At 71.5% G+C, this 228,242-nt stretch carries 198 protein-coding genes, 10 pseudogenes and 3 riboswitches (2 of these 211 cut by a window edge); of the genes and pseudogenes, 111 read left to right on the forward strand and 97 right to left on the reverse strand.

Features of this window, described 5'->3' with window-relative positions; translation table 11 throughout:
* From EDC02_RS08020 to EDC02_RS08030, 3 genes are all read right to left on the reverse strand, one after another.
* Window positions 1–582: the start of a glycogen debranching N-terminal domain-containing protein gene (locus tag EDC02_RS08020; RefSeq protein ID WP_123601398.1), read on the reverse strand. It extends 1,506 nt beyond the left edge of the window; only the first 582 of its 2,088 coding nucleotides appear in the window; it begins with the start codon at window positions 580–582; its stop codon lies off the left edge, out of view.
* A complete protein-coding gene (locus tag EDC02_RS08025; RefSeq protein ID WP_158632094.1) occupies window positions 530–967 on the reverse strand; it encodes an SCP2 sterol-binding domain-containing protein in 438 nt (145 codons plus the stop codon). The genes EDC02_RS08020 and EDC02_RS08025 overlap by 53 nt, the downstream gene beginning before the upstream one ends.
* Before the next feature lie 113 nt (window positions 968–1,080).
* Window positions 1,081–2,070 carry a threo-3-hydroxy-L-aspartate ammonia-lyase gene (locus EDC02_RS08030; protein WP_233605796.1) on the reverse strand — a complete coding sequence of 330 codons (990 nt, stop codon included), beginning with the start codon at window positions 2,068–2,070 and terminating at the stop codon, window positions 1,081–1,083.
* A 395-nt stretch (window positions 2,071–2,465) separates the two neighbouring features.
* On the opposite strand from EDC02_RS08030, the gene EDC02_RS08035 reads away from it, so the two are divergent.
* From EDC02_RS08035 to EDC02_RS08045, 3 genes are all read left to right on the forward strand, one after another.
* The gene (locus EDC02_RS08035) at window positions 2,466–3,899 is read left to right on the forward strand and encodes an endo-1,4-beta-xylanase (protein ID WP_123601400.1); all 1,434 of its coding nucleotides are present in this window, start codon (window positions 2,466–2,468) and stop codon (window positions 3,897–3,899) included.
* Between the two features lie 251 nt (window positions 3,900–4,150).
* The gene (locus EDC02_RS08040) at window positions 4,151–6,208 is read left to right on the forward strand and encodes a type IIA DNA topoisomerase subunit B (protein ID WP_123601401.1); all 2,058 of its coding nucleotides are present in this window, start codon (window positions 4,151–4,153) and stop codon (window positions 6,206–6,208) included.
* 40 nt (window positions 6,209–6,248) lie between these two features.
* Window positions 6,249–8,732, forward strand: a complete 2,484-nt coding sequence (locus EDC02_RS08045; protein ID WP_123601402.1) for a DNA topoisomerase (ATP-hydrolyzing) subunit A — start codon at window positions 6,249–6,251, stop codon at window positions 8,730–8,732.
* Window positions 8,733–8,781: 49 nt separating this feature from the next.
* Here EDC02_RS08045 and EDC02_RS08050 read toward each other — a convergent pair whose 3' ends face one another.
* Genes EDC02_RS08050 through EDC02_RS08070 form a run of 5 tightly spaced genes read right to left on the reverse strand, consistent with a single transcriptional unit; the run spans window position 8,782 to window position 13,440 of the window.
* Window positions 8,782–9,699: an aldo/keto reductase gene (locus EDC02_RS08050; protein WP_199757544.1), complete on the reverse strand. Its 918-nt coding sequence runs from the start codon at window positions 9,697–9,699 to the stop codon at window positions 8,782–8,784.
* Window positions 9,700–9,750: 51 nt separating this feature from the next.
* Window positions 9,751–11,034, reverse strand: coding sequence for a glycosyltransferase 87 family protein (locus EDC02_RS08055; RefSeq protein ID WP_233606359.1), 1,284 nt, complete (start codon window positions 11,032–11,034; stop codon window positions 9,751–9,753).
* A 50-nt stretch (window positions 11,035–11,084) separates the two neighbouring features.
* Window positions 11,085–11,723 (reverse strand): trans-aconitate 2-methyltransferase, encoded by a 639-nt coding sequence (locus tag EDC02_RS08060; protein WP_123601403.1) that lies wholly within the window; start codon window positions 11,721–11,723, stop codon window positions 11,085–11,087.
* Entirely contained in the window at window positions 11,723–12,433 is a 711-nt protein-coding gene (locus EDC02_RS08065) for a polysaccharide deacetylase family protein (protein WP_233605797.1), read from the reverse strand. The genes EDC02_RS08060 and EDC02_RS08065 overlap by 1 nt, the downstream gene beginning before the upstream one ends.
* On the reverse strand, window positions 12,430–13,440 hold the full coding sequence (locus EDC02_RS08070; RefSeq protein ID WP_123604606.1) for a glycosyltransferase family A protein: 1,011 nt from the start codon (window positions 13,438–13,440) through the stop codon (window positions 12,430–12,432). The genes EDC02_RS08065 and EDC02_RS08070 overlap by 4 nt, the downstream gene beginning before the upstream one ends.
* Before the next feature lie 319 nt (window positions 13,441–13,759).
* On the opposite strand from EDC02_RS08070, the gene EDC02_RS08075 reads away from it, so the two are divergent.
* The 8 genes from EDC02_RS08075 to EDC02_RS42735 are packed head-to-tail and all read left to right on the forward strand — an operon-like array spanning window position 13,760 to window position 22,442.
* On the forward strand, window positions 13,760–15,076 hold the full coding sequence (locus EDC02_RS08075) for an aspartate aminotransferase family protein (RefSeq protein WP_123604607.1): 1,317 nt from the start codon (window positions 13,760–13,762) through the stop codon (window positions 15,074–15,076).
* Window positions 15,070–16,113: an NAD(P)-dependent oxidoreductase gene (locus EDC02_RS08080; RefSeq protein WP_123601404.1), complete on the forward strand. Its 1,044-nt coding sequence runs from the start codon at window positions 15,070–15,072 to the stop codon at window positions 16,111–16,113. The genes EDC02_RS08075 and EDC02_RS08080 overlap by 7 nt, the downstream gene beginning before the upstream one ends.
* A 13-nt stretch (window positions 16,114–16,126) precedes the next feature.
* Window positions 16,127–17,137, forward strand: coding sequence for a UbiA prenyltransferase family protein (locus EDC02_RS08085; protein ID WP_123604608.1), 1,011 nt, complete (start codon window positions 16,127–16,129; stop codon window positions 17,135–17,137).
* 30 nt (window positions 17,138–17,167) lie between these two features.
* The gene (locus EDC02_RS08090) at window positions 17,168–18,178 is read left to right on the forward strand and encodes a glycosyltransferase family A protein (RefSeq protein ID WP_123601405.1); all 1,011 of its coding nucleotides are present in this window, start codon (window positions 17,168–17,170) and stop codon (window positions 18,176–18,178) included.
* A gap of 1 nt (window position 18,179) precedes the next feature.
* Window positions 18,180–19,199 carry a glycosyltransferase family 2 protein gene (locus EDC02_RS08095; RefSeq protein ID WP_123601406.1) on the forward strand — a complete coding sequence of 340 codons (1,020 nt, stop codon included), beginning with the start codon at window positions 18,180–18,182 and terminating at the stop codon, window positions 19,197–19,199.
* On the forward strand, window positions 19,196–20,329 hold the full coding sequence (locus EDC02_RS08100) for an endonuclease/exonuclease/phosphatase family protein (protein ID WP_123601407.1): 1,134 nt from the start codon (window positions 19,196–19,198) through the stop codon (window positions 20,327–20,329). Before EDC02_RS08095 ends, EDC02_RS08100 begins: the two co-directional genes overlap by 4 nt.
* Window positions 20,326–21,399, forward strand: coding sequence for a glycosyltransferase family 2 protein (locus EDC02_RS42730; RefSeq protein ID WP_158632095.1), 1,074 nt, complete (start codon window positions 20,326–20,328; stop codon window positions 21,397–21,399). Before EDC02_RS08100 ends, EDC02_RS42730 begins: the two co-directional genes overlap by 4 nt.
* The gene (locus EDC02_RS42735; RefSeq protein WP_370461433.1) at window positions 21,396–22,442 is read left to right on the forward strand and encodes a lysylphosphatidylglycerol synthase domain-containing protein; all 1,047 of its coding nucleotides are present in this window, start codon (window positions 21,396–21,398) and stop codon (window positions 22,440–22,442) included. The genes EDC02_RS42730 and EDC02_RS42735 overlap by 4 nt, the downstream gene beginning before the upstream one ends.
* Here EDC02_RS42735 and EDC02_RS42740 read toward each other — a convergent pair.
* The 3 genes and pseudogenes from EDC02_RS42740 to EDC02_RS08120 form a co-directional block, all read right to left on the reverse strand.
* Window positions 22,417–23,613 carry a tetratricopeptide repeat protein gene (locus EDC02_RS42740; protein WP_370461523.1) on the reverse strand — a complete coding sequence of 399 codons (1,197 nt, stop codon included), beginning with the start codon at window positions 23,611–23,613 and terminating at the stop codon, window positions 22,417–22,419. The two genes, EDC02_RS42735 and EDC02_RS42740, sit on opposite strands and share 26 nt — an antisense overlap.
* 9 nt (window positions 23,614–23,622) lie before the next feature.
* A pseudogene (locus EDC02_RS42745) lies at window positions 23,623–25,497 on the reverse strand (BTAD domain-containing putative transcriptional regulator); the annotation flags it as partial.
* Window positions 25,498–25,786: 289 nt separating this feature from the next.
* Complete coding sequence (locus EDC02_RS08120; RefSeq protein WP_123601410.1) at window positions 25,787–26,767, reverse strand: sporulation protein; 981 nt, start codon at window positions 26,765–26,767, stop codon at window positions 25,787–25,789.
* Window positions 26,768–26,944: 177 nt separating this feature from the next.
* On the opposite strand from EDC02_RS08120, the gene EDC02_RS08125 reads away from it, so the two are divergent.
* Window positions 26,945–27,988 (forward strand): sodium:calcium antiporter, encoded by a 1,044-nt coding sequence (locus EDC02_RS08125; RefSeq protein WP_123601411.1) that lies wholly within the window; start codon window positions 26,945–26,947, stop codon window positions 27,986–27,988.
* Between the two features lie 29 nt (window positions 27,989–28,017).
* On the opposite strand, the gene EDC02_RS08130 is transcribed toward EDC02_RS08125, so the two are convergent.
* From EDC02_RS08130 to EDC02_RS42750, 3 genes and pseudogenes are all read right to left on the reverse strand, one after another.
* Window positions 28,018–28,482 carry an ATP-binding protein gene (locus EDC02_RS08130; RefSeq protein ID WP_158632096.1) on the reverse strand — a complete coding sequence of 155 codons (465 nt, stop codon included), beginning with the start codon at window positions 28,480–28,482 and terminating at the stop codon, window positions 28,018–28,020.
* A complete protein-coding gene (locus tag EDC02_RS08135; protein ID WP_123601413.1) occupies window positions 28,469–29,170 on the reverse strand; it encodes an MEDS domain-containing protein in 702 nt (233 codons plus the stop codon). Before EDC02_RS08135 ends, EDC02_RS08130 begins: the two co-directional genes overlap by 14 nt.
* 37 nt (window positions 29,171–29,207) lie before the next feature.
* Window positions 29,208–29,342: pseudogene (locus EDC02_RS42750) on the reverse strand (hypothetical protein); the annotation flags it as partial.
* A 126-nt stretch (window positions 29,343–29,468) separates the two neighbouring features.
* Here EDC02_RS42750 and EDC02_RS08145 point away from each other — a divergent pair.
* On the forward strand, window positions 29,469–30,500 hold the full coding sequence (locus tag EDC02_RS08145) for a serine hydrolase (RefSeq protein ID WP_148083369.1): 1,032 nt from the start codon (window positions 29,469–29,471) through the stop codon (window positions 30,498–30,500).
* Between the two features lie 35 nt (window positions 30,501–30,535).
* Here EDC02_RS08145 and EDC02_RS08150 read toward each other — a convergent pair whose 3' ends face one another.
* On the reverse strand, window positions 30,536–30,994 hold the full coding sequence (locus EDC02_RS08150) for a hypothetical protein (RefSeq protein WP_148083370.1): 459 nt from the start codon (window positions 30,992–30,994) through the stop codon (window positions 30,536–30,538).
* Window positions 30,995–31,249: 255 nt separating this feature from the next.
* Between EDC02_RS08150 and sthA the strand changes: the two genes are divergently transcribed.
* The gene (gene sthA, locus EDC02_RS08155) at window positions 31,250–32,653 is read left to right on the forward strand and encodes a Si-specific NAD(P)(+) transhydrogenase (RefSeq protein ID WP_123601416.1); all 1,404 of its coding nucleotides are present in this window, start codon (window positions 31,250–31,252) and stop codon (window positions 32,651–32,653) included.
* 31 nt (window positions 32,654–32,684) lie between these two features.
* On the opposite strand, the gene EDC02_RS08160 is transcribed toward sthA, so the two are convergent.
* From EDC02_RS08160 to EDC02_RS08175, 4 genes are read right to left on the reverse strand one after another with little or no spacing between them, the layout of a single operon-like run.
* Window positions 32,685–33,296 (reverse strand): hypothetical protein, encoded by a 612-nt coding sequence (locus tag EDC02_RS08160; RefSeq protein ID WP_123601417.1) that lies wholly within the window; start codon window positions 33,294–33,296, stop codon window positions 32,685–32,687.
* Window positions 33,293–34,165: a carbohydrate ABC transporter permease gene (locus tag EDC02_RS08165; protein ID WP_233605800.1), complete on the reverse strand. Its 873-nt coding sequence runs from the start codon at window positions 34,163–34,165 to the stop codon at window positions 33,293–33,295. Before EDC02_RS08165 ends, EDC02_RS08160 begins: the two co-directional genes overlap by 4 nt.
* Complete coding sequence (locus tag EDC02_RS08170; RefSeq protein ID WP_123604610.1) at window positions 34,162–35,121, reverse strand: carbohydrate ABC transporter permease; 960 nt, start codon at window positions 35,119–35,121, stop codon at window positions 34,162–34,164. Before EDC02_RS08170 ends, EDC02_RS08165 begins: the two co-directional genes overlap by 4 nt.
* A gap of 31 nt (window positions 35,122–35,152) precedes the next feature.
* The gene (locus EDC02_RS08175; protein WP_123601418.1) at window positions 35,153–36,421 is read right to left on the reverse strand and encodes an ABC transporter substrate-binding protein; all 1,269 of its coding nucleotides are present in this window, start codon (window positions 36,419–36,421) and stop codon (window positions 35,153–35,155) included.
* 198 nt (window positions 36,422–36,619) lie between these two features.
* Between EDC02_RS08175 and EDC02_RS08180 the strand changes: the two genes are divergently transcribed.
* From EDC02_RS08180 to EDC02_RS08200, 5 genes are all read left to right on the forward strand, one after another.
* Window positions 36,620–36,871: a hypothetical protein gene (locus EDC02_RS08180; RefSeq protein ID WP_148083371.1), complete on the forward strand. Its 252-nt coding sequence runs from the start codon at window positions 36,620–36,622 to the stop codon at window positions 36,869–36,871.
* Window positions 36,868–37,182 carry a type II toxin-antitoxin system PemK/MazF family toxin gene (locus tag EDC02_RS08185; protein ID WP_123601420.1) on the forward strand — a complete coding sequence of 105 codons (315 nt, stop codon included), beginning with the start codon at window positions 36,868–36,870 and terminating at the stop codon, window positions 37,180–37,182. The genes EDC02_RS08180 and EDC02_RS08185 overlap by 4 nt, the downstream gene beginning before the upstream one ends.
* A gap of 88 nt (window positions 37,183–37,270) precedes the next feature.
* Window positions 37,271–37,873 carry a sulfite oxidase-like oxidoreductase gene (locus EDC02_RS08190; RefSeq protein WP_123601421.1) on the forward strand — a complete coding sequence of 201 codons (603 nt, stop codon included), beginning with the start codon at window positions 37,271–37,273 and terminating at the stop codon, window positions 37,871–37,873.
* Window positions 37,843–38,595: a ferredoxin reductase gene (locus EDC02_RS08195; protein ID WP_123601422.1), complete on the forward strand. Its 753-nt coding sequence runs from the start codon at window positions 37,843–37,845 to the stop codon at window positions 38,593–38,595. Before EDC02_RS08190 ends, EDC02_RS08195 begins: the two co-directional genes overlap by 31 nt.
* 1 nt (window position 38,596) lies before the next feature.
* Window positions 38,597–38,932, forward strand: coding sequence for a DUF6510 family protein (locus EDC02_RS08200; protein ID WP_370461434.1), 336 nt, complete (start codon window positions 38,597–38,599; stop codon window positions 38,930–38,932).
* Between the two features lie 55 nt (window positions 38,933–38,987).
* Here EDC02_RS08200 and EDC02_RS08205 read toward each other — a convergent pair whose 3' ends face one another.
* The 6 genes and pseudogenes from EDC02_RS08205 to EDC02_RS08230 all read right to left on the reverse strand — a co-directional run bounded on the left by EDC02_RS08205 (window position 38,988) and on the right by EDC02_RS08230 (window position 44,981).
* On the reverse strand, window positions 38,988–39,371 hold the full coding sequence (locus EDC02_RS08205; protein ID WP_123601423.1) for a DoxX family protein: 384 nt from the start codon (window positions 39,369–39,371) through the stop codon (window positions 38,988–38,990).
* Window positions 39,368–40,294 (reverse strand): RNA polymerase sigma-70 factor, encoded by a 927-nt coding sequence (locus EDC02_RS08210; protein WP_123601424.1) that lies wholly within the window; start codon window positions 40,292–40,294, stop codon window positions 39,368–39,370. Before EDC02_RS08210 ends, EDC02_RS08205 begins: the two co-directional genes overlap by 4 nt.
* 422 nt (window positions 40,295–40,716) lie before the next feature.
* A pseudogene (locus EDC02_RS08215) lies at window positions 40,717–42,424 on the reverse strand (IS1182 family transposase).
* 162 nt (window positions 42,425–42,586) lie between these two features.
* Complete coding sequence (locus EDC02_RS08220; RefSeq protein ID WP_199757546.1) at window positions 42,587–43,357, reverse strand: aminotransferase class IV family protein; 771 nt, start codon at window positions 43,355–43,357, stop codon at window positions 42,587–42,589.
* A 34-nt stretch (window positions 43,358–43,391) separates the two neighbouring features.
* The gene (locus tag EDC02_RS08225) at window positions 43,392–44,384 is read right to left on the reverse strand and encodes a MerR family transcriptional regulator (RefSeq protein WP_123604614.1); all 993 of its coding nucleotides are present in this window, start codon (window positions 44,382–44,384) and stop codon (window positions 43,392–43,394) included.
* 78 nt (window positions 44,385–44,462) lie between these two features.
* Entirely contained in the window at window positions 44,463–44,981 is a 519-nt protein-coding gene (locus EDC02_RS08230; RefSeq protein ID WP_233606360.1) for an N-acetyltransferase, read from the reverse strand.
* Between the two features lie 180 nt (window positions 44,982–45,161).
* On the opposite strand from EDC02_RS08230, the pseudogene EDC02_RS41425 reads away from it, so the two are divergent.
* The 4 genes and pseudogenes from EDC02_RS41425 to adhE form a co-directional block, all read left to right on the forward strand.
* A pseudogene (locus EDC02_RS41425) lies at window positions 45,162–45,554 on the forward strand (ASCH domain-containing protein); the annotation flags it as partial.
* Between the two features lie 48 nt (window positions 45,555–45,602).
* A pseudogene (locus EDC02_RS41430) lies at window positions 45,603–46,286 on the forward strand (maleylpyruvate isomerase N-terminal domain-containing protein); the annotation flags it as partial.
* Between the two features lie 183 nt (window positions 46,287–46,469).
* Window positions 46,470–47,036, forward strand: a complete 567-nt coding sequence (locus tag EDC02_RS08240) for a helix-hairpin-helix domain-containing protein (RefSeq protein ID WP_233605801.1) — start codon at window positions 46,470–46,472, stop codon at window positions 47,034–47,036.
* A gap of 161 nt (window positions 47,037–47,197) precedes the next feature.
* Window positions 47,198–49,843 carry a bifunctional acetaldehyde-CoA/alcohol dehydrogenase gene (adhE, locus tag EDC02_RS08245; protein WP_123604617.1) on the forward strand — a complete coding sequence of 882 codons (2,646 nt, stop codon included), beginning with the start codon at window positions 47,198–47,200 and terminating at the stop codon, window positions 49,841–49,843.
* A gap of 69 nt (window positions 49,844–49,912) precedes the next feature.
* Here adhE and EDC02_RS08250 read toward each other — a convergent pair whose 3' ends face one another.
* From EDC02_RS08250 to EDC02_RS08270, 5 genes are all read right to left on the reverse strand, one after another.
* The gene (locus EDC02_RS08250; RefSeq protein ID WP_123601425.1) at window positions 49,913–50,416 is read right to left on the reverse strand and encodes a hypothetical protein; all 504 of its coding nucleotides are present in this window, start codon (window positions 50,414–50,416) and stop codon (window positions 49,913–49,915) included.
* A 116-nt stretch (window positions 50,417–50,532) separates the two neighbouring features.
* On the reverse strand, window positions 50,533–51,198 hold the full coding sequence (locus tag EDC02_RS08255; RefSeq protein ID WP_123601426.1) for a helix-turn-helix transcriptional regulator: 666 nt from the start codon (window positions 51,196–51,198) through the stop codon (window positions 50,533–50,535).
* A 78-nt stretch (window positions 51,199–51,276) separates the two neighbouring features.
* Window positions 51,277–51,618 (reverse strand): hypothetical protein, encoded by a 342-nt coding sequence (locus EDC02_RS08260; RefSeq protein ID WP_233606362.1) that lies wholly within the window; start codon window positions 51,616–51,618, stop codon window positions 51,277–51,279.
* Window positions 51,619–51,686: 68 nt separating this feature from the next.
* Window positions 51,687–52,445, reverse strand: coding sequence for a CbtA family protein (locus tag EDC02_RS08265; RefSeq protein WP_123601428.1), 759 nt, complete (start codon window positions 52,443–52,445; stop codon window positions 51,687–51,689).
* Between the two features lie 16 nt (window positions 52,446–52,461).
* Window positions 52,462–52,662 (reverse strand): CbtB-domain containing protein, encoded by a 201-nt coding sequence (locus tag EDC02_RS08270; RefSeq protein WP_123601429.1) that lies wholly within the window; start codon window positions 52,660–52,662, stop codon window positions 52,462–52,464.
* A gap of 31 nt (window positions 52,663–52,693) precedes the next feature.
* Window positions 52,694–52,868, reverse strand: a riboswitch (cobalamin riboswitch).
* Between the two features lie 111 nt (window positions 52,869–52,979).
* A riboswitch (cobalamin riboswitch) is annotated at window positions 52,980–53,107 on the forward strand.
* Window positions 53,108–53,187: 80 nt separating this feature from the next.
* Here EDC02_RS08270 and EDC02_RS08275 point away from each other — a divergent pair.
* The 3 genes from EDC02_RS08275 to EDC02_RS41435 are packed head-to-tail and all read left to right on the forward strand — an operon-like array spanning window position 53,188 to window position 57,307.
* Complete coding sequence (locus EDC02_RS08275; RefSeq protein ID WP_123601430.1) at window positions 53,188–55,203, forward strand: VWA domain-containing protein; 2,016 nt, start codon at window positions 53,188–53,190, stop codon at window positions 55,201–55,203.
* Window positions 55,203–55,805, forward strand: a complete 603-nt coding sequence (gene cobO, locus EDC02_RS08280) for a cob(I)yrinic acid a,c-diamide adenosyltransferase (protein ID WP_123601431.1) — start codon at window positions 55,203–55,205, stop codon at window positions 55,803–55,805. The genes EDC02_RS08275 and cobO overlap by 1 nt, the downstream gene beginning before the upstream one ends.
* Window positions 55,799–57,307: a cobyrinate a,c-diamide synthase gene (locus EDC02_RS41435; protein WP_233605802.1), complete on the forward strand. Its 1,509-nt coding sequence runs from the start codon at window positions 55,799–55,801 to the stop codon at window positions 57,305–57,307. The genes cobO and EDC02_RS41435 overlap by 7 nt, the downstream gene beginning before the upstream one ends.
* Here the strand turns inward: EDC02_RS41435 and EDC02_RS08290 are convergent.
* A pseudogene (locus EDC02_RS08290) lies at window positions 57,266–57,742 on the reverse strand (TetR/AcrR family transcriptional regulator); the annotation flags it as partial. The gene EDC02_RS41435 and the pseudogene EDC02_RS08290 overlap by 42 nt on opposite strands.
* Window positions 57,743–57,897: 155 nt before the next feature.
* On the opposite strand from EDC02_RS08290, the gene EDC02_RS08295 reads away from it, so the two are divergent.
* Both EDC02_RS08295 and EDC02_RS08300 read left to right on the forward strand, forming a co-directional pair.
* On the forward strand, window positions 57,898–58,116 hold the full coding sequence (locus EDC02_RS08295) for a DUF2277 domain-containing protein (RefSeq protein ID WP_123601432.1): 219 nt from the start codon (window positions 57,898–57,900) through the stop codon (window positions 58,114–58,116).
* Between the two features lie 197 nt (window positions 58,117–58,313).
* Window positions 58,314–58,925, forward strand: coding sequence for a hypothetical protein (locus EDC02_RS08300; protein ID WP_123601433.1), 612 nt, complete (start codon window positions 58,314–58,316; stop codon window positions 58,923–58,925).
* On the opposite strand, the gene EDC02_RS08305 is transcribed toward EDC02_RS08300, so the two are convergent.
* On the reverse strand, window positions 58,891–59,637 hold the full coding sequence (locus EDC02_RS08305) for a DUF2306 domain-containing protein (protein WP_123601434.1): 747 nt from the start codon (window positions 59,635–59,637) through the stop codon (window positions 58,891–58,893). The two genes, EDC02_RS08300 and EDC02_RS08305, sit on opposite strands and share 35 nt — an antisense overlap.
* A 131-nt stretch (window positions 59,638–59,768) precedes the next feature.
* Here EDC02_RS08305 and EDC02_RS08310 point away from each other — a divergent pair, with 131 nt between their 5' ends.
* Both EDC02_RS08310 and EDC02_RS08315 read left to right on the forward strand, forming a co-directional pair.
* Entirely contained in the window at window positions 59,769–60,938 is a 1,170-nt protein-coding gene (locus EDC02_RS08310) for a sensor histidine kinase (RefSeq protein ID WP_123604619.1), read from the forward strand.
* Window positions 60,935–61,609 carry a response regulator transcription factor gene (locus EDC02_RS08315; protein WP_123601435.1) on the forward strand — a complete coding sequence of 225 codons (675 nt, stop codon included), beginning with the start codon at window positions 60,935–60,937 and terminating at the stop codon, window positions 61,607–61,609. Before EDC02_RS08310 ends, EDC02_RS08315 begins: the two co-directional genes overlap by 4 nt.
* Window positions 61,610–61,628: 19 nt before the next feature.
* Here the strand turns inward: EDC02_RS08315 and EDC02_RS08320 are convergent, their stop codons facing one another.
* Window positions 61,629–63,449, reverse strand: a complete 1,821-nt coding sequence (locus tag EDC02_RS08320) for a family 10 glycosylhydrolase (protein ID WP_233605803.1) — start codon at window positions 63,447–63,449, stop codon at window positions 61,629–61,631.
* A 107-nt stretch (window positions 63,450–63,556) separates the two neighbouring features.
* The gene (locus EDC02_RS08325) at window positions 63,557–64,009 is read right to left on the reverse strand and encodes a hypothetical protein (RefSeq protein WP_123601436.1); all 453 of its coding nucleotides are present in this window, start codon (window positions 64,007–64,009) and stop codon (window positions 63,557–63,559) included.
* A gap of 177 nt (window positions 64,010–64,186) precedes the next feature.
* Here EDC02_RS08325 and EDC02_RS08330 point away from each other — a divergent pair, with 177 nt between their 5' ends.
* Window positions 64,187–65,380 carry a sensor histidine kinase gene (locus EDC02_RS08330; RefSeq protein WP_123601437.1) on the forward strand — a complete coding sequence of 398 codons (1,194 nt, stop codon included), beginning with the start codon at window positions 64,187–64,189 and terminating at the stop codon, window positions 65,378–65,380.
* Window positions 65,377–66,042: a response regulator transcription factor gene (locus EDC02_RS08335; RefSeq protein ID WP_123601438.1), complete on the forward strand. Its 666-nt coding sequence runs from the start codon at window positions 65,377–65,379 to the stop codon at window positions 66,040–66,042. The genes EDC02_RS08330 and EDC02_RS08335 overlap by 4 nt, the downstream gene beginning before the upstream one ends.
* A gap of 8 nt (window positions 66,043–66,050) precedes the next feature.
* Here the strand turns inward: EDC02_RS08335 and EDC02_RS08340 are convergent, their stop codons facing one another.
* The 4 genes from EDC02_RS08340 to cobN all read right to left on the reverse strand — a co-directional run bounded on the left by EDC02_RS08340 (window position 66,051) and on the right by cobN (window position 72,108).
* Entirely contained in the window at window positions 66,051–66,341 is a 291-nt protein-coding gene (locus EDC02_RS08340) for a hypothetical protein (protein ID WP_123601439.1), read from the reverse strand.
* Between the two features lie 145 nt (window positions 66,342–66,486).
* Complete coding sequence (locus tag EDC02_RS08345; RefSeq protein ID WP_123601440.1) at window positions 66,487–67,263, reverse strand: lytic polysaccharide monooxygenase; 777 nt, start codon at window positions 67,261–67,263, stop codon at window positions 66,487–66,489.
* Window positions 67,264–67,400: 137 nt separating this feature from the next.
* On the reverse strand, window positions 67,401–68,375 hold the full coding sequence (locus tag EDC02_RS08350; RefSeq protein WP_123601441.1) for a pirin family protein: 975 nt from the start codon (window positions 68,373–68,375) through the stop codon (window positions 67,401–67,403).
* Window positions 68,376–68,487: 112 nt separating this feature from the next.
* On the reverse strand, window positions 68,488–72,108 hold the full coding sequence (cobN, locus tag EDC02_RS08355; RefSeq protein ID WP_123601442.1) for a cobaltochelatase subunit CobN: 3,621 nt from the start codon (window positions 72,106–72,108) through the stop codon (window positions 68,488–68,490).
* A 56-nt stretch (window positions 72,109–72,164) separates the two neighbouring features.
* Window positions 72,165–72,295: riboswitch (cobalamin riboswitch) on the reverse strand.
* 117 nt (window positions 72,296–72,412) lie between these two features.
* Here cobN and EDC02_RS08360 point away from each other — a divergent pair.
* The 3 genes from EDC02_RS08360 to EDC02_RS08370 are packed head-to-tail and all read left to right on the forward strand — an operon-like array spanning window position 72,413 to window position 75,857.
* The gene (locus EDC02_RS08360; RefSeq protein ID WP_233605804.1) at window positions 72,413–73,702 is read left to right on the forward strand and encodes a precorrin-3B synthase; all 1,290 of its coding nucleotides are present in this window, start codon (window positions 72,413–72,415) and stop codon (window positions 73,700–73,702) included.
* Complete coding sequence (locus EDC02_RS08365) at window positions 73,699–74,337, forward strand: precorrin-8X methylmutase (protein ID WP_123601444.1); 639 nt, start codon at window positions 73,699–73,701, stop codon at window positions 74,335–74,337. Before EDC02_RS08360 ends, EDC02_RS08365 begins: the two co-directional genes overlap by 4 nt.
* A complete protein-coding gene (locus tag EDC02_RS08370) occupies window positions 74,334–75,857 on the forward strand; it encodes a precorrin-2 C(20)-methyltransferase (protein ID WP_123601445.1) in 1,524 nt (507 codons plus the stop codon). Before EDC02_RS08365 ends, EDC02_RS08370 begins: the two co-directional genes overlap by 4 nt.
* On the opposite strand, the gene EDC02_RS08375 is transcribed toward EDC02_RS08370, so the two are convergent.
* The 4 genes from EDC02_RS08375 to EDC02_RS08390 form a co-directional block, all read right to left on the reverse strand.
* Window positions 75,845–76,642, reverse strand: a complete 798-nt coding sequence (locus EDC02_RS08375; RefSeq protein WP_123601446.1) for a cobalt-precorrin-6A reductase — start codon at window positions 76,640–76,642, stop codon at window positions 75,845–75,847. The genes EDC02_RS08370 and EDC02_RS08375 overlap by 13 nt on opposite strands.
* A complete protein-coding gene (cobM, locus tag EDC02_RS08380) occupies window positions 76,639–77,382 on the reverse strand; it encodes a precorrin-4 C(11)-methyltransferase (protein ID WP_123601447.1) in 744 nt (247 codons plus the stop codon). Before cobM ends, EDC02_RS08375 begins: the two co-directional genes overlap by 4 nt.
* Window positions 77,379–78,608, reverse strand: a complete 1,230-nt coding sequence (gene cbiE / locus EDC02_RS08385; protein WP_123604620.1) for a precorrin-6y C5,15-methyltransferase (decarboxylating) subunit CbiE — start codon at window positions 78,606–78,608, stop codon at window positions 77,379–77,381. The genes cobM and cbiE overlap by 4 nt, the downstream gene beginning before the upstream one ends.
* A 76-nt stretch (window positions 78,609–78,684) precedes the next feature.
* Window positions 78,685–79,092, reverse strand: a complete 408-nt coding sequence (locus EDC02_RS08390; protein WP_123601448.1) for a pyridoxamine 5'-phosphate oxidase family protein — start codon at window positions 79,090–79,092, stop codon at window positions 78,685–78,687.
* 659 nt (window positions 79,093–79,751) lie between these two features.
* Here EDC02_RS08390 and EDC02_RS08395 point away from each other — a divergent pair.
* The 4 genes from EDC02_RS08395 to EDC02_RS08410 all read left to right on the forward strand — a co-directional run bounded on the left by EDC02_RS08395 (window position 79,752) and on the right by EDC02_RS08410 (window position 84,590).
* Window positions 79,752–80,510: a hypothetical protein gene (locus EDC02_RS08395; RefSeq protein WP_148083372.1), complete on the forward strand. Its 759-nt coding sequence runs from the start codon at window positions 79,752–79,754 to the stop codon at window positions 80,508–80,510.
* A gap of 406 nt (window positions 80,511–80,916) precedes the next feature.
* Window positions 80,917–82,458: a hypothetical protein gene (locus EDC02_RS08400; protein WP_158632098.1), complete on the forward strand. Its 1,542-nt coding sequence runs from the start codon at window positions 80,917–80,919 to the stop codon at window positions 82,456–82,458.
* Window positions 82,455–83,933: an NADH-quinone oxidoreductase subunit NuoF family protein gene (locus EDC02_RS08405; RefSeq protein WP_123601451.1), complete on the forward strand. Its 1,479-nt coding sequence runs from the start codon at window positions 82,455–82,457 to the stop codon at window positions 83,931–83,933. The genes EDC02_RS08400 and EDC02_RS08405 overlap by 4 nt, the downstream gene beginning before the upstream one ends.
* Window positions 83,934–84,092: 159 nt before the next feature.
* Window positions 84,093–84,590, forward strand: coding sequence for a hypothetical protein (locus EDC02_RS08410; protein WP_148083373.1), 498 nt, complete (start codon window positions 84,093–84,095; stop codon window positions 84,588–84,590).
* Window positions 84,591–84,607: 17 nt separating this feature from the next.
* On the opposite strand, the gene EDC02_RS08415 is transcribed toward EDC02_RS08410, so the two are convergent.
* Window positions 84,608–89,161 carry an HAD-IC family P-type ATPase gene (locus tag EDC02_RS08415; RefSeq protein WP_123601453.1) on the reverse strand — a complete coding sequence of 1,518 codons (4,554 nt, stop codon included), beginning with the start codon at window positions 89,159–89,161 and terminating at the stop codon, window positions 84,608–84,610.
* Between the two features lie 239 nt (window positions 89,162–89,400).
* Between EDC02_RS08415 and EDC02_RS08425 the strand changes: the two genes are divergently transcribed.
* The 3 genes from EDC02_RS08425 to EDC02_RS08435 all read left to right on the forward strand — a co-directional run bounded on the left by EDC02_RS08425 (window position 89,401) and on the right by EDC02_RS08435 (window position 94,091).
* On the forward strand, window positions 89,401–91,290 hold the full coding sequence (locus EDC02_RS08425; RefSeq protein WP_199757548.1) for a S8 family peptidase: 1,890 nt from the start codon (window positions 89,401–89,403) through the stop codon (window positions 91,288–91,290).
* A 26-nt stretch (window positions 91,291–91,316) separates the two neighbouring features.
* Window positions 91,317–92,801 carry a serine-threonine protein kinase gene (locus EDC02_RS08430; RefSeq protein WP_123601455.1) on the forward strand — a complete coding sequence of 495 codons (1,485 nt, stop codon included), beginning with the start codon at window positions 91,317–91,319 and terminating at the stop codon, window positions 92,799–92,801.
* A gap of 219 nt (window positions 92,802–93,020) precedes the next feature.
* Complete coding sequence (locus EDC02_RS08435; RefSeq protein WP_123601456.1) at window positions 93,021–94,091, forward strand: serine protease; 1,071 nt, start codon at window positions 93,021–93,023, stop codon at window positions 94,089–94,091.
* Between the two features lie 125 nt (window positions 94,092–94,216).
* On the opposite strand, the gene EDC02_RS08440 is transcribed toward EDC02_RS08435, so the two are convergent.
* A complete protein-coding gene (locus EDC02_RS08440) occupies window positions 94,217–94,930 on the reverse strand; it encodes a methyltransferase domain-containing protein (RefSeq protein WP_123601457.1) in 714 nt (237 codons plus the stop codon).
* Window positions 94,931–95,000: 70 nt separating this feature from the next.
* Window positions 95,001–95,189, reverse strand: a complete 189-nt coding sequence (locus tag EDC02_RS08445; protein WP_123604621.1) for a DUF2795 domain-containing protein — start codon at window positions 95,187–95,189, stop codon at window positions 95,001–95,003.
* Window positions 95,190–95,385: 196 nt separating this feature from the next.
* On the opposite strand from EDC02_RS08445, the gene dnaK reads away from it, so the two are divergent.
* Window positions 95,386–97,149: a molecular chaperone DnaK gene (dnaK, locus tag EDC02_RS08450; RefSeq protein WP_123601458.1), complete on the forward strand. Its 1,764-nt coding sequence runs from the start codon at window positions 95,386–95,388 to the stop codon at window positions 97,147–97,149.
* A gap of 13 nt (window positions 97,150–97,162) precedes the next feature.
* On the opposite strand, the gene EDC02_RS08455 is transcribed toward dnaK, so the two are convergent.
* From EDC02_RS08455 to EDC02_RS08465, 3 genes are read right to left on the reverse strand one after another with little or no spacing between them, the layout of a single operon-like run.
* Window positions 97,163–98,446, reverse strand: a complete 1,284-nt coding sequence (locus tag EDC02_RS08455) for a mechanosensitive ion channel family protein (protein WP_233605806.1) — start codon at window positions 98,444–98,446, stop codon at window positions 97,163–97,165.
* A gap of 28 nt (window positions 98,447–98,474) precedes the next feature.
* Window positions 98,475–99,155 (reverse strand): BON domain-containing protein, encoded by a 681-nt coding sequence (locus EDC02_RS08460; protein ID WP_123601459.1) that lies wholly within the window; start codon window positions 99,153–99,155, stop codon window positions 98,475–98,477.
* A 42-nt stretch (window positions 99,156–99,197) separates the two neighbouring features.
* Complete coding sequence (locus EDC02_RS08465; RefSeq protein WP_158632099.1) at window positions 99,198–101,933, reverse strand: LuxR C-terminal-related transcriptional regulator; 2,736 nt, start codon at window positions 101,931–101,933, stop codon at window positions 99,198–99,200.
* Window positions 101,934–102,220: 287 nt separating this feature from the next.
* Between EDC02_RS08465 and EDC02_RS08470 the strand changes: the two genes are divergently transcribed.
* From EDC02_RS08470 to EDC02_RS08485, 5 genes are all read left to right on the forward strand, one after another.
* Window positions 102,221–103,315, forward strand: a complete 1,095-nt coding sequence (locus EDC02_RS08470; RefSeq protein ID WP_123604623.1) for a glycosyltransferase family 4 protein — start codon at window positions 102,221–102,223, stop codon at window positions 103,313–103,315.
* Between the two features lie 182 nt (window positions 103,316–103,497).
* Window positions 103,498–105,279 carry a PP2C family protein-serine/threonine phosphatase gene (locus EDC02_RS08475; RefSeq protein WP_123601461.1) on the forward strand — a complete coding sequence of 594 codons (1,782 nt, stop codon included), beginning with the start codon at window positions 103,498–103,500 and terminating at the stop codon, window positions 105,277–105,279.
* Between the two features lie 5 nt (window positions 105,280–105,284).
* Window positions 105,285–105,854: a B12-binding domain-containing protein gene (locus EDC02_RS41440; protein ID WP_233605807.1), complete on the forward strand. Its 570-nt coding sequence runs from the start codon at window positions 105,285–105,287 to the stop codon at window positions 105,852–105,854.
* Window positions 105,851–106,186 carry a hypothetical protein gene (locus tag EDC02_RS41445; protein ID WP_233605808.1) on the forward strand — a complete coding sequence of 112 codons (336 nt, stop codon included), beginning with the start codon at window positions 105,851–105,853 and terminating at the stop codon, window positions 106,184–106,186. Before EDC02_RS41440 ends, EDC02_RS41445 begins: the two co-directional genes overlap by 4 nt.
* Window positions 106,187–106,526: 340 nt before the next feature.
* On the forward strand, window positions 106,527–109,019 hold the full coding sequence (locus EDC02_RS08485; RefSeq protein ID WP_123601462.1) for a bifunctional diguanylate cyclase/phosphodiesterase: 2,493 nt from the start codon (window positions 106,527–106,529) through the stop codon (window positions 109,017–109,019).
* A gap of 110 nt (window positions 109,020–109,129) precedes the next feature.
* Here EDC02_RS08485 and EDC02_RS08490 read toward each other — a convergent pair.
* A pseudogene (locus tag EDC02_RS08490) lies at window positions 109,130–109,528 on the reverse strand (OsmC family protein); the annotation flags it as partial.
* A gap of 404 nt (window positions 109,529–109,932) precedes the next feature.
* On the opposite strand from EDC02_RS08490, the gene EDC02_RS08495 reads away from it, so the two are divergent.
* The 5 genes from EDC02_RS08495 (at window position 109,933) to EDC02_RS08510 (ending at window position 117,727) form a co-directional block, all read left to right on the forward strand.
* Window positions 109,933–112,230 (forward strand): ATP-binding domain-containing protein, encoded by a 2,298-nt coding sequence (locus EDC02_RS08495; protein WP_233606364.1) that lies wholly within the window; start codon window positions 109,933–109,935, stop codon window positions 112,228–112,230.
* Window positions 112,231–112,588: 358 nt separating this feature from the next.
* Window positions 112,589–112,747 (forward strand): hypothetical protein, encoded by a 159-nt coding sequence (locus tag EDC02_RS40110; RefSeq protein WP_158632100.1) that lies wholly within the window; start codon window positions 112,589–112,591, stop codon window positions 112,745–112,747.
* A gap of 14 nt (window positions 112,748–112,761) precedes the next feature.
* Window positions 112,762–114,204, forward strand: coding sequence for a methyltransferase (locus EDC02_RS08500; protein ID WP_123601465.1), 1,443 nt, complete (start codon window positions 112,762–112,764; stop codon window positions 114,202–114,204).
* Window positions 114,197–116,281: a sulfatase-like hydrolase/transferase gene (locus EDC02_RS08505; RefSeq protein ID WP_123601466.1), complete on the forward strand. Its 2,085-nt coding sequence runs from the start codon at window positions 114,197–114,199 to the stop codon at window positions 116,279–116,281. The genes EDC02_RS08500 and EDC02_RS08505 overlap by 8 nt, the downstream gene beginning before the upstream one ends.
* Window positions 116,282–116,443: 162 nt before the next feature.
* Window positions 116,444–117,727, forward strand: a complete 1,284-nt coding sequence (locus tag EDC02_RS08510; RefSeq protein WP_123601467.1) for a citrate synthase — start codon at window positions 116,444–116,446, stop codon at window positions 117,725–117,727.
* Between the two features lie 58 nt (window positions 117,728–117,785).
* Here EDC02_RS08510 and glgB read toward each other — a convergent pair whose 3' ends face one another.
* The 4 genes from glgB to EDC02_RS08525 all read right to left on the reverse strand — a co-directional run bounded on the left by glgB (window position 117,786) and on the right by EDC02_RS08525 (window position 123,099).
* Window positions 117,786–119,729 carry a 1,4-alpha-glucan branching protein GlgB gene (glgB, locus tag EDC02_RS40770; RefSeq protein ID WP_199757549.1) on the reverse strand — a complete coding sequence of 648 codons (1,944 nt, stop codon included), beginning with the start codon at window positions 119,727–119,729 and terminating at the stop codon, window positions 117,786–117,788.
* Window positions 119,726–121,135, reverse strand: coding sequence for a glycosyltransferase family 4 protein (locus EDC02_RS40775; RefSeq protein WP_199757550.1), 1,410 nt, complete (start codon window positions 121,133–121,135; stop codon window positions 119,726–119,728). Before EDC02_RS40775 ends, glgB begins: the two co-directional genes overlap by 4 nt.
* A 312-nt stretch (window positions 121,136–121,447) precedes the next feature.
* Window positions 121,448–122,371, reverse strand: a complete 924-nt coding sequence (locus EDC02_RS08520; protein WP_148083374.1) for a DMT family transporter — start codon at window positions 122,369–122,371, stop codon at window positions 121,448–121,450.
* Between the two features lie 179 nt (window positions 122,372–122,550).
* Window positions 122,551–123,099: a hypothetical protein gene (locus EDC02_RS08525; protein ID WP_123601469.1), complete on the reverse strand. Its 549-nt coding sequence runs from the start codon at window positions 123,097–123,099 to the stop codon at window positions 122,551–122,553.
* A gap of 156 nt (window positions 123,100–123,255) precedes the next feature.
* Between EDC02_RS08525 and EDC02_RS08530 the strand changes: the two genes are divergently transcribed.
* The 3 genes from EDC02_RS08530 (at window position 123,256) to EDC02_RS40115 (ending at window position 125,958) form a co-directional block, all read left to right on the forward strand.
* Entirely contained in the window at window positions 123,256–124,362 is a 1,107-nt protein-coding gene (locus tag EDC02_RS08530; RefSeq protein WP_123601470.1) for a Vms1/Ankzf1 family peptidyl-tRNA hydrolase, read from the forward strand.
* A gap of 187 nt (window positions 124,363–124,549) precedes the next feature.
* A complete protein-coding gene (locus tag EDC02_RS08535; protein ID WP_123601471.1) occupies window positions 124,550–125,698 on the forward strand; it encodes a SigB/SigF/SigG family RNA polymerase sigma factor in 1,149 nt (382 codons plus the stop codon).
* 83 nt (window positions 125,699–125,781) lie between these two features.
* A complete protein-coding gene (locus EDC02_RS40115) occupies window positions 125,782–125,958 on the forward strand; it encodes a hypothetical protein (protein WP_158632101.1) in 177 nt (58 codons plus the stop codon).
* A 29-nt stretch (window positions 125,959–125,987) separates the two neighbouring features.
* Here the strand turns inward: EDC02_RS40115 and EDC02_RS08545 are convergent, their stop codons facing one another.
* Window positions 125,988–127,004 (reverse strand): glucosyl-3-phosphoglycerate synthase, encoded by a 1,017-nt coding sequence (locus tag EDC02_RS08545; RefSeq protein ID WP_123601473.1) that lies wholly within the window; start codon window positions 127,002–127,004, stop codon window positions 125,988–125,990.
* 151 nt (window positions 127,005–127,155) lie between these two features.
* Here EDC02_RS08545 and secA2 point away from each other — a divergent pair, with 151 nt between their 5' ends.
* From secA2 to EDC02_RS08560, 3 genes are all read left to right on the forward strand, one after another.
* Window positions 127,156–129,453: an accessory Sec system translocase SecA2 gene (gene secA2, locus EDC02_RS08550; RefSeq protein ID WP_123601474.1), complete on the forward strand. Its 2,298-nt coding sequence runs from the start codon at window positions 127,156–127,158 to the stop codon at window positions 129,451–129,453.
* Window positions 129,454–129,475: 22 nt separating this feature from the next.
* On the forward strand, window positions 129,476–130,216 hold the full coding sequence (locus EDC02_RS08555; protein WP_370461435.1) for a GAF and ANTAR domain-containing protein: 741 nt from the start codon (window positions 129,476–129,478) through the stop codon (window positions 130,214–130,216).
* 81 nt (window positions 130,217–130,297) lie between these two features.
* Window positions 130,298–130,780 (forward strand): DUF2231 domain-containing protein, encoded by a 483-nt coding sequence (locus EDC02_RS08560; protein WP_123601475.1) that lies wholly within the window; start codon window positions 130,298–130,300, stop codon window positions 130,778–130,780.
* A 59-nt stretch (window positions 130,781–130,839) separates the two neighbouring features.
* On the opposite strand, the gene EDC02_RS08565 is transcribed toward EDC02_RS08560, so the two are convergent.
* Complete coding sequence (locus EDC02_RS08565; protein WP_123601476.1) at window positions 130,840–131,547, reverse strand: DUF305 domain-containing protein; 708 nt, start codon at window positions 131,545–131,547, stop codon at window positions 130,840–130,842.
* Between the two features lie 133 nt (window positions 131,548–131,680).
* Here EDC02_RS08565 and EDC02_RS08570 point away from each other — a divergent pair, with 133 nt between their 5' ends.
* A complete protein-coding gene (locus tag EDC02_RS08570; RefSeq protein WP_123601477.1) occupies window positions 131,681–133,186 on the forward strand; it encodes an LVIVD repeat-containing protein in 1,506 nt (501 codons plus the stop codon).
* A gap of 91 nt (window positions 133,187–133,277) precedes the next feature.
* Window positions 133,278–133,976 (forward strand): annotated as a pseudogene (locus tag EDC02_RS41450) (patatin-like phospholipase family protein); the annotation flags it as partial.
* Window positions 133,977–134,240: 264 nt separating this feature from the next.
* Here the strand turns inward: EDC02_RS41450 and EDC02_RS08580 are convergent.
* The gene (locus EDC02_RS08580; protein ID WP_123604626.1) at window positions 134,241–135,164 is read right to left on the reverse strand and encodes an AEC family transporter; all 924 of its coding nucleotides are present in this window, start codon (window positions 135,162–135,164) and stop codon (window positions 134,241–134,243) included.
* Between the two features lie 278 nt (window positions 135,165–135,442).
* Between EDC02_RS08580 and EDC02_RS08585 the strand changes: the two genes are divergently transcribed.
* From EDC02_RS08585 to EDC02_RS08595, 3 genes are all read left to right on the forward strand, one after another.
* Window positions 135,443–136,120, forward strand: coding sequence for a winged helix-turn-helix domain-containing protein (locus EDC02_RS08585; protein WP_123601479.1), 678 nt, complete (start codon window positions 135,443–135,445; stop codon window positions 136,118–136,120).
* Window positions 136,121–136,286: 166 nt separating this feature from the next.
* A complete protein-coding gene (locus tag EDC02_RS08590) occupies window positions 136,287–136,715 on the forward strand; it encodes a TraR/DksA C4-type zinc finger protein (RefSeq protein WP_123604627.1) in 429 nt (142 codons plus the stop codon).
* A gap of 68 nt (window positions 136,716–136,783) precedes the next feature.
* On the forward strand, window positions 136,784–137,215 hold the full coding sequence (locus EDC02_RS08595; protein WP_123601480.1) for a DUF2267 domain-containing protein: 432 nt from the start codon (window positions 136,784–136,786) through the stop codon (window positions 137,213–137,215).
* Between the two features lie 37 nt (window positions 137,216–137,252).
* Here EDC02_RS08595 and EDC02_RS08600 read toward each other — a convergent pair whose 3' ends face one another.
* Window positions 137,253–139,664, reverse strand: a complete 2,412-nt coding sequence (locus EDC02_RS08600) for a beta-glucosidase (protein ID WP_233605809.1) — start codon at window positions 139,662–139,664, stop codon at window positions 137,253–137,255.
* 393 nt (window positions 139,665–140,057) lie between these two features.
* On the opposite strand from EDC02_RS08600, the gene EDC02_RS08605 reads away from it, so the two are divergent.
* Both EDC02_RS08605 and EDC02_RS08615 read left to right on the forward strand, forming a co-directional pair.
* Window positions 140,058–141,080, forward strand: a complete 1,023-nt coding sequence (locus EDC02_RS08605) for a LacI family DNA-binding transcriptional regulator (RefSeq protein ID WP_123601481.1) — start codon at window positions 140,058–140,060, stop codon at window positions 141,078–141,080.
* A 401-nt stretch (window positions 141,081–141,481) separates the two neighbouring features.
* A complete protein-coding gene (locus EDC02_RS08615) occupies window positions 141,482–142,804 on the forward strand; it encodes a cupin domain-containing protein (RefSeq protein WP_370461524.1) in 1,323 nt (440 codons plus the stop codon).
* 52 nt (window positions 142,805–142,856) lie between these two features.
* On the opposite strand, the gene EDC02_RS08620 is transcribed toward EDC02_RS08615, so the two are convergent.
* The 5 genes from EDC02_RS08620 to EDC02_RS08640 all read right to left on the reverse strand — a co-directional run bounded on the left by EDC02_RS08620 (window position 142,857) and on the right by EDC02_RS08640 (window position 147,993).
* A complete protein-coding gene (locus tag EDC02_RS08620; RefSeq protein ID WP_123601483.1) occupies window positions 142,857–143,522 on the reverse strand; it encodes a hypothetical protein in 666 nt (221 codons plus the stop codon).
* Window positions 143,522–146,203 carry an FtsK/SpoIIIE domain-containing protein gene (locus tag EDC02_RS08625; protein ID WP_123601484.1) on the reverse strand — a complete coding sequence of 894 codons (2,682 nt, stop codon included), beginning with the start codon at window positions 146,201–146,203 and terminating at the stop codon, window positions 143,522–143,524. The genes EDC02_RS08620 and EDC02_RS08625 overlap by 1 nt, the downstream gene beginning before the upstream one ends.
* Window positions 146,196–147,146, reverse strand: a complete 951-nt coding sequence (locus tag EDC02_RS08630) for a hypothetical protein (RefSeq protein ID WP_123601485.1) — start codon at window positions 147,144–147,146, stop codon at window positions 146,196–146,198. Before EDC02_RS08630 ends, EDC02_RS08625 begins: the two co-directional genes overlap by 8 nt.
* A 6-nt stretch (window positions 147,147–147,152) precedes the next feature.
* A complete protein-coding gene (locus EDC02_RS08635) occupies window positions 147,153–147,413 on the reverse strand; it encodes a hypothetical protein (protein WP_123601486.1) in 261 nt (86 codons plus the stop codon).
* A gap of 181 nt (window positions 147,414–147,594) precedes the next feature.
* A complete protein-coding gene (locus EDC02_RS08640; protein ID WP_123601487.1) occupies window positions 147,595–147,993 on the reverse strand; it encodes a hypothetical protein in 399 nt (132 codons plus the stop codon).
* A gap of 131 nt (window positions 147,994–148,124) precedes the next feature.
* On the opposite strand from EDC02_RS08640, the gene EDC02_RS08645 reads away from it, so the two are divergent.
* The 3 genes from EDC02_RS08645 to EDC02_RS08655 all read left to right on the forward strand — a co-directional run bounded on the left by EDC02_RS08645 (window position 148,125) and on the right by EDC02_RS08655 (window position 151,320).
* Window positions 148,125–150,668 (forward strand): ATP-dependent Clp protease ATP-binding subunit, encoded by a 2,544-nt coding sequence (locus EDC02_RS08645; protein ID WP_123601488.1) that lies wholly within the window; start codon window positions 148,125–148,127, stop codon window positions 150,666–150,668.
* A gap of 72 nt (window positions 150,669–150,740) precedes the next feature.
* On the forward strand, window positions 150,741–150,932 hold the full coding sequence (locus EDC02_RS08650; RefSeq protein ID WP_123601489.1) for a hypothetical protein: 192 nt from the start codon (window positions 150,741–150,743) through the stop codon (window positions 150,930–150,932).
* Window positions 150,933–150,957: 25 nt separating this feature from the next.
* Complete coding sequence (locus EDC02_RS08655; protein ID WP_123604630.1) at window positions 150,958–151,320, forward strand: DUF3140 domain-containing protein; 363 nt, start codon at window positions 150,958–150,960, stop codon at window positions 151,318–151,320.
* 135 nt (window positions 151,321–151,455) lie between these two features.
* Here EDC02_RS08655 and EDC02_RS08660 read toward each other — a convergent pair whose 3' ends face one another.
* The 3 genes from EDC02_RS08660 to EDC02_RS08670 form a co-directional block, all read right to left on the reverse strand.
* Window positions 151,456–152,955, reverse strand: a complete 1,500-nt coding sequence (locus EDC02_RS08660) for a S1 family peptidase (RefSeq protein ID WP_123601490.1) — start codon at window positions 152,953–152,955, stop codon at window positions 151,456–151,458.
* 296 nt (window positions 152,956–153,251) lie between these two features.
* On the reverse strand, window positions 153,252–154,238 hold the full coding sequence (locus EDC02_RS08665) for a LysR family transcriptional regulator (protein WP_123601491.1): 987 nt from the start codon (window positions 154,236–154,238) through the stop codon (window positions 153,252–153,254).
* A 100-nt stretch (window positions 154,239–154,338) separates the two neighbouring features.
* Window positions 154,339–154,971, reverse strand: coding sequence for a hemerythrin domain-containing protein (locus EDC02_RS08670; protein WP_233605810.1), 633 nt, complete (start codon window positions 154,969–154,971; stop codon window positions 154,339–154,341).
* A 175-nt stretch (window positions 154,972–155,146) separates the two neighbouring features.
* Between EDC02_RS08670 and EDC02_RS08675 the strand changes: the two genes are divergently transcribed.
* Both EDC02_RS08675 and EDC02_RS08680 read left to right on the forward strand, forming a co-directional pair.
* The gene (locus tag EDC02_RS08675; RefSeq protein ID WP_123601493.1) at window positions 155,147–156,469 is read left to right on the forward strand and encodes a M20/M25/M40 family metallo-hydrolase; all 1,323 of its coding nucleotides are present in this window, start codon (window positions 155,147–155,149) and stop codon (window positions 156,467–156,469) included.
* A 40-nt stretch (window positions 156,470–156,509) separates the two neighbouring features.
* Window positions 156,510–157,184, forward strand: a complete 675-nt coding sequence (locus EDC02_RS08680) for a hypothetical protein (protein ID WP_123601494.1) — start codon at window positions 156,510–156,512, stop codon at window positions 157,182–157,184.
* Window positions 157,185–157,193: 9 nt separating this feature from the next.
* Here the strand turns inward: EDC02_RS08680 and EDC02_RS08685 are convergent, their stop codons facing one another.
* Both EDC02_RS08685 and EDC02_RS08690 read right to left on the reverse strand, forming a co-directional pair.
* Window positions 157,194–157,385 carry a DUF5703 family protein gene (locus tag EDC02_RS08685; RefSeq protein ID WP_123604631.1) on the reverse strand — a complete coding sequence of 64 codons (192 nt, stop codon included), beginning with the start codon at window positions 157,383–157,385 and terminating at the stop codon, window positions 157,194–157,196.
* An 86-nt stretch (window positions 157,386–157,471) separates the two neighbouring features.
* Window positions 157,472–158,443 carry an aldo/keto reductase gene (locus EDC02_RS08690; RefSeq protein ID WP_123601495.1) on the reverse strand — a complete coding sequence of 324 codons (972 nt, stop codon included), beginning with the start codon at window positions 158,441–158,443 and terminating at the stop codon, window positions 157,472–157,474.
* Between the two features lie 207 nt (window positions 158,444–158,650).
* On the opposite strand from EDC02_RS08690, the gene EDC02_RS08695 reads away from it, so the two are divergent.
* The 6 genes from EDC02_RS08695 (at window position 158,651) to mshC (ending at window position 164,103) form a co-directional block, all read left to right on the forward strand.
* A complete protein-coding gene (locus tag EDC02_RS08695; RefSeq protein ID WP_123601496.1) occupies window positions 158,651–159,703 on the forward strand; it encodes an LLM class F420-dependent oxidoreductase in 1,053 nt (350 codons plus the stop codon).
* On the forward strand, window positions 159,700–160,527 hold the full coding sequence (locus tag EDC02_RS08700; RefSeq protein WP_123601497.1) for an undecaprenyl-diphosphate phosphatase: 828 nt from the start codon (window positions 159,700–159,702) through the stop codon (window positions 160,525–160,527). The genes EDC02_RS08695 and EDC02_RS08700 overlap by 4 nt, the downstream gene beginning before the upstream one ends.
* Window positions 160,528–160,613: 86 nt before the next feature.
* Complete coding sequence (locus EDC02_RS08705) at window positions 160,614–161,330, forward strand: MSMEG_4193 family putative phosphomutase (protein WP_123601498.1); 717 nt, start codon at window positions 160,614–160,616, stop codon at window positions 161,328–161,330.
* Between the two features lie 64 nt (window positions 161,331–161,394).
* Window positions 161,395–161,985, forward strand: coding sequence for a DUF3090 domain-containing protein (locus EDC02_RS08710; protein WP_123601499.1), 591 nt, complete (start codon window positions 161,395–161,397; stop codon window positions 161,983–161,985).
* Between the two features lie 73 nt (window positions 161,986–162,058).
* A complete protein-coding gene (locus tag EDC02_RS08715; protein WP_123604632.1) occupies window positions 162,059–162,808 on the forward strand; it encodes an SCO1664 family protein in 750 nt (249 codons plus the stop codon).
* 50 nt (window positions 162,809–162,858) lie between these two features.
* Window positions 162,859–164,103, forward strand: a complete 1,245-nt coding sequence (mshC, locus tag EDC02_RS08720; RefSeq protein ID WP_123601500.1) for a cysteine--1-D-myo-inosityl 2-amino-2-deoxy-alpha-D-glucopyranoside ligase — start codon at window positions 162,859–162,861, stop codon at window positions 164,101–164,103.
* A 153-nt stretch (window positions 164,104–164,256) separates the two neighbouring features.
* Here the strand turns inward: mshC and EDC02_RS08725 are convergent.
* The 4 genes and pseudogenes from EDC02_RS08725 to EDC02_RS08740 form a co-directional block, all read right to left on the reverse strand.
* Window positions 164,257–165,285 (reverse strand): annotated as a pseudogene (locus EDC02_RS08725) (lytic polysaccharide monooxygenase); the annotation flags it as partial.
* A 64-nt stretch (window positions 165,286–165,349) separates the two neighbouring features.
* Window positions 165,350–166,141 (reverse strand): GntR family transcriptional regulator, encoded by a 792-nt coding sequence (locus EDC02_RS08730; protein ID WP_123604633.1) that lies wholly within the window; start codon window positions 166,139–166,141, stop codon window positions 165,350–165,352.
* Window positions 166,142–166,299: 158 nt separating this feature from the next.
* Window positions 166,300–167,322, reverse strand: coding sequence for a methyltransferase (locus tag EDC02_RS08735; protein WP_123601501.1), 1,023 nt, complete (start codon window positions 167,320–167,322; stop codon window positions 166,300–166,302).
* A gap of 84 nt (window positions 167,323–167,406) precedes the next feature.
* On the reverse strand, window positions 167,407–168,276 hold the full coding sequence (locus EDC02_RS08740) for a PAC2 family protein (RefSeq protein ID WP_123601502.1): 870 nt from the start codon (window positions 168,274–168,276) through the stop codon (window positions 167,407–167,409).
* 255 nt (window positions 168,277–168,531) lie between these two features.
* Between EDC02_RS08740 and EDC02_RS08745 the strand changes: the two genes are divergently transcribed.
* Window positions 168,532–169,293, forward strand: coding sequence for a neutral zinc metallopeptidase (locus EDC02_RS08745; protein ID WP_123601503.1), 762 nt, complete (start codon window positions 168,532–168,534; stop codon window positions 169,291–169,293).
* Window positions 169,294–169,447: 154 nt separating this feature from the next.
* Entirely contained in the window at window positions 169,448–170,104 is a 657-nt protein-coding gene (locus EDC02_RS08750) for an HAD family phosphatase (protein ID WP_123601504.1), read from the forward strand.
* A 42-nt stretch (window positions 170,105–170,146) separates the two neighbouring features.
* Here the strand turns inward: EDC02_RS08750 and EDC02_RS08755 are convergent, their stop codons facing one another.
* From EDC02_RS08755 to EDC02_RS08775, 5 genes are all read right to left on the reverse strand, one after another.
* Window positions 170,147–172,693, reverse strand: coding sequence for an ABC transporter permease (locus EDC02_RS08755; protein WP_123601505.1), 2,547 nt, complete (start codon window positions 172,691–172,693; stop codon window positions 170,147–170,149).
* Complete coding sequence (locus EDC02_RS08760) at window positions 172,693–173,460, reverse strand: ABC transporter ATP-binding protein (protein ID WP_123601506.1); 768 nt, start codon at window positions 173,458–173,460, stop codon at window positions 172,693–172,695. The genes EDC02_RS08755 and EDC02_RS08760 overlap by 1 nt, the downstream gene beginning before the upstream one ends.
* Window positions 173,461–173,629: 169 nt before the next feature.
* On the reverse strand, window positions 173,630–174,328 hold the full coding sequence (locus EDC02_RS08765) for a response regulator transcription factor (RefSeq protein WP_233605811.1): 699 nt from the start codon (window positions 174,326–174,328) through the stop codon (window positions 173,630–173,632).
* Window positions 174,325–175,617 carry a sensor histidine kinase gene (locus EDC02_RS08770; RefSeq protein WP_123601507.1) on the reverse strand — a complete coding sequence of 431 codons (1,293 nt, stop codon included), beginning with the start codon at window positions 175,615–175,617 and terminating at the stop codon, window positions 174,325–174,327. Before EDC02_RS08770 ends, EDC02_RS08765 begins: the two co-directional genes overlap by 4 nt.
* A 65-nt stretch (window positions 175,618–175,682) precedes the next feature.
* A complete protein-coding gene (locus EDC02_RS08775; RefSeq protein ID WP_123601508.1) occupies window positions 175,683–176,567 on the reverse strand; it encodes a PD-(D/E)XK nuclease family protein in 885 nt (294 codons plus the stop codon).
* A 468-nt stretch (window positions 176,568–177,035) separates the two neighbouring features.
* Here EDC02_RS08775 and EDC02_RS08780 point away from each other — a divergent pair, with 468 nt between their 5' ends.
* The 3 genes from EDC02_RS08780 to EDC02_RS08790 are packed head-to-tail and all read left to right on the forward strand — an operon-like array spanning window position 177,036 to window position 179,718.
* A complete protein-coding gene (locus EDC02_RS08780) occupies window positions 177,036–178,142 on the forward strand; it encodes a site-2 protease family protein (RefSeq protein WP_370461525.1) in 1,107 nt (368 codons plus the stop codon).
* Window positions 178,139–179,155 carry a tRNA (adenine-N1)-methyltransferase gene (locus tag EDC02_RS08785; RefSeq protein ID WP_123601510.1) on the forward strand — a complete coding sequence of 339 codons (1,017 nt, stop codon included), beginning with the start codon at window positions 178,139–178,141 and terminating at the stop codon, window positions 179,153–179,155. Before EDC02_RS08780 ends, EDC02_RS08785 begins: the two co-directional genes overlap by 4 nt.
* Window positions 179,152–179,718: a hypothetical protein gene (locus EDC02_RS08790; RefSeq protein ID WP_123601511.1), complete on the forward strand. Its 567-nt coding sequence runs from the start codon at window positions 179,152–179,154 to the stop codon at window positions 179,716–179,718. Before EDC02_RS08785 ends, EDC02_RS08790 begins: the two co-directional genes overlap by 4 nt.
* 48 nt (window positions 179,719–179,766) lie before the next feature.
* Here the strand turns inward: EDC02_RS08790 and EDC02_RS08795 are convergent, their stop codons facing one another.
* The gene (locus tag EDC02_RS08795; protein ID WP_370461526.1) at window positions 179,767–180,033 is read right to left on the reverse strand and encodes a ferredoxin; all 267 of its coding nucleotides are present in this window, start codon (window positions 180,031–180,033) and stop codon (window positions 179,767–179,769) included.
* Between the two features lie 268 nt (window positions 180,034–180,301).
* Between EDC02_RS08795 and arc the strand changes: the two genes are divergently transcribed.
* From arc to prcA, 5 genes are all read left to right on the forward strand, one after another.
* Window positions 180,302–182,083 carry a proteasome ATPase gene (arc, locus tag EDC02_RS08800; RefSeq protein WP_123601513.1) on the forward strand — a complete coding sequence of 594 codons (1,782 nt, stop codon included), beginning with the start codon at window positions 180,302–180,304 and terminating at the stop codon, window positions 182,081–182,083.
* A 189-nt stretch (window positions 182,084–182,272) separates the two neighbouring features.
* On the forward strand, window positions 182,273–183,790 hold the full coding sequence (gene dop / locus EDC02_RS08805; protein WP_123601514.1) for a depupylase/deamidase Dop: 1,518 nt from the start codon (window positions 182,273–182,275) through the stop codon (window positions 183,788–183,790).
* Between the two features lie 101 nt (window positions 183,791–183,891).
* On the forward strand, window positions 183,892–184,107 hold the full coding sequence (locus EDC02_RS08810) for a ubiquitin-like protein Pup (protein WP_123601515.1): 216 nt from the start codon (window positions 183,892–183,894) through the stop codon (window positions 184,105–184,107).
* 130 nt (window positions 184,108–184,237) lie between these two features.
* Window positions 184,238–185,077: a proteasome subunit beta gene (gene prcB, locus EDC02_RS08815; RefSeq protein ID WP_199757551.1), complete on the forward strand. Its 840-nt coding sequence runs from the start codon at window positions 184,238–184,240 to the stop codon at window positions 185,075–185,077.
* Between the two features lie 67 nt (window positions 185,078–185,144).
* Window positions 185,145–185,996: a proteasome subunit alpha gene (gene prcA, locus EDC02_RS08820; RefSeq protein ID WP_123601517.1), complete on the forward strand. Its 852-nt coding sequence runs from the start codon at window positions 185,145–185,147 to the stop codon at window positions 185,994–185,996.
* A gap of 45 nt (window positions 185,997–186,041) precedes the next feature.
* On the opposite strand, the gene EDC02_RS08825 is transcribed toward prcA, so the two are convergent.
* The 3 genes from EDC02_RS08825 to rfbB form a co-directional block, all read right to left on the reverse strand.
* On the reverse strand, window positions 186,042–187,088 hold the full coding sequence (locus EDC02_RS08825) for a glycosyltransferase (protein ID WP_123601518.1): 1,047 nt from the start codon (window positions 187,086–187,088) through the stop codon (window positions 186,042–186,044).
* 117 nt (window positions 187,089–187,205) lie between these two features.
* On the reverse strand, window positions 187,206–188,090 hold the full coding sequence (gene rfbD / locus EDC02_RS08830; RefSeq protein ID WP_255500055.1) for a dTDP-4-dehydrorhamnose reductase: 885 nt from the start codon (window positions 188,088–188,090) through the stop codon (window positions 187,206–187,208).
* The gene (gene rfbB, locus EDC02_RS08835) at window positions 188,087–189,073 is read right to left on the reverse strand and encodes a dTDP-glucose 4,6-dehydratase (RefSeq protein ID WP_123601519.1); all 987 of its coding nucleotides are present in this window, start codon (window positions 189,071–189,073) and stop codon (window positions 188,087–188,089) included. The genes rfbD and rfbB overlap by 4 nt, the downstream gene beginning before the upstream one ends.
* A gap of 207 nt (window positions 189,074–189,280) precedes the next feature.
* On the opposite strand from rfbB, the gene rfbA reads away from it, so the two are divergent.
* The 4 genes from rfbA (at window position 189,281) to EDC02_RS08855 (ending at window position 192,518) form a co-directional block, all read left to right on the forward strand.
* Window positions 189,281–190,189 (forward strand): glucose-1-phosphate thymidylyltransferase RfbA, encoded by a 909-nt coding sequence (gene rfbA, locus EDC02_RS08840; RefSeq protein ID WP_123601520.1) that lies wholly within the window; start codon window positions 189,281–189,283, stop codon window positions 190,187–190,189.
* Entirely contained in the window at window positions 190,189–190,812 is a 624-nt protein-coding gene (locus EDC02_RS08845; protein WP_123601521.1) for a dTDP-4-dehydrorhamnose 3,5-epimerase family protein, read from the forward strand. Before rfbA ends, EDC02_RS08845 begins: the two co-directional genes overlap by 1 nt.
* Before the next feature lie 90 nt (window positions 190,813–190,902).
* Window positions 190,903–192,261 (forward strand): Pup--protein ligase, encoded by a 1,359-nt coding sequence (gene pafA, locus EDC02_RS08850; protein WP_123601522.1) that lies wholly within the window; start codon window positions 190,903–190,905, stop codon window positions 192,259–192,261.
* Window positions 192,262–192,281: 20 nt separating this feature from the next.
* A complete protein-coding gene (locus EDC02_RS08855; RefSeq protein ID WP_370461436.1) occupies window positions 192,282–192,518 on the forward strand; it encodes a hypothetical protein in 237 nt (78 codons plus the stop codon).
* Between the two features lie 15 nt (window positions 192,519–192,533).
* Here the strand turns inward: EDC02_RS08855 and EDC02_RS08860 are convergent, their stop codons facing one another.
* Window positions 192,534–193,637, reverse strand: coding sequence for a DUF3866 family protein (locus tag EDC02_RS08860; protein WP_123601523.1), 1,104 nt, complete (start codon window positions 193,635–193,637; stop codon window positions 192,534–192,536).
* An 80-nt stretch (window positions 193,638–193,717) separates the two neighbouring features.
* On the opposite strand from EDC02_RS08860, the gene EDC02_RS08865 reads away from it, so the two are divergent.
* The 6 genes from EDC02_RS08865 to EDC02_RS08890 all read left to right on the forward strand — a co-directional run bounded on the left by EDC02_RS08865 (window position 193,718) and on the right by EDC02_RS08890 (window position 198,393).
* Window positions 193,718–194,713, forward strand: coding sequence for a YafY family protein (locus tag EDC02_RS08865; RefSeq protein WP_123601524.1), 996 nt, complete (start codon window positions 193,718–193,720; stop codon window positions 194,711–194,713).
* Window positions 194,710–195,717, forward strand: coding sequence for a YafY family protein (locus tag EDC02_RS08870; protein ID WP_123601525.1), 1,008 nt, complete (start codon window positions 194,710–194,712; stop codon window positions 195,715–195,717). Before EDC02_RS08865 ends, EDC02_RS08870 begins: the two co-directional genes overlap by 4 nt.
* Before the next feature lie 9 nt (window positions 195,718–195,726).
* Window positions 195,727–195,981 (forward strand): hypothetical protein, encoded by a 255-nt coding sequence (locus EDC02_RS08875; RefSeq protein WP_123601526.1) that lies wholly within the window; start codon window positions 195,727–195,729, stop codon window positions 195,979–195,981.
* A gap of 205 nt (window positions 195,982–196,186) precedes the next feature.
* Entirely contained in the window at window positions 196,187–196,489 is a 303-nt protein-coding gene (gene tatA, locus EDC02_RS08880; RefSeq protein WP_123601527.1) for a Sec-independent protein translocase subunit TatA, read from the forward strand.
* An 18-nt stretch (window positions 196,490–196,507) separates the two neighbouring features.
* On the forward strand, window positions 196,508–197,467 hold the full coding sequence (tatC, locus tag EDC02_RS08885; protein WP_123601528.1) for a twin-arginine translocase subunit TatC: 960 nt from the start codon (window positions 196,508–196,510) through the stop codon (window positions 197,465–197,467).
* Window positions 197,464–198,393 (forward strand): diacylglycerol kinase family protein, encoded by a 930-nt coding sequence (locus EDC02_RS08890; protein WP_123601529.1) that lies wholly within the window; start codon window positions 197,464–197,466, stop codon window positions 198,391–198,393. The genes tatC and EDC02_RS08890 overlap by 4 nt, the downstream gene beginning before the upstream one ends.
* Here EDC02_RS08890 and EDC02_RS08895 read toward each other — a convergent pair whose 3' ends face one another.
* Entirely contained in the window at window positions 198,394–199,173 is a 780-nt protein-coding gene (locus EDC02_RS08895) for an HAD family hydrolase (RefSeq protein ID WP_123601530.1), read from the reverse strand.
* Window positions 199,174–199,316: 143 nt separating this feature from the next.
* Between EDC02_RS08895 and EDC02_RS08900 the strand changes: the two genes are divergently transcribed.
* Together EDC02_RS08900 and EDC02_RS08905 are read left to right on the forward strand one after the other, a co-directional pair.
* A complete protein-coding gene (locus EDC02_RS08900) occupies window positions 199,317–202,100 on the forward strand; it encodes an RNA helicase (protein WP_123601531.1) in 2,784 nt (927 codons plus the stop codon).
* A 169-nt stretch (window positions 202,101–202,269) separates the two neighbouring features.
* The gene (locus EDC02_RS08905; RefSeq protein ID WP_123604637.1) at window positions 202,270–203,166 is read left to right on the forward strand and encodes an MHYT domain-containing protein; all 897 of its coding nucleotides are present in this window, start codon (window positions 202,270–202,272) and stop codon (window positions 203,164–203,166) included.
* On the opposite strand, the gene EDC02_RS08910 is transcribed toward EDC02_RS08905, so the two are convergent.
* Complete coding sequence (locus EDC02_RS08910; protein WP_123601532.1) at window positions 203,137–204,114, reverse strand: 5'-3' exonuclease; 978 nt, start codon at window positions 204,112–204,114, stop codon at window positions 203,137–203,139. The genes EDC02_RS08905 and EDC02_RS08910 overlap by 30 nt on opposite strands.
* Before the next feature lie 78 nt (window positions 204,115–204,192).
* Here EDC02_RS08910 and EDC02_RS08915 point away from each other — a divergent pair, with 78 nt between their 5' ends.
* The 4 genes from EDC02_RS08915 to EDC02_RS08930 all read left to right on the forward strand — a co-directional run bounded on the left by EDC02_RS08915 (window position 204,193) and on the right by EDC02_RS08930 (window position 207,375).
* Complete coding sequence (locus tag EDC02_RS08915; protein WP_123601533.1) at window positions 204,193–205,332, forward strand: DUF4037 domain-containing protein; 1,140 nt, start codon at window positions 204,193–204,195, stop codon at window positions 205,330–205,332.
* Window positions 205,333–205,413: 81 nt separating this feature from the next.
* Window positions 205,414–206,553 (forward strand): acyl-CoA dehydrogenase family protein, encoded by a 1,140-nt coding sequence (locus tag EDC02_RS08920; protein ID WP_123604638.1) that lies wholly within the window; start codon window positions 205,414–205,416, stop codon window positions 206,551–206,553.
* 16 nt (window positions 206,554–206,569) lie between these two features.
* A complete protein-coding gene (locus EDC02_RS08925; RefSeq protein ID WP_123601534.1) occupies window positions 206,570–207,013 on the forward strand; it encodes an Lrp/AsnC family transcriptional regulator in 444 nt (147 codons plus the stop codon).
* 173 nt (window positions 207,014–207,186) lie between these two features.
* Complete coding sequence (locus EDC02_RS08930) at window positions 207,187–207,375, forward strand: CsbD family protein (protein ID WP_370461437.1); 189 nt, start codon at window positions 207,187–207,189, stop codon at window positions 207,373–207,375.
* A gap of 15 nt (window positions 207,376–207,390) precedes the next feature.
* Here the strand turns inward: EDC02_RS08930 and EDC02_RS08935 are convergent, their stop codons facing one another.
* Window positions 207,391–208,782, reverse strand: coding sequence for a KamA family radical SAM protein (locus EDC02_RS08935; RefSeq protein ID WP_123601536.1), 1,392 nt, complete (start codon window positions 208,780–208,782; stop codon window positions 207,391–207,393).
* A 181-nt stretch (window positions 208,783–208,963) separates the two neighbouring features.
* Between EDC02_RS08935 and EDC02_RS08940 the strand changes: the two genes are divergently transcribed.
* From EDC02_RS08940 to EDC02_RS08955, 4 genes are all read left to right on the forward strand, one after another.
* A complete protein-coding gene (locus tag EDC02_RS08940; RefSeq protein WP_123601537.1) occupies window positions 208,964–210,586 on the forward strand; it encodes an amidohydrolase in 1,623 nt (540 codons plus the stop codon).
* Window positions 210,587–211,159: 573 nt separating this feature from the next.
* On the forward strand, window positions 211,160–212,752 hold the full coding sequence (lnt, locus tag EDC02_RS08945) for an apolipoprotein N-acyltransferase (protein ID WP_370461528.1): 1,593 nt from the start codon (window positions 211,160–211,162) through the stop codon (window positions 212,750–212,752).
* On the forward strand, window positions 212,749–213,552 hold the full coding sequence (locus EDC02_RS08950) for a polyprenol monophosphomannose synthase (protein WP_199757552.1): 804 nt from the start codon (window positions 212,749–212,751) through the stop codon (window positions 213,550–213,552). Before lnt ends, EDC02_RS08950 begins: the two co-directional genes overlap by 4 nt.
* A gap of 56 nt (window positions 213,553–213,608) precedes the next feature.
* Entirely contained in the window at window positions 213,609–214,151 is a 543-nt protein-coding gene (locus tag EDC02_RS08955; RefSeq protein ID WP_123601538.1) for an FxsA family protein, read from the forward strand.
* A gap of 106 nt (window positions 214,152–214,257) precedes the next feature.
* Here EDC02_RS08955 and EDC02_RS08960 read toward each other — a convergent pair whose 3' ends face one another.
* From EDC02_RS08960 to EDC02_RS09000, 9 genes are all read right to left on the reverse strand, one after another.
* Window positions 214,258–214,599, reverse strand: coding sequence for an RNA polymerase-binding protein RbpA (locus EDC02_RS08960; protein WP_123601539.1), 342 nt, complete (start codon window positions 214,597–214,599; stop codon window positions 214,258–214,260).
* A 243-nt stretch (window positions 214,600–214,842) separates the two neighbouring features.
* Entirely contained in the window at window positions 214,843–215,982 is a 1,140-nt protein-coding gene (locus tag EDC02_RS08965) for a serine/threonine protein kinase (RefSeq protein WP_123601540.1), read from the reverse strand.
* A 121-nt stretch (window positions 215,983–216,103) separates the two neighbouring features.
* Window positions 216,104–217,252 (reverse strand): acyl-CoA dehydrogenase family protein, encoded by a 1,149-nt coding sequence (locus EDC02_RS08970; RefSeq protein WP_123601541.1) that lies wholly within the window; start codon window positions 217,250–217,252, stop codon window positions 216,104–216,106.
* A gap of 192 nt (window positions 217,253–217,444) precedes the next feature.
* On the reverse strand, window positions 217,445–218,632 hold the full coding sequence (locus tag EDC02_RS08975) for an NAD(P)/FAD-dependent oxidoreductase (RefSeq protein ID WP_123601542.1): 1,188 nt from the start codon (window positions 218,630–218,632) through the stop codon (window positions 217,445–217,447).
* 60 nt (window positions 218,633–218,692) lie between these two features.
* A complete protein-coding gene (locus tag EDC02_RS08980; RefSeq protein ID WP_123601543.1) occupies window positions 218,693–221,041 on the reverse strand; it encodes an amino acid adenylation domain-containing protein in 2,349 nt (782 codons plus the stop codon).
* 117 nt (window positions 221,042–221,158) lie between these two features.
* Complete coding sequence (locus tag EDC02_RS42755) at window positions 221,159–221,458, reverse strand: phosphopantetheine-binding protein (protein WP_199757553.1); 300 nt, start codon at window positions 221,456–221,458, stop codon at window positions 221,159–221,161.
* Window positions 221,459–221,606: 148 nt separating this feature from the next.
* Window positions 221,607–222,578 (reverse strand): thioesterase II family protein, encoded by a 972-nt coding sequence (locus EDC02_RS08990; RefSeq protein WP_233605813.1) that lies wholly within the window; start codon window positions 222,576–222,578, stop codon window positions 221,607–221,609.
* A gap of 381 nt (window positions 222,579–222,959) precedes the next feature.
* Window positions 222,960–223,820, reverse strand: coding sequence for a RimK family alpha-L-glutamate ligase (locus EDC02_RS08995; protein ID WP_123601546.1), 861 nt, complete (start codon window positions 223,818–223,820; stop codon window positions 222,960–222,962).
* 53 nt (window positions 223,821–223,873) lie between these two features.
* On the reverse strand, window positions 223,874–224,203 hold the full coding sequence (locus tag EDC02_RS09000) for a nucleoside triphosphate pyrophosphohydrolase family protein (protein ID WP_123601547.1): 330 nt from the start codon (window positions 224,201–224,203) through the stop codon (window positions 223,874–223,876).
* A gap of 173 nt (window positions 224,204–224,376) precedes the next feature.
* On the opposite strand from EDC02_RS09000, the gene EDC02_RS09005 reads away from it, so the two are divergent.
* From EDC02_RS09005 to EDC02_RS09015, 3 genes are all read left to right on the forward strand, one after another.
* Window positions 224,377–224,871, forward strand: a complete 495-nt coding sequence (locus EDC02_RS09005) for an endonuclease domain-containing protein (RefSeq protein ID WP_148083376.1) — start codon at window positions 224,377–224,379, stop codon at window positions 224,869–224,871.
* A 45-nt stretch (window positions 224,872–224,916) separates the two neighbouring features.
* Entirely contained in the window at window positions 224,917–225,048 is a 132-nt protein-coding gene (locus EDC02_RS42320; protein ID WP_255500070.1) for a hypothetical protein, read from the forward strand.
* 423 nt (window positions 225,049–225,471) lie between these two features.
* Window positions 225,472–226,194, forward strand: coding sequence for a bifunctional 2-polyprenyl-6-hydroxyphenol methylase/3-demethylubiquinol 3-O-methyltransferase UbiG (locus EDC02_RS09015; protein WP_199757554.1), 723 nt, complete (start codon window positions 225,472–225,474; stop codon window positions 226,192–226,194).
* An 82-nt stretch (window positions 226,195–226,276) separates the two neighbouring features.
* On the opposite strand, the gene EDC02_RS09020 is transcribed toward EDC02_RS09015, so the two are convergent.
* The 3 genes and pseudogenes from EDC02_RS09020 to EDC02_RS42760 form a co-directional block, all read right to left on the reverse strand.
* A complete protein-coding gene (locus EDC02_RS09020) occupies window positions 226,277–226,756 on the reverse strand; it encodes a hypothetical protein (RefSeq protein ID WP_123601550.1) in 480 nt (159 codons plus the stop codon).
* Complete coding sequence (locus EDC02_RS09025) at window positions 226,753–227,382, reverse strand: MerR family transcriptional regulator (RefSeq protein ID WP_233605814.1); 630 nt, start codon at window positions 227,380–227,382, stop codon at window positions 226,753–226,755. The genes EDC02_RS09020 and EDC02_RS09025 overlap by 4 nt, the downstream gene beginning before the upstream one ends.
* Before the next feature lie 52 nt (window positions 227,383–227,434).
* Window positions 227,435–227,593 (reverse strand): annotated as a pseudogene (locus tag EDC02_RS42760) (MerR family transcriptional regulator); the annotation flags it as partial.
* A 26-nt stretch (window positions 227,594–227,619) separates the two neighbouring features.
* Here EDC02_RS42760 and EDC02_RS09030 point away from each other — a divergent pair.
* Window positions 227,620–228,090, forward strand: coding sequence for a DUF6194 family protein (locus EDC02_RS09030; protein WP_123601551.1), 471 nt, complete (start codon window positions 227,620–227,622; stop codon window positions 228,088–228,090).
* A 25-nt stretch (window positions 228,091–228,115) separates the two neighbouring features.
* On the opposite strand, the gene EDC02_RS09035 is transcribed toward EDC02_RS09030, so the two are convergent.
* Window positions 228,116–228,242, reverse strand: the end of a protein-coding gene (locus EDC02_RS09035; RefSeq protein ID WP_123601552.1) for an erythromycin esterase family protein. Its footprint extends 1,040 nt past the window's final position; 127 of the gene's 1,167 nt are visible here — the last part of the coding sequence; its start codon lies off the right edge, out of view — the gene reads right to left on this strand; its stop codon occupies window positions 228,116–228,118.

The following is a 228,242-nucleotide window of genomic DNA, read 5'->3' on the forward strand; positions in this document are numbered from 1 at the left end:
CGGTTCCACCCGGAGTTCGGTCTGCCACTGACCGCGCGGCTCCAGGGTGACGTCGAACGTCATGCCGTCGTCGTCGATCCGGGCCGGGAGCGTGCTGGAGATGACGGTGTCCCGCTGGAAGGTCTCCCGCCGGTAGCTGTACCGCAGCCGACCGTCGTCGTGGTGGACCGACTTCGTGCCGCGCTTGTGCTGGACGTCCTTGATCTCGAACAGGTCCGCGAAGTCGGTGTCCATGTCGACTCGCAGGGTCAGGGTTGCCGGCGCGATGTCGTGGTTGAGCACGGTGAGCCGTTCGACGAACGCCGCGCCGATCGACTGCTCCCGGATGACGGACAGCTTGGCGTCGATGTAGTGGGTGGGCCGGCCGGGCACGAGGAAGAACCGGGTCTCGAAGAAGTGCAGGTCGTCCTGGGACAGCGCGTTCAACCGGTGGCCGTCGATCCGGAGCACCCAGGTGGACAGGAAGCGCGTGTCGAACGAGAACAGGCCGGTCGGCAGGTCCGGTGAGGCGGTGACGTCACCGCGCTCGTCAGTCACCACGAAGGTGTTCCCGTCCAGGATGCTGACGGTCTTCTCGTTCATTTTCGGCGGCCTCCCTCCGGGTGAAGTCCCTTGGATGCAGCCCGGCCGGGACACTGCCGAACAGGACCCGGCAGAGCTGGTCCGCGAGCCCCAGGTCTCCCTCGACGACGACCGCGTTACGGAACAGCAGGGGGATGAACCGGTCCTCGCCCCGGGCCAACCGGTCGAAGCGGACCCGTTCGCTGCGGACGATCGAATCCGGCTCGGGCCCTGTCGACGACACCTGGACCTTCCCCGTTTCCAGGGTGACAAACCAGTGCGTCGTCCTGGTCTCCTCGTGTACGTCGAAGCGAACGGTGCCACGCAGCCGGGGTGGCAGCCGGGTCAGGACCGAGCTTGCGTCGCTGGCCAGCTGATCCAGCGCGTCTTCGACCGTGTCGACCATCCGGTCCCACCTCCGCACGCCGTGTGACGTTTCCGGTGCACCGTAGGCCGGGTCGCGGCCGGCCCGCATCACCCGCGTCGGGTGAGCTGCCCGGGGATCAGCCGGCCGGGGGATCAGCCGGCCGCGGGTGACTCTGCGGTGGACAGCAGGTCGACGAAGCGCCGGGTGTCGACGTTGCCGCCGGAGACGATCACGCCGGTCCGCCGTGGAGTCGGCACCGGTCGTCCCGCCAACAGGGCGGCCAGCCCGGTCGCGCCGCTGGGCTCGACGACGATCTTCATCCGGTCGAAGGCGAACCGCATCGCCGCCCGGATCTCGTCGTCGTCGACCAGGACGACGTCGTCGAGCAGCCGCTGGTTCACCGAGAAGGTCAGCTCGCCCGGCGTTTCGGCGGCCTGCCCGTCGGCGATCGTGCGCGGCACCGGGATGGTGACCCGCCGGCCGGCGGCCAGCGACCGCAATGTGTCGTCGCCGGCCGACGGTTCGACGCCGATCACCCGGATCCGGGGCTGCAGCCCTTTCGCCGCGATCGAGGTGCCCGCTGCCAGACCGCCGCCGCCGACCGGCACCAGCAGCGCGTCGAGCGGGCCGACCTCTTCGACCAGTTCGAGGGCTGCGGTGCCCTGCCCGGCGATGACGTGCGGGTGATCGTACGGCGGGACCAGGGTGAGCCCGCGTTCGGCGGCCAGCGCCGTACCGATGGCGACCCGGTCACCGGTGTACCGGTCGTAGGTGATGATCTCGGCCCCGTAGCCGCGGACCGCCGCCGTCTTGGCCGCCGGGGTGTCCTGCGGCATGACGATCACTGCGGTGCTGCCCAACTCCCGGGCGGCCAGCGCGACGGCCTGGGCATGGTTGCCGGACGAGTACGCGGCGATGCCCCGGGCCAGCTGGGCCGGTGACAGCCGGGAGATCGTGTTGTAGGCGCCACGGAACTTGAACGCACCGACGCGTTGCAGGTTCTCGCACTTGACGAAGACCTCGGCGCCGACCATGGCGTCCAGAGTGCGCGAGCGCAGCACGGGGGTGCGGTGCGCGGCGCCGGCTATCCGCGCGGCCGCGTCGCGGACGTCGGGCAAGGTGACCGGTGTCGAGTCCGTCAAGGTGCTTCCTCCCGGGGCGCTCATCTGACAGAGTTCCATACAGCGGCCGGGCGAGTCGCAGCCGGCCGGCTGGTGTCCATGCCGCATTGTCCGGGCGCGGCCGACACCGCCGACCCGTAGCGCGACGGTGCCGCTGACGGTGTTGCGCGCGGTGTCCGGATCTGCCCCGGATCTTTTCCGAAAATTTCGGTACCTCTGGTCTCGGCGCCGGGTGCCGGTACCGTGCTGCCATGCTCCGGTTCGCTGGTCAAGCAGCGGGTCGACCGGCATCGGTCTTGGTCGTTGAGTTACCGGAATTTTTCCGTTAACATCGCTCAACAGCACTTCGACCAACGTCGATGTGTGGCCGAGGTGTACCTGCCGGCCGCACTCCGCACCGAGAGGCATCCATCACCATGACCCATCAATCCGCCAGCAGACCGAGGAGAAGGGGACCGCGGGCCGCGTTGGCCTCCGCCACGGTGGTCGCCCTCGCCGCCGGTACCGCGCTGCTGTACGCGACCTCCGCCAGCGCCGCCGAGTCCACGCTCGGCGCGGCCGCAGAGCAGTCCGGCCGGTACTTCGGTGCCGCCGTCGCGGCCAACAAGCTCAGCGACTCGACGTACGTGAACATCCTCAACCGGGAGTTCAACAGCGTCACCGCCGAGAACGAGATGAAACTCGACGCCACCGAGCCGCAGCAGGGCCAGTTCAACTTCAGCAACGGCGACCGGATCGTCAACCACGCGATCTCCCGCGGCATGGCCGTCCGCGGCCACACCCTGGCCTGGCACTCCCAGCAACCCGGCTGGATGCAGCAGATGGAAGGCGCCCCACTGCGCCAGGCCATGCTCAACCACGTCACCCAGGTCGCCTCCTACTACCGCGGCAAGATTCACTCCTGGGACGTCGTCAACGAGGCCTTCGCCGACGGCGGTACCGGCGCCCGCCGCGACTCCAACCTGCAGCGCACCGGCAACGACTGGATCGAGGCGGCGTTCCGGGCCGCCCGGGCCGCCGACCCCGGTGCCAAGCTCTGCTACAACGACTACAACATCGACAACTGGTCCTGGGCCAAGACCCAGGCCGCCTACAACCTGGTGCGCGACTTCAAGCAGCGGGGGGTGCCGATCGACTGCATCGGCCTGCAGTCACACTTCAACAGCGGCTCGCCGTACCCGTCGAACTACCGCACCACGCTGTCCAGCTTCGCCGCCCTCGGCGTCGACGTGCAGATCACCGAACTCGACATCGAAGGCTCCGGCAGCACCCAGGCCAACACCTACCGCAACGTGGTGCAGGACTGCCTCGCGGTGTCCCGCTGCACCGGCATCACCACCTGGGGCATCCGGGACTGCGACTCGTGGCGCAGCGGCGGCACTCCGCTGCTGTTCGAGTGCAACGGCAACAAGAAGCAGGCGTACGACTCGACCCTCGCCGCGCTGAACGCCGGCGGCACCCCGCCGCCCACCACGGCGCCGCCGCCGACCACGGCCCCGCCGACCACGGCCCCGCCGCCCACCACGGCGCCACCGACTTCGCAGCCGCCGGGCGGTGGCAACTGCTCGGCCTCGGTGATTTCGCTCGACCAGTGGCCAGGTGGCTTCGTGGCGAATGTGCGGGTGACCGCCGGGTCCGCCTCGACCAGCAGCTGGACGGTCACCATGACCCTGCCGTCCGGGGCGGCGGTCACCAACGCGTGGAACTCGCAGGCCAGCGGTAGCAGCGGCACGGTGAGCTTCAGCAACGCACCGTGGAACGGCCAGATCGGTGCCGGACAGTCGACCCAGTTCGGCTTCCAGGGCACCGGCACCGGCAGCGGGATGACCCCGACCTGCAGCGCCGGCTGACGGCACCAACCCCAGGACGGGGCCGGTATGCGGGAGACCCCCGCGTACCGGCCCCGTCCGGCGTGCGGGGGCTCGGATCGGGTGCGGCCGGCGGCCCGGCGACACCCCGGTACCGGCCCGGCGCGGCGCTGTCGGTGGCTGCGGTTACGCTCGTCGGACGGTGGCCCGCAGGCCACCGTCGTTGCCCCGCCGGTCGGTCCTGCCCGTCGGCGAGGTGGGGCACCGTTGGCCGGCACCGGGAGTTCGACGCGTTGACTGCACAATCTGAGACGCTGTACGGAGCAGACGACCTCACCCACCTGGAAGGGCTGGAGGCCGTCCGCAAGCGGCCCGGCATGTACATCGGCTCCACCGACAGCCGGGGCGTCGGCCATCTGCTCAACGAGATCCTCGACAACTCCACCGACGAGGGCGTCGCCGGCCACGCCAGCCGGGTCGAGGTGACCCTGCACGCCGACGGTTCGGTCCAGGTCGACGACGACGGCCGGGGCATCCCGACCGACGTACACACCCGGTCCGGGCTGTCCGGGGTCGAGCTGGTGCTGACCCGGCTGCACGCCGGCGGCAAGTTCGGCGGCTCCGGTTACAAGGCGTCCGGCGGCCTGCACGGTGTCGGCGCGTCGGCGGTGAACGCGCTCTCGCTGCGGTTCGACGTACGGGTCAAGCGGGCCGGCCGGGTGTCGGAGATGTCGTTCCAGCGTGGCGTCCCGGGGGTCTTCGACGGCCCCGGTCCGGCCGCCGGCTTCACCGGGCAGTCGGGGCTGCGGGCGGTCGGCCGGATGAAGCGCGGCGAGGCCACCGGCACCTCCATCCGCTACTGGTACGACGCCCGCTACTTCGACGCCGGCGCCGCACTCGACGTGGCGGCCGTACGGACCCGACTGCGCAACACCGCCTTCCTGGTACCTGGGGTCACCTACGTGCTGCGCGACGCCACCTCCGGTGAACCGGTCGAGGAGGTGTACCACCATCCCCGGGGCCTGGTCGAGATGGTGGAGTTCCTCACCCCGAGCGGGGACCGACCGGTCAGCGGCACCCTGTTCATCACCGGCACCGGCACCTACAAGGAGAACGCCGCCGACGCCAACGGCGTGATGCAGTCCGACGTCGAGCGTCGGGCCGAGGTGGAGGTCGCCCTTGGCTGGGGCACCGGCTACGAGCGGACCGTCGAGTGCTTCACCAACACCATCCGCAACGTGCACGGCGGCACCCACCGGCGGGGGTTCGAACGCGGGGTGACCCGGGCCGTCGTCGACGCGGTACGCAACAGCCGCGGCCTGCTCAAGCCCAAGGAGGATCCGCCGACCGTCGACGACGTGCTCGAAGGCATGACGGCCGTGGTGCACGTGCGGATCCCGGAGCCCCAGTTCACCTCGCAGACCAAGGACGAGCTCTCCACCGCGGGCATCACCCGGGTGGTCCAGACGGTGGTGGAGCGGCACATCAAGTCCTGGGTGGAGGACCGCCGGACCCGTACCGAGGCCCGGACCGTGCTGCAGAAGGTGGTCGACGCGGCCCGGGTCCGGCTCACCCAGAAGCAGCAGAAGGACGCCGCCCGGCGCAAGACCGCCCTGGAAGGGGCGTCCATGCCGCCGAAGCTGGTCGACTGCCGGTCGACCGGCCTGCAGCGCAGCGAGTTGTTCATCGTGGAGGGCGACAGCGCGCTCGGCTCGGCCCGGATGGCCCGGGTCGCCGAGTACCAGGCCCTGCTGCCGATCCGGGGCAAGATCCTCAACGTGCAGAAGGCCAACCTGGCCGACACGTTGCGCAACGCCGAGGTGGCGGCGATCGTCCAGGTCCTCGGGTCCGGCACCGGGCGCACCTTCGACCTGGCCGCCATGCGGTACGGCCGGGTGATCCTGATGGCCGACGCGGACGTGGACGGCTCGCACATCCGGACGTTGCTGATCACCCTGTTCGCCAAGTACCTGCGTCCGGTGATCGAGGCCGGCCGGCTGTACGCGGCGATGCCCCCACTGCACAAGATCACCACCAAGGGCCGGAACGCGGAGACCATCTTCACCTTCACCGAGGCCGAGATGGAGCAGACCGTACGGCGACTGGAGCGGGCCGGGCGACAGGTGGTCACCCCGGTGCCCCGGTTCAAGGGCCTCGGCGAGATGGACGCCGACGAGCTGTGGGAGACGACCATGAATCCGGCGACCCGCTCGGTACGCCGGATCACCCTGGCCGACGCGGAGGTCGCGGACCGCACCCTGGAGTTGCTGATGGGGGAGAAGGTCGAGCCGCGCCGCAACTGGCTGATCGACTCGGCCGGCCGGGTCGACCAGGAGAGCATCGACGCCTGAGCAGGACCCGCTCGATCGAGGAAGCGCTGGAAACGTAGAGATGGCACGCAGCAAGAGCAAGCAGTCCGGGGTCGACCTGTCCGCGTTCGACCAGGCGGGCGCCCGGATCCTGGACAACCCGCTGGAGACCGAGATCCAGGACTCCTACCTGGAGTACGCCTACTCGGTCATCTATGCCCGGGCCCTGCCCGACGCCCGGGACGGGCTCAAACCGGTGCACCGGCGGATCCTCTACTCGATGAGCGAGCAGGGGCACCGCCCCGACCGGGGCTACGTCAAGTCGGCCCGGGTGGTGGGCGATGTGATGGGCAAGTTCCACCCGCACGGCGACACCGCGATCTACGACGCGATGGTCCGGATGGCGCAGCACTTCTCGCTCAACGTGCCGCTGGTCGACGGGCACGGCAACTTCGGATCCCCCGACGACGGTCCGGCGGCCAGCCGCTACACCGAGGCGCGGATGTCCCGCCCGGCGATGCTGCTCGTCGGCGAGCTCGACGAGGAGACCGTCGACTTCAAGCCCAACTACGACGGCTCGCTGACCGAGCCGAAGGTGTTGCCGGCGGCCTTCCCGAACCTGCTGGTCAACGGGGCGTCCGGGATCGCCGTCGGGATGGCGACCAACATGATCCCGCACAATCTCGGTGAGGTTGTCGCGGCCACCCGCTGGCTGATCCGCCATCCCGACGCGAGCCTCGACAAGCTGATGGAGTTCGTCCCCGGCCCGGACCTGCCGACCGGTGGTCTGCTGCTCGGCCTCGACGAGGTGCGGCGCGCGTTCGCCACCGGGCGCGGGGTGGTGCGGATGCGCGCCAAGGTGCAGATCGGCCTGCTCGAGGGCAGCCGTGGGCGGCAGGCGATCACGGTGACCGAGCTGCCCTACGGGGTGGGCACCGAGCGGATCATCGAGAAGATCACCGAAGAGGTCAACAAGACCAAACGGTTGCAGGGCATCGCCGACGTCAAGGACCTGACCGACCGGGAGAACGGCACCCGCCTGGTCATCGAGTGCAAGATCGGGGTCAACCCGCAGGCGTTGCTCGCCGATCTCTACCGGCTGACCCCGATGGAGCAGTCGTTCGGCGTGAACAACCTGGTGCTGGTCGACGGGCAGCCGCGCACGCTCGGGCTGAAGGAGCTGCTGGAAGCCTTCCTGGCCCACCGGTACGACGTCGTCACCCGACGTAGCCTCTACCGACGGAGCCGCCGCCAGGACCGACTGCACCTGGTCGACGGTCTGCTGATCGCCCTGCTCGACATCGACCGGGTGGTGCGGCTGATCCGTGGCAGCGACGACGCGCAGGCGGCGCGGGACGCGCTGATGGCCGAGTTCGGGCTGACCGCCGTGCAGGCCGGCTACATTCTGGACACCCCGCTGCGTCGGCTGACCCGGTTCGACCGGATCGAGCTGGAGGCCGAGCAGGATCGGCTGCGTGGCGAGATCGCCGAGCTGTCGCGGATCCTCGACGACCCGGCGGCGCTGCGGAAGCTGGTCTCCGATGAGCTGGCCAAGGTGGCCAAGCAGTTCGCCACCCCCCGGCGGACCACCCTCGTCGACGGCGACCTCAAGGAAGTGCTGGCCGCCTCGGTCCCGGCCGGTCCGCTGGAGGTCGCCGACGACCCCTGCCAGGTGATCCTGTCCGCCACCGGGCTGGTCGCCCGCACCGTCGCCGAGAGCGAGGAGTCGGTCGAGGACGCCCGGCGCAACAGCCGGGCCCGGCACGACGCGGTGCAGGCCGTGGTGCCGGCCACCGCCCGGGGCCAGGTGCTGCTGATCACCAGCACCGGGCGGGCGGTCCGTACCGACGTCCTGCCGTTGCCGGTGCTGCCGCAACGGTCCGGAACGGTGTCGCTGTCCGGCGGGATGCCGGTTGCCGAACTGCTGCCGTTGAGCGCGGGTGAGCAGGTCGTCGGCCTGGCTCCGGCCACCCAACGGGACACCCCGGGACTCGCGTTGGGTACCCGCCACGGCGTGGTGAAGGTGTGCGCGCCGGACTGGCCGGTACGCGCCGACGAGTTCGAGGTGATTGGTCTGCGCGACGGCGACGAGGTGGTCGGGGCCAGTTGGCTGACCGACGGCACCGAGAGCCTGGTGTTCGTCACCACCGACGCGTCGCTGCTGCGGTTCGCCGCGAAGCTGGTGCGTCCGCAAGGGCTCAAGGGGGGCGGCATGGCCGGGATCAACCTCGCGGCCGACGCCCGGGTGCTGTTCTTCGCCGCCGTACGGACCGACGACCCGGCGCACGGCGAGCCGATGGTGGTCACCTCCACCGGGCCCAACGTCAAGGTCACGCCGTTCGCCGAGTATCCCGCGAAGGGCCGGGCCACCGGTGGGGTCCGGGTGCAGCGGTTCCTCAAGGGCGAGTCGGGGCTGGAGCTGGCCTGGGTGGGTTCCCGCCCGGTCGGTGCCACCCGGTCCGGGGAGTCGGTGGCGCTGCCACAGCTCGATCCGCGCCGGGACAGTTCAGGCACCCCGGTGATGCTGGCCCCGCAGGTCGTCGGTCACCTGCTGGAACGCGGCTGACCACCGGCCGCCGGTCTAATGCCGGCGGCCGATCACCGACCCCGACCGGTCACCAGCCCAGCGGGGTGGCGGCCAGCCGGCGGTCGTACCAGGCGCGGATCGCGGCGACGGTGTCCGCCGGCAGCGGGCCGTCGGCGGCGCCGGCGATGCTGCTGGTGAGCTGCGCGACCGACCTGGTTCCCGGGATCACCGTCGACACCGCGTCGTAGCTGAGCAGGAAACGCAGCGCACCGGCGAGCACCCCGACGCCAGCCGGCAGCAGCGACCGGAACTCGTCGACCAGGCCGGCGCGCACCGCGACGTCCTCGCGCGACCAGCGGTCCCGGACGCCGGCGAAGACGCTGTCGGCGTGGTACCGGCCGGAGAGCCAGCCGGATTCCAGCGGCACCTTGACGATCGTGCCGGCACCCCGGTCGCGGGCCCGGGCCACCGCCGGCCACGGCTCCTGGTAGAGCGCCGACAACCGGACCTCGAACGCGGTGGACTCACTGGTGGACAGCACCAGATCCAGATCGGCGCTCCAGTCCACCGAAGCACCGTACGCCTGGATGACGCCCTTGTCCCGTAGCCGTTGCAGCACCTCGTAGTGGTCGCTGCGGCTGCCGTCGAGGATCTCCGGTGGCGGGTTGTGCAGCACCACGATGTCGACGTGGTCGACGTTCATCCGGCGGGCGCTGCGCTGCACCGACGCCTCGATCTCGGTGGCCGACCAGTTCTCGGTGCCGTCGGGCAGATAGCCGAACTTGGTGCAGATCACCGCCTCGTCCCGCCGTCGGCCGGCGAGGGCCCGGCCGACGTTGGGCTCGCTGTGGCCGTCCGCGTAGCCCGGTGCGGTATCGATGAAGGTGACGCCGTGGTCGAGTGCGGTGTGTACGATGCGTACCGCCTCGGCCTCGTCCGGCCCGCCCGGCCAGTGCGACGAGCGGCCCAACTGCCAGGCACCGAGACCGATGGCGCTAACCTGCATCCCGGTTGAACCAAAGGGTCGTGTCTGCACGAACGCACCTTTCACCTCGGATCACTGTTGACTGTTCGACAGCGTATCGACATCGATACGCGTGCGTGGCCCCGGCGCGGCTGCCTCGGCCGGCCCTACCGCTGCCGCCGCCCGCCGCCCGGGTCCGGTCCGGTCCGGCCGTACCCGCCAGCCGAGCAGCCCGAGCCCACCGAGCGCCAGCAGCACGTACAGGTTGCTGTAGACCAGCCCGGGCCCGGAGAAGTGCAGGTCCCACCCGCCCGGACTGGCCAGTACCCAACTGGTGCTGCCCACCAGGACCAGCCAGCCGGCGGCGGCCGTGAAGGTCGCCGACCGGCGGCCGTACCACCGTTGGTCACCGACGAGGACCAGCAGCGCCGGCACCCACCACACCCAGTGGTGGTGCCAGGAGACCGGGGAGACCAGCAGCCCGGTGGCGGCGCAGGCGAGCACCGCCAGCAGTTCGTCGCCGGCACGTGCGCAGCGGACCGCGACGGTCATCCCGGCCGCGCCGACCAGCACCGCGACCACCAGCCACGGCAGACCGGGCCGTGGTACGTCCAGCACCCGGGTCACCGCGCCGGACAACGACTGGTTCAGGATGGTCCGAGGGTCGCCGGTGACCCGGTCGGTGTCCAGCAGCCCGCCGGTCCAGAACCAGGTCGAGTCGGTCTGCCGCCAGGCGAAGCCGACGCCGATCGTGGCGGCGAACGAGACGGTCGCGGTGGCGGCGGCCCGCCACCGCCCGGTCAGCACCAGGTAGCCGATGAAGATCAGCGGCGTGAGTTTGATCCCGGCGGCGACACCCACCCCGAGCCCGTGCCATCGGCCGCCCCGGCCGGCGACCAGGTCGACCAGCACCAGCCAGGTCAGCAGCAGTCCTACCTGGCCGACCTGCAGGTGGCCGGCCACCGCGAAGATCGGCAACGCGCCGACCAGGCCGCTGACCGTCCACATCGGCCCTCGTCGGACGGGCGGCCCGATCCACCGCAGGGTCAGCCGGATGATCGCGACCAGCACCACCAGGCTCGCCGCCGTCCACCCCGCGACGGCGACCGGCATCGCGGCCACGGCCAGCGGCTGCATCAGCAGCGCGGCGAACGGCGGATAGGTGAAGCCGAGCGCGATGCCGTCCGGGGTGTGGTGGACCGCCCGGTACAGCTGCCCGTCACCGTCGGCGGCGGCGACCGCCCCCGCCCGGTACGCGGCCAGGTCACCCCAGAACAGGCCGGTGGTGTGGTGCAGCACACCGGCGGCGACGCCCAGCACAGCGGCGAACGCCCCGGCGAACAGCCAACTGCGTACCGCCGGTCGTCGGTAGCCCACCGGCGCGGCCCCTGCGCGGGCCACGTCCGCCGGCAGGGCATCGCGGGCGGTCACGACCGGCCGCTACTGCGCGCCGGATCGGCGGCACCCAGCACCAGAACGCTGCCCGCGCCGGCCGCCCCGCCGACGAGTTCGTCGTGCACCGGCAGCCCGCAGCTACGGGCCCGGGACAGCAGTTCGCGGCCGGTGTCGGTGGTCCCGTCGTACACCCAGACCAGCACCCGGCCACCCGCTCGCAGCAGGCCGGCCGCGCGGTGCAGCAGACCGACCGCGTCGTCGACGCTGAAGTAGTAGAGCACCTCGCGGAACAGGACCACGTCGTAGCGCTCGTCGGTCCGGTACGTCAACAGGTCCGCGGCCTCGAACGAGGTGTCCGGCCGGCGCAGCGCGCGGGCCCGGCGGATCGCCGCCCGGCTGATGTCGACACCGTGGTAGTGCCGGTACCCGCCGGGCGGTAGCGCAAGATTGACGGTCGTACCGCAGCCCAGGTCCAGGATGCGTGGTCGCGGCGTGACCCGTTGAGCGAGTTCCAGCGGGGCACGGTCACGCCCCTGGTCGAGATACCGCCACAACCCCAGCGCGTACTGCAGGTCCCACATCACGGCGTTCACCCGGGGGTACGGGCGGACCAGCACCGTCAGCGGCCAGTTGAACGCCCGGGCGGCGAGCCGGAACAACGGGTGGGCCATCACGCCTCCTCGGCGGTGGTAGGGCGGTCGGGGACCGGGACGAACCGCAGCCCGCGATCCAGCAGCCGGGGGATCACGGTGCCCAGCGCGGCGACCGTCTGCGAGCGGTCACCGCCGCCGTCGTGGCAGAGCAGCACATGGCCGGAGCCGGCGCGCGACAGGGTACGGGTGATCTGGCCGACGCCGGGTTCCTTCCAGTCGCTGGAGTTGACCGTCCAGTCGACCGGGGTCAGCCCGGCGTCGACGGTGGCCGCCAGCACCCGCGCCGACCAGCCGCCGCTCGGCGCCCGGAACAGCCGGGCGGCGACCCCGGTGGCGTCATGGATCCGCTGCTGGGCATGGTTGATCTCGCCGTGCAGCCGGTCGGCGTCGAGCGCCGCGAACGGCATCGGGTGGCGCAGCGAGTGGTTGCCGATCCGGTGGCCGGCGGCCACGATCCGGCGGGCCAGTTCCGGATGCTCGGCGACCCGGTCGCCGATCAGGAAGAACGTCGCCGGCACCCGGTGCCGGGCGAGCAGATCCAGCAGCGCGGGAGTCCAGCGGGGGTCCGGACCGTCGTCGACGGTGAGCGCGACCTCGCCGGCCCCGACCCGGAACACCGGCCAGCTGCGCCGCGCCGACGGGGTCACCGGCCGGAGCCGGTGAAAGGTCCGTACGCCGAGAAAGCTGGCCTCCAGCGCTTTCGCCCGCAGGATCGGCAGCTGGTTCACCGGCTCGTCCCCGGGGCCAGTCGACGGGTCGGGCCGAAGTCCGAGTCCAGCAGGAAGCGCACCCCGCCGACTGTGCCGCCGCAGACGATGGCCAGGTGGACCAGGAAGTGCAGGCCGAGGAACAGGGCGAGGAACGCGGTACCCCGTTCCCGGCGGACGAAGCCGGCCAGCCCGGGGTCGGCGACGGCGAACCAGGCCAGGGCGAGCCCTGGCAGGGCCAGCAGCACCGGGGTCAGCGCGGCCAACGGCAGGGTACCGAGCACCGCGGCGGCGGCCAGCACCCCGCCCGGCCGGTTGGCCCGCAGCCCGGCGGGGCCCCGTTCCCGTACCGCCACCGGCACCAGCATCTGGGAGCGGCCGAACTGCTTGCGCAGCATCGGCCAGAGCCGGCTGTCGTCGTCGTGCCGGCAGGTCACGTCGGCGGACAACCAGATGCCGTGCCGGTCGGCCATCCGATCGCTCAACTCCACGTCCTCGGAGGCGCGGAGCCGTTCGTCGAAGAACCCGATGTCGTCGAAGACCGAACGGCGGACCGCGCACAGCGCGAAGATCGCGGTGCGTACCCGGCCGGTGTTGCGCACCCGCCAGTAGTGGGCGTGCAGCAACCGGTACGCCTCGACCGGGCCGTCGTCGTACAACGGCTGGGTGAGGTAGACGCCGTGGACACAGTCGATGCCCGGCTCGTCAGCCATGATCCGCAGCGCGGTGGCGATCGCGGTCGGCGTCGGCGCGCAGTCGGCGTCGACGAAGAAGACCACGTCGCCGGTGCTCGCCTTGATCCCGCGGTTGCGGGCGGCGGCCGGGCCGCTGTTGACCGGGGTCTGCAGCAGCCGTACCGGGAACCGCCGGGCGATCTCCCGGGTCCGGTCGGTGCTCGCGTCGTCGATCACGATCACCTCCACCGGCGGGTGGGTCTGTCCGTACACCGCGCTCAGGCAGGCATGCAGGGTCCGTTCGCTGTTGTAGGCGGGGATGACGACCGATACGTGCGGGGGCACGGACACCACCTTGTCGAATGTCGGGACCGCCGGGAAGTGTGTCACCGTGACTGGCCGAGACGATAGTCGTAGTGACGATGGCGGTCAATTGGCGGTAGCTCGTCGTCCAGTGCGGCTCCAGTCACCTTACAGTCGTCGTTCAGCGCCGGTCGGCACAATTGCAAGGGCTCCCGGTGGTGCTCCGTGTCCGATTCGGTGTCGCCGCCAGTTCTGGAGAAAGGGCCGATAGGTGTCTGATCTGTTCACCGTCGATGATTGTGACGAGCTCTCCGTCAAACAGGTGCACGATCTGTACCGGCGGTACGTCAACCGGAGCCAGGTCGGGCTGATGACGTCCTTCGGTTTCGGTCGGGAACTGGTCGACCGGGCCGAAGGCGCCTACCTGTACCTACGGGACGGCCGTCGCATCCTCGACTTCACCGGCGGAGTCGGGGTGCTCAACCACGGGCACAACCATCCCCGCATCCTGGCGGCGCGCCAGCGGTTCGCCGAGCGGCAGCGGATGGAGGTGCACAAGACCTACTTCTCGCCGTACGTCGCTGCGCTGGCCCACAACCTGGCCGAGGTGCTGCCCGGTGACCTGAACATGTCCTTCCTGCCGAACTCGGGTGCCGAGGCCGTCGAGGGCGCGGTCAAGCTGGCCTACAAGCACCACGGTGGGCGACGGAACACCATCCTGCGCGCCGACATCAGTTTCCACGGCAAACTCCTCGGCTCCGGCAGCCTGACCGGCGGAGCGCAGAACCATTTCAAGTTCCCCGGCATCTCTGGTGTCGTGACCTTCGGCTATGACGACCTCGAATCGGTACGCGCTGCGATCGCCGCGCATCCCGACGATGTCTATGCCATCCTGATCGAGCCGTTCAGTGCCTCCACCATGCGCTGGTGCTCTGAGGAGTTTCTGCGCGGTCTGCGTGACCTGTGCACCGAGCACAAGATCGTGCTCATCTTCGACGAGATCTACACCGGCTGGGGAAAAACCGGTAGCCTGTTCTACTTCATGCGCTATCCCGGACTCCTGCCGGACGTGCTGACCACATCGAAGTCGTTCGGCGGCGGCAAGTCGTCGATCTCGGCGTACGTCGCCCGGGAAGCAATTTTCCGCAAGGCGTACGACAACCCGATGGACGCGCTGATGCATTCCACCTCGACCACCTACTACGGGTTCGGCGAGGAATGTGCCACCGCGATCGAAGCGGTCAACATCGCCGTCGAGGACGACTACCCGGGTCGGGCCCGCCGGATCGAGCAACTGCTGGCGCCCGGCCTGCGCCGGATCGCCAAACAGCACCCCGACGCGGTCGCCGACGTCGCCGGCTCAGGCGCGCTCTGGGGGGTGTTCATCGACGGCGGTCCGCGGGTGCTGGACCTGGCCGCGAAGCTGGCACCCGCCGGCCTGGCCCGGGATCCTCAGCTGCGGACCAAGGTGGTCACCTGCGCGGTGATCAACGCGCTCTACCGCGACCACGACATCTACTCCTACTACACCCTCAACGGCGCCAGCCCACTGGTGGTCGGCCCGCCGTTGGTCGCCTCCGACGACGACGTCGAGTATTTCCTGGACAGCCTGGACAAAGTCCTCGATCAGGGCCTCACCCGGCTGCTGACCCGGTTCGTCGCGCAGAAGGTCGGCTCGCTGTGGTGATCGCCGTGACCGGGGCGGCCGGCATGCTCGGCTCGTCGGTGGTGGCCCGGCTGGTCGCCGACGGCGTCGACGTGGTCGGACTCGACCTGCGGGAACCCGCACCCGGCACCGCCCCGCCCGGCTATCGGCACTTCACCGGCGACGTGCGGGACCCGGCCGCGCTGCGGCAGGCGCTGACCGGAGCCGCCGCGGTCGTGCACTGCGCCGCCGCGCTGCCCAGCTACCCGGCGGCGCAGATTCGCTCCATTGTGGTCGACGGCAGCCGGGCGGTACTGGACGCGGTGCGTGCCGCACGGGTGCCCCGGCTGGTCTACATCTCCTCCACCGCGGTGTACGGCCTGCCCCGGCAGGTGCCGACGCCGGAGGAGCACCCGTACGCCCCGGTCGACCCCTACAGCACCGCCAAGGCGGACGCCGAACGGCTGGCGGTCGGCTACCGTGACGCCGATCTGGTGCTGCCGGTGCTGCGGCCGAAGACGTTCCTCGGCCCCGGTCGGATGGGGCTGTTCTCGATGCTGTTCCAGTGGGCCCAGGAGGGACGCAACTTCCCGGTGCTCGGCGACGGCCAGGTCCGGATCCAGATGCTGCACGTCGCCGACCTGGTCGAAGCGGTGGTCACCGTGCTGCGGGCACCGGCCGAGGTCGCCAACGACACGTACAACATCGGCGCCGCCGAGTTCGGCACGCTGCGCGAGGACTTCCAGGCGGTGCTGGACGCCGCCGGGCACGGCAAGCGGGTCGTCGCACTGCCGGCCCGGCCCGCGCTCGCCGCCCTCGGCCTGCTGGAACGCACCAGGCTGTCCCCGGTGTACGGCCGGCTGCTGCACAAGCTGATGGATGACTCCTACGTGGACATCGGTCGGGCCCGGCAGCGACTCGGGTTCAGCCCTCGGTACAGCAACCGCGACGCGGTGCTGGAGACGTTCCGGTGGTGGCAGGGACAGCGGACGAGCGGTACGCCGGCCGGTGCCAGCGGCCGTACCAGCCGAGACCCGTGGCGGCAGGGTGTGCTCGCCGCCGCCAAGGTCTTCTTCTAGCCAGGAGGTGCCGATGCCCGCTGTCGAGGTCGCGGCCGAGCCGACATCGGTGTCCACGACACCGGTGGCGCCACCGGGCGCCCACCCGACCCGGACCGGTCGGTCCGGGTGGACGGCGCGCGGCGCGGCCGCCCGGATGGGGCGGACCACCGCCGACCTTGCCGCGCTGACCCGGCCGCAGCAGTGGCCGAAGAACCTGCTCGCCGTGCCGATCGCGCTGCTGGACGCTCCGGTCTGGACCGCCGCCGCGCTGGGCCGGGTCGGTTGGGCGGTGCTGCTGTTCACCCTGGCGTCGTCGCTGGTGTACGTGGTCAACGACGTCGCCGACCGGCAATTGGACGCCGGTCACCCGTCGAAGCGGTCCCGACCGGTGGCCAGTGGCCGGGTCTCTGCGGGCACCGCCTGGCTGTTCGCCGCCACGCTCACCGCCGCACTGGCGGCCGGCGTCGTCGCCGGACCCGCCCTGGCCTGGTGGCCGGTCGCCGGCTACCTCGTGCTCAACCTGGCGTACAGCCGGTGGCTCAAGCACGTCCCGCTGGTCGACATCTGCGTGGTCGCCGCCGGCTTCGTGCTGCGGGTGCTGCTCGGCTACGCGGCGACCGCCGGCCCGGTCTCGGCCTGGCTGCTGACCACCGTCTTCGCCACCTGCCTGCTGCTGATCCTGGGCAAACGCCGGCAGGAACTCGCCGTCGACGGCGCCGCGCACCGCCCGGCGCTGCGCGGCTACAACCTCAACCTCGCCGACCAACTGCTCACCGTGAACGCCACCGTCGCGGTCATCGGCTTCCTGCTCTACCTGCACTCGGACGCGCCGGTCGGTGTGCACCGCAACGCCCTGCTGCTGAGCGCCGTACCGCTCGTGCTGTTCGGGATCTCCCGCTACCTGCAGGCGGTGCTGGTCCGCCGGGGCGGCGGCGACCCGGTCCGGACCGTACTGCGGGACCGCCTGATCGTCGTCGCCGCCGCGTTGCTCGCCGCCAGCGTCGGTATCGCCCTGCTCGCCGCCCAGTACCCGTCGTTCTAGCGAATCCTTTCTCGAAAGTGGTCTCTTTCTATGCCTGACCCGCTCGTGTCGGTCATCGTGCCGAACTACAACTACGCCCGGGCGCTGGGGCTGTGTCTGTCCGCGCTGCGCGCCCAGACGTACCCCCATCTGGAGATCATCGTCGTCGACGACCGCAGTACCGACGACTCGGTGGCGGTGGCCGAGTCGTACGGCGTGCGGGTCGTGCAGACCCCGGTCAACGGTGGTCCCTCGGTGGCCCGCAACCTCGGCGCTGCCAACGCCAACGGGGAGATCCTGTTCTTCGTCGACTCGGACGTGGCCGCCAAACCCGACGCGGTGGCCAACGCGGTGGCGCTGCTCACCGAACGGCCGGAGATCGGTGCGGTGTGCGGCAACTACGACCCGGTGCCGCTGATCCGCGACAGCCTGGTCGAGGAGTACCGCTGCATGCAGCAGTCCTACTGGCTGATCGCCGACGAGGGGCGGATCTACACCATGTACACCGCGCTGCTGGCGATGCGGGCCGAGGTGTTCGCCGAGATCGGGCCGTTCAACCCGCGGCTGCGCGAGACCGAGAACGCCGACTACGGGTTCCGACTGGCCCGCCGGTACGAGATCTGGTTGACCCCGGCGGTGCGCGGCGTGCACGACCACGACCACGAGCTGCGGGTGATGATCCGCAAGGTCTTCACCCGCACCATGCTGCACATCCCGATGTACGCCCAGAACCCCACCTTCCCCGGCGGGCTGCGCAGCGGCCCACGGGCGTGGAGCAGCGTCGCCGCGCTGCTCACCGTGCTCACCGCCGTACTGCCGCTGCTGCTCGGTCCCTGGTGGAGCGTTTTGCCGCTGGCTGCGCTGGCCGGCTTCGTCGCCTGCGACTGGCCGATGTACCGGTTCGTCGCGGCCCGTCGCAACCCGCTGTTCGTCGGCTACTTCGTCGCCATGCACTTCCTGCTGAACGTGGTGATGGGCGTCGCCGCGGCCGTCGGTTTCGCCAGCTACCTCACGTCGCGGGCGTTCCGGCGGCTCTACGACAAGCCGGCCGAGGCGGTGTGACATGTCGACTCCACTGGTCTCGGTGATCGTGCCGAGCTACAACTACGCTGACTCGCTGGCGGTGTGCCTGCAGGCGATCGCCGACCAGACCTACCCGGCGATCGAGGTGCTGGTTGTCGACGACCGCAGCACCGACGACTCGGTGGCGGTCGCCGAGGCGCAGGGCGTGCGGGTGATCGCGCTGGCCGACAACGGCGGCTGCGGCCGGGCCCGCAACGTCGGCGTCGCCAGCACCAGCGGCGAGATCCTGTTCTTCGTCGACGCCGACGTGGCGATGGCCCCCGACGCGGTCGCCGAGGCGGTGGCCATTCTGCAGGCCGAGCCGGGGGTCGGCGCGGTCTGCGGCATTGAGGACCCGGAGCCGCTGCTGCACGACACCGCCGTCGCCCGCTACCGGGGGCTGCAGTACCACCACTGGTCGGCCAGCGGCGAGGGCAACGTCACCTTCCTGTTCCCGGCGATGTGCGCCATCCGGCGTCGCGTCTACCAGGAGGTGGGGCCGTTCAACCCGGCGTTGAAGCAGACCGAGGAGGTCGACTACGGGTACCGGCTGTCGCGCCGCCACCAGCTCCGGTTGACCTCCCGGGTCCGTGGCCGGCACGACCACGACCACCAGCTGGTGCCGTTGCTGCGCAAGCTCTTTCACCGGGCCCGGCTGCGAATCCCGCTGTACGCCCGGGCCCGCCGGTTCGCCACCGGCTTCGAGACGGCGTCGCGGGCCTGGGGCAGCCTGGCGGCGGCCGCCGCGGTGCCGGCGGTGGTATTGCCGGTCCTGCTCGGTCCGCTGTGGTCGGTGGTGCCGGTCGGGTTGTTCGCCGCGTCGGTCGCCGCCGACCGGCCGATGTACGCTCTGGCGCACCGGTTGCGCGGAGTCCGGTTCCTGGCCTTCTTCGTCGCGGTGCACTTCCTGGTCAATGTGACCATCACGGCGGGAGTGGCGGTCGGTACGCTGCAGTGGCTGGTGTCCCGGCCGTTCCGGCAGCTCTACGACAGCACCTTCCCCGCGGAGGCCACCGTATGACCGCTCAGGCTGCCGCAGCCGAGGCGCCGACGGCCACCGGCGGCGGCGCAGCCGAGCCGGGGCCAGGGCCGGGACCGTGGGGACGGTGGTGGCGGCGTTGGCTCGGCCGGGTGTTCCTGACCGGCTCGGCGGCGTGGCTGGCGTACGTGCTGGCCCACCGACTGCTCAGCGGCCGAGTCTGGTGGTGGGTGCTCGCCGAGCTGATGCCGCCGGTGATGTTCGTCGCCGTACCACTGCTGTTCGCCACGGCGGCGGCCGGCTGCCGGCGGACCCGCCGCCCGGCGGCGCTGATGTGCGCCGTGTCGCTGCTGGCCGGCGTCGGGCTGGCCGGAATCAACCTGCCCGGTCCGCTGCGGTCGGCGCCGCAGGTGCCGCCGGACGCGCTGCGGGTGGTCTCCTGGAACACCGGCTACTGGCACACCACCGACCGGGCCGACGACTTCTACCGGATGCTGCGGGACCAGCGGGCCGACGTCTACCTGCTGCAGGAGTACATCGCCGAGGTCGACGGCGTGATCGTGCCGATCGACGACCTCGAGCGGCTGCGCCGGGAGATGCCGGGTTTCCATCTGGCGGTCATCGGCGAGCTCGTCACCCTGTCCCGGTACCCGATCGTCGAGCAGACACCGCTGGAGGCCGACGGGCTTCCCCCGGCCCCGGACGACTTCACCGACTTCTGGCGTTACCAGGTGCTCCGTACCGACCTGCGGGTCGGCGACCGAGTGCTGTCAACCTACAACGCGCACCTGCCGGTGCCGTTGTGGGCCGGCGGCCCCGGCCTGTTCACCGGGGAGTTCCACCGGACGATTCGGGAACAGCATCAGCGCCGCGTGCCGCAGTTCCGGGCGCTGGCCGCCGACGTGGCGGACAACGACAACCCGGTGGTGCTGGCCGGGGACCTGAACACCAGCCCCGCGATGGGTGACCTGCGCCGCCTGCCGCCCGAGTTGCGCGACGCCGAGTCGGTCAGCCGGTCCGTCTACCTCGCGTCGTGGCCCACCGAACAGGTGTCGTCCTGGCGACTGGACTGGGCGCTGGTCTCCACCGGGGTCACCGTGCACCGGTACGAGTTCGGCGACGCCCGCGGCATGTCCGACCACCGGCCGCAGACGCTGTGGGTGTCGTGGTGACCGGGCACCCGACGGTGTCGGTGGTGATCCCGACGTACAACAAGGCAAAGACCCTGGCCGACTGTGTGCGGGCGGTGTACCGCCAGACCTGCCAGCCGGTCGAGGTGATCGTGGTCGACGACGCCAGCACCGACGGATCCCGGGAGATCGCCGCCGGGCTGCCCTGCAGGCTGATCTGCCTGCCCACCAACCAGGGGGTGTCCGCCGCCCGCAACGCCGGTGCGGCGGCGGCCATTGGTGAAGTGCTGTTCTTCGTCGACTCCGACATCGCGCTGGCGCCGGACGCGATCGGCAACGCGCTGCGGGTTCTTCGGGAGCATCCCGGGTGCGCGGTCGTGCAGGGCATCTACGACGCGGAGCCGCTGGCCGCCGACGGCCCGGTGGAGATCTACAAGACCCTGTTCGAGCATTACTGGCGGCGGCAGCGTGACGGTGTCGCGGATGCGACGTTGTTCGCGTTGACCGCGATCCGGCGGCAGGCGTTCGACGACGTGGGCGGCTTCGACGAGCGGCTGCGCGACGCGGAGGACATCGAGTTCGGCACCCGACTGCCCGCCCGGTACGAGATCCGGATGAGCGCCGACGTGGTGGGCCGGCACGACGACGTCGACCGGCTGCGGCCGTTCCTGGCCGAACACGTCCGCCGAGCGGTCAGCTACGGGGCGTTGCTGGCCGGCGTGCTCGCCGCTGACGACCGGCGTCGGGTGCACCGCGCCGATGGGCACCGGCCCGACACCGCGCGTCCCGCTTCCGGCGTCGACGTCGGTGCGGTGGCCGCGATGCTGTGCTGCGCGGCGACGGCCGTGACCCTGCCGCTGGCCGCCGTCGCCGGCTGGCTGTTGGCGGTGCCGGCGGCCACCTTCACCGCCTTCACCCTGGTGGACGGGGCCCTGTTCCGCTTCGTTCGGCGCCGGAAGGGAAACCGGTTCCTGGTGTACTTCGTCGCGATGCACTTCCTGATGCACACCACCCAACTGGCGGGGATGACCGTCGGATTCGCCGCCGGGCTGGTGCGCTCGACCCGTCGCCGACCGGCCCGGTCGGCGACGGCACCGGAGACGGGCCGGTGACCGGCCGGGCCGACGAGGCCGGTGGCACGGTGCCGGGCCGTCCGCAGAGCGCGGTGCCGTCGTCCGGCCGGTGGGGTCGTTGGTTGCGGGTGGCGAACCGGGTGTTCGTCGTCGTGTTCATCGCCCTGCTGGTGGTCGGACTGATCACCGTGCTGCGGACCCAGGACTGGGCACCGGTCCGCGAGCTGGCCGGGTCCCTCGACCCGGTCGCCGTCTACCTCACCGTCGGCGGTGCCTTCGCGGTCAACTGCGTCGGGCTGGTCTTCGGGGTGCTGTCCTGGCGGGCGCTCTTCGTCGACCTGGGCGCCCGGGTCGACACCTGGACGGCGGCCCGGATCTTCTTCGTCGGCTTCCTCGTCAAGTTCGTGCCCGGGCGCTTCGTCGCGTTGCCGGTGCTGGTCCGGATGGGCAAGGCGGTCGACGTCGGTCCGGTCCGGCTGGCGTCGGTGTTCGTGCTCAGCTGGAGCATCGTCGCGCTCACCGGGCTCACCGTGGGGATCGCCGCCGGCCCGTCGGTCGCCGGCGGCGGGATGTGGTGGATAGCCGCCGCCGCGTTGCCGGTTGCCATCCTGCTGATCCGGCCCGACCTGCTCGATCGCGGTATCCGGCTGGCCGCCCGGGTGCTGCGCCGGCCCGCGCCGCAGGTCCGAGCCTCAGCCGGTGGGGTGCGTCGGTCCATCTTGGCGCAGGCGCTGTCCTGGATCATCTCCGGCCATCACTTGTGGCTGCTTGCGGTCGTCGCCGGGGCGCCGGCCGGCCGGTCGTACCTGATCTGCGTCGCCGGGTTCGCGCTGGCCACCGTCACCGGGTTGCTGGTGATGGTCGCGCCGGACGGCATCGGGGTACGCGAAGCGGTGCTCGCATTGGCTCTCGCGTCGGTGATGCCGTTGCCGCTGGCCGGCACCGTGGTGCTGGCCAGCCGGCTGGTCTGCGTGTGCAGCGACGTCGCGGTCGGAGCCGGCGGGCTGCTACTCGCCCAGTACCTGCACCGGCGGCGAAGGGCGACCGGCACCGTGCTCACCGACCCGGTGCCGGTGCGCTGACCGCGACCGGGGCGGTGCCGGGCCCGGTGCCGCCCCGGTCGCGGTCCGCCGCATTCAGCCGGGCCCGGATCTGCTCGGCCTCGGGAGCGCCGATCGCACTGAAATGGGCCAGCGCGTGGCACCAGTGGTCCCAGACGTCGTCGGGGGTGTTGCCCCGGTCGGTGGCCGTTCGTCGCCGGTCGGTGTCGGCCAACCGCTGCCCGGCACGGGCCAGTCCGGCGTGTGCCCGGGCCTGCTGCGTCCGGTCGCCGATCTGCGCGGAGATCGACAGCGCCTGCCGGTAGTGGTCCCGGGCCGCGGTGGCGTGACCGACCTCCATCAGCGCGTCCGCCAGTCCGACCAGCGCGGACGCCGCACCCATCGGCTGACTGGTGTCCCGGTAGATCTCCAGGGCCTGCCCGTGATGGTCTGCGGCGGCCCGGAAGCTGCCCAGCCGGGCATGCAACTGGCCCAGCGAGTCCAGCGCGAACGCCAACCCCACCCGGTGCCCGATCCGCTGGCACAGGACGATCGCGTCGGACAGGTGATCGGCCGCCTCGGCGTAACGGCCCTGCAGTACGGCGATCCAGCCGAGGTTGCCCAGCGCCATCGCCTCGCCGTGCGCCTCACCGGCCTCCCGCAGCAGGCCGAGGGCCTCCCGCAGATGGGCGGTGGCCTGGTCGTACTGGCCCTGCTGGCCGTGGAAGACGCCGAGGTTACCCAGTGCCCGGGCCTTCCCGGCACGTTCGCCGGTCTGCCGGTAGAGCACCAGCGCGCGCTGGAGATGGTCGGCGACCAGCTGCCGGTGCCCCTGCATCCCGTACACCACGGCGATGTTCGTCATCATGTGTGCCTGCGAGTCCCGGTCACCGATGATCTCGGCCGCGAGTAGACCGTGGTGGTGCACGGTGACCGCATCCGGGTAGTGGCCGGCGCCCTCCAGGTAGCGGAAGATGGTGAGTACCAGACGCCGGGCATGTTCCGGCCAGCCGTTCCCGGCGGTGTGCACGACGGCGCCGACCAGGTTGGCCCGTTCCTGCTCCAGCCAGGCCCGGGCCGCGGCGGCGTCGAGCAGCGGCCGCGCCGCGACGCTCTGGCCGGTCACCGCCGGCCGCCGGTGTCGCTCGGCGGGGAAGAGCAGGTCCATGGCGGTCGCGGCGGTGTGCAGGTAGTGGTCGAACAGGACGGTCATCGACCGGTGCCGGTCGACCGGTGACTCCTGCTGGCCGGCGAGGTCCACGGCGTACGCCCGGAGCAGGTCGTGCATCCCGTAGCGGTGGCCGGGCCCACGTTCGATCAGGTGGGCGCGGGCGAGCAGCTCGAGCAACCGGCGGGCGTCGGGCACCGAGGTGGCGGTGATCGCGGCGGCGGCGTACGGCTCCAGATCAGACCCGGGATGCAGCCCCAACAGCCGGAACGCGCGGGCGGCGTCGGCCGGCAGATGCAGGTAGGACCAGGAGAACACCGCGCGTACGCCGGTGCGCCGGTCGCCACCGGCGTCGAGCAGATCGAGGCGCCGATGCTGATCGGCGAGCTCGCGGACCAGCTCGACCAGTGGCGCGGTGGGGCGGGTGGCCGCCAGCTCCGCGGCCACCCGCAGGGCCAGCGGGAGACGGGCACAGTGCGCGGCGAGGACCGCGGCGGCGGTGTGTTCGACGGTGGCCCGGGCACCGATCAGTCGGTGGATGAGCGCCACCGCCTCAGCCAGCGGCAGCGGATCGAGGCCGACCCGGCGGGCGCCGTGCCGGGCGACCAGCCCGGCCAGCGAGTCCCGGCTGGTGACCAGGACGAGACAGGACGGCGAGCCGGGCAGCAGCGGCCGGACCTGCTCCGCCGACGCCGCGTTGTCGAGCACCACCAGCATTCGCTGTCCATCGGTCAGGCTGCGGTAGCAGGCCGCCCGTTCGTCGAGGTCCAGCGGCAGGTCCGGACCGGCCACGCCGAGGGCCCGCAGGAAGCCGGCGAGCGCCTGGCCCGGGGAGACGGGCTGCTCGGCGTCGTAGCCCTGCAGATCGACGTAGAGCTGGCCGTCGGGGAACCGGTGCCGGACCCGGTGCGCCCAACGGACGGCGAGTGCGGTCTTGCCGACGCCAGCGGTTCCGGACACTGCGGCGACGGTCACCCCTGACGACCGGTCCACGTCGTCATCGGTCCGCCCCTGGGCGTCGTCGAGCAGTTGGTCGAGCTCGGCCAACTCGGTGACCCGGCCGGTGAAGTCCGGGATGTCGGCCGGCAGCTGGGCCGGTGCCGGCGCCGGCACCGGTTCGGGCGCTGCCCGGCCGGGTTCGCCGCCCGAGGGTCGGGCATCTGGGGCTGCGGTCAGCTCGTCGTCGTGCAGCAGCGCGGTGTGTGCGGCGGTCAGCTCGGGCCCGGGATCGACGCCGAGCTCGTCGGTCAGGTGCCGGCGCACCCGGTGGTACGTGTGGAACGCCCGGGCACGGTGTCCTGCGGCGTGGTACGCCCGGATCAGTCGGGCCTGGGCCGCCTCGTCCAGTGGCTGTGCGGCGGCGGCCTCCTCCAGAGCGGGCACCGCCTCGGCGGCCCGCCCGGCGGTGATCATGATGTCGCCGTACCTTGCCAGGGCGGTGTGCCGCTCCTCGAGCAACGCGACGACCCGGGGATGCTCGGCCAACGTCGGGATGTCGGCCATCGGCGGGCCGAGCCACAGTCCGAGGGCCTGTTCGAGTTCGTCGGCCGCACGACTCAGCTCGCCGTTGCGCTGCAGACCGGCTGCGGCGGCGAGCCGGTGGCGGAAGACCCCCGCGTCGACCTCCGAGGCGGGTAGCCGCAGCGCGTAGCCGTCCCCGACCTGGGGGAGCACCGTGCTCGGAGCGCGGGGCGGCCGGTCGGGTTCGAGCCGTCGCCGCAGGTGTTTGATGTGGGTCTGGATCACGTTCCGGGCAGTCGGTGGCGGCTGCCGGTCGGCCCAGACCGCATCGGAGATCTCTGCCGCTCGCACCGGTTGTCCGGCGGCGATCGCGAGCAGTCCCAGGATGGCCCGTTGAGCCGTTGGTCCGAGATCCAGTTGTTCACCATCGCGCCAGGCGCAGACCTGACCGAGGACCCGGATACGCAAAGTCGTCACCCTCGCCGGTCGTACCGAATGCCGCCGCTCGGAACGGGTTGGCCGTGTACGTCGGTCGGCTGGGCTCAACCTACGTCTATGTCGCTCGGCAATGCAACGCTAGCTCTCGAATGACCCAGTCGAATTGCCGAATCGTCGGTTATCGGGTGTCCGCAGTGGAGAATCAGGATGTGGGTCGGATCTCTCTCCGTCGCGTGTCGGGTACTGCGGTGACCTGGTGGCATCGCCCGTGTCGCCGGGCGTTGGCGCCCCGCCCGGAGCGCCAACGCCCGGCGGATGGTCACTCCTCCTCGAACTCCTCACCCGAGTCCTCGTCCCCGCCGAACGAGTCGAAGACCTCGCCGGCGATCATCCCGCCGGCGAAGCCGAGCGCGGCGCCGCCGACCGCGCCGGCGACGACGCCACCCATTCCCGACCCGCCATGGTGTCCTCCGTGATGCCCGCCGTAGTGCCCACCGGGCGCGCCGTACCCGCCGATCAGCGACTGGCGCTGGGAGAGCGCCTGGCGTACCCAGGTGTCGACCTGGGCGGTCCAGTCCACCTGGTCGGCGTCTGCGTGGCTGACCCGGTATCGGCCGTACGAGTCGTGCCCCGGCCGGAAGAGACCGCCGCGCTTGTCGAACTCCAGCACGACGTCGACGCCGTACTCGCTGGCCACGAAGGTCAGCTCGACCTCGTTGATGCCGCCGGCGTACTGGGGTGCGGCGTAGTACTCGATCTCCTGGTAGAACGGGAGGGTCTGGGGCACGCCGTGCAGCCGCCCGTACTCCAGGTCGGCGCCCTTGAAGGCGAAGCCGAGCCGGGCGAACGCCTCCAGGATGTGCTCCTGCAGCGGCAGCGGGTAGATGTGCACCGCGTCGAGGTCGCCCCGGTCGATCGCCCCCGGGATGGCGACCTCGGTCCGCAGACCCATGGTCATGCCGTGCAGGCGCTGCCCGTAGAGGTCGGTGACCGGGGTCTCCCACGGCACCGGGAACTGGAAGGGCAACGACAACTGCTGGCCTTCGCGCAGGTGGATGCCGCCGGACACGGGGAACCGGTGGAACTCGGCCAGGGCGTTGTGGTCCTCGCCGCCGGCCTCCACCTCCACCCGGGTGACCAAGCTGACCGTGATCTGGTCCAGCTGCACGTCGTGGCTGCCGCCAGTGATGTTCACCTGCCCGGTGAGGGCCAGGCCCGGCCGGGTGTTGGGGTTCTGCAGCACCGTGTCGACGCTGGGAGCGCCGATTCCCAGAGCACCCAGCATCTTCTTGAATACCACGTACGTTCCTCTCGTTCTTTGATTGGCAGGCCCGTGTCCTGCCGGCACCGGCACATCGGACATCCAGTGTGGAAATTGTGGGTGGTGTTCAGTTTATCCTGATCGACCGTGACGGGTTGTCGGCGTGGTCCGGCGATATCGCGTGTGACGGCCGGACAATATGAGAAAATACGTCTTATGCCGGATTTCGTGGTGACGGCGGACTGGCCTGTCTCCTGGTCGATAGCCGCGTTCGCGATCGCCGGGGTGGTGACGGTGGTCGGCGGGATCCGGCTCGTCGCCGTGGGTGACGCGCTCGCCGACCGGACCGGCTTGGGAGAGGCGCTCTTCGGCGCGGTCTTCTTCGGACTGGCGACCTCGCTGTCCGGGATCGTGATGACCGCGGTCACTGCGATCAGTGACGCTCCGCAACTGGCCTACAGCAACGCCGTCGGCGGCATCGCCGCGCAGACCACCGCTATCGCGGTGGCCGACCTGTTCTACCGGCGGGTCAACCTCGAACACGCCGCCGCTTCGCTGTCCAACCTGCTCTTCGGCTGCCTGCTGCTGGCGCTGCTGGCCCTGGCCCTGCTGGCCACCTACACCCCGGACGGCGCGGTGGTCGGCGTCCACCCGGTCTCGATGATCATGGTCGGCTGCTACCTCGGCGGCGTCATGATCGTCCACTCCGCCGACGTTACGCCCTACTGGCAAGCCGTCGACACCAACGAGACCCGCCGGGATCTGCCGCAGAGCCATGGCCTCCTCGACGACCGTCCGCTACGTCGGCTGTGGGTGCGGTTCGCTCTCGTCGGGCTGGCCGTCGCCGCCAGCGGCTGGCTGACCGCCCTCGCCGCCGAGAGTCTGGTGCAGTCGACCGGGCTACGGGCCGGATTCGTCGGCGGGGTGCTGATGGGTCTGGTCAACGCGTTGCCGGAGACGATCACCGCAATCGCCGCGGTACGGCGCGGCGCGGTGACCCTCGCGGTCGCCGCCATCCTCGGCGGCAACTGCCTCGACGCGCTCAACCTGGTGGTCGCTGACGTCTTCTACCGCACCGGGTCGATCTACCACGCAGCCGGTCCGGACGAACTGTTCCTCACCTCTGCCGCGCTACTGATGACCACGGTGCTGCTCGGTGGGCTGCTGGCCCGGCAGGTCCGCGGCTGGGGTCGGCTGGGTTTCGAAGGCACCCTGCTGTTCGGCGGCTATCTCGCCGTGGTCGCGGTGCTGGCCTTCTGACGCCAGCGTCAGCACCACCGGACCGTCGGTCACCGGCCGGCCGGGCGGGCCAGGCTGATCACCGCGGTGACCACCGCCCCCGGCCCCGGTTCGGCACGATCGATGATCAGCTCGGTGCACAGCTGCCGGCAGATCCAGATGCCCCGACCACCGGCCTGCGCCTGGTCCGGTGGAACGGTCCCTACCTGAGGGTCGCGCATCCCCGGCCCGTTGTCGCTGACCTGGCAGTACAGGATGTCCTCGCGGCGCCACAACCGGAGCCGGCCGCTGCCGCCGCCGTGGCGTATCGCGTTGGTGGCGAGCTCCCCGGCGACGATGAGCAGATGTTCGGTCTGCTCGGCCGAGATGTCCAGCCCGGGAGCGTGTGCGCTGAGCGTGGCCCGCAGGCCGTACAGACCGTCCCGGTCGAACGGCTGGTCGACGGCACCGTCCGGGGACGGATCGTCCGTCGGTCGTCCCCCGATGCCGAGCGAGGTGGGATCAGGGCTGCTCATGGCGTCTCTGTACCCGGAGTTGAGCCACGTCATCCGCGCCGACCAGAGCCAGCACGGTACCGACCAGCCGTCGGCAGGACACCGTCATCCGGCGCGATCTCGGCAACGCCCGTGCGGCAGCCAGGATGATGCCGGCGCAGGCGCCGTCGATGTAGTCCAGCCCGGTCAGGTTGATGTGCAGGTGGCGGTCGATCCGTACCGACTCGGCCAGCGCCAGCTCGAGCACGTCCTTGTACCGGTAGTCCAGCTCACCGGCGATGCGCAGGCCGGCCGGGCTGTACTGCCGGCAGATCCGCAGCAGTGGATGCTCCAGGTAGACCTGAGCCGCGACGGTCCTGGGATGTGCCCGGGCGGCGAACGCCAGCGTGACGGCGTCGAACCGCTCCCGGTCGTACTGGCAGATCAGACAGAGCTGGCCGTGCGCGAACAGGTCGGCGACCAGCGTCTCGAACTCGACCAGTTGATCGGCTGCGGCGGCCGGGCGGGTCGCCCAGCACATGTCGGCGGTCACCCGCAGGCCAGCGTAGCCCTCGTCGCTGGCCTGCCGGGCCTCCCGCGCGAGCGTCCGCACCATCGCACCGGCGTCGGCCGGTGCCCCGCCGAGCAGCGACTCGGTGGCCGAGGCGATGCGCAGCTGGCCCCGGCGCAGCGCCGGGGCCAGGCCGTACCGCGCGGTCGTGCAGCTCACCGGTGAGCTCGTCCGGGCTCACCGAGTCGGTCCAGCAGACCACCTTCTGCCCGGCCCGCAGCCCGCCACGCACGAAGGCCGCCACCAGGTCCAGTCGCTCCTCCTGGTCGGAGAAGGTGAGACAGGCATGGTCGCCGGCGCCGAGCGTGCCAACCGTAGCCGTGTCCGCCATCGTCGATCCGCCTTGTCCGTCATCGGGAGGATGCCCGCCACCTTATGCGTTGCACCCGGTCGCACCCGGACACGCCCCCGTCGAGCCGTCGATTTGAACGTCCGCCGTGCACTGCCCGTACCACCGGTGGCAGAGCAGACGGCACCGGATCTGACGGGGGCGCACGTGATCATCGGAGAAGGTCCGGCCAGCGGTCGCGCCGCAGGTCGGTCCGGTCGACGCGCCCACTCCCGAGGCCGCACACCCCGTCGGTCACTGCTCGGCGTCGGTTTGTTCGGCCTGCTCACCGCCGGTGGCCTCGGCTACGGGTGGCGGGCTGCCGCCGGTTCGCCGGTGACCGGCGGTCGGGTGGCGGCGGGTGGGCCGGGTACGGTGGTGGCCGTGCCGACCGCTGCGGTGCCGACCCCGGACGTCGTGACGGAGCAGCGCCGCCGGGCGGCGCTGGCGGCCCGACAGGTACGCGGGTACGCCGCCGGGCTGCCCGGCCAGTTCAGCTTCGCGGTGGTCGAGCGCGGCACCGGGACCGGTTTCCGCACCGGTGACGAGCTCCGGTTCCAGACGGCGAGCATCGTCAAGGTGGAGATTCTCACTGCCCTGCTGTTGGACCGGGACGGGACCCCGTTGACCGCCGTGCAACGCGACCGGGCCGAGGCAATGATCACAGCCAGTGACAACGCTGCGGCCAGTGAACTCTTCGCCGCCATCGGTGGCGTCGCCGGATTGAACCGGGTCAACACCGAGCTCGGCCTGACCCGGACCCGACCGAGGTCGGCCTGGGGGACGACCGTCACCACGTCAGCCGACCAGGTCCGGCTGCTCCGAGGGCTGGTCGACGAGGAGAGCCCGCTGCGACCGGCGGACCGAGGCCTGGTGCTGGACCTGATGGGTCGGGTGGTCGACGGACAGCGGTGGGGGGTGCCGGCCGGTGCCGGTACGACCGGCTCCCGTACCTGGGTGAAGAACGGCTGGGACACCGTCGGCGATCATGACGGACGCTGGCTGGTCAACAGCATCGGGCGGATCGTCGAGGACGACCACGACTGGCTGGTGGCGGTGCTGTCCGACCACCACGACTCGCTGGATGCCGGCATCGCGGCGGTGGAACAGGCGGTGCGGATCGCCTTCGACACGTGGCGCCGACCGGCCCCGGCCGGCTGAGCCCTCGGCCGGCCGTCCGGCACCGTACCGGTGGGTCAGGCCGGGCCGAATGCCCGGTCGCAGGCCTCGCGCAGGTCGACCTGCGCGGCCGAGATCGTCAGGTTCCCCTCGATCGGCTCCTGGTCGGCGGCGGCCCGGGCGGCGTCCACCAGGTCTTTTCCGCGAGCGGCCAGCGTGGTGTCGGTCGACGCCTGTGCCTGCTGGCCGATCTCCCGGTTGACGTCGTGGTCGAGCTCGGCCGCGCTGATCTCCCGCAGGTCCTGGCATGCCTGCCAGCCTTCGGTGTCGGCCGGTGGGGTCTGCGATGTGCTCTCGCCGACTGTCGGCGTCGGCGTCGCCTGCGACTGCTCGCCCCTGGTCAGCGCGCCGACCCCGATGACCAGGACGGCTAGCACGACCGGCGCGGTGATCCACAGCCAGACCGGCCGCCGGCGGGAGCGGCGGGAGGGGGAGAATCCAGAGTGGTCAGCAGAGGAACGGTAGGGGTGGCTCACGGTGGTGCCTCTCAGGTCCGACTGGGGCGAGGGGGCCGACTGGGGCGGTACTGGGCGAGGGAAGCAACGGTCTACGGCATAGCGGACATCAACGCCTGTGCCGTCATATATTCATACACGTCGCGTTCGCATGGCGCACGTTGTCCCATGGTAGGCCTTTCGCTGCGGAAGGCAAACCGTCTATCTTCCCAGTTCGTCCGGACGGACGGGGGTGGCCGTAAGCAGCCGGAAACCCGGGCCTGTCAGACTGGGCCGGTGTATGACGTCGACGTGCTCGTGATCGGATCCGGCCCTAGTGGACAGAAGGCGGCGATCGCCGCGGCGAAGCTCGACCGGAGCGTCATGGTCGTCGAGCGCGCGCACATGCTCGGCGGTGTGTGCATCAACACCGGCACCATCCCGTCCAAGACCCTGCGCGAGGCCGTCCTCTACCTGACCGGCCTCAACCAGCGCGAGGTCTACGGTCAGAGCTACCGGGTCAAGGATCACATCACGGTCAGTGACCTGGCTGCCCGGACCCAGCACGTGATCGGGCGCGAGATCGACGTGACCCGCAGCCAGTTGACCCGCAACCGGGTACGGATCATGACCGGCACGGCGCGGTTCGACGACGCGCACACCGTGGTGGTGACCGATGCCACCGGCCACGGGAACAAGGTCACCGCCGAGAAGATCGTGATCGCGGCCGGCACCCGCCCGGCCCGCCCGGCCAGCGTCGACTTCGACGAGCGGACCATCATCGACTCGGACGGCATCATCAACCTCGAACAGGTGCCGCAGTCGATGCTGGTGATCGGAGCCGGGGTGATCGGCATCGAGTACGCCTCGATGTTCGCCGCGCTCGGCACCGAGGTCACCGTGGTGGAGCGGCGGGACCGGATGCTCGAGTTCTGCGACCTGGAGATCGTCGAAGCACTCAAGTATCATCTGCGCGACCTCGCGGTCACCTTCCGCTTCGGCGAGGAGGTGGCGTCGGTGCAGCGTCACCAGCGCGGCGCGGTCGCGGTGCTGGAGAGTGGCAAGCGGATCGCCGCCGACACCGTCATGTACTCCGCCGGGCGCCAGGGCGTCGCCGGTGACCTCGACCTGGAGCGGGCCAGCCTGACCGCCGACGCCCGGGGCCGGATCCAGGTCAACGAGAACTTCCAGACCACGGCCGGGCACATCTACGCGGTGGGGGACATCATCGGCTTTCCCGCCCTGGCCTCCACCTCGATGGAGCAGGGCCGGCTCGCCGCCCACCATGCCTGCGGTGAACCGGCCCGTGGCATGCCGCAGCTACAGCCGATCGGCATCTACACCATCCCGGAGATCAGCTTCATCGGCAGCACCGAGGACCAGCTCACCGACAACCGGGTGCCCTTCGAGGTGGGGGTCGCCCGCTACCGGGAGCTCGCCCGCGGGCAGATCGTCGGCGACTCGTACGGGATGCTCAAGCTGCTGGTCGCACCGGACAGCCGGCAACTGCTCGGCGTGCACATCTTCGGCACCGGGGCCACCGAGCTGGTGCACATCGGGCAGGCGGTGATGGGCTGCAACGGCACCGTCGACTACTTCGTCGACGCCGTGTTCAACTATCCGACCCTTGCCGAGGCGTACAAGGTCGCCGCGCTGGACGCGATGAACAAGATGCGGCACCTCGCTCAGCTGCACGACTGACGGTCGGCTGTCCAGCCGACGGCCCAGCGGGTCAGTCGGGCCCGGCCGGTGCCGCCCGACGGTGGTGCACCGCGACCGCGGCGAGCAGCACACAACCGGTCATCGGCACCACCAGCGGGACCAGCTGCCAGGTGACCAGGACCAGACCGGCCAGAGCGAGCGTCAGCAGCACCGTACCGCCGGGGTCAGTCCGCAGCGTGCGCACTGCGGCCCGCAGCAGCGCCGGCCAGGCCGCGCCCGGGTGCCAGCCAGCGGCGGCCCGCAACAGTACGGCGCCCAGACCGACCGCAGTGAGCAGGCAGACCGCCGCGACCAGCTCGCCGACCGGCAACTGGCCGGTGCGTACCACCGCCGCGTCGAAGAACAACAGCAGCCCGGCCCCGACCGCCGCGAGCGACCACGGCCAGCTGCCGGGCAGCGCGGCCCGCAACCGTACGCCGAAGGCACCGAGCCGGGTGCTGCCGGTGCCGTCGACGTACGCCCGCAGCTGCGCGCACCCGGCGGCCAGCGCGGCCAGCAGCGTGACCAGCGGTAGCAGGCTGACCAGCACCAGCACCCCGATCAGCAGGGTCTCACCGAACAGCGCGAAGCGGGCGCCACGCACGCCGGCCCCGGTGGCGGCGTCGCGGCCGGTGGCGCTCACCCCTTCAGTCCCGAGGTGGCGACCCCGTCGACCAGCAGACGCTGGAAGAACAGGAAGAACCCGATGACCGGCAGCAGCGCGAGCATCGACATGGCCATCAACGCACCGTAGTCGGACAGCGTGGTCTGGTCGATGTAGAGCTGCAGCGCCAACGGCAACGGGTACTTGTCCGGGGTGCTGAGGTAGATCAGCGGCGCGAGGAAGTCGTTCCAGGTCCAAATGAAGGTGAAGATGGCCGTGGTGACCATCGCGGGCCGGGACAACGGCAGCACCACGTGCCAGAAGATGCCCCACGGCCCGGCGCCGTCGATCCGGGCCGACTCGTCCAGCTCGTGCGGGATGCCGCGCATGAACTGGACCATCAAGAAGACGAAGAACGCCTCGGCGGCGAGGAACTTGCCGGCCAGCAGCGGTACATAGGTGTCGACCAGGCCGAGGTTCTGGAAGACCGCGTACTGCGGGACGATCAGCACGTGGAACGGCAGCAGCAGGGTCGAGATCATCAGTACGAACAGGACGGTCCGGCCACGGAACCGCAGCCGGGCGAAGGCGTAGCCGGCCAGCGCCGACGACGCCACCGTCCCGACCACGGCGAGCACCGCCAGCACCGCCGAATTCCAGAAGAACCGCAGCACGCTGATACCGGCCATGCCCTCGGCCGCCCGCTGGTAGTTGCCCAGCGTCGGTTCCTGGGGAAACAGTTCCAGGCTGCCGACGATCGACCCGGACGGTTTGAACGAGGCGGAGACGACCCAGACCACCGGGTAGAGGATCACCGCCAGCAGGGCCACCGCCGCCAGATGCCAGCCGACGCTGCCGAGACGTCGCCGCCGGGTGGCGGCGCCCGCCGTGCGGGACGCGGGGGTCAACGGTTGTCTCCCGAGTAGTGGACCCAGCCACGGGCGGTCCGGAACAGCATCGCGGTCACCAGCCCCACGCCGAGCAGTAGCATCCAGGCCATCGCCGAGGCGTAGCCCATCCGGAAGTCGGTGAAGCCCCGGTCGTAGAGGTAGACCGTGTAGAACAGGGTCGAGCCGGCGGGGCTGCCGTTGCGGCCGCCGATGACGTACGCCGAGGTGAAGATCTGGAACGAGTTGATCGTCTCCAACAGCAGGTTGAAGAACAGCACCGGCGAGATCATCGGCAGGGTCACCGACCAGAAGCGACGCCCCCGGCCGGCGCCGTCCACCTCGGCGGCCTCGTACAGCTCGGCCGGCACCTGTTTGAGCCCGGCAAGGAAGATCACCATCGGTGCGCCGAACTGCCAGGCCGCCAGCAGCACCAGCATGAGCAGCGAGAAGTCGGGATTGCCGACCCACCCGCCGCTGTCCAGACCGACCCAGCTCAGCAGTCGGTCGACCACCGCGTCGTCGCTGAACAGCGCCTTCCAGACGATCGCGACGCTGACGCTGGCGCCGATCAGCGACGGCCCGTAGAACGCCGCCCGGTAGAAGCCCTGGCCGCGCCGTCGCTGGTTGAGCAGCATCGCCACCGCCAGCGCCGCGGCGAGCTTCAACGGTACGGCGAGCAGCACGTACCCGGCGGTGACCCGGACCGACTGCAGCCACCGGTCGTCGTCGACGAGTCGGCGGTAGTTGTCCAGCCCGACCCACTCCGGCGTGGTGAACAGGTTGTAGTCGGTGAACGACAGGTACAGCGAGGCGGCCATCGGGCCGACCGTCAGCAGCAGCATGCCGACGATCCAGGGGGACAGGAACAGGTAACCGGCCATCGGGTCGCCGTTGCGGCGACCCGATGGCGGCGTCGCCGGCCTACGGCGGCCTGCTGCCGCGGGCCGGGCGGAGTCGACGGTGGAGCTTGTCATCGGATTCCTCGGGCTGGTCACCGCGTACGGATCAGGGCTCGAGGATCTCCTCGGCTTCGGCGAAGAGCTGGTCGACCGCCTCTGCCACGCCGATCCGCCCGTAGTGCAGCTCTTCGCTGATCCGGATGAACGCTGCCTCGATGCTGCCGGCACCGCGCGGTGGTGCCGGTGGTGCCTGGGTGAGCTGGTCGGCGATGGTCTCCTCGTAGGCGGCCACGGCGGCCAGCGGCCCGTCGAGTTCGGCCGCGTCCCGCTGGGCGTTGGTGGCCGGCAGGCCACGGTTTCCGCCGAAGATCCGACCCACCTCGGGGTCGTTGATCATGAAGGAGATCAGTCTGGCAGCCGCCTCCGGATGCTCGGTGTCGGCCGACGTGCTCAGCAGCATCGCCGGCTTGAGGTACTGCCCGAGCTGCCCGGGGTTGTCGCTGGGCACCGGCCCCAGCCTGATCTCGGTGTCGGTCTCACCCGCGTACCGGGTGAGGAAGTTGTCCCAGCTGAGGTCGGAGGCGGCCAGGTCGTCGACCCACAGGGAGGCCGGTTTGATCTGGACGGCGGTCTCCACCGGCAGGACCACGTCCTGCTCGATCAGGTCCATGCCCTGCTGCCAGAACCGCGCCAGCCGTTCCTTGCTGAAGCCGAGGCGGCCGTCCTCGGTGAACAACGCGCTGCCCTCCTGGCGCAGTTGCGCCTCCAGGTTGTAGATCACTCCGGTGTAGTTGCCGCCGCCGTATGTGCCGGTCTCGGCCTTGATGGTGGCCATCGCGGCGTGGTAGTCGCGCCAGGTCCAGCCGATGGCTGGCGCGGGTACCCCGGCCTGCTCGAACAGTGCCGGGTTGTAGAACATGCTCCAGGTGTTGCCGCCGACCGGGACCGCGTACAGCGTGCCGTCGACCGCACCGGCACCGTCGAACCCGGCCAGCAGGTCGTCCAGGACGAGGTCCCCGCCGACGTGCTCGTCGAGGCCGCCGAGCACCCCCCGGTCGGCGTACTCACGCAGGTAGGAGAAGTCCATCTGCAGGACGTCCGGCATGTTGCCGCCGGCGGTCTCGGTGGTCAACTTCTGCCAGTACGCCTCGTACTCCTGGAAGCTCGGCGTGACGGTGATGCCGGGGTTCTCTTCTTCGAACAGGTCGATCGCCTGCTGCATCAGATCGGCCCGATCGGCGTTGCCCCACCAGGAGTAGCGCAGCGCGACCTCGCCCGACTCGGTGTCGTCGCCGCAGGCGACGGTGCCGGTGGCGACCAGGCAGAGGGTGGCGATGATGGCCAGTGACCTGGTGAATCGTTTCAATACTGCCATCAGAAACCTCCGGATCCGAGCTGACCAGCAGGTGCGTACCCACGTGTCGCGGGCCACGGGAAGCGCTTGTCAACGTAGGTTAGGAGTCAGTTACATGTGCGTCAATGGCTGACTTGAACGTTACAATTCCGCGACATGCCGGCCGACCCGGGCCGGTCCGGGGCGGCACACCGGCCGCCCGGGTCGTACCATCGCGACATGGCAGAGATGGTCACCCTGCGGCTGAGCCCGCAGACCCTGGCCCGGGCGCGGGCCGCTGCCGAACGGGACGGGATGACGCTCTCCGACTGGATCGACCGGGCCGCCCGCCGGGAAGCCCGCCGCGACGCCGCCCGGGTACACGAGGAGTGGCTGGCCGCCAACCCGGAGGTCCGCGACGAACTGGACGGCTTCGACGAACTCGCCGACACGCTGGAGTCCGGCTGGTCCGACCTGTCTGACGCAGCGTGAACCGCGGCGAGATCTGGACCGTCGGCGAGCGCTCCGACCTGCGCTACCGGGTGGTGGTGCTGTCCGGCGACGCGCACAACGAGCGACCCAGGGCCGCCCCGTACTGCGCGCCGATCGTCCGCCAGCGCGGCGCCACCAGCCTGCCGCCGTTCGTGGTGCCGCTGGCCGAGACCGACCCGCTGTCCGGGGTCGTGGTGGTCAACCGGATGCGCCGCATCTCCGGCCGGTCCGGGGCGGAGCGGGTCGGCATGGTCACCGGCGCCAGCATGGCCCGCCTGGAAGAGGCGATGCGGGACCTGTTCGACCTCTGACGGGGTGCGGTCGCGGCCCGGCACCTCGGACGGGTGCAATCCCCGTCGACGCTGGCGCAAGCGTCCGGCCGGATGGTACGACGGTCCGATGGGTATCGTGTCGCCCGGCTTCCAGGGCCGTCCACGTTCTCCCGGCGCTGTCACCCTGCCGCCGGGCCAGTATCTGACCGAGGACTTCCCGGTGCTGTCCGCCGGCCCGACCCCGCGCATCGACGTCGCCGGCTGGCAGTTCGTGATCACCACCGAGGACGGCACCGAGCAGCGGTGGAGCTGGCCGGAGCTGCTCGATCTGCCCAGCGAGGACGTCACCGTCGACCTGCACTGCGTGACCAAGTGGTCCAAGCTCGGCACCCGCTGGCACGGGGTCTCCCTCGACACCCTGCTGGCCGACATCGACACCAGCGCCGACTACGCCCTTGCCCACTCGTACGGTGGGTACACGACCAACCTGCCGCTGGCCGACCTGCTCGACGGGCAGGCATGGATCGCCTACCGCTACGACGACGCCGACCTGAGCCCGGAGCACGGCGGCCCGGCCCGGCTGCTGGTGCCGCACCTGTATCTGTGGAAGTCCGCCAAATGGGTGCACGGCATCCGACTGCTGACCGACGACGAACCGGGCTTCTGGGAGACCGCCGGCTACCACGATTACGGTGACCCATGGCGCGAGCAGCGGTACCAGGGCGACTGAGTTGGCGGGTGGCCCGCCTCGCCGCCGTCCGCGACGAGACGCCGACCGCCCGTACCCTGCTGCTCGACGTGCCGGACTGGCCCGGACACCTGCCCGGCCAGCACGTCGACGTGCGGCTCACCGCCGCCGACGGTTACCAGGCACAGCGCAGCTACTCGGTCGCCAACGCGGCCGACGGCGACCGGGTCGAGCTGACCGTGCAGCGGGTGCCCGACGGCGAGGTCTCCGGCTACCTGGCCGGCCCGTACGCGGTCGGTGACCCGGTGGAGATCCGTGGACCGGTCGGCGGCTGGTTCGTGTGGCGACCGGAGGCCACCGAGCCGGTGCTGTTGATCGCCGGCGGCTCCGGCATCGTGCCGCTGATGGCGATGATCCGCGCCAGGCGGGCGGCCGGCAGCCGGGTGCCGTTCCGGCTGATCTACTCGGTGCGTACGCCGGTCGACGTCTACTACGCCGACGAACTGCGCCGCCGGGCCCGTGACGACGCGGGCCTCGACGTCAGCTACGTCTACACCCGGCAGGCACCCGAGGACTGGCCCGGTCAGGTCGGCCGGATCGGGGTGGCTCGGGTCAACACCGACGGCTGGCCGGCGATGCTCGAACCGGCCTGCTACGTCTGCGGGCCGACCGGCTTCGTGGAGACGGTCGCCGACATCCTGATCGCCCTCGGGCACGACCCCCGCCGCATCCGCACGGAACGATTCGGACCCACCGGAGGTTGACATGACCGACCAGCCCGTGACGTCGGTGGTGCCCGACGGACGTCACCTGACGGACGAGCAGCACCTGCCCGACGAGCACCACCTGGACGGTAACGCGCTGGCCGGTCCGCTTGGCGAGATCTTCGCGGTGGACGTCACCACCGCGATCGGCCGCTGCGCCAGCTGCGGGCGGGCCGGACCGCTCGCCGCCCTGATGGTCTACTCCGACGCGCCCGGCCTGGTCGCCCGCTGCCCGCACTGCACCGGGGTGCTGCTGCGACTGGTACGCGGCCCGGTCGACGTCTGGCTCGACCTGCACGGCGCGCTGAGCCTGCGGATCGCCGTACCGACGGGTTGAGCATCTCCGGCCCGCCGTACCGGCCGGGGTGACCGGCACGGCGGACCTGATCAACTCAGCCGGTGAACGGCGCGGGACCGAACCGGCCCCAGGCGACGAAGGCGGCCATCGCGGCATAGACCAGGTCGGGCAGGACCGTCAGGCGTTCGCCGCGTCGTAGCCGCATGGTCGCCGCACCGGTGAACAGCACCGCGACGCAGACCGCGGTCACCGGCACCAGGACCGGGGCGATGCCGAGCACCGCCGGCAGGATCAGCCCTGCCGCCGCCAACAGCTCCAGGATCGTGATGACCCACAGCGCGCGGGGGCTGAAGTCCATCACCCACTCCCCGGCCCGACCCATCGAGGCCAGCTTCTCCCGGGGCACCAGCACCTTCCCAGTGCTGACCACCATGGCGACGGCCAGCCAGCCGGTGACGATCCACAGTACGAGATTCATGGTTGTCCTTTCGACCGGTCGCGAGCGGCACGTACCACGGTGGTGGGGTCGCCGACCGGGCCCAGGTGCCGCAACTTGTCCGGGTTGGCGATGGAGTGGATCGCGCGGACCCGCCCGTTGGCGATGTCCAGCCCGATGACCCCGACCAGCTGGTCCTGCGGGTCGTAGGCGGTCACGCCGGGTTGTCCGTTGACCGAGGCCGGCCTCAGCCGTACCCCGAGATCCGGCAGCCGGGGCAGCCAGGCCGCCAGGACCCGGGCCACCCGGGTACGCCCGCGCACCGGCCGGGGAAGCGCGGGTACCTTGCCGCCGCCGTCGCCGTGCATCGCCACGTCGTGCGCCAGCAACTGCTCCAACGCCGGCAGGTCGCCCTGCTGCGCGGCGGCGAAGAACCGCCGGGCCAGCTCGTCGCGTTGCTGCCGGGTGGTGTGGTAGCGCGGTCGGCGCGCGCGAATCTTCTCGCGCGCCCGGGCGACCAGGTGCCGGGCGCCGTCCACGTCGGCACCGACGATCTCGGCGACCTGCGGGTACGGGTAGTCGAACACCTCGCGCAGTAGGAACGCGGCGCGCTGCTGCGCTGACAGATTTTCCAGCAGGACGAGAAAGGCCAGTGACAGTGAATCGGCGGTCTCCGCCTGCTCGGCCGGTGTGGGGTCGGTGACCAGTGGCTCGGGCAGCCACTCGCCGACGTAGCGCTCCCGTCGGGCCCGGGCCGAGCGGAGCTGGTCGATGGCCAGCCGGGTGGCCAGCGTGGCGGCGTACGCCCGGGGTGAGCTGATCGCCTCGCCCCGCAGCGTGCTCTGGTGCATCCGCAGGAACGTCTCCTGCGTGACGTCCTCGGCCTCGCTGACGCTGCCGAGCATCCGGTAGGCGATGGTGAACGTCCATGGGCGCAGTTCGTCGTAGACGTCGGTGGGCGACATGGCCGGCTACCGCCGCCGTTCGGTACGGGTCGTCATCGGGTGGTCTCCGCTCGTTGTCCTCACCACCACAGACGAGACACCCCGACCCGGCATGACAGGGTGTTACCCGGGTCACAGCGCGACGCTAGTTGATCGCAACCTGGGGATCAGGAAAGCAGCGCGGTCGAGAGCAAGAGGCCGCCGGTGCGGAAACTGACGGCAGCCGACTCATCCCTGGCCCGGGGTAGAAGATCTTGTTTGGACAGTATCCACCTGGTGGATACCGCCTTCAACCATCTGCTTCGAGCAATTCCTTACTCTGTCGGGGATTACGTCGACGCGTATATGTCAAGAGGGGAGGCAGGGGATGCTTCCCGCTACGGGAAGCATCCCCTCTCGTGTTTTGACCATCGGGGGGACCCTGATGGCTTATTCGGTGTAGGTCAGGCGGCGAGGGTGAAGTCGAGGCGTTGGAGGTGTGTTGTCCGGGTGCGGTCGAGGGGGTGTCCGGTCCAGTAGCTGTCGAGGCGGATGATGTTGATCGCGGTGGCCGTGAGGGTGTGTTCGAGTCTGGTCTTGGGCAGGCCTCGGTAACGGGCGGTACGGATCCCGGTGACATGGGTGCTTTGGCGCATGGTGCCCTCGACTCCGGCGCGGACGGCGTAGCGGGCCTTCCACTCGGAGGTGTTCTGCTGGATGCGGGCAGCGGTGAGGGCTTCGTGTAGGTCACGGGGGTGGATGGTGATCTGGCGGCGGGTGCCTCGGGTGCATTCCTGGCGGGTGGGGCAGGGCTGGCAGACGCTCTTCGGCCAGGACACCACGATGGTGTCGGTGTCGCGTTGTCGGCAGGGTGACCAGCTTGTGCTGGTGTTGCCCTGGGGACAGACGCCGTGGCGGGTGTCGAAGTCGAAGGTGAACGCCGCTTTGTCGTAGCCTCGCCCGGCGCGGGCCTGCGCGGACGGGTCGATCAGCATCGGGGAGGTCAGGGTGATCCCGTGCCGGCGGGCGGCGGGCGGCGGTGATCTCGGCGGACGGGTATCCGGAGTCGACGAGGTGCTCGGCGGGAGTCAGTGCCTTGTCGGCCAGTCGCTGGTGGATGATGGCGGTCATGGCCGAGTCCGGGACGGTCGCGGTGGTGGTGGCCACGTTCGTGATCAGGTTCGGGTGTTCTCCGCGTCCGGTTTCCCGGCCGGTGGTGCCGGTCGGTGGGTCGCAGGTCTCGGTGAAGTGGACCTTGTAGCCGCCCCAGCCGGTGTCGCGTTTGACGCTGTATCGGGCGTCCGGGTCGTATGGGGAGATGAGGCGGTCTCTGCCGGGCGGGACACCGTCCCCGTCCGGGGCGTGTTCCCGCCGTCGCGCCTCCTGTCCGGCGCCGTCGGTGTCGCGGTAGAACTGCTGGATCCAGATCAGGCGTAACGTCTGTGTCGCTGGGATCTGTGCCAGCCATTCCGGTGCGTCCGGGTGGTGCGCCGCGTCGAGCAGGTGGTAGCCGTCGATGCCGTAGCGGACCGTCAACTCGTCACGTCTGGTCTGGCTCTCGGGCAGGCGTAGGTTGTCGACGCGGGTGCCGTAGACGCCGGTCCAGGAATCGTCGATGACCGAGGTGAGCCAGTGCGGTGCCGCCGCGGCGAGGGCTTCCAACGCCGCCCGTAGTGTCTCTCCGGCCAGTTCGAGGCGGTTGAGGTCGCGGATCGCGCCGAGTACGTGGGTGGAATCGGTGCGTTGGCGGCCCCGGGCCTTGACCAGTCCGAGCCCGGCCAGGCGTCGCAGCAGGGCGTCCAGGGCCAGGCTGGTCAGGTCACCGGCGACCAGCCGGTCCCGGAACTCCGACAGGACGGTGGGGTCGAAACCCGGATCGTCGAGTTCCAGACCGAGGGCGTATTTCCAGGTGATTCGGTCCCGGACCGCGTCGGCGGCCTGACGGTCGGTCAGGTTCTCCGAGAACTGCAACACGCTGGCGGTCATCAACTGTGCCGGGGAGATCCCCGGCCGTCCCCGGAGCCCGAACGCCGCCGAGAACCGGGCGTCCTCGTACACCTGGCCGAGTTCGTCACGGATCCGCGTCGCCAGGTTCCCTTTCCGGAACGCCGCCCGCGCCATCCGCGCGGTCTGCTCCGGAACGTCTGGCCACGGCCTCGGTTGCATCGACATGACCACAACAACCCTACTGACCCACCGAAGGAGACGGGTACACGGCCGAATAAGCCATCAGGGTCCACAGAACGGTCAAAACACGAGAGGGGATGCTTCCCGCTACGGGAAGCATCCCCTGCGGTAGCGCCTGGGTAGGTGTACGCACCGACGTGCATCGCATCAGAGCGGTTCGCCGGGGATGGCGCTGTAGTCCTTGCGGATCTGCTCGACCAGCGGCGTCATGTCGGACCATCGGATGGTGTCGATCGCGGTGACAGCCCGGACGCCAACCGCGGCGTTGGTGGTGAACGCTGCGGTGTAGCGATCCAGCTCCGACACGTCGACGCGGCGCTCGAGCCCTGCGCGTACCTGCCGGATCAATGCCATCGTGATTCCCGGCAGCACCGGTGCCTGTGGCCACACGATCTCGTCGCCTTCGATCAGGCCGACGTTCCAGGTCGCCCCCTCGGAGAGAAAGCCCTCCCTGTCCACGAACAGCACGTCATCGAACCCAGCGAGTTGAGCCTGTCGGCGATGGAACATCGTCGCGAACAGGCCGAGGTGCTTGACGGCTGGTACGTCCCGCTCGTAGCAGCGAGTGGTGAGCACCAGCGGTGGCGGTGGGACCGACGACACCGCTCGCGTGGTGACGAGCACCTGAGGGCGTGATGCGCTGGCGGGATACCCCAGGTCGAGGTCCGGGTCGAACACCGTCACTCTGGCGACGGTCGACTCGGCGGAACCCACAACTTGACGGACATAGCTGCGAACCTCGTGCTGATCGAGTTCCGCGCCGAAGAGTGCGCGGCAGTCCCTTGTCAGCCGGTCGAGGTGAAGTGCGAGTCCGCGCACCCGGCCGGCGTCCACTCGCATGGACGTGAAGTGACCGTAGTTGGTGAGACCCAGGATTCTCAGGTGATCCAGATCGACGGGCTTCCCGTTCAGAAGCATGATGCAGTCCCCCATCCGGGCATAGCCACCGCGATCAGCAGACCGGTAGGGCGGACGCGCGCAGCGCCTCGGCCAGCCACTCGAACGGGAACCGTTCCGGCTCCACGCCGTTGACGGCAGTGACCAGCGCCATGTACCGGTCGAATGGTCCCTGCGGATCCGGCGGCGTACGGTCCCACTCCGCGCCGGCGAGCATGTGGTCGGCCGTCTGGATCCGGAACTCGGAGGTGTCCGGCAGACCTGGGCTGTCCGGTGTCGCGAAGACGCCGGTCAGCCAGCCCATCCACCGGTCGGCGATCTCCCGCCCCTGCGGCGATTCCGGTGGTACCCGTTCCCGCGCCGCGTCCATCACCGCTTGACCGATCGGCATAGCCGCCTCCATCCGGTCCAGCATCGGCGACGAGGCCATCAGCGGCCCGGCCCCGGTGGTGCACACCTCGTGCAGCTCGCGGCGCACGGCCTGTCGGACCTCGCCGTCCCGGAGCAGATCGGCCAACTCGATCCATGCCTCCAGCTGGGCTGTGGTGGGATGCTCGGGCAGTTCCGGTCGGGCCGCCCGCCACCACCGCATCATCTGCTCGGGCGGTTCCCAGCCGGTGGAGACCTCGGCCCAGAACTCGTCGATCAGCCGATCGCGTTCCTCGTCCGACATCCCGGTCAGCTTGTGCATCAGCGTCACCTGCTCGGCGGTGGAGTCCTGTCGCAGGATGGTCGACAGCACCGCGCGGCGGCTGCGCAGCCGTGCCTCCTGCTGGGCCAGCAGGGCCAGGTGGGTGGCGGCCAGCTCGCGTAGCGTCGCCTCGCCGGCCAGCACCCGCCGAATCTCGTCCAGCCCGGCGTCGAGTTCCCGTAGCGTCCGGACCAGTTCCAGCCGGGCGATCGCCGACACGTCGTACAGCCGGTGGCCGGCCGGCGTACTGGTGGCCGGCGTGACGACACCGGCGTCTGCGTAGTACCGGACGGCGCTGACGCTCAGACCGGTGCGGCGGGCGACATCTCCGATGGGGTACAGCTCGTTCATGTCCACGGCGCCCACTATGCAATCTCAAGCGGCTTGAGATACAAGCTTCGTCAGGTCGCGCCCCGCAGCGGTACGCCGGATTCGCTACCCCGACTCCTGCGGCGCGGAACCAATCGGCTTGACCATCTGCTGAGCGGTGACCGTAAATCCGGTCGACTCGTACAGCCGGCGGGCCACCAGGTTGTCTCCGAAGACGTTCAACCCGAGCCGGGTGACTCCGCGCGCGGCCAGCACCGGCTCGACAGCGGCCAGGATGGCCTGCCCGTACCCGTTGCCGCGTTGAGCGGCGTCCACCTCGATGTTGTAGATCCAGGCTGGCCGCTCCGAGTCCGCCGGATCCGGCAGCCCGACCCAGATCCAGCCGACCGGCCGCGCGTCGTCGGTGCCCGTCTCCCGCGCGACGAGGAACAGCATCCGCTCGGTGGCCAGCCCGTCGGGCAGCAACTCGGCGTGCTGGCGGCGGGACTCGATCAGTGCCGTCTCGGAGGTGGCACGACCGGACCGCAGCAGGTCACCGGCATAACCCGCCACCAGTGCGGGAATGCGTACGTCGTACTCGTTCTGGGTCATCGGGTGCAGCGATACGGTACGCGCGTCTGACATCGTCACCGGCACATCGTGGCGTACCTGGTCGTGTGCCGTCACGTCGATTGCGCGTCGGTCGTTGGCCGGCGGCACACGATCGTGGGCGGGACCAGGCGGCACCGCCGCCAGTACACTGCCGCTGTGGCGACCGAGGCGGACCGTGGTGGCGGTCAGAAGCTGCCGCACCACCTCAACGACATGCCGAAGGCCCAGTTCGCGTTCCCTGGTCCGCTGCGCGACCGGCTGGTCGCGGCGATCCTCTCCGGTGAGAAGACTTCCACGTCCGGGCTGCTGCGTGAGTACGGGCACGAGGACGAGCCGCTGCCGGTCGCCGGGGACCGGTCCGTGCTGGTGGATTCGGCGGACCGGCCCTGCGCGGTGCTGGAGACCACCGAGGTACGGGTGGTCCCACTGGCCGAGGTGGACCTAGCTCACGCCGTGGACGAAGGTGAAGGGTTCACCGACGTCGACGGCTGGCGCCGCGCGCACGTCGACTTCTGGCAGTCGGCGCCGATGCGGGCTGCTCTCGGTGACGAGACGTTCACCGTCGACGACCGGACGATGGTGGTGGCCGAACGGTTCCGTGTCGTGCAGCGGATCTGGCGGTCCGACGAGGTGGCCCTCGCCTACGCCGCCGAGAGCCGGGCGGCGGTCGACGCGCTACGGGCCGTACCGGAGGCGGACTTCGACCGGCCGACCAGATGCGCGCCGTGGACAGTCAAGGAACTGCTTGCACACACCGTGATTGCGCTGTCCCGTACCGTCGAGATGCTCGACGACGGCGCACCCGCCGCCGGTCCCGACGGCCCGGTGGACGCGGTCGGCTACTACGCGCCCGACGCCCGGTTCCGTCCCGACGCGGACGGTGGGCGGATCGCCGACGCTCAGCGGTGGGCGGCGGCCCGGACGGTCACCGCCGCTGTCGACGAGCTGGCGGCAGGGGCAGCGACCGTCGCTGCCCGGGTCGCGGCGCAGCCGCCGGACCACCCGGTCGTCACCCGGCACGGTGACCTGATGACGTTGACCGACTTTCAGGCCACCCGGGTCGTCGAACTGGCCGTCCACGGTGTCGACCTCGCCGACGGACTTGGCGTGGCGTCGTGGCTGACCGCCCCGGCGGCGGACCTGGTGGTAGCGCTGTCGGCGGGTACCTCCCTGGCACCGCTGCGGGCGGCGCGCGGATGGGACCTGCCGACGTTGGTACGCGCGGTCACCGGGCGGGCCGAGTCGGGTGACGTGGACCCGGCGGAACTGCACCCGCAGGGGGTACGCTCCCCGTTCTTCGGCGGCACGCACCGTACCACTGTGGTTGGCGAAGAGTAGCGGGACCGACCTGCCCTCGAAGCGCCTTGCGACTGCCCGTAGGTTGACAGCGACAAGGCCACAACGAGACCCTTTCGCGATTCTGACTCTTGGTGCTGGAGGTTTGCCGTGGACTGGTCCCTCGGAAACATACTGATTCTGCTGGTCGTGGTGTTGCTCGGTGCAGTCGCCGGGTGGCTCGTGATGAGCCGCCGGTCCGCCGCTGGCAAGGACGCCCCGGTGAAGCCCGAGGCGACTGCGGCCGTCGAGCCGCCGACCGCTACCTCGGAGGAGCCGTCGCCGGCCGAACCGGCCCGTCCGGAACCCACATCGCCGGCCGATCCGGTCAAGACCGAGCCCGCCACCGAGGTTCCCGCCGAGCCCGCTGCGGTTACCACGGCCGAGCCGGCCAGTGTCGAGCCGGCCGCTACCGCCGAAGCGGCCAGCCCTGAGCAGATGCCGGCAGTTGAGCCGCCCGCTGTCGCTGAGCCGCCCGCCGACTCGCCCACCGCTGAGCCGCCCGCTGTCGCTGAGCCGGCCACTGCCGCCGAGGCTGGGCCGGCGGACGACTTCCGGCGCATCGAGGGCATCGGGCCGAAGATGGCCGCCGCCCTGCAGTCCGCCGGGATCCGCACGTACGAGCAGTTGGGCGCGACCGACGAGGCCGCGCTGCGCGAGGCGGTCCGGGCCGCCGGCGTACGGGCCACCGCCAGCCTGCCGACCTGGCCGGCCAAGGCCCGGGAGTTGGCGGCGGCGCGCTCCGCAAGCTGACCGGGTACGGCCCGACCGCCAGAGTGGACCGACGTCGGGGTGACCTAGGTCCCGGCGATCGGGGACGTACGGCGGCAGCGCCCGATCACCGTACCGAGTGACGATGAGGTCGAGCACCGGCGGCAGGGTGCCGTCGGTGCCGACCGAACGAGGTGATCGGCATGACCGCAGTCGTCCAGGTGCACCCGAAGCCGGCCGCGCCGGCCGAGACAGAGGTCGCGATCGACGCTCTCGTCTCGGCCGCGTCGAAGGCGCTCGACGACTACGCCGAGTTCGACCAGGAGCGGATCGACACGATCGTCGGCAAGGCGTCGGTCGCCGCGCTCGGTCGACACAGCGACCTGGCCCGGCTGGCGGTGCAGGAGACCGGCCGCGGCGTCTTCGAGGACAAAGCGGTGAAGAACATCTTCGCCTGTGAACACGTCACGCACAGTATGGCCGCGCTGAAGACGGTCGGCGTGGTCGGCCGTGACGACATCAGCGGCATCGTCGAGATCGCCGAACCGGTCGGTGTGATCTGCGGCGTCACCCCGGTCACCAACCCGACGTCGACGACGATATTCAAGGCCTTGCTGGCGTTGAAGACCCGCAACCCGATCATCTTCGCCTTCCATCCGGCCGCCCAGCGGTGCAGCGCCGAAGCGGCCCGGGTGGTCCGCGACGCGGCGGTCGCCGCCGGCGCGCCGGCGCACTGCATCCAGTGGATCGAGCACCCGTCGGTCGAGGCGACCGGGGCGCTGATGCGCCACGACGGGGTCGCGCTGATCCTCGCCACCGGTGGCAACGGCATGGTGCGGGCGGCGTACTCGGCGGGCAAGCCGGCGCTCGGCGTGGGTGCCGGCAACGTTCCGGCCTACCTGGAACGGACCGCGAAGCTGGCCCGCGCGGTCAACGACGTGGTGCTGTCCAAGGCGTTCGACAACGGCATGGTCTGCGCCTCGGAGCAAGCGGTCATCGTCGACGACGACATCTACGAACCGGCGATGGCCGAGTTCGCGAAGCTGCACGCGCACCGGGCGACTCCGCAGCAGAAGCGGCAACTGGAGGAGTTGCTGTTCGGCGCCGCCGCCGGATCGGCGGGCTGCGCCGGAGCCAAACTCAACCCGGCGGTCGTCGGGCAGTCCCCGGTATGGATCGCGCGGCAGGCCGGGTTCACCGTACCCGCCGACACGTCGATCATCCTGGTCGACGTCGACCAGGTCGGCCCAGCCGAGCCGTTGACCAGGGAGAAGCTCTGCCCGGTGCTGGCGGTGTTGCGCGCCGACGGACACGCCACCGGCATCCGGTACGCCGAACAGATGGTCGAGTTCCACGGCCTCGGCCACAGCGCGGTCATCCACACCAGCGACGCGGCGCTCGCCGAGGAGTTCGGCCGGCGGGTCAAGGCGGTACGGATCATCTGGAACGCGCCGGCCTCGCAGGGCGCGATCGGCGACATGTACAACGCGATCGCGCCGTCGTTGACCCTGGGCTGCGGCAGCTACGGGCGCAACTCGGTGTCGAGCAACGTGACCGCTGTCCACCTGCTCAACATCAAACGGGTGGCGCGGCGTACCAACAACCTGCAGTGGTTCAAGGTGCCGCCGAAGATCTACTTCGAGCCGCACGCGATCCGCTACCTGGCCGACATGCCCGACGTGCACCGGGTCACGGTGGTCACCGACGCGACGATGACCCGGCTCGGGTTCGTCGACCGGGTGCTGACCGTCCTGCAGGGTCGGTCTGAGCGGGTCGCGCTGCAGATCATCGACACCGTCGAACCGGAGCCGAGCATCCGCACCGTGGACGCCGGTGCCGAACAGATGCGCCACTTCCGGCCGGACACCATCATCGCCCTCGGCGGCGGTTCGGTGATGGACGCGGCCAAGGTGATGTGGCTGCGCTACGAACACCCCGGCGTGGTCTTCGCCGACATGCGGGAGAAGTTCTTCGACATCCGCAAGCGGGCGTTCACCTTCCCGGCCCCGGGCGAGTTGGCCAAGCTGGTCTGCATCCCGACCACGTCGGGAACCGGGGCGGAGGTCACCCCGTTCGCGGTGATCACCGACACGGTGACCGGCAAGAAGTACCCGCTGGCCGACTACGCGCTCACCCCGAACGTGGCGATCATCGACCCGGTGCTCGCCGCCGACCTGCCAGCGGTGGTGACCGCCGACAGTGGCTTCGACGCGTTGACCCACGCCACCGAGTCGTACGTGTCGGTGTATGCCAACGACTACACCGACGGGCTCGCGCTGCAGGCGATCCGGCTGATCTTCGCCCACCTGGAGCGGGCGGTGCGCGACGGTGCCGCCGACCTCGAGGCGCGGGAGAAGATGCACAACGCCGGCACCATCGCCGGGATGGCGTTCGGCAACGCCTTCCTCGGCATCGTGCACGCCATGTCGCACACCCTCGGCGCGACGTTCCACATCGCCCACGGTCGGACCAACGCGATCCTGATGCCGCACGTGATCCGCTACAACGGGGCGCGGCCCGGCAAGCTGTCCGGCTGGCCGAAGTACGAGAACTACCGGGCACCGGAGCGCTTCCAGGAGATCGCCCGGATGCTCGGCCTGCCGGCGGCCACCCCCGCCGAAGGCGTCGAGTCGTACGCCGCCGCCGTGGAACGGCTACGCGACGCGGTCGGCATCGAGCCGTCGTTCCAGGCGGTCGGGGTCGACGAGGCGTCGTTCCTGGCCAGCCTGCCGCAGCAGGCGGTCAACGCGTACGAGGACCAGTGCGCCCCGGCCAACCCGCGGATGCCGATGCTCGACGACATGCAGGAGATCATGCGTACCGCGTACTACGGCGCGGCCGGTCGTTGATCGTCTCCGGTCCGGCTGCGGCACGCTGCCGCAGCCGGACGTGTCGCGCCTGCCCATCGGCCCCGGCGGTCACTGTTGCTCGGGGAACGCCACACAGTTGGCGCAGCCCGGAGTCGGGTTCCTGATCTCCTCCCCGTCGAACACGACCAGATTGTCGACCAGCGGATCGTCGACCGGGATCGGCCGGGCGGCCACCCTGCCGTCCGGCGCACCGACGAGTTCGACGCAGGCCAGGCGGACCTGCTCCGAGCGCATCAGACAGATGCCCCGGTTCACCGGCGGCGCCCCGCTCGGAAACACGATCCGTACCGGCGAGACGTCGGTGGGGTGGTACGGCACCAACTGGGTGAGGTACACAAAGGCCGGCCTGTCGTCGGGGCGAAACTCCGCGACCCCGAACCGGTAGTTGTCCTGGTAGGTGGTGCAGAGCGTCGCCTCGCCCGGCAGCACCGCACCGAGGTCCGGGTCCGCCACGAGGTCGCCCAACTGGCCGGCGGCGCAGCCAGCCGGAGTCCACCAGTCCGTGATGGCCGGCTCGCTGGTGGTGATCGCCGAAGCCGTCCACGACGGCATCGGCGTACCTGTGGGCACGGGCGTGGCGGACACGTCGGCGGCCGACAGTCACGCCAGGGTAGCTGCCATCAGGATCGTCGCGGCCGCCATCACGGCGGTCCGGCGAGGTGTGGGGGTCAATGGGATTCCTCCTCCGGCGCGGACGTTTCCGCGTGGGACGACGAGCGGGGTGCCGCGGTACGGGTGGGCGGAGCCAGGGCGATCACACCCGTGGCGCCGAGCAGGATCGCCAACTGGAAGCGGTTCTCCACGCCGAGGCGGTCCATCAGGTTGCGCATCGTGTACGCGACGGTGCGCAGGCTCAGCCGCAGTTCCTCGGCGGCGGAGGCGTCGGTGTGTCCGGCGGCGAGGAGCGCGACCAGCGCCTGCTCGCGTGGGGTCAGTGTGATCGCAGGTCTCCCTTCGGGACCGGACCGGTTGCCCGCGCCCACAGCTGGTCGAACAGGTCGCACAGCTGGCGGACCGCGACCGGATCCACCAGCTCGTACCCGTACCCGGATGCCCCGGTCCAGTTGGCTGCGGTCCAGCGGTATCGCTGCGGCCGAGGCCGCCGCGCTGATCACTTCGGTGTTGATGGCCAGATGTTCGTGCCGTTCGGCGGCGACCAGCCGCCGCACCCGGTCGCCGGCGGCGGCCCGGCTGCCCAGGCTGCGTACCGCCGGATTGTCCGGGCCGGGTAGGTCGATGCCGTGCACGGTACGGAAATGCTGGCGCCAGACGTCCTGCCGCTGTACCGGCCGCGCGGGTCGGCGAAGCCGCGCGATGACCGGACCAGCTGGCATCCGGGCAGGCGCGCGTTCGGGGGCGTCGCTTGTCGGCCGTCGGATCGCGGTGGCCGGCAAGCGACGGCACCACGCGGGTCAGGACATCGGGGCGGACTTTCCCCAGCGGGGGGCGGCGAACCACAGCCTGGCGAGCCGGTCCGGGGGCGCGGCCAGGCCCGGACCGCCGGCCGCGATCCAGTCGACGACACTCGACAGTGATGTCTCGTCGAGCACACCGCCGAGCCACACCGGGCGGGCGCCCAGTCGGCGGGCCAGCGCCGCCGGCTGCACGACTACCACGTTGGACCGGTCACAGGCGTTGAGGCAGTCGGACACCCGTACCGACCCGGCGGCGCGCAGGATGTCGAGCTGCCGGTCATGGTCGACGTCCGGGTGTTTGCGACAGGTGCCGCAACAGCAGCCCCGGCAGACGGTCACCCGGACGGGGTGCCCGGGTGCCGGGCCTGCCGGCCCGTGCTCCGCTCCCGCCGCGCCGTCCTGCGCCGTCACGCGACGTCGGCGAGCGTGGCCCGCCGGTCACCGGTCCGGGCCGGGGTGAGTAGCAGTCCGAACACCACCCCGAGGACCGTCCACATCGCGGCGAGCTGTGCCAGCGAGGCGAGTCGGAACTCCCACAACAGCGCCGCCGGGATGTCGGCGGGCACGTCGACCCCGGAGGCCGGCCAGAGCGCCAGCAGCAGGGCGTACCCGACGACGGCCAGCGCCGCCGCGACCACCGTCCGGTAGGGTGCCGGCCGCGCCCAGCCGGCCAGCCGCCGGTGGGCCAGCAGCGCCAGCCAGGTGACGGCGGCCGCGGCGATGATGAACGAAAGGTACTGTCCGGTGCGCTGGTTGACGGTGTCCGGGTCGCCGACGCCCGGCGGGTTGGCCGGGAAGTGGATCGCCGGTAGCAGCGCCACCACGACGAAGCCGAGCCCGGCGAGCAGTCCCACCCGGCGGAAGTCATCCCGGCCGGGCAGCAGGTGCCGGGTCGCCGCGAAGACCACGGCGACGATCAACGCCAGGCACAGCGCCACCGCGACGGTGGCGACGAGCCCGCCGAAGACCTGCATGGCCCGACCGACCAACTCCTCGTCGTGGCTGTGTCCGGCCGTCCCGGTCGCCGCGCGGGCCTCTTCGACGACCAGCGCCGACTCGATCTGTGGTTCAACGATCAGCAGGGCCGCCAGCGCGCCCGCCACGCCGGCGGCCGTACCGGCGAGCAGGCTGCGGCCCAGTACCGCGCCGAACGGGTAGGTGCTCATCGGAGCTGACCCCCGCTCAGTGGCACGGGACGCCGAGTGCGTGCCGGCCGTCGTGGGTGAACTCGTGCACGAACTCGGCGGCACCGGCCAGCACCAGCCCGTTGTCCTGCGCGACCAGGTAGATGACGACCGCTGCGACGGCGGCCAGCAACCAACCGGCAAGCGGTACGCGGATGGCGGTGGGGGTGATGTCTCCGCCGACAGAAGGTGCAGTCATGCCAGGAAATCCTCTCGTCCATGCCTCGTGGCGATGCGGTACATGCCACGGCCGGTCTCCTGGCTCCCGGATCGTCGCGGCCGTCCCGCCTTCCCGGACCGTCGTCGGCCCAGTGGCGTGGTGGAACGGACACTTCCCGGTCACAGTGGCGAGGACCACGCCGGACTCACACCGGCTTCCCGAACACCGTGGCCTGCGCAGCGTACCGCCGTCGTGACCGCCCGGGCAATGGCTGCGGCGGTGGCCGGTACCGGGACCGGCGCCACGTTGACGGTGGACCTCCGGTGGGGGAGCATGACCGGCACGAGCGGTGCGCGGAGGAACCCGGTGCGAATCCGGGGCGGTCCCGCCACTGTGACCGGTGAGTTGCGTCCCCTTGAGACAGCCACTGCCCCGATGGCGGGAAGGCTCGGGACGCGACGTCGATCCGGCAGCCAGGAGACTCCGGCCGCTCGCTGGTCCACCGGTACGCGGGCGTGGACACCCGCGGGAGGGATTCACCATGCACACCTGTCGGCCCCTGCCATGACGCCGTACCCGTTCACCGCCGTCGTCGGCCTGCCCGACCTGCGGCAGGCCCTGCTGCTCGGCGCGGTGCACCCCGGCATCGGTGGAGTGCTCATCCGGGGTGAGAAGGGCACCGCGAAGTCGACGATCGTCCGCGCGCTCGCCGGGCTGCTACCGGAGGTCGACCGGGTGCTCGGCTGCCGGTTCGGCTGCGACCCCGCGGCCCCGGACCCGGCCTGCCCGGACGGACCGCACACCGCGCCGGTGACCGCACGCGGCGGCCCGGCCGCCCTGGTCGAGTTGCCGGTCGGCGCCACTGAGGACCGGGTGGTCGGCACCCTGGACATCCAGCGGGTGCTCAGCGCCGGTGTGAAGGCGTACGAGCCGGGGCTGCTCGCCGCCGCGCACCGGGGCCTGCTCTACGTCGACGAGGTCAACCTGTTGCCGGACCATCTGGTTGATCTGCTGCTGGACGCGGCGGCGATGGGCCGGGCCCACGTCGAACGCGACGGGGTGTCGGTCAGCCACGCCGCCCGGTTCCTGCTGGTCGGCACGATGAACCCGGAGGAGGGCGAGCCGCGTCCACAGTTGCTGGACCGCTTCGGGTTGATGGTGTCGGTGGCCGCGCCGACCGAGGTGGCCGACCGGGCCGAGGTGGTGCGCCGGCGGCTCGCGTACGAGACCGACCCGGTGGCGTTCGCGGACCGCTGGCGGTCCGCCGACAACCAGCTCGCGCTGCGGGTACGCGACGCGCGGGCCGCCCTGCCTGCGGTCACGCTGCCCGATGCTGAGATCGACCGGATCGCCCGGATCTGCCTGGCGTACCAGGTGGACGGTATGCGGGCCGACATCGTGATGGCCCGCGCCGCCGTCGCGTTGGCCGCCTGGCGGGGCAAACTGGCAGTCACCGCCGCCGAGGTCGCCGACGCAGCCCGGCTGGCGCTGCCGCACCGGCGGCGCCGTGACCCGCTCGACCCGCCCGGCGCCGACGAGCAGCGGCTCGACGAGGTGCTGCGTGACGAATGCGGCGACGACGACCCCGGTCCTCCTCCGCCGCAGGGTCCGCCGCCACCGGACGGCGGCCCGTCGCAGGGTCCCCCCGACTCGGACGGCGGCCCACCTTCCGAGCCAGCTACGCCGGACGCCGGTGGGCCGGCGGACGGTGCCGAGCAGCCGGACGGCGTACCGCCGGGCGGTCCGGCTCCGGCAGCGGCCGGGCCCGCGTACCGGCCCCGGACACTGCGGCTACCCGGGCTCGGTGCCGGCGCGACGCCCGGCCGACGTTCGGCGGCCCACGCCGACCGGGGCCGGGTGGTCGGTGCCGGATCACCGACCGGACGGCCGTCGACGGTGCATCTACCGGCCACGGTGCGCGCTGCCGCATCCCGGGGCGCCCGCCGGATCACCCCCGCCGACCTGCGCCAGGCCCGCTACGTCGGCCAGGAGGCGAACCTGATCCTGTTCGTGGTCGACGCCTCCGGGTCGATGGCGGCCCGGCAGCGAATGACCGTGGTCAAGACCGCCGTGCTGTCGCTGTTGCGCGACGCCTACCACCGGCGGGACCGGATCGGGATGATCACCTTCCGGGGTGCCGCCGCCGACGTGGTGCTGCCGCCGACCAGCAGCCACGAGGTAGCCGTCGCCAAGCTGGCGCAGCTGCGCACCGGTGGCCGTACCCCGATCGCCGCCGGGCTACGGGCGGCCGCCACCACCGTCGCAGCCGAGCGTCGCCGCGACCCACGCCGCCGGCCGCTGGTCCTGCTGGTCACCGACGGGCGATCGACCAGCGGGCCGGATCCGACAGCCCTTGCGCCGCTGCTCGCCGGCACCGCGATGGTGGTACTCGACTGCGAGTCCGGTCCGGTGCGACTGGGCCTGGCCCGGCGGCTCGCCACCGGCTTCGATGCCGAATGGCTGCCGCTGGAGGCGCTGTCGGCGGTGGTGCCGCACCCGGGCGCCGTCAACCGGGCGACCGCTACGAACCGGGCCGGCGCCGCGCGCCGGGTCGGCCTCGCCGCCGGGAGGGCCGCCTGATGCCACAGGGCAGACCGGAACACGTCCCCGACGACGGGCTGACCACCCGGGCCCGGCGCCGTCAGCCGGTGCTTGCCGTCCACACCGGCCCGGGCAAGGGCAAGTCGACCGCGGCCTTCGGGATGGCGTTACGGGCCTGGTCGGCCGGCTGGCCGGTGGTCGTCTACCAGTTCGTCAAGTCCCCGAAGTGGAAGGTTGGTGAGGAGGCGGCCCTGCGTACCCTCGGCGAGTCCGGCCGGGGTGCCCCGGTCACCTGGCACAAGATGGGGGAGGGCTGGTCCTGGATCCAGCGCCCGGGCACCGAGCGTGATCACGCCGCCGAAGCCGCCGAGGGCTGGGCGCAGATCCGCCGGGATCTGGCCGTCGAGGCGTACCGGTTCTACGTGCTGGACGAATTCACCTACCCGATCAAGTGGGGCTGGATCGACGTCGCGGAGGTGGTGTCGGTGCTGCGGGACCGGCCGGGCAGCCAGCACGTGGTAGTCACCGGCCGGGACGCCGCCCCAGAGCTGATCGACCTCGCCGACCTGGTGACCGAGATGACCAAGGTCAAGCACCCGATGGACGCCGGACGCAAGGGCCAGCAGGGCATCGAGTGGTAGCCGTACCTCGGGTGGTGATCGCCGCACCCGGCTCCGGGCACGGCAAGACCACCGTGGCCACCGGCCTGCTCGCCGCCTACGCGGCCCAGGGCGTCCGGGTCGCCGGCTTCAAGGTCGGCCCGGACTACATCGACCCCGGCTACCACACGCTCGCCGCCGGCCGGCCCGGCCGCAACCTGGACCCGGTGCTGGTCGGTGAGGAGTGCCTCGCGCCACTGTTCGCCCACGGCGCCGCTGGGGCCGACCTCGCGGTCATCGAGGGCGTGATGGGGCTCTACGACGGCCGGGTCGGCGGCGCCGACGTCGGCTCCACCGCCCAGGTCGCGGCGCTGCTGGCCGCCCCGGTGCTGTTGGTCGTCGACGCGGCCGGGCAGAGCCGGTCGATCGCCGCACTGGTGCACGGGTTCCGGTCGTTCGGTCAGGTCCACATCGCCGGGGTGATCCTCAACCGGGTCGGCTCCGACCGGCACGAGCAGGTGCTGCGGGACGCCTGTGAGGAGGTCGGCGCCCCGGTACTCGGGGTGCTGCGTCGGCATCCGTCGGTCGACACCCCGTCGCGGCATCTGGGTCTGGTGCCGGCGGTGGAACGCGCCGTCGAGGCGCGTACGGCGGTCGGGGCGCTGGCGGAGCTCGTCGCTGCGTCGGTGGATCTCGCCGCGGTGGCGGCGGTGGCGGGTGCCGCGCCCCCGCTGGCGGTCGAACCCTGGTCGCCGGCGGCTGCCGTACGGCAGGCGGACGCCGGTCCCGGCGAGGACGTGCCGGGAGAGGCGAGCGGAGATCGGCCGGTGGTCGCCGTCGCCGGTGGACCGGCGTTCAGCTTCGGCTATCCGGAGACCGTCGAGCTGCTGACGGCCGCCGGTGCCGAGGTACGTACCGTCGATCCGGTCCGCGACGAGCGGCTGCCCGCGGCGACCGCGGCGTTGGTCGTCGGCGGCGGCTTTCCCGAGGTGTACGCCGCCGAGCTGGCCGCGAACGCCGGGTTGCGGCGGCAGGTGGCGGCGTTGTCGGCGGCCGGTGCGCCGATCCTCGCCGAGTGTGCTGGCCTGCTGTGGCTGTGCCGCACCCTCGACGAGGCGCCGATGTGCGGGGTACTGCCGGCGGACGCGCGGATGACGTCCCGGTTGACGCTCGGCTACCGCGACGCGGTGGCGCTGTCCGACAGCGTGCTGACGCCGGAGGGGGCCCGGCTGACCGGCCACGAGTTCCACCGTACCGAGGTGACGCCGCGGGCCGGCGCGGCACCGGCCTGGGGGTGGCGCGGCGCGGCGCCGGAGGGTTTCGTCGCCGGTGGCGTGCACGCGTCGTACCTGCACCTGCACTGGGCGGCCCGACCGCAGATCGCGACCCGGCTGGTCACCGCCGCGCGGCGGGCGGTGTCAGTCCCGCGGCAAGCTGGCGGTGAACATGGCGATCAGCCGTTCGTAGCTCTCCGTCACGTCCTCGGGCAGGCCGAAGCCGCCGTCGATTTCCAGGCAGACGAAGCCGTGCATCATCGCCCGTAGGCAGCGGGTGGCGTGCACCGCCGCCGACCGCTGCAGTCCGTAGCCGCGCAGCACGGCCAGGAACACCTCCAGCAGCCTGGTTCCTTCGGCGGCGTTGACCGGGTCGCGGATCGGGTCGGCGGGCATCGCCGCCCACCGGGCGGGATGCCGACGGACGTAGTCCCGGCCGGCGTGCATCAGGGCGGCGACGGCCGCGTCCCGGCTGAGGCCGAGGGTGTGACGGGTGAGTTCGTCGGCGAACTCACCGATGAGCCGGGCACCGATGAGCGCCCGCAGTTCGGTGAGGCCGCCGGTGACGTGCTTGTAGAGCGACGGTGTGGCGACCCCGACCCGGCCGGCCACCGCGTTGAGTGACAGCGCGTCGAGTCCCTGCTCGTCGATGAGGGCGATCGCGGCGTCGACCAGGCCGCCCCGGGTGAGCCCTGCTCTAGGCACGTCGGCTGCCGGAACGCGTCGGCTGGCTACACGTCATAACGCATAAGCTAATGTTGTTAGCTTAGCTCGTCAAGTTGACCTGCGGCGTCAAGTTGGCCTGAGCGTCCGGCCGGGCTCGGGCCGTCCGCCGTCGTGGCTGCGGCAGTATGGAGCGCATGTGCCGAAGCATCAAGACGCTCCGTGAGCCGTACACCGCCGATGTGACCGACGCCGACATCGAGGCCGCCGCGCTGCAGTATGTCCGGAAGATCTCCGGTTTCCGGCAACCAGCCGCCCACAACGCGGAGGCGTTCGACGCCGCCGTGGCGACCGTCGCCGCCGCCAGCCGCGAACTGCTGGATCGTCTGGTGGTCCGCGCCCCGGCGGCCCGGTAGGCTGCGGCCGCGCCGTGACCAGTCGCGGCCATCGGTGCCGACCCACCGATGGCCCGGTTGCAGAGGGATCTGACTCTCCGTAAATTCTGTGAAGATCCTTAATAGAAACTTGAGGTTCCGGACAGATCCGTCGACCATCCGTCCACGTATGGCCCGGTAGCTGCGTTTCGGGCAGCGGCTACCGAGAGGAGCGGTGCATGTACGGGTGGGATATCAGGAGCGGGCGGGCGCGCAAGGTCTTCGTCGGGGTGGCGGCGGCAGCCCTGCTCGGCGGCGGACTGGCGGTCGGCACCGGGCTCGGCAACGCCGGGGAGAACTGCGACGGCCTGGACACCGCGCTACGTAACAACCTGACCTTCATCGCCGAGCAGCGGGCCAACCCGGACGCCCTGTCCAACGACCGGATCGCCAACCGGCAGGCCGTGGTCGACCTGATCGAGCAGCGGCGGGCCGCCGCCGGCTGCACGGCCGACGTCGGCGTCGGCGCGCCGGTCGCGACGCCCGCGCCGGAGCAGCCCGACGGTACGGGCGACGCCGCCGCACCGGACACCGGGGCACCCGGCGAGGTCGTCTGCGCGGGATCGACGGTCACCCTGTTCAACGAGGACGCCGCCCCGGCCGCCTCCAGCGGCACCTTTCCCATCGGCACCGTACTCAAGGTGACCAACCTGGACAACGACCGGAGCATCACCGTCACGGTGACCAGCCCGTCGGGCAGCTGCGTCCTGCTCAACGACGCCGCTTTCGAACAGGTCCGGGAGCCGGGCAAGTTCGTCATCCGGCGGGTCGTGGTCGAGCGGATCCGCTGACCCGTACCGCGTCGCGTCGTCGGTCCTGGCCGGCGGCGCGACGCCGGATCACCCACTCGGCCACCACCACGTTGATCAGCCAACCGGCGGCCATGGTGCCGGTCCGGCCCGACGCCGTCACCGGGCCGACCACGGCCAGCCAGGCCAACTGGGTGAAGAACTGGGTGCCCGCACCCATCCCGATCGCGTAACCCCGGATCATCCAGGCCCGGTGCGCGGCGAAGTCGCGGCGCCGGACCGCGAGGAAGCCGACCCCGACGCACGCCGCCATCGCGACACTCACCACCACCCGGATGGCGATCAGCAGCTCGCTGTCGACCGCCGCCGGCGGCAGGAACAGGGTCAACCACAGGCCGGTCCCGGCGGTGAGCAACCCGCAGAGCACCAGGACCCGCCCGGCGGCCCGGTGCCAGGCCCGGTGGCGACGCCGCAGGCCCGGCGCGAACTGGAACGCGCCGACGAGGCTGAAAACGGTGACGGCGACGATGTGCGTCACCAGCGCCACCGGGGCAGCGGTGACCCGGTCGCCGTCGGGCACGATGGGCGGCCCGCCGGCCAGTTCGGCCAGCCGCAGGCTGCCGGCGACCACCGGCACCACGCTGAGCAGCACCAGCCCGGTGGGGATCAACCAGTTGGCGGCGGGAGAGCGGTCGGCGACGGTGCGGGCGACGGACTGTGGCGTCGGCCGTGGACTCGGTACGGGTGTGGACATGGGTCGATCGTCGCGGCGTCGCGGCCGGCGCTCATCGCCGCGCGGGCCGGCGTCGTCCCGGCCATTGGACGGGGTCGCTCGTCGTACTTGTGGCCGGTACGCCGACGCGGCCCGCTGCGTACGATCACGGTGTGCGTGCGCTGCTGCGGTCGGTGTGGGCCGAGCCCCGCGTCGCCGACCCGCCGACACGGGTCTGGCGGGACTGGCTGCTGCTCGGCGCGGTCTGGGCCGCGGCGACCCTCGAAGGGCTGCTCCGCACCGACCTGGTGTCGCCCGCGTACTCGCTGATCGTCGCCCTGGTGCTGGCGCCGACCCTGTTGTGGCGGCGGACCAGGCCGCTGCTGATGGTCGCGGTCGCGTTTCCGGTCACCGCCGGGGCCGCGCTGCTGGCCGGCCACGAACCGGAGTTGATCACCGGTGTCTACCTGCTGATCCTGCCGTACGCGCTGTACCGCTGGGGTTCCGGCCGGCAGATCGTGGCCGGTACGGCGATCATCCTGGCCAAGATGGGCCTGTCGGCGGCGGTGGGTCACCTCGACCTCGCCGACCTGGTCGGCGGGACGGTGGTGGTGTCCGCTGCGATGGCCGTCGCCACCGCGCTGCGGTACCGGGCGACGCTGTGGGCCCGCGAACTCGACCAGGCCAGGTCGGCCGAACGCGAACGACTCGCCCGCGACCTGCACGACACGGTGGCCCACCACGTGTCGGCGATGGCGATTCGCGCCCAGGCGGGCATCGCGGTGGCACCGACCCGACCGGCGGCGGCCCTCGACGCGCTGGCGGTGATCGAGGCAGAGGCGACCGGCGCCCTGGCCGAGATGCGGCTGATGGTGCGGGGCCTGCGCCACGGCGAACCAGCCGGACGGCTGGGCCCGGCGGACCTCACCCCGAACCCCGGTATCGGCGACGTCGCCCGGCTCGCCAGCCGGTCGCAGCCCGGACCGGTCGTTGACGTCGCCCTGCACGGCGACCTCGACGACATCCCGTCGACCGTCGCGACCGCGGTCTACCGGCTGGCCCAGGAGTCGGTGACCAACGCCCGGCGGCACGCCCGGCACGCCACCCGGATCGAGGTCCGCGTCGATGTCGACGTCGACGCGGTGCGGCTGCGGGTCAGTGACGACGGCGACACCAGCGCGGCGCGGCCCGCCGCTCCCGGCGGCGGGTTCGGCATCGTCGGTATGACCGAGCGGGCGGCCCTGCTCGGCGGTACCTGCGACGCCGGACCGGACCGTGACCGGGGCTGGACCGTCGCCGTGGCCCTGCCCCGCCAGGCCCCGGCCGGTCGGGCCGGGACGTGACCATCCGGGTGGTCGTCGCCGACGATCAGGAGATCGTCCGGACCGGGCTGACGATGATCCTCGACGCCCAGCCGGGCATCGAGGTCGTCGGCGAGGCGGTCGACGGCCGCCGGGCGGTCGACCTCGCCCACCGGTTGCGTCCCGACGTGTGCCTGTTCGACATCCGAATGCCGGATGTGGACGGTATCGAGGCCACCCGTCGCCTCGCCGGTCCCGGCGTCGCCGACCCGCTCGCCGTCGTCGTCATCACCACCTTCGACCTCGACGAGTACGTCTACGCGGCGCTGCGTGCGGGTGCCCGGGGCTTTCTGCTCAAGGACGCCGGCACGGCGCTGCTCACCCAGGCCGTCCGGGCCGCCGCCGCCGGTGACGCGCTGATCGCGCCGGCCGTCACCACCCGGCTGCTCAGCGCCTTCGCCGCCGCCGGTCCGGTGGCACCGGCCCGCCAGCCGCTCGACCCGTTGACCGACCGCGAGGAGCAGGTGCTCATCGCCGTCGCCCGTGGCCACACCAACACCGAGATCGCCGGCGAGCTGTACATCAGCCTCAGCACGGTCAAGAGCCACCTCGCAGCCCTGATGACCAAGCTCGGCGTCCGCAACCGGGTCGAGCTCGCGATCTGGGCGTACGAGACCGGCCGGGTCCGCGCCGGCCTCGACCGGCCGACGTGACGTGCGACGCGCGGACCTGTCACTGCGGATCCGACCGCTGCGAGAACAGGTCCGCTCCGGTCAGCCGACCCGGGTCAGGCGTACCGCGTCGGCGATGATGTGGCCGCCGGCCGGCGCCCACCGGCTCACCCCGACCACCGGCCGCCGCCGGATGCCACACCTCGACCCGGTGGCTGCCGGCCGCCGGCAGCGTCACGGTGAACCAGGCCGGGTCGCTGACCGGCTGCGGACTGGTGAAACGGTAGTCGGCGCCGTAGCGTCCGGCGGACCAGCTCGACGTGCCCCAGGCGGCGCTGGCGGTGAATCCGCCCGGCGTGCGGTTGTCGACGATCACGCTGAACGCGTCGCCGCCGGCGGCCAGCACCCGCGCCGGCCCGGCCGGGCTCTCCCGGTGCTGGCGGTCCAGGGCGGTGACCAGATAGGTGTACGCCGATCCGGTCGCCGCTGTCGCGTCGGTGAAGGAGCCACCGACGCCGGTGGACCGTACCGTCGCCAGCAGGTGGCGGGCGTCGTCGAAGACGGTCGGGTCGGCCACGTCGGTGCCGGGGCAGCGGTAGAGCGCGTACGACGTCGGGGTGGTGCCGGTGGCGGCGAGCCAGTCCAGCCGCACGCCGGTCGGGGTGCGGGTCGCGGCGGTGATCGCCGGTGGCGCCGGGGTGACGCCCGGTGCGGGCAGGCCGCCGCGACCGGCCGCGACCGGCGGCAGCGCGGGCCGGGCGTAGTGTTCGGCGACCAGCCGGCTGACCGCGCCGAGCCGGTCGGCTCGCACGTCCTTGCCGCTGAACTGCAGGTCGCCGCGCACCTGAGGGTAGCTGTGGTGCAGCGTCAGGTGCCGGCTCAGCTCGGCCGGGTCCTGCCCGGTGCCGCCGACCCGGTACGTCGGCTGGCCGACGATCAACTCCACGCTGGTGCCCGACACCGTCGCGGACCACCAGCGGACCAGTTCGGCGTAGTCGGCGTCCGGGTGGCCGATGTGCCAGTACAGCTGCGGCGTGATGTAGTCGATCCACTGTTCGCGCACCCAGCGGCGGCTGTCGGCGTGGATCGCGTCGTAGGACTGCAACCCGCTGGTACGGGAGCCGAGCGGGTCGGTGGCGGCGTTGCGCCAGATGCCGAACGGGCTGATCCCGAAGCGCACCCACGGCTTGACCGCCCGCAGCCGGTCGCTCATCTGCGCGACGAGCAGGTCGACGTTGTGCCGCCGCCACGCGGCGAGGCTGTCGAAACCGGCGCCGTACGCGGCGAAGCTGGCCTGGTCGGCGAAGCTCTCCCCGGCGACCGGGTACGGGTAGAAGTAGTCGTCCCAGTGCAGGGCGTCGAGGTCGTAGTGGGCGATCGCGTCGAGCATCGCGTCCTGGACGAAGGACCGCACCGCCGGTCGGCCCGGGTCGTAGTAGAGCCGGCCGGCGTATGCGATGACCCATTCCGGGTGGCGACGGGCCGGATGATCGGCGACCAGCCGCGCCGGGTCGGCGTGGCTGGCGACCCGGTACGGGTTGCACCAGGCGTGTAATTCCAGGTCGCGGGCGTGCGCCTCGGTGACCAGGTAGCCGAGCGGGTCGTAGCCGGGGTGGCCGCCCTGCCGCCCGGTGAGCACCGCCGACCACGGCTCGTACGGCGACGGCCAGAGCGCGTCGGCGCTCGGGCGCACCTGCACGACGACGGCGTTGCACCGCAGCCGCCGGGCCAGGTCCAGCCAGCCACGCAGCTCCGCCTGCTGGGCGTCCGGGGTCAGTCCGGGCCGGCTCGGCCAGTCCAGGTTGGCGACCGTGGCCAGCCAGAAGCCCCGGAACTGCCGCTTCGGCTTGGCCGGATCAGCCCGGTTCGACAGCGAACCCATACCCACCATCGTGGCGGGAGCGCCCGATGGGGCAAGCGGTGATCCGACAGCGGGCCGGCGTTGCCCCGATCGAAACCTGACGTGCCGGCCCGTCGGTGCCCGGGCGGTCAGGACCGGGCACGGGTAGCGACGCTGAGCAGCCAGGAGATCAGGCCGGCGAACGCACCGACCAGAGTTCCGGTGAACAGGCTGCTGAGTGCGGCAGCTGTCCGCAGCACCACCGATTCCGCCGCTGGTGACAGCCGCCCGGCCAGGTTGCCGCCGAGTGCCGGCAGGTCGTCGGCCCAGGCGATGTGCCACAACAACTGGTGGGTGAGGGCCAGCAGGATCCCGTACACCACGCCGACGACGAGCAGGGTCAGGAACGGATTCGGCACCCGGGCGGTGACCGCGACGAGGATCCACACGGCTACGGGAAGCACCACCAGTACCAGGTTGACGAAGGTCCGCTCGTGTACGAGGCCGAGATCGTGCAGCACCGCGCGGGGTACCGCGAGCAGGGCGAGGCCGACGATCGCGGCGGCCGGTAGTCCGAGTCCGGACGTGCGGGTCGATGTCATGGCTCGACGCTAGGGCCGCCGACCGGCACCCGGCGTCGGCCGCGACGCCCGGCGTCGGCACGTCGAGCGCCGGTCGCGGCTACGTCCGGTCGGACCTGGCGGCTACGTCCGGGGGTGCCGTTCGGATACGTCAGCAGGCGTACGCGCCGGCCCGGCACGCTGGCTAGCATCGGGGCGGTGAGCAGTCCCGCCGTCCGGCAGCGGTTCCGTCCCTGGCTGGTCGACGCCGCGTTCGGTCTCGGCGTCACGCTGGTGTTGGCGGTGGTGATCACCGCCAACCGGGGTGGCTCGCGTGACCCTGACCTGGTCGCCTACCTCTGGGCGGTCGGCCTCGGCGCGCTGATGCTGGCCCGCCGCCGTTACCCGCGGGCGGTCCTGTTCGTCACCGCATTCGGTCTGTTCGCCTACTACGCCGCCGGCTACCCGGCCGTCGGGGTGGCGGTGCCGGTCGCCGCGGCGCTCTACGCCGCAGCCGAGGCGGGCCGGCTGGGTTCGGCGGTGCTGACCGCCGCACTGGTGGTGGCTGTGTCGCTGACGTTCCGGCTCGTCGACGGTCAGGACCCGACGTACGTCGTCGGATACGAGCTCGTCTCGCATCTCGGCCTGATCGTCACCGCAGTCGCGCTCGGCGACAGTGTGCGCAGCCGGCGAGTGGAGAAGTTTCGACAACGTGAGCTGGCGGCGCTGACCGCCGCCGAGTACGCCCGACAGGCCCGGTACCGCGTCCAGACGGAGCGGCTGACCATCGCCCGGGACCTGCATGACTCGGTCGGTCACGCGGTCTCGGTGATCTCGCTGCACGCCGACGTCGCCACCGAAGCGCTCGGTCACGACGAGCCGGCGGCGGCGACCGCGCTCGCGCGGATCAGGAGCACGGCCGCGCACACCCTGCGTGACCTGCGTTCGACCGTCGCGGTACTGCGGGCCACCGATGGTACGGCCCATGACCTGATCAGCGTCCGGGACCTCGACCGGGTGTTGGAGCCGGCCCATCTCGCGGGGATGGACGTGACGGTGCTGGTCGACCCCGCTGCGGCCACGCTGCCGGCACCGGTGGACGCCGCCGCGTACCGCATCGTGCAGGAGGCGGTGACCAACGCGGTCCGACACTCCGGCGGCGCCCGTGTCGATGTCCAGTTGCGCGTCGCCGGAGCGGACCTGCTGCTCACGGTCTCCGACGACGGTCCGGGCCGGTCGATGACGCCGACGCCGACCGACCTGCCCGAGGACCTGTCCGCCGGCCCGGCGGTCGGGCACGGCATCGCCGGTATGGCGGAGCGGGCGCGTGCCCTCGGCGGAATCCTCACCGTCGACCGGTCACCCGACGGCTGCGCCGTCCGGGCGCGAATCCCGATCGGAGCCAGCCGATGATCCGGGTCGTTCTCGTTGACGACCAGGAACTGGTACGGGCCGGCCTGCGGGCGTTGCTGGAGCACGACCGGGACATCGAGGTGGTCGGGGAAGCGGGCAGCGGACACGCCGCGGCCAGGCTGGTCCGGGCCACGCTGCCGGACGTGGTCCTGATGGATCTGCGGATGCCGGGCGGCGACGGAATTGACGCGACCCGTCGGATCACGGCAGATCCGCTGCTGTCACGGGCCCGGGTCCTGGTGTTGACCACCTTTGATGACGACGCCGACATCGTCGCCGCGATCCGGGCCGGCGCGGCCGGCTACCTGCTCAAGGACGTGCCCTCGGGGGAGTTGCGCGACGCCGTGCGGGCCGTCGCCGCTGGCGGCAATCTGCTCGCTCCGTCGGTCACCCGCCAGGTGATGCACCGGATCGCGGCGGGACCCGAGCCGCCCGCCCGTGACGCCCGGCTGGATCTGCTGACCGACCGGGAGCTGGTGGTGCTGGCCCGGGTCGGGCTCGGTGAGAGCAACGCCGAGATAGGCCGCGCGCTGTTCATCAGCCCGGCGACCGCCCGTACCCATGTCGGGCGGCTGCTCGCCAAGCTCGACCTGCGCGACCGCACCCAGTTGGCGGTGTTCGCCCACCGTAGCGGCGTCGTGCCACCGCCGGCAGCGGACTGACCCGCTGCTCAGGCCGGCCGGGTCGACGGCGCGTCGCCCCGGGTGGCCAGCCACCAGCCGGCGGTCGCGACCACGGCGACCAGCGCGGCGAAGCCGAACGGGGCGGCCAACCCGACCCCGGTGGCCAGCGCGCCGCCGAGCAGTGCGCCACCGCCGACGGCACCGTAGATCAGCGTCTTGGACGCCGCCGTCACCCGCCCCAGCAGTCCGTCCGGTGCGGTGCGCTGCCGCAGTGCCGCCGCGCAGATCTTCAGCACCGCGAACGCGCCGGAGGACACCACGGTCACCACCACCGCCACCCAAATCCCCGGTCAGCGACAGGGCCAGTAGCGGGAAGGCGGCGACCCGGTCCCGTCGCCGATGTTGGTCAGGGTGGCGGCGCTCCAGAAGCGCCAGAACGGCCGACCGAGCGGTTGCGACATGCGTACATGATGCATTGACCGGTCAGAGCCGTTGCCACAGCGCCGGTACGTTCGGCGGTTCCCAACCGGTAAGCGCGGTGTGCGCCTGTCGGCACCGGTAGCCGACGCCGGCGTAGCTGACGACGGCACCGACCTGGTAGGTGGTGCCGGCGGCCCAGGTGCCGCCGGGCTGGCTGGGCGGTGCGGTGGTCGGCGGTGCGGTGGTCGGCGGTGCGGTGGTCGGTGGTGCGGTGGTCGGTGGCGGTGGGGTGGGTGACGGGGGTGGTGGGGTCGGCGACGGGCCGGGACCCCCACCGATCTGGACGTCCACACAGGAGTAGAAGGCCATCGCGGTGTCGGCGACGTTCCAGATCGCCAGCACCTTCTGCCGGCCGGTGCGGCCACCGAGACTCACGTGGTGCGAGACGGTGGCGTCGGGCTGCCGGCCGCCGTCGTCGAACACCGCGATCCGCGTGTCGCCGACGTAGTACTCCCAGGTGCTGGTGGCGTGTCGGGCGGTCAGCGTCCAGGTGAAGGTGACCGACCCGCCGACCGCTGTGGCCGGCCAGTTGACGCCGTCGTCGTTGAGGATGGCGAACCGGCTCACCCCGCCGTGGCAGTTGCGCTGCCCCTTGGGGCCTTCGACGCTCTGTGGCTCCCATACGATCGGGCCGCAGCCGGCGACCCGCCCCTGCGCGCACATCGCCTGTCGGCTGGGTGGGTAGGAGATGTAGCCGTGTGCGCTGGCCGGGGTGGCGACCAGCAGGGTGCCGAGAATGGTGCCGGTGGCGAGCAGGGGCAGGAGGATCCGTCGTCGCATGGGGCGCTCCGCACGTCGGGGGTGGCGGTCGGGCGGCCGGCCGTGCCGACGAAGTTAGCGTAAAGAGACTTAACAGTAAAGAATGTGAACGAAAAATTTCGATACGCCGATGAACATCGGCCGGCGGGGGTGACCTGTCAGCCGACCGTGCGACCGTGCCGGTCGCGGGCCTTGATGCGGGTGATCGGCATCTCCGGCGCCGGCAGCGGGGCATCCACGCAACCCGTCACCGTGCCGAACCGCCGGCCGGCCGCCCAGTCGTCACGGGCGGCCACCAGCTCCTCGTGGCTGCGGGCGACGAAATTCCACCACATCACGAGCGGCTCCTCGAACGGCTCACCGCCGAGCAGGAACAGCCGGGCGGCGCCGTCGGCGCCGGTCACCGTCGGCGCCGACCGACCCTTGCCCAGGTAGAGCAGTCCGCCCGGGGCCAGTTCCACCCCGTCGACCCGTGCCATGCCGGACATCGCCAGCAGGGCGTACTCGAAATCGTCGCGCAACGTCAGCGCGACGGGCGCGTCGGGGTCGATGTCGATCTGTGCTCCGACGATCGGGCTGGCCATCTCGGCCGGGGACCGGACACCGGCGTACTCGCCGACCACGACGGTGATCCGCGCGTCGTCGGCGGTGACCTGCGGCAGCGCGGCATGGTGGTCGAACCGGGGTTCGCCGTGCCGGGCGGCCTCGGGCAACGCCACCCACAGTTGCAGCCCGTGCATGACCGGCGGATGCGCGGGCGGCGACTGCTCCGAGTGGGCGATGCCGTGCCCGGCGGTCATCAGGTTGAGCTGCCCCGGCACGATCGGCTGCACGCTGCCCAGGCTGTCCCGGTGCAGGATCTCCCCGTCGACGAGCCAGGTCACCGTCTGCATCCCGGTGTGCGGGTGCGGCGGGATCTGCATGCCGGGCCGCCCGGCAACGTCGTCGGGCCCGAAGTGGTCGACGAAGCACCAGGCACCGACCATCCGCCGGGGCCGCTGCGGCAGCAGCCGGCGGACCGTCGTGTAGCGGCCCAACGGCACGTCGTGACCGGGCAGCAGCACACTCTCCGGCTGCGCGCCGACGACCACGGTCCCGTCGTACCGGATGCTCTCCGACGCCGTCGCACTCATGCCCCGACCCTACGCGCGGCGCCGCTGGCGCGCCCGGTCGACCGCGCCGCACCGGCCAGGCGACCCGGCCCGCTCACTGGCCCCGCTCACCCGCCCCGGTCACCGCGCCCGCTCAACCGGCGCGGTCCTCCAGGTCGCCTTCGGTGCGAAGGAACACCTCCCGCAGCCCGTCGAGCACCGCCGGGTCGGGGTACTCCCACAGTTTGCGGTCGGCGGCCTCCAGTAGCCGCTCGGTGATGCCGTGCAGCGCCCACGGGTTCGACTCGGTCAGGAACCGTTGGTTGACCTCGTCGAGCACGTACGTCTCGGCCAGTTTGTCGTACATCCAGTCGGCGACCACCCCGGCGGTGGCGTCGTAGCCGAACAGGTAGTCGACGGTGGCGGCCAGCTCGAACGCCCCTTTGTAGCCGTGCCGGCGCATCGCCGCCAACCAGCGCGGATTCACCACCCGGGCTCGGAAGATCCGCGCTGTCTCCTCGTGCAGCGCCCGGGTGCGCACCGCCTCCGGACGGGTGCTGTCGCCGACGTAGGCCGCCGGGGCCGACCCGGTCAACGCCCGGACGGTGGCGATCATCCCGCCGTGGTACTGGAAGTAGTCGTCGGAGTCGGCGATGTCGTGTTCGCGGGTGTCGATGTTCTTCGCCGCGACCGCGATCCGCCGGTACGCCGACTCCATCTGGTCGCGCGCCGGCGCGCCGTCGAGATCGCGGCCGTAGGCGTAACCACCCCACACCGCGTACACCTCGGCCAGGTCGGCGTCGTCGCGCCAGTTGCGACTGTCGATCAGCTGTAGCAGCCCGGCGCCGTAGCTGCCCGGCTTGGAGCCGAAGATCCGCATGGTGGCCCGCCGGGTGTCGCCGTGTTCGGTCAGGTCGGCGCGGGCGTGCGCGGCGACGAAGTTCACCTCGTCGGGCTCGTCGAGGGCCGCGACCAGCCGGACCGCGTCGTCCAACATGGCCACCACGTGCGGGAACGCGTCGCGGAAGAAGCCCGAGATCCGTACCGTCACGTCGATGCGGGGTCGGCCCAGCTCCGCCGCCGGGATCACCGTGACGCCGGTCACCCGCCGTGACGCCTCGTCCCACGCCGGCCGTACGCCGAGCAGCGCGAGCACCTCGGCGATGTCGTCGCCGGAGGTCCGCATCGCCGAGGTGCCCCACACCGACAGCCCCACCGAGCGGGGCCAGTCGCCGGTGTCGGCCCGGTAGCGGGCCAGCAGCGACTCGGCCATCGCCTGCCCGGTCTCCCAGGCCAGCCGGCTCGGCACCGCCTTCGGATCCACCGAGTAGAAGTTGCGCCCGGTCGGCAGCACATTGATCAGCCCGCGCAGCGGTGACCCGCTCGGCCCGGCCGGCACGTACCCGCCGGCCAGCGCGTGCGTGACGTGGGCCAGCTCGTCGGTGGTGCGGGCCAGCCGGGGCAGCACCTCGGTCGCCGCGAAGCGCAGGATCCGAGCGACCAGCGCGGCCCGCCCGTCGTCACCGCCGAGCACGCGCGTGGTGACCTCGGCGGCGGCGTCCGGCCGCCAGCTGTGCTCCTCCATCGCGGCCACCAGCTCCCGGGCGACCGCCTCGGCCGCGTCGGTGCCATCGCGGTCGGTGCCGGACTCGTCCAGGCCCAGCGCCTCCCGCAGGCCCGGCAGCGCCGCGACCTGCCCGGCCCACATCTGGCGGGCCCGCAGCATCGCCAGCACCAGGTCGACCCGGGCCGTGCCGACCGGTGCCGAGCCGAGCACGTGCAGCCCGTCGCGGATCTGCACGTCCTTGACCTCGCAGAGCCAGCCGTCGACGTGCAGCAGGAAGTCGTCGAACTCGGCGTCGTGCGGCCGGTCGTCCAGACCGAGGTCGTGGTCGAGCCGGGCCGCCTGGATCAGCGTCCAGATCTGCGCCCGGATCGCCGGCAGCTTCGCCGGGTCCAGGGCGGCGATGTTCGCGTGCTCGTCGAGCAGCTGCTCCAGCCGGGCGATGTCGCCGTAACTGTCCGCCCGGGCCATCGGCGGCACCAGGTGGTCGATCAGGGTGGCGTGCGCCCGGCGTTTGGCCTGGGTGCCCTCACCGGGGTCGTTGACCAGGAACGGGTAGATCAACGGCAGGTCGCCGAGGGCGGCGTCCGGCCCGCAGGCGGCGCTGAGCCCGACCGTCTTGCCCGGCAACCACTCCAGGTTGCCGTGCTTGCCGACGTGCACCACGGCGTGCGCGCCGAAGCCGTGCTCCAGCCACCGGTACGCGGCCAGGTAGTGGTGGCTCGGCGGCAGGTCCGGGTCGTGGTAGATGGCCACCGGGTTGGCCCCGAAGCCGCGTGGCGGCTGCACCAGCAGCACGATGTTGCCGGCGCGCAGTGCGGCGAGCACGATCTCGCCGTCCGGATTCCGGGACCGGTCCACGTACAGCTCGCCCGGTGGCGGACCCCAGTGCCGTTCGACCTGGTCACGCAGCTCGGCCGGGAACTCGGCGTACCAGCGGCGGTAGTCGGCGGCCGGGATCCGCACCGGGTTGCCGGCCAGCTGATCCTCGGTCAGCCAGTCCGGGTCCTGCCCGCCGGCGGCGATCAGCGCGTGCATCAACGCGTCGCCGTCGCCGTCAGCCAGCCCGGGGACCGCGTCGGGGCCGTCCGACGGCCCGACGTCGTAGCCGGCGTCGCGCAACGTCGACAGCAGAGCCAGCACACTGGCGGGGGTGTCGAGCCCGACCGCGTTGCCGATCCGGGCGTGCTTCGTCGGGTACGCCGACAGCAGCACCGCGATCCGTTTGTCGCCCGCCGCGACGTGCCGCAGCGCGGCGTGACGCACCGCGATGCCGGCCACCCGGGCGGCCCGCTGCGGGTCGGCGACGTAGACCGACAGCCCGTCGGCGTCGATCTCCTTGAACGAGAACGGCACGGTGATCAGCCGGCCGTCGAACTCCGGGATCGCCACCTGGGTCGCCGCGTCCAACGGGGACAGCCCGTCGTCGGTGGCCGCCCAGGTCTGCCGGGAGCTGGTCAGGCAGAGTCCCTGCAGGATCGGCACGTCCAGCTCGGCGAGGGCGCCGACGTCCCAGGCGTCGTCGTCGCCCCCGGCGCCGGCGGTCGCCGGTCGGGTCCCGCCGGCGGCCAGCACCGTCACCACCAGGGCGTCGGCCTGCCGCAGGGTGGCCAGCAGCCGCTGGTCGGGGGAGCGCAGCGAGGCGCAGTAGACCGGCAGTGCCCGGCCGCCGGCGGCGTCGACCGCGTCGCACAGCGCGTGCACGAAACCGGTGTTGCCGGCCAGGTGGTGGGCCCGGTAGTAGAGCACCGCCACGGTCGGCCGGCCCGGTCCGTCCGGCGTCGTCGCGCGCTCCAGCACGCCCCACTCCGGGGCCGGCCGTGGCGCGGCGAAGCCGTGCCCGGTGAGCAGCACCGTGTCGGACAGGAATCGGTGCAGTTCGGCCAGGTTCGGAGGGCCGCCGTGGGCCAGGTAGGCGTGCGCCTCGGCGGCCACTCCGGCCGGTACGGTGGAGAGCTCCATCAGGGCGGCGTCCGGGGCCTGCTCACCGCTGAGCACCACCACCGGACGGGGCCCGGCCAGCAGCGCGTCCAGCCCGTCCGGCCAGGCTCGGCGGCCGCCGAGCAGCCGGACCACCACCAGGTCGACGCCGGACAGCAGCTGCGGAAGGTCGTCGACCGACAGCCGGGCCGGGTTTGCCAGGCGCCAGGCGGCACCGCTGGCCCGCCCACTCAGCAGATCAGTATCTGAAGTGGACAAAAGTAGCATCATCGGACGCCCGGTCCTCCCTCGGGGTCCGCGCCCCGGGTCGTCGGTCGCGGCGACCGGAGTCTCCTGGCTCCCGGATCAACGCTCGCCCCGGCCTTCCGGCACCCGACTAAGGGGACCGTGGCCGTCGGTGGGGTCTGCTCCCCGGTGACAGTGGCGGGACCGCACCGGATTCACACCGGACTTCCTCCGCTTGTCGCCGCGTCTGGCTACCGAACACTGTCACGACCGGCGGACGTTTCGTCAAGGTGTGATGTACTCGCCGTGCGGCGGCCGCCTTCCGGGGACGACCCGTAGTATCCGCCGGGTGCCCGCCTTGCCATCGTCGCCCGCCCGGGGCGCACCCGATGCCTGCCCCGGCGCCCTGCAACTGCACCCGGCCGCCGACGGCCTGCTGGCCCGGATCCGCTGCCCCGGAGGGCTGCTCACCGCCGTCCAGCTCCGGCTGCTGGCCGCCGTCGCCCGTGACCATGGTGATGGACATCTCGAACTGACCAGCCGGGCAAACGTCCAGGTGCGCGCGGTCGCGGCCGCCGCCACCGGACCGCTCGCCGCCCGGCTGCGCGCCGCCGGGCTGCTGCCGTCTACCACGCACGAACGGGTCCGCAACATCCTCGGCTCCGCCCTCGCCGACATCGACACCCCGGCGGCCTGGGACGTCGGGGCGCAGGTCCGCGCCCTCGACGCGGCGATCTGCGCGGAGCCGGACCTGGCCCGGCTCTCCGGGCGGTTCCTCTTCGCCGTCGACGACGGCCGAGGCGACACTGTCGCGTCCCGAGCCGACGTCGGTCTACTGCCCGGTCCGGACGACGACGTGGCCGTGCTGCTCGCCGGTAGCGACCACGGGCTGCGGTCTCGGCCCGCCGACGCGGTACGGGCCGCGGTCGCCGCCGCCCGTGCCTTCCTGGACGATCCGGACGCGGCGGCCGGCAGCGCGTGGCGCCTCGATGACCTGACTCCGGCAGCGCTGGACCGCGTCGTGACCCGGGCCGGCGCCGCACCCGGGGTACGGCGTACCGCGCGGCGGTGGCAACCACCGACGCCGGCCGGCGGCCCCGCCGTGCCGGTCGGGGTGCGGCACCGACCCGACGGCGGCTTCGCCCTCGTCGTGGCGGTCCCGTTGGGACGGTTGACAGTCGACCAGGTCGACCTGCTCGCGGCCGCGTCGCCGCAGCTGCGGATCACGCCGTGGCGGGGGATGGTGCTGCCCCGGGTGACCGACCCCGCCGGTTGGGCGGACCGGTTCACCTGCGCCGGGCTGGTTACCGACCCCGGCTCGCCGTGGCTCGGAGTGACCGCCTGCGCGGGGCTGCCGGGCTGTGCCCGGTCGCGGGCCGACGTGCGCGCCGACGCGGCAGCGACGCACGCCGGGCGGCCGGCCCCGACCGGCGATGTGCCAGCACCGGGGCGCCGTCACCGCCTGCCGGTGCACTGGATCGGCTGTGAGCGTGGCTGCGGCACCCCGGCCGGGCCGGTGGTCCGGGTGACCGCCACCGGTGACGGGTACCAGATCGACGTCCCCGACCGGACCAGCGTCCACCTCCCGACCGGGGCCGCTCTCGGCGCGGCCGTCCAGACCGCACGTGAGGAGCCATGATGGGCCATGTCCGCGACGCGGCCGAGATCTACCGGCAGTCGTTCGCCACCATCCGTGCCGAGACCGACCTGAGCCGATTCACCGCCGAGCAGGCCCGGGTCGCGGTGCGGATGATCCACTCCTGCGGGATGGTCGACCTGGTCGACGACCTGGTCTTCTCGCCGCAGGTGGTGGCCGCCGCCCAGGGCGCGTTGCGGGCCGGTGCGCCGATCCTCTGCGACGCCACCATGGTCGCCGCCGGCGTCACCCGGCGCCGGCTGCCGGCCGACAACCCGGTGCTCTGTACCCTGTCCGACCCCCGGGTGCCGGAGCTGGCCGATCGGCTGGGCACCACTCGCAGCGCTGCGGCTGTCGAACTGTGGGTCGACCGCCTCGACGGCGCGGTGGTCGCCGTCGGCAACGCACCGACTGCGCTGTTCCGGCTGTTGGAGCTGGTCGACGCCGGTGCCGGCCGGCCGGCGGCGGTGCTCGGCGTACCGGTCGGTTTCATCGGCGCGGCCGAGTCCAAGCAGGCTTTGATCGACCATGGTGGACTGGAACACCTGGTGGTCCGGGGACGACGCGGCGGCAGCGCGATGGCCGCCGCCGCGCTCAACGCGATCGCCAACGACGACGAGGGACAGGTGGGGCGTTGAACGCGCGTCGTGGCGGAGCAGGCCAGCTGTACGGTGTCGGCCTCGGCCCGGGTGACCCGGAACTGGTCACCGTGAAGGCGGCCCGGCTGATCACCGCCGCCGACGTGATCGTGCACCACAGCGCCCGGCACGGTCGCAGCGTCGCCCGGTCCATCGCCGAGCCGTACCTACGCGCGGGACAGATCGAGGAGGCGTTGGTCTACCCGGTGACCACCGAGCGCAGCAGCCACCCTGGCGGCTACCGGGCGGCGATGGACGAGTTCTACGCCGACTGCGCGCGCCGGCTCGCCGCCCATCTCGACGCCGGTCGGACCGTGGTCGTGCTCGCCGAGGGCGACCCGCTGTTCTACGGCTCCTACATGCACCTGCACAAGCGGCTGGCCGACCGGTACCCGACCGAGGTGGTGCCCGGCGTCACCTCGATGAGCGGTGCTGCCGCCGCCCTCGGCCGGCCGTTGGTGGAGGCCGACGAGGTGCTCACCGTCCTGCCCGGCACGCTGTCCGGTGCGGAGCTGACCCGACGACTGGCCGACACCGACGCTGCCGCCGTGCTCAAGCTGGGCCGGACCTTCCCGGCGGTACGCGACGCGCTGACCGCCGCCGGCCGGCTCGACGACGCGTGGTACGTCGAACGGGCCAGCACCGGGGCGGAACGTGTCGAGCCGCTGGCCGGCGTCGCCCCGGAGTCCGTGCCGTACTTCTCCCTGGCGTTGCTGGCCAGCCGGCGCGGTGGCACCGTCGCGGCGAGCGCCGTCGAGACTGCCCGGTCCGGCCGGGGAGAGGTGGTGGTGGTCGGCCTCGGACCGGCCGGCCGGGACTGGATCACCCCGCAGGCCCAGGCCGCTCTCGCGGCCGCCGACGACCTGGTCGGGTACGGACCGTACCTGGACCGGGTGCCGGCCAACCCCCGGCAACGTCGGCATCCGTCGGACAACCAGGTCGAGGCGCAGCGGGCCGCGTACGCGCTTCGGCTGGCGGCCGACGGAGCCCGGGTCGCGGTGGTCTCCTCCGGCGATCCCGGGGTGTTCGCGATGGCCACGGCGGTGTTGGAGGTCGCTGCGGAGCCCCGCTGGAAGGACGTGCCGGTCCGGGTGCTGCCCGGCGTGACCGCCGCCCAGGCGGTGGCCGCCCGGGTGGGGGCACCACTCGGGCACGACTATTGCGTGCTGTCGCTGTCGGACCGGCTCAAACCCTGGCCGGTGATCGAGCGGAGGCTGCTCGCCGCCGCCCGCGCCGACCTGGTGATCGCGATCTACAACCCGGCGTCGCGCAGCCGGACCTGGCAGCTGGCCCGGGCCCGGGATCTGCTGCTGGAGCACCGGTCGGCACACACCCCGGTGGTGGTGGGCCGTGACGTCGGCGGCCCCGGTGAACGCGTCGACGTGGTGGCGTTGGCCGATCTGGACCCGGTCATGGTCGACATGCGGACCCTGCTGATCGTCGGTTCGTCGGCGACCCAGGTCAGCCACGACGGTGCCACGCCGCCGGTGGTGTTCACCCCGCGGCACTACCCGGGCTGAGCACCCGCCGCCGCGCCGAGTTCGGCCAGCCAGGTCAGGGCGGACTCGACGTCGCTGACCGTCGGCGCGGACGGCGCGGCGGCCCGGTCGACCATCAGCACCGGCAGGCCGAGCTCGCGGGCGGCGACCAGTTTGGCGGACGTCTCGTCGCCGCCGCTGTCCTTGGTCACCAGCACGTCGATGGCGTGCGTACGCATCAGCGCCCGCTCGCCGTCCACGGTGTACGGCCCACGGTCGAGCAGCAGTACCCGGTCGGTGGGCAGCGGCGGCTGCGGCGGGTCCACCGTCCGGATCAGGAAGAAGACGCCGGTCAGCGGCGCGAATGCGGCCAGGCTCTGCCGGCCGGTGGTCAGCATCGCCCGGCTGCCCAGTGTGGGCAGCGCTGCGGCGGCAGCGGTCAGGTCCGGTACCCGGTGCCAGACGTCGCCCGGCCCGGCCGTCCAGCCCGGCCGGCGCAGCACCAGCAGCGGTGTGCCGGTCCGGGCGCAGGCGGTGATTGCCGAGGTGGAGATCCGGTTCGCGAACGGGTGGGTCGCGTCCACCACCGCGCCGATGCGTTCGTCCCGTAGCCAGCGGGCCAGCCCGTCCGGTCCACCGAAGCCACCGACGCGGGTCTCGCCGTGCGGCAGCCGGGGCCGGGCTACCCGGCCGGCCAGCGAGGTCACCACCCGCGCCGTCGGGTCGGTCGACAGCGCGGCGGCGAGCTGACGGGCCTGGGCGGTGCCGCCGAGAACGAGCACCCGGGGTCCGCCGTCCGGGCCGGGGCCGGTCCGGTGACCGGTCATTGCCGGCGCCGGTCGGCGCTGTACAGATGGCTGTCGGGGAAACCGGCCGCGCCGAGCACCGCGCCGACGACGATCACCGCGGTACGCCGTACGCCGGCGGTGTGCACCTGGCTGGCGATGTCGGCCAGCGTGCCCCGCAGCAGCACCTCGTCGGGACGACTCGCCCGGGCCACCACCGCGGTCGGGCAGTCCGGGCCGTAGTGCGGTAGTAGGTCGGCCACCACCTCGTCGATGCGCTGTACGGCCAGGTGCAGCACCAGGGTGGCTCGGCTGGCCCCGAGGGTGGCCAGGTCCTCGCCCGGCGGCATGGCGGTGGAGCTGGCCGACACCCGGGTCAGGATCACCGTCTGGCCGACCTCCGGCACGGTCAGCTCCCGGCCGAGCGCGGCGGCGGCTGCGGCGAAGGCGGGCACGCCGGGCACGATCTGGTACGGCACCCCGGCGGCGTCCAACCGACGGATCTGCTCGGCGACGGCGCTGAACAGCGCGGGGTCGCCGGAGTGCAGCCGGGCGACGTCGAGTCCGGCGGCGTGCGCGGCCAGCATTTCGGCAACGATCTCGTCCAGGGTGAGCCGGGCGGTGTCGACCAGCCGGGCCCCGGGCAGGCAGTGGGCGAGCAGCTCGGCCGGGACCAGACTGCCGGCGTACAGGCAGACCGGGCTGGTCGCGACGACCTCGCGGCCCCGGATGGTGATCAGGTCGGCGGCACCGGGGCCGGCCCCGACGAATCGTACGGTCACCGGCGTTCCACCACCCACTGGGTGACCGGCATCGCCGGCCGCCAGCCGGTGAAGCCGCCGACCGGCGCTGCCCGACTGATCGCGATCCGGGTCAGGTCGCCGCCGTGGCGGGCATACCAGTCGGCGAGGAGCACCTCGGACTCGACGGTCACCGCGTTGACCACCAGCCGGCCGCCGGGCCGCAGCGCCGACCAGGCGGCGTCCAGCAGTCCGCTGGTGGTGACCCCGCCGCCGACGAAGATCGCGTCCGGAGGGTCGAGACCGACCAGTGCCTGCGGGGCAGCCGCGGCGACCACCGTGATGCCCGGTACGCCGAGCGTCGCCGCGTTCGCCGCAATTCGTTCAGCCCGCCGCAGGTCGTGCTCCACGGCGACGGCCCGGCACTGCGGATGGGCGCGGGACCACTCGATGGCGATGCTGCCCGATCCGGCCCCGATGTCCCAGAGCAGCTGCCCGGGCAGGGGACCCAGCCGGGCCAGCGTGACTGCCCGGATCTCCCGTTTGGTCAGCTGACCGTCGTGCTCGTAGACGTCGTCGGGCAGCCCTGGCACCCGGGGCAGCGGCGCAGTGCCAGGCTCGGCCCGGCAGTCCACCGCGACCACGTTGAGCGGGTCGACGTCGAGGCCGCCCCAGTCCTGGGCGGTGGCCGTCCGCAGCTGTTCCCGGGCGCCGCCGAGTTGTTCCAGTACGGTCAGCGGGCTGGGTCCGTAGCCTCGGGCGGTGAGCAGGCCGGCCACCTCACCCGGGGTGGTCATACCGGCGCTGAGCACCAGCAGCCGGCGCCCGGGGTGGACCAGCGGGTGCAGCAGCTGTACCGGGCGGCCGACGGCGCTGACCACGTCGACCTCCTCGACCGGCCAGCCGAGCCGGGCGCAGGCCAACGAGACCACCGACGGGTGGGGCACGGCCCGTACCCGGTCGGGGTCGAGCAGCCGGACCAGGGTGCCGCCGATGCCGTAGTGCATCGGATCGCCACTGGCCAGCACCGCGAGGTGCTGCCCGCGGTGTTCGTCGAGCAGTCGGGGCAGGTGGGCGAGCAGCGGGGTGGGCCAGGTGCCGGTCGTCGCCGGCCGTTCGGGCGGTGGGATCAGCTCGATCTGCCGGCGGCTGCCCAGCAGCGCGGTCGCCGCGCGCAGCGCCGACCGGCCGGCGCCGGACAGCCCGTCCCATCCATCGGCGCCGATACCGACGACGGTGACCACAGCCGGTCCGGGTCTGGGGGGCATCGTCCGACGGTAACGGTTCGCCGCGTCGCTCGACATGGCCACCCCGCCGGTGGTGATCCGTGTGACGTCGCCCGGATCAGACGTTGCCGAGCCGGCGGGTGACCGTGATGACCAGCACCACCCGGTCCGGGTTGGGGCGTGGTACCCGGTAGCGCAGGGCGTAGCGCTGCTCCGCGTCACGGACCGTCGGCGGATCGTCGTGGAGCCGGGCCAGGCCTTCCAGCGTCGACCATCGCTTGCCGTCGACCTGGCAGACGGCCACCGGGGCCCCGGTCACGCCGGCGGCCCGGACGTGTGCGGCCTTGCGGGACCGGCCGGAGGTGATCACCCGGGCCACGCCGCTGTCTGGGTCGAAGGTTACTCCGACTGGAACCACGTGCGGGCTTGCGTCCGGACGCAGCGTGGTCAGCGTGCACAGGTGCCGTTCGCGCCAGAAGTCGCGCAGCGCGTCGCTGGTCTCCGGCGCGGCAGCAGATGTCGTCACCCATCATATTCTGGCACCGTGGCCGCCGGTCGGCGGTCCCGACGCGCCCGTGGCGGCGCTGGAAGGTCCCGCGCCGGTGCGGTCGGTGCCGGATCGGCTGCGTTGAGTCGCGGCTCAGCAACGGGCGCCGTACCCGCCGTTTGAACCAAGCAATTGCTAGTCCGCTACAGCGCGTCCAGTAATCCTTTTCGCAGGGTGCGCGAGTAGTGTGTGTCGGCGGGGCGGCGCGCCTTAACGTCGGTCTCCCGCAAGAGTCGGCTGCGTCGCCCCACCTTCGAGACCGGCCGTCGGCGGCGGCCCGGGTGGGTTCCCCGCCCCGGTCCTGTCGCCCCCGTGCCGTTGACCCGGTGCCGGTCGACCGGATGATCTGTCGACCGGGTTGAACCGTCCCCGTCGGACCGCCGTATGCATGGTCGAGACGCTGGCGGAAACCGCCGACGCCTCACCGAACATCCTCCGACAGTGTCTGGTGGCCCCACGCTCGGGGCGCCGCCGGACACGGGCCGCGCGGCCCACCGGGACGCCGTCGATCGAGCGGCGCGGCTACCGGCAACTGTCCCCAGAAGGGTTGGGTTGTCAGTCCCATGTACTCGCGTTCTCCCCGGCGGAGGGTCGACCACCCGGTCGGTCCCTCGCCGTTGAACTCCCGGCGGTGGAAGGTGGCCGGCACGGTCGGCCTGGCGGCTGTGATCATGGGGGCCGGCCTCGGTCTCGCGGCGGCGGACACCTCTGCCGCCGACGATGCCGGGGTGATCGTCTGCCCGAGCGTGGTGGACCGGTTGCCGGCGGTGCCGGCGGCGGCGCGGGCCGAGGTGGACCGGGATCTGCAGGCGTTGGAGACGCAGCTTGCCGAGGCCAACGCGCGGTTGGTCAGTAGCCAGGGTCAGGGTGGTCCGAACTTCGTGGACAACGCGATTCTTGGTCCGTTGGTGAGTAAGCGGACGGCGGCGATCGAGCGGATCGCGATCTCGATCGGTCGGCAGGGGCAGCGTCCGGCTGGCCTTGAGCAGTTCGCCACCTGTGAACTCGTCGCCGCCGGCCAGGCCGGCGGAAGCGGTGCCGACGACGTTGCGGCGACCACCCCGCCGGCCGCCCTGCCGGAGGTCCCGGCCGCCGACGGGGCCGGGGTGATCGTCTGCCCGAGCGTGGTGGACCGGTTGCCGGCGGTGCCGGCGGCGGCGCGGGCCGAGGTGGACCGGGATCTGCAGGCGTTGGAGACGCAGCTTGCCGAGGCCAACGCGCGGTTGGTCAGTAGCCAGGGTCAGGGTGGTCCGAACTTCGTGGACAACGCGATTCTTGGTCCGTTGGTGAGTAAGCGGACGGCGGCGATCGAGCGGATCGCGATCTCGATCGGTCGGCAGGGGCAGCGTCCGGCTGGCCTTGAGCAGCTCGCCACCTGCGAGCTGCGGGAGGACTGACCCCAGCCGACACAGACAGGTTCCCGCCGCTCACCCGGGAACCCGCCCCTCCGGCGCCGCCCTCCTCGCGGTCGCCGGAGGGGCATCTTAATTTCGGCTTAGAATCTATTGTGACGATACCGTGACTTTGTGTGGCGTCGAGCGTGTTTCTGCACGTGGATTGAGTGGTAGGTAGCGGGATGATTCCGGCAGACCGGTGACCTCACAATCAAATCCCGGAGCCGTTCATCCGTCGACGCCTCAACTACGTAGATGCAGAGGGACGGCACTGGAGCGGGCGAATCGACCGGGAAGCGGTACGGTTTCTCCGGCGCCAAGCCAAGGGCAGGGCACTCGCGGTGGACCGGGCGGATGAGCCCGGCCGGTGCGGGTGTGTGGATGGCACCGAGTGGAGATCGAGGAGCAGATGGCGCGGACGAACCAGAACCAGCGACCCGCCGGCCCCAGGACCGAACTCTCCGGCGGGCGACAGCCGTCCCGCCTTTCGGTCCTGATTCTCTCGGCGTCGGTGCTGGCGGCCTTCTGGGCACTGGCGATGCTTACGTCGGCAGGCCGGGTCGCGTACGTCTACGCGTTCTTCTTCCTGGACTTCTTCGGTGGCGTCTTCGCCCTGGTGGCGCTCAGCATCACGGTGATGATCGGGCTGCTGGCGACCGACCGGATCGTGCTGCTGCCCCGGCACCGGGTGCTGCTGCAGTCGGCGCACCGCACCACCGGGATCATGGCGATCACCTTCCTGGTGCTGCACGTCATCACTCAGATCACCACCGGTGCGGTCTCCGCCGTCGGGGCGTTCATCCCGTTCCTCGGCGGCGGTCAGGCGATCTACGTGGGCATGGGCACCCTCGCGGCGTACCTCATGTTCGCGATCATGTGGACCGGTCTGGCGCGGGCCCGGTGGGTCGGTGTGGGCCCGCCGTGGCTGTGGCGGGCGCTGCACAGCGGTGCCTACGTCGCCTGGCCGATCGGGATCATGCACGGACTCGGCACCGGCCGACCCCCGGCGACCTGGGTGACGCTCAGCTACGTCATCTGCCTTGTGCTGGTGGTCATCGCCCTGCTGGTCCGGTTCGCCACCGGCGTGGGCAAGAAGAAGCCGTTCGTGTCGCAGGCCACCGGCACCTCGATGAAGCCGGTCGGCAAGATGGCCGACGACTCCCGGTCCGGGTCCGGATCGTCACGCCGTCGGGGCAATCGGGACGACGGAATCAGCCTGGAACCGGCGACCGCCCGCTTCGCGTCGTTTGGCGAGCGTGGCGCGGACATGATCGATTCGTGGGTGCCGGCGGGTGCCGGGCGCGGCACCTCCACCCGGTCCGCCGACCGGTACCGGGTACCCGAGGTGGGGCGACCCGCGCCGCGGTCGCGTCCGGCCGCGACCGAGGAGTCCCGGGAGTACCGCCGGTCCGACTCCGGCCGCGGTCGCTACGCCGAGGAGGACGCCGGCACACGCCGACGCTACGCCGAGGAGCCCGACCAGCGGCGCTACGCCGAGCCGGACGGCGGACGGCGGCGCCAGGTCGACGACGACGGTGGTTACGCGCCCCGCGAGTCACGGCGTTCGGTCGCGGAGACCATCGGCTCCCGGGGCCGCTACGCCGACGACCGTCCGGTCTCCGGCACCGGTGCCCGGAGCCGGTTCGCCGACGACCGTCCGGTCTCCGGGGCCGGCCCGCGTGGCCGGTTCGACGACCGTCCGGTCTCCGCCGAACCGGCCCGCGGTCGGGCGTCGCGCTACCGGGCCGAGCCCGATCCGGCTCCGGTGGACCGTGAGATGGATGACTACCTGCCGGCCGACGACACCCCGACGCTGGTCGATCTGGCCTCCCGGCGGGCCCAGCGGGCGGCTGCGGCAGAGTCCGCGGGCAGCCGGCGGTCCCGGCGACGTCGGGACGCGGAGGACTCCGACGACGAGTACTGGACGCAGCTTCGAGGAGAGGCGAATTGAGCACGGCATCGGTCCCGCCGGTCGCCACCGTCGGCCCGCCCCGGTTGACCGCCGGGTTCGAGGAGTTCGGTCGGCTCGATCTGCGGGCGCACGAACAGGTGCACGGCGGGGTCGGACCACTGTCGGTCGACGACCTGATGCGGCTGGCTGAAGCGATCGACCTACGGGGACGGGGCGGTGCCGGCTTTCCGTTCCACCGCAAGGTCCAGGCGGTGGTCGAGTCAGCCGACAAGCAGGACAAACCGGTTATCGTCGTGGTCAACGCCACCGAGGGGGAGCCGGCCAGCTGGAAGGACAAGGTGCTGCTCACCCGGGCCCCGCACCTGATCCTGGACGGCGCGGCGCTGGCGGCGTACGCGCTGGAGGCCGACGAGATCGTCATCGGTGTCGCGGACGACGGCGTCGGCGGCGCGTCACTGTCGGCGGCGCTGGCCGAACGCCGGATGCCGGTGCCAGCCAGCATCGTCACCGTCCCGCACCGGTTCATCTCCGGCGAGGGCGGGGCGTTGGTCCGGGGCATCAACGGTCTGCCGCACATCCCGCCCGGGGTCAAGGTCCGGGCCAGCGACTCTGGGGTGTCCGGTCTGCCGACGTTGCTGTCCAACGCGGAGACGTACTCCCAGCTCGCCATCGCCGCCCGGCTCGGCCCCTACGAGTACGGCGCGGTCGGCCTGGCCGACGAACCGGGGACGGTCCTGCTGACCATCGGCGGGTCCGCCGCCCGTCCGGCCGTGGTGGAGTGCCCCACCGGGACCCCGCTGCGGGACATCCTGGAACTGTGCGAGGCGCCGGTCGGCCCGGGGCTGCTGATCGGTGGGTTCCACGGCAAGTGGATCACCCCCGAGGCGGTGTCCGTGGTCGACGTGTCCCGGAAAGGTTTCACCAAGGTCGGTGGCACGATCGGCGCCGGCATCACCATCCCGCTCGGCGACAGCACCTGTCCGATGGGCGAGGTCGCCCGGGTGGTGCACTATCTCGCCGGTGAGTCGGCCGGGCAGTGCGGGCCCTGTCGGCTCGGACTTCCGGACCTGGCCCGCACCGTCGATTCCCTGGTCATCGGCAGCGCGGCGGTCGACATGGTCCGGGCGGCGGCGAGTGTGGTGAAGGGGCGGGGCGCCTGCAGCCACCCGGACGGCACGTCCCGGTTCGCCATCTCAGCGCTGGAGGTGTTCACCGAGGATCTGGCCGCGCACGCCCAGGGCGACGGCTGTGGTAAGCCGGTCAAGGGTGTCCTCCCGCTGCCGGCCGACGCGCCGTCCGGTGGCACCAAGCGGCTGAGTGTGGACTGGACCCGGTGCGACGGGCACGGCCTGTGCGCACACGTGGTCCCGGAGTTCATCCGCCTCGACGCGAACGGCTATCCGGCCTTCCCGCCGTCCCCGGTGCCGGTGTGGTTGGAACCGGGTGCCCGCAAGGCGGTCAACATGTGTCCGGCGCTGGCCTTGCGGTTCGGCGAGGGCAAGGGCGGCCACTGACCGCCGCCGGCGGTGCCGCATCGCCACCGGCGCAGCCGGTGGCTTCCCTTCCTGGCCGGCTGCTGAGACACTGCTGTGGTGTTGAAAGATGTCGATCCACCTCGGGCTCGGGCGTCGCGGCGACGCGTCGCGGCGTGGTGGCTGGTACCGGAGCTACTGGTGCTGATGCTGCTCGCGGGTGGCTTCCACTACTCGACCGCGGCGGCGGCGCCGGTGTTGACCGAGGCGCAACTGCGCGACGACGCCGCGCTGCGGATCGCGACCACCATTGAGCAGTCCACCGCGGACGAGCACGCCGCGCACGGTCACGAGGTCAACCCGGACGAACGGATGCTGTGCACCGCGGAAGTCTGGCGGCTGGACCCGGCCACCGTCCGATCCGACGAGGTGGGCACGGCCTACGGCTACTACCTGTGCGCGACAGGTACGCCGGGCACCCCGTACCTGCTGTCCCGGATGAACGCCGGCCCGATCGTGGCCCGGCTCACCGATCCGCCTGAGCTGACCGTCACCCGGCTCGACCAGGACTTCCGGACCCAGGTCGAGGCGATGATCCCGGCGGAGTTCGTCGAACAGGCGTTCAAGGGTTTCGCCGACCCGCAACGGGCGGACGGGCTGCGGCAGCGCTTCGAACGCCAGATCAGCGCGGCGGCGTAGGTCGACGAATCCGGGTGTCAGGCCGGGACCGGGGCGTCGGTGCCGGTCGGCCGGAACCGACGTACCGGGCGGACGGCCCGGCGTACCCGGTGACCGGCACCCCGGTGGGCGACATTCGTCGTCAACCGGCCCAGTCGGGTCCGGCGGAGCCGTTCGATCCGTTCCAGCGGCAGCAGCCCGAGCCCGGCCGCGGCGACCGCCGAACCGCCGACGACCGACCAGCCGACCGGTCCCAGCGGACGGCAGCCGAAGAACTGACTGACCACCGGCGTCTGCACCACCCCGAACAACGCCCCGAGTGACACCCCGGCCGCCGCCAGCACCGTCGGATCACCCTTCGCGGCGACCGCGGTCTGTGCCAGCTGGGATGCCACCAGCGAGGCGAGCGCCACGCTGCCGGCGCGGGCGGGGGTGCCGGTGAACCGGGCGGCCAGCCAACCGCCGGTGGTTGCCAGCGCGGTCGCCGCCGCCCGCCGAGCGACCTGCTGGTTGAGGCTGGCGCCGAGCGACGACTCCGGTCCCTCACGGGCGAGCTCGTCGGCGCTGATTCCCCGTGGTGGGCGGGACGCCACGGCGATCGCCGGCAGCAGGTCGGTCATCAGGTTGACGAACAGGATCTGCCGGGGGTTGAGCGCCTGCTGACCGGAGATGAGCGAGCTGCCGACCGAGAAGAGGATCTCTCCCAGGTTGCCGCCGAGCAGCAGGGCGAGGGCCTCACGCACCGACACCCACATCGCCCGCCCTTCGGCCACGCCCTCGGCGATGCTCTCGATCCGGCCGTCGACCACGATCATGTCCGCCGCCTGGCGGGCGGCGCTGGTGCCGTGATCGCCGAGGGCGATTCCGACGTCGGCGAGTTGGATCGCCGGTGCGTCGTTGGCGCCGTCGCCGGTCACCGCGACGACCCGGCCGGCCTGGCGCAGCGCCCGGACCACGGCGACCTTGTGGGCCGGACTGACCCGGGCGAAGACCGCTGTCCGGGACACCAGCCCGGGCAGCTGATCCGGTCCGGCGGCGTCGATGTCCGCCCCGGTGACCACCGCGCTGCCGTCGAGCAGGCCGAGTTGCGAGCCGATCGACTCGGCGGTGCTCGGGTGGTCACCGGTCAGCATCACCACGGTGATCCCGGCGCGGCGCAACCGCCGGACGGCGTCGGCGGCGGTGTCGCGTGGCGGGTCGGCCAGGCCGAGCAACCCGTGCAGCTCCAACCGGTCGATGCGGTCGTCGTCGAGGTCCCGGCGACCGGACGCGACCCGACCGGCGACGGCGAGTACCCGCAGCCCGCCGCGGGCCAGCCGGTCGATGGCCAGGTCGATCTCGCGGCGGCCGGCGTCGTCCAGCGGCACCACGCCGTCGGCGCGGCGCCAGGTCGCGCACCGCGGCAGCACGGTCTCCGGGGCGCCCTTGACGCTGATGACGGCACCACCCGGGCAACCACCGAGTACCGCGTGGAAGCCCCGGCCCGGCTCGAACGGCAGTTCGGCGAGCGGCTCCCACCCGTCGGCGCCTTCCCGGATGCCCACCCCGGCCGAGTAGGCGCCGTCGACCACCGCCTGGTCGGTCGGGTGGGGCAGTTTCTGATCGCCGTCCGGGACGGGGGTGGCCCGCAGCGCCGCGGCCAGAACCTGTCGCAGATCGGAGCCCAGCTCGTCGACGGGCTCGGTTCGTCGGCCGTCGCAGACGCTCTGCAGCCGGATCGACCCCTGGGTGAGGGTGCCGGTCTTGTCGAAGCAGATCACGTCGACCCGGCCGAGCGCCTCCATCGCCCGGGGGTCCCGGATCAGCACGTTGTGCCGGGACAGCCGCCTGCTCGCGCTGAGCTGGGCGGCGGTGGCGACGAACGGCAGTCCCTCGGGGATCGCGGCGACGGCGAGGGCCACCGAGGACCCGACCGATTCGGCCAACCGGCCCCGCAGTAGCCCGCTGCCGAGGGTCGCCGCGGCGGCGGCGAGCGCGGTCGGTATCGATGCCGAGGTGATCTGCCGCAGCCGGGCCTGCACCCCACCGCGCGGGGATTCGTCCTGCACCTGGTCGACGGAGCTGCCTGCCTCGGTCGACCGGCCGGTCGCCACCACGACGGCGGTGGCCGTGCCGGCGGCCACGGTGCTGCCCGCGTACACCATGCTGGTGCGGTCGGCGACCGCGTCGGCTCCGGTGCCGTCGACGGTTTTCGCCACCGGGACCGATTCACCGGTGAGGCTCGACTCGTCCATCTCCAGGCCGTTGGCGGTGACCAGCCGGCAGTCGGCGGGCACCGAGTCGCCCGCTTCCAGGCAGATGAGGTCACCGGCCACCAGATCCTCCGCTGGGCGGACGTGCTGTTCGCCGTCGCGCTGCAGCCGTACCCGCAGGGCCCCGGCGCTGAGCAGCCGGCGCAGCGCTCGCCCGGCCGCCATCTCCTGGGCCCCGGCGAGCAGCGCGTTGGCCATGATCACCGACAGCACCATGACGGCGTCCACGGTCGATCCGGTCATCGCCGACACCCCGGCGCCAGCGGCCAACGGACCGGTCAGTGGCGTGTCCAGCTCGGCCGCGGTGGCCTGCCACAGGCCACGTCCCGGCCCGTCGTCGGGTTGGCCACCTGACTGTTCGGCCTGCCGTTGCCGGGCCTGTGCGTCGCTGAGTCCTTCGGCCGAGGAGTCGAGCCGGGTGAGCACCTCGTCGACCGGCATGGCGTGCCAGGGTGCCCGGCTGCGCGGCGCGGGTGTCGCCCGCCCGCGCAGCCCGTGGGCCGCCCGGTGCCCAATCGCCAGGTTGACCAGGCCAGCCACGTTGTCGATCAACAACGACCGCGAGCCGCCACGTGGGCTACCGTCGAGCACGCCGAGCGCGGCGGCGGCGACGGAGCCGAGCATGGCCCGCCGGGCGCTGTCGGTGCTCACCGAACGGGCCAGCGCCGTGGCCTCCAGCACCAGCCAGGCGGTCTCCAGTCCGGGCGCACAGATCAGGTGGGCACCCCACGGCGGGCGGCGGGCGGCGGCCCGGATCACCCCGATTCCGCAGTCCGCAGCGGCCAGGGCGACGTCGTTGCGGGCGGCGATCAGGGCGACCCCGTGGCCGGCCTGCTGCAGCGTCCGTACGGAGGCGGCCAGTTTCGATCCGCCGGCCACCGTCCCCGCCGCCTGGCAACGGCTGGCGAGCATGCTGCCGGTCGGACCGGTCGCCGGACTGCGGCCGGCCCGGCTGCGGCCCGCGATGAGCAGTTGGCCGACCCGGCGGGCTGCCGTGGTGAGCGCCTCCGCCAGCGGGTCCAGTTCGGCCTCGGCACGTACCAGGGCCATCGGCTCCCCGTGGTGGGTGAGCACCAGCAGGTCACCGCCGGGAGTCCCGGCCCGGTCGCCGTTCGCCGGGTCACCACGGCTGAGCCGGTCCAGCAGGTCGGCTGGCAATGCATGGGTGAGCCGGTGCGGGGCGGTCAACGCCCAGCCGTCGGTGGCCTCGCCGCCGCCCGGCCTGCCGGTGGTCGGCTGGGGCTGGTCACGGCCGTCGCCCGGGCCGGTGGCGGGATCCAGCAGCCGGGCCGCGATCCGGCGGGCCTGCTCCTCGGTTCCCCTGACCGGAACCACCGCGGTGACCAGGGTACGGCCGGTGAGCAGCACCGAGGCGTCGACGATCACGGTGTCGACCCGGTCCAGCCGGCGCAGCGCGGCGGCTTCCCGCACCACCACGCCCCGCTGGGCGAGGATCCGGCCGAGCTCTCCGCAGTAGGCGTCGCGGCCGGTCCGGGCGCTGCGCGGGGAGGCGACTGCGGTGACCCGGGCGGCACGCTGCCGGCCGCCCGGCAGCATGGTGAGCATTCCGACGGTGACCAGGGTCAGCGTGCTCATCCGTTGGGCGTAGCGCTCGATTGGGCCGTCCGGCAGCTGCCGGGGGCGGGCCGGCGCCGGCAGCGCCGGTGCGCGACTGCTGTCCGGGTCGGGATGCAGTTCGCGCGCCCGGGCGGCCCACACCTTGTGGTAGGCGGAATCCTCGGCGATCAGCGAGACCCGCAGCACGGCGTCGGTGAGGCTGGTCAGCGGGCGCTGGGAGGCCGCCGCCACGGCGGTGCTGAACATCGCCTGGCCGAGGTCCGCGCCGACCGGGCCGAGCGTGCGGCGCAACCAGGAACGCAGCTGCGGGACGTGCTCGAAGGCGGCGGGCAGTGCGGCGAGCTCGTTGGGTAGTGCGGGCAGCCGGAGTACCTTGCCGACGGCTCCGACACCGGCGCCGATCAGATCACCGGCCAGTGACACGGCGTTACCGAGGCCGGCGTCGACGTGCGTGGTGCCGGTCGCTTGCGGGGCGACGCGCCGCTCCGCGTCGGCGAGCGCGGCGACGAGCCGGGAGTTGCCGATCACCTCGGAGTCGAACCGGACCACCATCCGGCCCAGCGCGCCGTTCCAGGCCGCCCAGTGCACCCCGTCGACCTCGTGGAGGGCCTGTTCCAGCCGCTGCACGTCGGCGATCACCCGACCGTGGTCGTCCGTGCTGACCTCGAGATGGGCGTGGCCGTCGTAGGCCCAGGCGTGCCGGGCGTGGGCCATCCGGCGGTGCCGTACCGAGCTGATGGTGGCTGCCGGACGCTCCAGCACGGGCGTCACCTCCCTGGCGTCGGTCCGCCCCGGGGGATGACGGTCAGTGGTGGCTCTCGTCTCCTCACGGTAGGCGCGGGCGGTGCGTAGCTGAGTGGGTTTCCGGTTTTCGGGTCCGGCGGCCGGTCCGGAAGTACGGCCGATTGGTCACTTTGAGTAGTTGTTTCGTCGCTCTATGCTTGAGGTGGCCGCTGCGGTCGTCGATCAGCCGTTCGCGGCGCTGGTGGGAGGGGACCGCCGTGACGCAGCCGGATGACTGGGACAGCCGTACGCTGATCGCGCTCGCCGGCCGCCCCCGGGCCGCCCCCGGGCTCGTCACGGTGCTGCGCGAGGTGGCGTTCCGGTACGGTGACCGGCTCGGCGACGCCGAGCGTGCCGACCGCGACGGCGAACCGCAGTGGCACCACCGGGTCCGGCAGGCGTTGGACCGGCTGCGCGCCGCCAATCTGGTCACCGGCGGCCGGACCTGGTCGTTGACCGACGCCGGTCGGGCGCGGGCTACGCTGCTGGCCGGCCAGGGGACGTCGTCCGTGCCGGCACCCGACGGGCCGGCCGCCACCGCCACCGCCGCCACCGCCGCCACCGCCGCCACCGCCGCCAACGACGCCAACGACGCCAACGACGCGCCCGGTCCGGACAGTCCAGCGCCGCTCGCCGCGCCCGGGGTGATCACCGATCCGTTGCGGGCGGTCACTGGGCGGCAGCGCCTCGGCTTCCCGCTCGGCCCGGACGAGCCGGTGCCGGTGCTGGCGGCGGTCAACCTGCACTTCGCCGGCGGACCGCAGCGCGCCACCGAGCAGTTGGCCGGACTCTGGTTCCGGGTCACCGCGGGTCGGCACCCCCGGCCACTGGCCGGCGAGTACGTCGTCGGGGAACTCAGCGTCAACCAGATGAAGCGGCTGGTAGCGGCGGACACCGTCGTCGGCGATCCGGATCAGCGCAGCGTGCACCGGATCTGGCCGGACTTCCCAGTCCGGCCGCAGATCGACGTCTCGGCGGCCACCATCAAGGCAGACGCGGCCCGGCGGACCTTCAACGCCACCGGCGAACGGATCGTCTGGGCGGTGGTCGACTCGGGTATCGACGCGCGGCACCCGCACTTCGCCAGCTACGCGACGCTCAGCGCACCCGAGGTCCGCGACCTGCACCGCAGCTTCCCGCCCGGGGCACGACCCCGGGCGCGCGACGCGTTGACCGACGACAGCGGCCACGGTACCCACGTCGCGGGGATCATCGCCGGTGGTGTGGACGACTGGGCATGCCGGCATCCGCAGCGGACGGTACGGGTGATCGAGCACCGCTACGACATCGACGATCCGGCCGTGCCGGTCCCGGTGTCCCGCCCAGTGGTCGATCCGGCCTCGATGGTCGGTGTCGCGCCACTGACCAGGTTGGTCAGCCTGAAGGTGCTGCACGGTGGGGGTAACCTCACCGAACGGGTGTCCCGGGTGATCGCCGCGCTGGCCTACGTACGCGAGGTCAACGCGCGTAGCGACCGGGTGATGCGCATCCACGGGGTCAATCTCAGCGTCGGGTACGAGTTCGATCCGGAGTGGTTCGCATGCGGCCAGTCCCCGCTCTGCCGCGAGGTGGACAAACTGGTCCGGTCCGGAGTGGTCGTGGTGACCGCCGCCGGGAACTCCGGGTACGGCGCGGTCGGCGCGCCGTTCGGCGTACCGTCGCGGTTCGCGCTGGGCGCGACGATCAACGATCCGGGTAACGCCGAACGCGCGATCACGGTCGGGTCGACGCACCGCGACATGCCGCACACCTACGGGGTGTCCTACTTCTCCTCGAAGGGGCCGACCGGCGACGGCCGCCGCAAGCCGGACCTGGTCGCTCCCGGCGAACGGATCGTTTCCTGCGCGGCGGGTGCCCGGCTGGCCACGACCCAGGCCGGCGGGCCGGACCCGCGCACGGCGGTCTACCTGGAGGAGTCCGGTACGAGCGTGGCGGCACCACATGTTTCCGGCGCGGTCGCAGCCTTCCTGTCCGTGCGTCGGGAGTTCATCGGCCAGCCGGATCGGATCAAGCAGATCCTGCTCGACACCGCCGTGCCGCTCGGCCGCGACCGGCACTTCCAGGGCCACGGGCTGGTGGACCTGATGCGGGCACTGCAGTCGGTGTGACCACCGGTGGCGGCGGAAGGGGCCCGATGACGGATCGACGGATCGGCGGTCTTCCGTGGTGGGAGCTGCGCTTCGACGCCGGAGGCGATCCGGACCCGGTGTCGGTGACCGGGCTGCTGTCCGGTGCCCGTGCCCGTGGCGTCACCGATCTGGTGGTGCTCGCGCACGGCTGGAACAACGATCGGGATGTCGCTGACGCGCTCTACGCCGCCTTCTTCAACCTGCTCGCCGAGCAGGCCCGGCGGGCGGGACCGTGGGCGGAGAGTCTGGGGCTGGTCGGCGTGCACTGGCCGGCACGCCGGTGGCCCGACGAGCCGGCGCCGGACTTCGAGCCGGTCGGCTCGACATGGCCCGGTCCCGGTCCGGCCAGGCTCGCCGGTGCCCGTGCCGGGGTAGGCCCGGTCGGCCGGCGTCGCGGCCCGGATCGTCCCCGATCGGCGGGTCTGGACGACGAGACGCTGAACGTGCTGCGGGCCACCTTCCCCGTTGGCGCGCCGGCCTTGGACCGGATGGCGCACCTGCTGCGCACCTCGCCCACCCGGGCCCGGGTGCGGGCCTTCGCCAACGAGCTCCGCCAGTTCGCGACGGTGACCGCCGACGGTTTCGGCGACGACGGCGATGCGGTACCGACCGGCCCGGACCTGGCGGGGGCCGGGAGATCTGCGGACGGTCCGGCTCCGGCTGGGCCCGCGCCGGCGCTGCCCGCGATGCTCGACGTGGACCCAGTCAAGTTGTACGCCCGCTTCCTCGACGAGCTGCGGCGCTGCCACACCCCACTGGACGCGGCGGCGGTCGGCGGCGCGGCAGGCCTGGTGGACCCGCTGCGCGGAATCTGGCACGGGGCCAAGGAAGCGCTGCGGCAACTGACCTACTGGCAGATGAAGGGCCGGGTCGGCCGGGTCGGCCGGGTGGGCCTGGGGCCGGTGCTGACCCGGCTTGCCACGGTGGCGCCGGCCGTGCGGATCCACCTGGTCGGGCACAGCTTCGGGGCCCGGCTGGTCAGCTTCGCCGCCGACGCGGCGCAGCCGGCGGTCGGCGGCACGGTTCGCCCGGTGCGGTCGTTGACCCTGCTGCAAGGGGCGTTCTCCCGGTTCGCCTTCGCCCCGACGCTGCCGTTCGATCCGGTCCGGTCCGGTGCTCTGGCCGGGCTGCCGGCCCGGATCGCCGGGCCGGTCTCGGTCTGCTTCTCGACCAACGATTCGGCCCTGGGCGTGTTCTACCCGCTCGCCTCGCTGGCCGCCGGGGACGACGCCGCGGCGACCCCGGCGCTCGCCGAGCGGTGGGGGGCACTCGGCTTCCACGGTGCCGCCGGTGTCGGTGCCCGGTCGTTGCCACTGGCGGCGGTGGGCCATGGCGGCAACCGACTGGAGCACCGGCGGGTCCACAACGTGGACGCCACCGCCGTAGTGCGCCGCGGTGGGCCACCGGCCGGAGCGCACAGTGACATCGTCCATCCGGAACTCACCTGGCTGGTCCTGGTGGCCGGCGGGCTGGTTCCGTCGTCGGGCTGAATGGGTGTCACGTACGTGGTCCGTCGCCGACAACGCTCGGTTATCGGCGGGTGACCCTGCTTCTGTATAGTCGCCCAGCTAAATGGGTGTCTGTCAGCTGTGTGACTGACTCTGGGTAGTTATCCGGACGCACTTCGGTGCTGACTTTGTCCCGTGTGTGTTACATGCTGTGGGGGCATCGCATCGATTCAGATGCACTCACCGACGAAAGGCCACCGCATGTCCTCACCACACCTGCGCCGGTCCGGGGTCGTCGTGCTCGCGGCGCTGCTCGCCACGGTGGCGCTGATCGCACCGCGACCAGCCGCCGCAGCACCACACAGTGGCCGCGGGGCGGTCACCACCGCCGAGGCACCGGTGTTCGACGGACGGCACAGCGGCACCGCCGCCGATCCGCAGCGGGTCCGGGACTACTGGACCCCGCAGCGGATGCGCGACGCACGGCCCGCCGACGAACTGCTCCGCGACCTGTCGCCGCCGGCGCGTCGGGGCACCGCGCCGCAACCCGGGCGGCAACCGGCCGGCACCGTCGCTCCGGCAGCCCCGCACCGGCCGATTCCGGCGGCACCGGCTGCTGCGGGCGAGTCCACCGGCGACAGCGCGGCATCCGGCGGCGCGCCGGCCGTCAATGCCTCGGCCAGCGTCGGCAAGGTCTTCTTCCGCAACCCGGTGAACGGCTACGACTACGTGTGCTCCGCGGCGACGGTCAACAGCGTCTCCCGGCTGCTGGTGATGACCGCCGGGCACTGCGTACACGGCGGCAGCGGCGGCACCTGGATGCAGAACTGGACCTTCGTCCCGCGCTACAACTACGGGGCCCGGCCGTACGGCACCTGGTCGGCGAAGTACCTGACCACCTTCACCGCCTGGGCGAACAACAGCAACCTGGACCGGGACGTCGGCTTCGTAACCGTCCGGCCCAACGCCGCCGGCCAACGGATCGTCAGCGTCGTCGGCGGCAACGGCCTGTCCTGGAACTACAACTACCAGCAGTACGTCACGATCCTGGCCTACCCGGCGGCGGCGCCGTACGACGGTGGCTGGCAGCAGTACTGCCGGGGCACCACCAGCCGGCCCGGTTTCTGGCCGTTCCTGGAGAACCGCATCCAGTTGCGGTGCGGCTTCACCGGCGGGTCCAGCGGCGCGCCGTGGCTGCGCAACTACGACGGCAGCCTCGGTTACGTCAACGGCGTGATGAGTACGCTGAACCCGAGCACCGGGTGGAACAAGAGCCCGTACTTCGACACCGCCGTCTACAACGCCTACGCGTCGGTCGCCGACCGGGTCTGACCCGGCCGCCGACGGCGTCGCCCGGCGGTCCGTTCGACGCGGCGGCCCTCCCGGTTCGACGCGGCCCTCCCGGCCGGAACGGGCACCGCCTGTTCCGGCCGGGATCGACCGTGCCCCGTCGGCGACTAGTCGAAGAACCGGGCGAGGTGACCGGGTGACGGGTCGGGATCGTTCGCACGGGCGGCGACCAGATCGGCGAAGACCGTGGCCCCGTCGCAGGAGGCGTGCTGGGGATACCAGCGTCCGGCAGTCCCCGGCTGCTGGCAGATGCCCTTGATCGTCTGCAGGTCGAAGAACCGCAGATGGGTCGGATCCGCGACCGCGTTGACATGCCGCCACCACGGCGAGAGCACATGCAGCACACCGCCAGGGCGCAACACCCGGTGGCACTCGTCGATCAGGCGCAGGTAGTCGGTCAGGTGCTCCAGCACGTGCACCGCGAAGATCTGATCCGCCGCGTCGTCGCGCACCGGCAGGCCGTCGCGCAGATCAGCGACGACCGCCACCGCCTTGCCCGGTCGCTGGTCCAGGCCGATGTTGCCGGGGTACTGCGGGCCGTCGCCGCAGCCGATGTCCAGGATCACCGGCTCGGCGCCGGCGATCCGGACGCGGTCCCAGACCCCGTGCACCCCCGCCAACCGTCCGATCGCCTCGCGGACCCGACGCAGCTCCGCCTCGTCGGCGACGTCGCCGGTCAGATGCGCGACGCCGCCGTCGAACCGGACCTCGACGTCGAGGTCGCGCAGTCGGGGATCGGCGGCCAGCAGATCGACGGCAGCGGCGGTCAGATAGCCGTCGTGCAACCGGTGCCGGGTGCTGGAGAACTCCGCGTAGAACACCCGACGCCGGTACCCGGCCTCGACCGGACGAAACGCGGTACATCCGCACCGCCCGTCGTACGTCGCAGGTTCAACCGGGTCGGCCGATCTCGGCCAGCAACTGCTCGGCGTTGACGAACCGCTCGGCGGGCAGCGCCCGTAACGCCTGCAGCAACGCGGTGTCCGCGCCGAGTTCCTGTGCCCGCCGGACCAGGTCCTCGCGGGAGAGCGGGAAGTCCAGGCCGTCGACGTAGTCAGGGAGCCGTGGTGCGTCGGTCATGGCGGCAGCGGTACCCGGCCCCGGGCCGGTCCACGCCTGCCCGGCGGGCATCAGGTGACCGAAGCCCGGTCGCGCGGCCAGCCGTCACCGGGCCCAACTCACTCCACCCGGGTGACGCGGTGTCATCCGGGCGGCTGCCACGATCACTAACAGCTCAACCGGCCCGCGCCGGACGCCGGTACGAGGGGGGACGGTCATGCCGCGCGCAGTGGGAATCGACCTGGGCACCACCAACTCGGTCATCGCCGCGGTCTCGGGGGGCCGGCCCACGGTCGTACCGAACGCGACCGGGTCGCGGACCACTCCGTCCGTGGTGGCGTTCACCGAGGCCGGCGCCCTGCTGGTCGGTGATGCCGCCTGCCGGCAGGCGGTGCTCAACCCGCAGGGCACCGTCCACTCCGCCAAACGTTTCGCCGGACGGCGTTACGACGAGGTCGGCCGGGAAGCCGCCGAGGTGGTGTTCGACGTGGTCGGTGACGGCGGTCTGGCCCGGTTCGACGTCAAGGGCCGCCGGTACGCTCCGGAGGAGATCAGCGCGCTGGTGCTGCGCAGCCTCGTCGACGAGGCGGCCAGGACCCTCGGTGAACGGATCGATCGGGCGGTGGTCACCGTACCAGCGCATTTCGACGATGCCCAGCGCACCGCGACCCGCGAGGCCGGCCGACTCGCCGGCCTGGAAATCCTGCGGCTGATCAACGAACCGACGGCTGCCGCGCTGGCCTACGGGCTGCACCTGCGCCAGCGGCAGACCATCCTGGTGGTCGATCTCGGCGGCGGGACCTTCGACGTCAGCGTGCTGACCGCCGGTGACGGCACGGTCGAGGTCCGCGCCGCCGCCGGCGACAGCCACCTGGGCGGTGACGACTTCGACCACCGTCTGGTGGAACATCTGGTCGCCGAGTTCCACCGGGACCACGGCATCGACCTGGCGGCGGACCCGCAGACCCGGCGGCGGGTGGTCGAGGCGGCCCGGCGGGCCAAGGAGGAACTGTCTGCGGTCACCGAGGCGGAGGTCAACCTGCCGTTCGTCGCGTCCGACGCCGCGGGTCCCAAACACCTGCGGACCCTGATCGACCGGCCGTCCTTCGACGAACTCACCGGTGATCTGGTGGAACGCTGTCGCAATCCGGTGGAGCAGGCGATGCGGGACGCGCGGGTCGCCCCAGCGGACCTCGACCAGGTGCTGATGGTCGGTGGCGCGACCCGGATCCCGGCGGTGCGCGACCTGCTGCGCCGGCTGGCCGACGGTCAGGAGCCGCAGTTGCTGATCAACGCCGACGAGGTGGTGGCGCTCGGCGCCGCGGTGCAGGCCGGGCTGCTCATCGGTACGGGCGGACCCGCCCGGTTGCGTGACGTCACCCCGCTCGCCCTCGGACTGCAGGCACACGATGGGACGATGGCGACGATCATCGAGCGCAACACCGCCATCCCGGTCCGGCGGACCCAGGTCTTCTCCACCGCCGAGGACGGCCAGACCAGCGTCGACGTCGTCGTCCGGCAGGGCCAGCGCCGACGGGCGGCGGACAACCGGGTGCTCGGGCGGTTCCGGTTGTCCGGAATCCGGCCCGCGCCGCGTGGGGTGCCCCGGATCGAGGTCACCATCGACACGGACGCCGACGGAATGGTGACGATCTCGGCGCGCGACGCCGACGGCGGTAGCCGTCAGTCGATCGTGGTGACCGAGATCGTCGAGCCACGGTCGCCGGCGGGCGACGCCGGGCCGGTGGCCGCCGCCACCGACCCCGCCGGGGATCTGGAGTCACTGATCGAGCTGGTCGAGCGGGAGCTGACCGGACCGGCCACCGGCGTACCCGCCCACGAGCGCACCCGGGCCCGGATGCTTCTCGACGACGCCGGGGGCGCGTTGCGCGAGCACGCTCCGGTGGAGCGGCTGCGGACGCTCGCTGCGGAACTGCGACAGGTCGCCGCCGTGTTCGTTCCGGCGATTCCCGGTGCCTAACTAGCGCGTTCAGTCAGTCCCCGGGCCGCGGCGGATCCGCTGCGGCCGAGTCGATCATCGTCCGTTGCCGGCGGTTCGCCGCAGCACTGCCGAACTGCCGGATGCCGGCGGCGCGGGCCGCCCGTCCGCGCGGTCCGGTGCCGCGGCTGCTTCCCGGGTCCGGCCCGCCGGCACCGGGTCGTCCCAACCGGGCCGTGCCCGCCCGGCCGGTCGACGGGCCGGCGGTGGCGTGCCGGGCCGGCGGCAGCGCTTCCTCTTCGACCGGAGCGGCCAGCTCGCTGCGGGCCCTGGGCAGCCAGTCGGGATGATGCCGGCGGAGGAACGTGAAGAGACCCTCGCGTAGCTCGCACCGCAGGTCCCACGAGCTGGGCGCATCGGCGGCCGAGGCGAGCAGCCGTACGCAGATGGTCGTCTCGGTCGCGTCGACCACCTGCATCACCCACTCCCGGCGGTCCCACAGGGCGGAGGCGTCGACGATGCGGTGCGCCTCGGCCCGCAGCACGTCGATGTCGGCGGTGAAGTCCAGGTGCAGGATCACGCTGCCCAGCACCTGCGCCTCGTTGCGGGTCCAGTTCTGGAACGGGGTGGTGGTGAAGTAGGACGTCGGCAGGATCAGCCGGCGCTGGTCCCAGACCCGTACCACGACATAGGTGAGCCGGATCTCCTCGACCCGCCCCCACTCCTCGTCGACCACCACGACGTCGTCGAGGCGCAGTTCGTCGCTGAAGGCGAGCTGCAGTCCGGCGAACACGTGGCCGAGCACCGACTGAGCGGCCAGGCCGGCCACCACCCCAGCCACGCCGGCCGAGGCGAGCAGAGACGCGCCCAACGCCCGGAGCTGGGAGAACGTCATCAGCGTCGCGGCCAGCGCGACGATACTAATGATCACCGCGGTGAGCCGGCGGAGCAGACCGATCTGGGTACGGGCGCGTCGCCGCCGTCGGTTGTCCGCCATGTCCACCGGCAGCCGGCGGAACGCGGTGTCCTCGAAGACGAACAGGATCCGGATCACCAGCCAGGCGCTGGCGTAGATCAGCGCGAGCAGCAGGATGTGCAGCGCTTCGTCACGGACCTCGCCGGTGATCCCGCTGAACGGCACCGCAAGCAGCAATCCGGTGACCAGCAGCGTGGCGCTCCATGGCCGGTGGCACTCCCGGTGCAGTGTGTTGAGGAACGGTGCGACCCGGCCGCGCGCCGCGTGCCGGACCACCCTGCCGGAGAGCCAGGCCAGGGCCAGCGAGCCACCGACCGCGACGACCACCGTCGCCACCGCCCGACCCAACTGCTCGTCCCACACGGCCCGGTGACCTCCGCCCGCCGCCCGGTCAGCTACCGGGTTCCACGGTGATCCGGTTCTCCACCGCGGTGACTCCCGGCGCCGACCAGGCGATCCGCTCCGCCTCCTCACGCTCCAGCCAGGAGCGGACCACCCCCTTGACGATGACCCGGCCACCGTCGGTGTCGACGGTGACCTGCCGGGCGTCGGTGGCGGCGCTGCGCACCAGCGCGTCCTCGATGCTGCGTCGAAGCTCCGGTGCCGAAGGGTTGATCCGGGGGCGGACGGCGATCAGATTGGTCACCCCGCGTACCCCGGAGAGCCGGCGTACCGCCCGCTCCGCCGCTCGGCGCTGGAACTCCCATTCGACCTCGCCCTTGAGCGTGACCCACCCGTGGGCGACGGTCACCTCGAGCCGTTCGATCGGAACGAACGCGTCCCACTCCAGCGCCCGGGTGGCGGCGCCAGCGACATCGGCGTCGGTGCGCTCCGCTGAGCTGGGCAGCCGTACCTCGATGTCGTTCGCGACCGCGGTCACCCCGCGTACCCGGTGGGTGGTGCGCTCCGCCGCCCACTTCTTGCCGTAGTTGTCGACCCAGCCCAGCAGCGTCACCACGCCCTCCAGCACGGTCACGCCGATCTCGTTGGGCTGGACCCGGGCGTCCCATTTGAGTTCTTCGAGGACGTCACGCTGGATCTCCTCGTCCGTACGCACCGTCGCGGCGGTCAATTTTCCTCCAACGAATGTCGTCGTGCCGGCCTGCCGGTGGACTCAGAGCAGACGCAGTTCACGCGCCCGGCGTACGGCCTCCCGGCGGCGGGGGGCACCGAGCTTCTGGTAGATGTTGCGGACGTGGGTCTTGACCGTGTTCACCGACAGGAACAGCTCGGCGGCGATCTCCCCGTTCGACAGCGTCCCCTGCAGGTACCGCAGTACGGTCAGTTCCCGGTCGGTGAGCGGTTCGGCCAGCGCTGGGGCCGGACGGTGTCGGTCGGCGTGCCGCCGACCGACACCGTCGACGAGATCGTTGACAAGGTTCCGGTGCCGGGTCGGTGAGTCGAGGTGCTCGACAAGCAGGTCCCGCGCTGGGGAGCCGGCGTGGTTGAACACCAGCCGGTGACCGTCCGGGGCGGCCAGGTCGAGCACCTGTTCGAGCAGCTCGCGGGCTTGACGTTGGTCGCCCATCCGGTGGGTGGCGACGGCCGCGACCAGCCCGGCGTTCAACCGTTCCAGCAGGGTCACTGGCTGGCGTTCCGGCTGGATCGCCGGTGGGTCCGCCGGTGATCCACCATTCGGTGCCGACCACTGGGGGAGCGCCGCCAGAGCATCGGCCGGTCCGTCGGCGAGCAGATGCAGCCGGGCCAGTGCGATCGCCACCCCCGGTGCGCGGTCGTCGTGGATTTGGTCCAGCAGCAGTTCCCGGGCCCCGTCGAGGTCGCCGCAAGCCATTCGGGCCTCGGCGAGGGCCAGCTGGCGCAGTCGGCTGTGCGGACCGTCGGGCGGGTCCCGGTCCACCGGTGCAGTGGTGAGCAGATCGGCGACTGCGGCGAAGTCCCCCTCAGCCTGTCGAAGCGCGGCCCGGACCACCGGGAGCAGCCCGGTGACCGTCCCCGGTGTCCCGGGCACGACCAGCGCTGCGGCCAGATCCAGCTGCCGGGTCGCGTCGGGCAGTTCGTCGCGGTACAGGGCGACCAGGGCGAGCGCGAGATGAGCGGCGGCGGCGTGGCTGGCACACCGACGTCCCGGGCAGGCCGCAGTGACCAGGGTCTGCTGGGCGGCGCGGTAGGCGGCCGCCAGCTCACCCCGCCGGGCGTGCAGCAGCGCCAGTTGACCGGCGGCGTACCGGGTCGGGCAGCCGTACCCGTTGGTTGCCGGGGCGGTGATCAGACCGGTCAGCGCCGCCTCGGCGTCGGTCAGGTCGCCGCGACCGAACTGGACGGTTCCGAGCATCGCCGTCGCCACCGCGCGTGCCCGTTCGCCCAGGGTCTCCACGCCCTCGGCCGGCGCACCTGCGGTCGTCGTGGCCAGCCCGGTGGTGGCGAGCAACTCGTCGGCGTAGCTCAGCGTCTCGTCGTACCGGCTCCCGTCGATCGCGGCCACGAGCCGGTTGGCGATGCTGGTCGGTTCCTGGCCGCGGATGTCCGGCAGCGGCCCGGCCGCCGGCCGGCCAGCGGTCTCCAACCGGTCGACGGCGGCAGCCAGCGCCAGGCCCGGATGACCGGCGTCCAGGCCGGTGGGCAACGGGGTGTGCCGGGCGTCCTGGTGACCGCAGAGCAGCAGTTCGGGCCAGTGCTCGTCGACCAGTTGGCCGGCACCGGCCAGGTCTCCGCAGGCCAGCCCGTGCCGGACCGCCGCCAGCGGCCGGCCGTGTGCGCGATGCCACCGGTACGCCCGCTCGTGCAGCCGCGGGATCTCGTCAGCGAACCGGCTGCTCAACTCGGCGTACAGCACGTCGCTGAGCATCCGGTGACAGCGGTACCAGGTCGGGTCGCCGCCCACCGCGAAGATGAAACCGGCGGCGTCGCGGGCGGCCGCAGCCAGCTGCTCCTCGCCGTCGTCGCGCCCGGTCAGCTCGTCGGCCAGGGGACCGCAGACCCGGTCCAGCACCGAGGTGCGGACGAGCGTCTGACGCGTCAGCGCAGCCTGCCCGGCGAGCACCTCGGCGGACAGGTAATCGGCGGCCGGGTCGGGATCGGCACCGACGTACTCCCGTACCGTCGTGGGTCTTTCGCCGGCCCGCAGCGCCAGACCGGCCAACCGGACCCCGGCCGGCCACCCCTCGGCCCGGTGGTGCAGTTCGCGGATCTGGTCGGTGACCGGGCCGAGGCCCTGCGCGTCGACCAGACGGGCACTCTCGGTCAAGGTCAGCGCGAGCTCGGCGGCCCGGATCTCGGTGAGCTCACCGGTCAACCGGTACCGGTGCAGTGCGAGTGCCGGTTCGGTGCGGCCGGCCGCCACCAGACGCAGTCGCCCACGGCAGTGCCGCAGCAGGAACTCGATTCCCCGGACCACCTCGGGATCGGTGACGGTGTGCGCGTCGTCCAGCACCAGCAGGACCGGCTCCGGCTGGGCGGCGATCACCGACGCGAACCGGGGCAGGAAGAGTTCGCGATCGGCACGGCCGGGAGCGGGCGGCGCGGGCCGGTCCGGGTGCCGGCGGGCCGTCTCGGCGGCGAGCGCCGCGTGTAGGTACGACCAGAACCGGTCACCGCGGTCGGTGGACTCGAGAGTCAGCCAGATCGCACTGCCCCTGGCCTGTCGGCCGACGAACCAGCCGGCCAGCAGCGCGGTCTTGCCCCAGCCGGCCGGTGCGACCAGCAGCGTCAACGGGCCACGCGTACCGACCTCCAACCGGGCGGTCAGCCGCGGCCGGTCGAGCAGGCCGGCCGGTGGATCCGGCGGGGCGGTCTTCGATCCGAGCAGCGGCACCGGATCAAGGTTCGTCGGGGCGGTCGGCCGGAGCGCGCGATGGTGTCCCGCCACGGTTTCCTGTCCGGCTGTGCGCATCCGCCACTCCCGTCGCCGTGCCGGCGGTGCTGCCTGCGCGCCTGCCGGTCCTGAGTGTGTGTCGCGGGTGGCGTTCCCCGACCTGTCCGGTTCTAACGCGCCACCGTCGCAGCGGACCATTCCGGTTGAGTTACCTTGGCCCGTCCGGCGTTGACATATCAGTTTTTATCCCTCCCTACCGGGTACCCGGTGAACATCCGGCCGTAGTGTCGGCTCAGCGCAGGGGGTGCGCCGTGAACGACGTTCCGTCCACGCACACCGAGCAGCACAAGCCGCTGCGGATTGCCATGATCGTGCCGCCCTACTACGAGCTACCTCCGCCCGGTTACGGCGGCGTCGAGCAGGTCTGCGCCGCACTGGTCGACGCGTTGGTCGCCCGGGGCAACGAAGTGACGCTGTTCGGAGCCGGCAGCCGGACCGGGACCGCCGCGAACTTCGTCAGTACCGTCCGCGAGTTGCAGTCCGACCGGCTCGGTCACTCCCTGCCGGAACTCGTCCATCTGGCCCGGGTGGACCGGCTCATCGAGGACGACACCTTCGACGTCGTGCACGACCACACCACCGTCGGTCCGCTCGCCGCCACCCGTCGGCGGGTGCCGACGGTGGTCACCGTGCACAATTCGCCGGACGGCGAGCTGGGTGAGTATCTGCGCGGTATCGACCGAGCCGTCGCGTTGGTGGCGATCTCCTACGCGCAGCGTCGTGTCGGTGGCGGCCTGCCGTGGGCGGCGACCGTGCACAACGGGCTGGCCGCCGACGTTCGGCCCAAGCCGGTGCCGGCCGACGGCCCGGTGCTGTGGCTCGGGCGCTTCGCTGCGGACAAGGGCCCGGACCTGGCGATCGAGGCCTGCCGGACGGCCGGCGTGCCGCTCGTTCTTGCCGGCAAGGCGACCGAGCCGTCCGAGCGGCGCTATCTCGAGGACGTCGTCCAGCCGATCCTCGGCCCCGACGTCGAGCTGCTGGTCAACCCCGACCGACAGCGGTGCTGGCAACTGCTCTCCGAAGCCCGGTGCCTGCTCATGCCGATCCGCTGGGAGGAACCGTTCGGGATGGTGATGCTGGAGGCGATGGCCTGCGGCACCCCGGTCGTCGCCCTCAACCGGGGTGCGGTGCCGGAGGTGGTGCGTCACGGCGAGACGGGGATGGTCTGCACCGACCCGGCCGAGCTGCCGGAGGCCATCGAGCGGGCCGGAAAACTGGACCCGCGGGTGTGCGCGGAGCACGTACGGCTGTCGTTCTCGCCGGATCTGATGGCGTCCCGGTACGAGCGGATCTACCACCGGTGGAAGTACGCGATGTCGCTCGCGGCGCCGACCGACGGCGAACCGGAGCCGGTGCAGCGACCGGAGCACGACCTGTTGCCGCTGGTGGTCGACGGCTGAATCCGGTTGGTGCGGGCGGCCGGGCCGCCCGCACCAACCCGAAGGCGGGCGGTCCACGGCATGCGACTGCACAACTGCTCGGGTGGCGGTTCGTGACCAGCCGCGTAGGGTGGTGCTTGAGCAGCGGTCCCGGTGCGCTGTCCGGGACCGGTCAACCGGGACAAGGGAGTGGGGCCTGGCTGGTGAGCACCGCCGACGTCACGGACTGGGAACCGGGCGACGGGCGGGTCTGCACACCCGAGTCGACGGCGACGGCGGCTTACGGAGCTGTCCCGCCCGGTGCTGCGGCTGATCCCCGACTCCGGCATGGGGAGCCGACCATACCGTCCGCCGCAGCCCTGAGCGGACCTCCCGGGCAGGCCACCGTCGACAACTTCCGCGAAGGGCTGCTGATCTGTGACGGTGCCGGGGTGGTTCGGCAGTTGGACGCCACCGCCCGACGGCTGCTGCCGGAGCTGGTCCTCGGGCAGGTGGTCGCCGCCAGCGGCATCGTGGGGCTGGACCCGGCCACCTGGGACAGTTCCTCCGCTGCGGAGCTGACCCACCACGGACACCGGCTGCGGTTGCGCCGGGTTCCCTTGGCGCACGACCGGATCGCCTGGTATGTCGACGACGCGACCGAGCCCACCGCGCGCGCTGACGCCCTGCTCGCCGAGCGGGCCCGCTGGATGTTCCTGGCCAACGCCAGCCAGCAACTCGGCAACCCACTGCACGAGGACCGGGCAGCCCGGGCCGCCGTGCGGCTCGCGGTGCCGACGCTGGGACAGTCCGCGGTGCTGGTGGTCGCACCCCGCCGTGGTCGCGCCCACTGGTGGCGGGCCGTCGATCCGGGTACCGGTGGGAAACCACCGGTCGACGGCGGCGCGATCGCGGTGACGGAGCTGCCACCGGCGTTCACCGAGGCGTTGCGTGGCGTCGAGGCGACCTCCCTGGACTGGCTTGCCGATCAACTCGTCGACCTGGGTTGGCTGTCCCCGCCGCAGGGCCGGGATTCCGCCGTGCGGGTCGCCGCCCTGCCGGGCAGCACGCATCCGACCGGCGTGCTGCTGGTCGCCCGACCCGGTCCGGTCGGATTCGACGACGCCGATCTGCATCTGTTGCGGGGGTTCGCCGCCCGCGCCGGCTCCGCGCTCGACGCTGCGGTCCTCTACCGTGACCAGTCGGAGATCGCGGAGACCCTGCAGGCCAGCCTGTTGCCGGCGGTGCCCCGACCGGTGCCGGGTGTGCAGTGGGGCACCGCGTACCGGCCGGCCCCGTCGTCGCTGCGTATCGGTGGCGACTTCTACGGCGCATTCGACCTGCCCGAGCGCGAGGTGCTGTTCTTTCTCGGTGACGTCTCGGGTAAGGGCGTCGAAGCGGCGGTGTTCACCGGCCAGGTACGCCAGGCGCTGCAGGCGCTGCGTAACGTCGAGACCGATCCGAGACGACTACTCCGCCTGCTCAACGAGTCAGTCCTGGAGACGACCCAGGCCCAGGGGCAGGGCCGGTTCGCGACAATTGTGCTCGGGTCGGCCCGTCCGGCCCGCGACGGTGGTCTGACGCTCACCCTGGCCGGCGGTGGTCACCTACCGCCGTTGGTGCTGCGGGGCGACGCTACGGTGCAGACGGTGCCGCTCAGCGGCATGCTGATCGGCGTGGTCCCGCAGCCGCGGATCGGTCAGTTGACCGTCGACCTCGCGCCCGGTGAGACGTGCCTGCTCTACAGCGACGGGGTCACCGAGGCCCGTGGCGGGCGGTACGGCACCGAGCAGTACGGTCTCGACCGGCTCACGCAGGCGTTGCAGGGGTGTCATCAGCTGCCGGCGCCGGCACTCGCCGAACGGGTGGAGCAGTTGGCGGGGGACTGGCTGGCCGGCCGCGAGCACGACGACATCGCCGTGCTCGCGGTTCGCGCTGATCCGCCCGGCCACTTGCTGCGGTACCGGCGTCTGCCTGCCAGGTCCGACCCAGGACCGGACAGCTGACGGTAGTGGTCGCACCGTCAGCTGTCGAGGTAGGTGGCGCGTACCCGGCCCTGCTGAACTTCCTTGCGGCCGCAGACGAGGTCGCCGCGCTGGCGTTGGCCGAGGAGTTGCTGGCGGCCGGGGTTCCGGCCGAGTCGGTACTGCTGGATCTGATCGCGCCGGCCCAGGTCCAGGTCGGCCGATGGTGGCAGCGCAACGAGTGGTCGGTGGCCCAGGAGCACGCGGCGACGCATGTCAGTGAGTTGATGGTCGCCGCGGTCACTACCTGGGCCGCGCCCCGGCCACACCGGGGCAGGGTGATCGTGGCCTGCCTGGACGGGGAGTGGCACGCGCTGCCGATGCGTCTGCCGCAGGCACATCACACCATTCAGGCCTGCCAGCGGGCCGACGTGCCGGTCCTGGTCGGCGGCCGGGGCTTCGGACCCGACGGCCGGTGGGCCCGGGCGATGGGGGTGGGGTGGGCTCCGGACGCCCGGGCCGCGCGGCGGACCTGCTCGCCGAGTCCGGCGGTGACCTGGCCCGCACGGTCGGGGCGACCAGCCGGCTCGGCGGCGAGGAGTACGCCGGGCTGTTGAGCAGGCGTGCCGAGATCATCGACGTCGCGCTGGACGATCTGCGGCACCGGGAACCGTCGACGGCCGGCTACACCACCGGGCAGTGGGACGCAACGGTCGTCGATCTCGGTCACCTGGTGGACTTCCTTTCCGCTGCGGTCTACGTGGACGACTCCACGTTGTTCGTCGAGGCCGTCGACTGGACGACGGAGGTACTCGGGTCCCGCGGTGTCCCGGTGGCCGGCATGCGACGTACTCTGCGTGTATTTGCAAGCACATTGCGTGACTTTCCTCGGGTCTATCAATTTCTGCTCGACGGCCAGCGAGCCCTTGACCTCTGTGATCCGAGCTGATTTCACTGTCGAGGTCGACGGATTCGGCAGCTGGTACTTGATCGATCTGTCCCTTGTGCGGCACTAGTCGCGAACGTGTTCACCGACTGTTCCCAAAAACGGGCGCAAAGTAATTAACGCAATAATAATCGCGTACTGGCGCAAAAGACATTTAGCTATACCAAGCACAACTTATCTTCCCTATCCTTCGGGTGTATCCGAGGGATTGAGGAGGTGGCGACATGCGTGACAACGATTGGCTGTGACCCCGGACCTGTTCCATGGACGGTGAGTTATGAGACGCTAACGCGAGGCTCATGTGGATGAAGCTGTCCAGACAGGAAGTGAGGCGACGACGACGGTGCGTGACGACGGGGTGGATCGGCGGCTGACGCCGCTCGTCGGGCTCATCGTCTGCTGTGGCCTGGTGGCGATGGCGTGGGCGGTGTCCGGGATCGGCGCACCGCCCAGCCTCCCCGCCCTCTACTACCCCCTGGTGCTCACCAGCCTCGTCGCCGTGGCGAGCGGCTGCACCGTACCGATCCGGATCCGAACCCCGCAGGGCATCTCGCCGACCAGCGCCGCGGTGCTGGTGTCGGTCGCGGTGCTGCCGGCGCACTGGGTCGTCGTGTGCACGGCCGTAGGCGTAGCCGTCGGGCGTTCCGTCGCCCGGTCCACGCCGGTCAAGGTGGCTTTTGCCACGGCCAAGGAATCGATCGGCGCGCTGGCCGCTGCGGCGGCCGCGACGTGGGCCGGTCTCGTGCCGGTGCTGGGCGGCACCAGCCACCTGACCCGGTCCTGGACAGTCACCGTCATCTCGCTCTGCGTCGCGGCGCTGGCCTACGCGGCGGTTGACGAGACGCTGCCGGTGCCGGTGGTCGCGCTGGCGGACCGGACATCCTGGCAGCGGGTGGTGCGCCGGGGCGCTCGGATGCGGGCCGGTGTGAAGGTCGCCACGTTGCTGCTCGCCCTGGTCACGGTGGTCGTGGTCGCGGTTGACGCACGCCTGCTGGTGGCTACCCCGTTGGCGGTCCTGCTGCTGCACTCCAGCTTTCGCCGGCGGCTGCATCTGGCCGAGGAACGGTCGGCCTGGCGGCAGCTGGCCGAGACCACCGACGCCCTCAACAACGTGGACCTCGACGCGGTACTGCGTACCGCGTCGTCTGGAGCCGCGCGGCTCTTCTCGGCCCGAATCGTCGAGATCGAGTTCCAGCACGGCCCGCAGCGACGCCTGGTGCGGGGCGATGAGCACGGCCTACGGTACGACGGTCCGGTGGATCATGCCGTGCCCGGCGTCGGCGGTGACCTGGTCACGGTGCCGCTCGGCGCCACCGGCGGCGCCGAGCAGGCCGCCGGTGCGCTGCGGCTCGCCCTCGCCGGCGCGGGTCTGTCCGACCGCGAGCGCTACACGTTGCGTACCTTCGGCGCGGCGCTGACCACCGCGATCCGCAACGCCATCGCCTACGCGCAGGTGATCGACCTCGCGGCCCGGCACGAGCACGACGCCACCCATGATCCGCTGACCGGCCTGGCGAACCGTCGGCACCTGCGGGAACGACTCACCGCCGCGTTGGCCGACCGGCGCAGCCTGCCTCGCACCGCCCTGGTGCTCATCGACCTCGATCACTTCAAAGAGGTCAACGACACGCTCGGGCACTCCGCCGGTGACCAGGTTCTGGTGGAGGTCGGCCGACGGCTGGACCTGGCCGCCGCCGGTGACCTCGTCGCCCGACTGGGCGGCGACGAGTTCGCCATTCTGCTCACCGGACACGCGGCGCCGGCCCGCGCCGAGCACCAGGCGGCACGGATCCTGCAGGTGCTGCGTGACCCGATGGACCTCGACGGGATCCGGATCAGCCTGCGGGCCAGTGCCGGACTGGCCACGGCGAACGGCAACGCCAGCACCGAGGAGCTGCTGCGGCGGGCGGACGTGGCGATGTACCAGGCCAAGGAGAGCGGCCGCGGGCTGACCAGGTACGACCGTAGCCGGGACACCGCCGACCCGGACCGGCTTGCCCTGCGCGGTGAGCTTCCCGCCGCGCTGGCCGGTCACCACTACGCGGTCGGCTTCGACCCGATCGTCGATCTCGGCAGCGGATCGGCGGTCGCCGCCGAAGCGGTGGTGCGATGGGGCAACACCGACCTCGGTGACCAGCCGGCAGCCGGAATGCTCGCGCTGGTCGAGCGCTCCGGCTGGCTCGCCGAGTTCACCCGGGGGATATTCGACCGGACGCTCGCCGCCACCCGGCTGCTGCGGGACGCCGGCTTCGTGCTTCCCGTGTCCATCGGCATCTCCGCGCGGAGCCTGCTGGATCCCGCGTTCCCTGCCGACGTGCGGCACCGGCTGGACGTGCACCGGGTGCCGGCCGACCAGCTGATCGTCGAACTCACCGAGACGACCGGGATCAGCTGCCCGGACATGGCGCTGAGCGCCCTGCACCAGTTGCACGACGACGGGGTGCGGATCGCGTTCGCCGGATTCGGCACGTCCGACGCGCCGCTGTCCGCGCTGCTGCGCATTCCGGTGCACCTGGTGAAGGTCGACCATCGGCTGCTCGCCGTACCGGAGAACTCGCCGGCGGCGTTGCGGTCACTGGTCGGCCTGGGCCGCGACCTCGCGAACACTGTGGTCGCCAACGGCGTCTCCACCCCCGGTCAGCGACGGACGCTGTGGGAGCTGGGCTGCGCCGCCGGTCAGGGCAGTCTGTTCGGTCCGGCCGCCGCCAACGTCGACGAGCTGGTCGCGATGCTGCGCCGCGGCCGCGACGGGGTCGTCGGGGCGCTCGCCCCGAGCCTGCATCCGGGGGCGAACATCGTCCGGATGCCGCGGCTGCGTCGGGCCGGATCAGGGTGACCGTGAGCCGGACCGGGTCAACGTGGCGGCGTCCGGACCGGGGCACCGTCGCTACCGACCGGATGGCGGTGCTCCGCCGTGGTGCGGTCGTCGTCCGCTCTGGCGGCGACGACGTCCACGGTGTGCCGCGCACTGTCCTGTCCGGAGAACGGCCAGAGCAGGTCGGCCCGTCGGGCCAGCGCAGAAAGCTGCTCGACGGTCAGCCCGCAGGAGGCGACGCTGGCCCGCACGTCGGCGCGGTACCGGCCGTCGGGGTCGCGTCGTAGCCGGGTCTCGGCGTGCACCTCGACGGTGTGCGACTCGTCGGTGATCTCGGAGGCCGCCTCGACCGCCGCGTGGTGCAGGCAGGACGCGAACGCCGCGGCCAGCAACTGCTCCGGGGTGAGACCGCCGCCGTGCGGTGCCAACGGGGATGCGAGCCGGCTGGAGAACTCGCCGTCGTCGGTACGGACCCGACCCGCTTCGGCGGTTGCCGAAGCCTGGTGGATCCAGGGTTCCGAAGCACCCATCACGCCTCCTCCGCGTCCTGCCCGGCGGCTGCGTACCCGTGGGCGACACGGCGAAACGCGGGCGGTGACCTGGCGGATCGGTCGGCGGCACCGAGATCGGGCCGGCACCGAGATCGAGGGGTCGGTGGCGAGGTGAGGCCAGGCAGGGGGTGGCGGCCACCAGCGGCTATCGTTGACGTTTCGTCAACTGAGGTGTTTTCGTCAACGGATCACCACAAGAAGAAAGACGCCTTTGCGGCGTCCATCTAATGACAGCTAACAACAAGGGGGCACAGTTGTCAAGTGCGGTGCAGGCACCCGGGCGTGACAACATCAACGGTGTGGACCAGACCGTCACCGACACCGACCGGCCCGAGGAACTGGACCGGGCCGCCGACCTTGCTGCGGAGCAGCAGTACGTCACCATGCTGCACGAGCAACTGGACGCCCTACGGGAGATGGCGCAGCAGCGGCTCGCGGCCGCGCTGCGGCAGACCGGCGGCACGCCGCAGGCGCGCTCCGAACGCGAGGCCACGGTGGCGCTGCACACCGAGCGGATCGCCCAGTACAGCGCGGTGGAGAACGGACTGTGTTTCGGTCGGCTCGATCTGACCGACGAGGGACACCGCTACATCGGCCGGATCGGACTCTTCGACGAACAGGGCGACTACGAGCCGTTGCTGATCGACTGGCGTGCCCCGGCCGCCCGACCCTTCTACCTGGCGACCGCGGCGGCGCCGGACGGCGTCCGCCGCCGACGGCACATCCGCAGCCGGCTGCGGACCGTCACCGCGATCGACGACGAGCTGCTCGATCTGGAACTCGCCCGGGACCACCCGACCAGCACGCTGACCGGTGAGGCGGCACTGTTCGCCGCGATCACCGCCGGTCGGACCGGGCGGATGAAGGACATCGTCCAGACCATCCAGGCCGAACAGGATGAGATCATCCGGGCACCGGTGGACGGGGCGCTGGTGGTCCAGGGAGGCCCGGGTACCGGCAAGACCGCCGTCGCGCTGCACCGCGCCGCGTACCTGCTCTACACCCACCGCCGAGAGCTGTCCAGCCGGGGTGTGCTGGTGGTCGGGCCGAACGCGACCTTCCTGCGGTACATCGCTCAGGTGCTGCCGTCGTTGGCCGAGACCGGGGTGCTGTTGCGTACCCCCGGAGAGCTTTATCCCGGGGTGCGGGCGACCCGGGTCGAACCGGACCGGGTCGCGGAGATCAAGGGCCGGGCGGCGATGGCCGAGGTGGTGGCGGCCGCGATCCGGGACCGGCAGGAGGTGCCGGACGAGCCGGTACTGGTCGACGTGGACGGCCACCAGTTGCGGATCACCGCGCAGATCTGCGCCGACGCGCGCGAACGTACTCGCCGGTCGGGACGGCTGCACAACCTGGCCCGCGCATTGTTCGACACCGAGGTCGTGCACGCGTTGGCCGACCAGATCGCCGGCGAGATCGGCATCGACCCGTACGCGGACGATCCACTCGGTGGCGACGACGCTCCCGGTGAACCGCAGGTGCTCGCCGAGGCCGACCTCGCGGAGATCCGACGGGAGCTGCGCGCCGATCCGGCGCTGCGGTCGGTCCTGGACCGGTTCTGGCCGGTGCTGACTCCGCAGCGACTGCTCACCGAGCTCTTCGCCTCGCCCGAGCGGCTCGCGGCCGCCGCCCCCGACCTGGGTCCCGCCGAACGCGACGCGCTCCGCCGCGCGCCCGGCGGTGGCTGGTCGCCGGCGGACGTACCGCTGCTCGACGAGGCGGCCGAGCTGCTCGGTGTCGACGACAGCGCGCAGCAGGCGCTCGCCGAGGTTCAGCGCCGCCAGCGGCTCGAGTACGCCGAGGGAGCGTTGGACGTGCTGCGCGGGTCGGAGTCCATCGATGTGGAGGACGAGGCGGAGCCGGAGATTCTCGGCGCGACCGACCTGCTCGACGCCGAGGCGCTGGCAACCCGGCAGGTGGCCGGTGACCATCGGACGGCTGCCGAACGGGCGGCGGCGGACCGTACCTGGACCTTCGGTCACATCGTCGTCGACGAGGCCCAGGAACTGTCCGCGATGGCGTGGCGCCTGCTGATGCGCCGCTGCCCGAACCGGTCGATGACGATCGTCGGGGACGTGGCCCAGACCGGGGCGCTGGCCGGCGCGGCCTCCTGGGCGCAACTGCTGAGGCCGTACGTGGCGGACCGCTGGAGGCTGGCCGAGCTGACGGTGAGCTACCGCACTCCGGCCGAGATCCTGGCGGTGGCTGGTCGGGTGCTCGGCGCCATCGATCCCGCCGCCTCGGTGCCCCGGGCGGTCCGCGAGTCGGGCGTGCCGGTTCGGTGGGAGCGGGTGTCCCGGGCCGGCCAGCTCGTCGACCGGCTGGTCGAGCTGATCCGGGCGGAACTGCCCGTGGTCGGCGACGGCCGGCTCGGGGTGATCGTGCCGGCTGGCCGGCACGACGGGTTGGTGGAGCCGGTACGGTCGGCGGTCGACCTGGTTGCGTCCGGTGAGCAGCCCGATCTCGAGTCGCCCGTGGTGGTGCTGACCGTCGCGCAGGTCAAGGGGTTGGAGTTCGACTCGGTCGTGGTGGTGGACCCCGCCGCGATCCTCGCTGACTCGCCACGGGGCCGCAACGATCTGTACGTGGCGCTGACCCGGACCACTTCGCGGCTGGCGGTGCTGTACCCCGGGGACCTCCCGTCGATTCTCGGCTCGGCCGGCTCCGGCGACGCTGGCTAGCCGGCCGGCTGAGGTGGCGGTCCGGCTCCGTCCGGCGGAGCGGGGAGCCTTCGTGCCGTTGCCGAACCGTTATCTGACCCGGTCGGTGGATCCGGCTCGTCCACCAGTCGTGGACGAGCCGGGCGCGCCGCTGGCAACAAAGACGACAAATGCCGGCAAAACCGTGCAAGCTCGTGTCCGTTTCCGATCGCCGGGAGACGGCGGTGCCGGTGGGGCTGGCGGTGCCCACAGGGTCGGCCGCGTAGGGTGGTGTACGGCAGCTGTCCGTAAGATGGCGTGCCGGACAACCCTCGGTGGCGTCGGCCCTCCCCGGGCCGCAGTTGACGGACGTACCGCACGAACTCGACACAGTTGGGAGGTGGCCGGCGTGGAGAACCTGGCCTACCTGGATGCCGGATCTGGCAGCCTGATCGTCCAAGCGGTGGTGGCTGGCGCCGCCGGCATGGTCGTCGCGACCAAGCTCTACTGGCGCCGGCTGGTCAGCCGGTTCCGTAAGCAGCCCACGAAGAAGGACTGAGCGGCCCGGCACCGATGATTTCCGAATCGACCACCTCGACCCCCCGGAACGAGCCCGGCTCGTTTCGGGACCCGGACAACCAGGTCTTCTACGCCGACGGCGCGGTGCTGCGCGGCTTGGGACCCCAGGCCGCGAGCGACTGGGCGGCGGTCCGGGACAGCGCCTTCCTGACGCCGCTGATGGCCGCCGGTAAGGTCGTCGCCACCGAGACCGTCGAGCAGGGGGACCTGCCCGCGGCGGTCGCCGACCGGTGGACGACGGTGCTGCGACACGAGCGGGTGCCGTTCGTGTCCTACCCCTACGAGTGGTCCTTCGCTCAACTGCGCGACGCCGCCCGCCTGCACCTGGAGGTGCTGGACGCGGCGCTCGCGGACGGGGTCACCATGACCGACGGTTCGGCCTACAACCTGCAGTGGCGCGGGGTCGACCCGGTCTTCATCGACGTGGGCTCGTTCCAGCCGGCCGCTGCCGGTGAACCATGGGCCGGCTACCGGCAGTTCTGCCAGACCATGCTCTACCCGTTGATGCTGCAGGCGCATCTGGGCCTGGACTTCCAGCCGTTGCTGCGGGCGCGTATCGACGGCATCGAGTCGGGTCAGATGCGGCGGCTGTTCCGCGGCGCCCGGCGGTGGCGGGCCGGTGTGTTCAAGCACATCCACCTGCACGACGCGATGCAGACCCGGCACGCCTCGGCCAGTACCGGATCGGTGCGGGCGGAAATCCGCGACGCCGGCTTCTCCACCGAACTCGTCCGGGCCACGGTCCGGGCCGTCGCCAAGCTGGTGGACCGCCTGGACTGGGCTCCGCCGGGCAGCCACTGGGTCGACTACCAGCAGACCTGTACGTACTCCGACGCCGACCGGACGGCGAAGACCGCCTTCGTCGACGTCGAACTCGCCGCACACCCCCCGGGGACAGTGTTCGACCTCGGTGCCAACGACGGCACGTACTCCCGGATCGCCGCCGCCCACGCCGAGCAGGTGGTGGCCGTGGAGAGCGACCCGGCGGTCGTCGACCACCTGTACCGGCGGCTGCGCGCCGACGGTCAGCGGCGGATCCTGCCGATCCTGATGGACCTCGCCGACCCGTCGCCCGGCGGTGGCTGGGCCGGTGACGAGCGTACGTCGTTCACTGCCCGGGCCCGAGCGGACACGGTGCTGGCCCTGGCGGTCATCCACCACCTGGCGATCGGGCGTAACGTGCCGCTGCCAAGGGTCCTGGACTGGCTGACCGGCCTGCTGCCGGCCGGCGGCGGCACCGGCCAGATGATCATCGAGTTCGTCCACCCGGACGACCCGATGGCCCGGCAACTGCTCGCCAACAAGCCCGCCGGGCTCTTCCCCGACTACCACCGGGCGGAGTTCGAGCGGCTGCTCGCCGAACGGTACGAGATCACCCGGCGGGAGGAACTCCCGTCCGGCACCCGGACGTTGTACGCCGGGGTCCCGCGTGGCTGACGCGGAACCCGGTACCGCTGCGGCGGTACCGGCCCCGCGTACACCCCGGGCGACGGAGCTGCGTCGGCTGCTGGAGATCGTCGCACTGTGCGGCCTGGTCGTCGCGCAGCCGTTGCTGGACGTCGTCGGGCGCAGCCCGGACTTCTTTCTCTTCCACGGCGCCGGGACGACCGAGATCCTGCTGCTGGTGGCGTTCTACGTGGTCGTACCGCCCCTGGTCTGCTGGCTGCCCGGCGCGTTGACCGGACTGGCCGGTCCGCGGGTCCGCCGCGCCGCTCACCTGGTGACGGTCGGGCTGCTGCTGGTCGCCCTGGCGGTCCAGGTCGGCAAGCATCTGCTGCCGATCCGAGGCCTGCCGCTGCTGGCCGCCGCGCTGCTGGCCGGCGCCGCCGTGACCTGGGCCTACCAGCGCTGGGGTGGGCTGGGACAGCTGCTGCGGCTGGCCGCCATCGGACCAGCGGTCTTCGTGGTGCTGTTCGTGTTCACCTCGCCGGCCTCGGCGGTGGTGCTCGGCAGCGAGCGGACCAGCGCCGGGCCCGGCACGGCCACCGGCGACGGCGAACACCCACCGGTGGTGGTGCTGATCCTCGACGAGCTGCCGCTGTTGTCGCTGCTCGGCCCGGACGGGCGGATCGACGCCGAACGCTACCCGCACTTCGCCGAGCTGGCCGCGGGTTCGACCTGGTACCGCAACGCCACCGCGGTCAGCGGCTGGACCCCGTACGCGCTGCCGGCGATGCTGTCCGGTCGGTACCCCGAACGCGAGGTGGCACCCCACTACTCCCAGCACCCGGACAACCTGTTCAGCGCGCTCGGCGGCACCTACCAGATACGGGCGCAGGAGAGCATCACCGAGCTCTGCGCGCCGAGTCGCTGCGAGGCGGAACCCACCACGGCGGCGCTGCCGGTGCTGTTCCGGGAGACCGCCGCCCTGCTCGGCCAGATCCTGTCGCCGGTGGAGAGCCACGACGACCCGACGGCGAGTTTCCGCGAGCCGACCCGTCGCGACGCCGGGCTCGCCGACGCGGCCCCGGCCGGCGTCGACGCCCCGACCGACCCCAGGTTCCGGTTCGACGCCCTCGACGACAACCAGCCAGCTCGGTTCACCACGTTCCTCGACGGACTGGCGACCCCGGACCAGGGGCCAACCCTGCACTTCCTTCACCTGCTGATGCCGCACGCGCCATGGAGCTACCTGCCGTCCGGTGTGCGCTACGAGGCTCCCGAGGACTTTCCGAACGAAGGTGCCGGCTGGGTGGAGCTGGCCCGTCAGCGGCACCTGGCCCAGCTCGGCTACACCGACGGTCTGATCGGGCAGACCCTGGCGGCGCTGCGATCGAGTGGCCGCTACGATGACGCGCTGCTCGTCGTCACCGCCGACCACGGGGTGAGCTTCACTCTGGGGGAGCAGGGGCGGGGCATGGGTGCGGTGCGGGCCGCGCCGGCCGAGGTGCTGTGGGTGCCGACCTTCGTCAAGGAGCCGGGCCAGCAGACCGGTCGGGTCGACGACCGCAACTGGGAGCACGTCGACCTGCTGCCGACCATCGCGGCGCACGCGGGCATCGACCTGCCGTTCGAGGTCGACGGCCGATGTGGCAGCTGCCCGCCCCGGGAACGGGCGGACAAGCAGTTCCGGGACGTTCCGGGTGAGCCGGTGACGGTGCCGGGCCCGGCGACGTTCACCGCCCTGACCACCGGCCAGGCCGGCCCGCCGTTACCCGCGCCGCTGGTGCCGGAGCTGGTCGGTCGCCCGGTCGCCGAGCTGTCGGTCACCGATGACGGTGTCCGCGCCACCGTCAGCAACGCCGACAGCTACACCGATGTCGACCCGGCAAGCGGCAGTCTGCCCGCGCTGGCGTACGGCGAACTGCCCGACCAGGTGACGACCGGCGCTCCGCTCGCGGTGGCGGTGAACGGGCGGATCGCCACCGTGGTGCCGGCGCTGGCCCCGGACGCCGAGGGGCGGCGGTTCGCCGCACTGATCACCGACGAGTCGCTGTGGCGGGCCGGTGACAACCGGGTGGAGATCTTCGAGGTGGTCGGTGACGGTACCGAGCTGCTGCGGCGCACCGACTGACTGGTACTTTCATCCGTTTTTGGGGTGTTTCGTGGTGCCTGGCCACCGGATCGGGTGACGCATCCCTCACCCTCACCTGCTCGCTGCGGCAGCGCACCACCGCAGGATTACGGTAAGAAATGAGGCACTCGACGAAGATCTGCCGGCGAAGTGAGGGACCATATGACGGATGTGAAGCTGGACCATCCTGGTGGCCAACTGTCGATGCCGGTGCAGCCGGCTATCGAAGGTCCGCCCGGGATCGAGGTCGGGGCGCTGCTGAAGGAGACCGGCCACGTCACGTTCGACCCGGGCTACGTCAACACCGCCTCCTGTGCATCGGCAATCACCTACATCGACGGCGATGCCGGGATCCTGCGTTATCGGGGCTACCCCATCGACCAACTGGCCGGCAAGGCGTCCTTCCTTGAGGTCAGCTACCTGCTCATCTACGGTGAGCTGCCGACCAGTGACGAGTTGGCCGCTTTCAGTGAGCGGATCCGGCTGCACACGCTGCTGCACGAGGAGATGCGCCGGTTCTTCGACGGCTTTCCCCGGGACGCGCACCCGATGGCGGTGCTCTCCTCCGCGGTGAGCGCCCTGTCGACCTTCTACCAGGACAGCCTGGATCCGTTCGACACCGACCATGTCGAAATCTCCACCGTGCGGCTGATGGCCAAGGTGCCGACCATCGCCTCGTACGCGTACAAGAAGTCGATCGGCCAGCCGCTGCTCTATCCGGACAACGCGCTCGGCTACGTGGAGAACTTCCTGCGGATGACGTTCGGCGTGCCGGCCACCGAGTACCAGGCCGACCCGGTCATCGCGCAGGTGCTTGACATGTTGTTCGTGCTGCACGCCGACCACGAGCAGAACTGCTCGACGTCGACGGTGCGGCTGGTCGGCTCCAGCAACGCCAACCTGTTCGCCTCGGTGTCGGCCGGGGTCAACGCGTTGTTCGGGCCGCTGCACGGCGGTGCCAACCAGGCGGTGCTGGAGATGCTGCAGGAGATCCACGCCTCCGGCGGCGACGTGCAGAACTTCGTCCGGCGGGTCAAGAACAAGGAGGCCGGGGTCAAGCTGATGGGCTTCGGCCATCGGGTCTACAAGAACTACGACCCGCGGGCGGCCATCGTCAAGCAGGCGGCGCAGGACGTGCTGGGCCGGCTGGACAAGCCGGACCCGTTGCTGGACATCGCGATGCAGCTGGAGGAGATCGCGCTCGCCGACGACTTCTTCGTCTCCCGCAAGCTCTACCCGAACGTGGACTTCTACACCGGGCTGATCTACAAGGCGATGGGTTTCCCGCCGAAGATGTTCACCGTGCTGTTCGCCCTGGGCCGACTGCCCGGTTGGATCGCGCAGTGGCGGGAGATGATTGCCGACCCGACCAACAAGATCGGCCGGCCCCGGCAGCTCTACGTCGGCCCGCAGGAGCGTCAGTTCGTCCCGGTCGACCAGCGCTGAACCTCGTCGGCGGGGTCGCCTGCGACCGCAGGCGACCCCGCCGACGGCGTCGGACGGGTCAGTCGGCGCGCTGGCCGGCCGCGTCGGCCGCTGGTCGGCCACCACCGTCGTCGGTCCGCGCCACCGGGTCCGGACGCAGCCAGACCGCGGCGAACGGCCCGACCTGCAGTACGGCGGACACCGGCTGACCGTGCAGCGGGGCACCGTCCGCTGCGACGGCCCCGAGGTTGCCGACGTTCGACCCGCCGTACCACTCGGCATCGGTGTTGATCGTCTCCTGCCAACGACCGGGCTGCGGCAGTCCGATCCGGTACCCGTGCCGGGGCACCCCGGAAAAGTTGACCACGCAGGCCAGGACGCTACCGTCGCGGGCATGCCGGAGGAACGAAACGACGTTGGCCTCCCGATCGGTGTGGTTGATCCACCCGAACCCGTCCGGCGTCACGTCCAGCTCCCACAACGCCGGGCACTGCCGGTAGACCGCGTTCAGGTGCCGGAGCAGGTTGCGTACCCCGCCGACCGCCGGGTCGGCGGCCAGTGACCAGTCGAGCCCGCGCTGTTCGCTCCACTCCTGCTCGTCGGCGAGTTCACTGCCCATGAAGAGCAGTTGCTTGCCGGGGAACGCCCACATGTAGGCCAGCAGCCCACGCAGTCCGGCCAGCCGCTGCCACCGGTCGCCGGGCAGCTTGGCGGTCAGCGAGCCCTTGCCGTGCACCACCTCGTCGTGGCTGATCGGCAGCAGGAACTGCTCGGTGTGCGCGTACGCCGCCGGCCAGGTCATCTCGTCGTGGTGGTGGCTGCGGTGTACCGGATCGCGGGCCAGGTAGCTCAGCGTGTCGTGCATCCAGCCCATGTTCCACTTGAGCCCGAAGCCGAGCCCGCCCCAGTCGGTGGGTCTGGTGACCCCCGGCCAGGCGGTGGACTCCTCGGCGATCATCACGACGCCCGGATTGAGCCGGTACGCGGTCGCGTTGAGCTCCTTGAGCAACTCGATCGCCTCGGTGTAGGCGTTGCCGCCGGATTCGTTGGGCAGCCACTGACCCGGCCCCCGCGAGTAGTCCAGGTACAGCATCGAGGCGACCGCGTCGACCCGTAGCCCGTCGACGTGGAACTCCTCCAGCCAGTACAGGGCGTTGGCGACGAGGAAGTTGCGTACCTCACGCCGGCCGTAGTCGAAGATCAGGCTGCCCCAGTCGGGGTGCTCGCCGCGGCGTGGATCCGGATGTTCGTACAGCGCGGTGCCGTCGAACCTGGCCAGCGCCCAGGCATCGCGGGGGAAGTGCGCCGGCACCCAGTCCAGCAGGACCCCGATCCCCGCGCCGTGCAGCCGGTCGACCAGATGCCGGAAGTCGTCCGGGGTGCCGAACCGGGAGGTCGGCGCGTAGTAGCCGGTCACCTGGTACCCCCAGGAGCCGCCGAACGGATGCTCCATCACCGGCATGAACTCCACATGCGTGAAGCCCAGGTCCGACACGTAGGAGACCAGTTGATCGGCCAGTTCCCGGTAGCTGAGCCCGGGCCGCCACGAGCCGAGGTGCACCTCGTAGACGGACATCGGCCGGGCGTGGTGGTCACCGCGCCGGTTACGCAACCAGTCCGCGTCCTGCCAGACGTACCCGGACTGGTACACCACCGAGGCCGTCCGGGGCGGCACCTCGGTGGCCTGCGCCATCGGGTCGGCCCGGTCCGCCCAGGAGCCGTCGGCCCCCTGGACGCGGTACTTGTACCGCTGCCCGGCGACGACGCCCGGCACGAAACCGGCCCACACGCCACCGGAGCCGAGCCGGTTCAGTTCCTGGCCTTCGTACGGGCCCCAGCCGGGGCCGTCGCCGATCACCCGGACCCGTCGGGCGTTCGGCGCCCACACCGCGAACCGGCACCCGCCGGGCTGCGGGTGGGCGCCGAGCATCCGCCACAGCTGTTCGTGGCGTCCTTCGGCGAACAGGTGAAGGTCGATGTCGCCGATCGTCTCGGTCAGGGCAGCCTCCCGGGTAGCGGTCATCTGCTCCCCGCGCCGGCGAGGAGGTTTCCGTCCGGGATGACGATAGTGGCCTTTCCATGCGCCATTCGGGCGGCCGCCCGTTCGGTGGCGAACGCCGAGGACTGGACGACCGCCGCGGAGTAGACGGCGGCGGTGCGGTGCGCGATCGCCGCCCAGCCGTACTGGTCGTGGACCATCCGGCGGGCCTGCCGGGCCACCTGCCGGGCCAGCGCCGTGTCGGCCAGCAGGGTACCGACCGCGTCGGCCAGTCCGTCCGGGTCCTTGGGCTGGAAGGTCATTCCGGTGACCCCGTTCTCGACGATCTCGGCGAGTCCGCCGGTGGCCGACACGGCCAGCGGCGCGCCCGCCGCGGCGCCCTCCAACGCCACCATGCCGAACGGCTCGTAGACGCTGGGCACCGCGAAGCAGTCCGACGCCGCCATCAACGCCGGCAGGTCGGTGCCGCCGAGGAAGCCGGGCAGCGTGACCGCGTCGCGTAGCCCGAGCCGGTCGATGCCGGCCTCCAGCTCGGCCCGGTACGGCCCGTCGCCGGCGATCACCAGCCGCAGGTTGGGGTGCTGGCGGCGTAGCCGGGGCAGCGCGGCGATCAGGTGCTGTACGCCCTTCTCGTAGACCAGTCGGCCGACGAACGACACCAGCGGTCCGTCGCCGGCGAACCGTGCCCGAGCGGCGGTTACGGCGTCCGTCGGCACCTGCCAGCGGCGGGCGTCCACCCCGTTGGCCACCACATCGACCCGGTCCGGGCGCACCCCGAACAGGCTCAGCACCTCGTCGCGCATGTAGCCGGAGCAGGCGATCACCCGGCCGGACTCGTGGCCGAGCCAGTGTTCGATGGAGTGGATGGACTTGTTCATCTCGTCGGGGAGCCAGCCCTGGTGGCGGCCGGCCTCGGTGGCGTGGATGGTGGCGACGAGGGGGATGTCGAGGTGTTCCTTGAGGGTGACGGCGGTGTGGGTGACGAGCCAGTCGTGGGCGTGGATGACGTCGTATTCGGCGGTCTGGGTGGCGCGCAGGGCGGCGCGGGTGAGGGTGTGGTTGAAGGCCATGGTCCAGGCGAGGAGGCTGGGGGTGGCGAGGGGGAACAGGGGTGGGTCCTCGGCGGCGCGGATGATGCGGACGCCGTCGGCGTATTCCTCGAGGGGGGCGCCGGGGGCGTGGCGGGTGACGACGGTGACCTCGTGGCCGGCGTTGGCCAGGGCGACGGAGAGGGCGTGCACGTGTCGGCCCAGTCCGCCCACCAGCACCGGCGGGTACTCCCAGGACAGCATCAGGATCCGGCGGCGTCCGTCGGCGGCGTCGCCGACGGCCGGCAGCGGGGGGTGCGGTCGGGACGTCGGGACCGGACGGCACAGGCCGTCCTGAGTGACCAGTGCGTTGGTGAACTGGTCGCCGACCCGCAGGGGCATCGCGATCTTCTCCATTCATTTGAACAGGTGCGGGTGCGCCGGCGCCGGTGACGGCAGGACAGGCGGTGAGAGGGTGCTGCGGCGGTGATGTGGTGCTGCGCGACGAGGTCGAGCGGTGGCCGATGGCCGTGGCCCGGGTGAGAAGAGGCGGCCGACGGCCGGTGGCGGGCGGGCTGCCACGCTGCGGTGCGTGGTGCCGCCGTACTCAAGGAAACGACATCTGGACCGGATCCGCATCCCGTACGTGCCGGAGGTGACCGAAGACACTCGACCCCGGGTCACCGGTGCCCCTGACGGCCGCGCGGCCGGCGGTCAGCGGCGGCAGAGCGCCAGCGGACGCGGCCGGTCGGGGACCGCGTCCACCGGGTCCGTTGTCGGGTCGGCGGTGTCGGTCACCGCCGCCGGCGGTGCCAGCAGCAGGATCCCGACACCGGCGGTGCCACAGGCGCACACCAGCAGCACCATCGCGAGCGGTCCGTCGGCGAAGCGTTCCCCGAACAGGGCCACCCCGATCACCGCCGACGCGACCGGGTTGGCCAGGGTGACCGTGGCCAGCGGCGCGCCGAGGCCGCCGCCGCGGTAGGCGAGCTGTGACAGCAGCACCCCGGCGATGGCCATCGCGGCGACGGCCGGCACGGTCGGGCCGATCAGGGCGGCCGCCGAATGCTCGGCGTACTCGCGGGTCACCGCGTGGGTCAGCGCGGATGCGACGGCGAACGCGACGCCGGCGCCGGTGGCGTACAGCAGGCTCCGGGGCACCGGGCGACGCAGCGCCGCGGTGCCGGCGATCATGGCGGTGAGCACGACGGCGCTGGCCACGATCAGGACGGTGCCGTCCGCTGCGGTCATCCCGTCGCCGCTGCCCGGCACCGTCAGGGTGAGCAGCAGGAGCAGACCGAGCACGGTTGCCGCGGCACCGACCCACTGCCGGGCGGCGACCCGCCGGGCGGTGAACGCGGCGCCGATCGGCAGGGCCAGCACGAGCGTCAGGACGCCGAGCGGCTGTACCACTGACAGTGGGCCGTATGCGAGCGCCGCCACGTGCAGCAGCGCGCCGGCGGCGTTCAGCGCCACCGACAGCCACCAGCGCCGGGCCCGTAGCAGCGCCCGGACGATCGCCCGCCAGGGGGTCTGGGCCCCGAGCCGGACGGCGAGCCGTTCCTGGACCACGGCGCCGAGGGCGTACGCGCCGGCCGAGGCGACAGCGAAGGCCACGGAGATCAGTAAGTCGGTCACGACCGGGCCCGTCGGCACCCTTGGCGCGTCATCGTCCCATGATCCCTCACCCGACGCCGGTCACCCTCACCCGTCGGGGGGCAGTTGTCTCCGTCTCACGAACTACCTCGCCGGCGGGGTTCCTCCGTCAGACGGAGGACGGAACCGGAGTGGAGCTCCGGGTGGTGGCCCTGGGGGGATCAGGCCAGAACGACGACCAGACCGGCGAGTGCGACCAGGAAGAGGAGCCCGAGGACCGCCTGGAACAGCAGCGCCGGACCGAGGTGCGACCAGACGGTCGGGGTCCGTGGGGTGAGGAACTGGCCGGTGGTGAGATTGACGATCCGTTCCACCCGGGGCGGCAGTTCGGGGTCCTTCTGCCGGCGTACCGTCACCTGCACGTGGTCGGCCGGGTCGAGGGCACTCTGCGGCACATGTCCGTGGATCTCCATCTCGCACAGCACCCCGGCGGTGTCCCGGATGTGCAGGGGAGTCACCAGGAACTCGGGCCCGTTGCGCAGCTCCTTCCACTTGCGGCGGGCGGCGGTGGAGCCGCTTCCGGCCAGGCGGACCGAGGCGAGCGCCGCCCCGAGCGCTCGGATCACCCCGGCCGCCGCGAGGACCCCGATCAGGACGGGCTGACCGACTTTGATCGGCCGGGAGTATCCGCCGACCAGACGGACCACGTGTCCGGTGATGATCGGCCCGGGCCGGTGGACGGCTCGCTCGGGGAAGAGTTCGGGATCCATCCATCACCACCCAATGTTTGTCTTTGTTCACTCATTGTATCGAGGTGGTGGAGTGAATGCCGTGAATGAATGGGGTTCACCGGGGAGGTGATGGTTGATTTGAGGTGATTAGTCGAGCTGTCCGGGTATCCCGGCGGAGAGAGGAGGGGGTACGTCATGGATCTGTCCTTCCTGCGGCCGCTCTACGCCCGGCCCGGCCCGTGGGCGTCGGTTTACCTGGACGCCTCACACGACACCGAGGACGCGGTGGACGCGCTCGAACTGCGCTGGCGGGCGCTGCGTGATCAGCTGGACCAGCAGGGCGCCGATCCGGCGACGGTCGCGGCGCTCGGCGCGGCGGTGACCCGGCATGTGCCCCGCACCGGCGAGTACGGCCTTGCGCTCAGCGCCGCCAGCGGCGACGTGGTGCTGCACAACTACCTGCCGGCACCACCCCCGCGTGACCTCGCCACGGTCGGCCCGCTGCCGCACGCGATGCCGCTGGTCGCCCAGCGGGGCGAGGAGATCAGCTGGCTGCGGGTACTGGTCAGTCGCACCGGGGCCGAGATCGACGCGGTCAGCGCCGGCGGGTTGCCCCGGCAGGCCGGCGTCGATGGTCCGGCCGCCCACCCGATCCGCAAGGTCAAACCGGGGGCCTGGTCCCAGGCCCGGTTCCAGCGGGCGGCCGAGGTGTCGTGGCGGCGCAACGCCGGTGCCAGCGCCGCGGCGACGGCGGCGCTGGCCGACCAGATCGGGGCCGAGGTGCTGGTGGTCGCCGGCGACCCGGACGCACGCCAGCTTCTGGTCGGCCAACTGCCGAGGCGCTGGCAGTCGCGTACGGTGCAGACCGATGCCGGGTCGCGGGCGGTGGGTGCCGATCCCGAGCCGTTGACCGAGGCCACCATCCAGGCCATCGCCGCGGTAGCCGCCGAGCACACCGACCGGGCACTGGACCGCTACGGCGCGCAACAGGGTCGGGGCGATGGTCTGTCCGCCGTGGTCGACGCGCTGCAGCGGGCTCAGGTCGACACGCTGCTGCTGGTCGACGACCCCTCCTCGACCCAGCGGGTCTGGATCGGTCCGGAGCCGACCCAGATCGCCCTGGATCCGGCCGACCTGGCCGTCATGGCGGTGGACGAGCCCTGCGAGGTCCGCGCCGACGCGGCGCTGCTGCGTGCGTTGGCGGCCACCGACGCCGATCTGGTGCTGGTCGGGCCCGGTGACGCGGATCTGGTCGGCGGGGTCGGCGCCGTGCTGCGGTATTCCGATCCGGTCATCAGTTGAGCGCACTGCCGGTGCGTCGGATGCCGTCGTCGGCGTGGAAATTTCATGGCATTCGGATCGGGTGGCGTCGTCACTGCCAGTAGGGTCCGGCTTAGTGAGGGCGTCCGTCCGGTGCTGGACCGGACACGCGACCCGATCAATGTGCCGGAATGCGGAGCTCAGGGCCGGATCACCGGGGAGGGGCGAAATGTCCGGACAAAAGCGTACAGTAACTCGTTCGGAACACGCGCTGGAGGACCTCGACGGAGCAGCTCTGTCCTACGCGGCCCGATTCGCCGACCAGGCTGAGAGCCGGCGCCGGGATCTGCGGGCGGAGCTCGTCCAACTGGCCCTGCCGTTCGCCGGTCGGCTGGCCCGGCGCTACCGGGGTCGCGGCGAGCCGCTGGAGGATCTCGAGCAGGTCGCCCGGCTCGGGCTGGTCAAGGCGGTGGACCGCTACGACCCGGACCGCGGCTCGTTCACCGCCTACGCGGCGGTGACCATCACCGGAGAGATCAAACGCCACTTCCGGGACCGGACCTGGGGCGTGCACGTGCCCCGCCGGCTGCAGGATCTCACCATCGAGGTGAGCCAGGCGACCGCAGTGCTGACCAGCGAGCTGTCCCGGTCGCCGACCGTCGCCGAACTCGCCGCGCGGTTGGACACCTCCGAAGAGGACATCCTCGCGGCCCTGGAATCCGCCGCCGGCTACACACCCGCGTCGCTCAACGGGCCGGTCGGCGACGACGGACCCGCCGAGCTGGGCGACATGTTCGGCGCGCTCGACGCCGACCTGGAGTCCGTCGACGACCGGCTGACGGTCAGCGGCCTGCTCTACCGGCTGCCGGCCCGGGAACGCCGGATCCTCGCCATGCGCTTCTACGGCAACTACACCCAGTCGGATATCGCCGCCGAGTTCGGCATCTCCCAGATGCATGTCTCCCGGCTGCTGTCCCGGACCCTGACCTGGCTGCGCCAGGCGATGCTGACCGACGCCCCGCCCCGGTGGGAGTCCGGGATCGCCCAGCCGGAGCCGACCGACGCCGCGCTGACCGTCTCCGTACGTCGCGTCGACGGCCGGACCGAGATCGGCCTGACCGGCGAACTCGACCGGGAGGCCGCCGAACGGGTCCGCGCCGGACTGGTCGACGCGGTCCGGGCCGCCGGCACCGACGCCGAGGTCCTGGTCGACCTGGACGGCGTCGGCTTCGTCGACGCCGCCGGCATCGCCGCGTTGCTGGCCAGTCACGAGGCCGCCCGCCGGGCGGCGGTACGGCTACGGTTCGTCCGGCCGCAGCCCTACGTGCGACGCAGCCTGACCGTGGCCGGCCTGGCACCGCTGTTCGCCGTGGCCTGAGCCGTCCCGCCCGCTACCTCGATCGGGGGAACCGGTGCCGGCTGGCGGGCGACGGCGTCACCGGCGCCGATAGCGTGCCGACCGTGAAGCAACGTGGAAACCGCCTGGTCGCGGCAATCGTCGCAGGCGCGGGTACGTTCGCCTTCGGCATCTCCGGAGCCGGGGACGACACGTCGAACTCCGGTGCCATCGCACTGGTCGGGTTGGTGGTCGGTCTGATCGTCTTCCACGCCACCAAGCCGAGTGCGGGAAGCAAATAGCCCGGTCGACGGTACGGCTGGTCGCGGTGTCAGCCGGCGGCTGCGGTCGCCAGCGCCTGCCGGTGCTGGCCCAACGGAGGCCGCTCCTGGACGGACACGTCGCTGACGACGATCTCGCGTTCCAGGTTGCTCAGTGCCTCGGCCTCGCCGCGCCGGAACTGGGTGAGCAGGCCGCCGGGCGGACGCTGCGAGATCACCCAACCCTTGCGGTAGAGCCGCGACCAGGCGGTCAACAGGATCTGGGCGGACATCCGCCCCAACGCCTCGGTGCTCTGGTGCCGGTGCCGCCGCTCGCCGAGATCGACCTGGGCCAGGGAGTCCAGCCCGCAGACGTCGAGCAGGTCGATCAGCATCGCCGTCTCCACCCCGTAGCCGGAGACGAACGGGATCTGTTCCAGCACGTCGCGTCGGCCGGCGTACTCGCCGGCCAACGGCTGGACGAACCCCGACAGGTCCGGCCAGAAGAGGTTGAACAGCGGTCGAGCCATGATCTCCGTGACCCGGCCACCGGCATCCGCCTCGACGTCACTCGAGCGCACCAGCGGCCGGTGGTAGAAGCCCTTGACAAAGCTGACCGACTCGTCGGTGAGCAGCGGGCCGAGCAGCCCGGTCACGAAGGCCGGCTGGAACTCCCGCAGGTCGGCGTCGACGAAGGCGATCAGATCCCCGTCGGTGGCGGCCAGCCCGGCCCAGAGCGCGTCCCCCTTGCCCTCCAGTCGCGGCAGGCCCCGGGTCATCTCGTCCTGGCCGACGACCCGGGCGCCGGCGGCCGCGGCCACGGCCGCCGTGCTGTCGTCGGACCGGGAGTCGACCACCACCACGTCGTCGACCAGCGGCACCCGGTCCACCAGGTGCCCGACGATCGACTCGACGATGGCGCCGACGGTGGCCTCCTCGTTGCGGGCCGGCAGTACGACGCTCATCCGCCGGCCGGTCCTGGCCTTGGCCATGGCCAGTTCCCAGGGCGTCCACTGGCCCGCCGACCCGGTCCGACGGGCAGTCCAGTCCGCAACCGTGGGAGCGACGGCCGTTCGCGCGTACCCCATGATCCACCCCCGTGACGACACTCGATCAGCTGCTGGCTACCCCGACCGGCGGGCGGTATGCGTCGTCCGATCGGGGTTCGTCCGCCCCGGCTGAGCGTGCTGGGGCGGGTGGGGCACCGCGAGCCGGACGCGTCGCGTAGCGTTGACGGTCATGGGTGTGTCGCAGCGTCTGAAGAGTCGGTTCCGGCGTTTCCTCCAGCGGCCGGGCAGCACGGTCGACCTCGCTCCGTTGGCGAAACTGCTTCCCGACATCGTCGGCCGGGAGGACGACCTGCGGGCCCTCGACGACGCCGAGTTGACCGCCGAGGCCGGCCGGGCCAACGAGTTCGTCGACCTCTGTGCGGTCGGCCGGGAGGCCGCCCGGCGGGCGATCGGCGAGCGGCCGTTCGACGAGCAACTGCTCGGCGCGATGTCCCTGCTGGCCGGCAAGGTCGCGGAGATGGCCACCGGTGAGGGCAAGACCCTGACCGCCACGATCGCCGCCTACGGGCACGTGCGGCGGGGCAACGGCCCGGTGCACGTGCTGACGGTCAACGACTACCTCGCCCGCCGCGACGCCGAGTGGATGACGCCGGTCTACCAATTGCTCGGGCTGACCGTCGGCTGGGTCACCGAGAGCAGCAGCCCCGAGCAGCGGCGGACCGCGTACCAGCGGGACGTCACCTACGTGTCGGTGAGCGAGGCCGGCTTCGACTTCCTGCGTGACCAGCTGGTCACCGACATCGCCGACCGGGTCCAGCCACCGCTGTCCACGGCGATCGTCGACGAGGCCGACTCGATCCTCATCGACGAGGCCCGGGTGCCGATGGTGCTGGCCGGCGCGGTCGTCGGTGAGCAGGACCCGGTGCACACCGCCGCCGCGCTGGTACGCGGGCTACGCGCCGGCCGGGACTACGAGGTCGCCGACGACGGCCGCAGCGTCGCGTTCACCTCCGCCGGGCTGGCCGCGGTCGAAGCCAAGCTGGACGGCGTCGACCTGTACGCCGACGACAACGTCGGGCAGCTGTCCGCGATCCACGTCGCCCTGCACGCCCACGCGTTGCTGCACCGCGATGTCGACTACATCGTCCGCGACGGCGCCGTGGAGCTGGTGGACGAGATGCGCGGCCGGGTGGCGCAGCGCCGCCGATGGCCGGACGGGCTGCAGGCGGCGGTCGAGGCCAAGGAGGGCCTGAACGCCACGGCCGAGGGCGAGGTGCTCGGCACCATCACCGTGCAGGCGTTCGTCGCGGCGTACCGCACCCTGTGCGGGATGACCGCGACGGCGGTCCTCGTCGGCGATCAGCTCCGCGAGTTCTTCAAGCTGGAGGTGGCGGTGATCCCGCCGCACACCCCGTGCGTACGGACCGACGAGCCGGACCGGATCTACGCCACCCGCGCGGAGAAGGACGAGGCGCTGGTCGCCGAGATCAGCTCGGCCCACGCCACCGGGCGTCCGGTGCTGATCGGCACCCTCGACGTCAAGGAGTCGGAGAGCCTGGCGGCGTCGCTGGGCGAGGCCGGCGTGCCCTGCGTGGTACTCAACGCCAAGAACGACGACGAGGAAGCCGCGATCATCGGCGAAGCCGGCGCGCTGGGGGCGGTGACGGTCTCCACCCAGATGGCCGGGCGCGGCGTGGACATCCGTCTCGGCGGCAGCGACCAGGCCGACCGGGACCAGGTCGCCGAGCTGGGCGGGCTGTACGTGATCGGCAGCGGCCGGCACGACAGCCGGCGGGTGGACAACCAGCTGCGCGGCCGGGCCGGCCGCCAGGGCGACCCGGGTGGCTCGGTGTTCTTCGTCAGCCTGGAGGACGACCTGGTCGTCCGGCACGCCCCGGACGCGATCCCACCCTCGCCCCGGATGACGCCCGACGGCATCGTGCAGGACGAGCAGGTGGACTTCGCCATCGAACACGCCCAGCGGATCGCCGAGGGCGTCGACTACGAGATCCACCGCAACACCTGGCGCTACAGCGTGGTGATCGAACAGCAGCGCAAGGCGCTCGCTGAGCGGCGTGAGCGGTTGCTGACCACCGAGGTCGCCGCGCTGATGCTGATGGACCGGTTCCCACAGCGGTGCGCCGAGATGGACGAGGACCTGCTGTCGCGGGCCGCCCGTTCGATCGCCCTCTACCACCTGGACCGGCTCTGGACCGACCACCTCGCCGAACTGTCCGAGGTGCGCGAGGGTGTGCATCTGCGGGCACTCGGCCGTCTCGATCCACTCGACGAGTTCCACCGGGCGGCCGTGCCCGCGTTCAACCAGCTGGTTCCGGAGATCGAGGCCCGCACCGTCGCGACCTTCGAACAGACCGAGTTCGACGAGGACTGGCAGCCCGACGAGGCCCAACTGGTACGGCCCAGTGCGACCTGGACGTACCTGGTGCACGACAACCCGTTCGGCTCCGAACTGGACCGGCTGATCTCGTCCGTTGGCCGCCGGCTCAGTGGCAGCGGCCGCCGCTGAGCGCGGTCAGGGTGCGATCACATTGACACTGGTCGACCCGGCGGACAGCAGGCTGGCCGTCCTGGAGACCGCCGCCCTGCTGCGGGAGTTGACCGCCGGAATGATCCGGTGCACCGATTTCGACCAGGCGGTGGAGCATCTCGCCCGCACTACCCGATCCGCACTGCCCGGGGTGACGTACGCGAGCGTCTGTTTTCTCCGGGCCGGGCGGCCTGCCTCGGTGGCGGCGTCCGATCCACTGGTCAAGGATCTGGATGAGCTTCAGTACGCCTCCGACGGGCCGGCGATGACCGCGATCCGGGACCGTGAGATCGTGCTGGCCGCTCCAGGGGCCGACTCGCCGCGCTGGCCGCAGTGGAGCCGGGCGGCGGTCGACCGGGGGATCCGTTCCGTGCTCTGCGTGCCGGTGGACGTTGACGACGAGGCGATCGGTGCGATCAACCTGTACGCGGACCGGGACGGAGCGCTCGGCGCCGGCGAGCAGTTAACCGCCCTGCTCCTCGCCGAACACGCCGGACTGCTCCTCGCGGCGGTCCGGGACCGGCGTCGCGGCGCGGCGGCGGGCGGGGCCGACGGCGATCGGCCGGAGTACGGCGACGTGATCGGCCCGGCGATCGGCATCGTGATGACCCAGCGGCGGTGCCCGGCCGGGGAGGCGCTCGCGGTGCTGCGCGAGGCGGCCGAGGCGACCGCGATGCCGCTGCCGCAGGTCGCCGAGCGGTTGGTGGCGTCGGTGCTGCGAGCCGACAGCCAGCAGCGGTGATGGCCGGTGGGTTCGTGGCGGGAGATACTCGGGTAGACAGGCGGTGCGACCGGTGTGACCAGTGGGAAGGGCGTGAGGGCGATGCAGGCGCGACTCCGCGTGCCCGGCCAGCCGATCCAGCCGATGCTGGTGACCCTGCCGTTCGGACTCTTCGTCTGTGCGGCCCTGTTCGACATCTCGGTGGTGGCCGGGGCACCCGACCTGTTCGGTGAGGTCGGCTACTGGACGTTGGTCGCCGGGCTGGCCGCGATGGCGCTGACCGTGGCGGTGGGTCTGGTCGATCTCTGGGATGAGCCGGCCGGCCCGGTCCGCTCCTCGCTGGTCCGGTTCAACCTGATCAGTACGGCGATGGGCGGGCTTTTCCTGCTCGCCGGCCTGATCCGTACCTCCGGTCCGACGTCGTTGGCCGGCGTCCCGTTGCTGATCGTGGAGCTGGTCGGTCTCGGCGTGGGGGTAGCGGGGCTGCGCCACGGTACGGCTCTGTTGCGCCACGTCGGGGAGGTGGCGGCCGTCGACGAGCGCGGCCGCCGGTCGGACGGGTTGGACGCGCTGGCCCGCCGCTAGCTCGCTGCACCGCTGCCGGTCCCGCGCCACCCGGTCGCGCGGGACAGGTGGGTGTCGACTCAGCTGTCCAGCAGGTCCCGCATCCGGTTGATCTCGACGGCCTGCTCGGCCGCGATCGAGGTGGCGAGTTCCTCGATGGTCACGTCGCTGCCGCCGGTGAGCACCCGGTCGGACATTTCAACGGCGCCTTGGTGGTGGTCGGACATCATCGCCACGAAGAGCCGGTCGAACTCGGCTCCCCGGGCGGCCGCCAGCTGCCGGACGGCCTGCTCGGTCTGCATCCCGGGCATCGTGTCGTGGTCGTGTTCACCGGCCGGCAACCGCCGGTCCTGCAGCCACTGCCGGAGTACGGCGATCTCGGCGGCCTGCCCTGCCCGGATGCGGTCGGCGAACGCCCGTACCCCTGGGTCGGCACTGCGGTCGGCGGCGAGTGCTGCCATCTGCACGGCCTGGGTGTGGTGCGGGATCATCATCTGGACGTACCAGGTGTCCAGCGCGTTGTACTGCGGGGGATCGATGGTCACGTCCGTGCCGGGGCGCAGCTCGGCCGGCTCGCCGGGCCGGCCGGGCAGGATCACCGGCGGTGCGTTGGCGGTCCCGTCGGCGCCGGTGGACGTTCCCGCCGACTCGGTCGCTGCGTCGCCGGTGGCGGTCGTGGCCGAGGTCGTCCCGGCGGTCCGCAGCAGGACCACCGCGACGACGACCACGGCCGGGATCAGGGCGAGTGCCAGTAGCCGCCGGTGCCGGCCGAGTGACAGTCGGGACATCGGGCCTCCCGAGGTGGACGGTCGCGATGGTATCCGGCTAACTCCATGTATCGATGTGATTACTGTCACATCGATGTCGGGAACTCGGCGGTATCGTCGAAGAATCATCAATCCCTTTCGAAGGGTGCCGCACATGATCAGACGTTCCCCACGAGGGCCGCGGCAGCTCCGGACCGTGGCAGTGGCGGCGATCGCCGTCCTGTTCGGCAGCACCGCGGTGGCGACACCGAGTCATGCAGGGACCCCGTTCGACGTGGACTGCGCCGACGCCACCGACGCGCTGGCGGTCGAGCTGTGCCTGGCCCAGGCGTCGGCGGCGGGCACCGACGACCCCGGACTCGGCGTCGACGAGATCGACAGCAGTCGGAACCTGCGTCAGATCGCCAGCCTGCCCAAGCCCGCGCCGTTCGACACCGAGTCCTCGTTGAACTCGGACCTCGCCTTCCAGGGCAGGTACGCCTTCGTCGGCAACTACAACGGCTTCGTGATCTACGACATCGCCAACCCACGGCGGCCACGGCTGGTGTCGCAGGTGGTCTGCCCGGGCGGGCAGAACGACGTGTCGGTCCACGGTGACCTGCTGTTCCTGTCGACCGACTCGTCGCGCAGTGACGACTCCTGCGCCAGCACCTCCCAGTCCGCGTCGGTGAAGGAGTCCTGGGAGGGCATCAAGATCTTCGATATCCGGGACAAGAAGAACCCCCGGTACGTCAAGTCCGTCGAGACGAACTGCGGCTCACACACCCACACCCTGGTGCCGGCGAAGAGCCGCGCGTTCGTGTACCTCTACGTGTCGTCGTACAGTCCGTCGACGAATTTCCCGGACTGCCAGCCGCCGCACGACCTGATCTCAATCGTCAAGGTGCCGTTGAAGAAGCCGACCGCCGCAGCCGTGGTGGCCACTCCGGCGATCTTCCCGGACGGCGGCAACCCGGGCGGCAACGGCAGCTCCACCACCAGCGGCTGCCACGACATCACCGCGTACCCGCAGAAGGACCTCGCGGCGGGCGCCTGCATGGGCGACGGCGTGCTGCTGGACATCTCCGACCGGGAAGCGCCCCGGGTCGTCCACCAGGTCCGGGACACCACCAACTTCGCCTTCTGGCACTCGGCGACGTTCAACAACTCGGGCACCAAGGTGGTCTTCACCGACGAACTCGGCGGCGGTGGGGCGGCGACCTGCAACCCGACCATCGGCCCCGAGCGGGGGGCGAACGCGATCTACGACATCACCGGTACGGGTGACGCGCGGACGCTGGTCTTCCGCAGCTACTTCAAGATCCCCCGGACCAACGGGTCGACCGAGAACTGCGTGGCACACAACGGCTCGCTGATCCCGGTGCTGGGCCGCGACATCATGGTCCAGGCCTGGTACCAGGGCGGCATCTCGGTCTGGGACTTCACCAACTCGGCGAGGCCGCAGGAGATCGCCTACTGGGAGCGGGGGCCGGTCTCGGACACCCGGATGGTCACCGGCGGACCGTGGTCGACGTACTACTACAACGGCTACATCTACTCCAGTGACATCCAGAAGGGCCTGGATGTGCTGGATCTCAAGGACTGGCGGACGGCGAGCGCCAAGCTGGTCCGGTTCCCGGAGCTGAACGTGCAGACCCAGCCCTGGTACCTCAGCTGGTGACGCCGCACCGGTGACACCGAGGCACCCGGTGGGTGGTCGGACCGTGGTCCGACCACCCACCGCGCCCGACCGATCCTGAATGGTTGGCCGGATGTTCATCCAAGAGTCGCCGGACGTTCGGCTTCGGCGCGTTGCGCTCGGTGGCGGTGCCGCCGGCAGGACTGGAGTGGTTGGACACAACGGCGGTCCCGTCGTCGAGGTTGACGCGTCGGAGGTGGCGGTGACGGGACAAGCTGTGGTGTTCGGTGCTGGCGGTGACGGCTGGGCCGGCTGGCAGTTGGGGATGCTCGTCGGACTCGACCGGGCGGGTGCCGGACTGCGTACCCCGGACCTGGTGGTGGGGACGTCGACCGGTGCCCTGGTGGCGGCGCTGGTCTATGGCGACGCTGGCCCTGCCGCAGCCGTGCGGACCGTACGGCGGGTCGGGACCTGGCCGGTGACGGCCCGGCAGAGCGACTACGAACTGGTTGACGAGACCCGCCGGAGCCTGCGCGCCGGCGGTGCCACGTCGTCGCAGGCCGGAGTGCAGCTCGGTCGGTTGGCGCTCGCCGCCGACCCGTCGGACGCCGCCGTCTCGGCCATGGCGGACCTGCTGCGGGACCACCGCTGGCCCAGCGCGCCCCGGCTGCTGGTCACCGCGGTCGACGCGGACAGCGGTCAGTTGGTCGCGTGGGACTCGACGGCCGGCATAGCCCTGCCACGCGCGGTGGCGGCCAGCTGCGCGCTGCCGGGGGTGACCGGGCCGGTGGCGGTGGACGGCCGCCGGTACGTCAGCGGCGCGGTCCGTTCGACGAGCAACCCGGACCTGGCGGCCGGCGCGGCGACGGTGATGGTTCTGGCCGATGGCGGGCCGGCGGAGGTCGAGGCGGCGGCCTGGTGGGACCGTCCCGCCGCCGGTTGTCCCGCCACGCTCGTCTTCCTGACGCCGGACGCGACAGCGCGAGCCGCGTTCACCGGCGACCCGGATGATCCTGTCGTGTTCGCGGCGGCGCTCGCCGCCGGTGAGCGCCAGTCGTCCGGGTACGCCAGCCAGGTTCGCGCCCGCTGGGGGACGTCAACCGAGCACGGCGGCGATCAGCAGCAGGGTGACGGCGGTGGCGACCGTGGAGAGCACCACCGAGTCGCGGGCGAGGCGTTGACCGCGCTGGTACCGGGTGGCGAAGATGAAGACGTTCTGCGCCGTCGGTAGCGCGGCGGTGACCACCGCGGCGAGCAACGCGGTGCCGCTGAGGCCGAGACCGTGTCGGGCGATCAGATAGGCCACCGCCGGCTGGCCGAGCACCTTGAGGGCGACAGCCGTGTAGCGTTCCCGGGCCTGCGGGTCGGCCGCCAGCGGCCGGCTTCCGGGCAGGGACATTCCGAGGGCGAGCAGAGCCAGCGGTACGGCGGCCGCACCGAGCAGCTCGAAGGGCCGCAGCAGTTCGGCGGGGGGCTGCCACTGGCTGACCGCCAGCGCCAGGCCCGCGGCCGAGGCGATCATGATCGGGTTGCGGGCCGGCAGGGACAGCAGCCGACGGACGGACGGGCGGCGGTCGCCGGCGGTGAGGTCCAGGACGGCGAAGGCCACCGGTGCCGCGACGAGTACCTGGAACAGCAGCACCGGCGCGACGACCGAGACGTCGTCGAGCACGTACGCCGCTACCGGGATGCCGAGGTTGGCTGCGTTCACATAGGACGCGCCGAGCGCGCCGATGGTGACGTCGCCGGCCGGCCGGTGCCACAGCCAACCGGCGAGTGCCAGGTAGCCGGCCGCCACCACCACGGTGCTCGCCAGGTAGGCGAGGAAGGCGGGGGTGAACACCTCGGTCGGGGACGTGTCGGCCAGGGTGGTGAACAACAGCGCCGGTGTCGCGACGAAGAAGGCCAGCCGGGCCAGGACGGCGGTGCCGTCCGGGCCGAGCAGCTCGAAACGGCCGATCAGGTACCCGATCAGGGTGACCGACCAGATCGCGGCGAACCCGGCGACGATGGCGCGCATGTGATCATCCTGCCGGTTCGCCAATAGCACCGAGGTCGGGTATCCAGAGCGAGCAATCGATTACGGTGCGCTTGTCAATCATCACATTTCTGCAACGCAGTCCGGTATTGACCCGGGAGCGTGTGAACGGCAGCATCGGTTCGTGCGCAGCCGCCGGCACACCGGGTTGTCCCCTGTGTCCGGTGCTGGCTGCCGCGTCCCACCCGGCTGCCGTTGCGTACGGACACCAGCCGGCGGCCGGGGATGCACGCTCCCGGCCGGAACTGTCTAGGAGGACCATGTCGGTCAGCCCTGCCTCGCCGCGCGCCGGCTGGTCCGGTTTGCCACCGTCTGGTGCGGCCCGTCCGCCCGCCGCTCCCCGGCGGGGGACCGGCCCGGCGATGGCGACCGTGACCGTCACCGTGTCGATTCCGCTCACCGCTGGCGAGGAAGCGCTCTCGTCGTCCGCCCGCCGGTTGTTGGAGGCCGCCCGGGAGCTGGTGGAACGAGGTGAGGCGACGGTGGAGATGCCGGCGGTCGACGCGGCCCGCGCGCAGCCCGGCGCGGTTCTCGACCAGATCGTCGCCGGCCGTGACGGGCTGGCTCCGACGGCGGCGGCCGGCGGGGCGTTCACCGACCCCGCTACCCGGTCGCGGCGGACCGCCACGGTCGCCGTGCCGGCACTGCACGTCATGGTCGCTTCGCGGACCGTTCTGTTGGATGGCGAGCCGCTGCTGTTGACCCGACTCGAGTTCGACCTGCTGCTGCACCTGGTGGAGAACCCTCGCCGGGTCTTCACCCGGCTGCAGCTGCTCGCCGCGGTGTGGGGCTACGAGCACACCGGAGTGCGTACCGTGGACGTGCACATCCGCCGGCTCCGCGGCAAGGTGGGCAACTCGCCCCTGATCACCACCGTGTACGGCGTCGGCTACCGACTCGCCGACGACGTCCGGATCACCATCGACACCACCGGCTGACCACCCCGCCGGCATCGGCGAGGCCCGAGGGAGCGTGGCCGGCCAGGGGGTCGGCCGGGTTTGCCTGCCGTCGGCGACGGGTAAGTGGCGGATCTTCGCGGCGACCCGGCACCGGAGTCCGAGCCGGTCGTGGCTCGCCGTACTCGATCTGAAGGGGGACGGGCGCATGCTGACGCATGACGTGAACCGGCGACCGGGTCTCGGTGCACCGGGAACCATCGGCGTACCGGGAACCATCGACAGTGATCGGATCCACGCCGCGCTGACCAGCCGGTACCAGGAGCTGACGGCTGAGTACGAGCAGGCGATGACGCAGAGCCAGGTGCTGCGGCTGGTCGAAGGGGGCGACACCGCCGGCGACGACCAGGCCGACAGCGGTACGAAGACCGCCGAGCGGGACGCGGCCCAGTCTTTGATCCGTACCATCCTGGAGCGTCGCACCCAGTTCGAGCATGCCCTGGCCCGTCTCGCCGCCGGCGACTACGGGCGTTGCGAGGGCTGCGCCGCGGCCATTCCGGTGGAGCGGCTGGAGATCTATCCCTCGGCCACCACCTGCGTCACCTGCAAGCAGTCTCGTGAACGGCGGGCGGCCTGACCGCCGCCGCCCGGATCACGAGCGCCCCCCCGGATCACCGGCACCACGAACCGACGAGGGAGCACGAAATGACGACTGCCCAGTTGACTGCCATTGACGCCACGGTTGACAAGACCAACCGGTTGCTCAGCGAGATCGAACACGAACTCGGCTGGCCGGCCCAGCGCCGCCAGCAGTCCTACTCGGCGCTCGCCGCCGTGCTGCACACATTGCGCGACCGGCTACCACTGGCCGAGGTGGTGCAGCTCGCGGCGCAACTGCCGCTGCTGGTCCGCGGGCTGTACTACGAGGGATGGGACGCCACCTCGGCGCCGGCGAAGCTGGACCGTGCCGAGTTCGTCGCCCGGGTGCGACGGGACTTCCCGTTCGACGTCGAGGGCGGCGCCGAACAGGTGATCCGGACGGTAAGCCGGGTGCTGCGACGGCACGTCAGCTCCGGCGAGTGGGACGACGTGCTGGCCACCGTACCGGTCGAACTGCGCGATCTGTTGGGCGACTGACGCCGCTGCCCGCGCCGCTGCGGGCTGCGGCCCGCCGTCACCGTACGGTCACCTCGGTGGCCAGCCGGCGTCGGTGGTCGACCTGTCGCTGGGCGCCGACCAGCCGGACCGCGACCCGGTGACGGACGTCGGTGCTCGACGCGGCCAGCCGCAGCTCCAGGTCGCCGGGCTCGACGACCCGCCGCCCGTCCCGCCCGGTGAAACACGACAGGTCGGCGGAGAAGTCGAACTCGACCCAGCGCGCCTGGCCAGCCTGCAACGGCACCCGGGCGTACCCGACCAGCCGGATCACCGGTCGGGTGACCTGCGCCACCGGATCGTGCAGGTACAGCTGGACGATCTCACTGCCCGCCCGGTCACCGGTGTTGCGTACCCGCAGCCGGATCCGCAGCGTCCCGTCGGTGCCGATCTGCGCCGGGGCCGCACCCCAGCCGTGCTCGACCCCGTCGACCAGCGGCGTCGACCACTCGAACGAGGTGTACGACAGGCCGTGGCCGAACGGGTACAGCGGACCGGGATCCACGTTGCTCACCTCGGTCCGGTGCCCGAGCAGCGGGCTGAGGTAGCTGGTCGGCTGGCCGCCGGCCAGCCGGGGAACCCCGATCGGCAACCTGCCGGACGGGCAGATCCGGCCGCTGAGCACACCGGCGACCGCGCCGCCTCCCTCGGCGCCGGGGAAGAACACCTGCACCACCCCGGCCAGCCGGTCGGCGTACCGGCCGAGCGCGTACGGGCGTCCGGTCAGCAGTACCAGCACCACCGGAGTGCCGGTGGCGACCAACGCCTCGATCAACTCACCCTGCCGTCCGGGCAGTTCCAGGTCGGTGGCGTCGCAGCCCTCGCCGGAGGTCCCGGCGCCGAACAGCCCGGCCCGGTCCCCGACCACCGCGACACAGACGTCGGCCCGCGCCGCGGCGTCTGCGGCCACCACGATGCCCGGGGTGTCCTGCCCGTCCACCGGGCCGGTGGCGACGTGTTCGATGGCCGCCGCAGGCAGTTCGGCCCGCAGCGCGGCCAGGACGGTCTCCATCGGAGGCTGGTCCCCGATGCCGGCCGGGACGGTACCGACGTGGCTGGGGAACGTGTAGCAGCCCAACAACCCGGCGACCGAGTCGGCCAGCGGTCCGACCACCGCGATGCGGCCCCGCTCGGGCAGCGGGAGGACGGCGTCGTTGGCCAGCAGCACCACCGATTCCTCGGCCAGCCGCCGGGCCAGGTCCCGGTTCGCCGGCGGGTCCAGGTCGATCCCAGGCCCAGCAGACCGCCCGCCCGCCTCGCTCGTGCGGTCCACGCCGGCCAGCGCCGGTGGCACCGGATCCCAGTCCGGGTCGAGCAACCCCAGCTCACACTTCTGCCGCAGGACGCGGGTGACGGCCCGGTCGACCACCGACTCCGGTACGGCGCCCTTCCGGACCGCCTCGACGAGCGGGGCACCGTAGCACCGTACCGCCGGCAGTTCGACGTCGACCCCGGCGCTGAGCGCCAGGGCGGCGGCGGTACTGGGACCGTCGGCCACCCGGTGCAGCAGTTCCAGGAACGAGACACCGAAGTAGTCCGCGACCACGGTGCCGGTGAACCCCCAGCGGCCCCGGAGCAGATCGGTGAGCAGACCGCCGTCCGCCGCCGCCGGGACGCCGTCCACCTCCGCGTACGAGTGCATCACCGACCGGGCGCCGCCGTCGCGGACGGCCATCTCGAACGGTGGGAGCAGGACGTCGGCGAACTCCCGCGGGCCGACCGACACCGGCCCGAAGTTGCGCCCCGCCCGGGAGGCCGAGTAACCGGCGAAGTGCTTGAGGGTGGCCACCACCCCGGCCGATTCCAGCCCGCGTACGTATGCGGTGCCGATCGTGGCGACCAGGTACGGATCCTCGCCGATGGTCTCCTCGGTGCGACCCCAGCGGGGGTCCCTGGCCACGTCGAGCACCGGGGCCAGTCCCTGGTGCACCCCGACCGACCGCATGTCCTGCCCGATCCGTCCGGCCATCTGCGCCACCAGGTCGGGGTCGAAGCTGGCACCCCAGGCCAGTGGGGTCGGGTACACGGTGGCGCCCCAGGTCATGAACCCGGTCAGGCACTCCTCGTGGATCAGCGCGGGAATACCGAACCGGTTGCCGGAGACGATCTCGGCCTGCAGTCGGAGTAGCGCGCGGGCGCCGTCGGCCGGAGTCACCGCTGCGGTGCCGAACGGTCGGGTCAACTGCCCCAGGCCGGTATGCAGCAGGTCGGCCCAGTCGACCGACTCGTCGACCAGGTCATGCTGCAGCGGGGCCATGTCGTCGATCGAGGCGTTGGCGCCTCGCCAGTAGCTGTACAGCTGTGCGATCTTCTCCGTCAGCGACATCCGACTGAGCAGGTCGAACACCCGTTCCTCCACCGGTAGGGTGGGTTCGCGCCACGGCGCTGACCGGTTGGGGGCCTCGTCCAGGGCATGGTCCTTGCCGCTCACCGGCAGCCTCCTGTCGATCGTCTCCGCGCCAGTCTGATCCCGGCGTCGCCGGACCGTCGCGCCTGTTTTCCGACATGTTTCCGGAAACTTGCGGCCCCGTCGAGATCCGGCGGCCCACAGTTTGCTGGCAGTGTCCGGGTATGCTCCCGCATCGTGGGGTCCGGAAGTGCCCCACCCGGCTGTCGATTGGGCCACCGCCGCCGGATGTTCCGGAAAGTTCCAGTCGGCGGCGTGGCCGACCCGGTCGCCGGCATCGGCGACACACCGCCGGCCGGGTCGATGCCAAGCGTTTTCCAACTGCGGCAAGATAGGGCCCGGACTCGGCGTACGGAGCCGGACCGGCTGGCGGAAGGTTCGGCCGTACGCTGAAGCCTCGACGAAGGAGCTGCTGCCGTGACGGTCGATGAAGGACGCAGGATCACGATCACCGCGATCGCCCAGGAAGCCGGTGTCTCCGTGCCGACCGTGTCACGGGTGCTCAACGGCCGCAACGACGTCGCCCCGCAGACCCGTGAACGGGTCGAGGAGCTGCTGCGCCGGCACGGCTACCGACGGCGGGCGACCCGGTCCCGCGCCGGTGCCAGCCTGATCGACCTGGTCTTCAACGACCTGGACAGCCCGTGGGCCGTGGAGATAATCCGCGGCGTGGAGGATGTCGCGCACGCGGCCGGGGTCGGTACCGTCGTCTCCGCCATTCACCGCCGGTCCGCGTCGACCCGGCAGTGGCTGCAGAACCTGCGTACCCGGGCCACCGACGGTGTCATCCTGGTCACCAGTGAACTCGCTCCGCCGTTGCACACCGAACTGCGACGGCTCAACGTACCGATGGTGCTGGTCGACCCGGCCGGCGTCCCGAGCCTGGACATCCCCACCATCGGGGCTACCAACTGGGCCGGCGGACTGCGGGCGACGGAACACCTCATCTCCCTGGGACACCGCAGGATCGGCTTCATCGCCGGTCCGCCCCGGCTGCTGTGCAGCCGGGCCCGGCTCGACGGGTACCGGGCCGCGCTGGAGGCGGCCGAGATCCCGCTGCGCCCCGAGTACGTCGTCCCCGGCGACTTCTACCATGAGTCCGGCTTCGCTGGCGCGGCCGCGTTGCTCGACCTCGACGAACCACCGAGTGCGATCTTCGCGTCCAGCGACCAGATGGCCCTCGGCGCCTACGAAGCCCTGCGGCAACGCGGTCTGCGGGTCCCGGACGACGTCAGCGTGGTCGGCTTCGACGACCTGCCCGAGGTGCAGTGGTCGTCACCGCCGCTGACCACGGTGCGCCAGCCGCTGGCCGAGATGGGGCTGCTGGCGGCGCGGACGGTGCTGCGTCTGGCGCAGGGGGAACCGCTGGAGACGCCGCGGGTGGAGCTCGCCACGGAGCTGGTCGTGCGGGACAGCTGCGCGCCGTACCAGGAGCTGTGATCCTCAGCCGGTCCCGGTTCACGCGAGGTTAGTGACGATCCGCCCCGGGTACCACCCGCAGGCAGGACCGTGCCGGCGCGAAACCGGCGCGCGTCGACCGACCCGCAGGGGGCAGCCATGACACTTGACGACGACGACATCCGCAGCACCGGGCCCGCAGCGGGTCACGGCCCCGCTGACGGTGGGGCGAATCCGGCTGGGCGTGACGGTGGCGCCGACGGTGGTGCCGGTCCGAAGGCGCAGGAGGGCCCGGCTGACGGTGGGGCGAATCCGGCTGGGCGTGACGGTGGCGCCGACGGTGGTGCCGGTCCGAAGGCGCAGGAGGGCCCGGCTGACGGTGGGGCGAATCCGGCTGGGCGTGACGGTGGCGCCGACGGTGGGGCGAGCCGGCGTTGACCCAGCTGCCCACCGCGTCACGCGGTGCCGGCACCGGCGGACCCGGACTCACCGACCGGACGCAGATCGCCACGTCACCAGGCCCGCCGGGCGGTGCGGACGCGTCCCGCCGCCCGGCGGCGCTGACCCGGTGCGTTGCCGTGGATCCGGCGAGCTTCGCGGATGTCTACTGGGGGCGTGAACCGCTGCTGTCCCGCGCCGTCGATCTGGGCGGCCCCGCCGGATTCACCGATCTGCTCGACCGCCCCGCAGCCGACCAACTGCTGAGCCAGCACGGCCTGCGTACCCCGTTCGTCCGGGTGGCCCGGGACGGCGAGGTGCTCGCGGAGCCGACCTACACCGCCGGCGCCGGCGCCGGCGCCGAAATCGACGACCAGGTGCTCGACGAGCGGGTGTTGGGCCTGTACGCGGACGGCGCCACCCTTGTCCTGCAGGGCCTGCACCGGCTCTGGCCACCGATCATCTCGTTCGTCGGCGAGTTGTCCACCACGCTGGGCCAGCCGTTGCAGGCGAACGCCTACCTCACACCGGCCGGCAGCCGTGGATTCGCCACCCACTACGACACCCACGACGTGTTCGTCCTGCAGACCGAGGGCCGCAAGCGGTGGCGGGTACATGATCCGGTACTGATCGATCCGCTGCCCCAGCAGACCTGGTCGGGCCGGGCCGACGAGGTGGTCGCCCGGTCCGGGTCCGCACCGGCGCTGGACGTCGTGCTCGGCCCCGGTGACGCCCTCTACCTGCCCCGAGGCTGGCTGCACAGCGCCACCGCGCAGCAGGAGAGCTCGATCCACCTCACCATCGGGGTCCGCGCGTTCACCCGCTATTCGCTGGTCGAGGCGCTGCTCGAGCTCGCCGTCACCGAGCCCCGGCTGCGTACGTCGCTGCCGTTCGGCGCCGACCCGGGCGAACCGGCCGGGATCACCTCGGAGCTGACCGCGACGGTGGCGGTACTGCGTGACTGGTTGGCCTCCGTCGAGCCGGACCAGGTCGCGGCGCGGATGCGCCGCCGGGCCTGGTCGGCGGTCCGCCCGGCCCCGCTGCCCCCATTGCAGCAGGCGGACCGGATCCGGACGCTGACCGTCGACGATGTCATCCGCCGCCGACCCGGGTTGCGCTGGCGGCTCACCTCACAGTCGGACGACCGGGTCAACCTGCAGATCTTCGACCGGACGGTGAGTTTTCCGGGTGGGTGCGTTCCGGCCCTGCGGACCGTGCTGGACACCGCCGGTGTCCGGGTCGGTGACCTGCCCGGGCTGGACACCGGCGCCGACCAGCTGGTGCTGGCCCGCCGTCTGCTGCGCGAAGCGGTCGCGATCGCCGGATGATCCCCCGGGCCGGGCGGCGTCCCGCCGGCTGATCCCCCCCGGGCCGGGCGGGTCAGCCCAGCCCGGTCAGCAGGGCGGCGGTCGCCGCCAGGCCGGCGACCAGCACGATCGACACGGTACGCAGGTCGAGCACCGCGTGCCGACGGTCGGCCAGCGCCTTCGCCGGAACCAGCCCGAGCAGCGGACCGACCAGGGTGACGACGAGCGCGATCACCGGCATCCCGACCGCCAGGTCGCCGCCGTAGCGCTGGCCGGCCCACCGCGCGGCGGTGGACAGCCCGAACGCGGCGGCGGCCCCGGCGGCGCCGAACAGCGCCAGCACCGGATACGCCGCTCGGGGCACGGGACCCACGTCGTTGGACCGCTCGACCAGGGCACGGGCGGCCGCGAGCCAGTGCTCCGGATCGTCGTCGACGGCGGTACCAGACGGCGGCGGCAGCGGCGCCGGGAGGCCACCGAGCCGTCCGGCCAACGGCCCGAACCGGTGACCGACCTCGGTCCAGATGTCGGCGGCCGCCCGGTCGACGTCCGCCAACTCCCGGCTTGCCTGCTCGTGGAGCTGGTGCAGCTCCGCCAGGTCGGCCTCCACCTCGGCCACCGCGGCCTGCGCGCCGTCGCACCGTTGCGCGTACCACTGCTGCGCTTCGTCCCGGCGGTTCTGCAGCGCGGCGGCGAGCTCGGCGAGCCGGCGCATCAGCTCGGGGTAGGAGGCGTCCATCAGGTCAGCCCGTACGGGATGATGACCTCGGCGCTGCGGTGCACCGCCCGGTCGAAGAACAGCGCCCGCCACGGCCGGGGATACCAGGCCGGGCCGCCGGCCCGGGGGTACAGCGGCGGTCCGAGGTCGGAGCCGTGCACGTCCAACGCCACCCAGGCACCGATCTGGTCGGTCCGTGAGCCGACCCCGCCGAGGTCGTCGCGCATCCGGGCCACCCCGCGCCACCAGCCCAGCACGTGGATGTGCCGCTCCGGCCCGAGGTGCAGCACCCGGCGGAGCCGGTCCAGGCCGGAGCGGCCGGCGAACTTCGCCGCCAGCCGTCCGGCGGCGGCGTCGACCGCGTACAGCACCAGGAAGTGTGGGCGGACCGGACCGTCCAGCACGTCTGCGGAGAGCCGGTCGGCGGTGTCCGCGAGCAGCCCGCCGACGGTATCCAGGTCGTACAGCCCGGTGCCGGCCGGTAACGCCGCGTGCAGCCGGTGGGCGGCGGCCTCCGCGTCCGGGTCCAGACAGGCGATGTCGAACCGCGCCGCGCCGGGCGGGTACTGCCGGGCCAGCGACCGGGCACCGGCGTCGAGCAGGGCGCACGCCTCGTCCACCCGGGTGCCCAGTACCGCGAGATTGCGTCCGGGCGCCCGGGCCAGGCCGAGTCGGGCGGAGCGGGCCAGTACGTCGATCGTCTCGCCGAGCAACGCCACCGGTACGCGTGGTCCGTCGCTGTCGGCGGCCAGCGCCTGGTAGTCCGGTGCTTCGGCCAGCCGGGGTACCACGTCGCCGTCGAACAGCCGCGGCGTGGGCAGGTCGGCGGACCGCCGTCGCCACAGCCGGTGTTGCAGCTCCTGCCAGGTGTCCCGGTCGCTGGCCGGCGGAACCCGGACGACCTGGTTGGCCTCCATCGCCCCGGACTCGGCGTTGACCACGGCGTGATGGCGGGGCAGTGACTCCGCTGCGGTGTTGGTCTCCGGCAGGACGCGGCGGGCCTTCGGCAGCGCGATCCGTAGCGCGAACTGGGCGATCAGCGCGGTACGCCCCCACAGCGCCTGGATACCGGAGACGTCCTGGGACGCCAGGATCAGGTGGATGCCCTGTGACCGGCCCCGCCGGGCCAGGTCCTCCAGCAACGTCGCGGCCTCGGTGGCCAGCGCGTCGTTGCCGGCGAGCAGCACCTGGAACTCGTCGATCACCGCCACGATGCGCGGCCACCGGCCCTGTGGGTCCTCGGCGCGCAGCTCCGCCAGCTTGGTCACCTCGTGGCGCTTGGCGGCGTCGGCCCGCTGCCGCAGTTGCGTACCGAGGAAGTGCAGCATCGCCAGGCCGAACTCCCGGTCGGTGTTGACGTTAACCCCGACCAACCGGACATGTGGCAGGAAGCTGGGGTCCCGTCGGCCCGGCGCGAACCGGGCAAAGGACACCCCCTCCTTGAAGTCCAGCAGGTAGAACTCCAGCTCGGTCGGGGAGTAGCGGGCGGCCAGGGCGCCGATCCAGGCGTAGATCAGGTTGGTCTTGCCGGTGCCGGACGGCCCACCGATCAGCGCGTGCGGCGGATAGTCGCTCAACGTCACCGTCACGGGCCGGCCCTGCGGGCTGTCGCCGACCGGTGCGGTCAGCCCGGCGGTGGCATCCTCGGTCCACTCCAGTTCGGGCAGCAGATCAGTGAACACCGCCGGGACCGGACCGGCGGCGACTGCGGCGGCGATCTCCCGGCAGGTACGGGTGACCAGCTCGGCCGGCGGTGGCGGGTCGATCCGCACCGGTAGCTGCGGGTAGCCGCTGACCCGGGCCGTGCCGCCGGCGACCGACACGGTGGTCACGGCCGGCGCCGTACCGAGCGCGACCCCCCGGACGATCAGGTGGACGCCGCAGGCGGCACCGGCGCGGGTGATCCGATCCAGCTGAGCCCGTTCGTGCCGGGACAGCTCTTCCCCGGGCCCGCCCAGCAGGACGGCGATCCGCCACGGCTCCGGCCGTCGGCCGGTGGCCGCCGCCAGCTCGCTCAGCGATCGGAACTCTCCGGCCAGCACCGTCTCGTTGATCCGGCGGATGTGGTCGACCAGTTCGTCCAGGTGCCGGCCGAGCCCGCCGGGGCCGGCGAAGGTGAGCAGGCCGGGTCCGGCCAGCGGGGCGAATCCGGCGAGGCCACCACCGAGCTGTTCCGGGTCGTAGCCGGTCAGCCGGATGGCGCCGGGCGCGGTACGGCCGATGATCCGCAGCAGCAGCGCGGACAGCACGGCGTCACATCCCGCGCGGTCAGCGCCGTCCAGCGCCACGTGGCCGTGGTCCAGCACCGCGACGAGCGCGGGTACGGCAGGACCTCCGGCCAGCCCGGTCAGGCCGATCCGGGCAGCTCCTGGCGCTTCCGTACGTGCCGCCGGGGTGGGATGCCAGCGGGCCCAGTCGTCGGCGGCGGCTCCCGGTGCCGCCTGGTCCGCCGCCGCGACGGCTCGCCTGGTGGTCACCGTTATCTGGTCGCGGTACTGCTCGGCGAGGTCGGCGAGCCGGCGGTCGCGGTGCACTGCGGCTCGGTGCGGCACCTGCTCGGCTGCCCGGCGTACCCGTTTGAGCTGCTGTTCCGCTGCGGCGATGTCCTGTTCGACGTCGTCGAGTCGGTTGCGGGCCGCCGCCCGGGCATGCCCGAGCGCCCGGCGGACCGCGGCTACCAGCTCGGCCCGCGCGTCAGGCATCGCGCCCCCGCAGCGGTTGGGGCTGCTCCGGGCGCAGCGTCTGCGGCTCGCGGTCGAGCAGCCGCAGCAGTACGCCGGTGAGTACCGCACCGGCGACCGCCGAGTCGGCCGGGTGCGGCGGATCCGGGGGCTGCCCGGCCTGGTCACCGTCGGCCCGGTGACCGTCGCCGCGCCGCTCGTCGGCCGGCACCCGGCAGATCCGGGCGAGCAGGGTCTGCAGTACCGGATCCGGCATGCCGGGGAGCAGCTCGCGTACCCGTCGGGTGGTGGCGGAGGCGAGCTGACGCAGGTCCTCGGCCTGCGGCTCGTGGTCCAGCAGGTCCCCGGCGAGGCGGTGCAGCAGCGGTGGGGTGACCGCCGCGAGGTTCAGCCCGGTCGGCGCGGCCACTGCGGCGAGGTCGCGGTGCAGTCCGGCCCGGTCCTCCCGACGGACCGCCGTCGCGACCCTGCGCAGCAGCTCGGCGGTGTCGGTGGCGGCTTCCGGTCCGGGCGGGGCGGTCGCGGCGTCTGGCCCTGGCCCGACCCCGGACTCCCGGTCGGTCAACTCCGCGACCCGGGCGGCCCACCAGTTGCCGAGCTCGGGAGCGGCGGGCGTGCCCGCCCGCCCGGTGCCGCCCGGTGCCCCCGTCGCGTCCCGGTCGCCGTCCAGCGCCGCCCGCCACCCGCCGTCGCCCTCCGACGCCGGGCCGGCGCCGAAGCCGATCGCCGCTAGGTAGTCGTCCACCGACTGCGCAGCCACCCGCATCGCGTGACCGGCCTGCTCCGCGTGTTCGGTCGCGCCGGTGAGCTGCGGCACCGCCAGCGGGTCCGCCGACTCCTGGCGGACCCAGATGAGCAGCTCGGTCGCGGCGCGCAGCCGCTGCACCGCGACCGTGAGCTGGCCCACCGGCAGGTCGTCGGTCGCCGCCCGGACCCGGGCGGCGAGATTCTCGGCGAGGGACATCGGTGACTACAGCGTCGCGGAGTACGTCTGCGCCTGTTCGACGGCGGCGAGCGTGGCGGCGAGGCACTCCTCGAGCTCGGAGCTGGCCTGGAACAGGGCGGCCTGGGCCGCTCCGACCGACTCGTGACCGCTGCCCTCGAAGGCCGCCGCCAGGCTCTGTTGCGCCTCGGCGATCTTTTCGCTGGCGGCCTGGACAGCAGCCTGGCCTTCCGACACCTGCATGATCGCGGCTTCGATGGCGGACTTGACCTCGGCGACACTCGCCACGGGCGAAACCTCCTCAAGGGGCTGGAAGGCTCTATTAGAGCTTACCGCCGGTGGGTGATTGCTGCCCGGCTGTCCGGTCTCGCAGATGGGCTGGTCCGCACGACCGTCCGGCTGCCGGCGCTTAACCGGCGTGAGCTGGGCAACCGCCGGTGGCGGATCAGGTATTCAGGCTGAATACCGGTCAGAAGTCCGACACCGGATCGGTCAGCTGCCTGGTAAGCCATCGGGGCCCGTGGATCAGCGCGCCCACTTCGGTGACCCGGTCGCGCAACCGGCGGTCGGCCGTGACGACCACCACTGGCCGGTCCGGTCCGCCCTCGGCGGCGATCTCGACGATCAGATCGTCTCCCGATCCGGGAGCCACGCCGATCCGTACCCCGTCGGCCGGCGGTAGACCGCGGGCCGCCCCCTCGACCACCAGGACTACCTCCAGCGGGCCGGTCAGCTCGGGCAGTCCCCGCTCGGCGACGCCGACCAGTTGATCGCGCAGCCGGGCGGCCGCCGCCATCCGGTCGCGCCACCAGCCGTCGGGTCGGGAGCCGACCACGTTCGCGCCGTCCACGATCAGCAGGGTCCGCATCCGCCCAAGCCTGCCAGCATGCGCGGCCGCAGGACCCGGCACCCGGTCGACCGGGACGTTTGGCCCGGGGCGGCCCGGGTAGCCACAGTCCGGTTCACAGCCGGCGGGCGAAACGGCGAGGGGGCGCGCAGATGAGTGACGGACCGTACGGCCCGGGAGGGCTCGGCACCGATCCGTGGGAGGATCTGCTGGCCCGGTTTCTCACCGGCGGCGAGCCCCGGTTGCCGGTGCACCGGGTCGACATCACCCGGCTGATGAGCGGCGACGCCCGTGACCTGCTCACCGCCGCCGCCCGGCGGGCGGCCCAGGCCGGCACCAGCGACCTGGACACCGATCACCTGCTCTGGGCGGCGTTGCAGCGTCAACCGCTGCGGGAGTTGGTCCGCCGGGCCGGCGCCGACCCGAACGGGCTGCTCGCCGAGCTGGGCGGGCCGGCGGCCGGCCGGGGCGAGGTGCCGGCCAACCTCTCGCTGACTCCGGCGGCGAAACGTGCCCTGCTGGACGCGCACCAACTCTCCCGGGCCACCGGCGCAACCTACATCGGACCCGAGCACGTGCTGATGGCGCTGGCGGTCAACCCGGAGTCGGCCGCCGGGCGGATGCTCGCTGCCGGCCACGTCGAACCCCGGTCGCTGCAGAACGCCAGCGCGGAACGCGGCGGTGCGGCCAAGCCGCGGACGGCCCGTGGGACCCCGACTCTCGACCAGTACGGGCAGGATCTGACCGAACTTGCCGCCCAGGGCGCGATCGACCCGGTCGTCGGCCGTGGCGAGGAGATCGAGCAGGCGGTGGAGATCCTGTCCCGGCGGACCAAGAACAACCCGGTGCTGATCGGGGAGGCCGGGGTCGGCAAGACCGCGATCGTGGAAGGACTGGCGCAGCGCATCGTCGACGGGGACGTACCACAGACGCTGATCGGCAAGCGGGTGGTGCAGCTGGACCTCGCCGGGCTGGTCGCCGGTACCCGGTACCGCGGCGACTTCGAGGAGCGGCTGAAGAAGGTCATCGACGAGATCCGTAGCCACGGCGACGACCTCATCGTCTTCCTCGACGAGCTGCACACCCTGGTCGGAGCGGGCGGCGGTGGCACCGAAGGGTCGATGGACGCCAGCAACATGCTGAAACCTGCGTTGTCCCGAGGCCAGCTGCGGGTGGTCGGCGCGACTACTTTGGACGAGTACCGGCGCAACATCGAAAAGGACGCCGCGTTGGCCCGGCGGTTCCAGCCGGTCCTGGTGCCCGAGCCGACCGTGGCGGACACCATCGCGATCCTGCACGGTCTGCGGGACCGCTACGAGGCGCATCACCAGGTGCGGTTCACCGACGACGCGTTGCTGTCGGCGGCGGAGCTCGCCGACCGCTACATCAGCGACCGGTTCCTGCCGGACAAGGCGATCGACCTGATCGACCAGGCCGGGGCCCGGGTCCGGTTGCGCACCCGCACACCGGCCGCCGACGTGCGCGACCTGGAACGGCAGCTCGAGCAGTTGCACCGGGACAAGGCCCAGGCGGTCGCCGACGAACAGTACGAACGGGCGTCCGGCCTGAGGGACCAGTTGACGCAGGTGCAACAGCGGATCGAGACGGCGCGTAGCCCGGACAGCGCCGGGGTGCCCCAGGTCAGCATCGAGGAGATCGCCGAGGTGGTCTCCCGGGCCACCGGCATCCCGGTCAGCCAGCTCACCGAGGAGGAACGGGACCGGCTGCTACGGCTGGAGGGCGAACTGCACCAACGGGTGGTCGGCCAGGACGACGCGGTCACTGCGGTCGCCGAGGCGGTCCGACGCTCGCGGGCCGGGCTGGGCGACCCGGACCGGCCGGTCGGCAGTTTCCTGTTCCTCGGACCCACCGGTGTCGGCAAGACGGAGCTGGCCCGGGCCCTCGCGGCGGCCCTGTTCGGTGACGCCGACCGGATGGTCCGACTCGACATGAGCGAGTTCCAGGAGCGGCACACGGTCAGTCGCCTGGTCGGGGCGCCGCCCGGGTACGTCGGCTACGAGGAGGCGGGGCAGCTGACCGAGGCGGTTCGCCGACGACCGTACGCGGTGGTGCTGCTCGACGAGATCGAGAAGGCGCACGCCGACGTGTTCAACGTTCTGCTGCAGCTGATCGACGACGGCCGGCTGACCGACAGCCAGGGCCGGACGGTCAATTTCCGCAACGTGGTTCTGATCATGACGAGCAACCTCGGCTCGGAGCTGATCACCGGCGGCGGCCGCAGCGTCGGCTTCGGCGGGGCGGACGGCGACAGTCCTGACGACGACCTGCGCGAGCGGCTGCTGCGCCGGCTACAGGAGGACTTCCGTCCGGAGTTCCTCAACCGCATCGACGAGATCATCATCTTCCGGCAACTGGCCCAGCAGCAGCTGCGTCAGATCACCGAACTGCTGCTGGAGGAGACCCGCCGGCGGCTGCACGCCCAGGACATCGCGGTGGAGGTCACCGACGCGGCGGCCGACTGGATAGCCGAAGCCGGATACCAGCCGGAGTTCGGCGCGCGGCCGATGCGTCGGACGATCCAGCGGGAGGTCGACAACCAACTGTCCCGGTTGCTGCTCGACGGCACGTTGTCGGCGGGGCAACGGGTCACCGTCGACGCGCGCGACGGTGGTCTGCGGTTCGACGTCGACAGCGCCGCCGACCGGGATCCGGCGCCGGCCGGCACCGGCTGGTGAACCCGCCGGGCGGGTGTCGATCCGACCGAGGTCGGTCACCCGCCGCCCGGCGGACGAACGGAGGAGACGACGATGAGCCAACCTGAGGAACAGCGTGAGAAGTCCGCGAAGACCGACGAGGTGCTGGCCCGGAACAGCCCCCTCGACACCGGAACCGGACCCGGTGCCGTCCTGGCGGACACCGATGTGCGCCCGGAACCGGCCGGTAAGCAGACCCGGGCCGACTCCGACGATCCGGTGAGCAGCACCGAGCCCCCCGACTGACCGTCGTAGTGAGGAGGTGGTCGCGATGGCGGCGCACCGTCGTACCGACACTGGCAATGACCAGTTGTGGAACGAGTTCCACGCGTACGTGAACGTCAGTTCGGAACAGCTGCGTGACTGGCTGCTGACCGAGGCGTCCGGTGAACGGGCGTTCGTCGGCCCCGGCGTCGACCTGCCGCAGCCCGGTGGTGCCGTGCTGGCGGTGCTGGGCAAACGGCGGGTGGATCTGACCGAACCGGACCGGCAGGTGATGGCGCGGGTCGTCGAGGAGATCCGGGATCTGCTCGCCCGCCGCCCGTCGGCGGGCGCGGCGGACGACCGGTGGCGGCGGGCGTTGCTTGACCTGGGGCACGATCCGCTGCGGGTCGACGCGGACACGGCCGGTTGACCGGCCACCACCTGCACCGGCGCGGGACGACACGACCTGTCCGACGGCGGGTACCGCGAACGGTACCCGCCGTCGGGAAGGTGGTTCTGCCGGTCCGGTCTCCCGGCCCGACCGGCCCGGCCGGGAGACGAACGGCTACGGCCGGGTGATGCCGAGCGAGTAGCTGCCCGAACCGCTGTACGCGTGGACCACGTACCGGTAGTAGCCGGAGGAGCCGCTGTAGGTCAGCGTCTCGTCCGGTCCGGGGCTGGTGCCGCTGGCCACGCTGACCCAGCTGCTGCCGCTCCACCGCTGCAGGTACAGGTCGAAGTCGCGGCTGGTCGGCCCGTCCAGGCAGGCCCGGTGGGTGCCGGAGCCGGCGCTGAAGTAGCTGCCGTTGGGCTGGATCTGGGTGCCGCCGGAGGAGAGCGAACCGGTGTAGGTGTTCTGGTACCCGCTGCAGGTTCCGCCGCCCGGCGGCGGGGTGGTCGGCGGCGGGTTGCCGCCACCGCCGGTGCGCAGCGTCAGGCCGTACACCGAGAGGATCTCGTTGACCGGCTGGAAGTAGGTGGTACCGCCGGTCGAACAGTTGCCCGAGCCGCCGGAGGTGACGCCCTGGGCCTGCTGGCCGGAGAGCCACGACCCACCGGAGTCACCGGGCTCGGCGCAGGCGTTGGTCCGGGTCAGGCCGGACACTCGGCCCTGCGGGTAGTTCACCGTCGAGTTCTTGGCCTGGATGGTGCCGCAGCGCCAGCCGGTGGTGGATCCGGACCGGCAGATCGACGCCCCGACCGCTGCCTCGGACGAGCCGGCGACCGTGACGTTGCCACCGCTGTAGTTGTTCACCCACGGCTGCGGCGTCCAGTTCGAATTGGTCTGTACCCAGGCGTAGTCGTTGCCGGGGAACGACGATCCACGGAAGGTGCCCTGCGACACCTGGTTGTAGCCCTGAGTGGCGGTGCCCACGCTGCCGCAGTGCCCGGCGGTGACGAACCCGCCGGTCACCGAGAAGCCGACCGAGCAGCGGCCGCCCATGTAGTAGGCGTCGCCGCCTCGTACGTCGTACAGGGTGGTCGGGGTCTCGTCGGTGCGCACGACCCGTACCGCGTCCGCCGCGGCACCGCTGCCGGCGACGAAGCTCTCGGCGACCGAGGCGTCGCCGCGGGCCAGCACCACCACGGTGTTGGTGGCCACGTCGACGTACCAGCCGGCGACGGCGGTCGCCGGCGCCTTCGCCGCGGTGCGGTCGAGTTTGGCCTTGACCCGGTCGAGTTCGGCCGCGCTGCGGTCGACCAGCTTGGCCTTCGCGCCGGTCGCGGTCACCGCCGCTGCCTGGGCCGGGTCGGTGACCGCCACGGTCAGGGTGCCGCCGTCGGGGGACAGCCACGCCCCACCGAAGTCGGCGCCGAGGGTGGCGCGCAGCATCGCTTCCTTTTTGTTGGCGCTGGCTTCCTCGGCGATCCGGGTCCGCGCCTGGGCCGCGGTCAGGCCCAGGTCGCGCTGCATCGCGGCAAGCATCTCGGGTGCGGCCGCGTCGGCGGCCGGCTGGGTGGCCGGACCGGCGCTGGGTGCTGCCATGGCGGGCATCGCGGCCAGACCGGCCGCGCCCAGTGGCAGGATAGCGGCCGCGGTGGCCGCGATCAGTGCTCGTCTCATCTGCTCCCCTGACGATTGAACGGGACGTGACTCCGGCGGGCGGCCAGGGATCGCCTGGCGGAGCCGGTCGGAGGCACGTGACACCCCGACGTTTCCGAGGCCGACGGGCCGGGCCCGGATGGTCCGCCGGTCGTGGTGTGCCGTCGGGACCCGGATGTCGGTGTTCGGGGTAACGTCGAGTTGCTGTCAACTTAATGGCGGTCTATGTCAGCAGGCAGATACCAGCTGGCTCATACCGTCACAGCGATCGGCGGGGGCAGAGCCGAGGCCGGTCGGGGCGGGGCCGGTCAGCCCGGTCAGCCGTCCGCGAGCGGGATCCCGGCCAGGCTCTGCGCCCCGAAGCCGGGGTTGTCGGCGAGCCAGCCGAGATACTGCGGGTTGCGGGCCAGCGAGTCGGTGTACGCCGTGGTGGCGTGGGTGAACACCCGGTCGGCGAGGGCGGCGGCGGTCGCGTCCGGGTGCCAGCCCAGCAACAGCCGCCACCGCAGCGGCGCGCCGGCCAACGGTCGGGTCACCAGCCCGCTGATCGGCCGGAACGTCGCCTGGCACAGGGCGACGGCCTCGCCGGACTCGACCAGGTCGACACAGCCGCGGATGTCGGTCTCGTACATCTTGCGGGGGGTGAACCCGGACCGTGCGCAGGCGGCGGCGAAGCAGTCGCCGAAGCATCCGTCGCCGGGCGCGGCGACCCACTGCTCGTCGGCGAGCATGCCGAGCTCGATCTCCGGGCGGCGCGCCAGCGGGTGGGTCTCCGGCAACAGGACGAAGATCGCGTCGACGGCGACCGCCCGCCACGCCAGGCCGAACTCGGCCGACGGGGTGGCGTCCCCGCACACCCCGGTGAGTGCGTAGTCCAGCCGGCCGCTGAGCACCATCTGGGCGAGCTCGTCGACGTACCAGGAGGCGTAGGTGCTGATCTGCGCCTGCGGCTGGTCGGCGGCGAGCCGGTGCACCAGGCCACCCAGGATCGGGCTGTTGACTCCGCCGAGCCGGAACCTGCTCATCACGCTGCCCGTGCCGGCCAGCCGGGCCGCTTCGTCCTGCAGCCCTTTCATCGCCGGCAGCAGCACCCGGGCCCGGGCCAGGACCAGTTCGCCCAGTGCGGTCGGCCGGGCGCCCCGCCGGTCGCGCTCGAACAACGGCCCACCGAGGGTCCGTTCGATCCGTTGCAGTTGCGCGGTGAGCGCGGGCTGCGCCAACCCCAACATGGAGGCCGCCTTGGTGACGCTTCCCGTCTCCGCGATGGCGCAGACCACCCGCAGGTGCCGCAGCTCCAGGTTCATAACGTGACGGTAGGACCAGAACGGGATCGGCGGGAAGACCTTCGATGCGGGAAACGTTCTCCGACATCAATATGAAACAGAACTGAACGGATATTCCGGACTAGCCATCGCGGTCGACCGGCTCCGCCGTCAGATCCTCGGGATAGGTGGTACGGCCGGACAGCAGATCCCGGGTCTTGTCCAGCACCCCCAGCGCCGGGTCCACCATCCGGTTCCACGGCGGCCGCAGCGGGGCGTCGGGATGCGGCCGGGTCGGGGCGGCCTCCTCGGCTGTCTCCGCGCGGTTGCCCAGCCGGACGAGCTCCTCGTCGGTCGCCGCCGCCCGTAGCCCGGGCAGTAGCTCCTGCTCGACGACCGTACGGTGGCGCCGCCAGGCGGAGGCGATCCTGGCCGGTGTCGCGGCTGCCGCCACGTCGGATGAGCTGAGCACGTCCCGCAGCGGGCGGTCCGTCGCGATGCCCCGCTCGGCCAGCGCGCCTCCGTCGGGCACGGCGGCCCGGACGGCCGGGTACAGGTACTGCTCCTCGGCCGACAGGTGCCGACTCACCACGGCGACCAGCACGTCCGCGATCTGGCGCCGCCGGTCCGGGTCGGCCGCCGCGTCGAACTGCCCGCAGAGCTGCTCGATCCGGCGGTGCTCCTCGACGAGCAGCGTGGTCAGTCGAGGTCCACCCGGGTCGTGCGGCAGGTGGTCGTCGCCGAGTTCGGGGATGGGAGGAAGGCCTACCGACACGATCGTCTCCTTCGGTGCGGGCCGGGGACGTCGTACCACCCGGCCGCGGTGGCCGGCAACCGTGCGGGTGCCGGCCCGGCGGACGCGGCGATACCCGACACGCCGTCGTCCGAAACCGTAGGGCGTGTCGCGGCAGGGCTGGGGCAGCGGCCGGACGGCTGGTAAGAAGAACCGCATGACTGCACCCTCCCCGCCGCCGGCACCGACCGACGAGGTCGTGCGGATCTGCCGCGACCTGCTGCGGATCGACACCACCAACACCGGTGACCCGCTGACCAGCGTCGGTGAACGGGTCGCCGCGGAGTACGTCGCCGAGCAGCTCGCCGAGGTCGGCGTCACCAGCACCATCGTCGAGTCCGCACCCGGCCGGGCCAGCCTGGTGGCCCGGATCAGCGGTACCGACCCGTCCCGTGGCGCGCTGCTCGTACACGGCCACCTCGACGTGGTCCCGGCCGACGCCTCCGAATGGTCGGTCCCGCCGTTCGCCGGCGAGCTGCGCGACGGCTACCTGTGGGGCCGCGGGGCGATCGACATGAAGGACTTCGACGCGATGGTGCTCGCCGTGGTCCGGGACTGGCAGCGCAGCGGGACCCGGCCACCGCGCGACATCGTGCTGGCCTTCACCGCCGACGAGGAGGCCGGCGGCCGGCACGGCGCCCACCACCTGGTGCAGCGGCACCCCGGACTGTTCGACGGCTGCACCGAAGCGATCGGCGAGGTCGGCGGCTTCTCCTACACGGTCAGTGACGACCTGCGGCTGTATCTGATCGAGACGGCGGAGAAGGGCATCAACTGGCTGCGGCTGCACACCCGGGGCCGTCCCGGACACGGCTCGATGATGCACGACGACAACGCGGTCACGGCGTTGTGCGAGGCGGTGGCGAGGGTCGGCCGGCACCGTTTCCCGATCGTCGTCACCCCGACCGTGCGGGACTTCCTGGCCGAGGTCTCCGACCTGCTCGGTATCGAGTTCGACCCGGACGACCCGGAGTCGACGATCGCCAAGCTGGGGCCGATCGCGAACATCATCGGTGCCACGGTCCGCAACACCGCCAACCCGACCCGGCTGGACGCCGGCTACAAGGAGAACGTCATCCCCGGCCGGGCCAGCGCCACCATCGACTGCCGGGTGCTGCCCGGCCAGGAGACCCAGTTCCTGGCCGAACTCGGCCAGCTGATCGGCCCGGACGTGGAGATCGAACACATCGAGCGGCAGCCGGCGATCGAGACGACCTTCGACGGTGCGCTGGTCGGCGCGATGGCCGCCGCGCTGCGCCACGCCGACCCGGGTGCCCGGACCGTGCCGTACATGCTCTCCGGCGGCACCGACGCCAAGGCGTTCCGCCAACTCGGCATCCGCTGCTTCGGGTTCACCCCGCTGCGGCTGCCGGCGGAGTTGAACTTCTCTGCGCTGTTCCATGGCATCGACGAGCGGGTCCCCGTCGAGGGACTACAGTTCGGCGTGCATGTGCTCGACCGCTTCCTGCGCCAGAGCTGACCGGCTGAGCCCCACCGACGGTGAAGGGAATCAAATCCGTATGACCGACCAGCACACCGACCTCGACGCCGCGCTGGAGCAGGTGTTCCAGGCTGCCCGGGCACATCTGGCCACGGTCAAGGCCGCCGACGGCCGGATCGACGACGACGCCGTCTGGCAGGCGTACGTGACGCTCAACAACGCGTCGTACGCCTACGATGAGCAACTGCTGGACGCCTTCGGTGAGGTGACACCCTGGGACGTCGAGTCGATCGACCCGCAGGAGGCGGACGAACGGTTCGGCGTCGGTGCCGGCGGCGTCGACGGCGACGAGCCGGCCGACCCGCACCCGCAGGTCGTCTCGGTACGCCAGCGTCGGGACTACCGGGTGCCGTCGGTCGCCGCGCTGGTCCGCATCGCCGACGCGGCCCGCCGCCAGGGCAGCCCGTCCGCCGAGGCGGCCGAGCCGGTCGGTGGTGTCGGAGAGGCGGTGCTCGAGCTGCTGCAGGCCGGCGACGGCTCACTCGGCGCGCTGGACATCCCGGAGCTGGAACCGCTCGACGGCGTGGTCATGGTGCACGAGGTCACCACACCGCTGGATCCGGAGGCGTTCAGCGACGGCGATGTCGACGGACCGTTCCGGTCGGTTCCCGGCGACGAGATCGTCGGCCGACTCGACGAGCACGCCTACCTGCCGGACGATGACGACGAGGCCCCAGGCGGCGACCAGCGCTGAGCGCATCTCCTACGTACTGAGCCCGGGCTGCGGCTGCCGGGCGATCCTGCGCCGGAGCACCACCTGGCGTGTGCCGTCGCGGAACAGCCGCACCCGGGCGAGCTCCCAGCCAGAGAACTCGGCCTGGATCGCCAACTGCGCGGCTGCGGTCAACCGGTCGACGTCCGGCGGCAACCGCAGCGGCGCGTACTCGTAGTCCATGACCACCATCCTGCCGTCGGCCCCCAGGCTGTGTCACCCGCCGGCCACCTCCGGAGGATGTGTCACCCGCCGGCCCCAGGGCTGTGTCACCCGTCGCGTTCCGGGTAGCCGACCGCCGGCGCCGATACGTCGTCGAGTGCCCGGGTGATCTCCGTGGGCAGCGTCATCCGCTCGACCTGCAGCGCCCCGGCCAGCTGCCCCGCCGTGCGTGCCCCGAGGATCGGCGCGGTGACCCCGGGGCGGTCCCGGAGCCAGGCCAGCGCGACCTCCAGCGGTGCCACCCCCAGGCCGGCGGCGGCCGTCGAGACCGCCTCGACGATGCTGGAGCAGCGTGGTTCCAGGTAGGTCGCGACGAACAGTTCCAGATGCGGCGACGCGGCCCGGGAGTCGACCGGGCGGCCGTGCCGGTACTTGCCGGTGAGCACGCCGCGGCCGAGCGGGGACCAGGGCAGTACGCCCAGCCCCAGCGCGGCGCAGGCGGGCAGCACCTCCCGCTCGATCCCACGTTGCAGCAACGAGTACTCGACCTGCGCGGCTACCACGGCGGCCCGGCCGGGCACCGCGGCCTGCCAGGCCGCCGCCCGGGCGGTCTGCCAGCCGCTGAAGTTCGACACCCCGACGTACCGGACCCGTCCGCTGGCCACGGCCGTGTCCAACGCGCCGAGGGTCTCCTCCATCGGGGTGTCCGGGTCGTACCCGTGTACCTGCCACAGGTCGATGTAGTCGGTGCCGAGGCGCCGCAGCGAGGCGTCGAGGGTGCGCAGCAGATGCCAGCGGGAGGTGTCCCGCCGCCGTGGCCCGCCCGGTCGCAGTCCGGCCTTGGTCGCGATGACCAGGTCCTCGCGGGGCACCATGCTGTCCAGCAGTGAACCGATGACCGCCTCGGCGTCGCCGTCGCCGTACACGTCGGCGGTGTCGATCAGATTGCCCCCGGCGTCCAGGTAACTCTTCAGTTGCGCCGCGGCGTCGTCGGCATCGGTGTCCCGGCCCCAGGTCATGGTGCCGAGCGCGAGCCGGGAGACCGCCAGCCCGCTGCGGCCGAGCGGTCGCTGCTGCATGGATGCACCTTAAGCAGATCCTGGCGGTACGGACATCCTCACTCCCGCCGACGTCCGCTGCCGACTGGGACCAGCCGTTCGGCGCGTCGCCCGGCCGGTTGTCCAATGGTGGCGGACGATTGCGTACCCTGGTGCGGCTTGGCCACGGCCGCTGCCCCGGCAGTGCCGTCGACGCCCCGCCTGGCGGGGGATGGGGGATGACTGGGAGTGCGACTCGGACTCAATCTCGGCTACCTCACGGGCGCCGGCTCACCGGCCGACCAACTGGCGCTCGTCCAGGAGGCGGAGCGGCTCGGCTACACGGTGGTCTGGGCCGCCGAGGCGTACGGGTCCGACTCGCCGAGTCTGCTCGCCTGGCTGGCCGGCCAGACCAGCCGGATCGACGTGGGCTCGGCGGTGATGCAGATCCCGGCGCGCACCCCGGCGGCGACCGCGATGACCGCCGCCACCATCGACACGTTGTCCGGTGGCCGGTTCCGCCTCGGCCTGGGGGTCTCCGGTCCGCAGGTCTCCGAGGGCTGGCACGGCGTACGGTTCGGTCAGCCGTTGGCCAGGACCCGCGAGTACGTGGAGATCGTCCGGCTCGCGGTGGGACGCCAGCGGGTCGAGTACCCGGGCACGCACTACACCCTGCCGCTGCCCGACGGCCCGGGCAAGGCGTTGAAGCTCAACTTCCGCCCGCCCCGGCCGCGGATTCCCGTGTACCTGGCCGCGGTCGGCCCACGCAACCTCGAACTGGCCGGCGAGATCGCCGACGGCTGGCTGGCGGTCTTCTTCTCGCCCCGCACCGCCGCCGACCAGCTGGCGTTGATCGCCGCCGGCCGGGCCCGCACCGGTCAGGACCTCACCGGCTTCGACGTGGTGCCGGCCGTGCCGGTGGTGGTCGGCGACGACGTCGCCGCCTGCGCCGGCCTGCTGCGCGGGTACGCCGCGCTGTACGTCGGCGGGATGGGCAGCCGGACGCAGAACTTCTACCACCGGCTGGCCACCCGGATGGGCTTCGGCGCCGCCGCAGACGAGGTGCAGGACCACTATCTGGCCGGCCGGCTGCGGGAGGCCGCGGCCGCCGTACCGCTGGAGTTCATCGACCAGACCGCGCTGCTGGGCCCGCCGGACCGGATCGCGCGGCGGATCGGTGAGTACGCCGCCGCAGGCGTGACCACCCTGTCGGTCAGCCTGTTCGACGCCGACACCGAGGCGCGGCTGGCGACGCTGCGGACCGTGGCGCGGGCGCTCGACGTGGCCGGGGTGGGGCGGTGAGCTGGGTCGAGGTCATCGTGCTCGGCGTGGTGCAGGGGCTCACCGAGTTCCTGCCGATCAGCTCGTCGGCGCATCTGCGGATCACCTCGGCGCTGTTCTTCGAGGCGGACGCGGGGGCCTCGTTCACCGCCGTGATCCAGCTGGGCACCGAGGCCGCGGTGCTGCTCTATTTTGCCAAGGACATCTGGCGGATCACCCGGACCTGGGTCGTCGGTATCTGGAATCCCTCGGTACGCGGCGAGCCGGACTACCGGATGGGCTGGTACGTCATCGTCGGGTCGATCCCGATCGGGGTGATCGGCCTGCTGTTCAAAGACCAGATCCGCGACGGTCTGCGTAACCTGTGGATCACCGCGACCGTGCTGATCGTGTTCGCGCTGATCCTCGCCGTCGCGGAGTACCTTGGCCGGCAGACCCGTACTCTGGAGCGGTTGACCCTGCGCGACGGCGTGATCATGGGTTTCGCCCAGGCGATGGCGCTCATTCCGGGCGTTTCCCGGTCTGGTGGCACGCTGACCGCCGGACTGTTGCTGAACCTCACCCGGGAGGCGGCCGCGCGGTTCTCCTTCCTGCTGGCCATTCCCGCGGTGGTGATGTCCGGGCTGTTCAGCCTGCCCGACGTGTTCGACCCGCAGGGCCGGGCGCCCACGGCGGCCCAGATGGTGGTGGCGACCGCCATCGCGTTCGTGGTCGGCTACGCGGCGATCGCCTGGTTGCTGCGCTATGTCGCGCATCACACCCTGTACGCCTTCGTGCTCTACCGGGTGGCGCTCGGTTCCCTGGTGATGGCGCTGCTGGTCACCGGAACCATCTCGGCTACCTGACCCGGACCTGACCGGAGACCCGACCCGACCGCTGTGACCGGGTCGGTCGCCGGCCGGCGCGCTGCCGCCCCCCGTAGGCTGGTCTGGTGGCGACGTTGGTACTCCTGCGACATGGTCGGACGACGGCCAACGCTGAGGGCGGACTGGCCGGCCGGCAGCCGGTCGAGCTCGACGAGACCGGCCAGGCGCAGGCCCGGTCGGTCGGTACCCGGCTGGCCGGGGCGCCGTGGGCACAGGTGGTCAGCAGCCCGCTGGTCCGATGCCGGCAGACCCTGGCGCTGGCCGTCCCCGGGGCGACCCCGGCGATCGACGACGGGCTGATCGAGTGCGGGTACGGCGAGTGGGAGGGCCAGTCGCTGCGGTCGCTGGTGAAACAGCCGCTGTGGCGGGTCGTGCAGGAGCATCCGAGCGCCGCGGTGTTCCCCGGCGGGGAGGCGCTGGCCGCGGTGGCGGCCCGCGCGGTGGCCGCGGTACGGCACTGGAACGGTGTGGTCGACGCCGAACGCGGGCCCGACGCTCTCTGGCTGGCCTGCACCCACGGCGATGTGATCAAGGCCATCGTGGCCGATGCGCTCGGCCTGCACCTGGACCTGTTCCAGCGGATCGTGGCCGATCCGGCCTCGTTGACGGTGATCCGGTACACGACGACCCGGCCGTTCCTGGTGCGGCTCAACGACACCGGCGGTGACCTGGCCGGGCTGGTGCCGGCGAAGCGGCGCCGGCCGAGGCGACGGGGTGGGTCGGCCGATTCCGACGCCGCCGTCGGCGGCGGCGCCGGTGCCGGCGGACGTGACCGGCAGTGAGCGTACCGGTCAATCGGGTCGGTGCGTTACCGGATCGACCCGGCCGCCCGATAGGGTCGATGACATGACCCACCAGGTGCATGCCTTCGAGCCGCCGGAGCGGTTCGTCGCGGGGACCGTCGGGCCGCCGGGGGAGCGGATGTTCTTCCTGCAGGCCCGGGGTGGCGGTCGCGTGGTCAGCGTGGCCCTGGAGAAGGTCCAGGTGTCGCTGCTGGCTGAGAAGCTCGAGGAACTGCTGGCCGAGGCGCAGCGGCGGTTCGGTGTCGACGTGCCGGAGCTACCGACCGGGCAGTCGGACAACGAACCGCTGGAAACGCCGGTCGACGAGGAGTTCCGGGTCGGCACGCTCGGCCTGGCCTTTGACGTGGACACCACCACCGTCGTCATCGAGGCCATCGCCGCCGGTGAGCCGGAGACCGGGCTCGAAGCCAGCGACGACGACGGCCTGCTCGACGACGATGACGACGACACCGAGGATGAGGTCGACGCCAGCCTGGACCGGCTCCGGGTCCGGCTGACCCCGGCGGCGGCCCGCGGCTTCATAGACCGGGCACGCCGGGTGGTGGCCGCCGGCCGTCCACCCTGTCCGCTCTGTGGTCAGCCGCTGGACCCGCGCGGCCACCTCTGCCCGCGGCACAACGGCTACCACCGCTGAGGTGACGGAGACCGGCCGGCAGCCGGCGGTGGACCGGGACGCCACCGTGCTGCGACTGCTCCGTACCGGCGAGATGCGGCTCGAAGGCCAGTTGATCGACGCATCGAACACGACGTTGCGCGCTGTCATCGAGGCCGACGGGACAGCGATCCGGTGCGTGTACAAGCCAGTCCGCGGGGAGCGTCCACTGTGGGACTTCCCGGACGGCACCTTGGCCGGCCGGGAGGTCGCCGCCCACCTGGTGGCGCAGGCGCTCGGGTGGCCGTTGGTGCCGCCGACGGTGTTGCGTGACGGTCCGATCGGTCCGGGCGCCTGCCAGCTGTGGATCGACGAGCCGGACGGATCGGTGCCGCTGGTCGACTTCGTCGCGGCCGACCAGGTGCCGACCGACTGGCTGCCGGTGGCGGCGGCCCGGGACACCGACGGCAGGCCGTACGCCCTGGCGCATGCCGACGATCCGCGGCTGGCCCGACTCGCGGTGTTCGACATCGTGGTCAACAACGCCGACCGCAAGGGCGGGCACGTGCTGGCCGGACCGGACAACCAGGTGTACGGCGTCGACCACGGGCTGTGCTTCCATGTCGACGACAAGCTGCGTACGGTCTTGTGGGGCTGGTCCGGCCGTCCGTTGCCACTGGAGGCCGGGTCGGCGTTGCGTCAGCTGCGTACGGCTGTCGACGCGACGCTGGGCGGGCAGCTGGCGTCGCTGCTCACCCAGGCCGAGATCACCCAGCTGGGCGGGCGGGTCGACGCGCTGATCGAGGCCGGGTGCTTTCCGCCGCCGTCGGCGACGCGTAGCGCGATTCCCTGGCCGCCGATGTGATTCGTCTGCCATTCTCCGGTGCCGCCGGCACCGCTGGATAGGGTGGCGGCATGGACTCCTGGACCGGTCATGAGGTGCCCCGGCTGCCCGGCACGGGTGTGCCGTTGGCGTTGTTCGACTCCGCTCGGCGGGCGGTGGTACCGACCCGGCCGGTCGACCCGGCGACGATGTACGTCTGCGGGATCACCCCGTATGACGCCACCCACCTCGGGCACGCCGCGACCATGCTCGCGTTCGATCTGGTGCAGCGGATATGGCGGGACGCCGGGCACCGGGTGCGGTACGTGCAGAACGTCACCGATGTCGATGATCCGCTGCTGGAGCGGGCGGCCCGCGACGGGGAGGACTGGATTGTTCTCGCGATGCGGGAGACCGCGCTGTTCCGGGAGGACATGGAGGCGTTGCGGATCATCCCGCCGGACCACTACGTGGGTGCGGTGGAGTCGATCCCGGCCATCGCCGAGCGGGTCGGCGTCCTGCTCGACCGCGGTGCCGGCTACCGGCTGGCCGACGGCACTGGCGACGTGTACTTCGACGTGGCCGCCGCGCCGCGGTTCGGCTACGAGTCGAACCTGTCCCGGGAGCAGATGCTGGTCTTCGCCGCCGAGCGGGGTGGCGATCCGCAGCGTCCGGGTAAACGTGACCCGCTGGATCCGCTGCTGTGGCGCGGTGCCCGCGACGGTGAGCCGGCCTGGGACGGCGGTCCGCTCGGCCCGGGCCGACCGGGCTGGCACATCGAGTGCGCGGTGATCGCACTGGGCTTGCTGGGTGACCGGATCGACGTCCAGGGCGGCGGCAACGACCTGCTCTTCCCCCATCACGAATGCTCCGCCGCGCACGCGGAGGTGCTGACCGGCACCGGCCCGTTCGCCGCACACTACGCGCACGCCGGGATGATCGGCCTCAACGGCGAGAAGATGTCCAAATCCCGGGGCAACCTGGTCTTCGTCTCCCGGCTGCGGGGTGACGGGGTGCCGCCGATGGCACTGCGGCTGGCACTGATCTCCGGGCACTACCGGGCTGATCGCCAGTGGACCGACGACACACTCAAGACCGGTCAGCAACGGTGGCACCGGTGGCACGAGGCCGCCCGGTCCGCCGCCGGGCCGTCCGGCGCGGAGCTGCTCGCCGGGGTCCGTGGCCGGCTGGCCGACGATCTCGACACCCCGGGTGCGTTGGCCCTGATCGACGAGTGGGCCGACCACGCGCTCGCCGGTACCGGCGCGGACCCGCAGGCCCCGGCGTTGATGGCCGAGACCTGCGATGCCCTGCTCGGGGTGCGCCTGCGCGACTGACCCGGCCGACCGCACCCGCGCCGGGGGTCCGGTCGGGTCAGACGCCGCCGTCTGACCCGACCGGTGCTCGGGCCAGTTCGGGGTGCAGGTCAGGGTCGGTGCGACGGGGGTTCCGGTGGCCGAACCGATCAGACCGAAGCTGGTGGATCCCCCGGATCCGATGCTGCCGTTGTAGCCGACGTTGGTGGCGGTGACGGTCGAACCGTTGCTGTCGATCGTGGCGTTCCAGGCCTGGGTCACCTGCTGCCCGCTGGGGTTCGTCCAGCTCACCGTCCAGCGGCTGATCGGCGTACCGCCGGCAGTCACCCGCACCTCGGCCTGGAAGCCGCCCTGCCAGCTGGCGACGACGGCGAAGATCGCGGTGCAGCCGCCCTGCGCCGGTGTGGTCGGTGGTGCGGTGGTCGGTGGTGCGGTCGTGGGCGCCGGGGTAGTCGGTGCGGTGGTCGGGGCCGGGGTGGTCGGCGGCGGGGTGCCGCCGGTGCCGCCAAAGTTCACGTCGCTGCAGAAGTAGTAGGTCTGGTCGGCGTGGCTGGCCTTCCAGATCAGGTAGACGATGTGCCGTCCGATCCGGCCGGGCGCGCTGACCGGGATGTCGACCGACACGCCGTTGAGGTTGGGGTTGCTGGTCCGGGTGCCCTCACCGGGGTCCGCGCCGTCGGTGGTCCGGACCAGCTCCAGGTCGCTCCAGCGCAGTCGCTGGGTGAGCGGGTCGAATCCCTGCCGGGTCACGTACACCAGGTGGTAGTCGGCGCCGTGCAGCGCTTGGTCGTGGTAGGTGACGGTGAAGTTCGTGCCGACGTCGGCGGCTTGCCAGTTGCCGGGTTCGTCCAGTGCGGCGTACCGGACGCCGCCGGTGTTGCCGGCGCTGCACAGTTGGCCGTCGGGGATGTGGGCCTGATGCTGGCCGTTGACCCCGTCGATGTAGAGGCTGTTCCAGTTCCACATGGCGGTGGAGTCCGCCTGCCAGGCCTGCCAGCACATCGGGTCCTCGGTGGCCATCGCTGGATTCTGGAAGTCGCTGGCCCAGCGTTCGTAGCACCCGTAGTTGCGCGACGGCGGATCGATCGACGAGCCGTGTGCGGCGGCCACGTCGGCTAGCGCGGTGGTGCACAGCAGCGCGGCGGCTGCCGCGACGGTGAGCACCCGGCGCGGCCCTCGCGACAGTCCCGTCCAGAGATTCACATGCCTCGATTTTTTCTGTCAATAGTTTGACTGGAAACCAAAGTAAGGCGAAAGAATCGCCGGGTCAGCCGAGTACGAGACCGGGATCCGGGTCCGGATCCGGCATGGGTGCCGGGACCCGGTACTCCTCGGTCAAGGTGGTCACCGGACCGGGCCAGGTAGCCTGGGCCACCTCGATCGGTCGCCGGTCGGCGTCGTAGGCCACGTGCAGCAGATGCAGCACCGGGGTGTCCGGGCGGATCCGGAGCAGCTGCGCCTCCTGCCGGCTGGGCTGGCGGGCGCTGAGCACGTCGCGCGCCCAGACGTACCGTCGGCCGGTCACCTCCTCGGCCTCCTGGTAGGTGGGCCGGCCGAACGGCTCGGCCCGCTCCAGACTGGTGCCGGCGGCGTCGGCCACCCGGAACCAGGAGGCTCCCACCTCGACCGGCGAGTCCTCGGTGCGGACCAGGTGGCGGCGGACGATCAGCTCGGTACCGTCGGTGACGCCGAACGCGTCGGCCACTTCGGGTACCGCCGGAGCCCGGCCGACCTCGGTCAGTTGCTGCCGGTAGCGCGCCGCCAGGTCGGCGTGGTATCCGCGGTGTCCGCCGTACCGGCCGCGGGCGAGTCGGTTGAGTCGGCGTCGGGTGCCCCGGACGAACGTGCCGGAGCCCGGCTTGGTGATCAGCAGTCCTTCGACGCGGAGCTGATCGACGGTACGCTGCGCGGTCTGCTTGGCCACGCCGTACATCTCGGCGAGCGCGGGGATGGCGGGCAGCCGCTCGCCGGGTGCCCACTCGCCGCGCCGGATCCGCTCCCGGATCAGATCGGCGATCTGGCGGTGGGGAACCTCGGCGGCTCCAGGATTGACCTGCATCTGCGAACTGACCACCCTTCCCGGCGACTTTACCTAGCATCCTAGGACAACGAAGAGAGTGTGTCCAGCCCGGCCACCGGCAAGACAGCACCATCGCAACAGTCGGTAGCAGTGCGGTCCACCCGACCGCACTGCGGCGGGTCAGCGCCCGGCGACCGTCACCGCTTGCGGGCGATCAGCGCGCCGTTCGCCCCGGGGGCGTCGAAGACGACGGTACGGATGGAACCGAAGCCGGCGTCGGCCAGCCAGTCGGCGTACTCGGTCTCCGAGTAGTTGCGCCCGCCCTCGGTCTCCACCAGCATGTTCATCCCCATCAGGGCGGCCTCGGGCGGACCGGTGCGTTCGGGGTTGAGCAGCAACTCGCAGACGACGATCGTGCCGCCGGACGGCAGCGCGTCGTGGCAGCGGGCCAGCAGCGCCCGGTTGGTCGGTTCGTCCCAGTCGTGCAGGATCATGCTGAGCAGGATGACGTCATGTCCCTGCGGCAGCTTCTCGTCGGTGAAGAAGTCACCGGCGACGGTGTCGATCCGGTCGGCCAGACCGGCGGCGGTGGCCTTCTCCGCGGCGACCGGCACGACGTGTGGCAGGTCGTAGACGCTCGCCCGCAGGTGCGGGTAGCGCCGGCACAACTCGATGGGGTACGCGCCCGACCCGCCGCCCAGGTCGAGTAGCCGGTGGTGGGCGCTGAAGTCGTAGGCGTCGCCCAGCGCGCGGGCGGTGAAGATCGACGCGGCGTACATCGCCTCCAGGAACAGGTTCAGGATCCGCGGGTCCACGTCGGCGAAGATCGACTCCTGGGTGTCCGGGTCCCAGGTCAGCGGCCGGTCGGTACGCAACGCCTCACCGATGCGGTGCCACGGCAGGTAGGTACGTTCGTCGCAGTAGCGAACCTGACCGCCGAAGTAGTAGGGCCGGCCGGCTACCAGGAACTCCTCGGCGATCGGTGCGTTGCGGTAGCTGTTGGAGCCGGGTTGCTTGGTGAGCAGTCCGAGCGAGGCGCAGGCGGCGAGCAGGGTGTCCGCTGGGCGCTCAGCCAGCCCGTACTCGTCGCACAGTTGCCCGACGGTGATGGTCCGGCCGCCGGCGAGCCTGGTGAACAGGTTCAGCTCGACGGCGGCGGCCAGGGTCTTGAAGCTCCAGAAACCGGTCACCAGACGCATAAGAGGGGTGGGGGTTAGCATCCGGACATTTTCCGGTAAAGGGCCGTCTGACTGACGGAGCTGTCAGTTAGCCGATAGATCCGGGTCGGGTATCCGTCCGGCCGATCACCACGAACCGGCTGTCGGGCCGGCCGACCCACCCCTGCGGCGCAGGTACTTTTCGAACTCCTGGGCGATCTCGTCACCGGTCAGCGGCTGGATACCCGCGTCGCCGACCCGTTCCTCCAACTCGCGAACGTACTCGCCCAGCTCGGCGTCCTGCTCGGCGGTGGTCCGCACCCGGGCCTCCCACTTCGCCGCCTCCTCGGCCATGTCGGCCATCGGCACCGGCAGGTCGAGCACGTCCTCCACCCGGTGCAGCAGCGCCAGTGTGGCCTTCGGGCAGGGGGGGTTGTTGGCGTAGTGCGGGACGTGCACCCAGAACGAGACCGCGTCCACCTCCGCACGGGCGCAGGCGTCCTGCAGCACCCCGACGATCCCGGTGGGACCGTCGTACCGGGTCGGGACGAGCTGGAGTCGCTGCGCCGCCTCCTTCTCCGACGCGGTCCCGCTGATCGGCAGCGGCCGGGTGTACGGCACGTCGGCGAGTAGGGCGCCGAGCAGCACCACCCGGTTGACCTCCAGGCTGTGGCACAGCTCCAGGACCTGTTCACAGAAGGTGCGCCAGCGCATGCTCGGTTCGATCCCGTGGATCAGCACCACGTCCCGGTCGGTGCCTTCCGGGCTGGCCACCATGAACCGGGTCGTCGGCCACTCGATGCGGCGGGCGTCGCCGCTGGAGCCGGTGATGGTCGGCCGGCTGACCTGGAAGTCGTAGAAGTCCTCCGGGTCCAGCGCGGCGATCTCCCGGGCCTGCCAGACCTCCTGCAGGTGCTCGACGGCCGCGGTGGAGGCGTCCGCGGCATCGTTCCAGCCTTCGAACGCGGCGATCGCCACCGGTGACCGCAGCACCGGCAGACCGTCGAACTCGGTCACCGGGCCTCCTCGCCGTCGTACCGACCGGGCAGCGCGCTCGCGGTCGTTGCGACTACTCGTCGACGTCTGGGTGCGGGGTAGTTGTCGTGCCTCACCCTGTCAGCCTACGTGCCGGCCGACGACCCGGCCCGGTGGCCGCGCCGGCTCCACCGCCGGCCTGATCCGCGCACCGCCGCCGTACGTATTGCGCAACTGGGGCAGCATGGACCGCAGGCGGCCACGCGTCGCCGTCCGACACTGAGCGAGGAGGCCGGTATGCGCCAGCCCGGCGACCGTGTCCGCAGCCGGTTTCAGCTGGTGGCGTTGTGTGCCGCCGTCGTCGCGGCGGCGGCCTGCGCCGCGGTGCCGCTGCCCGATGCCGGGCCGGGTGAACCCAACCAGCCGGCGGTGCCTGGGGGCGGTGCCACCGGGGCGGGCGCCGACGGGTCGCTCGACGGCACCGACACGGTCGAGGAGTTCGAGCAGGACATCGCGGGTGCCGAAGCTCTCGCCGACGAGTACTGGTCGCAGCGGTTCGCCGGGTTCGGTGCGTCGTTCGAGCCGATCGGGCAGGCCATCGCCTACCAGCGCGACGGCGAACTGAGCTGCGGCGACCAGCTCATTCCACGCAACAACGCGGTCTACTGCCTGACCAGCGGGTCCGAGTTCATCGCCTACGACGCGAACTGGGCATTCGACGTGTTCCAGACGGTCGGCGACTCGTTCCTGTTCTACCTGATCGGCCACGAATACGCGCACGGCATCCAGGTGCGGCTGGACCTGGAGTACCGGTTCAGCATCCAGCGGGAGCTGGCCGCCGACTGTCTGGCCGGGGCCTACCTCGGCGACTCGGTACGCGACGGCACGCTGCAGCTCGACGACGGTGACCTGGAGGAGTTCCAACGCGGTCTGGCGACCGTGGCGGACGATCCCGACCAGCCGTGGTTCGAGGAGGGGTCGCACGGCACCGCCGACCAGCGGATCGCGGCCTTCTTCAACGGGTACGACCGGTCGCTGGCCGGGTGTGACCTGACCTGACTGACGCCGGCCGAGGCAGCCTGCTGTTCTGCGCTGTCGCTGTCGCCGGCTGGGCGACAGCGCTGTGATCAGGCAGGATCGTGGGACGTCACGTCGTGCCCCGACCAGGGAGGTTCCGCTGAATACCCCGCCACCCGCCGCCGTCCTGTTCGACATGGACGGAACGTTGATCGACAGCGAGAAGCTCTGGGACGTGGCCCTGCGGGAGCTGGCCGTGCACTACGGCGGGCAACTGTCCGCCGAGGCGCGGTTGGCGATGGTGGGTTCGGACATGGCCACCACGATGGGGCTGCTGCATGAGGACCTGGGCCAGCCGTGGCGGGACCCGGCGACCGGCGCTGCCTGGCTGACGCGTCGGGTCACCGCCCTGTTCAGCGCCGGCGTCCCGGCCCGGCCGGGCGCGTTCGAGCTGGTCCGGTCCGTACGGGCGGCCGGCATCCGCACCGCGCTGGTCACCTCGACCGAGCGCGCCCTGGTGGACGTGGCGCTGCACACCATCGGGCGGCACAACTTCGACGTGGTGTGCTGCGGGGACGAGGTGCCGGCGACCAAACCCGATCCGGCCCCGTACCTGGCCGCTGCGGCCGCCCTCGGCGTGTCGACGGTGGACTGCGTGGCGGTCGAGGATTCCCCGGCCGGGGTGGCCAGCGCGCACGCTGCCGGGGCGGCGGTGCTCGCGGTGCCGGCCGAGGCGGTGTTTCCGGTGCCGGACCGGGTCCAGGTCCGGGCGAGTCTGTGCGACGTGACCGTGGTCGATCTGACTGCGCTCCTCGCCGCGTACCGGGCCGACCTGCCCGTGGCGGCCGGTTGACGGGCAGCCCGAAGCCCGCTGCCCGTCAACCGGCCTGGCCGGTCACTCGTGCGAGATCGCCTGCAGTACGTTCAACCGGGACGCCCGCCAGGCCGGCCACCAGGCGGCGACCACGCCGGCCAGCGCGGCGGCGACGACGAACCCGACGAGTTGGCCGACCGGCACACTGACCACAGACAGCACGTCCTGGCTGCGCATCGCGAACGACGCGGCCAGTCCGAGCGCCACGCCCAACGCCACACCGAGCAGGCAGCCGAAGACCGCCATCAGCAGTGACTCGACGCGGACCATCCGGCGGACCTGGCGTCGGCTCATCCCCACCGCGCGTAGCAGCCCGAGTTCCCGGGTGCGTTCGTAGATGCTCAGCACCAGCGTGTTGACGATCCCGATGAAGGCCACCAGCACGGCGAGGGCCAGCAGTACGTAGAAGATGCTGAGCAGGATGTCGACCAGCTGGTTCTGCTGCTCGACGAAGCTGCTGCGGTCGCCGACCGTCACCAGCGGGTAGTCGGCCATCAGCGCCTCGGTCTCGGCGACGATCCGCTGCACGTCGGCGTCCGGGGTGGTGGCGACGAACCCCTGGTAGGCCAGTGGCCCGGCGAGGTACCGCACCTGGGACTCGGGCAGGATCAGCCCGGCGGTGAGCGCGGTGCGGTAGACGCCGACGAGTTCGTAGGTCCGTTCGCCGCCACGTGGCATGTCGATGACGATGTCGTCGCCGACCGTCCATCCGTTGGATTGCGCGGTGTTCACGTCAACCACCGTCTCGCCGTCGCCGGCGTCGAGGCGGCCCTGCACGGTCTCGAAGGCGAACATCGGGCCGGCCTGTGACAGGTCGGTGGCGGAGATGAGCTGGTTGGGGCGGCCGTCGGCGGTCAGTATCGCGATGTGGTACGCGACGGTGCCGGTCACGCCGTCGATCTCGGCTACCTGGTCGAGGCGTGCTGGGTCGAAGCCCTCCCGCCCGGTCGGCAGTTGCTGGCCGTTGGTCAAGATGATGATCTCGGCCCCGAGGCCGTTCTCCACCAGGTCGGTGGTGGTCGCCTTCAACGACGACCCGATCACCGCGATGGTGCTGACCAGGGTCACCCCGATCATCAGGGCGGCGGCGGTGACAGCGGTACGCCGCGGGTTGCGCAGCGTGTTGCGTCGGCCGAGACCGGTCGCCGTACCCCAGCTGACCAGACGCCCGACGGTGCCGGCCACCGGACGGGTGAGGGCGGGCGACAGCAGCGCCACGCCGATGATCGACAGCAGCACCCCACCGCCGAGCGCGACGGCGGTCAGCCCGGAGACACCGATCAGCCCCACGGCCAGCAGCCCCGCGCCGAGCGTGGTGACCACCCCGCCGGTGATGGTGAGCCCGGTCAGCGGCCGGTCCGGGCGGACCACGTCGCGCATCGCGGCCACCGGCGGGACGGCCGAGGCGCGGATCGCCGGAATCAACGCCGCGACCATGGTCATCAGTACACCGACCAGGTAGGACGCCAGGATCGCGACCGGTGAGACGATCAGCCCGCCAGCGGGCAGCGACAGCGCGTCGACGGCCAGGAACTGCAGGCCGGCGGCGACGCCGATGCCGGCGGCCAGGCCGAGGGTGGCCGCGATCACCCCGACGACCAGCGCCTCGATCAGCACCGCCGAGGTGACCTGGGCCCAACTGGCGCCCAGCGCCCGGAGCAGGGCCAGCTCGCGGGACCGCTGCGCGACCAGGATGTTGAACGTGTTGAAGATCAGGAACATGCCGACCAGCAACGCGATCAGTGCGAACCCGAGGAAGAACCAGTTGACGAAGGTCAGCAGTTGGGTGAACTGGGACGCCTGCTCGTCGGCGAGCTCCGCGCCGGTCACCGCCTCGAACCCGGCTGGCAGCCCGTCGGCCACCAGCCGCTTGAGCTCGTCGTCGGTGACGCCGGGGTCGGCGGTCAACTGCGCGGCGCCGAACACCCCGGTCTCGCCGTAGAACAGCTGCTGTGCCTGTGGCACGGTGAAGGCGACCAATGTCTCGCCGCCGAGGGTGGACCTGCCCCCGCTGTACTCCAGCAGGCCCACCACGTCGTACTCGCTGGCCTGGTAGGCGCTGGAGACGTACACCCGGAGCCGGTCGCCGACCGTGACGCCGGCCTGCTCGGCGGTCAACCGGGTCACCGCGACCTCGTCGTCGGCGCTGGGCGTACGCCCCTGCGCGACCTGGAGCAGCGCGTCGTCGTCGCCGGCGGTGGCCAGGCCGATGCCCAGCTGTGGTGCCTGGCTCGGCACCGCCTTGCCGTCGGTGGCCCGGAACGGGATCACCCCGGTCGAGCTGGCGTCACCGGTCACCGACGCCACCCCGTCGACGGCGGCGATGCGATCCAGGTCGGCGTCGGTCAGCAGCGGCGGCTCCGCCTGCTGACCGGCCACTTCGGCCGCCTGCACCTGTACGGCGACGTCCGCGTTGACAGTCTGGAAGAGCCGTTCGAAGCGGCTGCTCAAGCTGTCGGTGAGCACCGTGGCGCTGGAAACGAACAGCACCCCGAGGATGATCGCCACCCCGGACAGCACCAGCCGCAGTTTGCGGGAGAGCAGACTCTTCAACGTGGCGCGCAGCATCAGGCCTGCTCCTGCTCGATCGCCGCGACGTCGAGGCCCTTCAGCCGGTCGAGGACCGCCTCGGCGGTGGGCTGCTGCAGCTCGTCGACGATCCGGCCGTCGGCGAGGAAGACGACGCGGTCGGAGTAGGAGGCGGCCACCGGGTCGTGGGTGACCATGACGATGGTCTGCTGGTGGTCGCGTACCGAGTTACGCAGGAAGCCGAGGACGTCGGCGCCGGCGCGGGAGTCGAGGTTGCCGGTCGGCTCGTCGGCGAAGACGACGTCGGGGCGGGCGACGAGGGCGCGGGCGCAGGCGACCCGCTGCTGCTGGCCGCCGGACAGTTGGGTGGGGCGGTGGTGCAGGCGGTCACGCAGGCCGACGGTGTCGATGACGGTGTCGAACCAGGCCGGGTCGGGTTTGCGGCCGGCGATCGCCATGGGCAGCAGAATGTTCTCCTCGGCGGTGAGCGTGGGCAGGAGGTTGAACTGCTGGAAGATGAAGCCGAGTTTGTCCCGGCGGAGTCTGGTCAGCCCGGTGTCGTTGAGTCCGGTGACGGTGGTGTCGCCGATGGTGATGGTGCCGCGGGTGACGGTGTCGAGCCCGGCGAGGCAGTGCATCAGGGTGGACTTGCCGGAGCCGGACGGCCCCATGATGGCGGTGAACCGGGCGGGTTCCAGGTCGAGGGTGACGCCGTGCAGGGCGATCACCTGGGCTTCGCCGGTGCCGTACACCTTCCACACGTCGGCTGCCCGGGCAGCTGGTCCGGTCGCTGTCGTCGTTGTCACGTCGGAGACTCCTACCGTTGTCGTCTGCCGCCAACGGTATGTTCCGGTCGCCCTGACCGGGTCCTGCCCGGGAACGGTTCACCGCTCCGCCCACGACCGGGGCGCTTCTCCGACCTGAGAATGATCTCAGCGAGCCCGACTCATCCGCCAGGGCAGGTTCAGGCCCGACTCATCCGCCAGGGCGGACCAGGCCGGACTCGTACGCCAGCACCACGGCCTGGACCCGGTCCCGCAGCCCGAGTTTGGTCAGTACGTGTCCGACGTGAGTCTTGATCGTGGTTTCGCTGACCGACAGGGTGGTGGCGATCTCGGCGTTGGACAGTCCTCGGGCCATCTGGATGAGCACTTCACGTTCCCGTTCGGTGAGCACGTCCAGCGCCTTCGGCGGTGCCGCGTCCGGATCGGGCAGGGTGAGCGCGAACTTGTCCAACAGCCGACGCAGGATCCGGGGGGCCACCACGGCCTCACCGATCGCTACCGTCCGGATGGCGGCCACCAGGTCCTCGGCGGGCACGTCCTTGGCCAGGAAGCCGCTGGCACCGGCGCGCAGCGCCCCCACCACGTACTCGTCGAGGTCGAAGGTGGTGAGGATGAGGACCCGGACCGGCAGTCGGGCGTCGACGATCACCCGGGTCGCCGCCACCCCGTCCATCCGGGGCATCCGGATGTCCATCAGCACGACGTCGGGCAGGAGCCGGCGGGCCAGGTCGACGGCTTCCGCTCCGTCCGCTGCCTCGCCGACGATGTCCAGGTCGTCCTCGGCGCCGAGGACCATCCGGAATCCGGTGCGCAGCAGCGGTTGGTCGTCGGCGAGCAGGATCCGGACCGGACGGGTGGTGGACGGGGCGGCGATGCCGGGTTCGCTCACGGTGCTCCTTGTCGGGTAGCCGCCCCCAGCTGCTCCATCGGCAGCTTGGCGTAGATGCGGAAGCCGCCGCCGGGGCGCGGGCCGGTCCGCAGCGTGCCACCGTACAGGGCCACCCGCTCCCGCATTCCGACCAGACCGTGCCCGACCCGGCCGCGGTCCGGGCCGGGACCGCGGCCGGTGTCGAAGACCTCGACGATCAGCCAGTAGACGCCGAAGCTGAGCCGCACCTCGGCCGTTGCCGCTCCGGCGTGCTTGAGCGCGTTGGTGAGCGCCTCCTGGACGATCCGGTAGAGGGTCAGCGTCACACCGGGATCCAGCTCCCCGGGTACCCCGTCGATCCGCAGGGTCACCGGCAGACCGGCCTCGCGGATCTGCTCGACCAGGGACTCGATGCCCCCGAGCCCTGGCTGGGGGGTGAGCTCGGCGTCGGCCGGTTCGGCGTCGGTGCGCAGTACGTCGAGCAGCCGACGCATCTCCCGTAACGTACTGCGGCTGGTGTCGGCGATGGTGCCGAGCGCCTCGTCGGCGGCGGCCGGGTCGCGGTGCAGCACCCGCCGGGCACCGGTGGCCAGCACCCCCATCACGCTGACGTGGTGGGCGACGACGTCGTGCAGCTCCCGGGCGATCCGCCGCCGTTCGTCGGCGACCGCCTGGTCCGCTGCGGCCCGCTGGTTCTCTTCGGCCACCCGGGCGCGTTCGGCCAGCGTCCGCGTCGCCGACCGGCGGGCGTGTACGGTCCGTCCGATGAAGAAGGCGACCAGCATGGTCAGCCCGTTGACGAACAGCAGGTACATCCGGGAGATCCCCGGCAGTTCGGTGCCCTGCGGCAGCACCGCGTTGACGGTCAGCACCGGCAGCCACAGTACGGCGGCGGCGACGACCGCTGGGCGCAGCGCCAGCCAGCAGGCCGCGGTGTAGGTCAGGATCACCAGGGCGAGCGCCATGCTCACCGGTTCGTGGCCGGTCAGCAGCGGGACGGCCACCATCGCGGCGCTGGCCAGCACGGCCGGCCAGACGACGACCCGGCGTACCGCGATCGGCGCCGCCGCGATCAGGCTCCAGCCGACGACGCCCGGCCAGCCGAGGTCCGGACCGGGCCTCGGCTGGCCGGCCGGCCCGAGCCCGTGCAGGGCCAGATCGACCAGGACGACCGCGGCGGCGAGCAGACCGTCGCGGGCCAGCACCGACGGTACCGACCCGGTGGTGCCGGCGCTCCGGGCCGTACGCCACCATCGCCACCACCGCGACCCGTGCGGTCCGGTGGACCGGTCCGGCTCGGTGGGCTCCATGCCGCGACGGTATCCGGTACGGCGGTGGCGTCGCGCCCACCACGGTGCGAACCCGGTCTCCTCCCTCAGGAGGAGACCCGGTCCTGCGTCAGGTCGGGAAAGGGCGGTGGGGTCCCGCCGTACACCGGGCAGTACGCCTGGTAGCTGCACCAGTCGCAGAGCCGGCTCTGTTTGGGGCGGAAGTCCCGGCTCTCGGTGGCCTGTAGGATCGCCCGCCACAGCGCCAGGACGGTGCGTTCGAACCGCTGCAACTCCTCGGCGTCCGGCGTGTAGTCGCAGATCTCGCAGTCGCGCAGGTACAACAGCCGGAGTACCCGGGGGACGACGCCGCGGGTGCGCCACAGCACCAGGGCGTAGAACTTCAGCTGGAACAGCGCCCGGGACTCGAACGCCTCGCGCGGGGCACCGCCGGTCTTGTAGTCGACCACCCGCAGGTCCCCGCCGGGGGAGACGTCCAGCCGGTCGATGTAGCCGCGGATCAGCAGCTGTCCGTCGACCACCGCGTTGACCAGGCTCTCCCGTTCGGCCGGCTCCAGCCGGCGGGGATCCTCGACGGTGAAGTAGCCGTCGAGGAGGTGTCGGGCGGCGGTCAGGAACTCGTCCAGCTCCGGGCGGGGCGTCGGCTCGTCGGGCGTCGGCTCCGCGGGTCCGGTGGTGACGACATCGGCCAGCGTCGGGTCGGTGTCCAGCAGCCGTTGCCACTGCGGGGCGACCAGGGCAGCGGCCGCGGCCGGGGTGCGCTGGTCGGCAGGAAGATCGAACAACCGTTCCAGGACGGCGTGGACCAGGGTGCCCCGGGCCTGGTCGACCGTGGTGCGCTCGGGTAGCCGGTCGATGCTGCGGAACCGGTACAGCAGCGGGCAGGTCTTGAAATCGGCCGCCCGAGACGGCGACAACGTGGCCAGCCGGGGTGGTTCGACGTCGGGCGCGATGTCCGGGCCGATTGTCATCAGATGCCTTCCGTGGATACTCCGGCCTTCCGGCCGGGGAGGAAACGGACTCCTGTGGAGCAGGGCAGGGAGAGTCGATTCGCCGAGGCGGATCGACGTCCACTGCTCGCGCGCCAGGACACCCCGGCGTGCGAACAGATGTGCTAACGTGGCGTCGCCTTTCCGGTGACAACCAGGCCGGTCGGGTCTACCGCCGGGCTGGTGGGAAGTGCCGTCTGTGGAGACTGGGTAAGACCGATGGGCGGTACTCCGTCCCTTGCCGTTGATTCGGGTCGGCTGTGGTCGGCGAAGCAGGGGAGATGTCAAGGCACGCAGGGTATGGCACCGCTGTGACAGTCCGGCCGGCGGCGCGGCGACAAACCGTGCGCGCCGGCTGGTACGGCGTTCCGTAGCATCAACCCGATGGAGGACACCGCGAAACGCCCCGACCGGCGCCCCGACCGGCGGTCGGGGATCAGCCTTGGCCGGGTGCTCGGCTTCCCGGTGCACCTCCACACCTCGGTGCTGTTCCTGGCGATCCTGGTCACCGTGCTGTACGGCGAGTTCGTCCGCACCCAACTGGACGTGCCGCAGCCGGCCCGCTACGCCGTCGGCCTGGGATTCGTGGTCTGCCTGCTCGGCTCGGTGCTGCTGCACGAGCTGGGGCACGCGTTGACCGCCCGCCGCTACGGTATCGGTGTCCGCGGCATCACCCTGGAGATGCTCGGCGGCTACACCGAGATGGACCGCGACGCCCCGACCCCCAAGGTGGACCTGCTGGTGTCGCTGGCCGGTCCGGCGGTGTCGCTGGTCCTGGGCCTGGTCGCGGTGGTGGCCACCGTGCTGCTGCCGGACCGTACGCTGATCGACCAGCTGGCGTTCCAGTTGGCGGCGGCGAACCTGCTGGTGGCGGTGTTCAACGCGTTGCCGGGGCTGCCCCTCGACGGTGGGCGCGCGCTGCGCGCCGCGATCTGGGCGGTGACCAGGGACCGCCACGTCGGCACCGAGGCCGCCGGCTGGGTCGGTCGGGCCGTGGCGGCGGGCACCGCCGGCCTGGTGGCGCTGCTCACGGTGGCCGGTATCCTGTCCCCGTTCGGGCTGATCTTCATGTTGCTGGTGGCGTTCACCCTCTGGCAGGGCGCCGGTCAGTCGATCCGGGTCGCGCGCATCGGCCGCCGGTTCCCGCTGGTCGACCTGACGGTGCTCGCCCGGCCGGTCTTCCCGGTGCCGAGCGGGACGCCGCTGGCCGAGGCGCAGCGCCGGGTCGCCGGCCCCGACCCGGCACAACCGGGTGGGCGGGATCCGGCGTTGGCGGTGACGGACTCGGCCGGCCGGTTGGTGGCGCTGGTGGACCGGGCCGCGGCCGCCGCGGTCCCGCCGGAGCGTCGCCCGTGGGTCGCGGTCGACACCGTCGCGCGCGGTATCGACGGGGTACGCCGCATCCCGGTCGACCTCACCGGCGAGCAGGTGGTCCGTACCGTGCAGGAACATCCGGGCGCGCAGTACCTGGTGACCCGGGGTGAGGACGTGATCGGCGTGCTGCACGTCGCCGATCTGGCGCAGTTGTTGGAACCGAACCGAAAGATGAGCCCGTGACCCCTCCGTCGACCGCCGTGGCATCCGGCGACGTCAGTACCACGCCGATCTCCACCCGGCGCGGCCCCTTCCAGCCGGGCGACCGGGTGCAGTTGACCGACCCGAAGGGGCGGATGCACACCGTCACGCTCGCTGCCGGCCGATCGTTTCACACCCATCGCGGTGCCCTGGCGCACGACGAGCTGATCGGCCTGCCCGAGGGCAGCGTGGTGACGTCGGCCGGCGGTACCGCGTACCTCGCGCTGCGGCCGCTGCTGGCCGACTACGTGCTGAGCATGCCGCGCGGGGCCCAGGTGATCTATCCGAAGGACGCCGCGCAGATCGTGGCGATGGGTGACGTGTTCCCGGGGGCCCGGGTGCTGGAGGCTGGTGCCGGGTCGGGCGCGCTGACCTGTTCGCTGCTGCGCGCCGTCGGCACCGACGGCGAGGTGCACTCGTACGAGGCCCGGGCGGACTTCGCCGAGGTGGCCCGGGCGAACGTGCAGGCGTTCTTCGGTGGCCCGCACCCGGCCTGGCGGCTGCACGTCGGTGACGTCGCGTCCTGTCCGGAGGTCGGCTTCGACCGGATCATCCTGGACATGCTGACGCCGTGGGAGGTGCTGGACCTGGTGGCCCGGGCGTTGCTGCCCGGCGGGGTCTTCGTCGGGTACGTCGCCACCACGCCGCAGCTGAGCGAACTGGTCGAGGCGTTGCGCGCCGACGGCGGGTTCACCGAGCCCCGGGCGTGGGAGTCGTTGGTGCGGGACTGGCATGTCGACGGGTTGGCGGTGCGGCCCGACCACCGGATGATCGGGCACACCGCGTTCCTGGTGTCGGCCCGCCGGTTGGCGCCGGGGGTCAGCGCGCCGCCGCGGCGGCGCAAGCCGAGCAAGGGAGCGGAGGCGTACGCGGCGCGCCGCCGGGACCAGACCGGTGCACCGGTGCCGCCCGACGCCGCCGGTCCGGCGTCACCCGACCTGGCCGCAGGGCCGGCCTCGTCGCTGGGCACGGTGGCCGGGACGGGTCCGGCATGAGCCGGCCCGCGTTCGGTGGGGGCGAGTTGCCGGCGGTCTTCCCCGACTGGTCGCCCTATCCGGAGCTGGATGCGGCCAGTCGGGCGTACCTGCGGGATCCGGACGTCGCGTTGGAGGCGCTCGGCGGCGTGCTGGCCGGTGCCGAGGTGCTCGCCTTCACTCTCGAGCGGTTCGTCAACGAGGTCAACGGGGTCTGGCAGGAGGTGGCGATCTGCGACGGCAGCCGGATGGTCCTGTGGCATGGTGAGGACGTCCCGCCGGGGGACGGGCCGGTCGGGTCGATGACGTCGTCGCTGCGGGTGGTGCCGTTGTCCACGGTCACCGAGGTCGGCTGTCGCCGGCGGCTGACCCGTACGCCGAACGGGCAGATCCGGGTGGACAGCGTCGACGTCTACCTGCTGCTCAGTTCGCAGGACGAGACGCAACCGGAGGAGCATCTCGGTCCCCGGCACGACGCGCTGCGGTTCGGTAAGACGCTCGATGATGGTGGTTCGGGGCAGATCGCGCGGCTCGAGGAGTTTGCCCGGGTGGTCGCCTCGGTGGTGGGCCGTCCACTACTGTGACGTGGGTAACGCCTCGCGGACAAGTGGCCGTACCGGTAGGCCGGGTGGCTAACCGGCGTCCGGTCCGCTGACCTCGGTTTGGTCGTGCGCGCGGACCACGTGGATGCACTCGCCGGGGCAGTCCTTGGCCGCGTCGATCACGTCGAGCCGCAGCCGTTCGGGAACGGCGACGCGGGCACCCTCGGCGACCTGCAGTTCACCGGAGGCGTCCTTGACGTAGGCGAGCCCGTCGATGTCGAACTCGAAGACGTCCCGGGCGTACTGCACGCACAGCCCGTCGCCGGTGCAGAGGTCCTGGTCGACCCAGACCTGCAGCTCCGTGTCGGTTGATGCCGTTTCGCCCGGATCTCCGGGGGACCGGGTCTCGGTCGGGGTCGTCACCGCGCACCTCCCTGGGTCGTGCCCGTCCTCGCGTCCCGACGGTACCCGACACGCCGTGGGACCGGCCGGCCAGGCGTCCGTCGGCCGCGTGTGACGTGCCCGAGCGATCAAGGTTGTGGGACGACTGTGTTGCGTGGGTTCGAAACGTCCGGCAAACGGCTAGTGTTAGGGCAGTACGTTTTAGCCCCCGGGGAGGTGGGACGTGGCACGCAGCGACGACGCGGATTCGCGCGCCGCACGGTGGGAGAAGGAGGCCCACGATCTCTCCACCCAGGTCGCGTTTCTTCAAGAGGAACTCGCTCTGGTGCGGCGCAAGTTGACCGAAAGCCCCCGACACGTCCGGCAGCTCGAGGAACGGCTGGCGGCAGCGCAGGCGCAGCTGGCCCGACTGACCGAGAACAACGAACGGCTCGTGGCGACCCTCAAGGAAGCCCGGGCCCAGATCGTCACGCTCAAGGAGGAGATCGACCGGCTGGCGCAACCGCCCAGCGGGTACGGCGTCTTCCTGGCCCGACACGCGGACGGCACGGTGGATGTCTTCACCGGTGGCCGGAAGCTGCGGGTGGCGCTCTCCCCCTCGTTGGACGCCGACGAGCTCCAACGCGGCCAGGAGGTCCTGCTCAACGACGCGCTCAACGTGGTCGACGCGTTCGGCTACGAGCGGGTCGGTGAGGTGGTGATGCTCAAGGAACTCCTCGACAATCCGACCGGCGAGCCGAGTGACCGCGCTCTGGTCATCTCGCACGCCGACGAGGAGCGGGTGGTGCACCTGGCGCAGACGCTGGTCGGCAGCGCGCTGCGGGCCGGCGACTCGTTGATGATCGAGCCGCGGTCGGCGTACGCCTACGAGCGGATCCCGAAGAGCGAGGTCGAGGAGCTGGTGCTGGAGGAGGTGCCGGACGTCGACTACACCGACATCGGCGGCCTGCACGCCCAGATCGAGCAGATCAGGGACGCGGTCGAGCTGCCGTTCCTGCACGCGGAGCTGTTCCGTGAGCACCACCTGCGTCCGCCGAAGGGCATCCTGCTCTACGGTCCGCCCGGGTGCGGCAAGACGCTGATCGCCAAGGCGGTGGCCAACTCCCTGGCCAAGAAGATCGCCGAGCGGCGGGGTGAGGAGAAGCACACCAGCTACTTCCTCAACATCAAGGGCCCGGAGCTGCTCAACAAGTACGTCGGCGAGACCGAGCGGCACATCCGGCTGATCTTCCAGCGGGCCAGGGAGAAGGCCGGCGAGGGTACCCCGGTGATCGTGTTCTTCGATGAGATGGACTCGGTCTTCCGGACCCGGGGTTCCGGTGTCTCCTCGGACGTGGAGAACACCATCGTTCCGCAGCTGCTGAGCGAGATCGACGGGGTCGAGGGCCTGGAGAACGTGATCGTGATCGGTGCCTCCAACCGGGAGGACATGATCGATCCGGCGATCCTGCGGCCCGGCCGGCTGGACGTCAAGATCAAGATCGAGCGTCCGGACGCCGAGGCGGCCAAGGACATCTTCTCCAAGTACATCCTCACCGGGCTGCCGCTGCATCCGGACGATCTCACCGAGCACGGCGACGATCCGCAGGCCACCGTGGCAGCCATGATCGACGCCGTGGTGCTGCGGATGTACTCGGAGACCGACGAGAACCGGTTCCTCGAGGTGACCTACGCCAACGGGGACAAGGAGGTCCTGTACTTCAAGGACTTCAACTCCGGCGCGATGATCCAGAACATCGTCGACCGGGGCAAGAAGATGGCGATCAAGGAGTTCCTCACCTCCGGGCGCAAGGGTCTGCGGTTGCAGCACCTGCTCGACGCGTGCGTCGACGAGTTCCGGGAGAACGAGGACCTGCCGAACACCACCAACCCGGACGACTGGGCCCGGATCTCCGGCAAGAAGGGGGAGCGGATCGTCTACATCCGTACCCTCGTCTCCGGCGGCAAGGGCGCGGAGGCCGGCCGGTCGATCGAGACGGCCAGCAACACCGGGCAGTACCTCTGACCACGGTCCGGTGTCCCGCACCCCGCCTCGGGGTGCGGGACACCGGTTCCGCGGCGCGGTCCATGCGCGCCGCGGAACCGGTGTCCGACGCGCCCCGCGTGAGCACGCGGACACGCCAACGTCCGGTTCCGTCGGTGCGCGGACTACGCTCGACATGACGGGCGCCGACGGAAGCGATGAGGTAACGGCATGAGTGTGCGGCGGATCATGGGCACCGAGGTGGAGTACGGCATCTCCGTGCCCGGCCAGCCCGGAGCCAACCCGATGGTCACCTCCTCCCAGGTGGTCAACGCCTACGGCGCCCGACCCGAGCTGAACCGGGGTGGTCGGGCCCGGTGGGACTACGAGGAGGAGTCGCCGCTACGTGACGCCCGCGGCTTCACCTACTCAGGGGCCGCCTACGACCCGGCGGAGGCCCTCGCCGACGAGGATCTCGGCCTGGCCAACGTGATCCTCACCAATGGTGCCCGGCTCTACGTCGACCACGCCCACCCCGAGTACTCCACCCCCGAGGTCACCAACCCGCTGGACCTGGTCCGGTGGGACAAGGCGGGGGAGCGGGTGATGGCGGAGGCGGCCCGCCGCGCGGCGACCATCCCCGGTTCACACCCCATCCAGCTGTACAAGAACAACACCGACAACAAGGGCGCCAGCTACGGCTCCCACGAGAACTACCTGATGCGTCGGCAGACACCGTTCGCCGACATCGTGGCGTACCTGACGCCGTTCTTCGTCACCCGGCAGATCGTCTGCGGGGCGGGCCGGGTCGGCATCGGTCAGGACGGCTCCCAGGCCGGGTTCCAGATCTCTCAGCGGGCCGACTTCTTCGAGGTCGAGGTGGGCCTGGAGACCACGTTGAAGCGGCCGATCATCAACACCCGGGACGAACCACACGCCGACGCCGACAAGTACCGCCGGCTGCATGTGATCATCGGCGACGCCAACCTCTCGGAGATCTCCACCTACCTGAAGGTCGGCACCACCTCGTTGATCCTGACCATGATCGAGGAGAAGGCGCTCGGCGCCGATCTGGGCATCGCCGACCCGGTGGCCGAGCTCAAGGCGGTGAGCCACGACCCGTCCCTGGCGCATCTGATGCGGCTGCGCGACGGCCGCCGGCTCACCGCGCTCGACCTGCAGTGGGCGTTCTACGAACGGGCCAGGGCGTTCGTCGACGACCGGTACGGCACCGACCTCGACGAGGCCACGGCCGACGTGCTGGACCGCTGGGAGGACGTGCTCGACCGGCTGGGACGGGATGTGATGTCCTGCGCGCAGGAGCTGGACTGGGTCGCGAAACTGCGGCTGCTGGACGGCTACCGGGAGCGGGAAGGGCTCACCTGGGCCTCGCCGAAACTGCAGCTGGTCGACCTGCAGTACGCCGACGTAAGGCCGGAAAAGGGCCTCTACCACCGCCTGGTGGGTCGGGGAGCGATGCGTACCCTGCTCGACGACAGCGCCACCCGCGCCGCGATGGTCGAGCCGCCACCGGACACCCGGGCCTACTTCCGGGGCCGGTGCCTGGCGCAGTACGCCTCCGAGGTGGTCGCCGCCAGCTGGGACTCGGTCATCTTCGACGTGGGCCGGGAGTCGCTGGTCCGGGTGCCGATGATGGAGCCGGAGCGGGGGACCCGGGCCCACGTGGGCGACCTGTTCGACCGGTGCGCCAGCGCGAAGGACCTGCTGGAGGTGCTCACCGGCGGCTGAGCCGGCCAGGTTCGCTTGGCGCGAACGTGGCCGACGCCGGCCGGTTCCGTCGCCACCGCGAGGTAAGTTTCACCTAGGCGATCGTGTGGAGGAGGCACCTGATGGCTACCCGTGACAGCGGCGGTCAGTCCCAGTCCGGCAAGTCCCGCCGGGCCGAGGAAGTCGACGAGACGGTCACCGAGACGGATCCGGAGGCCGCGCAGCGGCACGCCGAGATCACCGAAGACGTCGACGACCTGCTCGACGAGATCGACTCGGTGCTGGAAGAGAACGCCGAGGAGTTCGTCCGCGGCTATGTACAGAAGGGCGGCGAGTAGCTCGCCGGCGGTGAAGATCGCACCCACCGGGTGCGCACGCTAGTCTGCTCCAACACACCGGTGGCCTCGACCGGCGCCGTGCCGGCACGGCGGCCCGGTCAGGCGATCACGTTCTGCAGAGAGGGACCACGTGGCAGCGGGATTCGATCCATCCGGACGCCTTCCGGACGTGTTCACCAACGCGGGAACGTCCTCCTTCACCCAGTTCCTGGCGTCGGCCGCGCCGGATCTGCTGCCGGGGCGCCGCCCACTGCCGCCCGGGCTGTCCGCGGACGTCGGTCCGCACGCCACGACGATCGTCACGCTCGTCACCGCCGAAGGCGTGGTGATGGCCGGTGACCGCCGGGCGACGATGGGCAACCTGATCGCCAACCGGGACATCGAGAAGGTGCATCCCGCTGACGCCTACTCGTTGATCGGCATCGCCGGCACCGCCGGCATCGGCATCGAGCTGATGCGGTTGTTCCAGGTCGAGCTGGAGCACTACGAGAAGATGGAAGGTGCCGTCCTCTCCCTGGACGGCAAAGCGAACCGCCTCGCGTCGATGATCCGCAACAACCTCGGTGCCGCGCTGCAAGGGCTGGCCGTGGTGCCGCTGTTCGCCGGGTTCGACCTGGCCGCGACCGATCCGGCCGAGGCCGGCCGGATTTTCAGCTTCGACGTCACCGGCGGTCCGTACGAGACCACCGGTTTCGACGCGATCGGCTCCGGGTCGCTGTTCGCGAAAGCGGCTCTGAAGAAGCGGTACCGTTCCGGGCTGAGCACCGCCGACGCGGTCCGCCTCGCGGTGGAGGCGCTGTACGACGCCGCCGACGACGACACCGCCACCGGCGGCCCGGACCTGACCCGCCGGATCTTCCCGGTGGTGATGACCGCGACGGCGGCCGGCACCCACCGGCTCACCGACGCCGAGTCGGCCCAGATCGCCGAGGCGGTTGTCGCCGCGCGTACCGAGAATCCGGGCGGCTGAACCCGCGAGCGCCGACTTGTCCCGTCCGCTGTAGTCGTTACCACCTGGTCGAAGGAGAGCCGCCGCCGTGGCAATGCAGTTCTACGCCTCGCCCGAGCAGATCATGCGGGACCGTTCCGAGCTCGCCCGCAAGGGCATCGCCCGGGGCCGTAGCGCGCTGGTGCTGAGCTTCGAGGGCGGTGTGCTGTTCGTCGCCGAGAACCTGTCCAGCGCCCTGCACAAGGTGAGCGAGATCTACGACCGGATCGGGTTCGCCGCCGTCGGCCGGTACAACGAGTTTGAGAATCTGCGCCGGGCCGGGGTACGGATGGCCGACCTGAACGGCCTCAGCTACGACCGTCGCGACGTGACCGGGCGGGCGCTGGCCAACGCGTACGCACAGACCCTCGGGTCGATCTTCACCGAGCAGTCGAAGCCGTTCGAGGTGGAGATCTGCGTCGCTGAGGTCGGGCTGGAGCCGGCCGCTGACGAGATCTACCGGCTCACCTACGACGGCTCGGTCACCGACGAACCGGGGTGCATGGCGATGGGCGGCCACGCCGAGACGATCGCCGGGGTGCTGCGGACCGACCATCGGGCCGACATGTCGCTGTCCGACGCCGTCGGGCTCGCGGTGCGGGCCCTCGCCGAGGTGGGCGGCGAGAACGGTGCGACCCGCAGCATCGCCGCCAACCAGCTGGAGGTGGCGGTGCTCGACCGCCGCCGCCGCGGCCGGACGTTCCGTCGGATCACCGGTGCCGCGTTGACCGCGTTGCTCGACGGGGGCGCCGCCACCTCGGCGGACGAGCCCTCGTCGGCAGAAGCCGGCCGGTCCGGTCCCCGGGTGCCCGAGTCGACGCCGGAGAAGCCGACCTCCTCGGCCGCCTCCGCCGACCTGGAGGACGCCGCCGACGACTCCGGCACCACCGAACAGGACTGACCGGGCGCGGTGCGTCGCGCCAGGGCCGCGCTTCGGCCCGGCGCGTCACACCCAGCGCCGCACCGTCCGCCAGTACGCGGACAGCACGGCGTTCAACGCCGTCCTGCCCGGCGGGTCGATCAGCGGGGTGTCCAGCCGGTCGGTGAGGACCCGCATCCAGACCCGGTCCGGGACGGTCCGCTCGGCCTGCAGCCGTGCCCGGCGTCGCCGCAGATGGTCCCGGTGTTGCCACAGCCACCGGTAGCCGCGGAGCTTGTCGGCCAGCCAGCCCTGTCGGGCAGCCAGCACCAGCATCGCCAACTCCAGGGCCAGTAGCGGCGGGCCGAGCAGCACCAGCGACCGGGTGCCCCACGTCGTGGCCACGAACATCATCCGGTTGCGTTCGACGAGGTAGAACTTGAAGCTGTTGCGGCTGAACTCGTAGCGGTGCAGCGCCACCGCGTCCGGCACGTTGACAACTCGCAAACCGATTCGCCAGGTTCGGATCGACAGGTCCGCGTCCTCGTGGTAGGCGAAGTAGTGCGGGTCGAAGCCCTCCAGCCGGTCCCAGTGCGCCCGCCGGGTCACCAGGCAGGCACCCATCGCACCGGCGGTCTCGGTCGGCTCGGTGCGGGTCTCCCGCTCGCGGAACCCGCCGATCCAGCTCAACCCGAGCACGTGCACCTCGTTGCCGCGGGAGTTGAGCAGGTCCGGCTCGTCGGCCAGGCGGACCGCGCCGGCGGCGATGCCGATGCCCGGGTCGGCGAGCTCGTCCACCAGCCGGGCGAGGGCGGTCGACTCGACCACCGCGTCGCCGTTGACCAGCGCCACGTACTCGCCGGCGGCAGCGGCCACGCCGACGTTGCAGCCGGCGGAGAAGCCGACGTTGCGGCCGTCGCCGACTACCGTGACGCCGGGAAGGTCGCCCAGCGCGGCGACGTCGTCGGTGGTGCACCCGTTGTCGACCAGCACCACGTCGACGTCGACCTTGACCGAGGCGAGCAGGGCTTCCACAGATCGGCGCAGCAGCGGCTCCGCGCCCCAGGCCAGCACGACGGCACTGACCCGGGGCAGACCGGACGGCACGCGGGACTTGTGGCTCGTTTCCGACATTTCGGTTTCTCTCCTGGCCTGGGGAGCCGGGTCGCCCGACGCGGGCGTGCCTGTCGTGTCCGTCGGCTGTCGTGTCCGTCGGCCCGGCGGCCGTGAGATCAGCCGCCGTGACCGCAATCAGCCGCCGAACGCCGGGTCGCGCAACGCGGTGGAGAGCATGCTCCGCCAGTCTGCCATGACCGGTAGCCCGGCGAGCGCCCAACGCCGATGTCCGAGCACCGAGTACGCCGGCCGGGCGGCGGGCCGGCGGAAGTTGGCACTGGTGGTGGGGCGGATCCGCATCGGGTCGAGGCCGCGCAGCGCGAATGCCTCACGGGCCAGCCCGCACCAGGTCGTCTGCCCGCTCGCCGTACCGTGGTAGATCCCGGCGGGGGCCGTGCCGGCGACCGCCGCCCCGGCCAGCGCGACCAGCTGGCCGGCGAGGGCGTACGACCAGGTCGGCTGACCATGCTGGTCGTCGACGACGTCGAGGTGTTCCCGCTCACCGGCCAGCCGCAGCATGGTCGCGACGAAGTTCGGTCCGTGCGCTCCGTAGAGCCACGCGGTGCGCACCACGTAGCCGCGCTCCGGCAGCAGTCGGGCGACCGCCTGCTCGCCGACGAGCTTGCTGCGGCCGTACCCGTTGACCGGCGAGGTCGGGGCGTCCTCCGGGTACGGGGAGGTGCCGTCGCCGGCGAACACGTAGTCGGTGGAGACGTGCACCAGGTACGCCCCGCGGTCGGCGCACGCCCGGGCCAGATGCGCTACGGCGGTGCCGTTGACGGCGGTGGCGGCGTCCTCGGCCGCCTCCGAGCCGTCCACGTCGGTCCACGCCGCGGCGTTGATCACCACCTGGTGCCCGTCGACGGCGGCAGCGACCGCCGCCGGGTCGGTGATGTCCAGATCGGTACGGGCCAGTGCGGTCACCGACCGGGCGTGGCGGTGGTCGGCCAACGCGGCCAGCAGGTCCCGCCCCAGCATCCCACCGGCACCGGTGACCAGCCACCGGTCGGCTGCGCTCACGACGACGCCACAGGCTTCTTCAACGGCTCCCACCAGGACCGGTTCTCCCGGTACCAGCGGACCGTGCCGGCCAGTCCTTCGTCCAGCGTGACACTCGGGGTGTAGCCCAGTTCGCGGGAGATCTTTCCGATGTCCAGCGAGTAGCGCCGGTCATGCCCCTTGCGGTCGGTGACTGGGACGACCCGTTCCCACCCCACCCCGCAGGCGTCCAGTAGTCGGGCGGTGAGCTCCTTGTTGGTCAGTTCGGTCCCGCCGCCGATGTGGTAGACCTCGCCGGCGCGCCCGCCGGCGGCGACCAGCGCGATGCCCACACAGTGGTCTCGCACGTGCAGCCAGTCCCGGATGTTGCCGCCGTCGCCGTACAGCGGCACCGTACCGCCGTCCAGCAGGTTGGTGACGAACAGCGGAATGACCTTCTCCGGGAACTGGTACGGCCCGTAGTTGTTGGAGCAGCGGGTCACCACCACGTCCATGCCGTGTGTCCGGTGGTAGGCCAGGGCCAGCAGGTCGGAGCCGGCCTTGGACGCGGAGTACGGCGAGTTCGGCGACAACGGCCAGTCCTCGGTCCACGACCCTTCGTCGATCGACCCGTACACCTCGTCGGTCGAGACGTGCACGAACCGGTTCGTCCCGTGGCGCAGCGCCGCGTCGAGCAGCGTCTGGGTGCCCACCACGTTGGTGGTCACGAACTCTGCGGCACCGGTGATCGACCGGTCGACGTGGGACTCGGCGGCGAAGTGCACCACCATGTCGTGTCCGGCGAGCGCCCGGTCGACGGCGGCGCTGTCGCAGATGTCCGCTTGGAGGAAGGCCAGCCGTGGGTCGTCGCGGACCGGGGCCAGGTTGGCGAGATTGCCGGAGTAGGTCAACTTGTCCAGCACGGTCACCGCGTCCGGGCTGGCCGGGGCGTCCGGGTCGGTGAGCAGCATGCGGACGAATTCGGAACCGATGAAGCCGGCACCGCCGGTGACGAGGACTCTCACAGGTCCGGGAGTCTACGGGACGGCGTCACCGTCGACCGGGGGATCGCCGGTGACGGCTATCCGACGATGTCCCCGCCGGGACCGGCAATGGACTGGTGCACGACCGGCCCAGCAGGTGTCGGACGAAGGGTTCGACATCCGTGACCGGGCCCGTACAGGGAGCCCGTTGACGGTTGCTGTGGGTGGTTAGGCCGGTAGGCTCCCGCCGTGCGTGGAATCCTACTCGCCGGCGGCACCGGCTCTCGGCTCTGGCCGATCACTCGCGCGGTGTCGAAACAGCTCATGCCGGTATTCGACAAACCGATGATCTACTACCCGCTCGCTACCCTGATCATGTCCGGCATCCAGGAGATCCTGGTCGTGACCACACCGGAGGATCAACCGCAGTTCCGTCGACTGCTCGGCGACGGTGCGCAGTTCGGGCTGCAGCTGAGCTACCGGGCCCAGCCCCGGCCGGAGGGCATCGCCCAGGCGTTCGTGCTCGGCGCGGACTTCATCGGCGACGAGTCCGTCGCGCTGATCCTGGGCGACAACATCTTCCACGGCATCGGTCTGGATCGGAAGCTGTCCGACCACGCCGACCTCACCGGCGGCCTGATCTTCGCCTACCCGGTGGCCAACCCCGAGGCGTACGGCGTGGTCGACTTCGACGCCGCCGGGCGGGTCCTGTCGATCGAGGAGAAGCCGAAGCGGCCGCGGTCGCGCTACGCGGTGCCCGGGTTGTACTTCTACGACAACCAGGTGGTGGAGATCGCTGCGGGGCTGAAACCGAGCGACCGAGGTGAGCTGGAGATCACCGCGGTCAACGAGGCGTACCGCCGGGCCGGTCAGCTGTCGGTGACCGTGCTGGACCGGGGGACGGCCTGGCTGGACACCGGCACGTTCAATTCGATGGTGCAGGCCGCCGAGTTCGTCCGGGTGATCGAGGAGCGCCAGGGCATGAAGATCGGCTGCGTCGAGGAGTCCGCCTGGCGCGCCGGTCTGATCGACGACGATCAGCTGCGCGCCCTCGCCGAGCCGCTGACCAAGAGCGGTTACGGCAGCTACCTGCTGAGCCTGATCGAGGAGCGCCACGACCACCGGTTGTCCGATGCCGGACCGGCCGAGGAGGCCTGATGAAGATCCGGGAGCTCGAGATCGAGGGCGCCTGGGAGGTCACCCCGCAGCAGCACGGTGACCCGCGCGGGCTGTTCCTGGAGTGGTACCGCTTCGACCACCTGGCCGGGGCGGTCGGGCATCCGCTACGGCTGGCCCAGGGCAACCTGTCGGTCTCGGCGCGCGGCGTGGTCCGGGGTATCCACTTCGCCGACGTGCCGCCCGGTCAGGCCAAGTACATCAGCTGTGTACGGGGCGCGGTGGTCGACGTGATCGTGGACCTGCGGGTCGGTTCACCGACGTTCGGCCGCTGGACGGCGGTGCGACTCGACGACGTGGACCGCCGCGCGGTCTACCTCAGCGAAGGACTCGGGCACGGGTTCTGCGCGATGTCCGACGACGCCACCCTGAACTATCTCTGCTCGACCACCTACAACCCGCGCGCGGAGCACGGCGTGCATCCGCTCGACGCCGACCTGGCCGTCGACTGGCCGGTCGCCGCGCCGCAGCTGTCCGCCCGCGACGACGCGGCCCCGACACTGGCCCGGGCCCGCGCCGACGGCCTGCTGCCGGACTACGGCCGCTGTCGGGAGTTCGCTGCCCGGCTTTCCGCTGGCGAGTCGCCGTACGCGCCTGGCCAATAACTCTGCGCGAAAGCGACCTGTCGGGCGTAGTTCGCCCGACAGGTCGGCCGAGACTGACCACGGAGCCCTCGGGGCGGCTAATGTCTGGTCATGGAACGGCGAATCTTCGGGCTCGAAACCGAGTACGGTGTCACCTGCACCTACCGCGGCCAGCGGCGGCTGTCGCCGGACGAGGTGGCGCGCTACCTGTTCCGCCGGGTGGTCTCCTGGGGGCGGTCCAGCAACGTCTTCCTCCGCAACGGGGCCCGGCTCTACCTCGACGTCGGATCCCACCCGGAGTACGCCACCCCGGAGTGTGACTCGGTCACCGACCTGGTAGCGCATGACCGGGCCGGCGAGCGGATCCTCGAAGGGCTGCTGGTGGACGCCGAGAAGCGCCTGCATGACGAGGGCATCGCCGGCGAGATCTACCTGTTCAAGAACAACACCGACTCGGCCGGCAACTCGTACGGCTGCCACGAGAACTACCTCGTCTCCCGGCACGGCGAGTTCGGTCGGCTGGCCGACGTGCTGATCCCGTTCCTGGTCACCCGGCAGCTCATCTGCGGTGCCGGCAAGGTCCTGCAGACGCCGCGCGGGGCGGTCTACTGCCTGTCCCAGCGGGCCGAGCACATCTGGGAGGGCGTCTCCTCGGCGACCACCCGGTCCCGGCCGATCATCAACACCCGCGACGAACCGCACGCCGACGCCGAGCGGTACCGCCGGCTGCACGTCATCGTCGGTGACTCCAACATGAACGAGGTGACCACGCTGCTCAAGGTCGGCAGCGCGGACATCGTGCTGCGGATGATCGAAGCCGGCGTCGTCATGCGGGACCTGTCGTTGGAGAACCCGATCCGGGCGATCCGCGAGGTCTCCCACGACATCACCGGCCGGCGCAAGATCCGCCTCGCCTCCAACAAGGAGGTCAGCGCGCTGGAGATCCAGCAGGAGTACCTGGCCCGGGCGACCGAGTTCGTCGAACGCCGGGGCGGCGACCAGACCGCCAAGCGGGTCGTCGAGCTGTGGGGCCGGGCGCTGCGCGCGGTCGAGACCGGTGACCTGGATCCGGTCGCCCGGGAGATCGACTGGGTGACCAAGTTGAAGCTGATCGAGCGTTACCAGCGCAAGCACGATCTGCCGCTGTCCCACCCGCGGGTCGCCCAGATGGATCTGGCGTACCACGACCTGCGCCGCGGCCGCGGGCTGTACGCGCTGCTGGAGCGGCGCGGACAGGTCGACCGGGTGGCCACCGACCCGGAGATCTTCGAGGCGAAGGAGACGCCGCCGCAGACCACCCGGGCCCGGCTGCGCGGCGAGTTCATCCGGCACGCCCAGGAGAAGCGGCGGGACTTCACCGTCGACTGGGTCCACCTCAAGCTGAACGACCAGGCCCAGCGCACCGTGCTGTGCAAGGACCCGTTCCGGGCCTACGACGAGCGGGTGGAGCGGCTGATCGCGAGCATGTGAGACGGTAGGCTCACCGGACGATGGCTGAACCGACCCGCGACGATCCCGCGCCGCCGACGTTGCCGACGACACCGTCCGCCGCCGGGCGGCCGAGCCCGTTTCCCCGGACCGAGACCTGGCTCGAGCGGCGGCGCAACAAGATCGCTGCGGAGATCGCCCGCAACCGCCGTGGCGAGTACACCGTGCCCACCTGGGTGCTCGCCACGGTGTTGGCACTCATCCTGGGTGCCTGGGCGGTCCTGATCATCGTCAGCTGAGCCGGTGCCGCCGGGTCAGCCGACGCTGTCGCCGCCGGCCAGCGCCGCCGCGTGCCGGCCGGCGGCCGCGCAGGCCAGGAAGTACGCGTGGTCGCCGGCCAGGTCCCGGCCCATGGTGCGCAGCGGCACCGGGCTGGCCCGCAACGCCGCGTCGAGACCGTCGGTGGCGACCCGTACCGCGCGGTGCCGGCCGATCGGCGCTACCAGTTGACCCAGCGCGGCGGCCACGTCGTCGGCGATCTCCGCCTGCAGGTCCGCCGGGATCACCAGGTCCGCCGGGGCGAGCGCCACCCGGCCGTACGCGGTGCTGCTGTGGTGCGACAGGCCGCGGTGACGCGGCCGCGGGTCGTCGGCGGAGATGCGCAGCGCGCCGACCGGCCGCCCACCGAGCGTGGCGGCGGCGTTGACCGCCTCGCCGACCCCGACGCCGGAGAAACCCCATCTGGTGCCGGTGCCGAGGTTGCCCGGACCCTGGCAGACCACCGTCACGTCGGCGGCCAGCACGTGCCGGGCGGCCAGCAGCCCGCTGTGGACGGTGGTGGCCTCCAGATCGCCGCCGAAGCACTGGCCGACGGTCACCGTGCCGGCGAGCGTGCCGGACAGCCCGTCGAGGGTCCGGGAGAAGCCGGCGGGCAGCGCCCCGCCGTCGGTCATCACGTACCCGACGCGCAGCCGGGGCCGGTCGGCGAGGACGCCGGCGACGATCGCCGGCAGCGCCGAGTGCAGGTCGGCGGTGACCACCGGCATCCCGGCCAGGTCCTCGGCGTCGGCCAGCACCTGCCGGTGCGGTGACGCCTCCTCGTCGACCCCGCACACGATCGCCTGCAGCGGGGTGTAGCGGGCCTTCACCAGATGCCCGTCGGAGCGGTCCCGCCCGCCCGGCGGGTCCGGCGGCAGCCGGTCCGGCACCGCCACCACCAGGGCATACCCGCCGGTGCCGAGCCCCATCAGCAGCGCCGAGACGTTCAGCAGCACCCGGTCGCCGGGTTCGGGTTCGCCGACCAGCTCCGGGTAGGCCACCGCGCGTACCGGCTCCCCGTCGACCGCGACGTCCAGTTCGACCGCCCCCCGCCACCGCCGCCGGACCGCGGTGACCCTGCCGTCACGCCATCGCACCATGCCGGGCACGCTAACCTGCACCTCCGTACGGCGGCCGGGCGGGGCGGTCACTGCCCCGCCGACACTGCTAGCGTCGTGCCGTGTCCCGCAACCGGACCGAACGCCTGGTCAATCTCGTGATCTGCCTGTTGTCGACGCGGCGCTTCCTGACCGCCGCGCAGATCGCCGCGACCGTACCCGGCTACGAACACGATCCGTCCGACGTCCGCGACCACGAGGCGTTCCAGCGCAAGTTCGAGCGGGACAAGGCGGAGCTGCGTGACCTCGGCGTGCCGCTGGAGACCGGCGCGGCCAGCGCCTTCGACAGCGAACCGGGCTACCGGATCGCCCACCGCGAGTACGCGCTGCCGGAGATTCCGCTGGAGCCGGAGGAGGCCGCCGCGGTCGGCATCGCCGCCCGGCTGTGGCAGCACGCCGGGCTGGCCGCCGCCGCCTCGTCCGGGCTGGCCAAGTTGCGGGCCGCCGGCATCGACGTGGATCCGCAGGCCACCCTCGGGGTGGAGCCGGTGGTGACGGTCGACCCGGCGTTCGCCGCGCTGACCGCCGCAGCCCGCGACCGGCGGCCGGTGACCTTCGACTACCGGGTGCCCAGCGGTGACATCCCCACCCGGCGGCGGCTGCAGCCCTGGGGGGTGGTCTGCTGGCGGGGCCGCTGGTACGTGGTCGGCCACGACCAGGACCGTGCGGCCACCCGCTGCTTCCGGTTGTCCCGGGTGGTGGGCGCGGTGCGGCTCGCCGGTCGGGCCGGCAGTTTCTCCCCGCCGACCGACGTCGACCTGATCAGTCACGTCGCCCGCTGGTCGGACCCGGTCGAACGTACCGGCGTGGCCACCGTGCTGACCGGGCCGGGCCGGGCCGCCGGCCTGCGGCGCGGCGCGGAGTCCTGCGTCCCGGGCCCGGACGGGGACCGGCTGACGCTGCGCTACGCCGAGCCGGAGGCGCTCGCCGGCCAGCTGGCCAGGTACGGCGCCGACGTGCGGGTGCTCGATCCGCCGGAGCTGCGCGAGCTGGTGATCCAGCGGCTGAAGGAGATCGTGGTGGCGCACCAGCCGGCCGGTGCGGAGGTGCGGGGGTGACCACGTCCCGACCGACCGGCTCGCGGGCCTCCGCCGACCGGCTCGCCCGGCTGCTCAACCTGGTGCCCTACCTGCTGGCCCGGCCGGGCGTGGAGATCGCCCAGGCCGCCGCCGACCTGGGCACCACCGCCCGTCAGCTGCGGGAGGACCTGGAGCTGCTGTGGGTGTGCGGGCTGCCCGGCTACGGTCCGGGCGACCTGATCGACATGGCGTTCGACGGCGACCGGGTGACGATCACCTACGACGCGGGGATCGACCGGCCGTTGCGGCTGACACCGGACGAGGCACTGGCCCTGGTGGTGGCGCTTCGGATGCTGGCCGAGACGCCGGGGCTGGCCAACCGGGACGCCGTCGAGCGGGCGCTGGCCAAGATCGAGGACGCGGCGGGTGAGTCGGCCGGTGCCCCGGTGGCGGTACGCCTGCCCGGTGACACGGCCCGGCTGGACCGGCTGCGGTCGGCGGCGCAGAGCGGTCGGGCGGTGCGGATCACCTACTACACGGCGGCCCGCGACGAGACCACCGATCGGGTCGTCGACCCGATCCGGGTGCTCATGATCGGCGGTCGGGGCTATCTTGAGGCCTGGTGCCGGCGGGCCGAGGCGGTCCGGCTGTTCCGGGCCGACCGCGTCGACGCGCTGGTCGAGCTGGACCAGCCGGCCGCCGTACCGCCGCAGGCCGGTCGGCACGAGCTCCGGGAGGCCGCGTTCCAACCCACGCCGGACCTGCCGTCGGTGGTCCTGCGGGTCGGCCGGTGCGGCCGGTGGATCACCGAGTACTACCCGTGCGAGGACGTCCAGGTCGAACCGAACGGCGAGTGGCTGGTCACCATGCGGGTCACCGACCTGGCCTGGGCCCGCCGGTTCGTGCTCGGGCTGGGCCCGGACGTGACGGTGGTCGCTCCGGCGCAGTTGGTGGCGCAGGTGCACGCGGCCGCGTCCGCCGCGCTCGCCGCGTACGCCGTACCCGGTGGTGCACCGGCTGCGGACCTGTCCGCTAGCGGCTAGTCTGCTCAGGTGCTGACCTGGATCGTTCTCGCCGTGCTGGGATGCGCGCTGTTGGTGCTCGTCGGGGCGGTCCGTCCGGTGTTGACCCGGTTGCCGGCGCTGCGCCGTGCCGCGCTCGCCCTGCAGCGCCGTCAGGGCGAAGCGGAGGCGTTGGCGGCGCAGGCCGAGCGGCTCCAGCTGCGGCTGGCGCAGCTGGAGCAGAGCCTGGCAGCGGCCGCCGCCCGGTCCGGACGGGCCGGGGACCGGCCGGACCGGCACGGCTGACCAGCCGGTCACGTCGACCTGGCCTGTTCGGCCACTGCCCGCGTGGTGCCGGTCAGCGTTGTGCCCGCTGTGGTTGACGGGTCAGTTGATCGTGGTCGAGACTTCACCGACCAGGCCAGATCGACCCGGTCTGGCAGGTGGCGGAGCCGGCGAACGCACGTACGATGGGCTCGTCACCACCCGACGCACCGACTGGAGCTATGCCATGCATGCCCTGAAGCCGTGGCACATCGCCGTACTTGTGGTCGTGCTGATCCTGCTCTTCGGCGCCAAGCGGCTGCCGGACGCGGCGCGGTCGCTTGGCCGCTCCCTGCGGATCATCAAGGCCGAGACCAAGAGCCTCGCCGACGACGACAAGGACCTCGCCGAGAAGGCCGACGCTCAGCACGGCCGCGCGCCGTACCAGGCCGAGCCGGTGATCGAGCCGACCAGCGTGCATCAGCCGGGATACCAGCCGCCGCCGGCCCCGGCGGCCGATCAGCCGCAGCGCGTCCGCGACGCCAACTGACCGGAAAGGTCTCCTGCCGTGGGCTTCGCCCTGCGTCGGCGCGGTCCGAGCAACTTCGACCGTGCCTCCGACGGCTCGATGACCCTGATCGAGCACTTTCGTGAGCTGCGTACCCGGCTGTTCTGGGCCTCGCTGGCCATCGTCGTCGGGCTGATCGTCGGCTACTTCCTCGCCGATCCGGTGTACCATCTGCTCAAGCAGCCGTACTGTCAGCTGCCCGACACCGGAGAAGTGACCGCCGACGGCACCTGCCGGGACTTCCTGCAGTTGTCGCCGGCCGACGGCCTCGTCCTGAAGCTGAAGCTGGCGCTCTGGCTCGGCCTGATCGTGGCCGGCCCGGTCTGGCTCTACCAGCTCTGGGCGTTCATCGCTCCCGGCCTGCACCGGCATGAGCGCAAGTGGGCGTACGTCTTCGTCTCCATCGCCGCGCCGCTGTTCCTGGCCGGTGCGATGCTCGCCTACTTCGTCGTCGACAAAGGGCTGGCGTTCCTGCTCGAAGCCGGTGTCACCGGGTTGTCCACCCAGCTCGAGGTGACCCGGTACATCTCGTTCGTGACCACGATGATCCTGCTGTTCGGGGTCGCGTTCGAGTTCCCGCTGGTGCTGTTGATGCTCAACTTCACCGGCGTGGTCAGCGCACGCCGCCTGCTCAGCTGGTGGCGTGCGGTGGTCTTCGTCTGCTTCGCGTTCGCGGCGGTCGCCACCCCGGACCCCGGCCCGTTCGGGATGACCCTGCTGGCGTTGTGCCTGGCGCTGCTGTACTTCGTCGCGGTCGGGGTGGCTTTCCTCAACGACAAGCGCCGGGGCCGCGGCAAGGAGGTGTACGCCGGGTTGGACGACGACGAGGCGTCACCGCTGGACGACGACCCGCAGCCGGTCGCGGTCGCCGAGCGGACCGAGACGGTCACCCCGGTCGTGCCGACCCAGCCGGTGCCGAAACCGTTGCCGATCGAGCGTCGCTACGACGACATGACGTGACCGGGCCGGCCGGCGGTCCGTCCGCCGTCGCGCCCGGCTCGGTGGCGGTGCTGGCGAACCCGGCGGCCGGCCGTGGCCGGCACTCGGCAGTCCTGCCGTTGGTCCGTGACCTGCTGGCCGCGACCGGGCGGCCGGTGCGGCTGCTCACCGCCGTCACCGCCGAGCAGGCGGCGAGCGCCTGCCGGGCCGCGGTGGCCGGCGGTGCGGCCGCAGTGGTGACCGTCGGCGGCGACGGCACCGTGCACCTTGCCCTGCAGGCGCTCGCCGGCACCGACGTCCCGCTGGGCCCGGTGCCGACCGGCACCGGCAACGACTTTGCCTCCGACACCGGTTTCCCGGCCGATCCGGCCCGCGCGGCGGCGGAGATCGCCGCCGCCCTGCGCGCCGGCCGCAGCCGGCCCGTCGACCTGGCCCGGGTGTCCGCACCGGGCCGACCGGACCGGTGGTTCGGCGCGGTGCTGGCCGCCGGATTCGACGCGGTCGTCAACGAGCGGGCCAACCGGATGCGCTGGCCGTCCGGGCCGCGCCGCTACGACCTGGCAATTCTGGTCGAGTTGGCGCGGCTGCGGCCGCGCCGCTACCGGATGGTGCGCGACGGCGAGCGGGACGACTTCGACGCGGTGCTGGTCGCGGTCGGCAACTGCGCCAGCTACGGCGGCGGGATGCGGATCTGCCCGGCGGCCGACCCGACCGACGGGCTGCTCGACGTGGTGGTGGCCGGGCCGGTCTCCCGCCGTACGCTGATCCGGATAAAGCCGCAGGTCCGGCGGGGCGGTCACGTCGACCACCCGATGGTGCGCAGTCTCCGGGCCCGCCAGCTGACGATCGACGCGCCGGACCTGGTCTGCTATGCCGACGGTGAACGGCTCGGCCCGCTGCCGGTGACCGTCACCGCCGTGCCGGGAGCGCTGCGGCTGCTGCGGTGATCACCGGTCCGGCTCGCCGGTGGCCAGGTCGAGCACGGCCGCGAGTCCGTTGGCCCGACCAGGGTCGGCCGCCGGCAGCACCAGCGCCGCGCAGCCGGCCCGTACGGCGCCGGCGTCGGCCGGGGTGTCGCCCACCATCAGTGTGCGCTCCGGATCGACCCGCAGCATCCCGCAGGCCCGCAGGAAGATCGCCGGGTCGGGTTTGCAGCGGCCCACCTCGTAGGACAGCGCCCAGGCGCCGATCAGGTCGGCAAGGCCCCAGGCGGCGAAGTGCGGGCGGATGTCGAAGCCGATGTTGCTGACCACGGCGACCGGCACCCCGGCGGAGTGCAGGGCCCGTAGCGTCGCGGCGGTGTCCGCGTACGGCAGCCACCCGTCCGGGCCGAGCAGCCGCTGATAGAGGGCGTCAGCCAGGCCGTCTACCCCGCTGTCGACCGTCGCGGCCAGCCCGGTGTACGCGGCCCGGTGCGCCTGCGGGTACAGGTCGCGGTCGGCCCACACCTCGGCCAGTTGCGCGGGGACCCGGGTGGGCAGCGGCCCGCCGGCCCGGCCGGCGGTCAGCAGCCGGTCGGCGAGGACGGTCGCCCGCCCCCGGTCCAGGGTCACCCCGCATGCCTCGGCACCCTGGACGACCCAGCGGACCGGGTCCTCGACCTGGGCGAGGGTGCCGTGAAAGTCGAACAGGACCGCCTCGACCGGGCGGCGTCGTGGCCGGTCGGCCGGTTCGTACCCGGGACCGGCGGATGTGTCGTCGCGGGGGCGTTCGGGTTGATCCGGCACGCCTGCACCTTATCGAGCCGGTTCGGCGGCCCGGTAGGTTGCCCTAACCCGAGTGGCCGCCGCCGCTGCTCGACCCTCGGCGCCCAGGAGTGACGAGACCCCTGACCGGGACGCCACCGGCCGGCTGCGATTAATCTTGCGGTATGTCGAGCCCCGCCGAGCGGTACGCCGCAGCGCGCCGCCGGGCCGCGCAGGCCGCCGCCTTTCCCGCGCTCGGGGAGTTCGCCCTCGATCTCGGTTTCGATCTGGACGACTTCCAGCGGGCCGCCTGCCAGGCCCTGGAACGGGGCAGCGGGGTGCTGGTCTGCGCGCCGACCGGGGCGGGCAAGACGGTGGTCGGCGAGTTCGCGGTCCACCTGGCGCTGCGGGCCGGTGCCGCGCCGGCCGGCGGCCCACCGCGCAAGTGCTTCTACACCACCCCGATCAAGGCACTGTCCAACCAGAAGTACCACGATCTGGTCGACCGGTACGGTGCCGCCCAGGTGGGGCTGCTGACCGGGGACAACGCGATCAACGGCGACGCGCCCGTGGTGGTGATGACCACCGAGGTGCTGCGCAACATGCTGTACGCCGGTTCGGCCACTCTCGACGGCCTGGCCTACGTGGTGATGGACGAGGTGCACTACCTCGCCGACCGGTTCCGGGGCGCGGTCTGGGAAGAGGTGATCATCCACCTTCCGTCGTCGGTCACCCTGGTGTCGCTGTCCGCGACGGTGTCCAACGCCGAGGAGTTCGCCGACTGGCTGGTCACCGTCCGCGGCGAGACCGAGGTGGTGGTCAGCGAGCACCGCCCGGTCCCGCTGTGGCAGCACATGCTGGTGGGGCGGCGGATGTTCGACCTGTTCCACGACGCCGACGCGGCCCGCAAACACGACGTGCATCCGGAGCTGCTGCGCTACAGCCGGGAGATGCTGCGCCGGCTGGAGCTCGGCGACGGCCGAACCCACGGGCCGGGTTGGGGTCGGTCCGGTGGTCGCGGCCCGCGTTGGCGGCCCCCGCTGCGGGCTGACGTGATCGAACGTCTGGAGCGGGAGGGTCTGCTGCCGGCGATCCTGTTCGTGTTCAGCCGGGCCGGGTGCGATGCCGCCGTCGCCCAGTGTCTGGCCGCCGGGCTGCGGCTGACCACCCCGGAGGAGCGCGCCGAGATCCGTCGGCTGGTGGAGTCGCGGCTGTCCAGCCTGCCGGCCGAGGACCTGTCGGTGCTCGGCTACTGGGGCTGGCTGGACGGGCTGGAACGGGGCCTCGCCGCGCACCACGCCGGCATGCTGCCGGCCTTCAAGGAGGTCGTCGAGGAACTGTTCGTCCGGGGCCTGATCAAGGCCGTGTTCGCCACCGAGACGCTGGCGTTGGGGATCAACATGCCGGCCCGCTGTGTGGTGCTGGAGCGGCTGGTCAAGTTCAACGGGGAGGCGCACGTCGACCTGACCCCGGGCGAGTACACCCAGCTGACCGGGCGGGCCGGGCGGCGCGGCATCGACGTGGAGGGCCACGCGGTGGTGGTCTGGTCGCCGGAGGTCGATCCACGGCACGTCGCCGGGCTCGCCTCGACCCGGACCTACCCGCTGCGGTCGAGTTTCCGACCGTCCTACAACATGGCGGTCAACCTGGTCGGCACCGTCGGTTTCGACGCTGCCCGGGAGCTGCTCGAGTCGTCCTTCGCCCAGTTCCAGGCGGACCGGTCGGTGGTCGGCCTGGCCCGGCAGGCGCAGCGCAACACCGAGACCATCGAGGCGTACGGCGTCGAGGTGCGCTGCGACCTCGGCGACTTCGACGCGTACTTCGATCTGCGGGTGGCGATCGCCGACCGGGAGCGGGAGCTGGCCCGGCAGGGTCAGCAGCAGCGGCGCACTGCGGCGGTCGACTCTCTGGAGCGGCTGCGGGTCGGTGACGTCATCCGGGTGCCGTCGGGTCGGCGGGCCGGGTTGGCGGTGGTGCTCGATCCGGGCGCGGGTGGGTTCGGCGAGCCCCGCCCGCTGGTGCTGACCCAGGACCGGTGGGCGGGCCGGGTGTCGGCCGGCGACTTCACCGTCCCGGCGGAGGTGCTGACCCGGATCCGGGTGCCGAAACACTTCAACCACCGGTCACCGGCGGCCCGGCGGGATCTGGCGGCGGCGGTCGCCGGGACGGGCCTGGGCCGCCACGGCGGCCGCCGCCGGGGGCGGGCACGCGGTGACCGGGACGACGACCGGGTCACCCAGTTGCGCGCCGAACTGCGTCGGCACCCCTGCCACAGCTGTCCGGACCGGGAGGAGCATGCCCGCTGGGCGGAACGTCGGCACCGGTTGGCCCGCGACACCGACGAGCTGCGGGCCCGGGTGGCGGGCCGTACCGGGTCGTTGACCCGGACCTTCGACCGGGTCTGCGGCCTGCTGACCGACCGCGGCTACCTGACGTCCGACGGTACGGTGACCGACGCCGGGCGGATGCTGGCCCGGATCTGGACGGAGGCCGACCTGCTGGTCGCCGAGTGCCTGCGTCGCGGTGTCTGGGACGGTCTGGCGCCGGCGGAGCTGGCCGCCGCGGTGTCGGTGGTGGTGTACGAGGCCCGGCGCGACGTCGACGAGCGGGCGGCGTTGCCTCGGGGGGCGGTCGCTGCCGCGGTGGACGCCACCACCACGATCTGGGCGGGCCTGGAGGCCGACGAGGCGGCCGCTGGCCTGGAGTCGACCCGGGAGCCGGATCTCGGCTTCGTCTGGCCGATCTACCGGTGGGCCCGTGGCGAGCCGCTGGCCAAGGTGCTGGCCAGCGGGGACAGCCTGGACGGGGAGATGCCGGCCGGGGACTTCGTCCGGTGGGCCCGGCAGGTCGCCGACATGCTCGGGCAGCTGGCCCAGGCCCGGGGTACGTCGCCGCAGTTGGCGCGGACCGCGGCGCAGGCGGTGTCCGCGCTGCAGCGCGGCGTGCTGGCGTACCAGATGACGGGGTGACTGCCGGTCGACGGTCGAACTGCGTGCCGTAGTCGCCGGTACCGGTGGTGCGTCACAATGTCGACACGGCCCGGCGAAACAACCGAACGATCGCTTGCGAAGACCCTTTCTGCTGCTCACCATCGGTCCGGGGAGTACCAGCCTGTGGTTCGGGCCTGAGGGGGCGGACGTGGCAGAGATCGATCATTTCGAATATGGCTTCATTACGCCAACGCTGAGCTACGCGTTGTCGGTGCTCGGTTCGTTTCTCGGACTGATCTGCGCCGTGCGGGTCCGCGAGTCGAATACCCCGGGCCGGCGGGCCTGGTGGCTGTCGCTGTCGGCCTTCGCGATCGGTGGCACCGCCATCTGGACCATGCATTTCATGGCGATGCTCGGCTTCAGCGTGGCCGGCACCCAGATCCGGTACGACATCGCGATCACCATCGCCAGCGCGGTGATCGCGATCGCCGCGGTCGCTTTCGGGCTGTTTCTGGTCGGCTTCGGCCGCCCGTCGCTGGTGAAGATCCTGCTCGGTGGGGTCATCACCGGCCTGGGCGTGGCCGCGATGCACTACACCGGGATGGCCGCGATGCGGCTCAACGGCGACATCGACTACGCCCCGGGCCGGGTGACCCTGTCCGTGGTGATCGCGGTGATCGCGGCGACGGTGGCGCTGTGGCTGGCGGTCACGGTCCGCCGGCCGCTGGCGATGACCGGGTCCGCGCTGCTGATGGGCGTCGCGGTCAACGGCATGCACTTCACCGGCATGACGGCGATGTCGGTGCACCTGCACGAGCCGACCGGCGTGCTCAACGGTGCGACCGCGGCCACCTTGCTGGTACCGATCGGCGTGGCGGTGCTGCTCGTGGTGATCGGCCTGGTGTACGCGGTGCTGTCGGCCCCGACCGAGGAGGACCGGGCGGCGGCGGCGTACCTCGACGCGCGGATCGCCGAGCGGCGCAGCACCCCACCGCCGCCCCCGGCTCGGCCGAACGGGTTCACCCCGCTGCGCAGCGGCTCGAACACCAGCGGTGAGCAGAATGCGTCGAGCCGCTCAGGCGGGTTCAACGGGTTCAACGCCTGACCCGGTACCGTCCGTACCGCCGGACCCCCCAGCGCCGAGCGCCATCGCGTCGACCAGCCGCCGGCAGGAACCCGCGAGGTTCCACCGGTCCGCCAGCTCCATCAGCCGCCCGGGGTCGGCCGGTGCGGTAGGCAGCCGCACCGGTTCGACCGCCAGGTCGAGGTCCCGGGCCACCCGTACCACGGTCGGCGCGACCGCCAGGTAGTCGCGGGCGGCGGCCAGCCGGGCCCGCAGACCGGGAGCGAACCCGGACCGTGGGTCGTCCAGCGCCGCGACCAGCCCGGCCAGATCGCCGTACCGCTGCAGCAGCCGCGCGGCGGTCTTGGCGCCCACGCCCGGAACTCCCGGCAGGCCGTCGCTCGGGTCGCCGCGCAGCGCGGCGAAGTCGGCGTACCCGGCCGGCGGCACCCCGAACCGCTGCTCGACGGCCGCGCCGTCACAGTCCTCCAACTTGGCGACCCCCCGGCCGACGTAGAGCAACCGGACCGGGTGGTCGTCGTCGACCAGCTGGAACAGATCCCGGTCGCCGGAGACCACCTCGACCGGGCCGGCCTGCCGGGTGGCGAGCGTACCGAGCACGTCGTCGGCCTCGTAGCCGGCCACGCCGACCGCCGGCACTCCCAGCGCGGACAGCACGTCCAGCAGCACCGGCAGCTGCGGCACCAGGGTGTCCGGGACGATCTCCCCGCCGGTGGGTGCCACCCGGTGTGCCTTGTACGACGGCAGCAGCCGCACCCGCCAGGCGGGCCGCCAGTCGTGGTCGAGGGCGCAGATCAGCCGTGCCGGGCGCCGCCGGGTGATCAGCGCGGCCAGCATGTCGAGGAAACCGCGTACGGCGTTGACCGGTTCGCCGTCGGCGGTGCGGGCGGCGGACTCGGGCACCCCGAAGTACGCCCGGAAGTACAGGCTCGGGGCGTCGACGGCGAGCAGGGGGTCGGATCGGTTCACGCGCTACAGCCTCGCACAGCCCGGTGACACCGCCGGTTGTCCGGCCCGGCAGTCGGGGCGGTGCGGCAGGCTGCCGACATGAGCTTCCTGCCCGGCCTGGAGCTGAGCCGCCGGTTTCACCACGCGGTGGTTGCGCCGACGATCGCCGCCCGGTTTCCCCGGCTGCGCTACGCCGCAGCCCGGATGGACACCGGTTCGGAGCTGTTCGGGTTCGACACGGAACGCTCCCGCGACCACGACTGGGGCCCACGGGTGCAGGTGTTCCTCGACAGCGCCGACGCCGGCCTGGCCGACCAGGTGTGCGCCGCCGTCACCGAGGATCTGCCGGCGTCCTTCCTGGGCTTCCCGACCAGGTTCGCGCCGGACGCCGACCGCAGTCTGGGGGTGCCGGCGCTCGACGGTGCCCGGCACGGGGTGACGGTGACGGACGTGGCTGCCTGGTGCCAGCGGGTGCTGGGCTTCGATCCGGCCGACGGGCCGGGCCGGCTGGACTGGCTCGCCACCCCCACTCAGCGGCTCGCCGAGTTCACCGCCGGGGATGTGTTCCACGACGCCCTGCCGGACGTGGTGGCCCGGTCGGCCGGGGTGGTCGGTGGGCTGACCGGTCGCCGCGCGGTTCTCGCCTGGTACCCGCCGGACATCTGGCGGTACGTGCTGGCCGCGGCCTGGGCCCGGGTAGCCGGCGAGGAGCCGTTCGTCGGCCGGTGCGGGGAGGTCGGCGACGAGATCGGCGGCGCGGTGGTGACCGCCCGGATCGTGCGGGACCTGATGCGGCTGGCGTTGCTGGTCGGCCGCTGCTATCCGCCGTACCACAAGTGGCTGGGCAGCGCGTTCGCCCGGCTGCCGGACGACGACGGGCTGTGCGCGACGTTGGCCGCGGCGTTGTCGGCGACCGGATGGAGCGTGCGGCAGCGGCGGCTGTGCCAGGCGTACGAACTGCTGGCGGTGCGGACCAACCAGCTCGCGCTGGCCGCGCCGGTGGAACCGACGGTACGGCCGTTCCGGGACCGGCCGTTCCTGGTGCTCGACGCGGCCCGGTTCGCGCGGGCCCTGTGGTCGGCGATCGGTGACCGCGGGCTGCGGGCGGTGCCGGTGCTGGGGGCGGTGGATCAGGTCGTCGACCACACCGCGCTGCTCACCGATGTCGCGCGGACCCGCATGGTGGTGGGTTGTGCCCTGGGGCTGGACCACGACGGGACGCAGCCAAACGAACGTTAAGCTGGTGGGGTGTCGATCGGCACCGCCGGCCCGCCACAGCGGACCGGCGCCGGCCCGCTCACCACCCTGGAGCGCACCACCATGACCGTCGAACGCGTCCTGCCCACGCCCGAGGCATACGACCTGATCGAGTTGGCCACCGAGCTCGCCGACCGGGAGCTGGCCGGCCGGGCCGCCGATTTCGAGGCGCGGGCCGAATTCCCCCGGGAGGTGGTCCGCACCCTCGGCCGGGCCGGCCTGCTCGGCCTGCCGTTCGCGGAGTCCGACGGCGGCGCGGGCCAGCCCTACGAGGTGTATCTGCAGGTGCTGGAGGTGCTGGCCAGCCGCTGGTTGGCGGTCGCCGAGGCGGTCAGCGTGCACACGTTGTCCTGCTATCCGGTGGCCGAGTACGGCAGCGACCGGCAACGGAAGCTGCTGCCGGAGATGCTCGGCGGTGAGTTGCTCGGCGCGTACTGCCTCAGTGAGCCACAGGGCGGGTCGGACGCGGCGGCGCTGACCACCCGGGCGGTTCGCGACGGCGACGAGTACGTGGTGTCGGGGACGAAGGCGTGGATCACCCATGCCGCGGTGGCCGACTTCTACAACGTCTTCTGCCGCACCGGCGGACCTGGAACGCGGGGCATCTCGTGTCTGTTCGTCCCGGCCGGCACCGCCGGCGTGCTGCCGCAGCCGGCGGAGCGCACCATGGGCCTGCGCTCCTCCCCGGTCGCCCAACTGGTGTTCGACCAGGCCAGGGTGCCGGCGGATCACCTGGTCGGTGCCGCGGGCACCGGCTTCGGTGTGGCGATGTCCGCGCTGGCCGCCGGCCGGCTGGGGATCGCCGCCTGCGCGGTCGGGCTGGCCCAGGCGGCGCTCGACCACGCGGTCGGCTACGCCCGGCAGCGGGAGCAGTTCGGCCGGCCGATCATCGACCTGCAGGGGCTGGGGTTCCTGCTGGCGGACATGGCCACCCAGGTGTCGGCCGCCCGGGCGGTGACCCTGGCCGCGGCCCGGTTGCGCGACGCCGGTCGGGCGTACGCCGTCGAGGCGGCCAAGGCCAAGCTGTTCGCCACCGACGTCGCGATGAAGGTCACCGTCGACGCGGTCCAGGTGCTCGGCGGGTACGGCTACGTGGCCGACCATCCGGTGGAGCGGTACCTGCGGGAGGCGAAGGTGCTGCAGATCGTGGAGGGGACGAACCAGATCCAGCGGGTGGTGATCTCCCGGGCACTGGCCCGGTGACGGTAGGTTTCTCGCCGTGGAAGAGACCGATCGCGCTATCGTCGCCGCGCTGACCACCGACGGCCGCGTGTCGTACACCGATTTGGCCGAGCGGGTGGGCCTGTCGGTGTCGGCGGTTCATCAGCGGGTGCGCCGGCTGGAGCAGCGCGGGGTGGTCAACGGCTACACCGCCCGGGTGTCGTACGAGGCGGTGGGGCTGCCGTTGAGCGCGTTCGTCGCGATCCGGCCGCTGGACCCTTCCCAGCCGGACGACGCCCCGGAACGGCTGTCGCATCTGGCGGAGATCGACTCCTGCTATTCGGTGGCGGGGGAGGACTTCTACCTGTTGCTGGTCCGGGTAGCGAGCCCGGCTGACCTGGAACGGCTGCTGCAGGAGATTCGGACGGCGGCGAACGTCACCACTCGGACGACAGTGGTGCTGTCCACTCCGTACGAGTCGCGTCCGCCGAAGCTGGTCTGAGTCTGCCGCCTGGCGGTGCTCGTCACGGCCGTGGATGCAGGGCTCTTCCTATCGTCCTAGGACGCACTAGACATCGTGCTCCGCACCGTTTGAAGCCCACGACACCGGGCATGCGGGAAGCACGGACGGAAACCGTTCGGTCAGGACCGCGATAGGAGTGATCGACCATGGGCATGACCGACAAGGCACGCAACAAGGCCGAGGAGCTCAAGGGCCAGGCGAAGGAGCGCTACGGCGCGGCGACCGACAACGAGCAGATGCGGGCTGAGGGCGCCGCCGAGGCGAGTAAGGCCCGGACCAAGGACGCGGGGGAGCACGCGAAGGACGCCGGCCGGAACGTACGGGACGCGTTCAGCGGCTGACGAGCAGCGGCCGGATCAGCCGGTGGTGGTCGTCCGTTGCCGGGACCACCACCGCTGTCCGGACTCCGGCAGCGTGTCGATCGGGTCGTAGTACGGGTACCGCCGCCCCAGGTCGTCGTCGGTGCCGTCGAGCGAGGTGCGGTAGTTCTTGGTCCAGTACGAGATGCCGTGCTCCCGGTCGTACTCGGTGAGCATGTGCACCCAGCGCTTGCCGACCAGCGGCACGTCGCACACGATCCGTGGGGTGGCGTAGCCCGGCAGATAACCCATCAGGTCGTGCTGTAACTGTTGCGCGGTCCGGACCGGGACCCGCCAGTGCTCGGCGTTGGGGATCATGTCGCAGAGATAGAAGTAGTACGGCAGGATGCCGGCTTCGCCCTGGAGCGCGAAACACAGGTCGAGCAGGCTGTGCAGGTCGGCGTTGACGCCGCGCATCAGCACTCCCTGGTTGCGGACGTCGCGGATGCCCACGTCGAGCGCGGTCTGGGCGGCTCGGGCGACCAGCGGGGTGAGTGACTGCACGTGGTTGACGTGGGTGTGGATGGCGAGGTTGACGCCGCGGCTGGCGGCAGTGCGGGCAACGCGTTCCAGGCCGGCCACGACATCGGGTTGCAGCCAGTGCTGGGGTAGGCCCATGAGCGCCTTGGTGGCCAGCCGGATGTCGCGGATGCTGTCGATCTCCAGCAGGCTCTGCAGGTAGCTTTCGAGATGCCGCCAGGGGAGGTTGGCCACGTCGCCGCCGGAGACGACGACGTCGCGGACTCCGGGGTGCCCGCGCAGGTAGTCGAGATGTGCCTGGTAGCGGTTGGTGGGCTTCAGGGTCAGGCGGAGTTTGTCGATGGTCGGGGTGGAGTTGCCGACCAGGTCCATCCGGGTGCAGTGCCCGCAGTACTGCGGGCAGGTGGCGAGGAGTTCGGCGAGGACCTTGGTCGGGTAGCGGTGGGTCAGTCCTTCCGCCACCCACATGTCGTGTTCGTGCAGCGAGTCGCGGCTGGCGTACGGGTGGGACGGCCAGTCGGTCCGGCGGTCGCTGGCCAGCGGGAGCATGTAGCGCCGGATGGGGTCGGCCCGCAGGGAGTCGCCGTCGGGTGCGCTGACCGGCACCATCGTGTTGATCATCTGCGGGGTGACCAGCATGGACATGGTGGCGTGTCGGCTCTGATCGGCGCCGAGTTCGGCGTAGAAGTCGTCGTCGACGAGGTCGCCGAGGACGGCGTGCAGTTGGGCGACGGTCTTGACGCAGTGGGCCCGTTGCCACTGGGCGGACTGCCACTGGTCGGGGGTGACGTCGCGCCAGCCGGGTAGTCGGGTCCAGTCGGGTTCGACGAGTTCGCGGCGCTGGTATTCGTACGGCTGGGGCAGCGTCGGGGTGGTTCCGGGGCTGTCCGCCGAGTTGGGTTGCGGCATCGGTCCTCCTGGCTCGGTGCGTCCGGTGGGGCGTACCGCACTCCTGGATAATTTCCTGTGTGTTGACTAGTCTGCCGTAAGTCTTCCGGTCTTGCTAGGTGCTAGGTGGTGATTCGGTTGTCCATCGGTGGCTCCGACGGGCCGCTGTCGTCTCCCGCGCAGGTGGCGGCAGACTGAGCTGATGACGACTCGTACGGTGGGTTCGGAGGCCGGGCTGCCCGTGGTGCTGTACCGGGGCGGCAGGTTGTACTGCCCGGCGGTGCCGGGAGCGACGGCGTTGGTGGTGCGTGACGGCCGGATCGGCTGGTTGGGTGCGGACGTGGACGCGCCACCGGCGGACGTCGTGGTCGACCTGGCCGGCGCGCTGGTGACTCCGGCCTTCGTCGACGCGCATGTGCACGCGACCGATACCGGTCTGGTGCTGTCCGGCCTGGATCTGTCGTCGGTGCGTTCGCCGGCCGAGCTGGTCGACCGGGTGGCCGGCTTTGCGGCGGGGCTGCCGGCTGACGCGGTGGTGCTGGGGCACGGGTGGGACGAGTCGACGTGGCAGCGGCCGGTGCCGCCGGACGCGGGGCAGTTGTCGGCGGCGTCGGGCGGACGGCGGGTGTACCTGTCTCAGGCGTCGATCCATTCGGCGTTGGTGTCGTCGGAGATGCTGGCGGCGGTGCCGGGCCTGGCGGAACGCTCCGATCCGCCAGGGTGGGTGCGGGAGGACGACCATCACGCGGTGCGGGCGGTGGCGTTCGGGTCGTTGACTTCGGCGCAGCGCAGCTCGGCGCAGCGGGCCGCGTTGGCTGCGGCGGCCGGGGCGGGTATCGCGGCGGTGCACGAGTGCGGCGGTCCGCAGACGTCGTCGGAGTCCGACTTCGTCGGCGTGTTGGCGATGTCGGGCGACGGCCTGCCGGAGGTGTACGGGTACTGGGGGGAGTTTCTGGGCGCGGCCCGGGCACGGGAGCTGGGTGCGGTGGCCGCCGGTGGTGACCTGTACGCGGACGGCGCGTTGGGGTCGCGGACGGCGTACCTGTCGCAGCCGTACGTCGACGACGGTGGCTGTGGCAGTTGTTTCCTGGACGCCGGTCAGGTCGCCGCGCATCTGGTGGACTGTGTCCGCTCGGGGGTGCAGGGTGGGTTCCACGCGATCGGTGACGCGGCGGTGGCGGCGGTCGTGGACGGCTTCGCGGTGGCGGCCGGCGAGGTCGGGGTGGAGCGGTTGCGGGCCGGCCGGCACCGGGTGGAGCACGTCGAGCTGGTCGACAAGCGGTTGATCGGGGCGTTCGTCGAGTTCGGGGTGGTGGCCAGTGTGCAGCCGGCGTTCGACCGGTTGTGGGGTGGTGAGAGTCAGATGTACGCGGCCCGGCTGGGCGTGGACCGGGCGTTGGCGTCGAATCCGTTCGGGGCGTTGCACGGGGTGGGTGTCACGTTGGCGTTCGGTTCGGACTCGCCGGTGACGCCGCTGGATCCGTGGGGTGGGGTGCGGGCCGCGGCTTCGCATTTCAATCCGGCGTCGCGGTTGGCGGTTCGGTCGGCGTTCGCCGCGCACACCAGGGGCGGTTGGCGGGCGTTGCCGCCGGGTGTGGTGCGGACCGCGCAGGAGGGGGCGTTGGCGCTGGGTGCGGCGGCGACGTTCGCGGTGTGGGAGACGCCGGCGGGTGTGTCGGCGGACGGTCTGCCGGTCCTGGTCGCGGAGGATCCGGCGCTGCGTGGGCCGGCGGATCCGACGCCGTTGCCGCGGTGTCTGCGGACGGTGCTGCGGGGTCGGGAGATCTTCGTGGCGCCGGATCGGGCGGCGGCCGGCGTGGGGTGAGCGGGGGTGGCCGGTGACACGCCGGTGGCGGTGGTCGATGTCGCTGGGCCGGGTTGACAGCACCGGGGGTGGCCCGCGTACCGTCTTTGAGTCCTACCACGGGAAGCGGCTGTTGTTCGCTTCGTTTCTTCGTCCGCTGGCCGAGCGACTGTTGTCGCAGTGTGGTTGTGCCGCTCGTGGATCGCCACGGGTGGTGTCCGCATCGGCCAGGTCCAGTGGGCGAGGGTCGGCGAGGCGGCGCGAACCGGCCGCGACTTTCCGGTGTACGGGCAGGTGGTCGTGCGGGGCCAGTAGACAACGGTCCGTCGGGGGCAGCCAGTTCCCGGTTGGCCGGTCCGAAGGTCGCCGTACGGTCGTCCTGCCACATCGGCGGGGGAGGGGCCTGGGAGCGCGGGGCGCGGCCGATCGGCCGCGCCCCGATTTCTCGTTTGGCGGCTGATGCGTCGCCGGCTGTGGCTGTCGTCGTGGGATGGGCGGGATTGCCGGTAGCCTTCGTCGGACGGATCGGTGGCTGCCGTGGGTGGTGGCCTGGCGGGCGGGTGGGGCTTCGACGTGGCGACGGTGGATACGGCGGTGGCGCCGGAGCGGTCGCGGCCGGTAGCGGTCGCGGCGGTGGGTGGCCCGTTGGGGTTGCCGTGGGCGACCGGTCTGGCGGTGTTGGCGGGCGTGGCGCTGCTGGTGGCTTTTCCGCCGTACGGCTGGTGGTGGGCGGCCCCGGTGGGGGTGGCGGCGTTGTCGGTGGCGGTGCATCGGCGTCGGTTGCGGGCGGGTGCGGGTCTGGGGTTCGTGGCCGGGGTGGTGTTCTTCGCGCCGTTGCTGAGTTGGACGAATCTGCACACGGGCAGTTTGCCGTGGGTGCTGCTGTCGGGGTTGCAGGCCAGTTATCTGGCGCTGCTGGGTGCGGTGGCGGCGTTTGTGTCTCCGGTGGTGGATCGTCGCCGGGTGGTGCTGTGGCCGGTGGTGGCCGGGTTGTTGTGGGTGGGGCAGGAGGCGTTGCGGGGTCGGACGCCGTTCGGTGGGTTCCCGTGGGGGCGGTTGGCGTTCAGTCAGGGTGATTCGCCGGTGTTGTCGTGGGCGGCGGTGGGTGGGGCGCCGTTGGTGACGTTCGTGGTGGCGGTGGCCGGTGGGGTGTTGGCTGCGGGGGTGTGGCGTTCCTGGCGTTCGTGGCGGGGTTTGGCGCCGGTGGCCGGGGGTGTCGTGGTGGCGGTGCTGGTGCTGCTGGTGGGTGGGTTGGTGCCGGTGGGGGGCGGGTCGTCGGGTTCGGTGGTGGTGGCGCTGGTGCAGGGCAACGTGCCGCGGATGGGGTTGGATTTCAACGCTCAGCGGCGGGCTGTGTTGGACAACCATGTGCAGGGCACGGTCCGGTTGGCGCGGCAGGTGGCGGCCGGTGAGGTGCCGGCGCCGGATCTGGTGGTGTGGCCAGAGAACGCCAGCGACGTGGATCCGATGCGTGATGCGCGGGCGGCGGCGAGTATCGATGAGGCGGCGGCGGCTGTGGGGGTGCCGATCCTGGTGGGTGCGTTGGCGTACGGGCCCGGTGTCGGGGAGGTGCGCAACGTGAGTCTGGTGTGGGAGCCGGGTTCCGGTGGTGACGTCGAGCAGGTGTACGTGAAGCGGCATCCGGTGCCGTTCGCTGAGTATGTGCCGTTTCGGCGGTTGGCGCGGATGGTCACCGACCAGGTGGATCTGGTGCGGGCGGATTTCGTGGCCGGTTCGCAGCCGGGTGTGCTGCGGGTGGGTCCGGTGGCGGTCAGCGGCATCATCTGTTTCGAGGTGGCCTATGACGGGTTGGTCCGTGACACGGTGACCGGTGGTGCGCAGGTGTTGGCGGTTCAGACGAACAACGCGACGTTCAATGAGGCCGAGGCGGCGCAGCAGTTGGCGATGGTGCGGTTGCGGGCGGTGGAGCATGGTCGGGCCGGGTTGATGGCGTCGACCGTTGGCATATCGGCCTTTGTCGATCAGAATGGGCGGGTGTCGCAGCCGACCCGGTTCAACACGGCGGCCGCCGTGGTGAGTGAGCTCGAGCTCGGGGCGACGCGTACTCTTGCGACTCGGATGGGTTTCTGGCCCGAAGCGGTGCTGGTGGTGTTCGCCGGCGCGGTGCTGGTCGCCGCGGTGTGGCTGCGGCGGCGGGTGGTCAGTTCGGATACGGAGGTACGGTGAGCGAGGCGGTGTCGGCGGGCGGTGGCCCGGAGGGCTACCCGGGTGTCGGTCGGGTGCTGGTGGTCGTCCCCACCTACAACGAGGCGGAGAACGTACGTTTGATCACCGCCCGGATCCGCGACGCCGTGCCCCAGGTCGACGTGCTGATCGCCGACGACAACTCGCCGGACGGAACCGGGGCGGTCGCCGATGAGCTGGCCGCCGCGGACGGTCAGGTGCATGTGCTGCACCGGCCGGGGAAGCAGGGTCTCGGCGCGGCCTACGTCGCCGGGTTCGGCTGGGCGCGGGAGCGCGGCTACGACGCGGTGGTCGAGATGGACGCCGACGGGTCGCATGCTCCGGAGCAGTTGCCGCAGCTGCTGGACGCGGCGCGGGACGCCGATGTGGTGATCGGTTCCCGGTGGGTGCCGGGCGGTGAGGTGGTGAACTGGCCCCGGCACCGGTGGGTGCTGTCGCAGGGGGCGAATCTGTACACCCGGTTGGCGTTGGGTATGCCGGTGCGGGACGCGACCGGTGGTTACCGGGTGTACCGGATCGCGGTGCTCGACAAGATCGACTACGCGAGTGTGTCGTCGCAGGGCTATTCGTTCCAGGTGGAGCTGACCTGGCGGGCGCACCGTGAGGGGTTCCGCATCGTCGAGGTGCCGATCACGTTTGCGGAGCGGGAGCAGGGCGCGAGCAAGATGAGCGCGTCGATCGTGCGGGAGGCGTTGTGGCGGGTGACCGTCTGGGGGGTTCGGGCCCGCCGGGACGGGTTGACCGGTCGGCGTCGAGACACGGCGCCGGCGCGCTGGCCGTGACGGCGGCGCGTGTCATGCTGGACAGGTGACGTGACGCCACGTTCGCAGGAGGTGACATGCGCCGGGGAGTGCGGTTGATCCCGTTGGCGTTGGCGGCCGGTCTGGTGCTGGAGGTCGCCGTTTTCCTGCTGATCGCCCATCAGATCGGCTACGGGTGGGCGTTGCTGCTGGTGCTGGCCGCTTCGCTGGCGGGTATGGCGCTGCTGCGTCGGGAAGGGATGCGTGCCTGGCGGAGTTTCCGGGCGGCGGCGCAGTCCGGTCGACCACCCGGCGAGCAGGTCAGTGACGGTCTGCTCGGGCTGGTCGCTGGCGTGTTGTTGGCGACGCCGGGGCTGGTCAGTGGCGTGTTCGGTGGTGTGTTGGCGGTGCCGCAGGTGCGGCGGGTGGTGCGGAGGCGGGTTCAGGTCGCCGCGGAGCGGCGGATGTCGTCGGCGGCGGCCGGGGAGATGTTCGGGCCGCGCCGGGTGCGGGTGTATCCGCCGCCGCCGTCGGCGGCGGACCGCCCGTCGGCGGGGTCTGCGGACGGTTCCGGTTCCGCACAGCAGGCCGCTGCGGCTGGTCCGACGATCGAAGGCGAGATCGTCGACCCGCCGCGGTGAGCGGACACGCCGGCCGGGAGCGTGCCGACGCCCCTGACACCGGTGTACGGCGTCAGGGGCGTCGGGTGTCTGGGCTACCCGCCGACGACCTCGCGGGGCTGGGCGGTCAGACGCCGCCGCGCCGGTTGCGGACCTCCTGCAGACGTTCGGCCAGGATGTCCTCCAGTTCGGCGATCGACCGCCGTTCCAGGAGCATGTCCCAGTGGGTGCGCGGCGGCTTGGCCTTTTTCTGCTCCGGTTCGCTGCCGTCGACCAGCCGGGCGACGCTGCCGTCGAACTTGCATTCCCAGGTCACCGGCACCTCTGCGTCGACGGCGAACGGGACCTCGAACTGGTGGCCTTTGGCGCAGAGGTACTCGCGGGTCTGGCGCGGCGCGAGTTCCGTGTTGCGGTCGGACTCGTAGCTGACTGCTCCCAGACGGCTTCCGCGCAGCATGCGCTCGCCCATGATCGGCTATCCCCTCGGTCGTGGTGCTGGTCTTCAGGTGTAACGATGTGCACGGGGCGGGCGATTCCCGCTGTCCGCGGGCGCTGCCTGGTAGCGGCAGGGCCCGCGCCCGGACGTGTGCGAGCGTATCCGGCCGATGCTCGCTGCTGCCGTGTCACCGGTGCGCGGACGCCGTCGCCGCCGGGGTGAAACATGGCGTTAACGAAGTCTGGCACATCGGTGACGATGTGGATGCGATGTAGGTCACTGTGCGGGCGCCGCCGGGGGGGTGTCGACCGGCCGGTGGGTGGTGCTGAGCGCTGCCAGCGCGGTGGCGAGGTCGCTGACCTGGCGGGACAGTTCCGTGACCCGGGCCTGGGCGTTGTCACGTTCGGTCCGGGCGGTGTCGAGCGCGGCGGCCAGCTCTGTCGCGGTGTGTCGGGCCTGGTCGGCGCGGGCGACGGCGGCGGTGGTCTGCGCGCGGGCGGTGTCGGTGTCGGCACGGGCGGTGTCGGCATCGTGCTGTGCCGCGTCGGCCCGCCGCTGCCACTGGTCGATGTCTGCGCGCGCCTGGTGCAGCGCCTCGAGCGCGGCGGCGGTTTCTGTGTGCGCCCGGGCGGCGTCTGCCCGGGCGGCCTCGGCTTGCGCGTCGGCCCGGTCGGCGCGGATGTCGGCCTGCCGGCGGTGGCCGTCGGCGGTGCGCGCGGCTTCGCCGGCGTCGGCTGCTGCGGCGGTGGCCGCTGCGGCCTCCCGGGTGAGTTCGTCGATGACGCGTCGGTCGTCGTCACGTTGCCGGGTCAGTTGGTCCAGTTGTTCGCGGACGGCGTCGCGGTCGTGTTCGGCCTGCCGCAGCAGTGCGTCGGCGGCGGCGGCCCGTTGCTGCGCGGCGGCCTGTTCCGTCTGTGCCTGCGCGGCCTGCTGGCGGGCTGCTGCGGCTTCGGCGATCGCGGCTTCGGCGCGTGTCTCGACGGTTTCGGCTCGGGCGGCGGCCTGCGCGGCGGTCTGTTGTGCCCGGGTGGCGGCTTCGGTGGCGGCTTCGGCTGTCTGCCGCGCGTCGTCGCGTTCGGCTTGGGCGGCGGCGAGGGTGGCGGCGGCTTCGGCCCGGACTTCGGCGACGCGTCGGTCGACGCCGGCCGGGGAGAGTTCGGCGTGCAGTGTCTCGGTGAGGGTGCCGACCATCTGGTCGAGGCGGTCGACGAGTTCCCAGCTGCGGGCGATCTGGCCGGCGAGGCCGGGGGCGTCGCGGCGGCGCATCCGGTTGGCGCGGGAGGCGCGTTGGCAGGCTCCGTCGTTGTCGCGGCAGTACCGGAAGGGGCGGCCGGCGGCTGCCCGTTGCGGTACGGGTGCGCCGCAGTGTGCGCAGGGCCGGGTGGCGGTCTCGGGGTCCGGCTGTGGGGTGTCCATCGCCGCCGAAGTGTAATTGCCGGGGTGGATCCGGACCGCTGCGGTGGTGGACGCGGCCGCTGCGCTGATCTGGTCGAGGGAGCTGACCGCCGGGGCGCTGTGGCCGGTTCCGGTCGCCTTCTTACGCGTGGTAGCCGTCGAGGCGGGACAGGACGTACAGCATGACTTCGTCTGGCCCGCCGCCGATCGACCATACGGGGCTGTCCCGGAAGTGCCGGGCGGTCCACATCTCTTCCATGTACCCGACACCTCCGTGGAACTGCAGGCAGGTAGCGGAGATCTCGCGGGCCAGGCGGCCCACCTCAAGTTTCGCGACGGACGCGAACCGGAGCACGTCCTCGCCTCGGATGTACGCATCCGCGGCTGCATAGTTGTAGTGCCGCAGAATGTCCAGCCGTGCGCTCAGCTCCGCGAGGGTGTAGTTGATGTACTGGTTGTCGATCAAGGGCTTGCCATGGGCATGGCGGGTCTTCAGATAATCCGCAGTCCGGGTCAGGGCCGTCTCCATGCTGCCGACCGCGGCGTAACACAACGCGAGGCGCTCGTTCTGAAATTGGCTCATCTGCTGGTAGAAGCCCAGGTTGATCTCGCCGATCGTGTTGCTGACCGGGACCCGCATGTCGGTGAATGTCAGCTCGGCGGTGTCGGAGGAGCGCATGCCGAGCTTGTCGAGCTTGCGGTGGACTTGGAAGCCAGGTGTGTCGGTAGGGACGACGATCTGCGTGAAGCTGCCATTTCCGGGCTCGTCGGACGTGCGGGCCAGCAGACAGATCCAGTCGGCCTGGATGCCGTTGGTGACATAGAGCTTCGAGCCGTTGATCACCCAGTTGTCGCCGTCGCGCACCGAGCGGGTGCGTATGGCGGCTACGTCGGATCCCGCATCGGGCTCGGTCACCGCGACAGAGCAGACCGCCTCGCCTTTGATCGCCGGGACCAGGTAATTGTGTTTGAGTTCCTCGCTGCCGAATTGGTGCAGGGACGGGGTCGCCATGTCTGTCTGGACGCCGATGCCCACAGCAACGCCACAGGGGCCCACGCGGCCGAGCTCCTCGTGCAGGATCACCGTGAAGAGGTGGTCCGCGCCCTGGCCGCCGTACCTCTCGTCATACTCCACGCCGAGCAGGCCGAGTTGACCCATCTTCATGAACAGTTCGTGTGCGGGGAAGATTCCATTTGCCTCCCATTCCTCAGCGTACGGTCCGATTTCCTTTTCGGCGAAGTCGCGAACCAGTTGACGAAAGGCATTGTGCTCGGCGGTGAAAGTTGCCATTGTTCATCACTCCCGGATCGATCGAAGATCCACTTGACCTTGAGCCACGATTCGTTGACCTCGACAGCCACGGGTGCGAGGTCCCGTGATCGACAGCCAGCTTCCACGGCGACCGCAGGACGTTCTCCCTGTCCCGCCGATGTCCCGTACTACGCCTGGAGCTCGACGTGATCCGCGCGTCGCTGAGCGGCATCACAGGAGGGCGAGCAGTTTGGGCGTGTAGAGCGCATCGATCGATGTGACTCCGGCTACCACGTCGAGGTAGATGCCGACGAGTTCCGGATCGGACTGCACGGCCCGCAGCAGGGCAAGCCGTTCCTCGTGGGCAGGGGCGAGCCGAGCGACGCCGAGCGTGGCTTGGTAGCCTGCGGCGAGTGTCGCGTCCCGGTCCCTGGCAAATCGAACCAGGGCCGCGTCGAGCTGCTCAGGGTCGCCGCCGAGTGTGCCTCCTACCTCGCGCACCAGGTTTTCCACCTGCAGGAAAGCGTCGCTCATGCCTCGCGCCGTGATGGAGTCCTTGTGGTGTCCGGCATCACCCACGAGTACCCATCCGGGCCCTGCCGCTTGCCGGAAGAAGTTTCGCTGGTCGCCGCTGCCGCTCAGACGCTCCACGGGCGTGCCGGCCCGCATCCGTTCGTACAGTGCCGGCGTGGTGGTGCGTATCTGCTCCTGGTAAGCGCGGCGTGCGTCGGCGCGGACCTCCTCGAAGCGGGATTGCGGGAAGTAGACCAGGACGAGGGTGGCGTCGTCGTTGGTGGGCACGGTCGCGACCCAGCTACCGGTCCGTTCGTACAGTTCCAGTTCGGCGGGGAGGTTCTGCCAGTACATGTAGTACGCGCAGGTCAGCAGCGGGTCCTGCACGCTGTGTGGGGCCTCCACCAGCTCGGCCACGGTGGAGCGCATACCGTCCGCGCCGATCACCAGACGCGCGTGTTCGGTGAAGCTCAGGCTTCCCTGCCGGCCCTCGACGCCGATGACCCGGCCCGCTCCGTCTCCCAGCAGGCCGGTCACCCGGCAGCGTTCACGATACTCGGCACCGGCCGTGGCGGCCGCGTCCACCAACAGGGCGTCCAGGACACGGCGCCGGGGGGCGAATTCCGTTGGCTGCCCCGACGCGCCCCGGGCGTACCCTTCGATGCGGATGTCGGCGACCTGGTAGGTCGTTCGCTGCAGTGGTGGGCAACCCGAGGCTCGGACCTGTTCCAGCAACCCCCAGCGGGCGAGTGCCGCGACTCCGGGCTGGTGGATGAGATGCGAGGAGAGGGTGTCGGAGCCATACGCCGACTTGTCGAGCACGAGTATCCGGTAGCCCGCTTGGGCCAGCAACATTGCGGTAGGTGCGCCAGCGCAGCGCGCCCCCACCACGATGGCGTCGTACATGAGGATGCCTCATAACGGACGTTGGCGAGCCTGGCTCGGAGAGGGACAGAGAGAAGCGGATCATTTTGCTGACGGTTCGCTCTGATGAATCCTGGCGCTGCTTGCGAACCAGCTGACAGGTCTGGCTATGGCCGAGAGTCGGCGTCGGTCGATTTTCCCGTTTGCCGTGACAGGCATCTGATCCACAACCGCCCAGAGCGGGGGGACCATGTAGGACGGAAGGTGGTCACGTAAGCGCTCACTCAGCTCGGCGGGTGTGATAGCCTTCCCTGGCCTCAGCTCAACTGCGGCTATCAGCTTCTTGTCAACACTGTCGCCGTCCGTGACCGTCACGACCGAGTTTCTTACTTCCTCCTGAGCGTTCAAAGACTCACTGATCGCAGGTAGCTCAATACGGAATCCACGGATCTTCACCTGGTCATCCTCCCGCCCCAGGAAGCGGAGTCGACCAGCCGCGTCGATGCGCACCATGTCACCTGTTCGATAAAGTCGCTCAGGAACGTCAGGCGAGAATGAGCCAAACGCCTCGCCGGTTCCCTCTTCGTCCTCGAAGTAGCCGGCGGCAAGACCTTCTCCGGCGCAGTACAACTCACCGACAGCTCCGGGCATCAGCAGCCTTGCACGTTTGTCCAGAACATATACCCGCGTTCCCGGGACGGGTATCCCGATGGGAATCGGTCCATCAATTTCTGTCGAATCGCGAACCGAGTGTACTGTCGTGAAGGTGGTGTTTTCGGTTGGACCGTAGCCGTTTGTGACCACGAGACCCGGATTTTCCGTCAGGGCTTGTTTGATCTGTTCGTGGGGAACGATATCGCCACCGGTCAAAAGGTGCCGCAGGCTGCCAAATGGTTTTGTTGCGAATTCTTGAACAAGCCTGAAGAGACCTGCGGTGAGCCAGGCTACGGTTATTTGACGCTCCGCAAGAAAATCGCCTATTTCCATCGGGGACAGGTGGTCCGGTGGGCAGACTTCAAGGACCGAGCCCGTCAGCAGGCTGCCCCAGATTTCAAGCGTAGAGGCATCGAATGCGAGTGGCGACATCCGAAGGAAGCGTTCACCCGGGCCCAGCGTCAGGTATTTCCCACCGTGTACCAGTCGGATGATGCCGCGGTGCGGGATCGCCACGCCTTTGGGCTCACCTGTCGAGCCAGATGTGAAGGCAATATACGCCAGCCGGTTGGGGTCGGGACGGACGGGGGATACACTCTTGCCCTGGGCCACCCATCCTCGATGCCATGAACTGACCAAACGTACGTCGTGCGAGGCGATGCGGCTAGTCCCGTCGTCGGCGACGATCGCAGCAGCGGGAGAAGCCTTGGCAATTATCTTCGCAGTGTGGGAATCGGGTTGCGACAGGTCGATCCCAATATATATGGAGCCCGTCCAGAGCGTCCCCAGCACTGCGACTGTCTCCGCCACCGACCGTGGAACTCCGATCAGCACGGTATCGCCCTCTCGGACGCCGGCAGCGCGCAGTAGATGCGCCTGTTCAGTTGCGGCCACGGCCAATTCAGAGTAGGTCAGCACCGACTCTGCGTCCCGCACGGCAGGTGCAGCCGGCCATCGCTGGGCCGCGCGGCGAAAAAGCTCGTCCACGGATGAAGAAGGAAAGACGCGACTCGTTTGATTGATGGTTTGGAGAATCTTCCGCGCTTCGGCGGAGATACACCGTACATCCGCCAGCGTGATGTCGGATGGGTCTGCCGTCATCGAATCCAGAAGCTGGTCCACGGCGGCCAGGTAATCCGTGACGAACCTCTCCGCCTCGCCACCGTCCCACAAACCCGTTGCAAAGATTGCGTATCCTGAGAATGACTGAACTGAGTCATTCATTTCTATAGCGATATCGAACTCGGATCTGACGGCAACGACTTCCCCAGCTCGGGTCGTAGCAGGCTCAGCGTTAATCTCCTCCGGGCTTTCCCGGCCATGCACGGCAAAGAAGGTCTGGATGAGCGGATGACGTCGACCGTGCTGTTCCATGCCCAGCCGTGCTGCGACTGTACCGGATGGAACATTTCCCCTGTCCAGACTCCATGTCAGCGACTCGTGGACGGCATGGATGAACTCTTCCGGTCCGAAGTCATCGTTGACATCCAGACGGACCGGAACAGGCTTGCTGACACTGCCGACGCCGACAAGTAGAGTGCTTGCGCCGGTCAATCTGCTCAGCGTGAGGCCGAATGCAGCCAAGAGAATGGAGAGTGGAGGCACGCTCGATGTTTGCGATCGCCTACGCAGTAGCGTTGTGGTTTCCGCGGATATTTCGATGGGGAGTCGACTGCTGCGCGTGTCATGACGCGGATGGGGATTGTCTGATGGTATTTCCAGAACCGTCGGCACTCCCGCCAATCTCTCCAGCCACATTTCGATTGTTTGCTCTTCCTGGTTGTCAAGTGTTTCCATCAGTCACCTCTCCTGCCGGACGTCTTGCCCCCTCGCTGCTGCGAAAACAGCCGTACGGAACCCAGGCTGGAGGGAAGTACCACGATTTTCCACAAGCGGGCGGGAGCCCATTGCGGGTTAACCTGAGGTTTTCCCGAGATTCTCGCTCATCAGTTGACTGAGGACGGCGGCCTGGCCCTGGACGGTTGGGGATCGGAGGACGTGAGTGGCCTTGATTGCGAGTCCGGAGGATTTCGCGAGCTTCGCGACGAGAGAGATGAGCACGAACGAGTCGCCGCCCGCGTCAAAGAAACTGGTGTCGTCATTGAACGTGTCGTGACCAAGCGTATTTCGCCAGACGGAACGGACAAGATGGATGAGTTCGGATGGAACCGGGGCCTGTTCATCAGCATGCGGAGAATTCATTGAGGCTTCCATCGTCTATCCCTGTCCAGTTGATTGGTTTTGTAAGGAACGGCAGTCTGATGATGAGCGATGGACCTCCGTGTTCAGTTGCTGAGCTTGTTGCGGCGTATGTGTGTCTGATTCCGAGAATTCCGGAAGGAACAGCCCACGAAGTAGCACCTCATGCGGTCATCGTGCCGAGCTTGGCGAGGTTCAGTACGTCACACAAGTCCGCAAGCAGCATGGCTTCTTCATACTTCAGGTAGAAATGTCCACCAGGTAGCACCTGGAACTGAAAGGCGTCATGCGTCATGTCTGCCCAGCCGTGCATCTGCTCCGGGCTGAGTTCGGGATCATCGCTGCCGGCGTACCCGTATATCGGGCAGGAGAGCGGAGGGCGTTGGCCACCGGAATAGCCTGCCGTCAGGTGGTAGTCGGCGAGGACGGCAGGGAGCATTGCCTCCCGCAGGTCGGGATCGTCGAAGACCACAGCACTGTTTGCGTCCAGGCTCACGGCATGCGCGATGATGTCCTCGTCGGTGCCGTAGTCCGTACGGCGGCCGGCCAGCGCCTGGGGCGGTCGTCTCGCGGACACGCACAGGGCTGCCGGGGGGCAGTCTCGATCCTGGAGGCGTAGCGCCACTTCGTGTGCCACCGAAGCACCCATGCAGTGGCCGAAGAGTACCAATCTCGTCTGTGCGAGATCGCCGAGCGCGTCGGCGATCTCATCCGCGAGAGGCTCCAGCCCGGGTGAGTACGGATCGTCGAACCGATCGTCCCGGCCCGGGTATCTGACAGCCATGACGCCGACGTCCGATGGCAGTCCTGCTGGCCAGGTGCGGTAAGTGCTTGCCCCGGCACCGGCGTGAGGAAAACAGAGCAGCTTCGTTCTGCATTCGTCGCCATCACGGAAGCGGCGAATCCACCGATTTTCCACCGGATTCTTCATTGCACTAAGCTCTTCGAAGAAGTCGGTGGGGCTGCCTTCGGTGAGCGGAAAGCGTGATGGCGAATGATGGCGGCGCGAGGAAGTGAATTTTTTCCTAACAACACCATGAGAGTTCTCCAGAGTGCACGAGAAGGAGTTGCTTGAACTTTCTACCATGCCGTCTGTCACAGAGGAAGACCCGAGGTGGGTCACGTAGATGATCATCATTCATGATATGGCTGTGACCTGCTTCTATGCCCTGGACTGCACTGAAATTCGCGTACCAGTCGGTCGCGGCGACCTCGTCAAAATGCCGTTATTCGATGGGTATTTCTCACACTTCCGAGACGGGTGGCATTATCCGATGTGGATGCCGAACGTCGAACAGTGAGTTCCGGTTCTGAACATGAACTGGCCGGCACGGTCGTGGGTGAGATCAGCGGCCGCCCTGACGGTGTGCGACACGTCCGCGGTGACCGTGACGCCCGGCAGGTCGAGGGTCCGTAACGGGGCACGGGTGGTGGCGGGTTCGCAGGTCCCGCCGCCGTCGGCCGGCGCCTGGGCGAGTGAGCCCGACGACGACCGCGTCCGTCGAGCGTGGGGGTGTCAGTCCGCCTGCAGGGCCGCGACGAGACGGTCGAGTGCGTCCGGCGTGGTCTGGGGCAGGAACAGGGAAGGCTCAACCAGTTCCAGTTCCAGGACGGATGGCCTGCCGTGGTCGTCGCGGACGAGGTCGACACGGGCGTAGAGCGGGACACCGAACCACTCGGTCACCACATCGACGGCCTCCTGCGCGGCGGCGATCTGTTCCGGGTCGGCGACGTGCGGGGTGCTGGTCTCCGGCACGAACAGGTCGTCGACCGGGTCGGTGCGGGGCAGCGCCACCCGTTTGTTCGCGGCGTGGCTGTACCTGCCGGTGAAGAAGACGAGGGGCCATTCGCCGTCGTCGGCCACGGATGTAAGCCGTGGCTGGACGAGCACGCTGGTGCCGGCGGCGTGCAGTCTCCGTACGTGTGCGTACGCTTCGTTGTGCTGCGCCGGTCCGTACGTGGCGACGTGGCGGCTTCCCGCGCCGACGGCTGGCTTCACCACGAAATCGCCGGCGGGAAGGTGCGGGCGGTGTCCCGGCTCCACGAACGTGGTCCGCGTGACGGGCACCCCGGCCCGGTCGAGATCGGCGAGGTAGTGCTTGTCCAGGCTCCACCGCAGCATCGGTAGCGGGTTACGCAGGTCCGTCACCTGTTCGACCGCTTCCAGCCAGGTGAGGAACTGTCTGAGCCGCTGCGGATAGTCCCAGGTCGAGCGTAGGACGGCCCGGTCGTAGTCGGCCCACCGCACCGTGGGGTCGTCCCACACCACCACGTCGACTGCGATGCCGGCCCGCCGCAGAGCCGGCAGAGCCAGTGGTTCGTCCTCGTCGTGTCCGTGTGCCTGGCGGGCCGAGACCCATGCCAGCCGGGTGACCATGTGCTGATCGTACGGCCCGGCCCGACGCGGGTCGGGCCGTACGGCGGCAGGGGTCAGCGGTCGTCGCCACTGCCACTGAGGACACCACGGTTCTGGCGGCTGGCCAGTTTGGCAAGGTTGGCTGCCGCGATGTCGTCCAGTGAGAGGTCGAGGTAGTCGGCGAGGGTCGCCACGTACCACAGGACATCGCCCAGTTCCTTGGCGATGCCGGCCCGGTCGAGCCTGGACTCGTCGCTGTCGCAGTCTCGGACCCACTTCTTGAACTTCTCGGCGATCTCACCCGATTCGCCGACGAGTCCGAGTACCAGATGGAGCAGCTCGTTCTTCTTGTCGCGCGAGGCGGCCGTGCGGAGGGCGCCGCGCTGATAGTCGTCCAGGTCCATGGCGGACCAGTATGGCGGCTTACTTCCACCCGGCTCCGCTCCACACCTCCGGCTGGATTAATGGATTACTGTTATCCGTAATTCGATAAACCGGGCAGGGGTGTGGTTGGCTGAGGGGCATACATCATAATGACAGTTATGCGGCAACAACACACTACCTGTATGGTGTAGTGGTGGGTGATGACATGGTGTTCTGCCGGAAATGTGGCCAGACGAAGCCACGCACCGCCTTCTACGACCAGCTGCACTCGGCTCTGCCCCGCAGACCATGCAAGGCCTGCATTCTGGCGGACAAACGTGCCCGCTACGCGACCAAGGACGGCGACCGCGTCTCGCACGCGCAGGTCCTGCGTGAGAAGTACAACCTCACTGCGGCGCAGTACGAGCAGATGCTGGCCGACCAGGCAGGGCGGTGCGCGATCTGCGGTCAGTACGAGACAGCGCGCGGCCGTGGCGGTGCGCCACGGCGCCTGGTGGTCGACCACGACCACCGCAGCGGAGTCGTCCGGCAGTTGCTCTGCCACCGCTGCAATCTGGTGACATGGGCGGTCGAGGAGAACCCCGCTCTGCTGGACAAGGTGCGGGCGTATCTGGAAACGCATCTCGTCGCACCGGGTGCGCCGGCCAGCTCCTGCCTGCCGGCTACGACGCCGCCGTTATCCGGTTGAGGCCCCGACCGGCCCGACGGAAGCATCAGCCGGTGCCGACCTTCGATGAGTACGTCGCAGCAAGCGGTAGCCGACAGTGCTGACACCATCGCCGACGTGATTGACGGCGAGACCACCGTCAAGGTCTTGCGCATCCGGGACGGTGCCGTGGATCTGCTACCCCGCAACCTGCGCTGACCCGTCACCCCTGGTGACCGCGCGGTGATCCCCGGCAAGGTGGTCTGCGTGGTGCGTCGAAGCTGAGCGTGTCCGCCCGTAGCGGGGGCAGGAGCGCGGGCCACCAGGTCGCGGTGTCGCCGGGGTGAACGGATCGAAGGCGCCTGGATCAACCGCCAACGAAACGCGCACGGGTGCCACTCAGGTGAGGACGAGGAGGTCCAGGGCGTCAACCACGGGTCTGGTCTCACGTTGCGCTACCTTGGGGCCGCAGGGGTGCCGACATCTGATGTGTCGATCCGTAGGCTTGTCCGGAATCGGCACGTCGGCGACGGTCTCGGCGAGGATGGTGCGGTGGCAGGCGCGGATCGACGTGGCCTCGGTCAGGTGTTCAACGAGGTGCCGGAGCTGTACGACAGGGTCCGGCCGGGGTACCCCGACGCGTTGTTCGCCGACCTCGTCACCATCACCGGCATACGTGAGAGGTCGCCTGTGCTTGAGGTGGGCTGCGGTACCGGTCAGGCGACCCGTTCGCTGGCGGCGCTCGGGTGTTCGGTGACCGCCATCGAGCCGGGCGCGGGTATGGCCGCGCTTGCCCGCCGACGGCTCGCCACCTTCGGCAACGTCACCGTCGAGTCGTCGACGTTCGAAGAGTGGGACGACCGCGGTCGACGCTTCGACCTCCTCGTGGCAGCTTCAGCGTGGCACTGGGTCGATCCTGCGATCGGCTGGCGGCGAGCACGCGAGGTGCTCCACCCCGGGGGCTGGATGGCGGTGCTCGGCCACGTCGTCATCCGCCGGCCCGGCGAGCCGGAGGCGTACGCGGAGACCGCCGATCTCCACGAACTGTTCTCCCCCGGGAATCCCGACTGGGGCCGTCCGCCGCTTGAGGGCGACGTGCGCAGCACCGACGAGGGCTGGGGACTGGTCGACGATCCTGGCGGCCGGTTCGGCCCCACGATCGTGCGCTGGTACCCCACCGTTCAGTGGTTCGACGGCGACGGGTTTGCCGACCTCCTGCGCTCGCAGTCGCCGTACCGCAGGCTCGATCACGACGTCCGCGAGCCGCTGCTCGACGCCATCGCCGAGCGCATCCGCACCCGCATGAGCGACCGAGCGGCACGCCGGTACCTGAGTGTCCTGCGTATCGGTCAGCGCGCGGACTGATTTCAACGGTGATCCGGGCGTGCCGCCGGGATCCGCGCCGCGTCGGCTGCGAGGTCGGCGAGCCGGTACGGATGCGGGGTGATCACTGCGGTGCGTTCTCCGACGCCGACGCCAGCAGCTGCGTCAGCCGGTCCAGGCCGGCTCTGATCAGCCGGGCGTACTCGTCGTCGCCCAGGGCGTCGATGCCCGCCTGCGCGTGCCGCAGGTGTTCCCGGGCCCGGTCGAGGTCACCGAGCTTGCGGTGACACTCGCCGAGGTTGAGGTGCAGCGACGGGTACAGGCCGGCCACCGGCAGGGCCACCCCGGCCTGCGCCACCCGGGTGTCGGTGAGCAGGTCGGCCGCGGCCAGGGCCCGCTGGTCCCAGAGCAGCTCCTGGTGCACGTCGTCCTGCACGTCGGCCATCGCGTGGGCGAGGACGCAGACGTGCAGCGGATCCCCGTCCTGTCCGCCGATCTCGTCCCAGATCCGGGTGAACAGGTCACGGGCGGCGTCCCGTTGGCCACGCTGGTGGTGCAGCTGCACCCCGTCGTTGATGCGGGCGAGCGTGGCGTCGACGGTCATCGGTCGCTCCCGGCAAGAGGTACGTGTCGCGGCGACACCGATCGTAGTCGGTCGGCCGGACCCGGCCGGTCGACCGTCGCGCGGCGGCCCGGGGCGGCGGCGAGCGTAAGCACCGTGGCCAGTGCGGCGGCGGCGTCGAGCAGGGCCCGGGACCGGGTGGTGAGGTCGGCGTCGCGGACCGCCAACGCGGCGGTGACGTCGGCCGACCGGCCGGCGGCGCGCAGTCGCGGCATCAGGGCCCGCAGCGGTGCGACCCGGAAGCCGGCCTGACGTAGCTGGTGCACGACGCGGGCGTCGCGGACCTGGGCCGGGGTGTAACGGCGCGGACCGCCCGGTCGGTCGCGGCCGGGCACGACGAGACCCTCGGCGTGCCAGTGCCGCAGGGTCGACGGGCGTACGCCGAGAGCAGCGGCCAGCTCGGAGATGCTCATCGCGTCGCAGTCGCGTACGTCGTCGAGGGGTTCGGCGGTGATGGCCCGGGCGGCCAGCTGGGCCTGTCGCAGGTCGGCGCGTTCGGTGTGCAGCCGGGCGTGGGCCGCGTCGAGCAGGGCGAGCATCCCGTCGGCTGGGCGGCGGTGGGCGGCCCGGACGATCCTGCGGGCCGCCCACCGCCGTGGCCAGGGCACGGTAGGCCAGCGCCGACTGCAGGTGCAGTTCCCCGAACACCCGGTGGCCGGTGGCGGTACGGGCCGCCGGCGGCAGGACGCCGTCGCGTTCCAGGTTGCGGATCTGCTGAACGCCGTACCCGGCCCGCCGGGCGACGTCGACCGTGCGCATTCGCAGCGAGTGGAGACCTTCCGCCTCGTCCACCTGCTGTCGTGACCGTGAAGTCTCCATAAGCACTGCAATGTAACGCTTGAGGTATGACCCAGGACGAGATCATCGCGTTCGTCGCCGGTCTCGGCGACGTACTGACCCTCAGACCGGCGTCCGGCGACGGCACGCCGCCGATCAGCTGGGGCGACACGTTCTTCTACGTCTCGCCCGACGGCACGGTCCCGACCAGGCGGCAGCCGTTCGCGACGATCGTGACCAAGGACTACCCGGGCGACGCGACGTCGCGCCTGGACCGGCCAGGGGTGTTCCGGCTCAACGTCGCCGTCGGACGCGACGATTTCCTGCGGCACGCCGGGCACGAGCCTCGCGGGGCCGCCCCGGCCGGGGTCGATCCCGCCGCCGCCGACATCCTGTTCGCCCATCCCGTGTACGGGGCCGGCGGCTGGCTGGCGGTGGTCGACCCCGGTCCGCGCACCGACGCCGTGGTGCGTGATCTGCTGCGCGCGGCACACCGACACGCCGGCGCACACCACCGACGACAAGCCGGCAGGAGTTAGCGGGTGGGCGCGCGCCCACCCGCTGTCACCGTGGTGTGCCCGGTCGGGGGACGTGGTTGACGAACACGACGCCGTCGACCGTGTCGAGCCGTGCCGGGTCCAGCGGGAAGTAGGCGAAGTCCGGGCTGACCCGTGGGACGGCTCCGGTGAGG

The sequence above is a fragment of the Micromonospora sp. Llam0 genome (genome assembly GCF_003751085.1).
Classification (GTDB): Bacteria; Actinomycetota; Actinomycetes; order Mycobacteriales; family Micromonosporaceae; genus Micromonospora_E.

Excerpts from the sequence above, each read along its gene's own strand:
- cobN (WP_123601442.1), bottom strand. The coding sequence starts at position 72,108 with ATGATGCTACTTTTGTCCACTTCAGATACTGATCTGCTGAGTGGGCGG.
- EDC02_RS08715 (WP_123604632.1), top strand. The coding sequence starts at position 162,059 with ATGCGGCTCGAAGGCCAGTTGATCGACGCATCGAACACGACGTTGCGC.
- EDC02_RS08495 (WP_233606364.1), top strand. The coding sequence starts at position 109,933 with ATGCTGCACGAGCAACTGGACGCCCTACGGGAGATGGCGCAGCAGCGG.
- EDC02_RS08560 (WP_123601475.1), top strand. The coding sequence starts at position 130,298 with ATGCAGGCGCGACTCCGCGTGCCCGGCCAGCCGATCCAGCCGATGCTG.
- tatA (WP_123601527.1), top strand. The coding sequence starts at position 196,187 with ATGCATGCCCTGAAGCCGTGGCACATCGCCGTACTTGTGGTCGTGCTG.
- EDC02_RS08470 (WP_123604623.1), top strand. The coding sequence starts at position 102,221 with ATGATCGTGCCGCCCTACTACGAGCTACCTCCGCCCGGTTACGGCGGC.
- EDC02_RS08085 (WP_123604608.1), top strand. The coding sequence starts at position 16,127 with ATGCCCGCTGTCGAGGTCGCGGCCGAGCCGACATCGGTGTCCACGACA.
- EDC02_RS08565 (WP_123601476.1), bottom strand. The coding sequence starts at position 131,547 with ATGTCCCGACTGTCACTCGGCCGGCACCGGCGGCTACTGGCACTCGCC.
- EDC02_RS08530 (WP_123601470.1), top strand. The coding sequence starts at position 123,256 with ATGGATCTGTCCTTCCTGCGGCCGCTCTACGCCCGGCCCGGCCCGTGG.
- EDC02_RS08255 (WP_123601426.1), bottom strand. The coding sequence starts at position 51,198 with ATGCCAGCTGGTCCGGTCATCGCGCGGCTTCGCCGACCCGCGCGGCCG.
- EDC02_RS08920 (WP_123604638.1), top strand. The coding sequence starts at position 205,414 with ATGACCGTCGAACGCGTCCTGCCCACGCCCGAGGCATACGACCTGATC.
- EDC02_RS08050 (WP_199757544.1), bottom strand. The coding sequence starts at position 9,699 with ATGCAGGTTAGCGCCATCGGTCTCGGTGCCTGGCAGTTGGGCCGCTCG.
- EDC02_RS08755 (WP_123601505.1), bottom strand. The coding sequence starts at position 172,693 with ATGCTGCGCGCCACGTTGAAGAGTCTGCTCTCCCGCAAACTGCGGCTG.
- EDC02_RS08220 (WP_199757546.1), bottom strand. The coding sequence starts at position 43,357 with ATGCTTCTGAACGGGAAGCCCGTCGATCTGGATCACCTGAGAATCCTG.
- EDC02_RS09000 (WP_123601547.1), bottom strand. The coding sequence starts at position 224,203 with ATGGACCTGGACGACTATCAGCGCGGCGCCCTCCGCACGGCCGCCTCG.
- EDC02_RS08860 (WP_123601523.1), bottom strand. The coding sequence starts at position 193,637 with ATGGTGCGATGGCGTGACGGCAGGGTCACCGCGGTCCGGCGGCGGTGG.
- EDC02_RS08855 (WP_370461436.1), top strand. The coding sequence starts at position 192,282 with ATGGCTGAACCGACCCGCGACGATCCCGCGCCGCCGACGTTGCCGACG.
- EDC02_RS08960 (WP_123601539.1), bottom strand. The coding sequence starts at position 214,599 with ATGGGCGAGCGCATGCTGCGCGGAAGCCGTCTGGGAGCAGTCAGCTAC.
- EDC02_RS08595 (WP_123601480.1), top strand. The coding sequence starts at position 136,784 with ATGACGACTGCCCAGTTGACTGCCATTGACGCCACGGTTGACAAGACC.
- EDC02_RS08130 (WP_158632096.1), bottom strand. The coding sequence starts at position 28,482 with ATGAGCAGCCCTGATCCCACCTCGCTCGGCATCGGGGGACGACCGACG.
- EDC02_RS08170 (WP_123604610.1), bottom strand. The coding sequence starts at position 35,121 with ATGACAAGCTCCACCGTCGACTCCGCCCGGCCCGCGGCAGCAGGCCGC.
- EDC02_RS08100 (WP_123601407.1), top strand. The coding sequence starts at position 19,196 with ATGACCGCTCAGGCTGCCGCAGCCGAGGCGCCGACGGCCACCGGCGGC.
- EDC02_RS08025 (WP_158632094.1), bottom strand. The coding sequence starts at position 967 with ATGGTCGACACGGTCGAAGACGCGCTGGATCAGCTGGCCAGCGACGCA.
- EDC02_RS08915 (WP_123601533.1), top strand. The coding sequence starts at position 204,193 with ATGAGCTTCCTGCCCGGCCTGGAGCTGAGCCGCCGGTTTCACCACGCG.
- EDC02_RS08430 (WP_123601455.1), top strand. The coding sequence starts at position 91,317 with ATGACGGATCGACGGATCGGCGGTCTTCCGTGGTGGGAGCTGCGCTTC.
- EDC02_RS08845 (WP_123601521.1), top strand. The coding sequence starts at position 190,189 with ATGAAGATCCGGGAGCTCGAGATCGAGGGCGCCTGGGAGGTCACCCCG.
- EDC02_RS08300 (WP_123601433.1), top strand. The coding sequence starts at position 58,314 with ATGTACGGGTGGGATATCAGGAGCGGGCGGGCGCGCAAGGTCTTCGTC.
- cobO (WP_123601431.1), top strand. The coding sequence starts at position 55,203 with ATGCCACAGGGCAGACCGGAACACGTCCCCGACGACGGGCTGACCACC.
- EDC02_RS08175 (WP_123601418.1), bottom strand. The coding sequence starts at position 36,421 with ATGGCAGTATTGAAACGATTCACCAGGTCACTGGCCATCATCGCCACC.
- glgB (WP_199757549.1), bottom strand. The coding sequence starts at position 119,729 with ATGACCGCTACCCGGGAGGCTGCCCTGACCGAGACGATCGGCGACATC.
- EDC02_RS08735 (WP_123601501.1), bottom strand. The coding sequence starts at position 167,322 with ATGCTAACCCCCACCCCTCTTATGCGTCTGGTGACCGGTTTCTGGAGC.
- EDC02_RS08200 (WP_370461434.1), top strand. The coding sequence starts at position 38,597 with ATGACCGACCAGCCCGTGACGTCGGTGGTGCCCGACGGACGTCACCTG.
- EDC02_RS42755 (WP_199757553.1), bottom strand. The coding sequence starts at position 221,458 with ATGGAAGCCTCAATGAATTCTCCGCATGCTGATGAACAGGCCCCGGTT.
- EDC02_RS08305 (WP_123601434.1), bottom strand. The coding sequence starts at position 59,637 with ATGTCCACACCCGTACCGAGTCCACGGCCGACGCCACAGTCCGTCGCC.
- EDC02_RS08680 (WP_123601494.1), top strand. The coding sequence starts at position 156,510 with ATGACCGACCAGCACACCGACCTCGACGCCGCGCTGGAGCAGGTGTTC.
- EDC02_RS08350 (WP_123601441.1), bottom strand. The coding sequence starts at position 68,375 with ATGAGTGCGACGGCGTCGGAGAGCATCCGGTACGACGGGACCGTGGTC.
- EDC02_RS08685 (WP_123604631.1), bottom strand. The coding sequence starts at position 157,385 with ATGGACTACGAGTACGCGCCGCTGCGGTTGCCGCCGGACGTCGACCGG.
- EDC02_RS08265 (WP_123601428.1), bottom strand. The coding sequence starts at position 52,445 with ATGAGCACCTACCCGTTCGGCGCGGTACTGGGCCGCAGCCTGCTCGCC.
- EDC02_RS08180 (WP_148083371.1), top strand. The coding sequence starts at position 36,620 with ATGGCAGAGATGGTCACCCTGCGGCTGAGCCCGCAGACCCTGGCCCGG.
- EDC02_RS08500 (WP_123601465.1), top strand. The coding sequence starts at position 112,762 with ATGATTTCCGAATCGACCACCTCGACCCCCCGGAACGAGCCCGGCTCG.
- EDC02_RS08545 (WP_123601473.1), bottom strand. The coding sequence starts at position 127,004 with ATGGGGTACGCGCGAACGGCCGTCGCTCCCACGGTTGCGGACTGGACT.
- EDC02_RS08465 (WP_158632099.1), bottom strand. The coding sequence starts at position 101,933 with ATGCGCACAGCCGGACAGGAAACCGTGGCGGGACACCATCGCGCGCTC.
- EDC02_RS08075 (WP_123604607.1), top strand. The coding sequence starts at position 13,760 with ATGACGTCCTTCGGTTTCGGTCGGGAACTGGTCGACCGGGCCGAAGGC.
- EDC02_RS08955 (WP_123601538.1), top strand. The coding sequence starts at position 213,609 with ATGCGCCGGGGAGTGCGGTTGATCCCGTTGGCGTTGGCGGCCGGTCTG.
- EDC02_RS08790 (WP_123601511.1), top strand. The coding sequence starts at position 179,152 with ATGAGCCGGCCCGCGTTCGGTGGGGGCGAGTTGCCGGCGGTCTTCCCC.
- EDC02_RS08210 (WP_123601424.1), bottom strand. The coding sequence starts at position 40,294 with ATGTCGCCCACCGACGTCTACGACGAACTGCGCCCATGGACGTTCACC.
- EDC02_RS08660 (WP_123601490.1), bottom strand. The coding sequence starts at position 152,955 with ATGAGACGAGCACTGATCGCGGCCACCGCGGCCGCTATCCTGCCACTG.
- EDC02_RS08375 (WP_123601446.1), bottom strand. The coding sequence starts at position 76,642 with ATGACCGGTCACCGGACCGGCCCCGGCCCGGACGGCGGACCCCGGGTG.
- pafA (WP_123601522.1), top strand. The coding sequence starts at position 190,903 with ATGGAACGGCGAATCTTCGGGCTCGAAACCGAGTACGGTGTCACCTGC.
- EDC02_RS08365 (WP_123601444.1), top strand. The coding sequence starts at position 73,699 with ATGATGGGCCATGTCCGCGACGCGGCCGAGATCTACCGGCAGTCGTTC.
- EDC02_RS08625 (WP_123601484.1), bottom strand. The coding sequence starts at position 146,203 with ATGCCTGACGCGCGGGCCGAGCTGGTAGCCGCGGTCCGCCGGGCGCTC.
- EDC02_RS08650 (WP_123601489.1), top strand. The coding sequence starts at position 150,741 with ATGAGCCAACCTGAGGAACAGCGTGAGAAGTCCGCGAAGACCGACGAG.
- EDC02_RS08970 (WP_123601541.1), bottom strand. The coding sequence starts at position 217,252 with ATGGCAACTTTCACCGCCGAGCACAATGCCTTTCGTCAACTGGTTCGC.
- EDC02_RS08095 (WP_123601406.1), top strand. The coding sequence starts at position 18,180 with ATGTCGACTCCACTGGTCTCGGTGATCGTGCCGAGCTACAACTACGCT.
- EDC02_RS08270 (WP_123601429.1), bottom strand. The coding sequence starts at position 52,662 with ATGACTGCACCTTCTGTCGGCGGAGACATCACCCCCACCGCCATCCGC.
- cbiE (WP_123604620.1), bottom strand. The coding sequence starts at position 78,608 with ATGCCCCCCAGACCCGGACCGGCTGTGGTCACCGTCGTCGGTATCGGC.
- EDC02_RS08940 (WP_123601537.1), top strand. The coding sequence starts at position 208,964 with ATGACGACTCGTACGGTGGGTTCGGAGGCCGGGCTGCCCGTGGTGCTG.
- EDC02_RS08620 (WP_123601483.1), bottom strand. The coding sequence starts at position 143,522 with ATGGACGCCTCCTACCCCGAGCTGATGCGCCGGCTCGCCGAGCTCGCC.
- dop (WP_123601514.1), top strand. The coding sequence starts at position 182,273 with ATGAGTGTGCGGCGGATCATGGGCACCGAGGTGGAGTACGGCATCTCC.
- EDC02_RS08750 (WP_123601504.1), top strand. The coding sequence starts at position 169,448 with ATGGACGGAACGTTGATCGACAGCGAGAAGCTCTGGGACGTGGCCCTG.
- EDC02_RS08630 (WP_123601485.1), bottom strand. The coding sequence starts at position 147,146 with ATGTCCCTCGCCGAGAATCTCGCCGCCCGGGTCCGGGCGGCGACCGAC.
- EDC02_RS08825 (WP_123601518.1), bottom strand. The coding sequence starts at position 187,088 with ATGTCGGAAACGAGCCACAAGTCCCGCGTGCCGTCCGGTCTGCCCCGG.
- EDC02_RS42740 (WP_370461523.1), bottom strand. The coding sequence starts at position 23,613 with ATGACCGTCCTGTTCGACCACTACCTGCACACCGCCGCGACCGCCATG.
- EDC02_RS08325 (WP_123601436.1), bottom strand. The coding sequence starts at position 64,009 with ATGACATCGACCCGCACGTCCGGACTCGGACTACCGGCCGCCGCGATC.
- mshC (WP_123601500.1), top strand. The coding sequence starts at position 162,859 with ATGGACTCCTGGACCGGTCATGAGGTGCCCCGGCTGCCCGGCACGGGT.
- EDC02_RS08435 (WP_123601456.1), top strand. The coding sequence starts at position 93,021 with ATGTCCTCACCACACCTGCGCCGGTCCGGGGTCGTCGTGCTCGCGGCG.
- secA2 (WP_123601474.1), top strand. The coding sequence starts at position 127,156 with ATGGGTGTGTCGCAGCGTCTGAAGAGTCGGTTCCGGCGTTTCCTCCAG.
- EDC02_RS08975 (WP_123601542.1), bottom strand. The coding sequence starts at position 218,632 with ATGTACGACGCCATCGTGGTGGGGGCGCGCTGCGCTGGCGCACCTACC.
- EDC02_RS08320 (WP_233605803.1), bottom strand. The coding sequence starts at position 63,449 with ATGGGTTCGCTGTCGAACCGGGCTGATCCGGCCAAGCCGAAGCGGCAG.
- EDC02_RS08710 (WP_123601499.1), top strand. The coding sequence starts at position 161,395 with ATGACCCACCAGGTGCATGCCTTCGAGCCGCCGGAGCGGTTCGTCGCG.
- EDC02_RS08205 (WP_123601423.1), bottom strand. The coding sequence starts at position 39,371 with ATGAATCTCGTACTGTGGATCGTCACCGGCTGGCTGGCCGTCGCCATG.
- EDC02_RS08535 (WP_123601471.1), top strand. The coding sequence starts at position 124,550 with ATGTCCGGACAAAAGCGTACAGTAACTCGTTCGGAACACGCGCTGGAG.
- EDC02_RS08745 (WP_123601503.1), top strand. The coding sequence starts at position 168,532 with ATGCGCCAGCCCGGCGACCGTGTCCGCAGCCGGTTTCAGCTGGTGGCG.
- EDC02_RS08665 (WP_123601491.1), bottom strand. The coding sequence starts at position 154,238 with ATGAACCTGGAGCTGCGGCACCTGCGGGTGGTCTGCGCCATCGCGGAG.
- EDC02_RS08060 (WP_123601403.1), bottom strand. The coding sequence starts at position 11,723 with ATGGCCCACCCGTTGTTCCGGCTCGCCGCCCGGGCGTTCAACTGGCCG.
- EDC02_RS08275 (WP_123601430.1), top strand. The coding sequence starts at position 53,188 with ATGACGCCGTACCCGTTCACCGCCGTCGTCGGCCTGCCCGACCTGCGG.
- EDC02_RS08655 (WP_123604630.1), top strand. The coding sequence starts at position 150,958 with ATGGCGGCGCACCGTCGTACCGACACTGGCAATGACCAGTTGTGGAAC.
- EDC02_RS08935 (WP_123601536.1), bottom strand. The coding sequence starts at position 208,782 with ATGCCGCAACCCAACTCGGCGGACAGCCCCGGAACCACCCCGACGCTG.
- EDC02_RS08570 (WP_123601477.1), top strand. The coding sequence starts at position 131,681 with ATGATCAGACGTTCCCCACGAGGGCCGCGGCAGCTCCGGACCGTGGCA.
- EDC02_RS08230 (WP_233606360.1), bottom strand. The coding sequence starts at position 44,981 with ATGTCAGACGCGCGTACCGTATCGCTGCACCCGATGACCCAGAACGAG.
- dnaK (WP_123601458.1), top strand. The coding sequence starts at position 95,386 with ATGCCGCGCGCAGTGGGAATCGACCTGGGCACCACCAACTCGGTCATC.
- EDC02_RS08400 (WP_158632098.1), top strand. The coding sequence starts at position 80,917 with ATGGCGCGGACGAACCAGAACCAGCGACCCGCCGGCCCCAGGACCGAA.
- EDC02_RS08775 (WP_123601508.1), bottom strand. The coding sequence starts at position 176,567 with ATGACAATCGGCCCGGACATCGCGCCCGACGTCGAACCACCCCGGCTG.
- EDC02_RS08045 (WP_123601402.1), top strand. The coding sequence starts at position 6,249 with ATGGCACGCAGCAAGAGCAAGCAGTCCGGGGTCGACCTGTCCGCGTTC.
- EDC02_RS08345 (WP_123601440.1), bottom strand. The coding sequence starts at position 67,263 with ATGCGACGACGGATCCTCCTGCCCCTGCTCGCCACCGGCACCATTCTC.
- EDC02_RS08900 (WP_123601531.1), top strand. The coding sequence starts at position 199,317 with ATGTCGAGCCCCGCCGAGCGGTACGCCGCAGCGCGCCGCCGGGCCGCG.
- EDC02_RS08240 (WP_233605801.1), top strand. The coding sequence starts at position 46,470 with ATGAGCCGCCGGTCCGCCGCTGGCAAGGACGCCCCGGTGAAGCCCGAG.
- EDC02_RS08090 (WP_123601405.1), top strand. The coding sequence starts at position 17,168 with ATGCCTGACCCGCTCGTGTCGGTCATCGTGCCGAACTACAACTACGCC.
- EDC02_RS08730 (WP_123604633.1), bottom strand. The coding sequence starts at position 166,141 with ATGCAGGTCAATCCTGGAGCCGCCGAGGTTCCCCACCGCCAGATCGCC.
- EDC02_RS08525 (WP_123601469.1), bottom strand. The coding sequence starts at position 123,099 with ATGGATCCCGAACTCTTCCCCGAGCGAGCCGTCCACCGGCCCGGGCCG.
- EDC02_RS08510 (WP_123601467.1), top strand. The coding sequence starts at position 116,444 with ATGACGGATGTGAAGCTGGACCATCCTGGTGGCCAACTGTCGATGCCG.
- EDC02_RS08580 (WP_123604626.1), bottom strand. The coding sequence starts at position 135,164 with ATGCGCGCCATCGTCGCCGGGTTCGCCGCGATCTGGTCGGTCACCCTG.
- EDC02_RS09020 (WP_123601550.1), bottom strand. The coding sequence starts at position 226,756 with ATGACCGTCGACGCCACGCTCGCCCGCATCAACGACGGGGTGCAGCTG.
- EDC02_RS40775 (WP_199757550.1), bottom strand. The coding sequence starts at position 121,135 with ATGCCCCTGCGGGTCGGCGACCAGTTCACCAACGCACTGGTCACTCAG.
- EDC02_RS42320 (WP_255500070.1), top strand. The coding sequence starts at position 224,917 with ATGAGTACGTCGCAGCAAGCGGTAGCCGACAGTGCTGACACCATCGCC.
- EDC02_RS08250 (WP_123601425.1), bottom strand. The coding sequence starts at position 50,416 with ATGCCGTCGTGGACGGCTTCGGCGATCACCACCAGCGAGCCGGCCATC.
- EDC02_RS08645 (WP_123601488.1), top strand. The coding sequence starts at position 148,125 with ATGAGTGACGGACCGTACGGCCCGGGAGGGCTCGGCACCGATCCGTGG.
- EDC02_RS08980 (WP_123601543.1), bottom strand. The coding sequence starts at position 221,041 with ATGGAAACACTTGACAACCAGGAAGAGCAAACAATCGAAATGTGGCTG.
- EDC02_RS08810 (WP_123601515.1), top strand. The coding sequence starts at position 183,892 with ATGGCTACCCGTGACAGCGGCGGTCAGTCCCAGTCCGGCAAGTCCCGC.
- EDC02_RS08190 (WP_123601421.1), top strand. The coding sequence starts at position 37,271 with ATGGGTATCGTGTCGCCCGGCTTCCAGGGCCGTCCACGTTCTCCCGGC.
- EDC02_RS08335 (WP_123601438.1), top strand. The coding sequence starts at position 65,377 with ATGATCCGGGTCGTTCTCGTTGACGACCAGGAACTGGTACGGGCCGGC.
- EDC02_RS08995 (WP_123601546.1), bottom strand. The coding sequence starts at position 223,820 with ATGGTCACCCGGCTGGCATGGGTCTCGGCCCGCCAGGCACACGGACAC.
- EDC02_RS08295 (WP_123601432.1), top strand. The coding sequence starts at position 57,898 with ATGTGCCGAAGCATCAAGACGCTCCGTGAGCCGTACACCGCCGATGTG.
- EDC02_RS08990 (WP_233605813.1), bottom strand. The coding sequence starts at position 222,578 with ATGATCATCTACGTGACCCACCTCGGGTCTTCCTCTGTGACAGACGGC.
- EDC02_RS08770 (WP_123601507.1), bottom strand. The coding sequence starts at position 175,617 with ATGGAGCCCACCGAGCCGGACCGGTCCACCGGACCGCACGGGTCGCGG.
- EDC02_RS09030 (WP_123601551.1), top strand. The coding sequence starts at position 227,620 with ATGACCCAGGACGAGATCATCGCGTTCGTCGCCGGTCTCGGCGACGTA.
- EDC02_RS08125 (WP_123601411.1), top strand. The coding sequence starts at position 26,945 with ATGCCGGATTTCGTGGTGACGGCGGACTGGCCTGTCTCCTGGTCGATA.
- EDC02_RS08195 (WP_123601422.1), top strand. The coding sequence starts at position 37,843 with ATGGCGCGAGCAGCGGTACCAGGGCGACTGAGTTGGCGGGTGGCCCGC.
- EDC02_RS08690 (WP_123601495.1), bottom strand. The coding sequence starts at position 158,443 with ATGCAGCAGCGACCGCTCGGCCGCAGCGGGCTGGCGGTCTCCCGGCTC.
- EDC02_RS08930 (WP_370461437.1), top strand. The coding sequence starts at position 207,187 with ATGACCGACAAGGCACGCAACAAGGCCGAGGAGCTCAAGGGCCAGGCG.
- EDC02_RS08640 (WP_123601487.1), bottom strand. The coding sequence starts at position 147,993 with ATGCGGACCCTGCTGATCGTGGACGGCGCGAACGTGGTCGGCTCCCGA.
- EDC02_RS08445 (WP_123604621.1), bottom strand. The coding sequence starts at position 95,189 with ATGACCGACGCACCACGGCTCCCTGACTACGTCGACGGCCTGGACTTC.
- EDC02_RS08585 (WP_123601479.1), top strand. The coding sequence starts at position 135,443 with ATGTCGGTCAGCCCTGCCTCGCCGCGCGCCGGCTGGTCCGGTTTGCCA.
- EDC02_RS08590 (WP_123604627.1), top strand. The coding sequence starts at position 136,287 with ATGCTGACGCATGACGTGAACCGGCGACCGGGTCTCGGTGCACCGGGA.
- EDC02_RS08035 (WP_123601400.1), top strand. The coding sequence starts at position 2,466 with ATGACCCATCAATCCGCCAGCAGACCGAGGAGAAGGGGACCGCGGGCC.
- adhE (WP_123604617.1), top strand. The coding sequence starts at position 47,198 with ATGACCGCAGTCGTCCAGGTGCACCCGAAGCCGGCCGCGCCGGCCGAG.
- EDC02_RS08965 (WP_123601540.1), bottom strand. The coding sequence starts at position 215,982 with ATGGACACCCCACAGCCGGACCCCGAGACCGCCACCCGGCCCTGCGCA.
- EDC02_RS08675 (WP_123601493.1), top strand. The coding sequence starts at position 155,147 with ATGACTGCACCCTCCCCGCCGCCGGCACCGACCGACGAGGTCGTGCGG.